206 protein-coding genes, 4 tRNA genes, 1 pseudogene, 1 riboswitch and 1 other annotated feature (2 of these 213 only partly in view) are annotated in these 230,686 nt (G+C 54.2%); of the genes and pseudogenes, 122 read left to right on the top strand and 89 right to left on the bottom strand.

Annotated features, from left to right (window positions below; all coding sequences use genetic code 11):
- Together ACQG19_RS17005 and ACQG19_RS17000 are read left to right on the top strand one after the other, a co-directional pair.
- Positions 1 to 465, top strand: the 3' portion of a protein-coding gene (locus tag ACQG19_RS17005) for a Bcr/CflA family multidrug efflux MFS transporter (protein WP_013097989.1). Its footprint begins 732 nt before the window's first position; the window shows 465 of its 1,197 coding nt (coding positions 733-1,197); the start codon falls outside the window, past its left edge; its stop codon occupies positions 463 to 465.
- A gap of 278 nt (positions 466 to 743) precedes the next feature.
- Positions 744 to 1,088: a YejG family protein gene (locus ACQG19_RS17000; RefSeq protein ID WP_130626338.1), complete on the top strand. Its 345-nt coding sequence runs from the start codon at positions 744 to 746 to the stop codon at positions 1,086 to 1,088.
- 3 nt (positions 1,089 to 1,091) lie between these two features.
- On the opposite strand, the gene yejF is transcribed toward ACQG19_RS17000, so the two are convergent.
- The 9 genes from yejF to ACQG19_RS16955 all read right to left on the bottom strand — a co-directional run bounded on the left by yejF (position 1,092) and on the right by ACQG19_RS16955 (position 12,685).
- Positions 1,092 to 2,681, bottom strand: coding sequence for a microcin C ABC transporter ATP-binding protein YejF (gene yejF / locus ACQG19_RS16995; RefSeq protein WP_058678173.1), 1,590 nt, complete (start codon positions 2,679 to 2,681; stop codon positions 1,092 to 1,094).
- 1 nt (position 2,682) lies between these two features.
- A complete protein-coding gene (locus ACQG19_RS16990) occupies positions 2,683 to 3,708 on the bottom strand; it encodes an ABC transporter permease (RefSeq protein ID WP_014832713.1) in 1,026 nt (341 codons plus the stop codon).
- Complete coding sequence (locus ACQG19_RS16985) at positions 3,708 to 4,802, bottom strand: microcin C ABC transporter permease YejB (protein WP_038420221.1); 1,095 nt, start codon at positions 4,800 to 4,802, stop codon at positions 3,708 to 3,710. The genes ACQG19_RS16990 and ACQG19_RS16985 overlap by 1 nt, the downstream gene beginning before the upstream one ends.
- 9 nt (positions 4,803 to 4,811) lie before the next feature.
- Entirely contained in the window at positions 4,812 to 6,617 is a 1,806-nt protein-coding gene (locus ACQG19_RS16980; RefSeq protein WP_013097984.1) for an extracellular solute-binding protein, read from the bottom strand.
- Between the two features lie 74 nt (positions 6,618 to 6,691).
- The gene (locus ACQG19_RS16975) at positions 6,692 to 8,248 is read right to left on the bottom strand and encodes a cyclic di-GMP phosphodiesterase (protein WP_246932209.1); all 1,557 of its coding nucleotides are present in this window, start codon (positions 8,246 to 8,248) and stop codon (positions 6,692 to 6,694) included.
- A 128-nt stretch (positions 8,249 to 8,376) separates the two neighbouring features.
- Positions 8,377 to 8,946 (bottom strand): bifunctional murein DD-endopeptidase/murein LD-carboxypeptidase, encoded by a 570-nt coding sequence (mepS, locus tag ACQG19_RS16970; RefSeq protein WP_023619753.1) that lies wholly within the window; start codon positions 8,944 to 8,946, stop codon positions 8,377 to 8,379.
- Between the two features lie 415 nt (positions 8,947 to 9,361).
- Positions 9,362 to 10,075 carry a phosphatase PAP2 family protein gene (locus ACQG19_RS16965; protein WP_426725964.1) on the bottom strand — a complete coding sequence of 238 codons (714 nt, stop codon included), beginning with the start codon at positions 10,073 to 10,075 and terminating at the stop codon, positions 9,362 to 9,364.
- Between the two features lie 33 nt (positions 10,076 to 10,108).
- Complete coding sequence (locus tag ACQG19_RS16960) at positions 10,109 to 11,095, bottom strand: CobW family GTP-binding protein (RefSeq protein WP_023619754.1); 987 nt, start codon at positions 11,093 to 11,095, stop codon at positions 10,109 to 10,111.
- Positions 11,096 to 11,218: 123 nt separating this feature from the next.
- Positions 11,219 to 12,685, bottom strand: a complete 1,467-nt coding sequence (locus ACQG19_RS16955) for a mannitol dehydrogenase family protein (protein WP_048972318.1) — start codon at positions 12,683 to 12,685, stop codon at positions 11,219 to 11,221.
- Positions 12,686 to 12,889: 204 nt separating this feature from the next.
- Between ACQG19_RS16955 and uxuA the strand changes: the two genes are divergently transcribed.
- On the top strand, positions 12,890 to 14,080 hold the full coding sequence (gene uxuA, locus ACQG19_RS16950; RefSeq protein ID WP_013097978.1) for a mannonate dehydratase: 1,191 nt from the start codon (positions 12,890 to 12,892) through the stop codon (positions 14,078 to 14,080).
- A 116-nt stretch (positions 14,081 to 14,196) separates the two neighbouring features.
- On the opposite strand, the gene yeiP is transcribed toward uxuA, so the two are convergent.
- Positions 14,197 to 14,769 carry an elongation factor P-like protein YeiP gene (yeiP, locus tag ACQG19_RS16945; protein WP_008500940.1) on the bottom strand — a complete coding sequence of 191 codons (573 nt, stop codon included), beginning with the start codon at positions 14,767 to 14,769 and terminating at the stop codon, positions 14,197 to 14,199.
- A 162-nt stretch (positions 14,770 to 14,931) separates the two neighbouring features.
- On the opposite strand from yeiP, the gene ACQG19_RS16940 reads away from it, so the two are divergent.
- Positions 14,932 to 15,186: a YkgJ family cysteine cluster protein gene (locus ACQG19_RS16940; RefSeq protein WP_246932211.1), complete on the top strand. Its 255-nt coding sequence runs from the start codon at positions 14,932 to 14,934 to the stop codon at positions 15,184 to 15,186.
- Here the strand turns inward: ACQG19_RS16940 and setB are convergent.
- Positions 15,183 to 16,364 (bottom strand): sugar efflux transporter SetB, encoded by a 1,182-nt coding sequence (gene setB / locus ACQG19_RS16935; RefSeq protein WP_013097970.1) that lies wholly within the window; start codon positions 16,362 to 16,364, stop codon positions 15,183 to 15,185. The genes ACQG19_RS16940 and setB overlap by 4 nt on opposite strands.
- A 357-nt stretch (positions 16,365 to 16,721) precedes the next feature.
- Here setB and fruB point away from each other — a divergent pair, with 357 nt between their 5' ends.
- From fruB to fruA, 3 genes are read left to right on the top strand one after another with little or no spacing between them, the layout of a single operon-like run.
- Positions 16,722 to 17,852, top strand: coding sequence for a fused PTS fructose transporter subunit IIA/HPr protein (gene fruB, locus ACQG19_RS16930; protein ID WP_020690121.1), 1,131 nt, complete (start codon positions 16,722 to 16,724; stop codon positions 17,850 to 17,852).
- Positions 17,852 to 18,790, top strand: a complete 939-nt coding sequence (fruK, locus tag ACQG19_RS16925) for a 1-phosphofructokinase (RefSeq protein WP_014170919.1) — start codon at positions 17,852 to 17,854, stop codon at positions 18,788 to 18,790. The genes fruB and fruK overlap by 1 nt, the downstream gene beginning before the upstream one ends.
- Positions 18,791 to 18,806: 16 nt before the next feature.
- On the top strand, positions 18,807 to 20,492 hold the full coding sequence (fruA, locus tag ACQG19_RS16920) for a PTS fructose transporter subunit IIBC (RefSeq protein ID WP_023619758.1): 1,686 nt from the start codon (positions 18,807 to 18,809) through the stop codon (positions 20,490 to 20,492).
- 74 nt (positions 20,493 to 20,566) lie between these two features.
- On the opposite strand, the gene nfo is transcribed toward fruA, so the two are convergent.
- Together nfo and ACQG19_RS16910 are read right to left on the bottom strand one after the other, a co-directional pair.
- Entirely contained in the window at positions 20,567 to 21,424 is an 858-nt protein-coding gene (gene nfo, locus ACQG19_RS16915) for a deoxyribonuclease IV (protein ID WP_246932212.1), read from the bottom strand.
- Positions 21,425 to 21,488: 64 nt separating this feature from the next.
- Entirely contained in the window at positions 21,489 to 22,535 is a 1,047-nt protein-coding gene (locus ACQG19_RS16910) for a YeiH family protein (protein ID WP_013097963.1), read from the bottom strand.
- 97 nt (positions 22,536 to 22,632) lie between these two features.
- Between ACQG19_RS16910 and yieE the strand changes: the two genes are divergently transcribed.
- The 3 genes from yieE (at position 22,633) to cirA (ending at position 27,324) form a co-directional block, all read left to right on the top strand.
- Positions 22,633 to 23,499 (top strand): DNA-binding transcriptional regulator YeiE, encoded by an 867-nt coding sequence (gene yieE / locus ACQG19_RS16905; protein ID WP_029883079.1) that lies wholly within the window; start codon positions 22,633 to 22,635, stop codon positions 23,497 to 23,499.
- 158 nt (positions 23,500 to 23,657) lie between these two features.
- Positions 23,658 to 25,127: an amino acid permease gene (locus tag ACQG19_RS16900; protein ID WP_013097961.1), complete on the top strand. Its 1,470-nt coding sequence runs from the start codon at positions 23,658 to 23,660 to the stop codon at positions 25,125 to 25,127.
- 226 nt (positions 25,128 to 25,353) lie between these two features.
- Entirely contained in the window at positions 25,354 to 27,324 is a 1,971-nt protein-coding gene (gene cirA, locus ACQG19_RS16895) for a catecholate siderophore receptor CirA (RefSeq protein ID WP_058678819.1), read from the top strand.
- Between the two features lie 52 nt (positions 27,325 to 27,376).
- On the opposite strand, the gene fghA is transcribed toward cirA, so the two are convergent.
- On the bottom strand, positions 27,377 to 28,213 hold the full coding sequence (fghA, locus tag ACQG19_RS16890) for an S-formylglutathione hydrolase (RefSeq protein ID WP_058678818.1): 837 nt from the start codon (positions 28,211 to 28,213) through the stop codon (positions 27,377 to 27,379).
- Between the two features lie 138 nt (positions 28,214 to 28,351).
- Between fghA and ACQG19_RS16885 the strand changes: the two genes are divergently transcribed.
- The 7 genes from ACQG19_RS16885 to mglC all read left to right on the top strand — a co-directional run bounded on the left by ACQG19_RS16885 (position 28,352) and on the right by mglC (position 36,546).
- Positions 28,352 to 29,500 carry a YbfB/YjiJ family MFS transporter gene (locus ACQG19_RS16885; protein ID WP_246932214.1) on the top strand — a complete coding sequence of 383 codons (1,149 nt, stop codon included), beginning with the start codon at positions 28,352 to 28,354 and terminating at the stop codon, positions 29,498 to 29,500.
- Positions 29,501 to 29,602: 102 nt separating this feature from the next.
- Positions 29,603 to 30,271, top strand: coding sequence for a GTP cyclohydrolase I FolE (gene folE / locus ACQG19_RS16880; RefSeq protein ID WP_013097957.1), 669 nt, complete (start codon positions 29,603 to 29,605; stop codon positions 30,269 to 30,271).
- An 18-nt stretch (positions 30,272 to 30,289) separates the two neighbouring features.
- Positions 30,290 to 31,447, top strand: a complete 1,158-nt coding sequence (gene yeiB, locus ACQG19_RS16875) for a DUF418 domain-containing protein YeiB (RefSeq protein ID WP_222168752.1) — start codon at positions 30,290 to 30,292, stop codon at positions 31,445 to 31,447.
- Between the two features lie 155 nt (positions 31,448 to 31,602).
- Positions 31,603 to 32,625 carry an HTH-type transcriptional regulator GalS gene (gene galS / locus ACQG19_RS16870; protein WP_020690130.1) on the top strand — a complete coding sequence of 341 codons (1,023 nt, stop codon included), beginning with the start codon at positions 31,603 to 31,605 and terminating at the stop codon, positions 32,623 to 32,625.
- A 295-nt stretch (positions 32,626 to 32,920) separates the two neighbouring features.
- Positions 32,921 to 33,919 carry a galactose/glucose ABC transporter substrate-binding protein MglB gene (mglB, locus tag ACQG19_RS16865; protein ID WP_014832691.1) on the top strand — a complete coding sequence of 333 codons (999 nt, stop codon included), beginning with the start codon at positions 32,921 to 32,923 and terminating at the stop codon, positions 33,917 to 33,919.
- Between the two features lie 80 nt (positions 33,920 to 33,999).
- Positions 34,000 to 35,520 (top strand): galactose/methyl galactoside ABC transporter ATP-binding protein MglA, encoded by a 1,521-nt coding sequence (gene mglA / locus ACQG19_RS16860; RefSeq protein WP_102752078.1) that lies wholly within the window; start codon positions 34,000 to 34,002, stop codon positions 35,518 to 35,520.
- A gap of 15 nt (positions 35,521 to 35,535) precedes the next feature.
- The gene (gene mglC / locus ACQG19_RS16855) at positions 35,536 to 36,546 is read left to right on the top strand and encodes a galactose/methyl galactoside ABC transporter permease MglC (RefSeq protein ID WP_013097952.1); all 1,011 of its coding nucleotides are present in this window, start codon (positions 35,536 to 35,538) and stop codon (positions 36,544 to 36,546) included.
- A gap of 51 nt (positions 36,547 to 36,597) precedes the next feature.
- On the opposite strand, the gene ACQG19_RS16850 is transcribed toward mglC, so the two are convergent.
- From ACQG19_RS16850 to ACQG19_RS16820, 7 genes are all read right to left on the bottom strand, one after another.
- Positions 36,598 to 37,035, bottom strand: coding sequence for a helix-turn-helix transcriptional regulator (locus tag ACQG19_RS16850; protein WP_246932216.1), 438 nt, complete (start codon positions 37,033 to 37,035; stop codon positions 36,598 to 36,600).
- Positions 37,032 to 37,565, bottom strand: coding sequence for a HipA domain-containing protein (locus ACQG19_RS16845; protein ID WP_246932218.1), 534 nt, complete (start codon positions 37,563 to 37,565; stop codon positions 37,032 to 37,034). Before ACQG19_RS16845 ends, ACQG19_RS16850 begins: the two co-directional genes overlap by 4 nt.
- Positions 37,499 to 37,984 (bottom strand): phosphatidylinositol kinase, encoded by a 486-nt coding sequence (locus ACQG19_RS16840; protein WP_236653793.1) that lies wholly within the window; start codon positions 37,982 to 37,984, stop codon positions 37,499 to 37,501. Before ACQG19_RS16840 ends, ACQG19_RS16845 begins: the two co-directional genes overlap by 67 nt.
- Positions 37,985 to 38,118: 134 nt before the next feature.
- Positions 38,119 to 38,832, bottom strand: coding sequence for an outer membrane permeability protein SanA (gene sanA, locus ACQG19_RS16835; protein ID WP_023619764.1), 714 nt, complete (start codon positions 38,830 to 38,832; stop codon positions 38,119 to 38,121).
- Positions 38,833 to 38,959: 127 nt separating this feature from the next.
- Positions 38,960 to 39,844, bottom strand: coding sequence for a cytidine deaminase (cdd, locus tag ACQG19_RS16830; RefSeq protein ID WP_108452890.1), 885 nt, complete (start codon positions 39,842 to 39,844; stop codon positions 38,960 to 38,962).
- Between the two features lie 129 nt (positions 39,845 to 39,973).
- Positions 39,974 to 40,669 (bottom strand): CidB/LrgB family autolysis modulator, encoded by a 696-nt coding sequence (locus ACQG19_RS16825; RefSeq protein WP_013097948.1) that lies wholly within the window; start codon positions 40,667 to 40,669, stop codon positions 39,974 to 39,976.
- Positions 40,666 to 41,064 (bottom strand): CidA/LrgA family protein, encoded by a 399-nt coding sequence (locus ACQG19_RS16820; protein ID WP_023619766.1) that lies wholly within the window; start codon positions 41,062 to 41,064, stop codon positions 40,666 to 40,668. Before ACQG19_RS16820 ends, ACQG19_RS16825 begins: the two co-directional genes overlap by 4 nt.
- A 167-nt stretch (positions 41,065 to 41,231) precedes the next feature.
- Here ACQG19_RS16820 and dusC point away from each other — a divergent pair, with 167 nt between their 5' ends.
- The 4 genes from dusC (at position 41,232) to ACQG19_RS16800 (ending at position 45,058) form a co-directional block, all read left to right on the top strand.
- Complete coding sequence (gene dusC / locus ACQG19_RS16815) at positions 41,232 to 42,164, top strand: tRNA dihydrouridine(16) synthase DusC (protein ID WP_040022443.1); 933 nt, start codon at positions 41,232 to 41,234, stop codon at positions 42,162 to 42,164.
- 378 nt (positions 42,165 to 42,542) lie between these two features.
- Positions 42,543 to 43,961: a multidrug resistance outer membrane protein MdtQ gene (mdtQ, locus tag ACQG19_RS16810; protein WP_222168755.1), complete on the top strand. Its 1,419-nt coding sequence runs from the start codon at positions 42,543 to 42,545 to the stop codon at positions 43,959 to 43,961.
- 50 nt (positions 43,962 to 44,011) lie between these two features.
- On the top strand, positions 44,012 to 44,776 hold the full coding sequence (locus ACQG19_RS16805) for an SDR family oxidoreductase (protein ID WP_246932220.1): 765 nt from the start codon (positions 44,012 to 44,014) through the stop codon (positions 44,774 to 44,776).
- A gap of 99 nt (positions 44,777 to 44,875) precedes the next feature.
- Positions 44,876 to 45,058 carry a hypothetical protein gene (locus ACQG19_RS16800; RefSeq protein WP_407200817.1) on the top strand — a complete coding sequence of 61 codons (183 nt, stop codon included), beginning with the start codon at positions 44,876 to 44,878 and terminating at the stop codon, positions 45,056 to 45,058.
- Positions 45,059 to 45,293: 235 nt separating this feature from the next.
- On the opposite strand, the gene ACQG19_RS16795 is transcribed toward ACQG19_RS16800, so the two are convergent.
- Positions 45,294 to 45,866, bottom strand: coding sequence for a DedA family protein (locus ACQG19_RS16795; RefSeq protein WP_013097943.1), 573 nt, complete (start codon positions 45,864 to 45,866; stop codon positions 45,294 to 45,296).
- Positions 45,867 to 46,023: 157 nt separating this feature from the next.
- Between ACQG19_RS16795 and ACQG19_RS16790 the strand changes: the two genes are divergently transcribed.
- Positions 46,024 to 46,611 (top strand): Yip1 family protein, encoded by a 588-nt coding sequence (locus ACQG19_RS16790; RefSeq protein WP_013097942.1) that lies wholly within the window; start codon positions 46,024 to 46,026, stop codon positions 46,609 to 46,611.
- Between the two features lie 167 nt (positions 46,612 to 46,778).
- Positions 46,779 to 47,702, top strand: coding sequence for a D-alanyl-D-alanine endopeptidase (gene pbpG / locus ACQG19_RS16785; RefSeq protein ID WP_013097940.1), 924 nt, complete (start codon positions 46,779 to 46,781; stop codon positions 47,700 to 47,702).
- 95 nt (positions 47,703 to 47,797) lie between these two features.
- On the opposite strand, the gene ACQG19_RS16780 is transcribed toward pbpG, so the two are convergent.
- Positions 47,798 to 48,352 (bottom strand): GNAT family N-acetyltransferase, encoded by a 555-nt coding sequence (locus ACQG19_RS16780; RefSeq protein WP_020690140.1) that lies wholly within the window; start codon positions 48,350 to 48,352, stop codon positions 47,798 to 47,800.
- A 111-nt stretch (positions 48,353 to 48,463) separates the two neighbouring features.
- The gene (gene dld / locus ACQG19_RS16775) at positions 48,464 to 50,212 is read right to left on the bottom strand and encodes a D-lactate dehydrogenase (RefSeq protein ID WP_222168757.1); all 1,749 of its coding nucleotides are present in this window, start codon (positions 50,210 to 50,212) and stop codon (positions 48,464 to 48,466) included.
- 189 nt (positions 50,213 to 50,401) lie between these two features.
- Here dld and bglX point away from each other — a divergent pair, with 189 nt between their 5' ends.
- The 5 genes from bglX to ACQG19_RS16750 all read left to right on the top strand — a co-directional run bounded on the left by bglX (position 50,402) and on the right by ACQG19_RS16750 (position 56,597).
- Positions 50,402 to 52,699: a beta-glucosidase BglX gene (bglX, locus tag ACQG19_RS16770; RefSeq protein WP_246932222.1), complete on the top strand. Its 2,298-nt coding sequence runs from the start codon at positions 50,402 to 50,404 to the stop codon at positions 52,697 to 52,699.
- Between the two features lie 146 nt (positions 52,700 to 52,845).
- Positions 52,846 to 53,763 carry a glycine betaine ABC transporter substrate-binding protein OsmF gene (gene osmF, locus ACQG19_RS16765; RefSeq protein WP_013097936.1) on the top strand — a complete coding sequence of 306 codons (918 nt, stop codon included), beginning with the start codon at positions 52,846 to 52,848 and terminating at the stop codon, positions 53,761 to 53,763.
- A 12-nt stretch (positions 53,764 to 53,775) separates the two neighbouring features.
- The gene (locus ACQG19_RS16760; protein WP_246932224.1) at positions 53,776 to 54,933 is read left to right on the top strand and encodes an ABC transporter permease; all 1,158 of its coding nucleotides are present in this window, start codon (positions 53,776 to 53,778) and stop codon (positions 54,931 to 54,933) included.
- Entirely contained in the window at positions 54,926 to 55,876 is a 951-nt protein-coding gene (locus ACQG19_RS16755) for an ABC transporter ATP-binding protein (protein WP_058651738.1), read from the top strand. The genes ACQG19_RS16760 and ACQG19_RS16755 overlap by 8 nt, the downstream gene beginning before the upstream one ends.
- Positions 55,860 to 56,597, top strand: coding sequence for an ABC transporter permease (locus tag ACQG19_RS16750; RefSeq protein ID WP_013097933.1), 738 nt, complete (start codon positions 55,860 to 55,862; stop codon positions 56,595 to 56,597). The genes ACQG19_RS16755 and ACQG19_RS16750 overlap by 17 nt, the downstream gene beginning before the upstream one ends.
- Here ACQG19_RS16750 and ACQG19_RS16745 read toward each other — a convergent pair.
- A complete protein-coding gene (locus ACQG19_RS16745; RefSeq protein ID WP_010433613.1) occupies positions 56,572 to 56,685 on the bottom strand; it encodes a protein YohO in 114 nt (37 codons plus the stop codon). The genes ACQG19_RS16750 and ACQG19_RS16745 overlap by 26 nt on opposite strands.
- Positions 56,686 to 56,754: 69 nt before the next feature.
- On the bottom strand, positions 56,755 to 57,495 hold the full coding sequence (gene mlrA, locus ACQG19_RS16740) for an HTH-type transcriptional regulator MlrA (RefSeq protein ID WP_095428161.1): 741 nt from the start codon (positions 57,493 to 57,495) through the stop codon (positions 56,755 to 56,757).
- Positions 57,496 to 57,713: 218 nt separating this feature from the next.
- Here mlrA and ACQG19_RS16735 point away from each other — a divergent pair, with 218 nt between their 5' ends.
- Genes ACQG19_RS16735 through ACQG19_RS16725 form a run of 3 tightly spaced genes read left to right on the top strand, consistent with a single transcriptional unit; the run spans position 57,714 to position 60,630 of the window.
- Positions 57,714 to 59,399 carry a sensor histidine kinase gene (locus tag ACQG19_RS16735; protein ID WP_045903350.1) on the top strand — a complete coding sequence of 562 codons (1,686 nt, stop codon included), beginning with the start codon at positions 57,714 to 57,716 and terminating at the stop codon, positions 59,397 to 59,399.
- Positions 59,393 to 60,112, top strand: a complete 720-nt coding sequence (gene btsR, locus ACQG19_RS16730; protein WP_014832665.1) for a two-component system response regulator BtsR — start codon at positions 59,393 to 59,395, stop codon at positions 60,110 to 60,112. Before ACQG19_RS16735 ends, btsR begins: the two co-directional genes overlap by 7 nt.
- 47 nt (positions 60,113 to 60,159) lie before the next feature.
- Positions 60,160 to 60,630, top strand: coding sequence for a DUF1456 family protein (locus ACQG19_RS16725; RefSeq protein WP_020690148.1), 471 nt, complete (start codon positions 60,160 to 60,162; stop codon positions 60,628 to 60,630).
- Between the two features lie 96 nt (positions 60,631 to 60,726).
- On the opposite strand, the gene metG is transcribed toward ACQG19_RS16725, so the two are convergent.
- The gene (metG, locus tag ACQG19_RS16720; protein WP_023619774.1) at positions 60,727 to 62,760 is read right to left on the bottom strand and encodes a methionine--tRNA ligase; all 2,034 of its coding nucleotides are present in this window, start codon (positions 62,758 to 62,760) and stop codon (positions 60,727 to 60,729) included.
- 137 nt (positions 62,761 to 62,897) lie between these two features.
- Between metG and apbC the strand changes: the two genes are divergently transcribed.
- Positions 62,898 to 64,007 carry an iron-sulfur cluster carrier protein ApbC gene (gene apbC / locus ACQG19_RS16715; protein ID WP_013097927.1) on the top strand — a complete coding sequence of 370 codons (1,110 nt, stop codon included), beginning with the start codon at positions 62,898 to 62,900 and terminating at the stop codon, positions 64,005 to 64,007.
- Positions 64,008 to 64,102: 95 nt separating this feature from the next.
- Here apbC and ACQG19_RS16710 read toward each other — a convergent pair whose 3' ends face one another.
- On the bottom strand, positions 64,103 to 64,588 hold the full coding sequence (locus ACQG19_RS16710) for a GNAT family N-acetyltransferase (RefSeq protein ID WP_139936611.1): 486 nt from the start codon (positions 64,586 to 64,588) through the stop codon (positions 64,103 to 64,105).
- Entirely contained in the window at positions 64,533 to 64,865 is a 333-nt protein-coding gene (locus ACQG19_RS16705) for an RcnB family protein (protein ID WP_013097925.1), read from the bottom strand. The genes ACQG19_RS16710 and ACQG19_RS16705 overlap by 56 nt, the downstream gene beginning before the upstream one ends.
- 468 nt (positions 64,866 to 65,333) lie before the next feature.
- Between ACQG19_RS16705 and ACQG19_RS16700 the strand changes: the two genes are divergently transcribed.
- The 3 genes from ACQG19_RS16700 to etk are packed head-to-tail and all read left to right on the top strand — an operon-like array spanning position 65,334 to position 69,120.
- Positions 65,334 to 66,473: a polysaccharide export protein gene (locus ACQG19_RS16700; protein WP_023622076.1), complete on the top strand. Its 1,140-nt coding sequence runs from the start codon at positions 65,334 to 65,336 to the stop codon at positions 66,471 to 66,473.
- Positions 66,473 to 66,922 (top strand): protein-tyrosine-phosphatase, encoded by a 450-nt coding sequence (locus ACQG19_RS16695; RefSeq protein WP_048971022.1) that lies wholly within the window; start codon positions 66,473 to 66,475, stop codon positions 66,920 to 66,922. The genes ACQG19_RS16700 and ACQG19_RS16695 overlap by 1 nt, the downstream gene beginning before the upstream one ends.
- Positions 66,922 to 69,120: a tyrosine-protein kinase gene (gene etk / locus ACQG19_RS16690; protein WP_020690154.1), complete on the top strand. Its 2,199-nt coding sequence runs from the start codon at positions 66,922 to 66,924 to the stop codon at positions 69,118 to 69,120. The genes ACQG19_RS16695 and etk overlap by 1 nt, the downstream gene beginning before the upstream one ends.
- Here the strand turns inward: etk and ACQG19_RS16685 are convergent.
- Both ACQG19_RS16685 and ACQG19_RS16680 read right to left on the bottom strand, forming a co-directional pair.
- Complete coding sequence (locus ACQG19_RS16685) at positions 69,117 to 70,460, bottom strand: NCS2 family permease (RefSeq protein WP_020690155.1); 1,344 nt, start codon at positions 70,458 to 70,460, stop codon at positions 69,117 to 69,119. The genes etk and ACQG19_RS16685 overlap by 4 nt on opposite strands.
- A gap of 20 nt (positions 70,461 to 70,480) precedes the next feature.
- Positions 70,481 to 72,259 (bottom strand): adenine deaminase, encoded by a 1,779-nt coding sequence (locus ACQG19_RS16680; RefSeq protein WP_407200815.1) that lies wholly within the window; start codon positions 72,257 to 72,259, stop codon positions 70,481 to 70,483.
- A 122-nt stretch (positions 72,260 to 72,381) separates the two neighbouring features.
- On the opposite strand from ACQG19_RS16680, the gene ACQG19_RS16675 reads away from it, so the two are divergent.
- Positions 72,382 to 73,302, top strand: a complete 921-nt coding sequence (locus tag ACQG19_RS16675; protein WP_162780648.1) for a LysR family transcriptional regulator — start codon at positions 72,382 to 72,384, stop codon at positions 73,300 to 73,302.
- A gap of 70 nt (positions 73,303 to 73,372) precedes the next feature.
- Positions 73,373 to 73,888: a protein disulfide oxidoreductase gene (locus tag ACQG19_RS16670; RefSeq protein WP_020690158.1), complete on the top strand. Its 516-nt coding sequence runs from the start codon at positions 73,373 to 73,375 to the stop codon at positions 73,886 to 73,888.
- Positions 73,889 to 73,924: 36 nt separating this feature from the next.
- Here ACQG19_RS16670 and ACQG19_RS16665 read toward each other — a convergent pair whose 3' ends face one another.
- The 3 genes from ACQG19_RS16665 to ACQG19_RS16655 all read right to left on the bottom strand — a co-directional run bounded on the left by ACQG19_RS16665 (position 73,925) and on the right by ACQG19_RS16655 (position 78,136).
- The gene (locus tag ACQG19_RS16665; RefSeq protein WP_013097917.1) at positions 73,925 to 75,391 is read right to left on the bottom strand and encodes a pyridoxal phosphate-dependent decarboxylase family protein; all 1,467 of its coding nucleotides are present in this window, start codon (positions 75,389 to 75,391) and stop codon (positions 73,925 to 73,927) included.
- A gap of 18 nt (positions 75,392 to 75,409) precedes the next feature.
- A complete protein-coding gene (locus tag ACQG19_RS16660; RefSeq protein ID WP_013097916.1) occupies positions 75,410 to 76,786 on the bottom strand; it encodes a diaminobutyrate--2-oxoglutarate transaminase in 1,377 nt (458 codons plus the stop codon).
- A 345-nt stretch (positions 76,787 to 77,131) separates the two neighbouring features.
- Positions 77,132 to 78,136, bottom strand: a complete 1,005-nt coding sequence (locus tag ACQG19_RS16655; protein WP_040022477.1) for a LacI family DNA-binding transcriptional regulator — start codon at positions 78,134 to 78,136, stop codon at positions 77,132 to 77,134.
- Positions 78,137 to 78,374: 238 nt separating this feature from the next.
- Between ACQG19_RS16655 and ACQG19_RS16650 the strand changes: the two genes are divergently transcribed.
- Positions 78,375 to 79,616, top strand: a complete 1,242-nt coding sequence (locus ACQG19_RS16650; RefSeq protein WP_020690161.1) for an MFS transporter — start codon at positions 78,375 to 78,377, stop codon at positions 79,614 to 79,616.
- A 16-nt stretch (positions 79,617 to 79,632) separates the two neighbouring features.
- Positions 79,633 to 81,066 (top strand): glycoside hydrolase family 32 protein, encoded by a 1,434-nt coding sequence (locus ACQG19_RS16645; RefSeq protein WP_058661370.1) that lies wholly within the window; start codon positions 79,633 to 79,635, stop codon positions 81,064 to 81,066.
- A 75-nt stretch (positions 81,067 to 81,141) separates the two neighbouring features.
- On the opposite strand, the gene ACQG19_RS16640 is transcribed toward ACQG19_RS16645, so the two are convergent.
- Together ACQG19_RS16640 and ACQG19_RS16635 are read right to left on the bottom strand one after the other, a co-directional pair.
- Entirely contained in the window at positions 81,142 to 81,636 is a 495-nt protein-coding gene (locus ACQG19_RS16640; RefSeq protein ID WP_246932226.1) for a hypothetical protein, read from the bottom strand.
- Between the two features lie 234 nt (positions 81,637 to 81,870).
- Positions 81,871 to 82,698 carry a YadA C-terminal domain-containing protein gene (locus ACQG19_RS16635; protein ID WP_222168763.1) on the bottom strand — a complete coding sequence of 276 codons (828 nt, stop codon included), beginning with the start codon at positions 82,696 to 82,698 and terminating at the stop codon, positions 81,871 to 81,873.
- A 672-nt stretch (positions 82,699 to 83,370) separates the two neighbouring features.
- A riboswitch (TPP riboswitch) is annotated at positions 83,371 to 83,467 on the top strand.
- A gap of 36 nt (positions 83,468 to 83,503) precedes the next feature.
- Between ACQG19_RS16635 and thiM the strand changes: the two genes are divergently transcribed.
- Genes thiM through ACQG19_RS16620 form a run of 3 tightly spaced genes read left to right on the top strand, consistent with a single transcriptional unit; the run spans position 83,504 to position 85,860 of the window.
- Complete coding sequence (thiM, locus tag ACQG19_RS16630; RefSeq protein WP_222168764.1) at positions 83,504 to 84,274, top strand: hydroxyethylthiazole kinase; 771 nt, start codon at positions 83,504 to 83,506, stop codon at positions 84,272 to 84,274.
- On the top strand, positions 84,271 to 85,071 hold the full coding sequence (gene thiD / locus ACQG19_RS16625; protein ID WP_013097912.1) for a bifunctional hydroxymethylpyrimidine kinase/phosphomethylpyrimidine kinase: 801 nt from the start codon (positions 84,271 to 84,273) through the stop codon (positions 85,069 to 85,071). Before thiM ends, thiD begins: the two co-directional genes overlap by 4 nt.
- Before the next feature lie 42 nt (positions 85,072 to 85,113).
- On the top strand, positions 85,114 to 85,860 hold the full coding sequence (locus ACQG19_RS16620; RefSeq protein ID WP_047351619.1) for a GntR family transcriptional regulator: 747 nt from the start codon (positions 85,114 to 85,116) through the stop codon (positions 85,858 to 85,860).
- Here the strand turns inward: ACQG19_RS16620 and ACQG19_RS16615 are convergent.
- The 3 genes from ACQG19_RS16615 to ACQG19_RS16605 are packed head-to-tail and all read right to left on the bottom strand — an operon-like array spanning position 85,834 to position 89,062.
- Positions 85,834 to 86,787, bottom strand: coding sequence for a PfkB family carbohydrate kinase (locus ACQG19_RS16615; RefSeq protein ID WP_038979523.1), 954 nt, complete (start codon positions 86,785 to 86,787; stop codon positions 85,834 to 85,836). The two genes, ACQG19_RS16620 and ACQG19_RS16615, sit on opposite strands and share 27 nt — an antisense overlap.
- Positions 86,784 to 87,788 carry an ADP-ribosylglycohydrolase family protein gene (locus ACQG19_RS16610; RefSeq protein WP_040022486.1) on the bottom strand — a complete coding sequence of 335 codons (1,005 nt, stop codon included), beginning with the start codon at positions 87,786 to 87,788 and terminating at the stop codon, positions 86,784 to 86,786. Before ACQG19_RS16610 ends, ACQG19_RS16615 begins: the two co-directional genes overlap by 4 nt.
- On the bottom strand, positions 87,785 to 89,062 hold the full coding sequence (locus ACQG19_RS16605; RefSeq protein WP_013097908.1) for a nucleoside permease: 1,278 nt from the start codon (positions 89,060 to 89,062) through the stop codon (positions 87,785 to 87,787). Before ACQG19_RS16605 ends, ACQG19_RS16610 begins: the two co-directional genes overlap by 4 nt.
- A 252-nt stretch (positions 89,063 to 89,314) precedes the next feature.
- Between ACQG19_RS16605 and fbaB the strand changes: the two genes are divergently transcribed.
- Entirely contained in the window at positions 89,315 to 90,367 is a 1,053-nt protein-coding gene (fbaB, locus tag ACQG19_RS16600) for a class I fructose-bisphosphate aldolase (RefSeq protein ID WP_008500869.1), read from the top strand.
- 46 nt (positions 90,368 to 90,413) lie between these two features.
- Here fbaB and yegS read toward each other — a convergent pair whose 3' ends face one another.
- The 10 genes from yegS to ACQG19_RS16550 all read right to left on the bottom strand — a co-directional run bounded on the left by yegS (position 90,414) and on the right by ACQG19_RS16550 (position 104,698).
- Complete coding sequence (gene yegS, locus ACQG19_RS16595) at positions 90,414 to 91,313, bottom strand: lipid kinase YegS (protein ID WP_139936621.1); 900 nt, start codon at positions 91,311 to 91,313, stop codon at positions 90,414 to 90,416.
- A 124-nt stretch (positions 91,314 to 91,437) separates the two neighbouring features.
- Positions 91,438 to 91,635: a membrane protein insertion efficiency factor YidD gene (gene yidD / locus ACQG19_RS16590; protein WP_350415377.1), complete on the bottom strand. Its 198-nt coding sequence runs from the start codon at positions 91,633 to 91,635 to the stop codon at positions 91,438 to 91,440.
- A gap of 10 nt (positions 91,636 to 91,645) precedes the next feature.
- The gene (locus ACQG19_RS16585; protein WP_246932228.1) at positions 91,646 to 91,888 is read right to left on the bottom strand and encodes a DUF4177 domain-containing protein; all 243 of its coding nucleotides are present in this window, start codon (positions 91,886 to 91,888) and stop codon (positions 91,646 to 91,648) included.
- Positions 91,889 to 92,235: 347 nt separating this feature from the next.
- On the bottom strand, positions 92,236 to 93,597 hold the full coding sequence (yegQ, locus tag ACQG19_RS16580; protein WP_029881788.1) for a tRNA 5-hydroxyuridine modification protein YegQ: 1,362 nt from the start codon (positions 93,595 to 93,597) through the stop codon (positions 92,236 to 92,238).
- A 163-nt stretch (positions 93,598 to 93,760) separates the two neighbouring features.
- On the bottom strand, positions 93,761 to 94,483 hold the full coding sequence (gene baeR / locus ACQG19_RS16575; RefSeq protein ID WP_013097904.1) for a two-component system response regulator BaeR: 723 nt from the start codon (positions 94,481 to 94,483) through the stop codon (positions 93,761 to 93,763).
- Positions 94,480 to 95,883, bottom strand: a complete 1,404-nt coding sequence (gene baeS, locus ACQG19_RS16570; RefSeq protein ID WP_013097903.1) for a two-component system sensor histidine kinase BaeS — start codon at positions 95,881 to 95,883, stop codon at positions 94,480 to 94,482. Before baeS ends, baeR begins: the two co-directional genes overlap by 4 nt.
- A complete protein-coding gene (locus tag ACQG19_RS16565; RefSeq protein ID WP_058678666.1) occupies positions 95,880 to 97,295 on the bottom strand; it encodes an MFS transporter in 1,416 nt (471 codons plus the stop codon). The genes baeS and ACQG19_RS16565 overlap by 4 nt, the downstream gene beginning before the upstream one ends.
- Positions 97,296 to 100,373, bottom strand: a complete 3,078-nt coding sequence (gene mdtC / locus ACQG19_RS16560) for a multidrug efflux RND transporter permease subunit MdtC (protein WP_038420154.1) — start codon at positions 100,371 to 100,373, stop codon at positions 97,296 to 97,298.
- Positions 100,374 to 103,496 carry an MdtB/MuxB family multidrug efflux RND transporter permease subunit gene (locus ACQG19_RS16555; RefSeq protein ID WP_040022498.1) on the bottom strand — a complete coding sequence of 1,041 codons (3,123 nt, stop codon included), beginning with the start codon at positions 103,494 to 103,496 and terminating at the stop codon, positions 100,374 to 100,376.
- Positions 103,496 to 104,698 carry an MdtA/MuxA family multidrug efflux RND transporter periplasmic adaptor subunit gene (locus ACQG19_RS16550; RefSeq protein ID WP_194500541.1) on the bottom strand — a complete coding sequence of 401 codons (1,203 nt, stop codon included), beginning with the start codon at positions 104,696 to 104,698 and terminating at the stop codon, positions 103,496 to 103,498. The genes ACQG19_RS16555 and ACQG19_RS16550 overlap by 1 nt, the downstream gene beginning before the upstream one ends.
- Positions 104,699 to 105,488: 790 nt before the next feature.
- On the opposite strand from ACQG19_RS16550, the gene ecpA reads away from it, so the two are divergent.
- The 8 genes from ecpA (at position 105,489) to ACQG19_RS16510 (ending at position 114,800) form a co-directional block, all read left to right on the top strand.
- Positions 105,489 to 106,073 carry a common pilus major fimbrillin subunit EcpA gene (gene ecpA, locus ACQG19_RS16545; RefSeq protein WP_013097898.1) on the top strand — a complete coding sequence of 195 codons (585 nt, stop codon included), beginning with the start codon at positions 105,489 to 105,491 and terminating at the stop codon, positions 106,071 to 106,073.
- Positions 106,074 to 106,126: 53 nt separating this feature from the next.
- The gene (locus ACQG19_RS16540; RefSeq protein ID WP_038420149.1) at positions 106,127 to 106,801 is read left to right on the top strand and encodes a hypothetical protein; all 675 of its coding nucleotides are present in this window, start codon (positions 106,127 to 106,129) and stop codon (positions 106,799 to 106,801) included.
- A 54-nt stretch (positions 106,802 to 106,855) separates the two neighbouring features.
- On the top strand, positions 106,856 to 109,348 hold the full coding sequence (locus ACQG19_RS16535; protein ID WP_222168766.1) for a TcfC E-set like domain-containing protein: 2,493 nt from the start codon (positions 106,856 to 106,858) through the stop codon (positions 109,346 to 109,348).
- Positions 109,349 to 109,352: 4 nt separating this feature from the next.
- The gene (locus tag ACQG19_RS16530; RefSeq protein WP_023622609.1) at positions 109,353 to 110,969 is read left to right on the top strand and encodes a hypothetical protein; all 1,617 of its coding nucleotides are present in this window, start codon (positions 109,353 to 109,355) and stop codon (positions 110,967 to 110,969) included.
- Positions 110,970 to 110,986: 17 nt separating this feature from the next.
- Positions 110,987 to 111,661, top strand: coding sequence for a hypothetical protein (locus ACQG19_RS16525; RefSeq protein ID WP_013097894.1), 675 nt, complete (start codon positions 110,987 to 110,989; stop codon positions 111,659 to 111,661).
- 153 nt (positions 111,662 to 111,814) lie between these two features.
- Positions 111,815 to 112,495, top strand: a complete 681-nt coding sequence (locus ACQG19_RS16520) for a winged helix-turn-helix domain-containing protein (RefSeq protein ID WP_426725963.1) — start codon at positions 111,815 to 111,817, stop codon at positions 112,493 to 112,495.
- Positions 112,470 to 112,943 carry a hypothetical protein gene (locus tag ACQG19_RS16515; RefSeq protein WP_038420142.1) on the top strand — a complete coding sequence of 158 codons (474 nt, stop codon included), beginning with the start codon at positions 112,470 to 112,472 and terminating at the stop codon, positions 112,941 to 112,943. The genes ACQG19_RS16520 and ACQG19_RS16515 overlap by 26 nt, the downstream gene beginning before the upstream one ends.
- 369 nt (positions 112,944 to 113,312) lie before the next feature.
- Entirely contained in the window at positions 113,313 to 114,800 is a 1,488-nt protein-coding gene (locus tag ACQG19_RS16510; RefSeq protein WP_426725962.1) for an EAL domain-containing protein, read from the top strand.
- A 51-nt stretch (positions 114,801 to 114,851) separates the two neighbouring features.
- Here ACQG19_RS16510 and yegD read toward each other — a convergent pair whose 3' ends face one another.
- Positions 114,852 to 116,204, bottom strand: a complete 1,353-nt coding sequence (gene yegD, locus ACQG19_RS16505) for a molecular chaperone (RefSeq protein ID WP_058651722.1) — start codon at positions 116,202 to 116,204, stop codon at positions 114,852 to 114,854.
- A gap of 130 nt (positions 116,205 to 116,334) precedes the next feature.
- Between yegD and alkA the strand changes: the two genes are divergently transcribed.
- Positions 116,335 to 117,207 carry a DNA-3-methyladenine glycosylase 2 gene (gene alkA, locus ACQG19_RS16500; protein WP_047351627.1) on the top strand — a complete coding sequence of 291 codons (873 nt, stop codon included), beginning with the start codon at positions 116,335 to 116,337 and terminating at the stop codon, positions 117,205 to 117,207.
- Here the strand turns inward: alkA and ACQG19_RS16495 are convergent.
- Entirely contained in the window at positions 117,172 to 120,501 is a 3,330-nt protein-coding gene (locus ACQG19_RS16495; protein WP_038420943.1) for a diguanylate cyclase, read from the bottom strand. The genes alkA and ACQG19_RS16495 overlap by 36 nt on opposite strands.
- Before the next feature lie 344 nt (positions 120,502 to 120,845).
- On the opposite strand from ACQG19_RS16495, the gene udk reads away from it, so the two are divergent.
- The 3 genes from udk to asmA all read left to right on the top strand — a co-directional run bounded on the left by udk (position 120,846) and on the right by asmA (position 124,030).
- Positions 120,846 to 121,487: a uridine kinase gene (gene udk / locus ACQG19_RS16490; RefSeq protein WP_008500855.1), complete on the top strand. Its 642-nt coding sequence runs from the start codon at positions 120,846 to 120,848 to the stop codon at positions 121,485 to 121,487.
- A gap of 88 nt (positions 121,488 to 121,575) precedes the next feature.
- On the top strand, positions 121,576 to 122,157 hold the full coding sequence (dcd, locus tag ACQG19_RS16485) for a dCTP deaminase (RefSeq protein ID WP_013097886.1): 582 nt from the start codon (positions 121,576 to 121,578) through the stop codon (positions 122,155 to 122,157).
- 22 nt (positions 122,158 to 122,179) lie between these two features.
- Positions 122,180 to 124,030: an outer membrane assembly protein AsmA gene (asmA, locus tag ACQG19_RS16480; protein ID WP_058683299.1), complete on the top strand. Its 1,851-nt coding sequence runs from the start codon at positions 122,180 to 122,182 to the stop codon at positions 124,028 to 124,030.
- A gap of 88 nt (positions 124,031 to 124,118) precedes the next feature.
- On the opposite strand, the gene ACQG19_RS16475 is transcribed toward asmA, so the two are convergent.
- The gene (locus ACQG19_RS16475; RefSeq protein ID WP_029881804.1) at positions 124,119 to 125,702 is read right to left on the bottom strand and encodes a TerC family protein; all 1,584 of its coding nucleotides are present in this window, start codon (positions 125,700 to 125,702) and stop codon (positions 124,119 to 124,121) included.
- Positions 125,703 to 126,393: 691 nt separating this feature from the next.
- Between ACQG19_RS16475 and ACQG19_RS16470 the strand changes: the two genes are divergently transcribed.
- The 35 genes and pseudogenes from ACQG19_RS16470 (at position 126,394) to ugd (ending at position 164,871) form a co-directional block, all read left to right on the top strand.
- Entirely contained in the window at positions 126,394 to 127,533 is a 1,140-nt protein-coding gene (locus tag ACQG19_RS16470) for a polysaccharide export protein (protein ID WP_014170829.1), read from the top strand.
- A gap of 6 nt (positions 127,534 to 127,539) precedes the next feature.
- Positions 127,540 to 127,983: a low molecular weight protein-tyrosine-phosphatase Wzb gene (gene wzb, locus ACQG19_RS16465; protein ID WP_020690185.1), complete on the top strand. Its 444-nt coding sequence runs from the start codon at positions 127,540 to 127,542 to the stop codon at positions 127,981 to 127,983.
- A 2-nt stretch (positions 127,984 to 127,985) separates the two neighbouring features.
- Complete coding sequence (gene wzc, locus ACQG19_RS16460) at positions 127,986 to 130,148, top strand: tyrosine-protein kinase Wzc (protein WP_013097881.1); 2,163 nt, start codon at positions 127,986 to 127,988, stop codon at positions 130,146 to 130,148.
- Between the two features lie 108 nt (positions 130,149 to 130,256).
- Entirely contained in the window at positions 130,257 to 131,099 is an 843-nt protein-coding gene (gene wcaA / locus ACQG19_RS16455; protein WP_013097880.1) for a colanic acid biosynthesis glycosyltransferase WcaA, read from the top strand.
- Positions 131,099 to 131,590, top strand: a complete 492-nt coding sequence (gene wcaB / locus ACQG19_RS16450) for a colanic acid biosynthesis acetyltransferase WcaB (RefSeq protein WP_013097879.1) — start codon at positions 131,099 to 131,101, stop codon at positions 131,588 to 131,590. Before wcaA ends, wcaB begins: the two co-directional genes overlap by 1 nt.
- Positions 131,587 to 132,804 (top strand): colanic acid biosynthesis glycosyltransferase WcaC, encoded by a 1,218-nt coding sequence (gene wcaC, locus ACQG19_RS16445; RefSeq protein ID WP_029881805.1) that lies wholly within the window; start codon positions 131,587 to 131,589, stop codon positions 132,802 to 132,804. Before wcaB ends, wcaC begins: the two co-directional genes overlap by 4 nt.
- Positions 132,779 to 133,999: a colanic acid polymerase WcaD gene (gene wcaD / locus ACQG19_RS16440; protein ID WP_023622452.1), complete on the top strand. Its 1,221-nt coding sequence runs from the start codon at positions 132,779 to 132,781 to the stop codon at positions 133,997 to 133,999. The genes wcaC and wcaD overlap by 26 nt, the downstream gene beginning before the upstream one ends.
- 16 nt (positions 134,000 to 134,015) lie before the next feature.
- On the top strand, positions 134,016 to 134,762 hold the full coding sequence (gene wcaE / locus ACQG19_RS16435; RefSeq protein ID WP_013097876.1) for a colanic acid biosynthesis glycosyltransferase WcaE: 747 nt from the start codon (positions 134,016 to 134,018) through the stop codon (positions 134,760 to 134,762).
- A gap of 15 nt (positions 134,763 to 134,777) precedes the next feature.
- Entirely contained in the window at positions 134,778 to 135,326 is a 549-nt protein-coding gene (wcaF, locus tag ACQG19_RS16430) for a colanic acid biosynthesis acetyltransferase WcaF (RefSeq protein ID WP_013097875.1), read from the top strand.
- Positions 135,327 to 135,350: 24 nt separating this feature from the next.
- On the top strand, positions 135,351 to 136,472 hold the full coding sequence (gmd, locus tag ACQG19_RS16425) for a GDP-mannose 4,6-dehydratase (protein ID WP_003863514.1): 1,122 nt from the start codon (positions 135,351 to 135,353) through the stop codon (positions 136,470 to 136,472).
- Between the two features lie 2 nt (positions 136,473 to 136,474).
- On the top strand, positions 136,475 to 137,440 hold the full coding sequence (gene fcl / locus ACQG19_RS16420) for a GDP-L-fucose synthase (RefSeq protein WP_013097874.1): 966 nt from the start codon (positions 136,475 to 136,477) through the stop codon (positions 137,438 to 137,440).
- Positions 137,441 to 137,442: 2 nt separating this feature from the next.
- Positions 137,443 to 137,922 (top strand): GDP-mannose mannosyl hydrolase, encoded by a 480-nt coding sequence (locus tag ACQG19_RS16415; protein WP_013097873.1) that lies wholly within the window; start codon positions 137,443 to 137,445, stop codon positions 137,920 to 137,922.
- Complete coding sequence (gene wcaI, locus ACQG19_RS16410; protein ID WP_013097872.1) at positions 137,919 to 139,142, top strand: colanic acid biosynthesis fucosyltransferase WcaI; 1,224 nt, start codon at positions 137,919 to 137,921, stop codon at positions 139,140 to 139,142. Before ACQG19_RS16415 ends, wcaI begins: the two co-directional genes overlap by 4 nt.
- 3 nt (positions 139,143 to 139,145) lie before the next feature.
- The gene (cpsB, locus tag ACQG19_RS16405) at positions 139,146 to 140,582 is read left to right on the top strand and encodes a mannose-1-phosphate guanyltransferase (protein ID WP_045294484.1); all 1,437 of its coding nucleotides are present in this window, start codon (positions 139,146 to 139,148) and stop codon (positions 140,580 to 140,582) included.
- Positions 140,583 to 140,692: 110 nt separating this feature from the next.
- Entirely contained in the window at positions 140,693 to 142,063 is a 1,371-nt protein-coding gene (cpsG, locus tag ACQG19_RS16400; RefSeq protein ID WP_013097871.1) for a colanic acid biosynthesis phosphomannomutase CpsG, read from the top strand.
- Positions 142,064 to 142,109: 46 nt separating this feature from the next.
- Complete coding sequence (gene wcaJ, locus ACQG19_RS16395) at positions 142,110 to 143,504, top strand: undecaprenyl-phosphate glucose phosphotransferase (protein ID WP_014832616.1); 1,395 nt, start codon at positions 142,110 to 142,112, stop codon at positions 143,502 to 143,504.
- A gap of 1 nt (position 143,505) precedes the next feature.
- Positions 143,506 to 144,984, top strand: coding sequence for a colanic acid undecaprenyl disphosphate flippase WzxC (wzxC, locus tag ACQG19_RS16390; RefSeq protein ID WP_246932232.1), 1,479 nt, complete (start codon positions 143,506 to 143,508; stop codon positions 144,982 to 144,984).
- A 17-nt stretch (positions 144,985 to 145,001) separates the two neighbouring features.
- Positions 145,002 to 146,282: a colanic acid biosynthesis pyruvyl transferase WcaK gene (wcaK, locus tag ACQG19_RS16385; RefSeq protein WP_021558691.1), complete on the top strand. Its 1,281-nt coding sequence runs from the start codon at positions 145,002 to 145,004 to the stop codon at positions 146,280 to 146,282.
- A complete protein-coding gene (gene wcaL, locus ACQG19_RS16380; protein WP_020690194.1) occupies positions 146,279 to 147,499 on the top strand; it encodes a colanic acid biosynthesis glycosyltransferase WcaL in 1,221 nt (406 codons plus the stop codon). Before wcaK ends, wcaL begins: the two co-directional genes overlap by 4 nt.
- A gap of 12 nt (positions 147,500 to 147,511) precedes the next feature.
- Positions 147,512 to 148,903 carry a colanic acid biosynthesis protein WcaM gene (gene wcaM, locus ACQG19_RS16375; protein WP_218655974.1) on the top strand — a complete coding sequence of 464 codons (1,392 nt, stop codon included), beginning with the start codon at positions 147,512 to 147,514 and terminating at the stop codon, positions 148,901 to 148,903.
- 175 nt (positions 148,904 to 149,078) lie between these two features.
- Positions 149,079 to 149,975: a GalU regulator GalF gene (gene galF, locus ACQG19_RS16370; RefSeq protein ID WP_013097865.1), complete on the top strand. Its 897-nt coding sequence runs from the start codon at positions 149,079 to 149,081 to the stop codon at positions 149,973 to 149,975.
- A 354-nt stretch (positions 149,976 to 150,329) separates the two neighbouring features.
- Positions 150,330 to 151,403: a dTDP-glucose 4,6-dehydratase gene (rfbB, locus tag ACQG19_RS16365; RefSeq protein WP_246932234.1), complete on the top strand. Its 1,074-nt coding sequence runs from the start codon at positions 150,330 to 150,332 to the stop codon at positions 151,401 to 151,403.
- Positions 151,404 to 151,475: 72 nt separating this feature from the next.
- Complete coding sequence (gene rfbC / locus ACQG19_RS16360; protein WP_205918418.1) at positions 151,476 to 152,024, top strand: dTDP-4-dehydrorhamnose 3,5-epimerase; 549 nt, start codon at positions 151,476 to 151,478, stop codon at positions 152,022 to 152,024.
- Between the two features lies 1 nt (position 152,025).
- Positions 152,026 to 152,859, top strand: coding sequence for an NAD-dependent epimerase/dehydratase family protein (locus ACQG19_RS16355; RefSeq protein WP_072656536.1), 834 nt, complete (start codon positions 152,026 to 152,028; stop codon positions 152,857 to 152,859).
- Between the two features lie 61 nt (positions 152,860 to 152,920).
- Positions 152,921 to 153,457, top strand: a complete 537-nt coding sequence (locus ACQG19_RS16350; RefSeq protein WP_426725996.1) for a glycosyltransferase — start codon at positions 152,921 to 152,923, stop codon at positions 153,455 to 153,457.
- Between the two features lie 1,501 nt (positions 153,458 to 154,958).
- On the top strand, positions 154,959 to 155,393 hold the full coding sequence (locus ACQG19_RS16345) for a glycosyltransferase family 2 protein (RefSeq protein ID WP_426725995.1): 435 nt from the start codon (positions 154,959 to 154,961) through the stop codon (positions 155,391 to 155,393).
- Between the two features lie 629 nt (positions 155,394 to 156,022).
- Positions 156,023 to 156,484 carry an oligosaccharide flippase family protein gene (locus tag ACQG19_RS16340; protein ID WP_426725961.1) on the top strand — a complete coding sequence of 154 codons (462 nt, stop codon included), beginning with the start codon at positions 156,023 to 156,025 and terminating at the stop codon, positions 156,482 to 156,484.
- A gap of 53 nt (positions 156,485 to 156,537) precedes the next feature.
- Positions 156,538 to 157,146 carry an oligosaccharide flippase family protein gene (locus ACQG19_RS16335; RefSeq protein WP_426725960.1) on the top strand — a complete coding sequence of 203 codons (609 nt, stop codon included), beginning with the start codon at positions 156,538 to 156,540 and terminating at the stop codon, positions 157,144 to 157,146.
- Positions 157,147 to 157,158: 12 nt separating this feature from the next.
- Positions 157,159 to 158,246 (top strand): annotated as a pseudogene (gene glf / locus ACQG19_RS16330) (UDP-galactopyranose mutase).
- Positions 158,247 to 158,530: 284 nt separating this feature from the next.
- On the top strand, positions 158,531 to 159,244 hold the full coding sequence (locus ACQG19_RS16325; protein WP_426725959.1) for a hypothetical protein: 714 nt from the start codon (positions 158,531 to 158,533) through the stop codon (positions 159,242 to 159,244).
- A 132-nt stretch (positions 159,245 to 159,376) separates the two neighbouring features.
- Positions 159,377 to 160,291: a hypothetical protein gene (locus tag ACQG19_RS16320; RefSeq protein ID WP_426725958.1), complete on the top strand. Its 915-nt coding sequence runs from the start codon at positions 159,377 to 159,379 to the stop codon at positions 160,289 to 160,291.
- A gap of 220 nt (positions 160,292 to 160,511) precedes the next feature.
- Positions 160,512 to 161,054, top strand: coding sequence for an acyltransferase (locus tag ACQG19_RS16315; RefSeq protein ID WP_426725957.1), 543 nt, complete (start codon positions 160,512 to 160,514; stop codon positions 161,052 to 161,054).
- 30 nt (positions 161,055 to 161,084) lie between these two features.
- Entirely contained in the window at positions 161,085 to 161,954 is an 870-nt protein-coding gene (gene rfbA, locus ACQG19_RS16310; protein WP_161646165.1) for a glucose-1-phosphate thymidylyltransferase RfbA, read from the top strand.
- A 120-nt stretch (positions 161,955 to 162,074) separates the two neighbouring features.
- Positions 162,075 to 163,481, top strand: coding sequence for an NADP-dependent phosphogluconate dehydrogenase (gndA, locus tag ACQG19_RS16305; protein ID WP_102752688.1), 1,407 nt, complete (start codon positions 162,075 to 162,077; stop codon positions 163,479 to 163,481).
- 223 nt (positions 163,482 to 163,704) lie between these two features.
- Positions 163,705 to 164,871, top strand: coding sequence for a UDP-glucose 6-dehydrogenase (gene ugd / locus ACQG19_RS16300; RefSeq protein ID WP_222168779.1), 1,167 nt, complete (start codon positions 163,705 to 163,707; stop codon positions 164,869 to 164,871).
- Positions 164,872 to 164,922: 51 nt separating this feature from the next.
- On the opposite strand, the gene ACQG19_RS16295 is transcribed toward ugd, so the two are convergent.
- The gene (locus ACQG19_RS16295; protein ID WP_058660573.1) at positions 164,923 to 165,927 is read right to left on the bottom strand and encodes an NAD-dependent epimerase; all 1,005 of its coding nucleotides are present in this window, start codon (positions 165,925 to 165,927) and stop codon (positions 164,923 to 164,925) included.
- 192 nt (positions 165,928 to 166,119) lie between these two features.
- Here ACQG19_RS16295 and wzzB point away from each other — a divergent pair, with 192 nt between their 5' ends.
- Positions 166,120 to 167,100 carry an LPS O-antigen chain length determinant protein WzzB gene (gene wzzB / locus ACQG19_RS16290; RefSeq protein WP_058660572.1) on the top strand — a complete coding sequence of 327 codons (981 nt, stop codon included), beginning with the start codon at positions 166,120 to 166,122 and terminating at the stop codon, positions 167,098 to 167,100.
- A gap of 38 nt (positions 167,101 to 167,138) precedes the next feature.
- On the opposite strand, the gene hisIE is transcribed toward wzzB, so the two are convergent.
- The 9 genes from hisIE to hisL all read right to left on the bottom strand — a co-directional run bounded on the left by hisIE (position 167,139) and on the right by hisL (position 174,355).
- A complete protein-coding gene (gene hisIE, locus ACQG19_RS16285) occupies positions 167,139 to 167,750 on the bottom strand; it encodes a bifunctional phosphoribosyl-AMP cyclohydrolase/phosphoribosyl-ATP diphosphatase HisIE (protein WP_014832598.1) in 612 nt (203 codons plus the stop codon).
- Positions 167,744 to 168,520: an imidazole glycerol phosphate synthase subunit HisF gene (gene hisF / locus ACQG19_RS16280; RefSeq protein ID WP_246932560.1), complete on the bottom strand. Its 777-nt coding sequence runs from the start codon at positions 168,518 to 168,520 to the stop codon at positions 167,744 to 167,746. The genes hisIE and hisF overlap by 7 nt, the downstream gene beginning before the upstream one ends.
- Positions 168,502 to 169,239 (bottom strand): 1-(5-phosphoribosyl)-5-[(5-phosphoribosylamino)methylideneamino]imidazole-4-carboxamide isomerase, encoded by a 738-nt coding sequence (hisA, locus tag ACQG19_RS16275; RefSeq protein WP_023620901.1) that lies wholly within the window; start codon positions 169,237 to 169,239, stop codon positions 168,502 to 168,504. Before hisA ends, hisF begins: the two co-directional genes overlap by 19 nt.
- Positions 169,239 to 169,829, bottom strand: coding sequence for an imidazole glycerol phosphate synthase subunit HisH (gene hisH / locus ACQG19_RS16270; protein ID WP_001103580.1), 591 nt, complete (start codon positions 169,827 to 169,829; stop codon positions 169,239 to 169,241). The genes hisA and hisH overlap by 1 nt, the downstream gene beginning before the upstream one ends.
- Positions 169,829 to 170,896 carry a bifunctional histidinol-phosphatase/imidazoleglycerol-phosphate dehydratase HisB gene (hisB, locus tag ACQG19_RS16265; protein WP_020686233.1) on the bottom strand — a complete coding sequence of 356 codons (1,068 nt, stop codon included), beginning with the start codon at positions 170,894 to 170,896 and terminating at the stop codon, positions 169,829 to 169,831. Before hisB ends, hisH begins: the two co-directional genes overlap by 1 nt.
- Positions 170,893 to 171,954 (bottom strand): histidinol-phosphate transaminase, encoded by a 1,062-nt coding sequence (hisC, locus tag ACQG19_RS16260; protein ID WP_094084482.1) that lies wholly within the window; start codon positions 171,952 to 171,954, stop codon positions 170,893 to 170,895. Before hisC ends, hisB begins: the two co-directional genes overlap by 4 nt.
- The gene (gene hisD, locus ACQG19_RS16255; protein WP_000009605.1) at positions 171,951 to 173,255 is read right to left on the bottom strand and encodes a histidinol dehydrogenase; all 1,305 of its coding nucleotides are present in this window, start codon (positions 173,253 to 173,255) and stop codon (positions 171,951 to 171,953) included. Before hisD ends, hisC begins: the two co-directional genes overlap by 4 nt.
- 5 nt (positions 173,256 to 173,260) lie before the next feature.
- On the bottom strand, positions 173,261 to 174,160 hold the full coding sequence (gene hisG, locus ACQG19_RS16250; protein WP_000886595.1) for an ATP phosphoribosyltransferase: 900 nt from the start codon (positions 174,158 to 174,160) through the stop codon (positions 173,261 to 173,263).
- 45 nt (positions 174,161 to 174,205) lie between these two features.
- Positions 174,206 to 174,329: a sequence feature (His leader region), on the bottom strand.
- Positions 174,305 to 174,355, bottom strand: coding sequence for a his operon leader peptide (hisL, locus tag ACQG19_RS16245; protein ID WP_001364200.1), 51 nt, complete (start codon positions 174,353 to 174,355; stop codon positions 174,305 to 174,307). (Overlaps the previous feature by 25 nt.)
- A 175-nt stretch (positions 174,356 to 174,530) precedes the next feature.
- Here hisL and ACQG19_RS16240 point away from each other — a divergent pair, with 175 nt between their 5' ends.
- From ACQG19_RS16240 to ACQG19_RS16225, 4 genes are all read left to right on the top strand, one after another.
- Positions 174,531 to 175,355 (top strand): SDR family oxidoreductase, encoded by an 825-nt coding sequence (locus tag ACQG19_RS16240; RefSeq protein WP_013097842.1) that lies wholly within the window; start codon positions 174,531 to 174,533, stop codon positions 175,353 to 175,355.
- A 41-nt stretch (positions 175,356 to 175,396) separates the two neighbouring features.
- On the top strand, positions 175,397 to 176,326 hold the full coding sequence (locus ACQG19_RS16235) for a LysR substrate-binding domain-containing protein (RefSeq protein ID WP_013097841.1): 930 nt from the start codon (positions 175,397 to 175,399) through the stop codon (positions 176,324 to 176,326).
- 217 nt (positions 176,327 to 176,543) lie between these two features.
- A complete protein-coding gene (yoeI, locus tag ACQG19_RS16230) occupies positions 176,544 to 176,606 on the top strand; it encodes a membrane protein YoeI (RefSeq protein WP_099458931.1) in 63 nt (20 codons plus the stop codon).
- Positions 176,596 to 177,954: an APC family permease gene (locus ACQG19_RS16225; protein ID WP_013097840.1), complete on the top strand. Its 1,359-nt coding sequence runs from the start codon at positions 176,596 to 176,598 to the stop codon at positions 177,952 to 177,954. The genes yoeI and ACQG19_RS16225 overlap by 11 nt, the downstream gene beginning before the upstream one ends.
- A gap of 121 nt (positions 177,955 to 178,075) precedes the next feature.
- Here ACQG19_RS16225 and sbcB read toward each other — a convergent pair whose 3' ends face one another.
- A complete protein-coding gene (sbcB, locus tag ACQG19_RS16220) occupies positions 178,076 to 179,512 on the bottom strand; it encodes an exodeoxyribonuclease I (protein WP_407200893.1) in 1,437 nt (478 codons plus the stop codon).
- Between the two features lie 198 nt (positions 179,513 to 179,710).
- Between sbcB and dacD the strand changes: the two genes are divergently transcribed.
- The 4 genes from dacD (at position 179,711) to ACQG19_RS16200 (ending at position 183,124) form a co-directional block, all read left to right on the top strand.
- A complete protein-coding gene (gene dacD, locus ACQG19_RS16215; protein WP_246932558.1) occupies positions 179,711 to 180,877 on the top strand; it encodes a serine-type D-Ala-D-Ala carboxypeptidase DacD in 1,167 nt (388 codons plus the stop codon).
- A 118-nt stretch (positions 180,878 to 180,995) separates the two neighbouring features.
- Positions 180,996 to 181,469, top strand: a complete 474-nt coding sequence (sbmC, locus tag ACQG19_RS16210; protein WP_040022551.1) for a DNA gyrase inhibitor SbmC — start codon at positions 180,996 to 180,998, stop codon at positions 181,467 to 181,469.
- 92 nt (positions 181,470 to 181,561) lie between these two features.
- Entirely contained in the window at positions 181,562 to 182,620 is a 1,059-nt protein-coding gene (locus ACQG19_RS16205; protein ID WP_013097836.1) for an FUSC family protein, read from the top strand.
- A 168-nt stretch (positions 182,621 to 182,788) separates the two neighbouring features.
- Positions 182,789 to 183,124 (top strand): DUF496 family protein, encoded by a 336-nt coding sequence (locus ACQG19_RS16200; RefSeq protein ID WP_010432067.1) that lies wholly within the window; start codon positions 182,789 to 182,791, stop codon positions 183,122 to 183,124.
- A 49-nt stretch (positions 183,125 to 183,173) separates the two neighbouring features.
- On the opposite strand, the gene ACQG19_RS16195 is transcribed toward ACQG19_RS16200, so the two are convergent.
- Both ACQG19_RS16195 and ACQG19_RS16190 read right to left on the bottom strand, forming a co-directional pair.
- A complete protein-coding gene (locus ACQG19_RS16195; RefSeq protein WP_246932557.1) occupies positions 183,174 to 183,506 on the bottom strand; it encodes a gamma-glutamylcyclotransferase family protein in 333 nt (110 codons plus the stop codon).
- Positions 183,507 to 183,560: 54 nt separating this feature from the next.
- A tRNA-Asn gene (locus ACQG19_RS16190) sits at positions 183,561 to 183,636 on the bottom strand.
- A 161-nt stretch (positions 183,637 to 183,797) separates the two neighbouring features.
- On the opposite strand from ACQG19_RS16190, the gene emmdR reads away from it, so the two are divergent.
- Together emmdR and ACQG19_RS16180 are read left to right on the top strand one after the other, a co-directional pair.
- Positions 183,798 to 185,252, top strand: coding sequence for a multidrug efflux MATE transporter EmmdR (gene emmdR, locus ACQG19_RS16185; RefSeq protein WP_120727113.1), 1,455 nt, complete (start codon positions 183,798 to 183,800; stop codon positions 185,250 to 185,252).
- A gap of 103 nt (positions 185,253 to 185,355) precedes the next feature.
- A tRNA-Asn gene (locus tag ACQG19_RS16180) sits at positions 185,356 to 185,431 on the top strand.
- Between the two features lie 136 nt (positions 185,432 to 185,567).
- On the opposite strand, the gene ACQG19_RS16175 is transcribed toward ACQG19_RS16180, so the two are convergent.
- The 3 genes from ACQG19_RS16175 to shiA form a co-directional block, all read right to left on the bottom strand.
- Positions 185,568 to 187,340, bottom strand: coding sequence for an aminopeptidase P family protein (locus ACQG19_RS16175; protein WP_246932556.1), 1,773 nt, complete (start codon positions 187,338 to 187,340; stop codon positions 185,568 to 185,570).
- An 18-nt stretch (positions 187,341 to 187,358) separates the two neighbouring features.
- Positions 187,359 to 188,813, bottom strand: a complete 1,455-nt coding sequence (locus ACQG19_RS16170) for an AMP nucleosidase (RefSeq protein WP_236276758.1) — start codon at positions 188,811 to 188,813, stop codon at positions 187,359 to 187,361.
- Between the two features lie 73 nt (positions 188,814 to 188,886).
- Positions 188,887 to 190,200, bottom strand: a complete 1,314-nt coding sequence (gene shiA / locus ACQG19_RS16165; protein ID WP_161657302.1) for a shikimate transporter — start codon at positions 190,198 to 190,200, stop codon at positions 188,887 to 188,889.
- A gap of 192 nt (positions 190,201 to 190,392) precedes the next feature.
- Between shiA and ldtA the strand changes: the two genes are divergently transcribed.
- Positions 190,393 to 191,328: a L,D-transpeptidase gene (gene ldtA / locus ACQG19_RS16160; RefSeq protein ID WP_100168297.1), complete on the top strand. Its 936-nt coding sequence runs from the start codon at positions 190,393 to 190,395 to the stop codon at positions 191,326 to 191,328.
- Positions 191,329 to 191,413: 85 nt separating this feature from the next.
- On the opposite strand, the gene ACQG19_RS16155 is transcribed toward ldtA, so the two are convergent.
- A tRNA-Asn gene (locus ACQG19_RS16155) sits at positions 191,414 to 191,489 on the bottom strand.
- A 320-nt stretch (positions 191,490 to 191,809) separates the two neighbouring features.
- Here ACQG19_RS16155 and nac point away from each other — a divergent pair.
- Both nac and cbl read left to right on the top strand, forming a co-directional pair.
- Positions 191,810 to 192,727: a nitrogen assimilation transcriptional regulator NAC gene (nac, locus tag ACQG19_RS16150; RefSeq protein WP_010432103.1), complete on the top strand. Its 918-nt coding sequence runs from the start codon at positions 191,810 to 191,812 to the stop codon at positions 192,725 to 192,727.
- Between the two features lie 96 nt (positions 192,728 to 192,823).
- Positions 192,824 to 193,774 (top strand): HTH-type transcriptional regulator Cbl, encoded by a 951-nt coding sequence (gene cbl / locus ACQG19_RS16145; protein WP_013097829.1) that lies wholly within the window; start codon positions 192,824 to 192,826, stop codon positions 193,772 to 193,774.
- A 47-nt stretch (positions 193,775 to 193,821) separates the two neighbouring features.
- Here the strand turns inward: cbl and ACQG19_RS16140 are convergent, their stop codons facing one another.
- Positions 193,822 to 194,754, bottom strand: coding sequence for a LysR family transcriptional regulator (locus ACQG19_RS16140; RefSeq protein WP_246932554.1), 933 nt, complete (start codon positions 194,752 to 194,754; stop codon positions 193,822 to 193,824).
- A 141-nt stretch (positions 194,755 to 194,895) separates the two neighbouring features.
- On the opposite strand from ACQG19_RS16140, the gene ACQG19_RS16135 reads away from it, so the two are divergent.
- On the top strand, positions 194,896 to 195,285 hold the full coding sequence (locus tag ACQG19_RS16135) for a RidA family protein (RefSeq protein ID WP_246932553.1): 390 nt from the start codon (positions 194,896 to 194,898) through the stop codon (positions 195,283 to 195,285).
- Positions 195,286 to 195,368: 83 nt separating this feature from the next.
- On the opposite strand, the gene ACQG19_RS16130 is transcribed toward ACQG19_RS16135, so the two are convergent.
- From ACQG19_RS16130 to ACQG19_RS16105, 6 genes are all read right to left on the bottom strand, one after another.
- A tRNA-Asn gene (locus ACQG19_RS16130) sits at positions 195,369 to 195,444 on the bottom strand.
- 168 nt (positions 195,445 to 195,612) lie between these two features.
- Complete coding sequence (locus ACQG19_RS16125) at positions 195,613 to 197,802, bottom strand: TonB-dependent siderophore receptor (RefSeq protein ID WP_013097826.1); 2,190 nt, start codon at positions 197,800 to 197,802, stop codon at positions 195,613 to 195,615.
- 26 nt (positions 197,803 to 197,828) lie between these two features.
- The gene (locus ACQG19_RS16120) at positions 197,829 to 199,154 is read right to left on the bottom strand and encodes a lysine N(6)-hydroxylase/L-ornithine N(5)-oxygenase family protein (protein ID WP_246932551.1); all 1,326 of its coding nucleotides are present in this window, start codon (positions 199,152 to 199,154) and stop codon (positions 197,829 to 197,831) included.
- Positions 199,151 to 200,893: an aerobactin synthase IucC gene (gene iucC / locus ACQG19_RS16115; protein WP_343317456.1), complete on the bottom strand. Its 1,743-nt coding sequence runs from the start codon at positions 200,891 to 200,893 to the stop codon at positions 199,151 to 199,153. Before iucC ends, ACQG19_RS16120 begins: the two co-directional genes overlap by 4 nt.
- Positions 200,890 to 201,837, bottom strand: coding sequence for a GNAT family N-acetyltransferase (locus ACQG19_RS16110; RefSeq protein WP_023620165.1), 948 nt, complete (start codon positions 201,835 to 201,837; stop codon positions 200,890 to 200,892). Before ACQG19_RS16110 ends, iucC begins: the two co-directional genes overlap by 4 nt.
- Positions 201,837 to 203,579: an IucA/IucC family protein gene (locus ACQG19_RS16105; protein WP_013097822.1), complete on the bottom strand. Its 1,743-nt coding sequence runs from the start codon at positions 203,577 to 203,579 to the stop codon at positions 201,837 to 201,839. The genes ACQG19_RS16110 and ACQG19_RS16105 overlap by 1 nt, the downstream gene beginning before the upstream one ends.
- Before the next feature lie 138 nt (positions 203,580 to 203,717).
- Between ACQG19_RS16105 and ACQG19_RS16100 the strand changes: the two genes are divergently transcribed.
- Positions 203,718 to 204,941, top strand: coding sequence for an MFS transporter (locus tag ACQG19_RS16100; RefSeq protein ID WP_246932550.1), 1,224 nt, complete (start codon positions 203,718 to 203,720; stop codon positions 204,939 to 204,941).
- Here ACQG19_RS16100 and mtfA read toward each other — a convergent pair.
- The 10 genes from mtfA to fliE form a co-directional block, all read right to left on the bottom strand.
- On the bottom strand, positions 204,938 to 205,735 hold the full coding sequence (gene mtfA, locus ACQG19_RS16095; RefSeq protein ID WP_029881844.1) for a DgsA anti-repressor MtfA: 798 nt from the start codon (positions 205,733 to 205,735) through the stop codon (positions 204,938 to 204,940). The two genes, ACQG19_RS16100 and mtfA, sit on opposite strands and share 4 nt — an antisense overlap.
- Before the next feature lie 228 nt (positions 205,736 to 205,963).
- Entirely contained in the window at positions 205,964 to 206,506 is a 543-nt protein-coding gene (locus ACQG19_RS16090; protein WP_222168785.1) for a chorismate mutase, read from the bottom strand.
- 349 nt (positions 206,507 to 206,855) lie between these two features.
- Positions 206,856 to 207,257: a flagellar protein FlhE gene (locus tag ACQG19_RS16085; protein ID WP_222168786.1), complete on the bottom strand. Its 402-nt coding sequence runs from the start codon at positions 207,255 to 207,257 to the stop codon at positions 206,856 to 206,858.
- Positions 207,254 to 209,347, bottom strand: coding sequence for a flagellar biosynthesis protein FlhA (gene flhA, locus ACQG19_RS16080; RefSeq protein ID WP_108452956.1), 2,094 nt, complete (start codon positions 209,345 to 209,347; stop codon positions 207,254 to 207,256). The genes ACQG19_RS16085 and flhA overlap by 4 nt, the downstream gene beginning before the upstream one ends.
- On the bottom strand, positions 209,347 to 210,492 hold the full coding sequence (flhB, locus tag ACQG19_RS16075) for a flagellar biosynthesis protein FlhB (protein ID WP_222168787.1): 1,146 nt from the start codon (positions 210,490 to 210,492) through the stop codon (positions 209,347 to 209,349). Before flhB ends, flhA begins: the two co-directional genes overlap by 1 nt.
- 18 nt (positions 210,493 to 210,510) lie before the next feature.
- Positions 210,511 to 211,149, bottom strand: coding sequence for a protein phosphatase CheZ (gene cheZ, locus ACQG19_RS16070; protein WP_038420056.1), 639 nt, complete (start codon positions 211,147 to 211,149; stop codon positions 210,511 to 210,513).
- A 5-nt stretch (positions 211,150 to 211,154) separates the two neighbouring features.
- Positions 211,155 to 211,541, bottom strand: coding sequence for a chemotaxis response regulator CheY (gene cheY, locus ACQG19_RS16065; protein WP_013097813.1), 387 nt, complete (start codon positions 211,539 to 211,541; stop codon positions 211,155 to 211,157).
- On the bottom strand, positions 211,531 to 212,607 hold the full coding sequence (locus tag ACQG19_RS16060) for a protein-glutamate methylesterase/protein-glutamine glutaminase (RefSeq protein WP_013097812.1): 1,077 nt from the start codon (positions 212,605 to 212,607) through the stop codon (positions 211,531 to 211,533). The genes cheY and ACQG19_RS16060 overlap by 11 nt, the downstream gene beginning before the upstream one ends.
- The gene (locus ACQG19_RS16055) at positions 212,604 to 213,458 is read right to left on the bottom strand and encodes a CheR family methyltransferase (protein WP_045903252.1); all 855 of its coding nucleotides are present in this window, start codon (positions 213,456 to 213,458) and stop codon (positions 212,604 to 212,606) included. Before ACQG19_RS16055 ends, ACQG19_RS16060 begins: the two co-directional genes overlap by 4 nt.
- Positions 213,459 to 213,474: 16 nt before the next feature.
- Positions 213,475 to 213,798 (bottom strand): flagellar hook-basal body complex protein FliE, encoded by a 324-nt coding sequence (gene fliE / locus ACQG19_RS16050; RefSeq protein ID WP_246932548.1) that lies wholly within the window; start codon positions 213,796 to 213,798, stop codon positions 213,475 to 213,477.
- A gap of 265 nt (positions 213,799 to 214,063) precedes the next feature.
- Here fliE and fliF point away from each other — a divergent pair, with 265 nt between their 5' ends.
- From fliF to fliR, 13 genes are all read left to right on the top strand, one after another.
- Entirely contained in the window at positions 214,064 to 215,743 is a 1,680-nt protein-coding gene (gene fliF / locus ACQG19_RS16045) for a flagellar basal-body MS-ring/collar protein FliF (RefSeq protein ID WP_058660560.1), read from the top strand.
- The gene (gene fliG / locus ACQG19_RS16040; protein WP_013097807.1) at positions 215,743 to 216,729 is read left to right on the top strand and encodes a flagellar motor switch protein FliG; all 987 of its coding nucleotides are present in this window, start codon (positions 215,743 to 215,745) and stop codon (positions 216,727 to 216,729) included. The genes fliF and fliG overlap by 1 nt, the downstream gene beginning before the upstream one ends.
- The gene (locus ACQG19_RS16035; protein WP_161670332.1) at positions 216,716 to 217,420 is read left to right on the top strand and encodes a flagellar assembly protein FliH; all 705 of its coding nucleotides are present in this window, start codon (positions 216,716 to 216,718) and stop codon (positions 217,418 to 217,420) included. The genes fliG and ACQG19_RS16035 overlap by 14 nt, the downstream gene beginning before the upstream one ends.
- Positions 217,417 to 218,781: a flagellar protein export ATPase FliI gene (gene fliI / locus ACQG19_RS16030; RefSeq protein WP_013097805.1), complete on the top strand. Its 1,365-nt coding sequence runs from the start codon at positions 217,417 to 217,419 to the stop codon at positions 218,779 to 218,781. The genes ACQG19_RS16035 and fliI overlap by 4 nt, the downstream gene beginning before the upstream one ends.
- A gap of 12 nt (positions 218,782 to 218,793) precedes the next feature.
- A complete protein-coding gene (gene fliJ / locus ACQG19_RS16025) occupies positions 218,794 to 219,243 on the top strand; it encodes a flagellar export protein FliJ (RefSeq protein ID WP_038420046.1) in 450 nt (149 codons plus the stop codon).
- Positions 219,240 to 220,301 (top strand): flagellar hook-length control protein FliK, encoded by a 1,062-nt coding sequence (locus tag ACQG19_RS16020; protein ID WP_246932547.1) that lies wholly within the window; start codon positions 219,240 to 219,242, stop codon positions 220,299 to 220,301. The genes fliJ and ACQG19_RS16020 overlap by 4 nt, the downstream gene beginning before the upstream one ends.
- A gap of 128 nt (positions 220,302 to 220,429) precedes the next feature.
- Positions 220,430 to 220,936 carry a flagellar basal body-associated FliL family protein gene (locus tag ACQG19_RS16015; protein WP_246932545.1) on the top strand — a complete coding sequence of 169 codons (507 nt, stop codon included), beginning with the start codon at positions 220,430 to 220,432 and terminating at the stop codon, positions 220,934 to 220,936.
- A gap of 5 nt (positions 220,937 to 220,941) precedes the next feature.
- Positions 220,942 to 221,934, top strand: a complete 993-nt coding sequence (fliM, locus tag ACQG19_RS16010) for a flagellar motor switch protein FliM (RefSeq protein ID WP_013097801.1) — start codon at positions 220,942 to 220,944, stop codon at positions 221,932 to 221,934.
- A gap of 7 nt (positions 221,935 to 221,941) precedes the next feature.
- Positions 221,942 to 222,325, top strand: coding sequence for a flagellar motor switch protein FliN (fliN, locus tag ACQG19_RS16005; protein WP_013097800.1), 384 nt, complete (start codon positions 221,942 to 221,944; stop codon positions 222,323 to 222,325).
- Entirely contained in the window at positions 222,325 to 222,693 is a 369-nt protein-coding gene (gene fliO / locus ACQG19_RS16000; RefSeq protein ID WP_246932544.1) for a flagellar biosynthetic protein FliO, read from the top strand. Before fliN ends, fliO begins: the two co-directional genes overlap by 1 nt.
- Positions 222,694 to 222,722: 29 nt before the next feature.
- Positions 222,723 to 223,421 (top strand): flagellar type III secretion system pore protein FliP, encoded by a 699-nt coding sequence (fliP, locus tag ACQG19_RS15995; protein WP_161670344.1) that lies wholly within the window; start codon positions 222,723 to 222,725, stop codon positions 223,419 to 223,421.
- Between the two features lie 9 nt (positions 223,422 to 223,430).
- Positions 223,431 to 223,700: a flagellar biosynthesis protein FliQ gene (fliQ, locus tag ACQG19_RS15990; RefSeq protein WP_013097797.1), complete on the top strand. Its 270-nt coding sequence runs from the start codon at positions 223,431 to 223,433 to the stop codon at positions 223,698 to 223,700.
- Positions 223,700 to 224,479: a flagellar biosynthetic protein FliR gene (gene fliR, locus ACQG19_RS15985; RefSeq protein ID WP_038420038.1), complete on the top strand. Its 780-nt coding sequence runs from the start codon at positions 223,700 to 223,702 to the stop codon at positions 224,477 to 224,479. Before fliQ ends, fliR begins: the two co-directional genes overlap by 1 nt.
- A 3-nt stretch (positions 224,480 to 224,482) precedes the next feature.
- Here the strand turns inward: fliR and ACQG19_RS15980 are convergent, their stop codons facing one another.
- Both ACQG19_RS15980 and ACQG19_RS15975 read right to left on the bottom strand, forming a co-directional pair.
- Positions 224,483 to 225,007: a hypothetical protein gene (locus tag ACQG19_RS15980; RefSeq protein WP_246932542.1), complete on the bottom strand. Its 525-nt coding sequence runs from the start codon at positions 225,005 to 225,007 to the stop codon at positions 224,483 to 224,485.
- Positions 224,973 to 225,785, bottom strand: a complete 813-nt coding sequence (locus ACQG19_RS15975) for a winged helix-turn-helix domain-containing protein (RefSeq protein ID WP_246932541.1) — start codon at positions 225,783 to 225,785, stop codon at positions 224,973 to 224,975. Before ACQG19_RS15975 ends, ACQG19_RS15980 begins: the two co-directional genes overlap by 35 nt.
- A 475-nt stretch (positions 225,786 to 226,260) precedes the next feature.
- Here ACQG19_RS15975 and ACQG19_RS15970 point away from each other — a divergent pair, with 475 nt between their 5' ends.
- Both ACQG19_RS15970 and ACQG19_RS15965 read left to right on the top strand, forming a co-directional pair.
- Positions 226,261 to 226,731 carry a DoxX family protein gene (locus ACQG19_RS15970; RefSeq protein WP_246932539.1) on the top strand — a complete coding sequence of 157 codons (471 nt, stop codon included), beginning with the start codon at positions 226,261 to 226,263 and terminating at the stop codon, positions 226,729 to 226,731.
- A gap of 112 nt (positions 226,732 to 226,843) precedes the next feature.
- Entirely contained in the window at positions 226,844 to 228,007 is a 1,164-nt protein-coding gene (locus ACQG19_RS15965; protein WP_246932538.1) for a methyl-accepting chemotaxis protein, read from the top strand.
- Positions 228,008 to 228,727: 720 nt separating this feature from the next.
- On the opposite strand, the gene ACQG19_RS15960 is transcribed toward ACQG19_RS15965, so the two are convergent.
- Positions 228,728 to 230,257, bottom strand: a complete 1,530-nt coding sequence (locus ACQG19_RS15960; protein ID WP_100168313.1) for a flagellin — start codon at positions 230,255 to 230,257, stop codon at positions 228,728 to 228,730.
- A gap of 299 nt (positions 230,258 to 230,556) precedes the next feature.
- Between ACQG19_RS15960 and fliD the strand changes: the two genes are divergently transcribed.
- Positions 230,557 to 230,686, top strand: partial view of a flagellar filament capping protein FliD gene (fliD, locus tag ACQG19_RS15955; RefSeq protein WP_246932536.1) — the start only. 1,346 nt of this gene lie beyond the right edge of the window; only the first 130 of its 1,476 coding nucleotides appear in the window; it begins with the start codon at positions 230,557 to 230,559; its stop codon lies off the right edge, out of view.

Genomic DNA, 230,686 nt, shown 5'->3' with positions numbered 1-230,686 from the left:
CACGTTTCCCCTCAGCACTTTGGGTATTACTTTGCGCTGAACATTGTGTTCCTGTTCATCATGACCATCATCAACAGCCGCTTTGTTCGCCGGATTGGAGCACTGAATATGTTCCGTGCCGGGCTGTGGATCCAGTTTGTGATGGCTATCTGGCTGGTGGTCAGCGCGTTTTTCGGCGTGGGCTTCTGGGCGCTGGTGGTGGGGGTTGCCGCTTTTGTTGGCTGCGTCTCGATGATCTCATCCAATGCGATGGCGGTCATTCTCGACGAGTTCCCGCATATGGCTGGCACCGCGTCATCGCTGGCGGGGACGTTCCGCTTCGGGATTGGTGCCGTGGTGGGGGCGTTACTCTCAATGGCGACCTTTAACACGGCCTGGCCAATGCTGTGGGCGATGGCGTTTTGTGCCACCAGCTCCATTCTCTTCTGTCTTTACGCCAGCCGACCGCGAAAAGCCGCTCATTAATCTGCACATCAGGCCCGATACGGGCCTTTTTGTTGACCCATATCAACCAAACTTGTGTTCGTTTACCCTGTGTTTGTTTCTTTTATGTAAAATCTATTTGTGTAAAAAGTCACATCATTGTATTTAAAAAGGTTGAGTTAGATCGCAGAAACGGGTACATATAGCGCCGACGCGAGCCTGGATACCTATAAAAAAGCGCTGAATAGTGCAGGTTGGCGATGATGTGTTACTATAAATGTAAATAAATTGTGAAGTAAATTTGCTTCCGGGGATCGAACGTGAATACATTACAACTCTCCATAGTCCATCGCTTGCCCCAGAGCTATCGCTGGTCGGCGGGTTTTGCAGGTTCGAAAGTTGAACCGATTCCGCAAAACGTTGCAGGTTGCGAGAATTGTCTGGTCGCGCTCAAACTGCTTAGCCCGAGCGACGAAGAGGCATGGCCGGTAATGGAACGCTTAAGTCAGGCGCTGTCGGATATCGAAGTGGACAGTTCCGTACTGGAGTGTGAAGGCGAGCCGTGCCTGTTTGTTAAAAGTCAGGATGAATTTGCCGCAACCTGCCGCCTGAAAAACTTTGGCGTGGCCATTGCTGAGCCTTTCTCGGGCCAGTATCCCTTCTGAGTGCTAGTCTGCCGATAACAGCTGGCGCGTGTAGCTCTGCGTCGGTGCAGTAAATACGCGCTGGCACTCACCTTGCTCGACCACTTCTCCCTGCCGTAGCACAATCACCTGATGGCATAACGCCCGCACTACCTGTAGATCGTGGCTGATAAAGATATAGGCCAGCCGGTGCTTTTCCTGTAACCCTTTCAACAGGGTCAGGATCTGTGCCTGCACGGTTCTGTCCAGCGAGGAGGTCGGTTCATCCAGGATGATCAGCTCAGGTTTGAGGATCAGCGCGCGGGCAATGGCGATACGCTGGCGCTGTCCGCCAGAAAATTCAGCCGGGTAGCGGTGGCGCGTCTCGGGATCTAACCCTACCTCTGCCATCACACGCCTGACCTCATTTTCACGTTGCAGAGCCGTCAGGGTAGGCTGATGGACGCGCAATCCTTCTTCGATGATCTGCAAAATACTCAGCCTTGGATTGAGCGAGGAGTTGGGATCCTGAAACACCACCTGCATGCGGGGACGTACCGGCAGCATCTGCCGACGGTTCCAGCGGTGCAGCGGCATGCCGTCAAACAGGATCTCGCCCTGCGAGGCAATTAAACGCAGCAGTGCCAGGCCGGTGGTGCTTTTGCCTGAACCCGACTCGCCCACCAGTCCCAGCGACTCACCCGGGCGCAGTGAAAAACGGATGTTCTTCAGCACGACGTTCTGGTCGACCACGCGGCGCAGAATACCTTTACGGATGGGGAAGGAGACAGACAGCCCCTCGACGTTGAGCAACGGCGCGCTGTCCCCCTGAAGAGGCACAGGATCGCCTGAGGGTTCACTGTCGAGCAGCCGCTGCGTATAGGGGTGCTGAGGCGCGTTCAGCAGTGCGGCGGCGGTGTTCTGCTCTACACAGCGTCCGTTTTGCATTACGGCGACGCTGTCGGCCAGCTTTTTCACAATGCTCAGGTTATGGGTGATAAACAGCAGACTCATGTTCAGCTCGCTACGTAGCTCCCGCAGCAGTTGCAAAATCTGCGCCTGCACCGTGACGTCCAGCGCGGTGGTGGGCTCATCGGCGATCAGCAGTTCCGGGCGCGTCAGTAGCGCCATGGCAATCATCACACGTTGACGTTCACCGCCGGAAAGCTGATGCGGGAAATCGCTCAGCCGTTTTGCCGCGTTGCGGATGCCGGTTCTCTCGAGGCAGTCGAGGATTTCCCCGCGCGCGGCCTCTTTGCGCATGCCCCGGTGCAGGGAGAGCACCTCGTAAAGCTGTTTTTCCAGCGTATGCAGCGGGTTGAGTGAGACCATCGGCTCCTGGAAAATCATCGCAATTTTATTGCCGCGGACGCCCCGCAGGGTCTGTTCGTCGGCGTGCAGCAGCGAGCTGCCGTGAAACAGAATATCTCCTTGCGGGTAGCTCACTGGCGGAGACGGGAGCAGGCGCAGAATGGAGAGTGCCGAGACGCTCTTGCCGGAGCCGGATTCCCCCACCAGCGCCAGCGTTTCGCCACGCTGGATCTGCAGCGACAGATCGCTGACCACGGTGCGCGTCTCACCCTGTTTCGAAAAGGCAATCGACAGATTATCGATACTGAGAAGGGGCTGCGTCATGTTACACCGCCTTGTTGGGATCGAAGGCGTCGCGCACGGCTTCGCCAATAAAAATCAGCAGCGAAAGCAGTACCGCCACGGAAAGAAAGGCTGTAATGCCCAGCCACGGTGCCTGCAGGTTGTTTTTACCCTGCAGCAACAGCTCGCCGAGCGAGGGGGAACCGAGCGGTAGCCCGAAGCCCAGGAAATCGAGCGAGGTGAGGGTGGTGATGGAGCTGCACAAAATAAACGGCAGAAAGGTCAGTGTCGCCACCACGGCGTTCGGCAGCATATGGCGGAAGATGATCCCACGGTCGCTCACGCCCAGTGCCTGCGCGGCACGAATATAGTCAAAATTACGGGTGCGCAGAAATTCTGCGCGCACGACGCCCACCAGCGCCATCCAGCCAAACAATACGGTGATCCCCAGCAGCCACCAGAAGTTTGGCTGCACCACGCTCGACAGCAGGATGATCAGAAACAGCGTTGGCATACCTGACCACACCTCAATCACGCGCTGACCCCAGAGGTCAATTTTACCGCCATAGTAGCCCTGGACGGCACCTGCCACCACGCCCATTACGCTGGAGAAGAGCGTCAGCATCAGCCCAAAGAGGATCGAGATTCGGGTACCGTAGAGGATGCGCGCCAGCACGTCGCCACCGTTGGCATCCGTTCCCAGCCAGTTTTGCGTGGACGGGGGAGAAGGGAAGGGGGTCGTGGTGGCGAAATTGATACTGTTGGCGCCAAAACGGATCGGGGCCCACAGTGCCCAGCCGTGTTGATCAATCTGCTGGCGCAGCCACGGATCCTGATACTCCGCCGGTGTTGCAAACGGGCCGCCAAAGTCACTTTCACTGTAGTTATTAAGCACGGGCACATACCAGCGGTCGTTGAAATGCACCAGCAAGGGTTTATCGTTGGCAATCAGCTCTGAGCACAGGCTTAACACAAACAGGACGGCAAAAATCCATAACGACCAGTAGCCACGACGGTTGTGGCGAAAACGGGCCCAGCGGGCCTGATTGACGGGGCTTAAACGCGGCATCATCGGCCCTCAAAATCGATTCGGGGATCGACCAGCGTATAGCTGATATCACTGACGATATTCAGCAGCAGGCCAATCAGGGTAAAAATGTAGAGTGTGCCAAACATCACCGGATAATCCCGCGACACGGTGGCTTCATAGCCCAACAGCCCCAGACCGTTAAGCGAGAACATCACCTCAATAAGCAGCGAGCCGGTAAAAAACATACTGATGAACGTGGCAGGAAATCCGGCAATCACCAGCAGCATGGCGTTGCGGAACACGTGCTTCCACATGATCTGTTTTTCACCCACGCCCTTCGCGCGGGCGGTGACGACATACTGTTTGCGGATTTCATCAAGAAAGGCGTTTTTGGTCAGCATGGTCAGGGCAGCAAATCCGCCAATCACCGTTGCCAGCACCGGCAGCGTGATATGCCAGAGATAGTCGGTGATTTTCTGATACCACGGCAGGGTGCTGAAATCGGCGGATACCAGCCCCCGCAGCGGGAAGAGATCGAAATAGCTGCCGCCGGCAAAAAAGACAATCAACAGCACAGCGAACAGAAACGCCGGAATGGCATAGCCGATGATAATGAACGTGCTGCTCCAGATATCAAAACGGCTGCCGTTGTAGACCGCTTTACGGATCCCAAGCGGAATGGAAACCAGGTAGATAATCAGCGTTCCCCACAGTCCCAGGGTGATCGACACCGGCAGGCTTTGTTTGATCAGGGTTAAGACCGAGGCACTGCGGAACAGGCTATCACCAAAATCAAACCGGACGTAATCCCACAGCATTTTGAAATAGCGCTCGTGAATCGGTTTATCAAAACCATAGCGATGGGTGATCTCGGCAATCACCTCCGGATCCAGCCCGCGGCCGCCGCGATAATGGCTTTCGCTGATATTCCCCACGCCCGTTTTGGCATGGCTTGCGCCCATTCCTTCTCCGCCACCGCCGGGCATCCCGCCGCTGGTGCCAAATTCAATCGCCGCAATCGCCTGATCGACCGGCCCGCCGGGGGCGATTTGCACAATAAAGAAGTTAATGGTGATGATGGCCCACAGGGTTGGGATGATCAGCAGGAGACGGCGGATTAGATACGCACCCATGATGATTCCTTATCGCCGCTCAGCTGGGAGTCTGGCAGCTTTGTTAACGTCATACCACCAGGTATCGAAGCCCAGCGAATAGATCGGGCGCACGGCAGGCAGCGAAAATTTGTCCCAGCGGGCAAGACGATCTTCACCCATATACCACATGGGCAGCATGTAGTAGTTCCAGGTTAACACTCTGTCGAGGGCGCGTCCTAATGGCAGGAGCTTCTGTTTATCGCCCTGTGCTGCCACGATCTTTGCAATTAGCGCGTCAACGACCGGGCTTTTTACCCCCGGCGCATTGTACGAGGAGTCGATGTAACTGGACGCCCAGGAAATCTGCAGGTCGGAGCTTGGCCAGGGCTGCGCGGGCCACAGGCTCTGCATCATATCGTAATCCCGGCTGCGCTTGCGGTTGGTCAGCTGGGCGATATCCACCTGGCGTATGTTCATTGTGATCCCCAGCCGGGCCAGGTTGTGCTTAAACGGCAAAACCCACTGATCGTTTGCCCCTGACGCGATCAGTAGCTCGAAGCTCAACGGTTTTCCCGTTTGGGCATTGACCCGTTTTTGATTTTTCAGGACCCAACCGGCCTCATCCAGCAGTTTGCTGGCTTTCAGCAAATTGTCACGATCAAAGCCGTTGCCATCGGAGGTGGGGGGATCAAACACGGTGGTAAACACTTCCGGCGGCAATTGTGCTTTGAAGGGGGCCAGCAGCGTCAACTCGTCGGCATTGGGGTAAGCGCGCGCCGCGTATTCGGTATTCTGAAAATAGCTGTTAGCGCGGCTGTAGGCGCCATAAAACAGCGCCTTGTTCATCCACTCAAAGTCAAAGGCCAGGGTAATGGCCTGACGTACCCGGCGGTCGTTAAACACCGGGCGCTGAATATTAAACGCCAGCCAGCGCGTGTCCTGGGCAGAGCTATTTTTTTGCTCGTCCTTGACGATGTAGCCTTTGGCAAAGTTTTTACCGATATAGCGCGTAGCCCAGTTTTTAGCGCTGCTCTCCAGGCGTAAATCGAAGGCTCCGGCCTTAAAGGCCTCAAAAGCCACGTTATCGTCCAGGTAGTAATCATAGCGAAGGGTGTCGAAATTCCAGCGCCCCCGGTTTACCGGCAGGTTGGCGGCCCAGTAGTCTTTTACACGGGAGTAGACCACATACTGCCCCATGCGCCAGTCGGTGATGCGGTACGGGCCTCCAGCCAGCGGCGGTGTGGAGAGCGGGTCGCTCAGCTTATGGGCTTTCCAGAACGATTCAGGCATTACGGGCAGGGAGAACAGGCTCAGCATATTCTCTTTATTCGGCTCGCTCAGCTCAATGCGCACGGTGAGCGGTGCGATGGCCCTGACCGACGCGCCTTTGTAGACAATACGGAACTGAGGAACGCCTTCAGTCATAAATTTATGAAACGTAAAGGCGACATCGCTTGCCCTGACCGGCGAACCGTCATGAAAACGCGCCCGCGGGTTAAGCGAAATTTCCGCCCAGGCAAAATTATCCGCATACCGCACGTTTTCGGCGATCAGCGGATAGTAGCTTCCGGGCTCATCATCAGAGGTGACAAACAGGGTATCGTAGAGAGATTCTGTGCGCGCCGCGGCCACACCGCGCAGGGCAAAGCGGTTGAAGTTATCGAACGTGCCGGTGGCGGAGAGCGTCACATTCCCGCCTTTCGGCGCGGCAGGGTTGACGTAATCATAATGGGTGAAATTCACCGCGTATTTCGGTTCACCAATCACCGCAAACGCAACGTCTTCTTTGATGGTTTGCGCCTGGCTGGACAGGGCCGTCAGTGCCAACAGCAACAGTATGAAGCGCATAAACATCTCGCGACAGCTCCCTCTTTAACAGACCGGCTCAGTTAAGCTGAATAATAAGTGACGTCACGGGCAATGTGAAATTATTCGCCAGCGTGCGTCAGGTCGGGCCGCCACTCACGGAACTGCTCCAGCGGCATCGGACGGCTAATCCAGTATCCCTGCAGGAAGTTAACGCCATGTTCGCGCAGCCAGGCCGCCTGTTCCGGCGTTTCCACGCCCTCTGCGACGGTAGACATGTTCAGCCGTCTTGCCAGCATCAGTACGGCATCAAGCACCGGTGAGGTGACGGTTTCCGTCCCGATGGCGTTAACAAAACCCCGGTCGATTTTGATGTAATCCATGGTGAAATGTTCAAGATAGATCAGCGCACTGTGGCCGGTTCCAAAATCATCGATCGCTATCTCAAACCCTTCGTTGTGCAGCCATTCGAACAGGTTGTTGGCTTCACGGTGGTTAAGCATGTCGCGCTCGGTAATTTCCAGCACCAGCTGGAAGTGATCCGGCGGCAGTAACTCTTTAAAGGTGCGCATATCATCTTTAAAGCTGTCGGCGTGCAGATGCCCCGGCGCAATGTTGATACCGAGTTTTGCGCCCGGCGGTAGCTGGGTCTGTAATACCGGCGCATCGTGAATGATAAGGTCAAACAGATGCAGCGTGAGCGGAACAATTAGCAGCTGCGCTTCAGCAAAATTGATAAACGCATCAGGGGGGATCTCACCCATGGTGGGGTGCTTCCAGCGCATCAGGACCTCAACCCCCCGCATTTTCAGATCTTTTGCATCCACCACGGGCTGATAGACCACATAAAACTGGCCGCGCTTAATGGCGCTGAGGATCTCTTTGCCGGGATTTACGCGGATGGTGAGGATATAGAAATTCAGCGATCCTGCCGCAATGCCGCACACCAGCCCAAAGAAGAGGGCGTAGAGGATTTCGTCGCTCGTCCACTTTTCAGCGTACAGCTTAATGGTCAGCGGCACGGCCTTAAGCGTGGCGGTACGCTCGGGCACGGCATGTAAATCTTGCGCCCTGACCAGGGTACTGGACATGGTGGACAGCGCCATATCACCGATGATGATGGCAATCCCTGCGAAGTCGTCCTGGCGCGCGGTATAAAGCAGGTACGGGGTCAGATTGAGATTAACTGACGCAAACACCCCGCCGTCTTTAACCAGAGGGTTTCGGTACCAGATGGCAATGGCGGGCTTATTCGGCAGCATAGGCGTGCCCGGCAGTAATGCCATATCAATCTTCTTGTTGATGTGCAGCTCAGGTATAAGAGCTTCCATCGGCGTATCCATCGGTCCGGTAGCCGACGAGCAGAAGGCGATTTTGTCCCTGACCAGCAAGAACGCGCGCACATTGAGGCTGAAGGCCGCGCGCGACGTCAGCTCGGCATTGACGTCATGGCAGCTGTTCAGCGTGAGGGGCTGAAGAACATCGATAGAGGTTTTCAACTCTTCGAAATAGCTCTCCATGTAGAGGCTCACATCGGTAATCAGGGTGTCGAACCGGACTTCCCGCTTGTGGTAACTCCAGAAAAATTGCAATGAACCCAAAAGCAGGGCAGTGACCAGACCTGTAATAATACTGAGGAACAGTATCTTGCGATGACTGGAAAAGTAGCGGGTGAACATAGACGTCGTGATTCCTGAATTGCCGCTGGATGTATTCAGTGTAACGGGCAAAAAAAAACACCGCCGAAGCAGTGTCTTTTTTTCATCATATCGCCAGCCAAGGGATAACCCGCGATACAATCATCATATTAACTGCGGGTCAGTACGCGACGCGCTTCGTTGTAGCGCTTCTTCCAGTATGGCTCGTTCATGCTGGAAATGGTCACACCGCTGCTGGTGGAGGCATGCACAAACTGGTCATTACCAATATAGATGCCGACATGTCGACCCGTTGAACCGGCACGGAACAGAACTAAATCACCGGTGCGCAGTTTTGTACGTGAAATCGACTTGCCCACTTCCTGCTGTTCGTAAGTTGAACGCGGCAGGTCTAACCCAAACTGCTCACGGAAGGTACGCTGTACAAAGCTGGAACAATCGATACCTTTTTTGGTGCTGCCGCCCAGACGATAACGCACGCCTTTCCAGTCAGCATACTGGTCCATAATACGGGACTTCACGTCCAGATTACGTACCATATTTTCAAATTCATCCTGAGAGGCTTGCAGTGACGAGGAATCTTCCATTCCCACAACACGCGTCTCAGGATGCATATTCTTTGCGGTGTTCGATGTACTACATGCAGACAACAGTACCGCAACTGCTATCGCCGGGATCCCCCGCAAGATATATCTCAAAATCGGTTGAGATTTGACCATTTTGTTTATTTTCCCTTGAAGTCCTTAACGACAAATATCGTTATAAAAATGCCAAACGTGACGAGACTAATTATCTGTTCACAATGAGACAATTCTTTCTGGTCACATTTGTGGCGCAGCGCACAAATTTATTCACCAAGGAAATAATTATCTCTATGGGGCAAAACGAGTTCGAGATTAACCGATTGCCAGGGCTATTGCGAGTAAAAAAAGCCTTTTTTTTATAAGAAATTGTGATACAGAAAGTAAAAATCCGGCATTGCTTAAAATGCAGTCAGATCCGGCGCTTAATCACGCAATTGATTCATTTTTATCATGAAAGAGATGACGGGAAGATGACAGTGCGAAACGTTCGCGGCGGGAGATCTATCAGGGATCGCAATGATCCCTGATAGCGGACGTTAATTTTGGTTAATTATTTGTTTAATGCTTGTTGCTTTTTACCCGGCAGATAGCGATCGAACAGGGCTATTATCCGGTCGCTCAGCGGTGTCATCAGGCACCACGGTAACGCGACCAGCGCAACAGAGAGCGAGCCCACGGCAATATCGGTGAACCAGTGTGCGCCAATCATTACGCGAGGGAAGGCGAAAACCACAAAAATAATCAGGGCTATGGCGAACGCCTTCCTGCCGAAATAGCGCAGCATAACTGCACAAAAAATAAGCAGCATCATGCCGTGATCGCCAGGGAAACTGGCCTTCGAGGCATCTTTCGTTGGAATATGCAGCAATTCGCTGACGCGATAAATATCGGTAAAGAACCGCGTTGGGCTTGAGCGTTTGACCGGAATAATAGCCGTAGCCAGTTGGTTAATGGCGACAGCCAGCAGCAGCATCATCAGACCAATAATCATAATGCGGCGACGCCCGGTTTTGTCCTCTTTCAGCCAGAAAGAGAGCATCAGGCAGCCCATCGCCACCAGCGAACAGCCGTCAAACGCGCGGTTGTTGGTAATCGCCACCAGCCACAGGAAGGCATCACTCTTCACCAGAGCCTGGTTAAAGAAATGGAAGATGGCAGAATCCAGCGGAAACCAGAAACCGTGATCCACCGGGATATACCAGGAGAAAAAGAGCGCCAGTCCGGCGACATTGAGCAGCAAAATCAGGGGAATTCGAGTTGTCATAACATTCAGCATACAGGGAAATCAGGGGCAACGTTAGCCGCCCGAACTTAAACGAAGCTTCAACAGGCTGGACTGCAGGGCATTCCAGTCGGCGTTAACAGCACTAATTAACTCTATTCGGCTATCCGGGGGCGCAACATTCTGCGTTTCAATAAAGAAATCTTCACCCTGACGGTTAATGCGCACCAGGCCGTCGGGGGTGCGCATAATCCCCTTAACGCGATCGACCGGCGCCAGTCTTGCCCACTCAAGCACGCCTATGGTGTCGAAAACGGTGTCGGCATCAAAGATCCACCCGCAGGCCTGATGACCCTGACCGCTGTTGAGATTACGTCGCCAGCGCTGGTGTTCCGGCAGGCTCAACGCCGCCAGACCCTGCTTTGCGGGATGACTATGCGCATGCTCCGCACTGGCTGGCAGCTCGGTGAGGTTCAGGCGAGGCAGGTCGAGCAGGGCGACATCTATCTTCCCCTGAGTGGTTTGCACCCGCTGACGGTTGCCCCCGAAATGTTGCCACCAGGCATCGAATGCCGCCTGGCTTTCAGCCGTAGCCCGATCTTCTTTATTGGCGACGATAATATCTGCGCAGGCGAGCTGATCGCGGAAGTTGTCGTTGGCTACCGCTTTTTCATCCAGCAGCTGTCGCGGGTCGAGCAGGCAAAGCGTGGCGCGTAAGTCTATCCACGGCTCGTAAACCGGTGCGGTGAGTAAATCAAGAATTTGCTTCGGGTGGCCAAGCCCCGTCGGTTCAATCAGCAGGCGGTCGGGTTTACCCTGACGCAGCAGCGTGTTCAGCCCCACCTGCATGGGCAGGCCATTCACACAGCACATGCATCCGCCCGGGATCTCTTTGATCATGGCGCCGCTGTCAGACAGTAACGCGCCATCAATACCCACTTCGCCGAATTCGTTGACCAGCACGGCCCATTTTTCTGCCGGATCTTTATTGGCCAGCAGGTGGAGAATTGAGGTGGTTTTCCCGCTACCGAGAAAACCGGTAATAAGGTTGGTCCTGGTCACGTGCGCTCCGGTAGATAATTGTGATGATGTAACAATTATCTCTTATCCTGACGAAAAAAGGGCGCAATGAGAAGAGGAAGGGCAAACGGAGCGCATGTCCGTTCGCCTTAAGCGCAATAAACGTTAAAGTTTTAACGTTTCGATAACAGCCTGGCGCGCCCCGAGGCGGGCAATACGTTGGTATGCCTGGTTCACCGACTCGACAAAAACGTGGTTTTGCGCGAGATCGTGACCAAAGACTTCGCTCAGCGTCAGCAGAGCGTTTACGCGGTTTGCGTCATTGCTGGCTTCAACCTTCGCACGGATTTTGTCGCTGAGCGGATCGCGGACATCAATCGTATTGCCTTGTTCATCTGTACCGCTGACGTAGCGGATCCAGCCCGCCACACCCAGCGCCAGCAGTGGCCACGCACTTTGACGCTCCAGATGAATACGGATCCCATCCAGCATGCGCTGGGGCAGCTTTTGACTGCCGTCCATCGCAATTTGCCAGGTACGGTGCTGCAGTGCCGGGTTGGCAAAACGGTCGAGCAGGCTGTCGGCGTAAGCCGTTAGATCAACGTCGGTGATACGCAGCGTAGGGGCCTGTTCATCCAGCATTAACCGCCGCGCGGCCTGACGAAACGCCTTATCCTCCATACATTCATTAATGTGCGCATACCCGGCGAGATAGCCCAGATACGCCAGGAAGGAATGGCTGCCGTTCAGCATACGTAATTTCATCTGTTCCCACGGCAGAACGTCCTGCACCATCTGCACGCCTGCCACTTCCCACTCCGGGCGTCCGGCGACAAAGTTATCTTCCACGACCCACTGTATAAAGGGCTCGCAGCTGATGGCGCACGGATCTTCCACACCGAGTTCCTGCGCGACCTCCGCCAGCGAGGCATCGGTGGCGGCGGGCACAATCCTGTCAACCATTGTGCCCGGGAAACTCACATGGGTATCAATCCATCCGGCCAGGTCTTCAGAGCGTTTCTGCGCCATGCCGAGCACGGCATTTTTCACCACGTGGCCGTTATCCGGGATGTTATCGCAGGAAAGGACCGTAAAGGCGGGTAAGCCGCGTTCACGGCGGCGGTGGAGCGCTTCGACTATGATCCCTGGGGCGGAATGGGGCTCCGTCGGGTTTTCCAGATCGTGAACGATCCGGGTGTTTTGCAAATCGAGTTTCCCGGTTGCGGGGTCGATGCAATAGCCTTTCTCAGTAATGGTGAGGGAAACAATTGCCACCTGCGGCTCGCAAAATTTCTCAATGATGGCGGCCAGCGAGTCCAGTTTTGCGTTCAGGCATTCATGCACGGCTCCAGTGATAATCGGCTGGTTGCCCTCCGCGCCTTTCTCCAGCACGGTGAAGAGGTGATCCTGCGCCCGCAGCTGGCTCATCAACACATCGCCGCTGAACAGACTAATCTCACAAATGCCCCAGTCGCCTCCTTTGGCATTCAGCACCCGATGGGTTAATAACGCCTGATGCGCACGGTGAAAAGCACCAAAGCCGAAGTGAACGATGCGCGAGCGCAGAAGCGAGCGATCGTAGCGCGGCTGCTGAACATGGGCAGGAAGCGAGGTGGAGGCAATTGTCTTCATGAAATACACACCTGATTAACCATTAATTAACAATGTCAGTGTAAAGTTATATGACAACAAATAGAATTGGTAAGCCGTAAATATCGCCGTTCTGTGAGTTCGATCAATCAATCTGTGGCGCTGTATTGACCCCCTTCATTAAACATGTATGGTAGTCGTCATCGCAGTAACATATATTGGTATAACAACTTTGGAGGGTGGGCAATGGAACAAACCTGGCGTTGGTACGGGCCGAACGATCCAGTTTCTCTAGATGATGTGCGTCAGGCTGGCGCAACGGGTGTCGTCACGGCGCTGCATCATATTCCGAATGGCCAGGTGTGGCCGGTAGAGGAGATTCAACAGCGTCAGGCGCTGCTGGCAGAAAAAGGCTTAACCTGGTCTGTCGTGGAAAGTATTCCCGTTCACGAAGATATCAAAACCCATTCTGGGGAGTATCAGACCTGGATTGCTAACTATCAGCAGAGCATCCGCAACCTGGCGGCCTGCGGCATCGATACCGTTTGCTATAACTTCATGCCTGTTCTTGACTGGACGCGTACTGACCTTGAGTATCAGCTGCCAGACGGTTCCCGAGCGTTGCGTTTTGATCAGATCGCCTTCGCGGCATTTGAGTTACACATTCTGAAACGCCCTGGCGCGGAAGCCGATTACACGGCCGACGAGCAGCAGCAGGCGCGCGAATGGTTTAACGCAGCAAGCGAAGCAGACATTGAAAAGCTGACCCGCAATATCATCGCGGGCCTGCCGGGTGCAGAAGAGGGCTACACGCTGGATCAGTTCCGCGCCCGTCTGGCAGAGTACGGCGGCATTGATAAAAATCAGCTGCGCGAAAACATGGCGTACTTCCTGCGCGCGATTGTGCCGGTCGCGGAAGAGGCGGGCGTGCGTCTGGCCGTACACCCGGACGATCCTCCGCGTCCCATCCTCGGCCTGCCGCGTATCGTCTCAACCATTGAAGATATGCAGTGGCTGAAAGAGACGGTCGATAGCATCTATAACGGCTTTACCATGTGCACGGGCTCGTATGGCGTGCGTGCGGATAATGACCTGGTGCGGATGATTGAAACCTTTGGCGATCGTATTCACTTCACGCATCTGCGTGCAACCTGCCGTGAAGAGAACCCGAAAACCTTCCACGAAGCGGCGCACTTGAGCGGTGATGTGAATATGGTGGCGGTGGTGGATGCCATTCTGGCGGAAGAGGCACGTCGTAAACTGGCTGGCGATTTACGTCCTATCCCGTTCCGCCCGGATCACGGACACCAGATGCTGGACGATCTGCGTAAGAAAACGAACCCGGGCTATTCGGCGATTGGCCGCCTGAAAGGGATGGCAGAAGTGCGCGGCGTAGAGCTGGCGCTGAAGATGACGAAGTATCCTGAGCTTCTGTAAGTGCTGTTGCCCGGTGGCGCTACGCTTACCGGGCCTACAAAAAACCGGCCTGAGAGCCGGTTTTTGTGTTTTTGTAGATCGGGTAAGGCGAAGCCGCCACCCAACAAAAGCCGCACTCAGTCAGCACGACCCATATAGCGTTTTTCTTCGATATGGATGCGGATTTTCTCACCCGCGGACAGGTATTCAGGTACCTGCACCACCAGACCGGTGGTCAGCGTCGCGGGTTTGTTACGCGCACTGGCGGACGCGCCTTTGATACCCGGTGCCGTTTCAACGATTTCCAGATCAACCGTCTGCGGCAGTTCCAGCGCCAGCAGCACGCCGTCCCAGGTCAGAACCTGCATATCCGGCATACCGCCTTCAGGAATGAACAGCAGCTCTTCTTCAATCTGATCTTTGGTGAAGATGTACGGGGTGTAATCTTCTTTATCCATGAATACATACTCGTTGCCGTCGATATAGGAGAAATCAACATAGCGACGGGTCAGAGTGACGGTATCAACGATATCATCACCTTTAAAACGTTCTTCCACTTTAAGGCCGGTACGTACATCGGCGAAACGCATTTTGTACAGCGTTGCTGCACCACGGGCGCTCGGGGCCTGAATATCGATATCTTTCACAATCAGCAGTTTGCCGTTGTAATTCAGTACCATACCTTTCTTAATTTCGTTCGCTCTTGGCATTGCAGTAATCCTGTCTACGGGAGGTAAAAAATATCGCGCCAAATTACTCGTGCGCGGCCTTTCAGGCAAGCGGAATTCGTGGCTTTTGCTATCAATACACAAAAGGTGTTACTGTGCGCCCGATACCCGACTGCGCGGGTGTTTCACCGATAGAGAGCATTTATGGATTGTCGTCCCGATTGCGGCGCGTGCTGTACCGCACCGTCCATTTCCAGCCCCATTCCAGGGATGCCGGAGGGCAAGCCTGCGAATACCCGCTGCGTTCAGCTCTCTGAAACCAACCTGTGCATGATCTTTGGCTCGCCTCTGCGCCCGAAGGTCTGCTCCGGGCTGCAGCCCTCCGCAGAGATGTGCGGCAACACGCGCGAGCAGGCGATGTCGTACCTGCTTAATCTGGAAGCACTCACCGCACCTTAAACGTCTTTAATTCTTGTCAGGCACGCTATCGTCAGGGTGCACATCACCAGCGCAATCCAGAACACCGTGTGATAGTTCCAGATTTCAGCCACCACGCCGGCCATTGAGCCTGCGATAATCCAGCCCACGCGGGTGGTATTAGTATAAAGGGTGGTGGCGGAGCCTGCCTGGCCCGGCATCAGATCCTGGAAATAGAGCATGCCAATTCCGGCGAGTATGCCGATATAGATGGCGTTCAGCAGCTGTAAAGCCAGCAGCAGTCCCGGCGTATGTACCGTCAGCATTCCGACATAGAACAGTAGCCCGGCGACGGCGGCGATACGCATCAGAAAACGTTTCCCGAAACGCTTCGCGTAATAGCCAGCAATCAGCATGGTGGGGATTTCAAGCCCGGCCGCGGTCCCCATCATGATGCCAGCAAGCTTCTCGGGCAGATGCAATTCATCAATAATAAACAGCGGCATATTAATGATATACAGGCTGTTTGTGCCCCACATCAGCGTACAGATAATAAAGAGGAGCAGGGCGTCACGACGGTTACGACGCGGTGCTTCCAGCACGCCTGTTGCCACTTTTGGCTCTTTACGCATCGACGGCAGAAAAAACCACACCATGGCGCCACACACCACAAAGGCCACTGCCGCACTCAGGTACATCACCGTAAAGCCAAACCCCATCGCCAGCGCGTAAGCCAGCGGCGGGCCAATAACCCACGCCAGCGATACTTGCGCACGCAGAATAGAGCTGAACATCACCGCTTCTCGCCCGGTATGGTCAGCATGCTCACGGGCAAGGGCGAACATCTGCGGATTCGCCGTTGAACCGAAACTGCTCAGAAACACCCCGATAAACAGCAGAACAAAATAGTTGCGGTTCCAGGCAAACAGGACGCAGGCGAACACCCCCAGCAGACAGCAAAAGACGATCAGGCTTTTACGATCGCCTTTTTTATCTGAACGCCCCGCCAGAAACTGGCTCACCAGGATGCCGATAATGGCGCTTCCGGTAAAGAAGAAGCCCACCATCGCCGGGCGCGCATGGACTTCATTGGTCAGGAACAGGCTCAGCGTAGGGGTCTGCAGCGCACCGGCGATGCCGGTCAGAAAGGCAACAATTAAAAATGCCGTTGAGGTGAAATCAAAGGGCTTCGGCGAGACGGCGGCGGGCGTGTTATGCATGTTTCACAGTCGGTGAGTTTCCAGGAGACGCGGAGTGTACGTCGCGAGTCAGAAAATAAACAGAGGGTGAGGTCAATTTCGCCACGAATAATCAAAATGGCATTTCATATTCGCGTGCAGCTGACCTTAGCTGAAACTGATTTGCTGACCGTCAGCAAAATTCAGCTGAACGAGGAAGAAATGTGCTGCATCTCTAAATTCTGCAATCAGAAATGTAACTTTCCTTGCAACGTCTTGCAGAAAGCGCAAGACTTTTTGAAACGTTTCAGCGCTATCTTGTTTTAACAAACGGAGCAGGCTAGCGCATTTTTTCTCAGTGAAGCTGAAACGATTCACTTTCAGCAGGAGAGGAGAACCATGTTCCAGTTATCTGTACAGGATATCCACCCGGGCGCTCAGGCCGGGAACAAAGAAGAGGCCATTCGTCAGGTTGCCGCTGCCCTTGTGCAGGCCGGCAATGTGGCTGAAGGCTACGTCAACGGCATGCTGGCGCGTGAGCAGCAGACCTCGACCTTCCTCGGCAATGGCATCGCCATTCCGCACGGCACCACAGACACCCGCGATCAGGTGCTGAAAACCGGCGTTAAGGTTTATCAGTTCCCGCAAGGCGTTGTGTGGGGCGAGGGGCAGGTGGCTTACGTGGCCATCGGTATCGCGGCCAGCAGCGACGAGCACTTAGGTTTGCTGCGTCAGCTGACGCATGTGCTGAGCGATGACGCCGTGGCCGAGCAGTTGAAATCTGCCACCACCGCTGAAGAGCTGCGCGCTCTGCTGATGGGCGAAAAACAGAGCGAAGCGCTGAAACTGGATAACGACACGCTGACGCTGGACGTTGCCGCGACCGATCTGGTGACGCTGCAGGCCCTGAATGCCGGACGCCTGAAAGAAGCCGGGGCAGCAGACGCTACCTTTGTTACCCGCGTCATTAACGATAAGCCTCTCAATCTGGGCCAGGGTATCTGGCTGAACGACAGTGCTGAAGGCAACCTGCGGAGTGCTATCGCGGTGAGCCGTGCCGCAAACGCCTTTGACGTAGACGGTGAAAGCGCTGCCCTGCTGGTGACCGTCGCCATGACCGATGACCAGCCGGTTGCCGTGCTGAAGCGTCTGGGCGATCTGCTGCTGAACAACAAAGCTGAAAAACTGCTGAACGCGGATGCCGCCACCGTGCTGGCTCTGCTGACCAGTGATGATGCGCTGACGGATGACGTGCTGAGCGCAGAGTTCGTTGTACGTAACGAGCACGGCCTGCATGCCCGTCCGGGCACCATGCTGGTGAATACCATTAAACAATTTGAAAGTGAGATCACCGTGGCTAACCTGGATGGCACGGGCAAAGCGGCCAATGGTCGTAGTCTGATGAAAGTTGTCGCGCTGGGCGTGAAGAAGGGTCACCGTCTGCGTTTCACCGCGCAGGGTGCGGATGCTGAACAGGCGCTGAAAGCGATTGGCGATGCCATCGCGGCGGGTCTGGGGGAGGGCGCATAATGAGCAGACGTGTTGCGACTATTACGCTGAACCCGGCTTATGACCTGGTGGGGTTTTGCCCGGAGATTGAGCGCGGCGAAGTAAACCTCGTGCGTACCACTGGCCTGCATGCTGCGGGCAAAGGGATTAACGTCGCGAAAGTGCTCAAGGATCTCGGTATCGATGTCACCGTGGGGGGATTCCTCGGTAAAGATAACCAGGATGGTTTCCAGCAGCTGTTCAGCGAGCTGGGCATTGCTAACCGTTTCCAGGTTGTTCAGGGCCGTACCCGTATCAACGTCAAACTGACGGAGAAAGACGGGGAAGTGACCGATCTGAACTTCTCTGGCTTTGAAGTGACGCCGTCTGACTGGGAGCGTTTTGTTAATGATTCTCTGACCTGGCTGGGCCAGTTCGACATGGTGTGCGTCAGCGGCAGTCTGCCATCTGGCGTAAGCCCGGAAGCCTTCACCGACTGGATGACGCGCCTGCGCAGCCAGTGCCCGTGCATCATCTTTGACAGCAGCCGTGATGCGCTGGTCGCCGGCCTGAAAGCGTCCCCGTGGCTGGTGAAGCCTAATCGCCGTGAACTGGAGATCTGGGCTGGCCGGAAGCTGCCAGAATTAAAAGATGTGATTGACGCTGCCCATGCGCTGCGCGAGCAGGGTATCGCTCACGTGGTGATTTCGCTTGGTGCAGAAGGGGCGTTGTGGGTTAACGCGTCTGGCGAATGGATCGCCAAACCGCCGTCGGTTGACGTTGTCAGCACCGTTGGCGCAGGGGATTCGATGGTTGGCGGTCTGATCTATGGTCTGCTGATGCGCGAATCCAGTGAACATACTTTACGTCTTGCCACCGCCGTTGCAGCCCTGGCCGTGAGTCAGAGCAATGTCGGCATTACCGATCGTACCCAGTTAGCCGCGATGATGGCGCGCGTTGACTTAAAACCTTTTAACTAACAGCAGGAGAGGAATAATGAAAACGCTGCTGATTATTGACTCCGGTCTCGGACAGGCTCGCGCCTATATGGCGAAGACCCTGCTGGGAGCGGCGGCGAACAAAGCACATCTGGAAATGACCGATAACCCGGGCGACGCTGAACTGGCGATTGTGCTGGGTGATAAGGTCCCGGCTGACAGCGCGCTGAACGGCAAAAAAGTGTGGCTGGGCGATATTAATCGCGCGGTGGCACATCCGGAACTGTTCCTGAGCGAAGCGAAAGGCCACGCGTCTGTCTACAGCGCACCGGCTGCGGCAGCACCGGTTGCTGCCACGGGCCCGAAACGCATTGTGGCGGTGACAGCTTGTCCGACGGGCGTCGCGCATACCTTTATGGCGGCTGAAGCGATTGAAACCGAAGCGAAAAAACGCGGCTGGTGGGTGAAAGTTGAAACCCGTGGCTCGGTGGGTGCGGGCAATGCCATCACCCCGGAAGAAGTGGCGGAAGCCGATCTGGTGATCGTTGCGGCGGATATCGAAGTGGATCTGGCGAAATTCGCGGGTAAACCGATGTACCGCACCTCTACCGGCCTGGCGCTGAAAAAGACCGCGCAGGAGTTTGATAAAGCGCTGGTGGAAGCCCAGCCTTATCAGGCAACCGGTGCGGCTAAACCGGCTACCGAAGGGAAAAAAGAATCCGCGGGCGCCTATCGTCACCTGCTGACCGGTGTGTCTTATATGCTGCCGATGGTGGTAGCGGGCGGTCTGTGTATCGCACTGTCATTCGCGTTTGGTATCACCGCATTTAAAGAAGAAGGGACGCTGGCTGCGGCGTTGATGCAGATTGGTGGCGGCTCCGCGTTTGCACTGATGGTACCGGTGCTGGCAGGCTTTATCGCCTTCTCCATCGCTGACCGTCCGGGCCTGACGCCGGGTCTTATCGGCGGTATGCTGGCCGTGAGCACCGGTTCCGGCTTTATTGGCGGTATCATCGCCGGTTTCCTGGCGGGTTACGTCGCGAAGCTTATCAGCTCGAAGCTGAAGCTGCCGCAAAGTATGGAAGCCCTGAAACCGATTCTGATCATTCCGCTGATTTCCAGCCTGGTGGTCGGTCTGGCGATGATTTACCTGATTGGTAAGCCGGTTGCAGGTATCCTGGCGGGTCTGACCCACTGGCTGCAAACCATGGGCACGGCAAACGCGGTGCTGTTGGGTGCTATCCTCGGTGGCATGATGTGTACCGACATGGGTGGTCCGGTAAACAAAGCGGCCTATGCATTCGGTGTTGGCCTGCTGAGTACCCAGACCTACGCGCCAATGGCGGCCATTATGGCGGCCGGTATGGTGCCACCGCTGGCGCTCGGCCTGGCAACGATTATTGCGCGTCGTAAATTCGACAAAGCGCAGCAGGAAGGCGGCAAAGCGGCACTGGTACTGGGCCTGTGCTTTATCACCGAAGGGGCGATTCCTTTCGCTGCCCGTGACCCAATGCGTGTTCTGCCTTGCTGTATCGTTGGCGGCGCGGTGACCGGGGCTATCTCAATGGCGATTGGCGCGAAGCTGATGGCACCGCACGGTGGTCTGTTCGTTCTGCTGATCCCAGGTGCTATCACCCCGGTACTGGGTTACCTGCTGGCGATTGTTGCCGGTACGCTGGTGGCGGGGCTCTCTTACGCGGTGCTGAAACGCCCTGAAGCGGAAGCGGTGGCAAAAGCAGCCTAAAAGAGGTGTCGGGTGGCGGTTTCGCCTTACCCGACCTATAAAAAAGCCGGACGCTTAACGCGATCCGGCTTTTTTTATGCCGCCTGTTCAGCAGTCTGTTGTGCCTTCAGCCAGGCGATCTCTTCCGCCCAGATATCCGGATTGATGGTTTCCAGCACCATGGGGATACCATCGAAACGGGCGTCCTGCATGATAAAGCGGAACGCATCATGGCCAATATTACCTTCACCCAGGCTGTGGTGACGGTCTACACGGCTGCCAAAGGCGCTTTTGGCATCGTTTAAGTGCATTCCGCGCAGATACTTAAAGCCTACCACGCGTTCGAACTCATCAAAGGTGTTTTTCGTGGCCTCGGTTGTGCGCAGGTCGTAACCGGCTGCAAATGCGTGACAGGTATCGATACATACGCCCACGCGGGATTTATCTTCCACGCCGTCGATGATGGCGGCCAGATGTTCAAACTTAAAGCCGAGGTTGCTGCCCTGACCGGCGGTATTCTCGATCACCGCGGTAACCCCCTGGGTTTTATCCAGCGTGATGTTAATGGACTCCGCAATGCGTGCCAGGCAGGCCTCTTCGTCTATCTGCATCAGATGGCTACCCGGATGGAAATTCAGCAGCGTCAGCCCAAGCTGCTCGCAGCGCTGGACTTCATCCAGAAACGCTTCGCGGGACTTCTCCAGCGCTTCCTGAACCGGATGGCCGAGGTTGATCAGATAGCTGTCGTGGGGAAGGATTTGACCCGGCCCGTAGTGGTACTTCTCACAGGCGTCTTTGAAATCATCTATGACGTCAGCGGTAAGCGGCGCGGCGCGCCACTGGCGCTGGTTTTTGGTGAACAGGGCGAAAGCGGTCGCCTCAATTTCGGCGGCGCGAATGGCGGCATTCGCAAGGCCACCGGCAGCGCTGACGTGCGCTCCAACGTATTTCATAAAGGGACTCCTGTTAACCCGAAATGCGTATCATAACGGGTTAACAGGAGAAGGATGTAGTGGTTTATGCCATCAGGCTGTGAACCACGAGGTTAATCGCACCGCCACCCACAATCAGCCAGATGAAGAGCACCAGCGCCATCAGCAGCGGTTTCGCACCGGCTTTTTTCAGCGCGCTGACGTGCGTGGTCACCCCCAGCGCCGCCATCGCCATCGCCAGCAGCACGGTATCCAGCGTCACCAGCATATCGACCACCGCTTTTGGCAGCAGGTGGAAGGAGTTGAAAATCGCCACCACGATAAACAGGATCGCAAACCACGGTATGGTGATTTTACTCTTCTGATTACCACCCGCGGGCGCAAGCTGTTTCACGCGGGCAGCCAGGATAATCAGGAAGGGTGCCAGCATCATGACGCGCAGCATTTTAGCAATCACCGCAGCGTTTTCTGCTTCCGGGTTAATGGCATGACCCGCCGCCACGACCTGCGCCACTTCATGCATGGTTGAGCCAATGTAGATGCCATAGGTTTCCGGGCTAAACCAGTGGGCAACCAGCGGATACATGGCCGGGTAGAGGAAAATAGCCAGCGTACCGAAGATCACCACGGTCGCGACCGCCACCGTAACTTTGCTGGATTCCGCCTTGACCACAGGTTCGGTTGCCAGTACCGCCGCCGCACCGCAAATACTGCTCCCGGCACCGATCAGCCAGCTGGTCTGTTTATCCAGGCCAAAGATTTTCTGCCCGATAAAGCAGGCCAGTAAAAAGGTGCTGGTCAGGGTCAGGACGTCAATGGCGATACCGCTAATGCCAACATCCGCAATCTGTGAAAAGGTGAGGCGAAAGCCGTAAAGAATGATCCCGAGGCGCAGCAGATGCTGCTTGGCAAAAATAACGCCGCCATCACAGGACTTCCAGATGTGCGGGTAAACGGTGTTACCCACGACCATGCCGAGCAGGATCGCCAGCGTTAAGGCGCTAAAACCGGCACCGGCGACGGCGGGAATGCTGCCGCCCCATAATGCCACACCGGTGACGACCGCGCTGAGCGCAAGACCCGGCACGAAGTGCCACAATGTACGATGATGCTGTAAGGTGATTTCTGACATAACCTTCTCCTTTGTCTGGCTAAAGGTTACGGCGCGCTGGTTTAAAAATAAAATTGATTATATACTTATAATCAATCTATATAAGTGGTAAGCAACCATGCACATTACTTTGCGTCAGCTGGAAGTTTTTGCCGAAGTGCTGAAAAGCGGGTCGACGACCCAGGCCTCGCAGATGCTTTCGCTTTCCCAGTCTGCGGTCAGCGCCGCGTTAACCGATCTTGAGGGCCAGTTGGGCGTGCAGCTCTTCGACAGGGTAGGGAAGCGGCTGGTGGTTAACGAACATGGCCGCCTGCTTTATCCCCGCGCGCTGGCACTGCTGGAACAGGCAACGGAAATTGAACAACTCTTCCGGGAAGAGAACGGTGCCATCCGCGTGTATGCCAGCAGCACCATCGGGAACTATATCTTGCCGGAAGTGATCGCCCGCTATCGCCGGGATTTCCCGACCCTGCCGCTGGAGATGAGCGTGGGGAACAGTCAGGATGTGATTAATGCGGTAATCGATTTTCGCGTGGATATCGGTCTTATCGAAGGGCCATGCCATAACGTCGATATCATTGCGGAACCCTGGCTGGAAGATGAGCTGGTGGTCTTCGCCTCACCCGCCTCGTCGTTATTGCAGGGTGAAGTAACCCTGGAACGTCTGGCGCAGGCGCAGTGGATCCTGCGTGAGCAGGGCTCCGGCACGCGGGAAATTGTTGATTATCTGCTGCTCTCCCATTTGCCGCATTTCCAGCTGGGGATGGAGCTGGGCAACTCAGAGGCAATCAAGCATGCGGTGCGACATGGCCTTGGGATCAGCTGCCTTTCACGACGGGTCATTATTGAACAGCTTGAGGCCGGAACGCTGGTTGAAGTTCCGCTTCCGCTGCCCAAACTGGTGCGCACGTTGTGGTGTATTCACCATCGTCAGAAACATCTTTCCAGCTCGCTGCAGCGTTTTCTGCGCTATTGCGCCATGTAAAAGCGCCCCTCACCCCAATGGGGAGAGGGAAAAATTATGCTTTACTTATAATCCTGGCCGAGTCATGAAGCTCTCTTATAACTCAGTATTTCTGCCGGAAGGAACGCGGATCGTCTGCTACAATCGCGCCTCATTTATTAGATGGACAGCATTTTCACATGGTTTCAGAAACTAAAACCACAGAAGCGCCCGCGCTACGCCGCGAACTCAAGGCGCGTCACCTGACGATGATCGCCATCGGCGGCTCAATCGGTACAGGTCTTTTCGTTGCCTCCGGGGCAACCATTTCGGCAGCTGGCCCGGGTGGGGCACTTTTCTCTTATATCCTGATTGGCCTTATGGTCTACTTCCTGATGACCAGCCTGGGCGAACTGGCCGCGTACATGCCGGTATCCGGTTCGTTTTCGACCTACGGTCAGAAATACGTTGAAGAAGGCTTCGGCTTCGCGCTGGGCTGGAACTACTGGTACAACTGGGCGGTCACCATCGCCGTTGACCTTGTCGCCGCACAGCTGGTTATGACCTGGTGGTTCCCGGACACGCCAGGCTGGATCTGGAGTGCGCTGTTCCTCGCGGTCATCTTCCTGCTGAACTACATCTCCGTTCGCGGCTTTGGCGAAGCGGAATACTGGTTCTCTTTGATCAAAGTGGCAACCGTCATCATCTTTATCGTCGTCGGTGTGGCGATGATCGTTGGTATTTTCAAAGGGGCGGAACCGGCCGGGTGGAGCAACTGGACGATTGGCGATGCGCCGTTTGCCGGTGGTTTCTCGGCGATGATTGGCGTGGCGATGATTGTTGGCTTCTCCTTCCAGGGCACCGAGCTGATTGGTATTGCCGCCGGTGAGTCTGAAAACCCGGAGAAGAACATTCCGCGCGCGGTGCGTCAGGTATTCTGGCGTATTCTGCTGTTCTATGTGTTCGCGATCCTGATTATCAGCCTGATTATCCCGTACACTGACCCAAGCCTGCTGCGAAACGATGTCAAAGACATCAGCGTCAGCCCGTTCACGCTGGTCTTCCAGCATGCCGGTCTGCTCTCTGCGGCGGCGGTAATGAATGCCGTTATCCTGACAGCGGTGCTGTCTGCGGGTAACTCCGGTATGTACGCCTCAACCCGTATGCTCTATACCCTGGCCTGTGACGGTAAAGCGCCGCGTATTTTTGCAAAACTGTCTCGTGGCGGTGTGCCGCGTAACGCGCTGTATGCCACAACGGTCATTGCTGGTCTGTGCTTCCTGACCTCCATGTTCGGTAACCAGACGGTCTACCTGTGGCTGCTCAACACCTCTGGTATGACGGGCTTTATTGCCTGGCTGGGGATTGCCATCAGTCACTACCGCTTCCGTCGCGGCTATGTGATGCAGGGACACGATCTGAACAACCTGCCGTACCGTTCCGGGTTCTTCCCGCTGGGGCCGATTTTCGCCTTCATTCTGTGTCTGATTATCACCCTGGGCCAGAACTATGAAGCGTTCCTGGCGGACACCATTGACTGGGGCGCCGTAACGGCCACCTACATTGGTATTCCGCTGTTCCTGGTGATCTGGTTTGGTTACAAGCTGATGAAAGGAACGCACTTCGTTCGCTACAGTGAAATGGAATTCCCTGAACGATTTAACAAATAAACCGCACTTCCTCTCTTTTAGCCCGCTCATTTGAGCGGGCTTTTTTATCTCCACATTATGCAGAACGGATATAATTTTTAACAATTTAATTGATAATAATAATCGTTTGCTTTATCGTTACGTCAAAATAAGCAGACCACCGACCCGCCGGAGATGCGGGCGGAGCAAAAGGCATTGTGGGCAATAATCTTTTGATTTAGTTGTATTTACCTCATGGAGATATGGAATGTTTAGGTTGAATCCCTTCGTCAGGGGAGGACTTTGTGCGTCCGCAATGTCCCTGGCACTGCCTGTCATCGCTGCGGAATCCAGCGACACACTGGTTGTCACGGCGTCAGCGACTGAGCAAAACCTGAAGGACGCACCGGCGAGCATCAGCGTCATCACTCAGGAAGACCTGCAGCGTAAACCCGTTCAGAACCTGAAAGATGTGTTGCAGGACGTACCGGGCGTGCAGCTCACTAATGAAGGGGACAACCGTAAAGGGGTAAGTATTCGCGGTCTGGACAGCAGCTATACGCTGATCCTGATCGACGGTAAGCGTGTTAACTCCCGCAACGCCGTCTTCCGCCATAACGATTTCGATCTGAACTGGGTTCCGGTCGATGCGATCGAGCGGATCGAAGTGGTGCGCGGGCCAATGTCCTCGCTCTACGGCTCAGATGCGCTGGGCGGCGTGGTGAACATCATCACCAAGAAAATCGGTCAGAAGTGGACGGGCACCCTGAGCGCCGACTCCACCATTCAGGAACACCGCGATCGCGGGGACACCAACAACGGCCAGTTCTACACCAGCGGCCCGCTGGTGGACGGCGTGCTGGGGCTGAAGGCCTACGGCAGCGTGTCTAAGCGTGAAAAAGACAAGCAGCAAGAATCATCTACCACAACGAGCGGTGAAACGCCGCGCATTGAGGGCTTCACCAGCCGCGATGCCAACGTGGAATTCGCCTGGACGCCGACGGAAGATCATGACTTTACCGCAGGCTATGGTTTCGACCGCCAGGATCGTGATTCCGATTCCCTCGATAAAAATCGCCTTGAGCGCCAGAACTACTCTCTGAGCCACAACGGCCGATGGGGGACAGGCAACAGCGAACTGAAAGTTTACGGCGAGAAGGTGGACAACAAAAACCCGGGTAACAGCCATACCATCACTTCCGAGAGCAACGCCGTTGATGGTAAATACGTGCTGCCGCTGGGTGAAATCAATCAGCTGCTGACCTTCGGCGGCGAATGGCGTCACGACAAGCTGAAAGATCCGGTAAACCTGACCGGCGGCTCCGGCAGCGCGACCTCTACCAGCCAGTATGCTCTCTTCCTTGAAGATGAATGGCGGATATTTGAACCGCTGGCGCTGACTACCGGCATCCGTATGGACGACCACGACACCTACGGCGATCACTGGAGTCCGCGAGCGTATCTGGTCTATAACGCGACCGATACCGTCACGGTGAAAGGGGGCTGGGCAACCGCGTTTAAAGCGCCATCCCTGCTGCAACTGAGTCCGGACTGGATCACCGGATCGTGTCGCGGTGCCTGCGAGATTGTCGGTAACCCGAACCTGAAACCGGAAACCAGCGAAAGCTTTGAACTCGGGCTGTACTACAGCGGGGAAGAGGGATGGTTAGAGGGCGTGCAGGCCAGCATTACCACCTTCCAGAACAATGTTGATGACCGTATCAGCATCAGCCGTACGGCGAACGTTAACCAGGCTAAGAGCTACCCGAACTACGTGGGGCTGAATGCTGACGGTGAACCGATCTTCCGCTATTACAACGTCAACAAGGCGCGTATTCGTGGCGTGGAAACCGAGCTGAAGATCCCGGTGGCTGAGGACTGGAAGCTGACGCTGAACTATACCTACAACGACGGGCGTGATATCAGCAACGGCGGCAACAAACCGCTGTCCGAACTGCCGTTCCATACCGCCAACGGTACCGTGGACTGGAAGGCGACGCAGGACTGGTCGTTCTACGTCCAGGGCCACTACACCGGCGAGAAACGTGCGTTAACCAGCGCAGACGCAACGCCGGGCGGCTATGTCATCTGGAATACCGGCGCGGCATGGCAGGCAACGAAAAGCGTGAAGCTGCGCGCGGGCGTGCAGAACCTGCTGGATAAAGATCTGAGCCGCGACGATTACAGCTACACGGAAGATGGCCGCCGCTACTTTGTGGGTGTGGATTATAAGTTCTGATGTGGTTTTCATGCCCGGTGGCGCTTCGCTTACCGGGCAAAAAAGACCGCACTTACCCGAACAAATGCTCCGCATGGAAGCGGAGGTGATCCTCAATAAAGGATGCAATGAAATAGTAGCTGTGGTCATATCCGGGCTGAATACGCAGCGTCAGCGGCCAGTCTTTCTGACGTGCGGCTTCAGCCAGCACGGCGGGCTGTAGCTGTCCGGCCAGGAACTGATCCGCATCACCTTGATCGACAAGCGTCGGGATCGCATTTCCAGGCTGGCTCGCCAGCATCAGGGCACAGCTGTCCCACTCCTGCCAGCGTTGTGCGTCATCGCCCAGATAGTTCGTAAAGGCTTTCTGCCCCCACGGTACCTGGCTCGGGTTCACTATCGGCGCAAACGCGGAAACGCTGGTGTATCTGCCAGGATTTTTTAGCGCCATGATCAACGCGCCGTGCCCACCCATGGAATGCCCGCTGATGGCACACCGGTTGCTTACTGCAAACTCACGCTGAATCAGGGCTGGCAGCTCGTCGGCAATGTAGTCGTACATGCGGTAATGGCTCGCCCACGGCTGCTCTGTGGCGTTCAGATAGAACCCGGCCCCTTTGCCCAGATCATATCCGGCATCGTCCGCCACCTCATCGCCACGCGGGCTGGTGTCTGGCATCACCAGGGCGATACCCAGCTCGGCCGCCACACGCTGCGCACCCGCTTTGGTGGTGAAATTCTCATCGTTACAGGTTAATCCCGAGAGCCAGAACAGAACCGGGGGCTTAACACCCTCTTCAGTGGGCGGCAGGAAAATGCTGAACGTCATGGCACAGTTCAGGACAGTGGAGTCGTGGCGCCAGCGCTGCTGTCGACCTTCAAAACAACGATGCTCTTCGAGCAGTTCCATGCAAGGCTCCTTAATGCGAATTGCTATTCATTCAGCCCATAATACAGAGTTTTCATTTACCTGTGAGCAACTTTCACTTTCGCAATACAGCGAGATCCTGCATCATAAATTTACTTTTTATTAACAACTGGAGCGGTCATGGCGCTGCGAATTGCGCTCAGTGGATTTGTGGTTCTGGTGGTAGCGATGGGAATTGGGCGCTTCGCGTTTACCCCTCAGGTGCCGCTGATGATTGCCGCCGGGCAACTCACGCTCACCAGCGCAGGTCTGGTGGCGGCGATGAACTATCTGGGCTATCTGGTGGGCGCATGGGATGCGATGCGCGCCCATCGCTTCGTTGAAACCCGCCTTTGGCTGGGTATTACTGGCGCTGTGGCGCTGACGCTGCTTTCCGCCGCAGCGGATAACGCGCTGGTACATGGTCTGCTGCGCTTTGTGATTGGCTGCATGAGCGGCTGGTCGATGGTGCTGATTGCCGCCTGGACCAACGAGCGGCTGGGGCAACTGGGTAAACCGGGTTTGAGCGCGGCCGTGTTTGCCGGGCCGGGCGCAGGTATCGCCCTGAGCGGACTGCTTGCGGTCTATATTCACGCAAAAGCGTTGTCGGCCGGGGCCGCATGGCAGATTTACGGCGTGCTGGCGCTGGTGCTTATCGCACTGGTTGCCCGCTATTTACCGCGTGCCGGGCAACTGCACCGGCCGGGCAGCGCGCCTGAACCCCTTATTCTGACGAAAGATTTGAAGTGCCTGGTCTGGAGCTACAGCCTGGCCGGATTTGGCTACATCCTGCCTGCAACATTTTTATCACAAATGGCGGCCGTGCGTTTTCCCGGCAGCCTGTTTGCACAGTTTGTCTGGCCGATATTTGGCGCTGCCGCTGTTGTGGGCATCGTGCTCAGTATCGTTTTGCGTCACACCTCTACCTCGAACCGCAGGCTGGCTATCGTGCTGTGGTTACAGGGAGCGGGTGTGCTGGCGGCGTGGCTACTGCCGGGAATTGGCGGCTTGCTGACGGGCGGCCTGCTGGTCGGCGGCGGATTCCTGTGTGCCGTTCAGCTCTCTTTACTCTACGGGCGCGAGCTGGCACCCGAACATACCCGCTATATGACGGGGCTACTGACTACCGGTTATGCCATTGGACAGCTGGTGGGGCCGATGACCTCGGCGTTATCCACCTGGCTTACCCACAAGCTTGAGCCTGCGCTGGGGCTGGCGGGCATTGCGCTGTTCATTGCGGGCGCGCTGGTGTGGAACCGTCAGGCCGAAAGGCAGCAGCAATTGCAATAATTATCGTCGTGAATACTGGATTATGTGCGCGGCCTCACGCACAATGAGCGCACACTTTTGCCACAACGAGGGCAAAAGACGCCACACCTGCAGGAGAAAAGAATGTCATCACTCAGTAAAGAAGCGGCCCTTGTCCACGAAGCCCTGGTTGCGCGCGGTCTTGAAACGCCACTGCGTCCACCCGTTCAGGAAGTGGATAATGAAACCCGTAAACGTCTGATTGCCGGGCACATGACCGAGATCATGCAACTGCTGAATCTCGATCTGAGCGACGACAGTCTGATGGAAACGCCGCATCGCATCGCAAAAATGTATGTCGACGAAATTTTCTCCGGCCTGGACTACGCCAACTTCCCGAAAATCACCGTCATTGAAAACAAAATGAAGGTGGATGAGATGGTGACGGTGCGCGATATCACGCTGACCAGCACCTGCGAGCACCACTTCGTGACCATCGACGGTAAAGCGACCGTGGCTTACATTCCAAAAGATACGGTGATTGGTCTGTCCAAAATCAACCGTATCGTGCAGTTCTTTGCCCAACGCCCACAGGTGCAGGAGCGTCTGACGCAGCAGATCCTGACTGCGCTGCAAACGCTGCTGGGCACCAATAACGTCGCGGTCTCCATTGACGCGGTTCACTACTGCGTGAAGGCGCGCGGTGTACGTGATGCCACCAGTGCGACCACCACCACGTCGCTGGGCGGTCTGTTTAAATCCAGCCAGAACACCCGCCAGGAGTTCCTGCGCGCCGTGCGTCACCACAACTAATCAGACAGGGCAGGGACCATGGAGCGAAACGTCACGCTCGATTTTGTTCGCGGCGTCGCCATTCTCGGTATCCTGCTGCTTAATATCAGCGCCTTCGGTCTGCCGAAGGCCGCTTATCTCAACCCCGCCTGGTATGGCGAGATCACCCGTCGCGATGCCTGGACGTGGGCAATCCTCGATCTCTTTGCTCAGGTGAAATTCCTCACCCTCTTTGCGCTGCTGTTTGGCGCCGGTCTGCAACTCCTGCTCAAACGCGGCACCCGGTGGATCCAGTCACGTCTGACCCTGCTGGTGCTCCTTGGCTTTATTCACGGCCTGTTCTTCTGGGACGGTGATATTCTTCTCGCCTATGGATTAGTCGGGCTGATTTGCTGGCGACTCATCCGTGATGCGCATAGCGTCAAAAGCCTGTTTAACACCGGCGTGATGCTTTATGTCATGGGGCTTGGCGTGCTGCTGTTGCTGGGTATGATCGCCGGCGACGCAACAAGCCGCTCATGGATACCGGACGCCGCCAACCTGCAGTATGAGCAGTTCTGGAAGCTAAAAGGCGGCGCGGAAGCGATAAGCAATCGCGCGGATATGCTGGGCGATAACCTGCTGGCGCTGGGGGCGCAATACGGCTGGCAGCTGGCGGGAATGATGCTGATGGGCGCATCCCTGATGCGCACCGGCTGGCTGAAAGGGGAATTTAGCCTGCGCCACTATCGTCGCACAGGCGTCTTGCTGGTGCTGCTGGGCGTAGCGATTAATCTTCCGGCGGTGATTGTGCAGTGGCATCTACACTGGGATTACCGCTGGTGCGCTTTCCTGCTGCAGGTTCCGCGCGAGCTCGGTGCCCCGTTCCAGACCATCGGCTACGCCGCGCTCATCTATGGCTACTGGCCGCAGCTCTCCCGCCTCTGGATTGTCAGTGCCGTGGCCTGCGTTGGCCGCATGGCGTTAAGCAATTACATTTTGCAGACCCTCATCTGTACCACGCTGTTCTATCGATTTGGCCTGTTTATGAAATTCGACCGCCTTACGCTGGTGGCGTTTGTTCTTCCGGTCTGGACGATAAACCTGGCGTTTTCGGTTATCTGGCTGCGGTATTTCCGCCAGGGGCCGCTGGAGTGGGCGTGGCGTCAGTTAACCGCAAAAGCGTCAGGTGTTTCATTGAATAATACATCCAGATAACGATCTGGATCACAATCATTAACAAAATGGATGTAACCGTTTTCATCTGTGTGAGCTTCTTCACGTAGTCCCCTTTCTCTCGCTGCCAAAATAGCCACCTTGCTAAACACAGGGGGTGTCTGTGAGTTGCTGCAATCCTTTTAAGGATGGTGAATATGATCACCATTCGTGACGTCGCCCGTCAGGCGGGCGTTTCTGTGGCCACCGTCTCTCGCGTGCTGAACAACAGCGCGCTGGTCAGCCCTGAAACCCGTGAAACCGTAATGAAAGCCGTGACCCAACTGGGTTACCGGCCCAATGCTAACGCGCAGGCGCTGGCTACGCAGGTCAGTGACACCATTGGCGTGGTGGTGATGGACGTGTCGGATGCGTTTTTTGGCGCGCTGGTGAAAGCGGTGGACGTTGTTGCCCAGCAGCACCAAAAGTATGTGCTGATCGGCAACAGCTATCATGAAGCAGAAAAAGAGCGCTATGCCATCGAAGTGCTGATCCGCCAGCGTTGTAACGCGCTGATTGTGCATTCAAAAGCCCTGAGTGATGAGGAACTTGCCGGATTTATGGAGCAAATCCCCGGCATGGTGCTCATCAACCGGATTGTGCCCGGCTATGCCCACCGTTGCGTGGGGCTGGATAACGTGAGCGGCGCCATGATGGCCACGCGCATGCTGATTAATAACGGGCACCAGCGAATCGGTTATCTGGCCTCCAGCCACGCGATTGAGGACGACGAACTGCGTCGCGAAGGCTGGCAAAACGCCCTGAAAGAGCACGGCATTGCGCCTGCTGAAAGCTGGGTAGGCACCGGTACCCCGGACATGCAGGGAGGGGAGGCGGCGATGGTCGAGCTGCTGGGCCGTAACCTGCAGCTCTCCGCAGTGTTTGCCTACAACGACAGCATGGCTGCCGGAGCACTGACGGCGTTAAAAGATAACGGCATTGCGGTGCCACAGCATTTGTCGTTGATTGGTTTTGACGATATTCCCATTGCCCGTTACACCGACCCGCAGCTGACAACGGTACGCTATCCCATTGTCTCGATGGCCAAACTGGCGACTGAGCTGGCGTTACAGGGCGCGGCAGGGCTGCTTGATACGGGAGCAACACACTGTTTCATGCCGACATTAGTGCGCCGCCATTCGGTCTCTGCCCGGCAAATTGTGGTTCCGATCACTAACTGATAAAGCCAGCTGATGTAACCGTTTTCAATCTGTGAGTAAATTCACAGTATCTTAACAAGGCGCTGACTATGATGTCAGCGTTTTAGGGGCTGAAACGCTATGTAACAGTGATTATTCACTTTCACTATAGCCAACGTGCCGCAAACAACGAATAAAACGCATTTCTGGAGCGTTACCGAACACGGAAGATAGAAATTTTATAAGTGAACTTCGGCTGTCAGTAACGTTTTATTAACACCTGCCCGCCGATCGTTATTCACAAGAACTACCCTGCATAAAAAAAACCGGAGATACCATGAATAAGAAGGTGTTGACTCTGTCTGCTGTAATGGCAAGCATGCTTTTTGGTGCAGCAGCGCACGCTGCGGATACCCGTATTGGTGTGACTATCTATAAATACGACGACAACTTCATGTCTGTTGTGCGTAAAGCGATCGAGAAAGATGCTAAAGCAGCGCCAGATGTTCAGCTGCTGATGAATGACTCCCAGAACGACCAGTCCAAACAGAACGACCAGATTGACGTCCTGCTGGCAAAAGGCGTGAAGGCACTGGCAATCAACCTGGTTGACCCGGCTGCTGCAGGCACAGTTATCGAGAAAGCGCGCGGTCAGAACGTGCCAATCGTCTTCTTCAACAAAGAACCTTCCCGTAAAGCGCTGGACAGCTATGACAAAGCGTATTACGTCGGTACTGACTCCAAAGAGTCCGGTATTATCCAGGGCGATCTGATCGCGAAACACTGGGCGGCCAACCCGAACTGGGATCTGAACAAAGACGGCCAGATCCAGTTTGTGCTGCTGAAAGGCGAGCCAGGCCACCCGGATGCTGAAGCGCGTACCACTTACGTTGTCAAAGAGCTGAACGACAAAGGTCTGAAAACCCAGCAGCTGGCTTTAGATACCGCGATGTGGGATACCGCTCAGGCGAAAGATAAAATGGACGCGTGGCTGTCTGGTCCTAACGCGAACAAAATTGAAGTGGTCATCGCTAACAACGACGCGATGGCAATGGGGGCGGTAGAAGCCCTGAAAGCACACAATAAATCCTCTATCCCTGTATTCGGCGTGGATGCGCTGCCAGAAGCGCTGGCACTGGTGAAATCAGGTGCGATGGCCGGTACCGTGCTGAACGATGCCAACAACCAGGCGAAAGCCACCTTCGATCTGGCGAAAAACCTGGCCGACGGTAAAGGTGCGGCTGATGGCACCAACTGGAAAATCGACAATAAAATCGTTCGCGTACCTTACGTGGGCGTAGACCAGTCCAACCTGGCTGAGTTTATCGGTAAATAAGATAGTTAGTTATGTCTCCACAGGGCGCAACATGTTGCGCCCTTTTATAACGCGATATGCGAGGCCAACAAGGTATAATTATGGTCAGCACAACTACTCCGTCGTCCGGTGAATTCTTGTTGGAAATGAACGGCATCAACAAGTCGTTTCCCGGTGTTAAGGCACTCGATAATGTTAATTTAAAAGTTCGGCCTCATTCAATTCATGCCTTAATGGGTGAAAACGGTGCCGGTAAATCAACATTATTAAAATGTCTTTTTGGGATCTATCAAAAAGATTCTGGCAGCATTCTTTTTCAGGGGAAAGAGATCGATTTCCATTCAGCGAAAGAAGCACTGGAAAACGGCATCTCTATGGTTCACCAGGAATTGAACCTGGTACTGCAACGCTCGGTAATGGATAATATGTGGTTGGGGCGTTATCCAACCAAAGGTTTTTTTGTCGATCAGGACAAAATGTACCGTGACACCAAAGCCATTTTCGATGAGCTGGATATTGATATTGATCCGCGCGCCCGCGTGGGAACATTATCCGTCTCGCAAATGCAGATGATCGAAATTGCTAAAGCGTTCTCCTATGATGCCAAAATTGTCATCATGGATGAACCGACATCGTCATTAACGGAAAAAGAGGTTAACCACCTTTTTACCATTATTCGGAAGCTAAAAGATCGCGGCTGCGGCATTGTTTATATCTCCCATAAAATGGAAGAGATCTTCCAGTTGTGTGATGAGATAACCATCCTGCGCGACGGCCAGTGGATTGCCACTCAGCCTCTCGAAGGGCTGGACATGGACAAGATCATCGCCATGATGGTGGGCCGTTCCCTGAATCAGCGTTTCCCGGACAAAGAGAACAAGCCGGGTGAGGTGATCCTTGAGGTGCGTAATCTGACCTCGCTGCGTCAGCCCTCTATTCGCGACGTCTCCTTCGACCTGCACAAGGGCGAAATTCTGGGCATTGCAGGCCTGGTCGGGGCAAAACGTACCGATATCGTCGAAACCCTGTTTGGTATTCGCGAGAAAGCCGAAGGCACCATCACGCTGCACGGTAAGAAAATTAACAACCACAACGCCAACGAAGCCATTAATAATGGTTTTGCACTGGTGACGGAAGAGCGGCGTTCGACCGGTATTTATGCCTATCTGGATATTAACTTTAACTCGTTAATTTCTAATATCCGCAACTATAAAAACAAAGTGGGTCTGCTGGATAACTCCCGCATGAAGAGTGATACCCAGTGGGTTATTGACTCTATGCGCGTAAAAACGCCGGGGCATCGTACGCAAATTGGTTCGTTGTCGGGCGGCAACCAGCAAAAAGTCATTATCGGTCGTTGGTTATTAACGCAGCCAGAAATTCTGATGCTGGATGAACCAACCCGCGGTATTGACGTCGGCGCGAAGTTTGAAATTTATCAATTGATCGCTGAACTGGCGAAAAAGGATAAAGGGATCATTATCATCTCTTCCGAAATGCCGGAATTGTTAGGGATCACAGATCGTATTCTGGTTATGAGCAATGGTCTCGTTGCCGGTATTGTTGACACGAAAACGACAACGCAAAACGAAATTTTGCGTTTAGCGTCTTTGCACCTTTAAGATCAGGGGCTCCTCATGAGTGCGTTAAATAAAAAAAGTTTTCTCACTTATCTGAAAGAAGGCGGTATTTACGTTGTTCTTTTAGTATTGCTGGCCATTATCATTTTCCAGGACCCTACGTTCTTAAGTCTGCTGAACCTGAGTAACATTCTGACTCAGTCTTCCGTACGTATTATCATTGCGCTGGGCGTGGCGGGGCTTATCGTCACCCAGGGGACTGACCTTTCCGCAGGGCGCCAGGTCGGCCTGGCGGCGGTGATCGCGGCAACCCTGTTGCAGTCGATGGAAAACGCCAACAAGGTGTTCCCGGAAATGGCGACCATGCCCATTTTCGTGGTGATCCTGATTGTCTGCGCCATCGGTGCAGTGATTGGTCTGATCAACGGTATCATCATCGCTTACCTGAACGTGACGCCATTTATCACCACCCTGGGTACGATGATCATCGTTTACGGTATCAACTCCCTGTACTACGACTTCGTCGGTGCGTCCCCCATCTCGGGCTTCGACAGCGGCTTCTCGACCTTCACGCAAGGATTTATTGCGTTGGGCAGCTTCCGCCTGTCGTATATCACCTTCTACGCGTTGATTGCGGTGGCATTCGTCTGGATCCTGTGGAACAAAACCCGCTTTGGTAAGAACATCTTCGCCATCGGGGGCAACCCGGAAGCAGCGAAAGTATCTGGCGTTAACGTGGCCCTGAACCTGCTGATGATCTATGCCCTGTCCGGTGTGTTCTATGCCTTCGGCGGGATGCTGGAAGCGGGCCGTATCGGCTCTGCCACCAACAACCTCGGCTTTATGTACGAACTGGATGCGATTGCCGCCTGCGTGGTGGGCGGGGTCTCCTTCAGCGGCGGTGTGGGTACCGTGCTTGGCGTGGTCACCGGTGTGATCATCTTTACGGTCATCAACTATGGTCTGACCTACATCGGCGTGAACCCGTACTGGCAGTACATCATCAAGGGCGCCATTATCATCTTCGCGGTTGCGCTGGACTCACTGAAATACGCGCGTAAGAAATAATTATCAGGCGAATAAATAAAACCCGCTGCCCGTGAACGGCATGCGGGTTTTTTACGTGAAAAGTGAAGCTATAAGCGATTTGGAAATGGGCACCAGTCCGGTTTGAAGCCCAAAGGGTTTAAAGATTTTATTTATAATGTCAGCGGAATAATTGCCTCTGCCATTTTCTACATCCGACAATGTTTTCCGGGATACGCTGACCAGCTTTGCATATTCATCCTGCTTCATCCCCAACACTTCGACCCTGAGTCTTTTCAGCGCCTCACCCTGTGTGATTTTACCCAGTAAAATGTCCCGTATGGCTGCATGCAGTACAGCCTGGCGATCAAGAGTACTAATCCGTGTTAAGCCTGATGAAACGCGTTGCCTCTTTACTACCGATGACTTGTCCGGATCTTCATCCTCATCACGACGTCGCTTTTCATTTACGCTGCGTACCCGGGCTAATGTTTGTAGAAGCTCTGATTCAGATTTATTAGATATTTTCATAATAAACCCCAACGAGAAAGTTTATTCGGAATATAGCGAAAACCAATCGCGGGCATTTCCATTATCTGGTCGGGAACGCCTCGCGCCGCCAGCCTTTCCGGGAGATCGATGAGCTGGACGGCTGTATCATGCAGAGCGTCAAGTAAAGTTGTGGGAGGGATCCACTCCGCCAGCGCTTGCGCGATAGCGTTGAAATTATAATCCCCCCCAGATTCACAAGATAATGACCACTTTAGGGTTCGCGGTATCCCCTCTGGATCGGCTTTCATTGGAGCAAAGTCATAAACAGGGGAGAGCATAATGTGATTTTCAGCTTTCACAAAGGCGGTATTTCGCCCATGGTTGTCACTATTCCCAAAAATAATATTTAACAGATCGCGACGTACCCATTCTGTTACAAAACCAGGGATATCAAATTGATAGCCCTGCTGCTGAACCATATGGCTGGAGGTAATTTTATTAATTAACGCGCGCAGCGTTGCCTCATGATCCAGGAGAGTACCGGGTGCTTTTTGTAATAGTGAATACACCGATTAGTAAACGTTTTAGTGCGTGCGAATTCATTCCATTCAGGAACGGATTCTTTTATACGCAAATTCCCGACAGGGGACATTGTGCCAAATTTCAACAATAAAAAATTCTGCTGACCAACAGGCAACTCACTGATATCGAGTGCATTTATCCAATAACGGCGACTGGCTCCGGCAGGAATGATATCGTCGATAAATCGCAGCCAGCCCGGTTGACCCTGGTCATCAAAAAAGAGTGATACAGGGTGGTTGACTGAGACCGCGTGAAAATCATCATAGTCAAGAAAATTAATCGCATACTCAGTAAGATAGTCTAACTGTGTGGTGTTCCAGTCATTTTTTTCGCTTCCCGGATATTTGATGAGGGCGATATCCGTCCATGTTTCATTCAGATATGCTTGTACGGTTAACGTCTCCATCTCACCTCCATAAAACAGCAATGAGTAAAATATTACTCATTGTTAATGAAAATGGCAACTAGCGCCACTTATATCACTCATTAGGTATCTGATGACAGAGTAGTGCGTGTTATATCACGCATTATAGAATTTGATTACTTTTTCTTCTGCATGTCCAGCAGCTGCTCCGGCGTCACCGCCGGATAACCCTGCGCATCTTCCGGCACTTCATGCATGGCCGGAATTGGCACCAGTGGGCCTAAAAAGCGCGGTTCACGTTTGAAGATATAGAGATCGGCCAGCGCGCCAAAGCGAGCGCCAAACTCACGCACGCGCACGCTCAGCATATCTTTTGGCGAGGGCACCGCATAACACTGCGCCTGAATGCCCATGTGCAGCGCGATAAACAGCGCACGCTCGCAGTGGAAGCGCTGGGTGATGATGATGAAGTCGTTGGTGTCGAACACTTTGCGCGTGCGCACGATGGAGTCGAGCGTGCGGAACCCGGCGTAGTCGAGCACGATATCTGCCGGATCAACGCCTGCGGCAATCAGGTCTTTGCGCATGGTGACCGGTTCGTTGTAGCTTTGCAGCGCGTTATCGCCGCTTAACAGCAGGTAATTGACCTTGCCGCTGTTGTAGGCGTTGAGCGCGCCCTGAATGCGGTAGCGGTAATACTGATTGATGACACCGGTGCGGTAATACTTTGCGGTGCCGAGCACCACACCCACCTGGCGATAGGGCAGGTCCTGCAGGTCATCAAAAATGTAGGGGGCCGTTTTCCAGCTCATCCACCGGTCGAGACCCAGCACGATCAACAGCAGTATGCCGACCAGGACAGACAGGCTGTAAAAAACGCGCTTTAACATGCAGATGGCTCGTACCGAAGGTGAATTTAACTCAGGCTACTGTACCCGCCTGGTTAGCGCAAGAAACAGCGCATCAACTGAAGGCTTTTTCAGCAAAACGGGCGGGCATGTCTGCCCGCCAGAAGGATCACGCCAGCAATACACGCTCGATTGACGTGCAGCCCAGCGCTTTCAGGGTGGCGGCGGTGGCATCCCATTGAATCAGCGGTGCATCGGCAATTTCTGCCAGAATGGCGCGCTGAATATCCGGGTAGTCATAGCCGTTCAGACTCAGCAGGTTCAGTGCGCCCTGCAGCGGTGGCAGCGTTGGGTTAAACGCGGCGTTTTCGGCATAGCTGCCGCTAAAAATACGCCCATCGCGGCACTCCAGTGCCACGCCGCTCGGGGACTTGCTGTACGGCGTGTGGCTCTTGTTGGCAGCGCGGATGGCCGCCTGGGTCAGGTCATCACCGGTCAGCGCGAAACCGTGGTCCTGCTCATCCATCAGCAGGGTTTTGATTTCAAGATCTTTCGGACCGAAGGCGTCAGGCAGGTAGTCGCCCAGCGTGTGCGGCGCGCGACCCGGCAGATTAATGCGCAGCTGCAGCCCGCTGTTCAGTTCATTCATAAACTGACGGCAGTGCCCGCACGGGGTGTAGTTCACGGTAATGGCGCTCAGGGCCTTTTCGCCGCGCAGCCAGGCGTGGCTGATGGCGCTCTGTTCCGCATGAACAGTCTGCTGCATGGTTGCGCCCAGGAACTCCATGTTTCCGCCGAAGTACCAGGTTCCGCTGACGCCGCGCGCAATGGCGCCAACGTTAAAGTGGGAAAGATCGGCACGTGCACAGGCGGCAGCCAGCGGCAGCAATGCGAAAGCCAGCGCGTCTTCGTCAAGATCCGTGGCCTGTTTCAGCGTGGTGATCTGCTCAGCGGTGAGCAGGGCGGGGAAATGCTCATCCGCCAGAATCGGGGCCAGAGCTGATTGCAAATTCTCTGCAAGCCGGGCGAAAGCCGCTTGAAAACGTGGATGCATGGCGTTTGCCTCATAAAGGTTAATGGATCGGTAGTGTACGGAGCCGCTGGGGCTTTATATGTGATCCATATCTCATTATGTATGCAACTTATGAAAACAAAATGAAATTTGCGCGACGCATCGCAAATTTTAGCCCATCACCGCCAGAATCACGGGGAAAATGAACGGCGCCATCAGCGAGGTCATGATTCCGCAGATCACCAGTGCCAGCGAGCTGAACGCCCCCTCCTGATAATCCAGCTCCGCACAGCGGGCGGTGCCCAGCGCGTGCGACGCGGTGCCCATCGCCAGACCGCGTGCGGCTTTGGTATGAATGCGCATGACATTGAGCAGGGTATGGCCAAACACGGCGCCCAGTATGCCGACAAAGATCACGCACATGGCGCTGATGGCAGGAATGCCGCCGAGGCTGCCGCCCACGGCCATGGCGATAGGCGTGGTCACCGATTTCGGCAGAATAGAGGCGGCAATTTGCGCAGAGGCCCCCATCAGCAGTGCGACTGAAGTACCGGTGATCATCGCCACCAGGCTCCCCACAAAACAGATGGTAATAATGGATTTCCAGCGGGCGCGGATCTGGTGCAGCTGTTCATATAAAGGAAACGCGAGTGCGACCACGGCGGGTTGCAGCAGGTCGTTTAAAATTTTGCTCCCGGCAAAGTAGCGTTCGTAAGGAATACCGGTAAGCAGCAGGAACGGGATAATCACCACCATCGCCACCAGCAACGGGTTAAGCAGCGGCATCTTGAACCGGGCGGCAAGTTTGCGTGCCGCGAAGAACACCGCCAGGGTTAATGGCAGCGACCACCAGATATTGGCCATCATTGTTTTGTTCCTTTCTGTCCAACCACTTTACGTTCGCCATGTACCAGATGCGAACTCCAGCTCACCACAAGGAAAACCACCAGCGTACTGACCGCGCAGGAGACGACAATCGGGCCGAACTGGGCTTTAAGCAGATCGAAGTACTGCATGACCCCGACGCCAATCGGTACGAACAGCAGCGCCATATAGCGAATAAGAACGAAGCAGCCCGGGTTGACCCACTTAGCGGGCAGAATTTGCAACGCCAGCAGAACAAAGAGGATCAGCATGCCGATAATGCTGCCGGGAATGGTGATAGGAAGCAGGGAAGCGATGAAAATCCCGGCGTACAGGCAGGCGTAAATCAGGACGAATGCGCGCAGATATTGCCAGATAATGTTCAATGATTTTCTCATGGTTAAAATCCTTGCTGAAACGCATTCATCATACAATTAAACCCGAAAGTGTGCCATGGATCACATCATGAATTTTAAGCATACCCGTCATTCCAGAATAGAACGTCGTGCTTTCAACATACATACAGAGCGATTACTATAGCGCGTCTTTTTTCACAGGTACTGCTATGCGTGTTTTACTGGCCCCAATGGAAGGCGTGCTCGACTCCCTTGTGCGCGAACTTCTGACCGAGGTGAACGATTACGATCTCTGCGTGACGGAGTTTTTGCGCGTGGTCGATATGTTGTTGCCGGTAAAATCGTTCTACAGACTCTGCCCGGAGCTGCACCGCCAGAGCCGGACCACCTCCGGCACGCTGGTGCGTATTCAGCTGCTGGGCCAGTATCCTGAATGGCTGGCCGAGAACGCCGCCCGTGCCGTCGAGCTCGGCTCTTACGGTGTCGATCTCAACTGTGGCTGCCCGTCGAAGCTGGTGAACGGCAGCGGCGGCGGGGCGACGCTGCTGAAAGATCCTGAGCTGATTTACCGTGGCGCGAAAGCGATGCGTGAAGCCGTGCCTGCCCATTTGCCGGTGACGGTGAAAGTGCGCCTGGGCTGGGACAGCGACGCGCGGCAGTTTGAAATTGCCGATGCGGTGCAGCAGGCCGGGGCTACTGAACTGGTGGTGCATGGCCGCACCAAAGAAGATGGTTATAAAGCCGAGCGCATTAACTGGCAGGCAATTGGTGAGATCCGCAAACGCCTCAGCATTCCGGTGATCGCCAACGGTGAAATCTGGGATTACGAGAGCGCGCAGGCCTGTCTCAAGGCAACCGGCTGCGAGGCGGTGATGATCGGCCGCGGGGCATTGAATGTGCCTAACCTCAGCCGGGTGATTAAATATAACGAGCCGCGTATGCCGTGGGCTGATGTTGTGACGCTGCTGCAAAAATATAGCCGTCTGGAAAAGCAGGGCGACACCGGGCTATATCACGTGGCGCGCATCAAACAGTGGCTCAGCTATTTACGCAAAGAGTACGATGAAGCGCTGGGGTTATTTCAGGAGATTCGGACATTACAGACTTCTGCGGATATTGCGCGGGTGATTCAGGCAAAATAATAAGCGTGTGACCGCAATTATCGCTGTGAAGCGCTGGACCAGACGCATGGGCTGGCTGACCTTTGCCCGGCGCGGTGCCGGGCAAATGAATCAGAAAATCATCTTGAACACACCCGTTACTACCAGCAGTCCTATCAGAAATATAATTAAAATGACCCACAATAATATTTTCATTCCCTTCTCCTGCGTATGTATGTCAACAGTAAGTGTAGCAGGCAATTTATAATTAAGATGAATTTGTTAATTTGACTTATTCTCGGCATGTATAATTTTCTAATTACAAAAATGTATGACAATTTGCGCATTGCCACGCATTACTAAAAAAAAGAGAGGTATCAGGCGTACTTTGCGCCTTTATTTTTTGGCGTGAATGGCGTAATGAAACGTTTTCTTATTTTATCTCTGAGTGCTCCCTTTGCCGTTATTCTGGCCGGCTGTGCGCCGCAACATGCCACGGTAACTCCCCTTAATACCCAGTCACTCACGGCGTCGGTTAATACGGTGCTGCCTCATCAGGACTGGCCGAAAAATGCATGGTGGAAAGCGTATAACGATCCGCAGCTTGATAAGCTAATTGCCAAAGCATTAAGCGATGCGCCCGATATGCAGATTGCCCGTCAGCGTATTACCCTTGCCGAAGCCCAGGCCAAAGCAGCCCTGGCGGCCGACGGCCCGCAAATTGATTTTTCGGCCGATGTTGAACATCAGAAAATGTCCGCTGAAGGGCTGATGGGGCCCTTTGCCATAACCGACCCGGCTGCGGGCACCACCGGCCCCTGGTATACCAACGGTACCTTTGGTCTGACTGCGGGTTGGGATCTGGATTTGTGGGGCAAAAATCGCGCCCGGTTGGAGGCCCGGATAGGCAAGGTGAACGCGCAAAAAGCGGAGCTTGAGCAGACCCGTCAACTGCTTGCCAGCAGCGTGGCGCGGCTCTACTGGGACTGGCAAACTCAGGCGGCCGTAGAGGAGGTCCTCACGCAGATCAAATCCCAACAGGACAATATCATCGGTGCCGATCGCGAGCTGTATCAGCACGGGATCACCTCCTCTGTGGAAGGTGTCGAAACCGACATCAGTGCCAGCAAAACCGAAGAGCAGATCGCAGAGGTTCACGGCAAAATGAAAGCCATCGAGGCGCGTCTGAACGCGTTGACAAATACCCCCGCGCTGGCGCTCACACGGCATGCCTTACCGACGGTTGAAGCGTCGTTACCGTCGACGCTGGGATATGAACTGCTGGCCCGACGGCCGGATCTGCAGGCGGCGCACTGGTATATCGAAGCGTCAATGAGCGAGGTCGATGCCGCCAGAGCGGCGTTTTATCCTGATGTGAATCTGATGGCGTTTTTACAACAGGATGCCCTGCACCTGAGCGATCTGTTCCGTTCTTCAGCCCAGCAAATGGGTGTGACCGCCGGGCTGACTCTGCCCATTTTTGACAGCGGCAGGCTGAACGCGCAGCTGGATATTGCCCAGGCGCAGAACAATCTGTCGGTGGCGAACTACAACAAGGCGGTGGTGGATGCCGTGAACCAGGTGGCGCGCACGGCCAGCGAAGTGGAAATGCTGACGGCGAAAAATCAGCATCAGCAGCAGGTAGAAAAAGATGCGGCGCGCGTTGTGGCGCTGGCGCAGGCACGTTTTAGCGCCGGAATTATTGCCGGCTCGCGCGTCAGTGAAGCCAGAATTCCAGCGCTGAAGGAACATCTCGCCGGATTGATGCTGCAGGGCGAGTATATCGACGCCACGCTACAGCTCACCTCCGCGCTGGGTGGTGGTTATCATCATGGCTAATCAGGGTCATTATCTATACTTACCTCTTTGCCGTTCTTCAGGAGGTGAGTATGACCAAAGTAGCGATTGTTACCGCATCGGATTCCGGGATTGGTAAAACCACGGCCCTGATGCTGGCTGAACGTGGGTTTGATATTGGCGTCACCTGGCACTCTGATGAACAAGGGGCCCGGGATACCTGCCGCGAAGTGGAGGCGCAGGGACGGCGGGCTGAAGCTATCCACCTTGATCTAAGCACCCTTCCACAGGGCGCGCAGGCGATTGAAACGTTAATTGCCCGTTTTGGTCGCCTGGACGTGCTGGTTAACAATGCGGGTGCGATGACCAAAGCGCCCTTCCTGGATATGCCGTTTGACGAGTGGCGAAACATTTTCACCGTCGACGTGGACGGTGCGTTTCTCTGTTCGCAGATTGCCGCACGTAAAATGGTGGAGCAGGGGGAAGGAGGGCGAATCGTCAATATCACCTCGGTGCATGAACATACGCCGCTGCCGGAAGCCAGCGCCTATACCGCCGCAAAACATGCGCTGGGAGGATTAACCAAATCGATGGCGCTGGAACTGGTGCAGCACAACATTCTGGTGAATGCCGTTGCGCCGGGGGCGATTGCCACACCGATGAATGATATGGACGAGAGTGAAGTGAAGGAAGGATCGATGCCAACGATCCCGCTCGCAAGACCGGGATATACCAAAGAGATCGCCAGTCTGGTGGCGTGGTTATGCGACAGCGACGCCAGCTATACCACCGGGCAGTCGTTTATCGTCGATGGCGGGTTTATGCTGGCGAATCCGCAGTTTAAGCCGGAAGGTTAGCTTCCCCTAACCCCGTGGGCTGAGGGTTCCCCACAAAATAATGCCTGCACGGAGGACTCCCTCTCCCTTGAGGGAGAGGGCTGGGGTGAGGGGGAACATATGACTGTAGAGGTAATTCCGTTCACTTTACGTTCCTTGCTGCTCTGTAACAACATGACCCGTGAACGTGCCAGGGTGGCTCAGTCGCCACCACCCTGGCAACCCGGGCTCCCGGCGGTAAATCGCCGCTTCGCGGTGCCTTCGGCTTATTCCTTCCGGCTTATCGGGGACGGGCGGATGTAACGTCCCTGTAAAGCCGCCCTCTCGGCGCATCCATGCGCCTCGCCCCGGCCTGCAGGAAACGCCTCAGCGATTTACAGCCGGACCAGGGCGTCGCTGTAAATCATTCATTTTCCTGAAACAACTTTCGTCGCTTTCGGTAAAAAAATTACTGGGGATCCCTCAACCCCGTGGGAGAGGGTGTGTTAAGTTCCCTCTCCCTGTGGGAGAGGGTTAGGGTGAGGGCAACAGACCACACTCACTCCTCATCCTGCTTCTTCTCTCTGTGCCGCATCCACAGCCTGACCCCAATCACCGCTACAACCACCAGAATCAGCCACGCCCAGTGCTTCAGATGCTGGTCAAGGTTATGCAGCCACGGGCCAATCACTTCTCCACCCACGTAACCGAGCGTGGTAAAGATCAGCGCCCAGGCGCACGCGCCAATCACGTTCAGCGGCAGGAAAATTTTCGGCGGCAGGCGGCTGGCGCCAATCAATATCGGCCCGATAATCCGAAAGCCGTACATAAAGCGGGTGCCAATCACAAACAGGTAAGGGTGGCGCTGGATCAGCCGCTGCGCGCGGTTAATTTTCTTCTTGTGCTTAGCGAAACGCTTAAGCAGCGTTGGCCCAAAACGCAGCCCCAGAAAGTAGAGCAGCTGATCGCCAATCATCCCGCCCAGCGCAACCGCGGCGACAACCAGGGGGAATTTAAGTAATCCCTGATGCGCGGCGACGCCGCCTAACAGGGTGATGGTTTCACCTTCTGCCACGCTTCCGACAACCAGCGCAGCGTATCCGTATTGTTCAATAACTCCGTTGATATCCATTACGTAAATATCATCTCCCTCAGCGTGCCTCGGTTAATCATATACCCCTTGTGACAACCGCGGGGCAATCAACGGAAATTTCCCACTGTACATAAAATAATCTAAACCCTGCATTATACTTAAGGTATCGATGACGGGCCGACAACAAGGGGGCGCTATGAACCATGTCTGGGGACTTTTTTCCCATCCCGATCGTGAAATGCATGTCATCAAAAGTGAGAACGAAACGGTCTCGCATCATTACACGCACCACGTGCTGCTGATGGCGGCGGTGCCGGTGATATGCGCGTTTATTGGTACAACACAAATCGGCTGGAACTTTGGTGATGGCACCGTAGTACAGCTTTCCTGGTTTACCGGGCTTTATCTTGCCATTCTCTTTTATGGCCTGATGCTGGCAGGGGTGGCGGTTATGGGACGCGTCATTCACTGGATGGCACGTAACTATCCGCAGCGTCCTTCCCTGGCACACTGTATGGTCTTTGCCGGATATGTCGCGACCCCGCTGTTCTTAAGCGGTATTGTTGCGCTCTATCCCCTGGTCTGGCTGTGCGCGCTGATCGGGACCATTGCGCTCTTTTACACCGGCTATCTGCTGTATCTGGGCGTACCTACCTTCCTGAATATCAATAAAGAAGAAGGCCTGAGCTTTTCCAGCTCTACGCTCGCCATCGGCGTGCTGGTACTGGAGGCGTTACTGGCGCTGACGGTGATTCTTTGGGGTTATGGTTACCGTCTCTTCTGAGTTAATTGCATTGCTGGCGTAAATGCCAGCAATGCAGCATCTGTTCACGATTATCCGCTGGCGACAATGCACGGTGACCGCTATGATGCCGAAGCCAGCCTGTGTTTCTCCGTCGACGCAGGCGGTGTACGTCATAACGTGCGTGAATAATTATCAGAAGTCTCACCATGCTGAAATTCCGAGTTTCTTTACTTAGCCTGGCACTGTTGCTGGGGGCGTCCGCTGGCGTGCCAGCTCTCGCCAAAACGCCCGCGGTGACCACCGCTGCTGCTCAACCGCAAATCGCTTCCGGCAGCGCGATGATTGTTGATCTCAACACCAATAAGGTGATCTACGCCAGCCATCCGGATCTGGTGCGCCCGATCGCCTCGATAACCAAATTAATGACCGCGATGGTAGTGCTGGATGCACATCTGCCGCTGGATGAAAAACTGAAAGTGGATATCAGCCACACGCCGGAGATGAAAGGGGTTTACTCCCGCGTGCGCCTGAACAGTGAAATCAGTCGTAAAAATATGCTCTTGCTGGCGCTGATGTCGTCAGAAAACCGCGCCGCGGCGAGCCTCGCCCACCATTATCCGGGCGGCTACGACGCCTTCATTCGAGCGATGAATGCCAAAGCCAAAGCGCTGGGAATGAATAACACCCGTTTTGTTGAGCCGACAGGTTTGTCGATTCACAACGTCTCTACGGCGCGCGATCTGACCAAACTGCTGATTGCCAGCAAACAGTACCCGCTGATTGGGCAGCTCAGTACCACCCGTGAAGAGATGGCGACCTTTGCGAACCCGGCCTATACGCTGCCGTTTCGCAATACGAACCACCTGGTGTATCGCGAGAACTGGAACATTCAGTTAACGAAAACCGGCTTTACCAACGCGGCGGGGCACTGTCTGGTGATGCGTACCGTGTTCAACGGTAAACCGGTGGCGCTGGTGGTGATGGATGCCTTCGGCAAATATACTCACTTCGCCGATGCCAGCCGACTGCGCACCTGGATTGAAACCGGGAAAGTGCAGCCTGTTCCGGCTGCGGCATTGACGTATAAAAAGCAGAAAGCCGAGCAGATGGCGACGGCGCAGAACGATTAGGTAAAAGCAAAACGGTAACTGTGTTACCGTTTTTTATGTTTTCTCCCTCTCCCGGTGGGAGAGGGCCGAGGTGAGGTCACCAGACCGCACTGGGCCTATTCCGGCAGGGTCCAGTCTCCGTCGTTAAGCGGGCGCTGCATAATCACCGTATCCCGCCAGTCGCCTTTTTTGTAGCCCACACTGCGCAGCTGGCCGACCACTTCAAAACCGTGCTTTTTATGCAGCCGCAATGACCCGGCGTTATTATGGCCATCCCCCACAACCGCAATCATCTGACGCCAGGGACCTTGTTCGCAGCGTTCAATCAGCGCGTCCATTAGTGCACTGCCAAAACCGCGTCCGGTGGTGCTGGCATCCACGTAGATTGACTCTTCCAGCGTGAAGCGATACGCGTGTCGTGGACGGTATGGCGTGGCGTAGCAATAGCCCACCACAATGCCGCGATACAGCGCCACCAGCCAGGGCAAACCGTTATCGGTCACGTTTTTCAACCGCTTACGCATTTCATCAACGGTGGGGGGGATTTCCTCAAACGACGCACGTCCGTGAAGTACATGCCATGCATAAATAGCCGAAATGGCATGCACATCGTCGGGAAGGGCATCGCGCACTTCCACTTCGGTTACGGATAAAATATCAACAGCCGACATGATGTGCCTGCTCCTCGTCAAAGAATGCCGGAGAAACGTTTCTCCGGCGAGTGCAGGTACTCTAGTACGATTGAGCTGTGCTTAACAATCTCTTAAATATGGCTGTATGAATTAATCAGATGCTTGCGTAATGGCCTGCTCTGCGTTATCGCTCTCTTTCCAGTATTTATTCCGCGTTGTTTTACCAATGCCGGGATTCATACTGTTTGTAGGGTCATTCTCGCGATAAAACTGCTTAAGTGTCTCAGGGGCTTTGTAAAGATGCCCAACGTTGTGTTCCGCAGGATATTGTGCGCCACGTTCGCGCAGAAGGGCGAGCATCTCCTCTTTCAACGCGTGCGCGTCGACCCCTTTTTTAACGATGTAATCCTGGTGGAAGACGTAGCACATAAAGTGGCCGTAGTAGAGCTTATGCACCAGCTTGCTGTCGATTTCCGGCGGCAGGTGTTCAAACCACTCGGTATCGTTGCGTCGCAGCGCAATATCCAGCGCCAGAATATCCTCTACTTCTTCTGAGTGTACGGCCTGATAACGGATGGCGGCCCCCGCAGCGGCAAAACGGTGCAGGAACGCTTTGCTCCCCTCCTCAGGTGTACAGGCGAAGAAATCTCCCTCGGCGGTTTTGAAGAATTCGCTCAGCCAGTTTTGTGCTTCGGCGATCCCGTCCCCGGCCATTTTCAGCAGCAGGTGATGTTCATACTTGTCGCGCCAGGTTTTCATTCGCTCCGGCAGGTGCGCCGGGAAAACGTTGCCCAGCTTCTGCATAAAGCGGTCGGTAAAGTGGGGCTTGAACAGCGGCACTTTCTCCAGCATCGCGTCGGTGCGGCCCTTCATGGTAAAGAAGAACGGCATTTTGTCGGTGCCGAGCTTGTCGATCATCAGGAACGTATCTTTGCCGTAGCGTTCGGCGATGTCGTAAATATCTCGGTGCATATACTCGCCCGCCACCGGCAGGTGGGTAAATTCGCCGAGAATATGACGACGAATTTCGGTCAGCACGTCAGGCTGATTGGTGCCGATGTAAAACACCTGCTGTTTTTTCTCGGCCGGGAAGGTGTCGAGACGGACCGCGAAAACGGCCAGTTTACCCGCGCAGCCGGAGGATTCAAACAGGCGATCCGGATCGGCGTTGTAACGCGCTGGCGTATCCGCGTTGATATCACGTACGCGGGTGATGTAATCGTGATCGTGGGCATGACGGCCATCGTGCTGTACGTCTTCATCTTTCACGCGATCGTCGTCGAGCTTACTCAGGATCTGCTCCGGCGTGACGCCCAGATCGATTCCCAGATGGTTCACCAGCGTCAGCTTGCCGTTTTCATCAATACGGGCATAGAGCGACATTTCGGTATAAGCCGGGCCGCGCTGCACCAGCGAACCGCCGGAATTATTACAAATCCCACCAATGACGGAGGCGCCGATGCAGGATGAACCAATCACCGAATGCGGTTCTCGCCCAAGCGGCTTAAGCGCTTTTTCCAGCGAGTAGAGGGTGGTGCCAGGGAAGGCCAGTACCTGCTCGCCTTTATCGAGCAGGTGAAGTTTGTCGAGGCGCAGGGTGCTGATAATCACGATGTCGCGATCGTAATCGTTGCCGTTCGGCGTCGAGCCTTCGGTCAGGCCGGTGTTAGCCGCCTGCATTAAAATAATCTTGTCCGCGGCGACGCAGGCGTTCAGGACGCGCCACAGCTCCAGCAGCGTGCCGGGAAAAACCACCGCCAGCGCATCGCCCTGTCCGGAACGAAAGCCCTTACGGTAGCGGGCAGTTTTGGCCGGGTCGGTGAGCAGGTGAGAGTGACCAACCAGGCGCGACAGTTCGTTAATAAAAGTCGTGTTATCGGCAGTTCGAACAGAAGACATCTTCCACTCCTTGTGGTGGGGCAAATTTCTCGCTGTAAAGCATAGCGCGATTAGCTGTTTAGAGGGCGCGTATTTGCGAGAAAAATCAGAGAATAACCCTGCAACGTTCTGAGGGTTTGTGGCACACTGCGCTTTTCGCACGCCCTGGCCGAGATCTTCCGGCGGAAATTGATGAGAGAGTAAAACGACATGAAATGGCTATGTTCTGTAGGTGTCGCCGTCAGCCTGGCACTGCAACCTGCGCTGGCAGATGAACTGTTTGGCAATCACCCGCTTACGCCTGAAGCACGGGACGCGTTTGTCACGGAATTGCTCAAGAAAATGACGGTCGATGAGAAGATCGGCCAGCTGCGTCTTATCAGCGTCGGCCCGGATAACCCGAAAGAGGCGATCCGCGAAATGATTAAAGAGAGCCAGGTAGGGGCGATTTTTAACACCGTGACCCGTCAGGATATCCGCAAAATGCAGGATCAGGTGATGGAACTTAGCCGCCTGAAAATTCCGCTGTTCTTCGCCTATGACGTGGTACACGGACAGCGTACCGTTTTCCCTATCAGCCTCGGTCTGGCCTCCTCCTTTAACCTCGACGCGGTGAAAACCGTCGGGCGCGTCTCGGCATATGAAGCCGCAGACGACGGCCTGAACATGACCTGGGCCCCGATGGTTGACGTCTCCCGCGATCCGCGCTGGGGCCGCGCGTCAGAGGGCTTTGGTGAAGATACTTATTTGACCGCCACGATGGGGAAAACCATGGTGGAAGCGATGCAGGGTAAAAGCCCGGCGGATCGTTATTCGGTCATGACCAGCGTCAAGCACTTCGCCGCCTATGGCGCCGTGGAAGGCGGTAAAGAGTACAACACCGTCGACATGAGCCCGCAGCGCCTGTTTAACGATTACATGCCGCCGTACAAAGCAGGCCTGGATGCCGGTAGCGGCGCGGTGATGGTCGCCCTGAACTCGCTCAACGGCACGCCTGCCACCTCTGACGCCTGGCTGCTGAAAGACGTGCTGCGAGACCAGTGGGGCTTCAAGGGCATCACGGTCTCTGACCATGGCGCCATTAAAGAGCTCATCAAACACGGTACGGCCTCCGACCCGGAAGATGCGGTGCGCGTGGCGCTCAAATCCGGCATCAACATGAGCATGAGCGACGAATATTACAGCAAATACCTGCCGGGGCTGGTGAAGAGCGGCAAGGTGACGATGGCGGAGCTGGACGATGCCACGCGTCACGTGCTGAACGTGAAATATGACATGGGGCTGTTTAACGATCCATACAGCCACCTGGGTCCGAAAGAGTCAGACCCGGCGGACACCAATGCCGAAAGCCGTCTGCACCGTAAAGAGGCCCGAGAAGTGGCCCGTGAAAGCCTGGTGCTGCTGAAAAACCGCCTCGACACGCTGCCGCTGAAAAAATCCGGCACCATTGCGGTGGTCGGCCCGCTGGCCGACAGCAAGCGCGACGTGATGGGGAGCTGGTCTGCTGCGGGCGTGGCCGATCAGTCCGTGACCGTGCTCACCGGTATTAAAAATGCGGTCGGTGAAAACGCTAAGGTGGTGTACGCCAAAGGGGCGAACGTCACTGATGATAAAGATATTGTGACCTTCCTCAATCAGTATGAAGAGGCGGTGAAGGTGGATCCGCGCTCGTCGAAAGAGATGATTAACGAAGCGGTAAACGCCGCGAAACAGTCTGACGTGGTGGTTGCCGTGGTGGGTGAAGCACAGGGGATGGCACACGAAGCCTCCAGCCGAACGGACATCACGATCCCGCAAAGCCAGCGCGATCTGATCGCCGCCCTGAAAGCCACCGGCAAGCCGCTGGTGCTGGTGCTGATGAACGGTCGTCCACTGGCGCTGGTGAAAGAAGATCAGCAGGCTGACGCTATTCTGGAAACCTGGTTCGCCGGTACGGAAGGGGGCAACGCCATCGCCGACGTGCTGTTTGGTGATTACAACCCGTCGGGCAAACTGCCGATGTCCTTCCCGCGCTCTGTCGGGCAGATCCCGGTGTACTACAGCCACCTGAATACCGGCCGTCCGTATAACGCCGATAAGCCAAACAAGTACACCTCCCGTTACTTCGATGAAGCGAACGGCCCGCTGTATCCGTTTGGTTACGGTTTGAGCTACACCACCTTTAAGGTCTCTGACGTGAAAATGTCGGCCCCGAGCCTGAAGCGTGACGGTAAAGTGACTGCCAGCGTTGACGTGACGAACACCGGTAAACGTGAAGGTGCGACGGTGATCCAGATGTATGTTCAGGATGTGACCGCCTCCATGAGCCGTCCGGTGAAACAGTTGCGCGGCTTTGAGAAGGTCAACCTGAAACCTGGTGAAACCAAAACCATCAGCTTCCCGATTGACGTGGATGCCCTGAAGTTCTGGAACCAGCAGATGAAATACGATGCGGAACCGGGCAAGTTCAATGTCTACATTGGGGTGGATTCCGCCCGCGTCAATAAAGGCGAGTTCGAGCTGCTGTAACCTTTCCCTCCTTTGCATCCCCCGTTCACCGGGGGATGCGTCTTACCTTATGCTAAAAAGGCATTTTGCCGGGTAAATCCGCCGTTTTAAGCTACGCTTTTCTCTCAAGCCTCTGAAAAAGGCAGCAAAAAAATGAGGATAGTGGAATGACGATTAAAACGGGGATGGTAGTTTCTGCGGCGTTATTCGCGGCGCTAAGCCTGCCGCTACAGGCGGCAGAACCGGTAAAAGTGGGCTCAAAGATCGACACTGAAGGCGCGCTGCTCGGGAATATTATTTTGCAGGTGCTGGAAAGCCACGGCGTGAAAACCGTGAATAAAGTTCAGCTGGGTACCACGCCCGTGGTACGCGGGGCCATCACCTCCGGCGAGCTGGATATCTACCCGGAATACACCGGCAACGGGGCATTTTTCTTCAAAGATGAAAACGATCCGGCATGGAAAAACGCCAAAGCCGGGTATGAAAAAGTCAAAAAACTCGATGCAGAACAGAACAAGCTGGTCTGGCTGACTCCGGCTCCGGCCAACAACACCTGGACCATCGCGGTGCGTAAAGACGTGGCGGAGAAAGGCAAACTGACGTCACTTGCGGATCTCAGCCGCTATCTGAAAGAGAAGGGCGACTTCAAGCTTGCGGCCTCGGCGGAGTTTATCGAGCGTCCGGACGCGCTGCCTGCTTTCGAAAAAGCCTACGACTTCAAGCTTGACCAGGCACAGCTGCTCTCGCTCGCGGGCGGTGACACCGCGGTGACCATCAAGGCGGCGGCGCAGCAGACCTCCGGTGTCAATGCGGCGATGGCCTACGGTACGGACGGCCCGGTCGCGGCGCTTGGTCTGCAGACCTTAACCGATCCAAAAGGCGTTCAGCCTATTTATGCCCCCACGCCGGTGGTGCGTGAGGCGGTGCTGAAAGCCTACCCGGATATCGCCGACTGGCTCAAACCGGTCTTTGAAAAACTGGATGCAAAAACGCTGCAACAGCTCAATGCGAGCATTGCCGTAGAGGGACTGGATGCCAAAAAAGTGGCCGCCGATTTCCTGAAACAACAAGGGCTTGTGAAGTAACAGGACAGGGCTGTGCCAATAAAATGTCATAACCGCGTACTGCTGCTGTTGGCCTGTGTGGCCATTGCGGCGGTCGCGCTACCGTTTGTCAATGTGGCGCCAAACCGCCTGATGTCGGGGGAAGGGCGCGCGCTCTGGCAGGTCTGGCCGTTTACGCCGCTGCTGCTGGTTGTGGCGCTGGGTGCACTGGTTGTGCTCTCGCTCAGCCGTGGGCGGGTTGCACAGTGGCTGACGCTACTCCTCAGTGAAGGCCTCTTCATCACCTTGTTCTGGAGTGCCGGGCTTGCCGCCACGCACATGACCTCGGCGGAAAGTCCACTGGCGCGAACCACCGTGGGCAGTGGGCTGTGGCTGTGGCTGGCGCTGTGTCTGCTGGCCTCCAGCGATGCGATCCGCCGCCTGATCCCGTCGTCTGCCTGGCGCTGGGTGCTTAATGCCCAGATCTGGTGTATTCCGTTGCTGCTGCTGTTCAGCGGTGAGCTGAATAATCTCTCGCTGTTAAAAGAGTACGCCAACCGTCAGGAGGTGTTTGATGATGCGCTGGCGCAACACCTGACGATCCTCTTCGGCACGCTGTTCCCGGCGTTACTGCTGGGGGTACCGCTGGGCATGTGGTGTTATCGTCATCCCTCCCGCCAGGGCGGGGTTTTTGCCGTGCTCAACGTGATCCAGACCATCCCTTCCGTGGCCCTGTTTGGCCTGCTGATCGCGCCGCTGGCGGGGCTGGTGAAGTCATTTCCGGCGTTAGCCTCGGTCGGTATAGCCGGAACCGGATTAACCCCCGCGCTTATTGCCCTGGTGCTGTACGCGCTGCTGCCTCTGGTCCGCGGCGTGGTGGCGGGCTTAAGCCAGGTCGCGCCGGATGTACTGGAGAGCGCCCACGCGATGGGGATGAGCCGGCGACAGTGCTTCTGGCAGATCCAGCTGCCGCTCGCCTTGCCCCTGCTGCTGCGCAGCCTGCGGGTGGTGGCGGTCCAGACCGTCGGGATGGCGGTTATCGCCGCGCTGATTGGCGCAGGCGGTTTTGGCGCGCTGGTGTTCCAGGGGCTGCTGAGCAGTGCGCTGGATCTGGTGTTACTGGGCGTGGTGCCCACGATTGCACTGGCGGTCGTCATCGATGCGCTGTTTGCCTTATGGCTCGCGTTGCTCGGGAGAAGAGCCAATGATTGAATTTCACGATGTCAGTAAAACATTTGCCGGTCGTCCGGCAGCAAGTCACCTGAACCTGAATTTTGCCGAGGGGGCGTTTTCGGTACTGATTGGCACCTCGGGGTCGGGGAAATCCACCACGCTGAAGATGATCAACCGCCTGGTGGAGCACGACAGCGGTGTAATACGTTTTGCCGGGGAAGAGATCCGCAGTCTGCCGGTGCTGGAGCTGCGTCGTCGCATGGGCTACGCCATCCAGTCCATCGGCCTGTTTCCCCACTGGACGGTCGCGCAGAATATTGCCACCGTGCTGCAGCTGGAAAAATGGTCGCGGGCAAAGAGTGACGAGAGGGTGGACGAGCTTATGTCGCTGCTGGGGTTAGAGCCTGGGCTGCGTGGTCGCTATCCGCATCAGCTTTCAGGTGGACAACAGCAGCGTGTGGGAGTGGCGCGCGCGCTGGCGGCGAACCCGCAGGTATTGCTGATGGATGAGCCTTTTGGCGCGCTCGATCCCGTTACGCGCGGGGCACTGCAGACCGAGATGACCCGCATTCACCGCATTCTTGGCCGGACGATCGTCCTCGTGACCCACGATATAGATGAGGCGCTGCGGCTGGCCGATCATCTGGTGTTGATGGATCACGGGGAAGTGATCCAGCAGGGCACGCCGCTTGAACTGCTGACCCATCCGCAGAACGATTTTGTGCGCGAGTTTTTTGGACGCAGCGAACTGGGCGTCAGACTGCTCTCCCTGCGAACCGTCAGCGATTATATGCGTCGACAGGATGTGGCGATGGGCGGTGAAGCATTACAAGAACAGATGAGCCTGCGGGACGCGCTCTCCGCGTTTGTGGCGCGCCAGTGCGAGGTACTGCCGGTTACGGATGCCGCTGGGGCACCGTGTGGCACCCTGCATTTTCGCGATCTGCTGGCCGGGGAGGTGACGCGTGAAGGTCATGCGTGATCCGCTCCTCTGGCTGACGGGGCTTTTTGTTGCACTGCTGTTTCTGATGCCACACAGTGGGGCGCTGTTCAGCTCGCTTTTTCCCGGCCTGCCGCGCCCCGTCTATCAGCAGGAGAGTTTTATCAATCTTGCCCTGGCGCACCTGTGGCTGGTGGCGCTCTCCAGCGCGATTGCCGTGGTGCTGGGCGTGGGGGCGGGGATTGTGGTCACCCGGCCCTGGGGAAGAGAGTTTCGCCCGCTGGTAGAGACGATTGCGGCTATCGGACAGACATTTCCGCCGGTGGCGGTACTGGCGATTGCGGTGCCGGTGATCGGGTTTGGTCAGCAACCGGCTATCATTGCGCTGATCCTTTACGGCGTGTTGCCTGTTCTTCAGGGGACGCTGGCGGGCATTGCGTCGGTACCGGCATCGGTACTGAGCGTGGCCGAAGGGATGGGCATGAGCAGCGGTCAGCGGCTGTGCAAGGTTGAGCTGCCGCTTGCGGCACCGGTGATTATCGCGGGGATCCGTACGTCGGTGATTATTAACATCGGCACGGCGACCATCGCGTCTACGGTGGGGGCCAATACGCTGGGAACGCCGATCATTATCGGCTTAAGCGGGTTCAATACGGCCTATATCGTTCAGGGTGCGGTACTGGTGGCGCTGGCGGCCATTGTTATCGATCGCCTGTTTGAACGACTGGCCCGGCTTCTCAGCCGACACCGCCACGAACAATAAATGAGTACCCGGCCAGCATCACGCCGCCGATGCCGCTCACGGCCATCAGTACAAAAAGGGTAATTACGGCCAGTTTGGTTGCCTTCATCATCTGCTCCTGTTGTTAACGGAACAATTATACGGTGAAGCGCAGCTGTTAATGAACCATTAAATGCCGTTACGTTTCATCGGGGCCCAGGGCGTAAACCGGATAACCGTGCTCCCGCCATTCCGTCAGCCGCTGTTGCTGCGAGGCGGTGGGCACTTCCCCGCACCAGACCAGCAGAGTCTGGCCGTCGAAGAATTCGGGCCGTAGCTGAGCCAGCGAATGCGCCAGCACCTCCACGCGCCAGCCCTGCTGGGTGGCGATCCAGGCTTCGAGCCACAGCCGCGTGGTATCGTGCACGTTCCAGCCAACAACCAGCGCGTCTTTTCCGCCCTTGTTTCGCGCCGAGGCCAGACAGACGGCGATATAATTGATCAGCACCCCGTCGAGCATACTCAGCAGCGCCTGCAGGGTAGAGTGCTGGCATTGCAGCCGTCGACGAAGCGGGATGAAAAGATGGTTGATTAAGGTTTGCGCCGGATAATCGCGGCCTTGCTCTTTGATCCACGCGCGCAGACGTTGAACGTTGCCCGCCTGCAGAAGCCGGAGCAGGGTTTCCTGCTGTTCGCGCCAGCGGTGTTGGGTACCGGGATCGTCATGGCAGAGCAGCGACTTTACCTTGCTCACCTGCACACCGTTATCTATCCAGCTTTTGATCTCGCGGATCCGATCGATGTCGGCATCATTGAAAAGGCGGTGACCGCCGTCCGTGCGCTGCGGTTTGAGTAAACCATACCGTCGCTGCCAAGCCCGTAGCGTGACGGGATTGATATCACAAAGGAGTGCCACTTCACCGATCGTGTAAAGCGCCATATTCGCCCCCTGGCTAACGCGTCCCCAGCTTAACTGTAGACCCAGTTTGTCGAACCAGGAAGAATTGCCTTTTTTTTGTACAAATAATGCGAAGCAGCCGTTATGTTCGGCAAAAGATGTGATGACGGACACGATTTACCGCTTTTTTGGACTGCTTCAAAGAAACTTCGGCGCCTTCAGTGTATGTTACGCGTTTTCAGAAGGTGCGGTTCCTGAGTATGTACGAGTTTAATCTGGTGCTGCTGTTGCTTCAGCAGATGTGCGTGTTTCTTGTCATCGCCTGGTTGATGAGTAAGACGCGTCTGTTTATCCCGCTGATGCAAGTCACCGTCCGCCTGCCGCACAAGCTCCTCTGTTATGTGACCTTCTCTATTTTCTGCATCATGGGGACCTATTTTGGCCTCCATATTGAAGACTCGATTGCCAATACGCGCGCCATCGGCGCGGTGATGGGCGGGCTGCTCGGCGGCCCGGTTGTGGGTGGCCTTGTCGGTTTAACCGGTGGGCTGCACCGCTATTCCATGGGCGGGATGACGGCGCTGAGCTGCATGATCTCGACCATCGTGGAAGGGCTGCTTGGTGGCCTGGTGCACAGCTACATGATCAAACGTGGCCGCCCGGATAAAGTCTTCAGCCCGCTTACCGCTGGCGCGATCACCTTTGTGGCCGAAATGGCGCAAATGGCGATCATTCTGCTTATCGCCCGACCTTTTGAGGACGCACTGCATCTGGTGAACAGTATTGCCGCCCCGATGATGGTCACCAACACCGTGGGCGCGGCGCTGTTTATGCGCATTCTGCTCGACAAGCGCGCCATGTTTGAGAAATACACCTCGGCGTTCTCTGCCACGGCACTGAAAGTCGCCGCTTCAACCGAGGGGATCCTGCGTCAGGGCTTTAACGAAGAAAACAGCATGAAGGTGGCGCAGGTGCTCTATCAGGAGCTGGATATTGGTGCCGTTGCGATTACCGATCGTGAAAAGCTGCTGGCCTTTACCGGTACCGGCGACGATCACCACCTTCCTGGCAGACCGATTTCGTCCGCGTATACGCTTCGTGCGATAGAGACCGGTGAGGTAGTCTATGCCGACGGTAACGAAGTGCCTTACCGCTGTTCGCTGCATCCGCAGTGTAAGCTCGGCTCTACGCTGGTCATTCCGCTGCGGGGGGAAAACCAGCGGGTGATGGGAACCATTAAGCTCTACGAAGCGAAGAACCGCTTGTTCAGCTCGATCAACCGGACGTTGGGGGAGGGGATTGCGCAGCTGCTTTCCGCGCAGATCCTGGCGGGGCAATATGAGCGGCAAAAAGCCCTGTTAACGCAGTCGGAGATTAAGCTCCTGCACGCTCAGGTGAACCCGCATTTCCTGTTTAATGCCCTCAACACCCTGAAAGCGGTGATCCGCCGCGACAGCGATCAGGCCGCGCAGCTGGTGCAGTTTCTGTCGACGTTTTTTCGCAAGAACCTGAAACGGCCGTCTGAGATTGTGACCCTGGCCGATGAGATTGAACATGTTAACGCCTATCTGCAGATTGAGCAGGCGCGCTTCCAGTCTCGTCTGCAGGTGTCGTTATCCGTGCCGGATGAGCTGGCGTATCAGCATCTCCCGGCCTTTACGCTGCAGCCTATTGTGGAAAATGCCATTAAACACGGGACATCGCAGCTTCTGGGCACCGGGGAGATCACTATTTCTGCCAGCCGTTTTAATCATCATCTGGTGCTGAATATTGAAGACAATGCCGGGCTTTACGTCCCGTCCTCTTCCGGCGGGCTGGGGATGAGCCTGGTGGATAAACGCCTGCGCGCTCACTTTGGGGATGGATGTGGCATCACCGTGGCCTGTGAGCCGGACCGATTTACCCGTATTACGTTACGATTGCCGCTGGAGGAGACCGCATGTTAAGAGTGCTGATAGTCGATGATGAACCGTTGGCACGGGAAAACCTGCGCGTGCTGTTGCAGGAGCAGAGTGACATTGAGATTGTGGGAGAGTGCGCCAATGCCATTGAAGCCATTGGTGCTGTACATAAACTGCGTCCGGATGTGCTGTTCCTCGACATCCAGATGCCCCGTATCAGCGGGCTGGAGATGGTCGGCATGCTTGACCCGGAGCATCGCCCGTATATCGTGTTTCTGACGGCGTTTGACGAATATGCCGTGAAGGCCTTTGAAGAACACGCGTTCGATTACCTGCTGAAGCCGATTGAAGAGAAGCGGCTCGAAAAGACCCTGACGCGTTTACGCCAGGAACGTACGGTACAGGACGTCACGCTGCTGCCGGAAAACCAGCAGCCGCTGAAGTTTATCCCGTGTACCGGGCATAGCCGGATTTACCTGCTGCAAATGGATGATGTGGCATTTGTTAGCAGCCGCCTGAGTGGGGTGTTTGTCACCAGCGCCGAGGGCAATGAAGGCTTCACCGAGCTGACGCTGCGCACGCTGGAAAGCCGCACGCCGCTTGTCCGCTGCCATCGGCAGTATCTGGTTAACATGGCGCACCTGAAAGAGATCCGTCTGGAAGATAACGGTCAGGCAGAGCTGGTACTGCGGGCCGGTCAAACGGTACCCGTCAGTCGTCGCTACCTGAAAAGTTTGAAAGAGGCGATTGGGCTGTAAAACTGGTACACTGCGCGCCATTGCATCATCGACAGTTAAAGGCACTCATGCTTAGTAATGATATTCTTCGTAGCCTGCGCTACACCCTGAAAGCAAACAACAACGACATGGTGCGCATTCTTGCGCTGTCTGCCATGGAATCCACCTCTGCTGGTTTTGACACCTGGATGACCAAAGAGGACGAAGAGGGGTTTGTTCGCTGCCCTGACATTATCCTGTCAGGCTTCCTGAACGGCCTGATCTACGATAAGCGTGGCAAAGATGATTCTGCACCTGAACTGGCGCTGGAGCGTCGGGTGGACAACAACACGGTGCTGAAAAAGCTGCGTATCGCGTTCTCGCTGAAAACGGATGATATTGTGGCGATCATGACGGAGCAAAAATACCGCGTATCCGTGCCGGAAGTGACCGCCATGATGCGTGCGCCGGGCCACAAAAATTACCGCGAGTGCGGCGACCAGTTTCTGCGTAACTTCCTGCGTGGGCTGACCCACCGGGTGCATAATACGAAGGCGTGATTGCGGAATGGGTGCGGCCTGATGCCCTCATCCCGGCCCTCTCCCTGTGCGAGAGGGAGAACAAAAAAAGCCGGAGATAATCTCCGGCTTTTTTTGTTATTTCACCTGCTGACCCGGCTTCGCGCCTTCGTCAGGGCTTAACAGGAAGATATCTTTCCCGCCAGGGCCTGCGGCCATCACCATCCCCTCAGAGATGCCGAAGCGCATTTTACGCGGTGCCAGGTTCGCGACCATGACGGTCTGACGGCCAATCAGTACCTGCGGATCAGGATAGGCAGAACGGATGCCGGAGAAGACGTTACGCTTCTCACCACCCAGATCCAGCGTCAGGCGCAGCAGCTTGTCAGAGCCTTCCACGAATTCCGCGTTTTCAATCAGCGCCACGCGCAGGTCAACTTTAGCGAAATCGTCAAAGGTGATGGTCTCCTGAATCGGATCGTCTGCCAGCGGGCCGGTCACCGGTGCGGCAGCTGCTTTCACCTCTTCTTTCGAGGCTTCCACCAAAGCTTCAACCTGCTTCATTTCGATGCGATTGTAGAGCGCCTTGAAGGTATTCACCTTGTGGCCAAGCAGCGGTTGCTGGATTGCATCCCAGCTCAGTTCGGTGTTCAGGAACGCTTCTGCACGCGCTGCCAGCTGCGGCAGTACAGGCTTCAGCCAGGTCATCAGCACGCGGAACATGTTCAGACCCATGGTGCAGATCGCCTGCAGGTCAGCGTCGCGGCCTTCCTGTTTCGCGACAACCCACGGGGCCTGCTCGTCCACATAGCGGTTGGCAACATCGGCCAGCGCCATGATTTCACGAATTGCTTTACCGAATTCACGGCTTTCCCAGGCTTCGCCAACCGCAGCGGCGGCATCGGTGAAGGTTTTATACAGCTCAGGATCGGCCAGCTCGGCAGAAAGCACGCCGTCAAAACGCTTGGCGATAAAGCCCGCGTTTCGGGACGCCAGGTTCACCACCTTGTTCACGATGTCCGCGTTCACGCGCTGCACGAAATCTTCCAGGTTCAGGTCGATATCGTCGATGCGGGAAGAGAGCTTCGCCGCGTAATAATAACGCAGGCTGTCCGCATCAAAGTGGTTCAGCCAGGTGCTGGCTTTGATGAACGTCCCACGCGATTTGGACATCTTCGCGCCGTTCACCGTCACGTAGCCGTGAACAAACAGGTTGGTTGGCTTGCGGAAGTTGCTGCCTTCCAGCATTGCCGGCCAGAACAGGCTGTGGAAGTAAACGATGTCTTTGCCGATGAAGTGATACAGCTCGGCGGTGGAATCTTTCTTCCAGTATTCGTCGAAGCTGACGGTGTCGCCACGCTTGTCGCACAGGTTCTTGAAGGAGCCCATGTAGCCGATTGGCGCGTCCAGCCAGACGTAGAAATATTTGCCCGGTGCATTTGGAATTTCGAAACCAAAGTAGGGCGCATCGCGGGAGATATCCCACTGCTGCAGGCCGGATTCGAACCACTCCTGCATTTTGTTCGCTACCTGCTCCTGCAGCGCGCCGCTGCGGGTCCACGCCTGCAGCATTTCGCTAAAGGATGGCAGGTCGAAGAAGAAGTGCTCGGAGTCACGCATCACAGGCGTGGCGCCGGAGACCACCGATTTCGGGTCGATCAGCTCTGTCGGGCTATAGGTAGCGCCGCACACTTCGCAGTTATCGCCGTACTGATCCGGTGATTTACATTTCGGGCAGGTGCCTTTGACGAAACGGTCCGGCAGGAACATGCCTTTTTCCGGATCGTACAGCTGAGAAATAGTGCGGTTTTTAATAAAACCGTTCTCTTTCAGACGGGTGTAGATAAGCGTTGACAGCTCGCGGTTCTCCTCGCTGTGCGTGGAGTGGTAGTTGTCATAGCTGATGTCAAAGCCAGCAAAATCGGTCTGATGCTCCTGACTCATTTCGGCAATCATCTGCTCCGGGGAAACACCCAGCTGCTGGGCTTTCAGCATGATCGGCGTGCCGTGGGCATCGTCCGCGCAGATGAAGTTAACCTCGTGGCCGCGCATTCGCTGGTAACGGACCCAGACATCAGCCTGGATATGCTCCAGCATGTGGCCGAGGTGGATTGAGCCGTTGGCGTACGGCAGTGCGCACGTTACCAGAATTTTTTTCGCGACTTGAGTCATAGTAGGCATTACTTCTTTTAACTGTGAAAAGGGTTTTTGATATTACCAAAAGGGGCATTATTAAGTAAGCACAAACCACGGCCTTTCAGGTAAACTTGTTCATCTAAGGTCTTATTCACAAGAACAAAGGAGTCGGGATGAGTTCGCAATCCCAGGCCAAATCACCGGAAGCCTTACGAGCAATGGTCGCCGGGACGCTGGCTAACTTTCAGCATCCAACCCTGAAGCACAATCTCACTACGCTGAAAGCGTTGCACCATGTCGCATGGCTGGACGATACGCTGCACATTGAGCTGCAGATGCCGTTCGTCTGGACCAGCGCCTTCGACGCGCTGAAAGAGCAAACCAGCTCGGAGCTGCTGCGCATTACCGGTGCAAAAGCGATTGACTGGAAGCTGAGCCACAGTATCGCCACCCTCAAGCGGGTGAAAAACCAGCCCGGCGTTAACGGTGTGAAAAACATCATCGCCGTCAGCTCCGGCAAGGGCGGGGTGGGGAAATCGTCTACCGCCGTCAACCTGGCGCTCGCGCTGGCGGCCGAAGGGGCGAAGGTCGGTATTCTGGATGCGGATATCTACGGGCCGTCAATTCCCAACATGCTGGGCGCAGAAAACCAGCGTCCAACCTCGCCAGATGGAACCCACATGGCGCCAATCATGGCGCACGGTCTGGCAACGAATTCCATCGGTTATCTGGTGACTGATGACAATGCGATGGTCTGGCGTGGTCCAATGGCCAGCAAAGCGCTGATGCAGATGCTGCAAGAGACCTTGTGGCCGGATCTGGATTATCTGGTGCTGGATATGCCGCCGGGTACCGGTGATATCCAGCTGACGCTGGCGCAGAACATCCCCGTCACCGGGGCAGTTGTCGTCACTACGCCGCAGGATATCGCGCTGATCGACGCCAAAAAAGGCATCGTGATGTTTGAGAAAGTCGAGGTGCCTGTGCTCGGTATAGTCGAGAACATGAGCATGCACATCTGCAGCAACTGTGGTCATCACGAGCCTATCTTCGGCACCGGCGGTGCAGAAAAACTGGCGGCGCAGTATCACACCCAGTTGCTGGGACAGATGCCGCTGCACATCACGCTGCGTGAAGATCTGGATAGCGGGAAACCGACGGTCATCAACCGCCCGGACAGTGAGTTTGCGGAGTTGTACCGTCAGCTGGCGGGGCGCGTTGCGGCGCAGCTTTACTGGCAGGGTGAAGTCATTCCTGGCGAAATCGCCTTCCGCGCGGTGTAATTCTTCTGCGCTTGAGTGCCGGGTGGCGCTTCGCTTACCCGGCCTACAAATGGCACCATCATGTAGGTCGGGTAAGGCGAAGCCGCCACCCGACATTAACGCAATCGGTAATGCATCAGATAGTACTCTCCCTCCGGAGAATCCCCCGTTGCCTCGATGTGCCAGCCATGACGCTGATAAAACGCGATAGCCCGTTCGTTTCTCACCAGGCACTTTAACGCCCCCGTACTGGTAAACGTTTTTTGTACCTGTTCCAGCAGCAAACGGCCTACGCCCAGGCTCTGATACTGCGGATCAACGAACAGATTGTGCAGAAAGTTATCATTCGTCCAGACTGACGCAAAGCCCACACGATGGCCGTTCTGTACAGCAACCCAAATCACTTCGTCTCGGGTTGCCTCGTCAAAATCTTCGAGTTGCCATTCTGCACCGTTCAGCCACGGCCACGCCTCGCGGCGGGCATGCAGGTAAAGGGTGCGCAGGAAAGGACGATCGCTCTCCTGCCACGGCCGAATATGGACGGTATCAGCGATGATAGAAGATATCTCCGTTGTAGGCTTTATAGATCTTACCGTCGGCATCGCCGATCAGGACATAGTTCTCGCCCATATAGGTCCAGTGCGTACCCGCATCCGGCGCCGGGAGGTTACGCAGTTGATACTGTTTGATGGTGTATTCAGGGGTTTGATACAGCGCCGGAGCCGTGTCGCCAATTTTGAACTTCGTGAAATCAGCAATGAACTCTTGTTCTTCATAAGCTTTGATGCCGCCAGATGCTGACGCCGTTTGCGGGGCTGCCGAAGCCGCGCTCGCAAGAGACATTACTACACCCAGAAGCAGCCATGTACGCTTAGCCATTTTTTCTCCAGTTATACCGTTACTGATACGCTCAGCCTGCTGTGTTGACGATATGGCAGACAGCCTATTTTAAGTATCCCAGCAGAGCCTGTTAGAAAAAAAATGTAACAAAAGTGGACGGTTTTGTGTAGATCAAACGGTTAATACTATTTTGTTTATGAATATTATTTCCTAGGACTTATTCAGAACGGAAATATTTTTTTTAATTAATTCTGAAAATATAAGTTTACTCTAAATTTGTGACCTGAAATGCATGCATTTCATTTGAAGACGATTTAAACTTCTAAAAGCGGAGCGGTTTAATTCTCAATTCTACGTGGTTCCGGTCCTTCAGTTCATTCTACACATCATTCAGTGATGTGTGATTTTACGTAATTGCTTGAAAAACAGCATGTTGAAAAAGTAGGCGATTCTTCCGGAATGGCCTGTTATGCGTTTTTTGCGCTCATGAATGAAATATTAATTCTAATGAAAAACACAACCACATTATCTGTAATATTCTTAGCGATAAGTCAGTTGACGGGCTGCGTATTTTCTCCCGGGCAAACATTAAGCTCAGCGGGAAAAAACGTCATTACGTCGGGTGATGAAAATAATAATTTAGATAAGCGCGTGGATCTCTATCCTGTTACCCCTTCATTGATTGAGAAATTGCGCCCTGCCGTCACCAAATCTCAGTCTAATCCTAAGCTCGATGAGCAGGTCAGAAACTGGGAGTACCGCATTGGAACCGGTGATATTTTGACCGTAACCGTCTGGGATCACCCTGAACTGACAACACCGGCCGGACAGTATCGCAGTGCCAGTGACACCGGCAACTGGGTCAACGCCGACGGTACGCTCTTTTATCCCTATGTCGGCAAACTCCCGGTGGCGGGAAAAACGGTCTCTGAAGTCAGGGAAGAGATCGCCAAACGGCTGGATAGCGTGATCGAAAGCCCGCAGGTTGACGTCAGCGTGGCGGCCTTCCGCTCGCAAAAGGCCTATGTCACTGGCGAAGTCGTCAAATCTGGTCAGCAGGCAATCACCAATATTCCCCTGACGGTCATGGATGCCGTCAACGCGGCAGGCGGGCTTTCTGCCGATGCGGACTGGCGCAATGTGGTTCTCACTCACGAGGGGAAAGATTCGCGCCTTTCTCTGTATGCACTGATGCAGCACGGCGACCTGACGCAAAATAAGCTGCTCTATCCGGGCGATATCCTTTTTGTGCCTCGTAATGACGCCCTGAAAGTCTTCGTGATGGGGGAGGTGATTAAGCAGAGCACGCTCAAGATGGACAGGAGCGGAATGACCCTTGCTGAAGCGCTGAGCAATGCGGGCGGCCTGAATCAGGATATGGCCGATGCGACGGGCATTTTTGTCATTCGCTCCATTGCCAAAGGCAACGACGCGGGAAAAATTGCCAACATTTATCAGCTTAACGCGCAGGATGCCTCCGCAATGGTGTTGGGCACTGAATTCCAGCTTGAGCCGTACGACATTGTCTACGTCACCACGGCACCGCTGTCACGCTGGAATCGCGTCATTACGCAGCTCGTGCCGACCATCAGTGGCGTTCATGACCTGACCGAAACGGTCCGTTACATCAGATCGTGGCCGCAATAATGTTTGATTCTATCTTAGTGGTCTGCACCGGCAATATTTGTCGCTCGCCGATTGGCGAGCGGCTGTTGCGTCAGTTGCTACCGGGAAAACGGATAACCTCGGCAGGTATCTATGGGCTGGAGGGCAGCCCGGCGGATGTCAGCGCTCAGGACGTGGCCAGGCGGCATGGGATCTCACTTGAGGGACATCGCGCGCGCAAACTGACCCCGCAGATCATGCGGGAATCGGATCTGATTCTGGTGATGGAACCTGCCCATCTTCGCTTTATCTCTGACTTGGCCCCGGAAATTCGCGGCAAATCGCTGCTTTTTGGGCAATGGCTGGGGCCGCAGGACATCCCCGATCCCTATTGTAAAAGTCGTGAAGCGTTCGATTATGTTTTCGGTCTGCTGGGCAAAGCCAGTCAGGAATGGGCTCATCGTTTGAGTCAACAAGGAATGAAGCGTTAATGTCGTCTTACACAACAGACAGTTACGGTGCGGCAGCACCGGAGAACCATGAAATCGATCTCATTAGCCTGCTCGGCGAGGTGATCGATCACCGTGCAGTCATTTTATCGATAACTTTCCTGTTCACCCTGCTGGCGGGGCTGTATGCCTTTCTGGCCACGCCCGTTTATCGCGCAGATGCCTTAATCCAGGTAGAAGGAAAGCAGGATAACAGCCTGCTCAAAAATTTAAGGCAGTTTGGGAGTGAGATGTCTCCCGATGTCGAACCTGAAATTCTTCTGCTTAAATCGCGCATGATCCTGGGCGCAACCGTCGATGAATTAGGCCTAACACAGCACGTGACGCAGCGTACGTTCCCGGTAGTGGGACGTCTGTGGGCACGGTTGCAGGGCCGTAAACCGGCGACGGTTGCCCTTGGCTGGCTGCAACTTCCCCCTGTTGAAGGCAAACCTCGCACCCTTGTGCTCACTGTGCTGGAAAAAGGGGCATACCGGCTGGAGGGGGATAACTTTTATGCCGAGGGCAGGGAAGGGAAACCGCTGGAAAAAGCCGGCGTTTCACTGTTGGTGGTGAAAATGAATGCGCCAACGGGCACGCAATTCACGGTGCAAAACAGCACCCGTCTGGAAGCTATCAATACGCTCAGCACCCAATTTAGCGTCGTTGAATCGGCAAAGCAGAGTGGGGTGCTGACGCTCACGCTGACCGGAAACGATCCTGAGCGCATTGCGCATGTGCTTGACCGGATTGCCAACAACTATCTGCAGCAAAACATTGCGCGCCAGGAAGCACAGGATGCCCGCAGTCTTGCATTTTTGCAGAAGCAGTTGCCTAAAATCAGAAGCGAACTGGATCTGGCTGAAGAGCGGCTGAATCAGTATCGCAAACAGCGTGACTCGGTGGATCTCTCCCTGGAAGCGAAATCGGTTCTCGAGCAGATTGTGAATATCGAAAACCAGCTCAACGAGCTGACGTTTCGTGAGGCGGAGATTTCTCAGCTGTTCAAGAAAGATCACCCGAACTACCGCGCCTTGCGTGAAAAGCGTCAGACGCTTGAGCAGGAGAAGGTCCGCCTTAATCAGCGTGTCGCCGCCATGCCATCGACTCAGCAGGACATTTTGCGCCTTAGCCGGGATGTGGAGTCAGGCCGCACCATCTATTTGCAGCTCCTCACCCGTCAGCAGGAGCTGAACATTTCGCGCTCCAGCGCCATTGGTAACGTGCGAATTATCGACAGCGCGGTGACGCAACCCGATCCCATCAAACCGCGAAAGCTGGTGGTCATCGTCTTAGGCATCCTGTTGGGGCTGATATGCTCAATGGGGCTGGTCCTGGTCCGCATGGCGCTCAGACGCGGCATCAACACCTCCGAGCAACTGGAAGGGCTTGGCGTACAGGTGATGGCCACCTTGCCCCGTTCCCTGTGGCTGTGGAAAAAAACCAACCTGCGTAAAAAACGCGCATTTGGCTCACGCTGGAGACACAAGATTGTCGATGTCCCTTTCCTGCCGGTTGATCGGCCTGCGGATGTTTTTGTCGAAGCCGTGCGGGGGCTTCGCACCAGCCTGCATTTCACCTTGCAGGATGCCGCTAACCGGATCGTGATGATTTCAGGCCCAACGCAGGACTGCGGTAAAACCCTTGTCAGTACCTCGCTGGCCGCGATTGAGGCGCAGGCCGGGCTCAGGGTGTTATTCATTGATGCGGATATGCGCGAAGGCTATGTACACAACATCTTCGATCTGAAAAACCATTTCGGGCTTTCCGACGTGCTTGACGGGAAATGTCATTTCCAGGCGGCGATTCAGCGCTATGAGAAAGGCAACATTGATGTGCTGACCTGCGGGCCGGTTCCGTTACGCCCCTCTGAACTGCTGATGAGCGAACGCTTCAGGGCGTTAATGACCTGGGCAGACGAGCATTATGATCTTGTGATCCTCGATACCCCGCCGGTGCTGGCCGTAACGGACGCCTCAGTGGCTGCCCCGGTGGCCGCCACCTCGCTGCTGGTGGCCCGCTATGGTAAAACCAGCCTCAAAGAGATGGAGAACAGCATTAAGCGTTTGCAGCAAACGGGGGCGCATATCAACGGCACCGTGCTGAACGATGTAGTGAAATCGGCAGCGCTGTATTACCGTGCAGGCTATGGCCATTACGAGTATGGTCAACGCCCGACACGGCAACCGCGCAAGGATTAGTGCTTCACCAGCGTGGCAAAGTAATACACCAGCGGAATGGCGAGGATCCAAAGACCAACAGGGATTTCTCGCCATTTTCCTGCAATCGCTTTAATGACGATGTAAAACAGCAGCCCTCCCGCAATCCCTGTACCGAAGCTGTTGGCAATCAGCGTAATCATTACCATCATCAGCACCGGCAGCCCGTCGGTGAAGTTTGCCAGATCCACCTTACGCAGGCCGCTGAACATATTCAGGCCGATCAGGATCAGGGCAGGGGCGGTGGCTTCTTTTGGGATCATGAGCGCAACGGGCGTAAACAGCAGCATCAGCAGGAACATGACCGCAGCGGCCAGCGCCGTCATGCCGGTTTTACCCCCTGCTTCTGCGGCCGCTGAGGATTCAATCAGTGCCGTGGCGGCAGGAATACCCACCCACGGGCCAATCGCGGCGGCAATCGAGTCCACCATAAACGGGCGATTGATGTTTGCCATATTGCCCTCTTCATCCAGCAACCCGGCTTCACCTCCCACCGCCAGCGTGGTGCCCATGGTGGAGAAAAACTCCGATGCGAAAAAGACAAACAGAAACGGCAGGAAGGCAATATTCAGCGCGCCCAGCATGTCGATATGGCCCAGCACCGGCGTCAGTGAATGAGGCATGTCAATAAAGCTGGCAGGAAGGTGGGTCACCCCCATCGGAATGCCCACGAGGGTGGCAAACAAAATGGCCCACAAAATGGCGCCCGGAATGCGACGCGCCTGCAGGGCAATGGCGAGGAACAGGCCGCTGAGCGCCACCAGCGCGCCTGGCGAGAGAAAATCACCCAGCATCAGCGCGTTCGTTTTTGCGTTAGCCAGCACCAGCCCGGCATTGCGAAAGCCCAGTACGGCGACAAAAAGACCGATAGAGGCCGTCAGTCCCAGTTTGATGGACTGCGGTACGGAGCGGGTCACAACCTCTCGCAGGCCAAAACGGGTGAGCAGGAAGAACAAAATTCCCGACCAGCAGGCAATGCCCAGACCAATTTGCCAGCCGATGCCTTCACTGCCCGCCAGCGTTACCCCAACCAGCACCGAGCCACCAATGCCGGGCCCAACAATAAACGGCAGGTTGGCGTAAAACGCCATCAGCAGCGTACCGGCCACAAACACCAAAATGGTACCGGTGGTTGCCGCGCCTTTGTCCATCCCGCCCACGGCCAACAGCCCCGGGATGACCACCAGCAAATAGGCGGCGGCGAGAAAACCGGTGAGACCGGCCAGACACTCTGTGCGCACGGTACTGCCGCGCGTATGCAGTGCAAAACGACGTTCAAGCCAGTTCCCTGGTGCTGGCGAATTAACGGTATTGTCGGCCATTATCCGGCTCTCCTTCGGTATTATTGTGTGGTGTCCGGGGTTTCCCGGTAAGAAATCAGCGGATCGACAATCTGGCGCGTGCTGCCATCGGTCAGTCCAAGATCGGTTAAATGCGGCCCGGCGTTGCAGGCAAGGCATGTCCCTTCAATGGCTTTAAATACTCTGTATGGCGGCTCCCAGTCGGCAATCTGGCTGCTGCGTTCGCGCAGCTCACGGAACTGGCGCGCCAGTTCCGCAGGGGCGAGTTCTGACAACATCCCCGCAATGGGCATCGCCACATGGGCGATCACGTCCCCGTTCTGGACCAGCGCCATCCCGCCACCGCTTTGGATCAGCGTGTTGGCGGCCAGTGCCATGTCATCAGGATTGCGTCCCAGTACCACCAGGTTGTGTGAGTCATGGGAGTAGCTGGTGGCAATGGCCCCCCGCAGCTCTCCCCAGCCTTCCAGCAGGGCGATTTGCGGTTTTGCCGCATGGCGCGCGTGGCGGTGCTGAACCCAAATCAGGCTAAAACCAGCCGGTATCTCAACGCGTCCGTCACGTACCCGGGCGTCGGTTTCTCCCCAGCGGGTAAAACGTGCGCCGCTGATATGACGCAGGCGCGCCACACCGTGGTTTGCGTTGTCGATGCGCATGTAAAAATCACTGGCGGTCAGCGACGACAGGCGCACGGTATCCCGGGGCAGCGTCAGGGGCGTATCAACAATCGGCTCGATCATCGCTCCGTCACGGGCAATGCATTTTCCGGCGACGTACACCCGGCGAGCCGTCAGTTTATCCAGTGAATCGAACACCACCAGATCCGCACGACGACCCGCGGCAATCAGCCCGAGATCGTTACGCTGCAGGCGCAGGGAAGCATTCAGGGTGGCAAACCGCAGCGCGTCCGTCGCCGGAAGGCCATGTTCAATCAGCAGGTTGAGCAGGGCGATGATGCCGCCTTTTTCCATCAGGATGTCCGGTGGGACATCATCAGTGCAGACCGTGATTTGTGACGACAGATGCGGCAGCGTTTTCAGCGCGCTGACGATATCAGGCAGCAGATAAGGATGCGAGCCGCGGATCTCCAGCGTCAGCCCGGCGCGTAATTTTTCCAGCGCATCGTCGGCGGAGGTGAGTTCATGATCGGAGGTGATGCCGGCCGCCAGATACGCCTGTAAATCCGCGCCGCTCAGACCACGCGCGTGGCCTTCAATCAGCTTCCCACTTTCCAGCCCGGCCTGCAGGATCTCCAGCATACGCTGACTGCCATTCAGCACCCCGTGCATGTCCATCACTTCCGCCACGCCGCGCACTTCGGGCCAGCCAAGCAGGGTATTCATCTCTTCGCCCGCAAAGTCTGCGCCGGACATCTCCAGCCCCGGTGTGGAAGGAACGCTCGATGGCGCCGCGACCATTACCTGCAGTGGCAGGTTGCGGCTCGCCTCAATGGCAAAGCGGACGCCCTCAATCCCCAGCACGTTTGCCAGTTCGTGCGGATCCCAGAACACCGCGGTGGTGCCCTGCGCCAGTACGATCTCTGCGTAGCGGGCGGGCAGCAGGTGCGAGCTTTCAAGGTGAACATGCGTGTCCATTAGCCCCGGAGAGAGAAACTGGTTATTCAGGTCATGCGTCTCAAGCGCATCGTTGCGGCTGCCGCGCGGATGGACGCTGGCGATAAGCGAGCCGACGATGCCCACATCCGCGTCGCGGATCTCACCGGTTGCCATATCAACAACTCGGGTATGCGTAAGCAACAGGTCAAACGGCGTTTCGCCTCGTGCAGCCTTCACGGCGCGGCGTCGGGTTTCGGCAGTCATGCAATTAACAGTTCCAGCATTGAAATATTGACGTTACTCTATGCACCCGGCAAACGTTTGCCCAGCTGATAAAATTTATCGCCCGATAACCCCGGGTTATTCTGTGACGCGTGTAATGGATAATGATGACGGAACCCTGGCAGCGCTTGCCTGCGCTCTCCCTTCGGCAGCTACAGTATTTTGTCACTCTGGCGCAGCTGCGTCATTTTACGGATACCGCCAGTAAACTGGCCATCAGCCAGCCGGCACTCAGCAGCGCCCTGCGGCAAATCGAAACCGTGCTCGGCGGTAAACTGGTTAACCGTACCGCGTCGGCGGTCACGCTGACCGAGCTGGGGCACGCCATTCTGCCACACGCCCAGCGGGTGCTCAGTGTGGCGCAGCTGGCGTTTGATGATATGCAGCAGATTGTGCAGGCCGGCGGCGACGGTACGGTGCGGATCGGTCTGGTGCCTTCAGTCAGTTCACTGCTGTTTCCGCTGCTGCCGCAGACGCTGGCGCAGGCCTTTCCACGTCTGCGGGTGGAGTTTCACGACCAGACCAACGATGCGCTGGTGGCGCAACTGCTGAAAGGGCAGATTGATTTTGGCATCGGGGCGCTGGACAACTCGGTACCCGAACAGCTGGACGTGTTCCCGTTGCAGGAGGATCCGTTTGTGGCCGTGCTGCACTGCGACGATCCGCTCGCCGCGTCGGCACATGTTCCCTGGAAACAGCTGGTGGGCCGGGATATTGCCGTTTTCTCAAAAGGCAATATTCAGCGGCTGGTCAATGCGCTTGCCGAAAGCCACCGTCTGTCCCTGCAGACCCGTTATCAGGTGGACTATATCGAGACATTATACGGGCTGGTGCGCTCGAAGCTTGCCGTGGGGATATTGCCTCAGCTTTATACCACCCACCTGCAGGACCCGCAGCTTAAGGTGGTTCACCTTCAGCAACCGGCCCTGGCGCGCACGGTGGCGCTGATGCGTGCCCCGCAGGCGCTGCCTCCGCTCATTGAGTCCTGCTTTACCCTGATGGTTGATACCTTACGCACCAGGTAGGGCGACACTTCTTTACAGCGAAACGGCGCGCAGCTCGCTAAGATGACTTTCGTTAAATCACGAGGTCACAATGGAAAACCGCAAATTCAGCCAACTGCGCCGCTGGGCGCGGGAAGGGATCATACTCGTACTGCTGGCGCTGGCCGTGATGTGGGGTGTGGATCAGTACCGCAAGCCGACATTACCCGCCACGTTTAGCGCTACCCCAATGCAGGGCATTGATGGCTCAGTACATGACATTGCCGCACTCAGTCAGGATCGGCCGCTGCTGATTTACGTCTGGGCGACCTGGTGCAGCATCTGTCGCTATACCACGCCTGCGGTCAATAGGCTGGCGGAAGAGGGCGGGAACGTGGTGAGTATTGCCATGCGCTCTGGTGATGACGCTAAGCTTGCGCGCTGGGTCGAAAAGAAGCAGCTGAAAATGCCGGTGATTAATGACGAAAACGGTGCGCTGTCACAGCAATGGCAGGTTAGCGTAACGCCGACGCTGGTGCTGGTCTCTAAAGGCAATGTCGTCAGTACAACAACGGGCTGGACAAGCTACTGGGGATTGAAAGTCAGGATGTGGTGGGCAGGGTTATAAAAATAGCCCCTCTCCCGGTGGAAGAGGGGCTGTGTATTACTTCGCCAGAACTTCCTGCGCAGTACGCTCAACCAGAGACAGCAGGGTTTTGATATCCTCCAGCGTCACGGTTGGGTTCAGTAGCGTCAGCTTCAGACAGGTCACGCCGTTATGCTCGGTCACGCCGACGTTTGCACGGCCGGACTCCAGCAGCGCATCACCAATTTTCTGGTTCAGCAGGGCGATACCTGCATCATCTGCCTGCACCTCGCCACGGAAGCGGAACAGCACGCTTGCCAGCTGTGGCTGCATAACCAGTTCCAGTGCGGGCTGCTCTTTCACATAAGCTGCAACCTGCTGTGCCAGCGTCACGCCGTGATCGATAATCGCTGCGTATTGCTCCTGACCCAGCGCTTCCAGGCTCATCCACAGCTTCAGCGCGTCGAAACGGCGTGTGGTCTGCAGCGATTTGGAAACCAGGTTCGGCACGCCGGCTTCTTCGTCGAACTCAGAGTTCAGGTAAGCCGCCTGATAGCGCATCAGCTCATAGTGGCGCGCTTCCTTCAGCAGGAATGCGCCGCAGCTGATGGTCTGGAAGAACTGTTTGTGGAAGTCCAGAGTAACGGAATCCACCAGTTCAATGCCGTCCAGGTAGTGACGATACTGCTCAGACATCAGCAGTGCGCCGCCCCAGGCTGCATCAACGTGTACCCAGATGTTCTGTTTCGCCGCCAGTTCAGCAATGGCACGCAACGGGTCAATAGCACCGGCATCGGTGGTTCCGGCTGTCGCGACAATCGCCAGAATCTGTTCGCCGTTGGCGTTGCACTGCTCGATTTTCGCCGCCAGATCGGTCAGATCCATGCGAGAGAATTCGTCAGTTTTCACCTGCACGACGGACTGATAACCCAGACCCATGAGCGCCATGTTTTTCTGCACGGAGAAGTGCGCGTTTTCGGAGCACAGTACGCGGATCTTACGCAGATCGCCCGTCAGACCATCCTGCTGGACAGAGTGGCCCTGACGTGCGAAGAACGCATCACGTGCCAGCATCAGACCCATCAGGTTGCTCTGGGTGCCGCCGCTGGTGAAGACACCCGCGTCGCCAGCCTGATAACCCACGCGGGTACGCAGCCATTCGATCAGTTTGATCTCAATAATGGTTGCGGACGGGCTTTGATCCCAGGAGTCCATGCTCTGGTTAGTGGCGTTAATCAGCACTTCCGCCGCCTGGCTAACGACCAGGCTTGGGCAGTGCAGGTGCGCCACACACTGCGGGTGATGAACGGACAAACTGTCTTTCAGGAAGAACTCCACGGCGCGTTCAATCGCCGCTTCGTTGCCCAGCCCTTTCGGGTTGAAATCCAGCTTAATGCGGTCGCGCAGTTCCGCGACCGTTTTGCCCTGATACATCTCAGGCTGTTTCAGCCACTGCATCACAGCCTGAGTGCTTTGTTCAATCGCCTGCTGGTAAGCTTCAATGCTCTGCGCAGAGGAGAACAAAATTGGGTTTGAATCAGACATCGTAATCAACAACTCCGGTTACGCCGGGCGAACGCCCGCAGCAAGCAGTGCCTGCTCGAATTTATCCAGGAAGACTTTCAGCTCATCATCGCTGATCAGCAGAGAAGGCAGCAGGCGCAGAACGATACCATTACGACCACCGCGCTCCAGAATCAGGCCGGCTTCGAAGCACTTCTTCTGAATCAGTGCAGACAGCTCGCCATCACCCGGGAAGCAACCCATGTGGTCAGCGGCTTCGTGTGGTTTAACGATCTCAATACCGATCATCATGCCCAGACCGCGAACGTGGCCGATAACCGGATAGCGTTTCGCCATCTCGTTCAGCTGGCCTTTCAGCCATTCGCCCTGTGCAGCCACTTTGCCAGCGATGTTCTGGTCTTTCAGGATCTTCAGCGTCGTCAGACCGGTTGCCATCGCCAGCTGGTTGCCACGGAAGGTGCCGGTGTGGTGACCTGGTGCCCATGCATCGAACTGCTTTTTGATACCCAGCACAGCCAGTGGCAGACCGCCACCAACGGCTTTAGACATCACGATGATGTCTGGCTCAATGCCAGCGTGTTCGAACGCGAAGAATTTACCGGTACGGGCAAAGCCTGCCTGAACTTCGTCCAGGATCAGCAGAATGCCGTGTTCCTGAGTCACTTTACGGATGCGCTGCAGCCACTCAACCGGAGCCGGGTTCACGCCGCCTTCACCCTGAACGGCTTCCAGGATTACCGCAGCAGGTTTACGCACGCCGCTTTCAACGTCGTTGATCAGGTTTTCGAAGTAGTAGGTCAGCGCTTTCACGCCCGCTTCACCGCCGATACCCAGTGGGCAACGGTACTGGTGTGGGTAAGGCATGAACTGCACTTCTGGCATCATACCGTCTACCGCTTCTTTCGGAGACAGGTTACCGGTCACGGACAGTGCACCGTGAGTCATACCGTGGTAACCACCCGAGAAGCTGATGATACCGCTACGGCCGGTGACTTTTTTCGCCAGCTTCAGCGCCGCTTCCACGGCGTCAGCACCGGATGGACCGGTGAACTGCAGGCAGTACTCTTTGCCCTGACCAGGCAGCAGAGAGAGCAGGTATTCGGAAAACGCGTCTTTCAGAGGCGTAGTCAGATCCAGAGTATGTAACGGCAAGCCGCTGGTAATGACATTTTGGATGCTTTTCAGCACATCAGGGTGGTTATGGCCAAGCGCGAGGGTGCCTGCGCCTGCTAAACAGTCAAGGTATTCTTTATTATCTGCATCGGTGATCCACACGCCTTCTGCTTTAGTGATGGCTAAAGGCAGTTTGCGCGGATAACTCCTGACGTTAGATTCAAACTCGGCCTGACGGGCCAGATAGGTTTCGTTGCTTTTGTGGGCATCTACGGTGTCAATACGGACTTTATCCGTCATCATATCACTCCTACAACCGCCGCTTCGTTATGAGCCACGATTGAATAAAAAGTTAAAAAACAGATGGGGCCTGAAAAAAACGCCGCCAATATAGAGCCTTTTGCCACGGGGCTCAATGGTTAATTTGTTTACTGTTTTGTGACATGGGGCACAGGGGACGGAATATCCCCGTTTTGAGAAAGAAAATTATGCGTTATGGCAAATAAAAACAGCCGGTTACGTGCTAACTGCCCGGAGGGTAAAATCATAAAAAAGAGTGTGACAAATCGTGCCATTTTTCCCTGAAAGGGAGGTTGACCGCCTCCTTAGCCTGCTTATTACTGCGACAGGGCTAAAAAGCGGTGGTCATCATAGATGCGTAATGGAATTCCGCATTAAAAATGGACTTTCAACGCGCGTGGTTTCCCGATGGGTTTCACCGTTAATAATATGCAGAGCACTGAGGCGACCAATTTCATAATGCGGCAGTTGAACCGTTGAAAGAGGCGGAAGAAAGAGTTCTCCAATGCCCACCATATTGTCATAGCCGATAACCGCGATATCTTCAGGGATGCGAATTCCTTGCGCCAGCAGGGTCTGGTAAACCATCAATGCGATACGATCGTTGCCGCAGATAACCGAGTCGAATTGGGGAAGGCCATTCTGAATGTGCGCCTGCAGAACTGACGGAATGTCGCGATAGTGCTCGTCCCCAAACGCCATATAACTATGATCCAGACGGTCCGGGTCGAGCCCCGCTTCACGGCATGCACGTTCCAGCCCGTGACGGCGTCGGGTTGTGGCCAGATGATCTGCGGGTAAATGCAGGCACAGGGGCTGTCGATAGCCTGCGGCGAGTAACGCCTGTACGGCGGCGTACTGCCCCTGTTCATCATCAGGAATATAGCTGGCGACCTTTTCATCGATACTTTCGCAGTTGGCCAGCACGCAGGGGAGGGTAAGGAGCTTGGCCGGGAGAGGAACCTGACGTAATCCCATTGTGGTGTAAATAATGCCGTCCGGGCGGTGAGAGAGCAGCAGATCGACGATTGCCTCCGGGTTGTCATCGGTAAACATATTCATGACGAAACTGTTCCAGCCGTGCATCCGGGCCGTCTCTTCAATGGACAGCGTAATCTCCACCGAGAAAGGTGTCGTCACCGTATCGAGTGCCAGCACGCCTATGGTTTTTGGCGAGGCATGCGCGCCGCGTACTTTCTTGGCGGAAAGATCGGGTACGTAGCTGGTCTGCTCAATAGCCTGCTGTACGCGTGCCAACGTTTCCGGTTTAAGGCGCTCCGGGTTGTTAAGCGCACGTGAGACGGTCATCAGCGATACGTTAGCCAGCTTTGCGACGTCCTTCAGGGAAGCCATTTTCTTACTCCGTTAATGTCACGTGTTAAAGAGTATACAACTAAGTTACTGATGTAAAAGGAAAGTGGGTGTGTGAGTGGAGCCAGACAAATATCAATGATGAATAGGTGATCGCGATCTCACTTCTGTAATGTTAACGTTAACTTTCGTGATTAACATCATGAATCTGATCCAAACCGCATGAGTAGCGCTCAATGTTAACGTTACCATTTTGTCATTACTCCAACATGAGAATGTCATGATGAAAACGCATCACTCTCACAGCTACCCCTTATTGAGCGCATTACTGTTTTTCTTTTTTGTCACCTGGTCTTCTTCCGGCTCTTTGCTTTCCATCTGGCTCCACCAGGAGGTGGGCTTAAAAGCGGGCGACACCGGCATTATCTATGCCGTGCTTTCTGTCTCCGCGCTTTTCGCTCAAATCTGCTATGGATTCATTCAGGACAAACTTGGTCTGCGCAAGAACCTGCTCTGGTTTCTGACCAGCCTGCTCATTCTTTCTGGTCCGGCCTTTTTGCTGTTTGGTTATCTGCTGCAGATTAACGTTTTACTCGGCAGTATTTTCGGCGGGATTTATATCGGCCTGACGTTTAACGGTGGGATAGGGGTACTGGAGTCCTATACCGAGCGTGTCGCCCGCCAGAGCCAGTTTGAGTTCGGCAAGGCGAGGATGTGGGGATCGCTTGGCTGGGCGGTGGCAACCTTTTTCGCGGGACTTCTGTTTAACATTAATCCGAAGCTGAACTTCGCTGTCGCAAGCTCTGCAGGACTGCTGTTTTTTGTTTTGCTGGCGCGTCTCAGGGTCTCTTCCGCCCCGCACGCCATGCAGGAAGCGGTGTCAGGCGGTAAAGTCACGCTGGAAGATGCATTGCGTCTGCTGACGCTGCCGCGGTTCTGGGCGCTGGTATTTTTTGTTATCGGCACCTGTATTTATGGCGTTTACGACCAGCAGTTCCCGGTCTATTTCTCCTCCCAGTTCCCGACGTTACAGGAAGGAAACGCCATGTATGGCTATCTCAACTCCTTCCAGGTTTTCCTTGAGGCGGCGGGCATGTTCTGCGCGCCATGGCTGGTGAATCGCCTTGGCGCAAAGAATGGCCTGATTTTTGCGGGAATGGTGATGGCGATGCGTATGGTGGCTTCGGGGCTGGTTGAGGGGCCGGTACTGATCTCCATTACCAAGCTATTGCACGCGGTCGAACTGCCCGTTTTGCTGGTCTCAATTTTTAAATACAACAGCTTACATTTTGATAAACGGCTCTCTTCCACCCTCTATCTGGTGGGCTTTGCCTGTACCAGCTCAGTGATCGCCTCGGTCCTGTCGCCGCTGGCGGGTTACAGCTATGAGAAATACGGCTTCGCCCAGTCCTATCTCATTATGGGGCTGTTAGTTTTCAGCACCACGTTTATCTCCATCTTCCTGTTGCGCTCGGGTAAATCCTCTTCAGACCCGCTCATGCCGCAACCTTCCACCATCTGATCGAAAGAGTAGAGAAATGACGTATTCAATTACTAAAGCAGAGCAGGAACTTCAGTCCAGACGCGAAGGGCTCAATCTGCGCTGGTATCCGCGTTACCACCTCGCTGCGCGCGCTGGCTGGATGAACGACCCAAATGGCCTGGTCTGGTTTGACGGTTGGTATCACGCTTTTTACCAGCATCATCCGTACTCCACCCAGTGGGGGCCTATGCACTGGGGCCATGCGCGTAGCAAGGATTTAGTTCACTGGGAACATCTCCCCGTTGCGCTGGCGCCAGAAGGGCCTGAAGACAAGGATGGCTGTTTTTCCGGATCGGCGGTGGTGGATGGCGATACGCTGGCGCTGATTTACACCGGACATAAATTCCACGGCGATCCTGATGACGAGGCGAATCTCTACCAGGTGCAATGTCTGGCGACCAGCCGTGACGGCATTCATTTTGTCCGGCAGGGAATGATCGTTGATACCCCGCCAGGTCTGCATCACTTCCGCGACCCGAAAGTGTGGCGTGAAGGGGAGAGCTGGTACATGGTTGTCGGTGCACGGGACGGTGAGACGGGTCAGGTGCGTGTATATCGTTCTGCCAATCTGCGTGAGTGGCAGGATATGGGCGTGCTGGCGGTGGCTGAAAAAGAGATGGGCTACATGTGGGAATGCCCGGACTTTTTCATGCTCAATGGCAAACGCGTGCTGATGTTTTCGCCTCAGGGGATGGCCGCTGAAGGATTCAAAAACCGTAATCTTTTCCAGAGCGGCTATCTGTTGGGCGAGTGGCAGCCCGGGCAGCCTTTTGTGCGGGAAGGTGAGTTTGTGGAGATGGATCGCGGGCATGATTTCTATGCGCCACAAAGTTTCCTCACGCCTGATGGTCGCCGCATCGTTATCGGCTGGCTGGACATGTGGGAATCCTCCCAGCCGGAACAGGAGGACGGCTGGGCAGGCATGCTCTCTTTACCGCGCGAACTGACGCTCAGTGCGGATAACCGTCTGCAAATGCGACCGGCCAGAGAGATCGAAGGCCTGCGGGGAGCGTGGTTCCCCTGGCCGGTTAGCACGCTTAACAATCAGCAGATGACTCTGCTGGAACGCTGCGACGCGATGGAGGTTATTCTCCAGTGGGATTGTGCCAATAGCAGTGCCGAGCAGTACGGCATGAGTCTGGGAGAGGGGCTGCGCGTCTACGTGGATGCTCAAATGCAGCGTCTGGTTCTTGAGCGAAACTATCCGCAATATGGCCTGTGCGGGACACGAAGCGTCGCGCTGAACCTGGATAATACGCTTAGTCTGCGTCTGTTCTTCGACAGTTCATCCGTGGAAGTTTTTGTCAATGAAGGCGACGCGTGTTTAAGCAGCCGAATTTATCCTGAGGCAGGGCGAAGGGAAATAAATTTATTCGGCTGGGGTGGCTCAGCGTTATTATTCGAAGCCGGAGCCTGGCAGCTGGAGTGACGACTTCCCGTTCATTCGCATGGTGAGTTTGCAATAAAGGGGCTGCCACCCCTTTATTGTTGCCGGTTTAGATCATCATTTTGACAGCTGGCTGTTCACAACAATTCCCTTTTCAACCACCAGCGTTAAGGTATATCCCTGTTTATGCCATTTACCGTTGTTTGGTTTCCATCCTTGCCCCAGCAGGAATGCCGCACCGTCATCGATGGTACCGTTCATTACCGCTTCGGCCTCGCGGGAGAGCTGTTTTAAATCACGCGATTGACTTTTATCTGAATTTGCAGTGCATTCGCCGTTAGCTTCCTCAACCTGCGTACATCCTGAATAAGCAAGCTCTTTTCTGTGCTTATGTGTCATTTGTGCATGTTGCACCGCATGAGCCGCATTCGCAAAAGCCGCATTCATCGACGCGTTGCTGATCGCTGCCTGGCGTTGTGACTCTGCGAGATAACAGGTGTCTTTAGAAATGCCTTCATTAAGACACTCCTGCATCCTTGACGCCTTTGTTGCACATCCACCGAGAAAATACGCTATGCCGAGTATGACTACAGTAAATATCTTTTTTTTCATTACGCCAATGTCTCGATTTTAATATATGCTGTGATGATAATAACTGTCATTAAAATAACTATCACCGCTAATGATCAGTAAATGATTTTAATTTTACACCCCAGTAGATCATTTAATTGCGCTCTTGCTTTGATATAAACAAAGCATGTCATTGCAAGAGCAGGTATCTAAATTATTTCAGGAATTTAAACGCAACTTGCGATTAATGGTTTTACTCTGTGTGGTTGTTTTTAATTACCAGCCAAGCCCTATACCCGCCCCTACAGCATAATCGTTATTCGTTGTGGTGGTGACACCCGCTTTCACAATGGCATGTTCACCCGCATGGAAGGACGCGCCTACCGCAACGGCGCTTTCGTCATGAAAAGTCCCGGCACCCGCACTCACCATAAACGTTTGATCCCGCTCGACTTGCGGCATTGAAGCGATAGCAACGGCACCGGCGATTCCACTACGGGACTCTTTTTTATTATCGTCCACGTCGTCTTTAAGGCTTTTAAACTGTGCGTTAGAACTTTTTTGCTGCTGAATAAGCATTTGTCGGGCCGCGTTGAGCTCCTGTGCTTGCCCGGCTGTTTGCGTAGTCAGCGTATTGATCTGTTTAACGGCGGCTGTATCAGTGACATTACGGGTGATAATCGTCGTCACGCCGTCTTTGCCCGGACGGCCATCACGACCATTAATGACCTGGTTGTGTTGACCGTCTAAATGTGTTGCCTGCGCGGTTTGCAACGCCGTTACAGAACCATCAAAAGAGGTTTGTATTGGGTCAACCGCAATTTGTTTCACGGGAGTTTTCTGCGGCGGCAGAACAGGCGTGGGCGCCTGACCAGGCTCAATATGCTGCCCGTCCAGGTGAGGGGCTAATAATACTGGCTGTGGTGCAACCGGTGTTTGTTGCGTCGGCAGGGTAATAACAGGTGTGGCAGTAAATTGCTCATTCTTTGCGGAAATATATGCGTCCCCCCAACTGGATGTAACCGGCGAGGTAGAGGCAAGAACTGCTGTGCCAGGAACAGAAGTTAAAATAAAAACAGATACGGCGGTTTTAATACATTTCATTTCCAAACTCTCATCAATAAAATTATTTCGCTATCCTGGCGGGAGGATATAACGTCTTGTTATATTTAATTTAAAAAAGGAGGTTACGGTGATTTTTTCTAAATCACTTTTTTTGTAACGCGCAGCAACTATCCCGGATATTCACGTTTTATTTATTGATCTTCATCAATACTGGCACGCATGGCTAAAAAGGGGAGTTTGAGAGCGGATTGATCTACTCATTATAAAACAAGGAGTTAATTTTTATGGGGATTGACGGGCGTTCTTGGGTAAAACTAAGAATACATTAATCTTGCTTATCTGTTTTCGTCAAAAAATTAAATTTTTACGCCTGTTTAATTAATTTATTTAAAGCGTCTTTTGGTTTTTCTTTCTATTGATTTCGTTATTTGTTTTGAATGAAACTTTTATGATTGCCTCTGCAAAATATTTTCCACATGAAAAAATATCATGTTGTAACGGTTTAAAAACAACGAATTTATCGTGTTTAGGTAACAATGATTTAATTATCGCGAAACGTATAGCTAAAAAATACAGGAATGATCTCCCTACGATAAGCTGCGGCCACATGCTGCATGCGACTGGACTTGTAGAAACCCCTTGCACCGTGGCCTTCGCTACGGTTACACTAAATTCAAGCAAATGTTTGTATCTAGCTATTTGTTTTAAAAGTATTTTGACTCGGGGTGCCCTTCTTTGTGAAGGCTGAGAAATACCCGTATTACCTGATCTGGATAATGCCAGCGTAGGGAAGTCAGATGCCTTCCCTGGTCATCGCTTCTTCACGCAAGGCAGGAGCGAACCTATGCAGCCTGACCTGCTCGATTTACACGTTTTACATCACTTCCGAACCCGTTCCCCGCTCACGCACTGTATGACCAATGATGTCGTGCAAACCCTTACGGCCAACGTTCTGCTGGCGCTTGGCGCTTCTCCGGCAATGGTGATTGAAGCCGAAGAGGCCGAGCAGTTTGCCGGAATGGCCGATGCGCTGCTGATTAACGTCGGTACCCTCACCACGCCCCGCGCGCAGTCGATGCGTCGGGCTATTGAGAGCGCGGTGGCGGCAGGCAAGCCCTGGACGCTTGACCCGGTTGCGGTGGGCGCCCTGGCGTTCCGTACCCGCTTTTGTCATCAAATCCTTGCCCTGAAACCAGCCGCCATTCGCGGCAATGCGTCGGAAATTCTCGCCCTTGCGGGGATGAGCGCAGGGGGACGCGGTGTCGATACCACCGACACCGCCGCTGCCGCTCTACCCGCCGCGCAGGCGCTGGCTCGCCAGACCAATGCCATTGTGGCAGTGACGGGGGAGGTGGATTACGTCACCGACGGCCAGCGCACCCGAATGGTTGCGGGCGGCGATCCGTTAATGACCCGCGTGGTGGGCACCGGGTGTGCGCTCTCGGCGGTGGTGGCGGCGAGTTGTTCCCTGCCGGGGGAGCGGCTGGATAATGTTGCCGCTGCCTGCGGATGGATGAAGCGTGCCGGAACGATCGCCGTTGCGCAGTCTCAGGGGCCGGGCAGCTTTGCCAGCGCGTTCCTTGATGCGCTGCATAACCTGGAGGCACAGGCATGAAACGAATTAATGCTCTGACGATTGCCGGTACCGATCCAAGCGGCGGTGCCGGTATCCAGGCCGACCTGAAAACGTTCTCCGCTCTTGGCGCTTACGGCTGCTCGGTGATCACCGCCCTGGTGGCGCAAAACACGCGCGGCGTGCAGTCGGTCTACCGTATCGAACCTGATTTTGTCGGTGCACAGCTGGACTCGGTATTCAGCGATGTGCGCATCGACACCACCAAAATTGGGATGCTGGCAGAAACGGATATCGTCGAAGCGGTGGCCGAGCGGCTGCAACGTTATCAGGTGCAAAATGTGGTGCTGGATACGGTGATGCTGGCTAAAAGCGGTGACCCGCTGCTCTCTGCCTCTGCTGTTGAGACATTGCGCAAGAAACTGCTGCCGCAGGTGGCGCTGATTACGCCAAATCTGCCGGAAGCGGCCGCACTGTTAGACGCGCCACACGCGCAGAACGAACGTGAGATGAAAGAGCAGGGGAACGCCCTGCTGGCGATGGGGTGTGGCGCGGTGCTAATGAAAGGCGGCCATCTCGATGACGAAGAAAGCCCGGACTGGCTCTTTACCCGCGACGGTGAACTGCGTTTCACGGCCCCGCGCGTGCATACCAAAAATACCCACGGTACGGGGTGCACGCTCTCTGCCGCGCTGGCGGCGCTGCGTCCACGGCACAACAGCTGGGACGATACGGTACGCGAGGCCAAAACATGGCTCTCGGCCGCGCTGGCAAAAGCCGATACTCTGGAAGTGGGTCACGGTATTGGGCCGGTTCATCATTTTCATGCATGGTGGTAAGCCAGTATACTGGCAGGAAACACCACGCCTGAGAAAACAGAGATGGAACAAGCGCATACCCGGTTAATCGCTAAACTGAATGAACGGATCGCCGCGCCCGACAACATGCCGCTGTATCTGAAATTTGCCGAAACGGTAAAAAACGCGGTACGCAGCGGAGTGCTGGAGCACGGGAATATTCTGCCCGGCGAGCGCGATCTGAGCCAGTTAACCGGGGTGTCGCGCATTACCGTGCGCAAAGCGATGCAGGCGCTGGAAGAAGAGGGCGTGGTAACGCGCGCCCGGGGTTACGGGACACAGATCAACAACATCTTTGAATATTCGCTCAAGGAAGCGCGCGGGTTTTCCCAGCAGGTGGTGCTGCGCGGTAAAAAACCTAACACGCTATGGGTGAATAAACGGGTGGTGAAGTGTCCGGAAGAGGTGGCCAGCCAGCTGTCGGTACCCCCGGACAGCGAGGTATTCTTGCTTAAGCGCATTCGTTACGTTGACGATGACGCGGTGTCGATTGAGGAGTCCTGGGTTCCGGTTGAGTTAATTCATGACCCGGACGCAATTGGCATCTCGCTGTACGACTACTTCCGTAGCCAGAATATCTTTCCGCAACGCACCCGCTCCCGGGTCAGCGCCCGGATGCCGGACAGCGAGTTTCAGGCGCATATCAGTATGGATGACAAAATACCGGTACTGGTGATCAAGCAGGTTGCGCTTGACCAGCAGCACCGGCCGATTGAGTACAGCATCAGCTACTGTCGCAGCGACCTATACGTCTTTGTGTGCGAGGAGTAATGCCTCGCGCGTCGGCGCGCAATCCCCGCCGCGGTGGCTGACCACCCAGGCCGCCACGGCATTTCCCAGCGTCACGGCATCCGCCAGACGCCATCCTGCCGCCAGACCGGCAAGCGTACCGCCCGCATGGCTGTCGCCTGCGCCAATGGTATCGACGACGGTGGCGGGAAACGCAGGAACATAACCCGATGCGTCGCCTTCATACCAGGCTGCGCCATCTTTGTCGTGACGAATAATCAGCGCGGCGCCATAACGGTGCTGCCACTGCACGCCTAAGGTATCAACGTCCATGCCAGCGCGCTCTGCGGCAATCTGCGCCTCCTGACGATTGAGCGACACGATAGGTTTCAGGGCCATGATCCGCGCCATCAGCGCGTCGGGAATATCAGCAATGCGGGGGCCAAAATCGATAAACGCGGTGACGTTTTCCAGCGACTCCAGCCAGCGTGTGAGCAGTTCGCCCGATGGCGATGCCAGCTGATAGCCGGACAGATACACCAGGCTACCCGGTGGGACGTTCAGCCCATCCAGCCAGTGCGGCTGCCACTGGTTCTCCACGCCACTAAACGACATAAAGGTGCGTTCGCCGTCAGGCTCTACCAGCGCCAGACACCAGCCGTTATCGCCCGCTTCGGCCTCCACGGCGCTGTGCAGATCCTGTCTTGCCATGGCGTTACGGATGATCTCCGCCCATACGCCGTGGCCGACGGGCAGGGCGTTTTGCGCCGCAATGCCGAGCCGCTTCAGGGCGATGGCAATATTCAGCGCACAGCCGCCGATATTCACCCCTTGTTGTTTCAGCTCGATATCGCATCCGCGCCAGGGCAGGGCGTACGCGTCGGCGATCACGTCGATGACCGCCGCGCCCAGCACCGTGACCGGGCGTGTGGCCTGTAATGTTTCAAGACGCTGGGCTAACGTACTCATACGCCCTCCCTTTGCTCCCGGTAGTGCAGCAGTTTTTCGCAATAGTAGTCAAAATCGAGCCGGTTTTCGGTATCGAGTTCATCCTTCAGCGCCGGGTCAATTGCCTGCACGCCGTGCAGTGCCCCGCAGATGGCCGTTGCCATCGCCCCGATGGTGTCTGTATCACCACCGAGGTTGGCGCACAAAATCGCGCAGCGGTTAGGGTCCGTGCCGGCCAGCTCCACCATCGCAATCGCCGCCGGAACGGACTCAATGGTGCTGGTGCCCGCACCAATAAGCTGATAAACCTGCTCGCTGGCGGAGTCGATGCCGTGTGCTTCCCGCACGGTCTTAAGCGCCAGTTCAATACGAGCCGCCAGCGAGGCGCTGAAGGTGGTGGTATTCGCCTCCTGTGCGTAGCGGGCAATGCCGGGCAGGGCATCGACGATGTTCTGCCAGCGCTCGCCGTCGATGGCGCGCGAAACCGCCCAGGCAATCACCACGGCCCCGGCGATGGCGAGGTCCGATTTATGCGTCGGGCTGGAGGCCAGCGCGACCTGCCCGACAAAATGTTCCAGCCGCGTCGCCGGTAGCAGGCAGCCCAGCGGGGAAGCCCGCATCGCCGCCCCGTTGGTCACACCGTTGTTGTCCAGTTCACTGACGGGTTTGCCGTCGCGGATGGCGTTAAGCGCGATTTTTGAGGTGGGACCCAGCACGTTTTTATTAAAGGCATCGAAATCCAGCGCCCAGTTCAGGATGTGTTTGCCGATGACATCCGCGTCAATCTCCCCGTCGCATTCGATAATTGCATCGGCCAGGCACAGCGCCATCGAAGTATCATCGGTAAACTCCGCGCGCTTAAAATAGCAGGCCGCGTTATTCTCTGCCGGGCCGGGTAAGAAGCGGTCGATCCAGCCGAAGTGCGCTTTTACGCGCTTTCTTGGCCACAGCTCGGAGGGCATACCCATCGCATCCCCTAACGCCTGCCCGTAAAGAGCACCGAGAATACGTTCTTGTTTCATTTAACTTCCCCTTGTGTCAGCGCAGCATCGCCATCAACCACCTCAATTGCGGTGATCTCTTTGTCCGATTCGCGGAAAAACAGCATAAACAGCACGGCGATCACGGCAATCATGATCGCACCGAATGTCCACATTCCGGCCCAGTTGAAGGTCAGCCCATTCACCGGCTCTTTGTAAGCGAACATTTTTTCCATCATCACGCCGCCCAGGCGGTAACCCAGCAGGCTACCAAAGCCCTGACAGCACAGCGTAATCAGGCCTTGCGCAGCCGTACGCATATGCGCCGGCGCTTTTTTATCCACGTAGATATACGCGGTTACATAGTAGAAGTCGTAGCTCACCCCGTGCAGCAGAATGCCGAGGAACAGCAACGCATAGGTGAAGTATTGTTCCGCGCCGCCGTAAACAAAGAAACCGTAGCGGATGGCGGCCGTGAGCAGGCCCAGCAGTAAGACCTTCTTAATACCAAAGCGTTTAGTGAAGAACGGCAGCGCCAGCATAAAGAAGATTTCAGAGAACTGGCCGAGCGTCATCCAGCCGGTGGCGTTTTTCATCCCCACTTCGGTGAGATAGCCGTTGGCGAAGATGTAATAGAAGGCCAGCGGCATCGCGAACAGGAAAGAGCAGAAGAAGAACACCAGGAAGTTTTTGTCGCGCAGCAGGATCAGCGCGTCCAGACCGAGCATCACTTTGAAATCCAGCTTGCCTGTACTTTTCGGCGGCGTATTCGGCAGGAACAGGGCAAACACGCCCAGCAGGGCGGAGCTGGCTGCGGTCATCAGCAGCGGAATATTGGTATCAGAGATATCGCTATAGCCCAGCATCTGCGGCAGGAACCCGCATGCCAGACCGGAGGCGATCCAGCCGATAGTGCCCATCACGCGAATACGCGGGAAATCGGCTTCTACGTCATCGACGTTGGCGAAGGCAATACTGTTGGTCAGCGCAATGGTGGGCATATAGGTAAGAGAGTAGGCCAGCAGCAGCGGGAAGAAGGTGCTGAACTGGGTTTGCTGTGCGGCGAAGTACATCAGAATGGCACCGGCAAACATCAGAACCGCCAGCACTTTCTGGGCGGCAAAGAAGCGGTCGGTCAGCGAGCCGACGAGAATAGGCGACAGGATCGCCGCAATGGCCGTACAGGCATAGGACCAGCCAATCTCCCCCGCGGTAAAGCCGCTTTTGCTCAGCCATAGCCACAGCGGCACAAACCACGCTCCCCAGATAAACCATTCAACAAACATCATGAATGACAGTTGGACTTTCGTTTTCATTGTTTAATCCTGCATGTCAGTGAGAGTACGCCTTTAACATACCATTCAATAATACCTTTAAAATACCTTTGCGGTGATTGTTTGATCAATGTAACAGTTTTGTTGTACACGAATCGAGCCAGCAGATTGTGCTGAAAAAAAATGCAAATGCTGGAAAATCTGTTAAGTCGGTACCAGGCTTAGTCTGCCCATAAAAATGTGGGTCTGGATAAACACTCACCGACATGACGTCGGAATTACGGGAGCATCGCTATGACTGATATTGCGCAGTTGCTTGGCAAAGACGCCGACAGCCTTTTACAGCATCGTTGTATGACCATTCCAGCCGACCAGCTTTATCTGCCCGGCCACGACTACGTTGACCGCGTGATGGTGGATAACAACCGTCCACCGGCCGTGCTGCGAAATATGCAGACGCTCTATAATACCGGGCGGCTGGGCGGTACCGGGTATCTCTCGATTCTGCCGGTTGACCAGGGCGTTGAGCACTCGGCAGGCGCCTCCTTTGCAGCCAATCCGCTCTACTTTGATCCGAAGAACATTGTTGAGCTGGCGATTGAAGCGGGCTGTAACTGTGTGGCCTCTACCTATGGCGTGCTGGCGTCTGTTTCACGGCGTTATGCCCACCGCATTCCTTTCCTCGTCAAACTGAACCACAACGAGACGCTCAGCTACCCAACCGAATATGACCAGACCCTCTACGCCAGCGTGGAGCAGGCGTTCAATATGGGCGCAGTAGCGGTTGGGGCAACGATCTACTTCGGCTCTGAGCAGTCCCGTCGTCAAATTGAAGAGATTTCCGCTGCCTTTGAACGCGCCCATGAACTCGGGATGGTGACCGTGCTGTGGGCGTATCTGCGTAACTCCGCGTTTAAAAAAGACGGGGTGGACTACCACGTCTCAGCTGACCTGACCGGTCAGGCGAACCACCTGGCCGCAACCATTGGCGCTGACATCGTGAAGCAGAAAATGGCCGAAAATAACGGCGGCTATAAGGCGGTGAACTTCGGTTATACCGATGACCGTGTCTACAGCAAACTGACCAGCGATAACCCGATCGACCTGGTGCGCTACCAGCTGGCGAACTGCTACATGGGACGCGCCGGGCTGATTAACTCCGGCGGTGCGGCGGGTGGAGATACTGACCTGTCTGACGCGGTACGCACGGCGGTTATCAACAAACGCGCAGGCGGTATGGGGCTGATACTTGGCCGTAAAGCGTTTAAGAAATCGATGGCGGACGGCGTGAAGCTGATCAATGCGGTTCAGGATGTCTATCTGGACAGCAAAGTGACGATCGCCTGACGCCTCACTCTCCCTCTCCCTGTGGGAGAGGGCTGGGGTGAGGGGATTAGCGCAGAAGCACACAATCCGGCGGCAACCGGCACTGCAGCGCGCCGGGCAATACCTCTATGCGGAAATGCTCCCCGCTCAACGGTTCCCCATCCAGATTAAACGTCATCCCGTGCGGGGCATTCACTTCGAACCACGCGGATTTTCCGGCAATAATGTTTGGGCTCTCTTCGGGCTGCGTCAGTGTGGTAAATAGCGCGGGCAGCAGGCCGTCGCCGGTGAAAATACGCAGCTGAAGCTGACCGTCATTAATCAGCGCCTCCGGGCAAAGCTGCTGCCCGCCGCCTGCCTGACGACCGTTGCCAATGCCAATCACCAGCGCGTCTCCCTGCCACTGGAAATCCTCGCCGCGAATTTCGCAGCGGTCAGGCTTGAGGGTGTCCATACGCATCAGACCGTGGATCAGATAAGAGACACCGCCCAGCGCCGCTTTGAGTTTTTCCGGCGTTTCGCTGGTGATCCGCGTGCCGAACCCGCCCGTCGCCATGTTGATAAAGCAGGTTTTGTCATTCACCTGCGCAATGTCCACGGCGGTAGCTTTGCCAAGGATCGCCAGTTGCAGGGCTTTACTTAACTCCTCCGGAATGCCAGCGCTGGTGGCAAAATCATTGGCGGTACCGAGCGGTAAAATGCCCATCACCGGGCGGTCTTCGGTGTGCAGGTCGACAAGCGCAGAGGCGATCTCATTGATGGTGCCGTCGCCGCCGCCGGAGATGATGGTCTCGACACCCAACGTCAGGCCTTCATGGATGTACCGTGCCGCGTCGCCTTTTTCCCACGTGACCCGTACATGGATCCGCGCCCCGTCTTCCCGTAAATCAGTGATTACCTGACGCAGCAGATCGTTGCCTGCACTTTTACCATTGAGAATCAATAAACTGTCTGGATAGGTTGCCATCCTCGCTGCTCCCTTTTTTAGCGTTAGTAAGAGTGTATAGCAGTGCGGAAAAAAGCGGGTAAGAACAGGATGAAAGGGAAAAATAAGGCCGCCAATTTTATCTGGAGGCCTTTCCAATTTAGACTCATTTATGAGGAGGGTAATCGAAACCTCCATGAGGAGGACGACAGCGATAAATGCGTTGTAATCCCAATCTCCACCCTTTCAGAAAACCGAACCGCTTCAGGCTAATCAGCGTGTACTTTGAGCAGGAAGGAGTATGGCGGCAGCGATTACGGATACTCATTGGGGCATGGTTACGGTATAAGAGTATGAAATGTATGCTAAGCCATTTAAGTATCTGTCACTTCTTTTCTGAAAGTAATGACATAATAGTGGGTCAATGTTGATTTATTTCCGCCAAAGCACCCTGGCCGCTCTTCTATACCGATTGTATCAACGCGCTGGAATTCCCACCCTTCGGCAGCCCAGGAATTCACTTCTTGCTCTAAATACGCTGCTGCAATGCCATCTTTATTATCCTTTGCCTTGATAGAAATGTTTGGTGGAATCTGAACCATCTTATAGGTGTACATATAGAATCCCTTGCTTTTTGAGTGGTTATTGATGGTAAGGCCTGACATCTTTTGATTCAAATGGATTGTTGTAGAAACAAGGTGATGCGATCGCCTACAGGCATCAAAAGTGTAATTTTATTTCCTCAGGAGATGTTCCATGCAAGTGCAGCAGAATGGCGAAAAACAGAGCATTAAAAAAATAAGCCCACGTAAGGGAGATTACGCGGGCTAAGGAGGTGGTTCCTGGTACAGCTAGCATTTATGGGTTATGTTTTTCAGCGCTGGGGATAATACCCGTATTGAACGAAGCGGTATGTGATCCGATTCTAAGAATTTTCCCGGCGCGAAAAAATTTCCCTGGTTGACTATTTACTATGCGGATTTCGGGTGCTTTCACCGTTGAAATTGCGCATCAGCAGGGCAAACTCCAGCTCCACCTCTTCCGGTACCGGCAGCCAGACGGTATGGCCATTGCCCGGCGCAACCTCAATCGCTTCGCCTTTGCCGTTCTCCAGGTGTTCCAGCGTGAAGTTCATGTTGCCCTGCGGGGTCATCAGCTCCAGGCTGTCGCCTTTGGTGAACTTGTTTTTCACCGCCACGGCGGCCAGCGTACCTTTGCGCTCGCCGGTAAAATCGCCGACAAACTGCTGACGCTCGGACACAGAATAGCCGTGCTCGTAATTCTGGTAGTCGTCATGGGTATGACGACGCAGGAAACCTTCGGTATAGCCGCGGTGCGCCAGACCTTCCAGAGTTTCCAGCAGGCTGGTGTCGAACGGTTTACCGGCTGCCGCGTCGTCAATCGCTTTGCGGTACACCTGTGCGGTACGCGCGCAGTAGTAATAGGATTTGGTGCGGCCTTCAATTTTCAGGGAGTGCACGCCCATCTGGGTCAGACGTTCAACGTGGGCGACGGCGCGCAGATCTTTTGAGTTCATGATGTACGTGCCATGCTCGTCTTCAAAGGCGGTCATGTACTCGCCCGGACGTTTGGCCTCTTCAATCATAAACACGCTGTCGGTTGGCGCGCCGATGCCCAGCGTAGGCTCAACGTTCGTAACCGGGATTGGCTCATGCTTGTGGACGATATTACCGATATCGTCCTCTTTGCCTTCCTGGACATTATATTCCCAGCGGCAGGCGTTGGTGCAGGTGCCCTGGTTCGGGTCGCGCTTGTTGATGTAACCGGAGAGCAGGCAACGCCCGGAGTAGGCCATGCACAGCGCACCGTGAACGAAAATTTCGATTTCCATATCCGGCACCTGGGTGCGGATCTCTTCAATCTCGTCGAGAGAGAGTTCACGCGACAGAATGACGCGGGTCAGCCCCATCTGTTTCCAGAATTTGACCGTCGCCCAGTTAACGGCGTTAGCCTGCACGGAGAGGTGAATATCCATCTCCGGGAAGTTCTCCCGAACCAGCATGATTAAACCAGGATCCGACATGATTAGCGCGTCCGGCCCCATATCCACCACCGGCTTCAGGTCACGGATGAACGTCTTCAGCTTGGCGTTGTGCGGCGCGATGTTGACCACCACGTAGAATTTTTTGCCCAGGGCATGCGCTTCGTTGATGCCGAGCTGCAGATTCTCGTGGTTGAATTCGTTGTTGCGCACGCGTAGCGAGTAGCGCGGCTGGCCCGCGTAGACGGCGTCGGCACCATAGGCGAAAGCGTAACGCATATTTTGCAGCGTTCCCGCCGGGGAAAGGAGTTCCGGTTTAAACATGTTTATTCTCGTTCTGATGACAGGTCAGATCCGCGTGCACCAGGTGCAGCGGTAAGGGGAGATCCCCCACTTTAAGGGCGGGCATTGTAGCGCCGCGGGGCAGGGAGGTAAAGCTTTGCCCCTCACCCCTTTGTGGAGAGGGTTAGGGTGAGGGGGCGTTTAGCTATGCAATCCTGCACGCATCCGCTTCCCAGCGGTATCCCACGCCATACACCGCGCGAATAAATGACTGTTCGGCGTCGAGCGCCTCCAGCTTACGGCGCAGGTTTTTGATGTGGCTGTCGATGGTGCGGTCCGTCACCACGCGGTAATCGTCATACAGGTGGTTGAGCAGCTGCTCGCGAGAGAACACTTTCCCCGGCTCGTGGGAAAGGGTTTTCAGCAGGCGGAACTCTGCAGGCGTGAGATCGAGAAGCTTGCTGCGCCAGCTGGCCTGGAAGCGGCTCTCATCAACAATCAGCGGGCTTTCGGCGTCCAGCACCTGAAGCTCGCGCTGCGGTTTACAGCGACGCAGAATGGTTTTCACGCGGGCGACCACTTCACGCGGGCTGTAGGGTTTGCAGATGTAATCGTCCGCGCCAATTTCGAGTCCCAGCAGGCGGTCGATCTCTTCGATTTTTGCCGTCACCATGACGATCGGCACGTCGGAGAAGCGACGAATTTCCCGGCACAGGGTCAGGCCATCCGTTCCGGGGAGCATCAGATCCAGCAGGATCAGATCCGGCGGCGTCTGGCGCACGTACGGTAACACCTGATCGCCATGGCTGATAAGCGACGGGGCGTAGCTGGCCGCACGTAAATAGTCGATCAGTAACTGCCCAAGCTTAGGCTCGTCTTCCACAATCAAAATGCGTGGCGTGTTTTCGTCAATCGGTAATTCGGTCATGCTTCTCTCGATAAATCCCGTTCCAGCGGTAACTCTACTGTAATGCTAACCCCGCCAAAAGGCGAATGGGCGGCACGCAGGGTGCCATTGTGCGCCTCGACGATATTAACGCAAATCGCCAGTCCCAGCCCGGAGCCGCCGCTGGCACGGTTGCGGGAGCCTTCGGTGCGATAAAAACGTTCAAACAGTTTTTCCAGCTGCGCATCCTGCACGCCGGGAGCGGAGTCGGCAAAGGTGAGGGCGAAGCGGCCGTTTTCCTGTTTGCCGGAGATGTGTAGTCCGCCACCGCTGTCGGTGTATCGCAGGCTGTTTTCCAGCAGGTTGTTGAAGAGCTGCATCAGACGATCTTTATCGCCAAACACCACCGCGCTGTCCGGCAGGGAGAGGTCAATGGTCAGGTTGCGGCTGGCAAAACGTTCGCGGAAAGCCCCACTGATAACCTCCAGAATGTTGATCACGTCCACCGGTGCTTTCTGGTAGGCCAGCGCCCCTTCGTCTGACATGGAGAGCTGGTGCAGATCGTCTACCAGTTTGGTCAGCGTACCCACTTCCGCCTGCAGCGAAGCCACGGATTCGGGCGTGAACTTGCGCACGCCATCCTGAATGGCCTCCAGTTCGCCGCGCAGCACTGCCAGCGGGGTGCGCAGCTCGTGCGAAATATCGGCCATAAAATCGCGCCGCATCTGCTGGTTTTTCTCCAGCGTACTGGCGAGCTGGTTAAAATCCTGCGCCAGCTTGCCCAGCTCATCCTGGCTGCGCGTGTCCACGCGGGTGGAAAAATCCCCGGCGGCCAGTTTATGCGTGCCTTCCACCAGCCTTTTCACCGGGGCGAGCAGGCCCCGCGCCAGCGGGAAGGTGGCAAGCGCGGCCAGCAGCGTGGAGAGGATGACGATCAGCCAACTGGCCCGGCGCTGCTGACGATCGAAGTTGATATCGGTGTTGCGCGTCAGGCGTTCCACTGGCGAGGCGATAACCCAGCCGACGGTAGCGTTATTCACTTTGATTGCCCGCCGGGTGCCGTCCGGAGGGATGGGCGCACGAGGGCCAACCAGCGTGCGCATATCCTGGTCGATCACCCAGAACTGGGTGCGCCAGCCGTGGGGCGGCATGCCCGGGCCGGGGCGGTCATCGCCGCTATCGTGCTCCAGCGAGCGCAGGATCTGGAAGATAAAACGGTCGTTGTTGCGCAAAAAACGCCAGTTCCCGTGCTGGGCATACTGCTCGCTCAGTGCATCGCTCAAACCCTGCAGGCGCTGCTCATTACCATGCTTAATGTAATCGATAAAACCGCGCTCAAAGCTGAGCCGTACGGCCCAGTGCATGGTGATCAGCAGGACAATACAGGTGGCAAAAATTGCCAGAAAGAGCTTACCGGTAATGCCCGGACGCCAGAATTTCATGATCCACTCCTTTTACTGCGCCGGATAACGACGTTCTTACGGGTATCATCCGGCACACGGGCGAAGATGAAAGCGGGCAGGGCGATGATAACCGCCATGCTGAGATACGTGTATAAAAAGACCTGATGCGCCACCGGCGTGTCGATGCTGAGATGGTGCTGACCGTACATGCCGAGCAGTAAACCGGCAATGGTGACCCCCACGCTCATGGAGAGCTGCATGATCATCGACAGCAGACTGTTGCCGCTGCTTGCCAGTTCGTCCGGCAGATCCTTCAGCGTCAGGGTGTTCATCGACGAGAAGCGCATGGAGTTAATAATGCCCTGGCAGAACAGCACCAGCGGCAGAGCGTAGTACCAGCCCATCAGCGCTACGGCCATAAACAGCAGGCTGACCAGTGCCAGCCCCAGCGTGGCGGTGACCAGCACGTGGCGATAGCCAAAGCGGTTAACCACCTGCACCACAATGCGCTTCATTCCCATGCTGCCCAGCACCATCGGGATCATCATCAGCCCCGCGTGAAACGGTGAAAAGCCCATACCGATTTGCAGGAACACGGGTGTCATAAACGGCAGCATGCCGCTGCCCACGCGCCCCGCAAAACTTCCGAACAGGCCAAGCCGGTAAGTAGGGTTTTTAAACAGCGTCAGGCTGAACAGCGCCCGGTCGTTTCCTCTGGCATGCCACAGATACCACAGAATGGCGCTCATCCCGATAACGATCAGAATGGCGAGCGTCAGGGAGGAGATTCCCAGCCCTTTTTGCCCGTCGAGAGCGAGGGTCAGCGTCGCCATACCGGTGGCGAGCAACAGAAAACCGACTACATCAAAGCGCCGCGTCTGCAGGGTATAGTTGGGCATCAACGCCAGGGTGGCGATAGCACCAATAATGCCCACCGGCAGGTTGATGAGGAAAATCCAGTGCCAGGAGGCATATTCCACGAGTATCCCGCCCAGCGCCGGACCAAGCAGCGGACCCACCTGGCCTGGTAAGGTCACAAAAGTCATTGCCGCCATATACTGCTCGCGCGGGACGATTTTCATCACCGTCAGTCGCCCGACTGGCACCATCATGGCTCCGCCAACGCCCTGCAGAACGCGTGCCATCACCAGCTGATCCAGCGTATTCGCCATCGCGCAACACAGCGACCCCGCGGTAAACAGCACGATAGCGGTGAAGAAGATATTGCGCACCCCCACTTTGTCCGCCAGCCAGCCGCTGGCAGGGAGCATCACGGCAACGGTCAGCACGTAGGAGACAATCACCATATGCATATGCAGCGGGCTCTCCCCCAGGCTTTTTGCCATTGAGGGGAGGGCGGTGTTGACGATGGTGGTATCCAGCGACTGCATAAAAAAGCCGAAGGCCACTATCCATAATTGCCAGCGAACGTTACTGGGAAGATCAGTCATTTACCCGGTCACCGTGGTTCTGTCTTTACGTGAAAAACGCAGACGCAGGCGGTCAAAGAACAGATAGACCACCGGCGTGGTGTAGAGCGTCAGGAGCTGACTCATCACCAGCCCACCGACAATAGTGATCCCCAGCGGCTGGCGCAGCTCTGAACCATCGCCACCGGAGATCACCAGCGGCAGCGCGCCAAACAGCGCCGCCAGCGTGGTCATCATGATCGGACGAAAACGCAGCAGGCAGGCCTGGAAAATTGCCTCTTCTGGAGTCAGGTTGCCGTTACGCTGAGCCTCCAGCGCAAAGTCCACCATCATGATGGCGTTTTTCTTCACAATACCAATTAACAGCATGATCCCGATTAAGGCGATGAGGCTAAAGGGCGCGCCAAACAGCTCCAGCGCCAGCAACGCCCCCACGCCTGCCGATGGTAGCGTCGAGAGAATGGTCAGCGGATGAACATAGCTCTCATACAGCACGCCAAGCACGATATAGACCGTGGCAATGGCCGCCAGAATCAAAATCACCTGCGAATTCATCGTCTCCTGGAAGACCTGCGCGGTCCCGGCAAAACTGCCGCGCACGGTCGAGGGCACGCCGAGCTGGGTCATGGCACGGTCGATGGCCTCGCTGGCCTCGGAAAGCGACGAGCCGGTGGGCAGGTTAAAGGAGATTGTGGACGCTGCCGACAACCCCTGATGGTTCACAGAGAGCGGCGCGTTAGCGGGCCGCCAGCTGGCGAAGTAAGAGAGCGGGATCGCTTTACCGTCGTTGTTAATGACAAACATTTTATCCAGCGCGCTGATGTCCTGGGTATAGCGCGGGTCCACTTCCATCACCACCTTGTACTGGTTCATTGGCTGATAGATGGTGGAAATCTCGCGCTGGCCAAAGGCGTTGTTCAGCAGACTGTTGGCGGCTTCAACGTTAATGCCCAGCCGCGACATGGTTTCACGATCGTAGGTCAACGCCATCTCTGCCCCGTTGTCCTGCTGATCGGAGTTCACGTCCGCCAGCTGCGGCAGGGCGGCCAGCGCTTTACGGATTTTGGGCTCCCACTCGCGCAGCGCGGCCAGATCGTCAGAGAGCAGGGTGTACTGGTAACTGGCGTTCGCCTGACGTCCGCCCACGCGGATATCCTGAACGGCCATCAAAAACAGGTTGGCGCCTGGCTCTTTGGCGAGCTTCATTCGCAGCCGGTCTATCACCTGCTGCGCCGTTTCATTGCGCTCGCCGCGTGGCTTAAGGGTGATAAACATCATGCCGCTGTTAACGCGTGACCCGCCGGTAAAGCCGGTGACGTTATCCACCGCCTTGTCTTCGCGGATGATCTTCATAAAATCCTGCAGCTTGCCGCGCATCGCCTGGAAGGAAATACTCTGGTCAGCCTGGATGCCGCCCATCAGCACGCCGGTGTCCTGCTCCGGGAAGAAGGTTTTCGGGATGGAGATATACAGCCAGACGTTGAGCGCGATGGTGCCGACAAGCACCAGACCAACCAGCCGCGTGTGGTTGAGCACCCACTTCAGTGATTTTCCGTACCCTTCCTGCATTGCCAACAGGAAACGACCAAACCCTTTACGACGCGGCTGCGAGTGCGGTTTGCTGCGCTTAAGCATCCAGCCGCACATCATTGGCGTGAGCGTTAGCGAGATAATCAGTGAGATGCCGATAGCCACCGAAAGGGTGACGGCAAATTCGCGCAGCAGTCGCCCCGGCAGCCCGCCCATCAGCAGCAGCGGCAGGAATACCGCCACCAGCGACAGGCTCATGGAGAGCACCGTAAAGCCCACTTCGCGCGTGCCCTGCAGGGCGGCCTGCAGCGGTTTTACCCCGGCTTCCAGATGGCGGGAAATATTCTCCAGCACCACGATGGCGTCATCGACCACAAAGCCGGTGGCGATGGTCAGCGCCATCAGCGACAGGTTATTCAGGCTAAAGCCGCACAGGTACATGGCGGCGAAGGTACCAATCAGCGACACCGGTACCGCAACGGCAGGAATAAGCGTTGCGCGGCCCGAGCGCAGAAACAGGAACACCACCAGAATCACCAGCCCGACGGAGATCACCAGCGTCTGTTCCACCTCTTCAAGCGAGGCGCGAATGGTCGGCGAACGATCCTGGGCAATCTGCAGATCAATAGCGGCTGGGATGGTCTTCTGTAACTCCGGCAAACGCGCGCGAATGCTGTTTACCGTTTCGATAATATTGGCTTCCGGCAGCTTGCGGATCATCAGCAAGATGGCCGGTTTGGCGTTGGTCATCCCGGCGTTGCGCACGTCCTGCACCGAGTCGGTGACGCTGGCTACGTCGCTTAAACGTACCGCCGCGCCGTTATTGTAGTGGATGATGAGCGGCTGATATTCGGCGGCGGTTTTGAGCTCGTCGTTGGTCTGGATCTGCCAGCGGTGGCTGTTGCTCTCTATCGCCCCCTGCGGCCTGCGCACGTTGGCGCTGCTGATGGCGGAGCGCACGTCATCCAGCGACACGCCCTGGTTAAACAGCGCCTGCGGGTTCAGGCCGACGCGCACGGCGGGCAGGGAGCTACCGCCAACGCTCACGTCACCCACGCCGTTTATTTGTGAGATCGTCTGCGCCAGCTGGGTCGACGCAAAGTCGTAGAGCTGCCCCTGGGAATAGGTGTCCGAGGTCAGCGTCAGGATCATGATCGGCGCGTCGGACGGGTTGGCTTTACGGTAGGTCGGGCGGCTTGGCATTCCGCTCGGCAGCAGGCTTTGCGCGGCGTTGATCGCCGCCTGCACGTCGCGCGCCGCACCGTTAATATCCCGGTCGAAGCTGAACTCCAGAATGATGCGCGTGCTGCCGAGCGAGCTGCTGGAGGTCATCTCGTTGACCCCCGCAATTCGCCCGAGCGAGCGTTCCAGTGGCGTGGCAACCGACGAGGCCATGGTCTCCGGCGACGCGCCCGGCAGCGATGCGCTGACCATGATCACCGGAAAATCCACCTGCGGCAGGGGGGCCACCGGCAGCAGGCGGAAGCCCAGCACGCCGCACAGCGTAATGGCGAGCGAGATTAAAATCGTCGCCACCGGGCGGTAAATGAAGAGGGCGAAAAACTTCACTTACGCCTCCTCTTCACGTTTCGGGAAGCGGCTTTTGGTCCACAGGGCCAGTTGGTCAAACAGCAGGTAAATCACCGGCGTGGTGAACAGCGTCAGCACCTGGCTCACCAGCAGACCACCGACCATGCCGATACCCAGCGGACGGCGCAGCTCGGCACCGACGCCGGTGCTGAGCATCAGCGGCAGCGCGCCCAGCAGGGCGGCGAGCGTGGTCATCAGGATCGGACGAAAACGCAACAGACAGGCCTGGAAGATGGCGTCTCGCGGCGACATGCCCTGCTCGCGCTCGGCGGCAAGGGCGAAGTCGATCATCATGATGGCGTTTTTCTTCACGATCCCGATAAGCAGAATGATGCCGATAATGGCGATGACGTCCAGTTCGCTGCCCGCCAGCATCAGGGCCAGTAGCGCACCCACCCCGGCGGTCGGCAGGGTGGAGAGGATGGTGATTGGGTGGATAAAGCTTTCGTACAGCACCCCAAGGACGATGTACATCGCCACCACCGCAGCCACGATCAGCCAGATGGTATTGCCCAGCGCAGCCTGGAACGCCAGGGTGCTGCCCTGGAACTGGGTCTGAATATCAGACGGGAAGTTGAGTTCTTTCTCCGCGCCCAGAATGGCCTCGACCGCTTCACCCAGCGAATAGTTGTCCGGTACGTTGAACGAGATGGTGGTGGACGGGAACTGATCGAGATGGTTAATCGACAGCGGCGTATAACGCTCCTCCACGCTGGCTATGGCGCTTAACGGCACAATACCACCGTCTTTGCTGGTCAGGCGCACCGAGTCCAGCGCGGCCAGGCCGGGCGTGTTATCGGTGTTGTGTTCCAGCACCACGCGATACTGATTCGCCTGGGTATAAATGGTGGAGATGAGGCGCTGACCAAAGGCGTTATAGAGCGCGTTGTCCACGTCGGACATGGTGATGCCCAGCCGGCTGGCAGTATCGCGATTGACATTCACATATGCCGCCAGCCCTTTGTCCTGCCAGTCGCTGCTGACGTCAGAAAGCTGCGGCAGCGCCTTGAGTTTGTTGACCAGTTGCGGTACCCACGTGCTCAGCGCATCAAGGCTGGTCGCCTGAAGCGTGAACTGGTACTGCGTGCGGCTGACCTGGGTATCGATGGTCAAATCCTGAATTGGCTGCAGGTAAAGTTCAATGCCCGGCACGCGCGCCACGGCAGTTTGCAGCCGCTCAATAACGGCGTTGACCCGATCGTCGCGGTCATCCAGCGGCTTGAGGTTGATCTGCAGACGCGCACTGTTCAGCGACGGGTTGGTGCCATCGACGCCCACATACGCGGTCAGGCTTTCCACCGCCGGATCTTTCATGATGATGTCAGAGACCTGCTGCTGACGCTGCGCCATACTGGCGAAGGAGACCGACTGGGGCGCCTGAAGCGTGCCCTGAATAATGCCGTTGTCCTGGATGGGGAAAAAGCCTTTCGGGATAACGATCCACAGCATGACGCTGAGTGCCAGCGTGCCGAGCGCCACGCCGAGCGTCGCCCACGGGTGGTTAAGCACTTTTGCCAGCACCCGGCCGTAAGCGGCAATGATCCGTTCGAACATCCGCTCAGAGGCGCGAGAGAAACGGTTTTGCTTGCGCAGGGATTCATGGCTCAGCATGCGGGCGCACATCATTGGCGTCAGGGTCAGCGACACCACGGCAGAGATCAGAATGGCGACCGCCAGCGTGACGGCAAACTCGCGGAACAGTCGCCCGACGATATCGCCCATAAACAGCAGCGGGATCAGCACCGCAATCAGCGAGAAGGTCAGCGAGATAATGGTAAATCCGATCTCGCCCGCACCTTTCAGCGCAGCGGCCAGCGGTTTTTCGCCTTTCTCGATATAGCGCGAGATGTTCTCGATCACAACGATGGCATCATCCACCACGAAGCCGGTGGCGATGGTGAGCGCCATCAACGTCAGGTTGTTGATCGAAAAATCGAGGAACACCATCACGGCAAATGTTCCCACCAGCGAGAGCGGCACGGCAACGGCGGGAATGATGGTTGCCGGTACGTTGCGCAGGAACAGATAGATGATCATCACCACCAGCGCAATCGCCAGCATCAGCTCAAACTGGGTATCGGTAACCGACGCGCGAATGTTGGTGGTACGGTCGGAAAGCACCTTCACAGTGACCGATTTGGGCAGGCTTTCAATAAGCTGCGGGAGCATGGTGCGAATGCTGTCGGCGGTTTCAATGATGTTAGCGCCCGGCTGGCGCTGCACGTTCATCACAATCGCCTGCTGTTTGTTGGCCCACGCACCCAGCCAGCTGTTTTCTGCGCCTTGCTCAACGGTGGCGACGTCACCCAGACGTACCGGCGCACCGTTCTGGTAGGCAATAATCAGCTGACGGTACTCATCGGCAGACTGCATCTGATCGTTAGCCGAGAGCGTCACGGCGCGGGTGGGGCCGTCCAGCGAGCCTTTCGCCGAGTTAACGTTGGCGTTGCTGATGGCGGTGCGGATGGTTTCGCTGGTCAGCCCCAGCGCAGCGATGGCCTGCGCGTTAAGCTTCACGCGCACCGCCGGGCGTTGTCCGCCCGCCAGCGTTACCAGCCCGACGCCGGAGACCTGGGAAATTTTCTGCGCCACGCGGGTTTCGACCATGTCTTCCACCTGCGTCATTGGCATGGCGGAAGAGGTGACAGCAAGGGTCATGATCGGCGGATCCGCCGGGTTTACTTTGCTGTAGACCGGCGGGTTAGGCAGGTCTGACGGCAGCAGGTTGGTGGCAGCGTTGATCGCAGCCTGCACCTCCTGCTCGGCCACGTCCAGCGACAGCGAGAGCTGGAACTGCAGCGTTACCACCGATGCCCCACCGGAGCTTTGCGATGACATCTGTTTCAGGCCCGACATCTGACCAAACTGGCGTTCCAGCGGAGCGGTAATAGCGGAGGTCACCACATCCGGGCTGGCGCCAGGATAGAGGGTAACGACCTGAATGGTGGGGTAATCCACTTCCGGCAGCGCCGAGACGGGCAGGAAGCGATAGCCAATAATCCCGGCGAGCAGGATCGCCACCATCAGCAGCGTGGTGGCAACAGGGCGCAGAATAAACAGGCGTGATGGCCCACCTGTTGCGCCTGGCGGCATGACCTGCATCAGGAGTTCGCTCCCTGTTTCGCGGGTTCAACCACTTCGACTTTGGCGCCTTCGGTCAGACGATCGATACCGTCCGTCACCACGCGGTCGCCCGCAGAGAGTCCGGCGCTGATCACAACCGTCTGGCTGTCCTGAATCCCGGTTTTCACCAGGTGCTTGCTGACTTTATTGTCGCTGTTCAGCACCCAGACGAAGTCACCTTCGTTGCCCATCTGCAGCGCGGCGGTGGGGATCACCACCGCGTTTTCTTCGGTCGCCACCAGCATGCGTGCGTTTACAAACTGATTCGGGAAGAGGGCGTCGTCCTGGTTGTTAAAGCGCGCTTTCAGCTTGATGGTGCCGGTGGTGGTGTCGATCTGGTTATCCAGGCTAAGCAAAGAACCTTCGCTCAATTTCTGCTTGTTGGTACGGTCCCAGGCTTCCACCACCAGCCCCTTTCCGGCTTTCTGCGCCTGCACCACCGTCGCAATTTCGCTTTCCGGCAGGGTGAAGACTAAATCAATCGGGTGGGTCTGGGTTATGACCACGATGCCCGTGGTATCTCCGCTTGAGATCTGGTTGCCGATATCGACCTGCTTGAGGCCAACGCGTCCGTCAATTGGCGCGGTGATGCGGCTCCAGTCGAGCTGCAGCTGTGCGCTGGCCACCGCGGCCTCGTCAGCTTTGATGGTGCCCTGCGTTTCGCTGACCAGCGATTGCTGCGTGTCCAGCTCCTGACGAGAGACCAGATTGGTTTTCACCAGCTGCTGGTAGCGCGCCAGATCGCGCCGGGCGTTAGCGAGCGTGGCTTTGTCTTTGGCAAGCTGCCCCTGAGCCTGGGCAAGGGCGACTTTGAACTGGCTTGGGTCGATCTCGGCCAGTAAATCGCCGGCTTTCACCTGCTGACCTTCCTGAAAGTGGATCGCCATGAGTTGACCGTCAACGCGGCTGCGTACCGTAACGGTGTTGGCGGCGGTAATGGTCCCCAGGCCTGTGAGATAGCGAGGCACGGCTTTATTCACCGCAGTGGCCGCCTGAACCGGTGCCAGCGCGCCGCCGCGCATACCGTGACGACCCCCGCCCGCAGGGCGTTTTGACTGACTGCTGGCCCCTGCCGGAGTAGAAGGCTCGGCGGATTGAGTGTGCCAGTACCAGGCGGCGGCAAGGACCACCACAATGATGCCAGCGGCGATTGCCCAGCGGGATTTATGACTGCCTTTCATCGTTATACGTTCTCATCCTGAAACACTTCGGGGAATGATACTAGTTTAGTCAGGTCAGTCGGCAGAAAAATGGAGGAAATATGGAAGACTGTCGGGAATTGTCTGAATGGCGGAGATGGCAATGTGACACCGTATGCACGGGTATAAGATGCTATCTCATCGCTTTGAGTGAAAGCGGCGAAGAACAGCAACACGTTGTGATAAATGCGCGAAATAAATCGTATCATTCGAATACCAGGATTTTTATATTATTCGCGGAATATTCTTATTTTTATAAATAACCACGAATATAATGAATTTCTCGTGCGTTATTACTTTTAGGTTGCGTATAAGAATTTTCCTTGATTTATTTATTTGCGTTAGGAATATTTCATTTTTTACTAAAATGGGTTGTTTTTGTAGCATTTTTTTAACAAGTTTTTTCTTTTCTGAGGGTTTTCATAGTTTATTGATTTGAAATGTTTTTTAATCCTTTGAATCTTTTTTTAATTTTGATTTGCATCAAAAAGCAAGAATGGATGCAAATTCTATAATTTGATTATTTTTTAGATTTAAAAACTTAATTATGAATTTTTATGGTTTTAAGTTCTAATCTGTAGGCATTTACTTATCTTCCAGACAAGAAAATTCCTAATGATGTTGAGGATTTGATAATTTCATGCTGTTGCTGTTAACAATATCTCGGAACATAATTTTTCGGCGCGGCAATTCTCGCTCGCAATTAAATGGAGCTTCCCGGTTACTTATTATGAAAAGTGCCAGGTTGCGCGTTTGTTCTTAGGAGAAGAAAATGAAAAAATTATTACTGGTGGCCTCTCTGGTTTCTGTTTTCGCAGCAGCAAATGCAATGGCTGATGTTACTGCATCTGCCACTGCGTCATGGGATGCTACAGCAACAAAAGATACAACTAGCATGCTGGTTGTTACTCCGCTGAACTCCCTGACATTCCAGTATGCGGAAGGTCTGAATGCTTTTAATACTCAGGATGGTGCTTTTGACATTACGATCCAGGGACAGGAAAGTGCAACCGACTTTGAACTGACTGCACAGGTCATTAGCAATACCCTAACCAATGCAAGCGGCGATGCATCTACTCTGGATGTCGGTGTTGCCTGGAACGGTAATGCACTTTCCAGTTCCGCTGAAACCGTTCTGGTTAATGCATCATCAACTTCTGGTCTGGAAAGTCTGATGGCTGACGGTGCTTATAACGGTGCTGAACGCGTGAGCGATCAGTCCAGCTTTAAGTTCTCTATCGCCTCTGCGACGTCTGATGGTTCAACAGCTGTCACTGACTATTCTGCTTTGCCTGATGGCTACTGGACAGGCGATGTGAAAGTACAGTTCAACGCGACCTGGACCACGCCTGCGTAATGAATGAAAAAAATTCGGGAGATTTTTCTCCCGAATTTCTTAGGAATGTACTGATGAATAAATATTTACCCTTTGCCATATTGGCGGGGATCGCTACGTCTTTTTCCAGTTGGGCAATTAATGTGGGTGATATCACGTCGATAATGACTTCCGAGCAGAGTTCATTATCGAAAGAGATTATCAACACGACGAATTCCGCACGCTATGTCAGCGTTACGGTGAAACGACTCTCATCACCGTTGCCTGATGGCACCGAAATAAGCATTAATCCAGGCGAATTACTGTCTACACCCGCCAGCCTTATTCTTCCAGGCGACGCGAAAGATGTTTTCCGCTTTTTCTATAAAGGGCCAGAGGATGATAAAGAACGCTATTATCGCCTGCAATGGATTGATGAACCTGTGAGCGAAAGCGCAGCAACGAAAGCGGGCAAAGCCGCGACGGCAACGGCATCAGCGGAAATTGGGACTATTTTAGTTGTAGCTCCGCGTAATGAGCGCTTCAACTACAGTCGTCAGGACGATTTAATCATCAACACAGGCAATGTCTCTTTCCGCGTGATTGCCTATGGCGTGTGTAAGGATCCCACTCAGGACCAGGGGCGGGGATGCCGGGAACGCTATTACGTTATGCCTGGAACCAAAATAAGGCTTCAAAAAAGCGATGTATCAAACAGCCGCACTCGTATTGGCATTTGGCATGGCAAGCAATTTATTACAGTGAAGTAATGCACGACGCCATTACCGGTGCCAATAATAAAATGCTGAAGTGTAAGGATGCATATGTCATTTAAATATTTTATTGGAGGGAGTGTATTTCTCTCTTTAGCGTTAACACCAGGGGCAGTTCATTCCGCCCCCGTTAAAATTGGTCATTATGTCATTCCTGGTACTTTTGCGCGCTCTCTGGAGCAAGGGATGACAGTTCCGGTGTTTATTCGGTATCAAGAGACGGACGAAAAAAGCCAGCAAAAAATTGCTGATGCGGTGATCTCATTGGTTGACGGGAATATTACAGTCAAATCGATAATGGTTTCTGACTTGCCAAACAATGCTGTGCTGGCGGATAAAACGCGCGAGATGGTAGAAAAAATAGGCAATGTGAAATTTAAAGACAACACCGCTATTGCCCTTACGCCTGAAGCACGTCTTCAACTGAACATTTCATCGTTCCACCTGGAGATGATCGTCAGCAGGGACGCGTTGACCGAGGCTGTTGTGGCGCGCAGCTCCTTGTTAGGTCCGTCAAGCGTTGACCGGTTAACTAACGTGCTCAATTACAGTTTTGGTACCTATTACAATGATTATCAAAACGGCAACAGTTCACGCAGCTATTTAACGCTGGATAATACAACGTCACTTCGTGAGCACCATTTTAATATTAATGGTTCGGTATATGGTATTGGTGAAAGTAATGGTTCCAGCAACGTTTATCGGGCGATGTACGAGCGCGATTACGAAGGTTATCGCCTGGCATTAGGAATGCTTGATACGTGGAATGTCCAGTCTATTGCCAGTCTTAACGCCTTAAACGGCGGAAAAATCTACGGTGCAAGCTACGGAAATAAAGGCAGCACCGTTGTCGAAAATACCTCCCTTTCGCTGACCCCGATTACGGTCTTTTTACCGGCAGCAGGGGAGGTGCATGTATTTCGTGACGGACGCCTGCTGAGCGTTCAGAACTTTAACATGGGCAGCTACGAAATTGACACCAGCCGTTTCCCTTACGGGGTGTACGACGTTACGGTGGATATTGTCGTCAATGGGCGCACGGTCAATACCCGCATGAGTCGCGTAAATAAAATCTTCTCACGCCAGCAGGCGGCGGGGCTGCATGAGATCTCATGGCAGGTCTTTGGCGGTTCGCTTGATTACGATCGCGTCAGTTATAAGCGCAATCATTACCGTGACTTAGGCAGTGAACAGAGCTGGATTGGAGGGGGCGCGGCTTCTCTGACGCTGGCGGTGCTTTCCGGCCTGAATATGAAGTCAACGCTTTACGGTTTTGATTCCAATGCGGTTAACGAAACTGATATCACGTTAAATGTGAACGAATACGTGAGTGTGGGTGCGCAAACGATGCTGACAAATGATGGAACCTGGCGAAATGTCAGCAATGTGAATGTCAGCGCACCCGGTGGATTTGGCTCAGTGTGGGCCTCTCGGGAAGACAGCAAAATTGGTGACCGTTTGCCGGTGCAAGAACGTGATAACTACTCCATTGGCGGCACGATCAACCTGGGAAGCGTTATTCCACACGGAGGATCGCTAACGCTAAGCCAGACGGAAAACCGCTATTCAGGCAATAAGTATCGCAATATAGATTACAGCACAACACTTTATGCCGGACGGTATGCCACTGTCGGTCTGCGGGCGGGTGTACAGCGCTACTTCTATAACAACACGAATGATGACGGTCGTCAGGAGCGTTATGTCAGCCTGGACTTCTCGTTACCACTGGCCTCCTGGTTAAGTGTGGGCGCATCGCGCGATCGTTACGGTGCGACGCAGGGCAATATCAGCGCTCGTAAACAGTTTAAAGATGGCCCAATCACCTCAGCAGGCGTTTCTGCCTCGACGCGCCTGAGCGGAGAGCAGAATTACGGCAACGATTATTCCGTCAATGGCAATGTCAGTTACAGCACCCAATATAACGCCGGGACGGTCTCTGTCACTCGTTCAGCAGATAACTCGACTAACATGAACTTCTCTTCTCTCGGGGCAATAGCCTGGGCTGGCGGTGATGTTGGTCTGAGTAATGAGCGACAACGCTCGGGGATCATTGTTAAAACGGGTCTGGCAGGCGATGGAAAACTGGCAGCAAAAGTCAATAACCGCAATTACCTGTTGAGCGGTAAATCGACCTTTATTGCGCTCCCTCCGTATGCGCAATACAAACTGGAAATTATGAACGACCGGAACTCCGAAGACAGCTTCGATATTGTTTCCGGACGCAAACACGCGATGAACTTGTATCCAGGGAATGTGAGCGTTGTTGCACCGGAAGTGAAAAGTATGGTGACCGTATTTGGTCGCGTCCGCTATCCCGATGGGCAACTGGCGGCGAACACAGATATCCATAATCACATAGGCAAAACTCGGACTGACGGGAAAGGTGAGTTTGCGATCGATATCGATAAAAAGTATCCCATCATTACCCTGGTATCAGCTAATGGAAGTATCTGTGAAGCCGATTTGGATCTGGATAAAGCCAGGGGGGCCGCGTGGGTGGGTGATGTTAAATGTGCACTGCAATCGACAATGGCGAAGAGGTAATTCTATGAAAAAAAGTGCAAATATTATTATTCCTTTACTCATTGTCGGTGCCTTAACACCCTTTACAGCGAAAGCGTTGACGGCGACATCCTCCGGATCTGTCAGTAATAATTTTATGTTTATCGAAAATGCCATTGATGGTGAGTATTTTATTACTCCTTCCTCGCTTGATCCACGTTTCAGCGGGTCGAATACCTGGGTGAAATATGGAACTTCCCAGGTAAGTCTAGGCTATTTAGGCTACGTAGGTTGGCTGGCACCGGCGAATAACTATCAGGATATGTGGATTGATAATTCCCCAATCGATGGACCGTTTAGCGGTATTCGTTGCTACAGTGGAACGCAGTGCCCAACGACAGGGTATATTACGGGTCAGGGAACGGACAGCAACGGTTTCTACCATGCTCAGGTCGGGTCTGTCGCCGGTGTGGTCGGCGGGGCATATGGGTTTGCCTCCCTGAGTGACTCTGCCTACGAATATTTCCGCAATATGGCCACCGGAAGTAGCGAAACATATGTTTTCAATCGCTGTTATACCTCGGTCAATTATGATTACGCGGCAGGCGAGCGCTGCAAAGATCAGTCCTCAGGACGCTGGAACTACGTAAACTACACGTTAACCAAACGCGGCCATCTGGCACTGGAATCGACCAGCGCCTTCCAGGAACTGTGGATCGCCAGCGACGGCACGCCGAGTATTACCAATGATTCAGGTGCCTGTGAGTTGGGCGTCGTCAGTAACGTGAGCGGTGTTATCTGCAAAATGGTCAGCTATAATCTTCAGCAGACAGCTAACCTGACGGCATCATTGACGTTCAGGGCGTATGTGGATTCAACAGCGCTTGGATTTACCCCTGCAGCGGCCACCGTGCGGTATTCCGGTAATGGCTCCACATGGTATAACTTCAGTGCATCGACGGCGTATTACAACGTGTTCACCACCAGCGGTGAATATGTGTACCTCTTTTTGTCGCAGACATTTCTCAAAAATCTGGTCAATGCGGGCGTCAGTATTACGAATAGCCAGCCGTTTACCTTTGCGTTTACTAATGCTCTAACACCTGAGTCAGGTTATTACCAGTTCACGCCTTCGTTACAGCTTAATATCGTACCTAAGGAGTATGGGATAAGTATTATTTCATCTAATAATACAACGTCTGCTAGCGGTAGCGGCACTATTGGCGAGGATACGCCAATAAGAATGGATTATACCGTTACTGTTTCAGGCCCTCGCCAGGCTGACAGCATTACCGCGCAAGTTATTGGCGATAGCACAACGTTAAATGACACGCCGTACTGCCTGTTTACGTCCGCACAAGGTGGAGTAAGTGTACCGATACCGGCCTATCTTGAGTATAACAACCAGTCAGGTAGTGTGACTCAGGCAAGAAATAGCTGTGGTGAAGCGGCCATAAGCCTGAATGATGCTCTGTGGCAACAAACGCCCTGGGACGCCAACAACACTGATGACGGGAGTTACTTCAATACCCGTTTATCACTGCTCTTTCCGATGGACGATTCTCGCTCTGCTTTAACGGTATCAGGTTCTGACTGGGAAGGCGTGGTCAGCGCCAGTGGGGAGATAAAAGTCATGGCGAACTGGGTAGGGGTGACAAAATGACCGGATGGCGTGTGGCTATGATCGTTACTGGTTTGGCTCTCCTGGCGTTATTTAGCCTGCCCGCACGCGCCTTGTATCTTGATTCAACCATTTTTGACATGGCGGCGGATAAATCCTTTATCAGCAAACGTGTTTTTAATGACAGCCACAAGCAGAATATTTACAGCATTTCGGCGGTGAAAATTGATAAGCCCGGGCCTGGCGGGGAGCGTCGCCAGGCTATCGAAGAGGGCGAATTACTGTTTGCACCGCTTAATTTCTCGCTTGCACCGGATGCAGGAGAGTTTTTCAAGATTTTCTATCGTGGTCCGCAGGATGACAAGGAGCGCTACTACCGTGTGCAGTTTACTGAAATGCCCATCACCCTTTTCCCGGAGCGCAACAGGGGTAAAAAGAGCGAAGCGATACCAGCTATCGCACTGGAAACCATTCTGGTTGTTCGGCCACGAAAAATGAATTTGCATTATATGCTGGATGAGCAGAAAGGGGTTCTTGAAAATACAGGAAATACCTTTTTTAAAATCATTGTTCAAAAGGGGTGCAATTCGACCGATGATGAAGCGACCATTCGCTATATTCTACCGGGAGAAACGTACCGAAGCCCCGAACTGAAAGCACAAAATAAAAAATTTATAGTGGCTTTGCAAAAGTATATCCCTGTTGGTAGTGGATGTTTTACACATGCCTCATAAAATTGGAACAAACTATTCTTGTATTGCTAACTATCTGGTGTGAATATATTCTGTATCGTATGTGAATCTCGTCAAAGATAAAAATAAGAGTTTATCTTCAAATAAATAATTAACGGTCAGGTTTTATACGATTCAGAGCAGAGGGTATTAAGTGTGCAAGGTGAAAGGATTATCCTCTCTGCACCAACCTCAAGGTTACTGGAACTTTTTATTGATAATAACTATAAGCAAGTAAACCGGGAACTGATCATCGAAGAGGTCTGGGGAAAACATGGCATGATACCCTCAGGGCATAGCCTTAATAAAAGCGTGAGCATATTGCGCAAAGCTTTTTCATCGTTAGGCTTGAACAATATAATCGTCACGATCCCGCGCGAAGGGTTCCTTTTTCAGGCCCGGGTCAGCAGCGTGAATGATGATATCAAGAGTAAAAGAATAACGACCACCCAGTTAGATATTGTTGATAAGGCTTTGCAGTATAGACGGTGGCCGCAGCTTATCCTATGGTGTGTTTTCACTTTTACTGTCTGTGCAGTTATGGTTTTTTTTCTCATATTAATGTTTCGCAATAACGATGGGGTTGTACATATATTGAAATCCGGCTCGTGTGATTTTTACACCACAGATGATAATTCATCAGTGAAGTTATCCCGATTTTTAAATTCACCAAATTGGCAAAAACACAGTTCCATTTGTGAAGGAAGAGATAAAGTCATCATATTTTATGATGACAATAACTTATCGGCAGGTAATAAACTGAAAGAGTATTTCCTTAGCGTGTGTAAAATGGAGCAAAAAGGAACGGTGCATGAGTGCGAAAATTATCTTTATTAGTATGTTCGCTGCGGTTATGGTGATATTTCTTTTTTTGCTTAATTGCCCTCGTATTCCATCGGCTTTTGTGTGTACGGCTAAAAGCCATGTTTTTCTCCATACTCAAAAAGAGGGGGTGAGCATTGAAGGTGAGGTTTTGTTAGTTTTGAGGATTTCGTCTGCAGAGGAAGGTGCTTTCTCACAAGTTGGGGTGCTGGATGTTAACGGTAAACATTATGCTATTAATCGCTCCACTACGTTGAGCTTCCTTAGAGAAGACAGTGATGGTTATTTGCGTACGCAACGCATTGCGGTGGTAAAAAATGATAACGATGACTTGCCTGATGAAATAACCAACCTGCTCATGTCTAAGCAACAACTCTTTTATTACAAGATCATACATATCACCGATAACGTTTATGGGATCAGGGATCTACGGCGCACGCTGATGGTCTGTCGAGCAAAGTAACGTGACAATGAGACTTCTCTTTGGCGTGATTCTCTTCATCTTGTGAGTTTCATAGACATTAATTCTGTACTTTTTCTTTTTATTCTTATTTTATTTTGTCTGGTTCTGAATGTAAGTGCATTAATTTGTACTGTATTAGGATAAGGAAAATTTCTGTATCTGCTGCGGAAATATTCTTATCATTGTGGAAAAAATATGATCTTGACGGAGGGAGGGACCATTAAGATTAACCATTTCTTGTTCTTGTTTTATTAAGGCGGATATTGTCTACCGGGCATTGGATGTTTTGCGAAAACCAAAGCAAATATAATCTTTCTCTCTGTACGATAGAAGGAAGCGATTTTCAATTAAACTTTTACGGTGATAATTATGAACACGAAAAAGGTCTTTCTGCTCAGTTACGACATTTATCTTTTCTCAGGAATAAGATCATTTCTGCCTAATCTGGTACTCGTTGATTCTGGAACGTTTGTTTCTGATTCAGACATTTTAATGCCACAGTACAACAGCTGTTTGTTAATCATTGATAACAGAGTGCCATTTTGTATAATACAAAAATGGCTGCAAAGAAATAGCAGCCAGTTTATCTATGTTAACAGTGTTGTTCTCACGATGAGTAAAAGTAAATGTATCAATCGAGGCTGTGAAAATAGTGAGTCTGTTAACGCTAAAGTAAGCTGTAATAGCCTTATTTCTGTTCTAAAGACTAAATTGATGTCAAATGTGCAGGGGGGCGCTCCGTCAACATTGGGCTACGTTGATAGATTCCATTTAAGTGATTTTGAACAAGAGATGATTTACGCCTCTTTCACTAAAATGGGGCTGGAAGAATTTTGTAAGGCAAATTCTTTAACGCCAAAATCGCTCTATCGTTATCGAGATAAAATAACTCATCGCCTGAGTTTTGATAACTTTAATGAGACTATAATTTATCTTTCCAGAAATGGTTTTTTGGCAGAACGATGGGGGGCACATGACAACAAGAAAAGCCAAACAATGACAGAGGGTATATTTGATAGCAACGAAGCTAATAGATTAACTCTGGCTTTGAAAAATGATGAGATTGTGCCTTATTTTCAACCCATCCTCGGAAGTAAAGGAGAGCTGTGTGGCGTTGAGGTGCTGGCGCGGTGGCCTTCAGGCGACAACTATGCCATTTCTCAACGTGAGTTCATCCCGCTGGCGGAAATTAGTGGTCAAATAAACGATCTGACAAGTTATCTGATGAATAAGGTCGCGAGTCATTTAAATCACGATATTACCTGGCAGGGACAGTCTTTTTTTGTGGCGTTTAACGTGAGCCCCTCAAATTTGAGTAACCCTGTTTTCTATTGGGAATGCCTCAATTTTTTGGAATTAACGGAATCACTGCCAATAAAATTGATGATTGAGATTACTGAAAACCAGACACTGGTAGTCACGCCTGCAATAAAAGAGTTAATCCGTTCGTTACATAACCGGGGTGTCCTCTTTGCTCTGGATGATTTTGGAACGGGATACGCCAATCTGTGTTGTCTGAATGAACTCGAGCTGGACGTGATTAAGATTGATAAGATCTTTATCAAAGGGATCCATGCAGAAGATCAGACGCTGCCGATGCTGGAATCGATCATTAATCTGGCTGGCATTCTGGGGTTACGTACTGTTGCAGAGGGCGTGGAGTATGCCTGTCAACGCGAATGGCTTATCGCCCATAAGGTTGATTTCCTGCAGGGGTATTATTTCATGCCACCTATGGCACTGGCTGAATTTCATCGCTATATGCAGCAGTATGGCTCCGCAGCAATAGGGTCTGCATGGAGGAGAAAAAGACTAAATTCAGACCCAATGCAAGTGGAGCGTTGTCGCTCACTATAGATACCGATACTGAGGCCCCACGAGATGATCGAGGGGCCTCAGTTTGTGTATTTAACTAAACATCACCTGCGCCCAGCGCGCCAGCCCCGCCGTGACGGAGCCAAAGTCATCGCCGCCGGCAATTGGAATGCCCGGCAGCTGTTCTGCCAGCGCTTTCTTGATCAGCGGCGAACGGGCGCTACCGCCGGTCAGGTAAATCACGTCCGGCTTCTCTTTGCCGTTCTCCAGCGCCAGTTGCACCTGTTCCAGAATGCGCTGCAGCGGCTGGGCGAGCGCGGTTTCCAGTCCTTCCTGAGAAATGGCGGTTGCCAGATCTTCACTGATAAACGGCAAGGAAACCGCGTGCTCCGGGCGATCGGAGAGGGCGATTTTGCTCTCTTCGGCAGTACGCACCACGCGATAACTCAGACGCTGACGCCAGACTTTGTAGAGCAGGGCGACCTTGTCGGCCTCCCGGGCATCGCGCACCATATCGTTCAGGAAGCGGCCATTCGCGCTGCTGTAAAAATCGCTCTGCGCGGGGACGTCGTTGATGGCGATAGCGTTCCACCAGGGCAGGATCGGCAGGGCGATCCCTTTTTCCGTTTGCCCACCCATGCCCAGCAGTGGCATCAGGCTCTTAAAGGCGAGCGCGATATCCAGATCGTTACCGCCCACGCGGCAGCCGCTGTGCCCCAGCAGGCTGTTTTCGCGGTCACGACGGTTATGCCACTGCGGCCCCATCAGCAGCAGTGAGCAGTCGGTGGTGCCCCCGCCGATGTCGACGACCAGCACGCGCTTCTCTTCTGTCAGCGTGGCTTCAAAATCCAGCCCCGCCGCCACCGGCTCATACTGGAATACCACGTCGCGAAAGCCCGCGCGGTGCGCGGCACGCTCAAGGATCCCCTGCGCCTGCTGGTTAGCCTCGTCGCCACCCAGCCCCTGGAAGTTGATCGGACGGCCAATGACCGCCTGATCGATCGCCTCCGGTACCTGGGTTTGCGCCTGATTGCGAATGTGCAGCATCATGGCGCAGACCAGATCTTCAAACATCGCCACCTGCTGCGGCTTCAGCCCGCTGGCGCCGAGAAACGATTTTGGCGATTTAACGAAGTAGACCTCTTCCGGGTCGTCAATGTAGTGTCCGAGCGACGAGAGGCCGAACTGGACGCTCGACGGTGTGACGTCGATATCTTCTTCGCGGTTAAAACTGACGGCCCGGCGCAGCAACGCTTGTGATTCCGCCGCCGTGGCCGGAACCTGATGGTGGCGGAACAGCCATTCGCTGACCGCTTCGCGGGTTGGTGCGCAGAGCATTGACGGCAGCAGCGTACTCTGGTTTTCCATTTTCAGGAGCAATGGTTGTCCGTTTTGCATAATCGCAACCGAACAGTTCGCCGTACCGTAGTCGAATCCAATAAACACGATTAATCCCCATGCCAGTGAGAAGGGGCGAGACTTTAGCGGAATGCCCGACCGGCGACAACAGGAATATGAAAGCAAGGCGAAACAAGGCCTTTCGGTTTATGCTGAGGTGAACAAAAAAGGAGTGACAATGTATACCCTGACCTGGCAACCCCCTTATGACTGGCAATGGATGTTTGGCTTTCTTGGCGCGCGTGCGGTGGAGGGGATCGAGACGGTTACCGAACGCTACTACGAGCGCAGTTTCACCTGCCAGCGGCACCAGGGGATCTTTCGCGTCACCCCGGATCTGAACACCCATACGCTCAACGTCACGCTTAGCCCGGGGTTAATCCCGGTTGCGCAGACCTGTCTTGAACGCATCGCAGGTCTGTTCGATCTTGCCTGCGATCCGCAGCAAATTCAGCAGGCGCTGGGCGACCTTGGCGCTGCGCGACCAGGGTTGCGCTTACCGGGGGCGATGGATGCCTACGAGCAGGGCGTGCGGGCGATCCTGGGGCAACTGGTCAGCGTGGCGATGGCGGCGAAGCTGGCCTCACGGGTGGTAGCCCTGTGCGGCGAACCTGTAAAAGATGCGCCGGGCTATCTGTGCTTTCCCACACCTGAGGTGCTGGCTGCGGTGGATCCGCTGGCGCTGAAGGCCCTCGGCATGCCGGTCAAACGGGCGGAGTCGTTGATTCATCTGGCCCGCTCCGTGGTCGACGGCACGTTTCCGCTGTTCCCGCCTGCGGATATTGAGGCCGGGATGAAAGCCTTACAGCAGCGGCCGGGGATAGGGCGCTGGACAGCAAATTACCTTGCCCTGCGCGGCTGGCAGGCGAAAGATGTGTTCCTGCCGGATGACTACCTGATTAAGCAACGCTTTGCTGGCATGACGCCTGCGCAAATTTGCCGCTACGCCCAGCGCTGGCAGCCGTGGCGCTCTTACGCCCTTTTGCACATCTGGTATACCGACGGCTGGACGCCATCAGTTGATGGCGAAATAGCTGGTGTTCAGCAGTAGATCCAGCGGCTGCGGCTCACCGATGGTGTCACCGAAAATAAAATCAACGCCGATGCCGGAGAGCGTATCCATCATGATGGGTTGGTTACACGGACCGGCGATGGTACGCATCCCCAGACGCTGGGCATGGCCCTGAATAATGGTAACCATCATCTCATCCATCAGGTTGCCGTGCACATTGGTCACCACTTCGGCGTCCAGCATCAGATAATCAGCCACGTTGGCACCAAGGTGGCTAAAGAGCTCCATGTTGCGTCCCGCCTGGCTGAGCACCACGCGGCAGCCAGCGTGGCGGAGCTTTTGTAGCCCCGTCTGGACGTTTGGATCCGGGTTTGCCACAACGTCGATCGCGATGACCAGATGCAGCAGACGGCCCGGTAAAGGCCCTTTATCCAGCAGGTCGAGCAATTCGTCGATCAGCGTGGTGCTGGCTAAACCCGCGGCGGACAGGGGAAGGGCGACCCCGAGGCCTTTTTTGGCAACCGGAGCGGCATACGCGCGGAAGAATTCGCTAAATATACGGCGGTCCAGCGCATGTAAAAGCTCAGGCTCCGCCAGGCCGGAACGGAAGGCGTGCTCTTCCAGCACTTCTCCCTGGCTGGTCCACAGGCGCAGCGAAATCAGCCAGAAGTTGCAGCTTTCCGGGATGCGCGGGGAGGCCACGCTGCGGGCGATCATCATCAGATGGTTGTCTTTGATCATATGCCACTGTTCATCAAGCGACATCATGCTGCGCGCGCTGTGGGCCCGCTCCTGCTGCGGCTCGTACACTGTCACCACGCCGCGACCGTTGTTTTTCGAGGCGTAGCAGGCAATGTCGGCCTGGGACATGACTTCCGAGGCCTGATGATTATTTTCATCAATCAGCGTGATCCCCGCGCTGGCGCCGATCCGGTGCAGGCGGCCCTCCCACATAAAGTGATAGTCGTTGATGGTATGGACCAGCCGACCCGCAATATAGCGGGCACTTTCAATATTGCAGTCCGGCAGCAGCAGCCCGAATTCATCCCCGCCCAGACGCGCCAGCACGTCGCTGGAGCGCAGCATGGTCAGCATCAAGGACGCAAGCTCCCGCAACAGGGCGTCACCCGCCGCGTGGCCTGCGGTATCGTTGACGGCTTTGAAGCGATCAAGATCGATAAACACCAGCGCATGTCGCTGGCGCGTCTCCTGAACGGTTTGCAGCAGCCGCTTGAGGTGATTTTCGAAACTGACCCGGTTTGCCAGATGGGTGAGGGCATCGTGAGAAGCGCTATAACTGAGCTGACGCAACATTTTGCGCGATTCGGTGACGTCCTGAATAACCAGCACCGAGCCGATATTCTGCCCGTCCAGCGTGCTGAGTGGGGTGATGCTGTAATGGATATCAAAAACGCCGCCGGTACGGCAGTTCAGCACCACATCCTGCTCGATATCTGAACGGGACATATCGCCGCTGTGAATATTCTCCATCAGCGGCCCTTTTTCGCCGAAGGTGATATGCAGAACCTTCAGCACCGGCTGGCCGATGGCCTCGGTTTGCAACCAGCCGCTCATTTTCTCTGCGACCGGGTTCATAAAGGTGACATTCATGTCGACATCGGTACACAGCACTGCTTCGCCGATGGAGTCGAGGGTAATATGCAAACGCTCTTTTTCCTGGAACAGGGCCTCATTGAGCTGCTTCACTTCGGTCATGTCCATATTGATACCGAGCAAGCGTTCGACTTCCCCCTGTTTGTTCAGGACCCGGTTCGCCAGGGAGCGAATATGGCGTACCCCCTCTTTCACGCGAATACGGAATTCAAGCTTAAACGGCAGCCGTGAAATGAGTGATTCCCGAAGCACTTTTTCCGCATGGGCACGATCTTCAGGCAGCATCGTATCGTGCCAGAGCTGCCACGTAGGTTTGATGTGCGGCGGGATTTCATACAGCTCAAACATCCGCTTATCCCAGCTGATGATGTCCGGCTCCAGATCCCACTCCCAGATGCCAATGCCGCCCGCTTCATTGGCAAGGGTAATGCGCTCCATCAGCCGTTTATTGACCCATTCGGTCTGCTTCAGATCGTTAATATCTTCAATCTGGGCAATGAAATAGAGCGGTGAACCGTCGGCATGACGTACAACCGAGACCGCAAGCAGCGCCCAGACCACTTCGCCGCTGCGGGTATAGTAGCGTTTCTCAAGGGTGTAGGTGTTGATATCCCCGTTGACCAGTTGTTCAAGCTGTTCGAGATCGGTGTGCAGGTCTTCCGGCCAGGTTAGCTGCTGGAAGGTGAGCGACTGCAGCTCCGTCTGGCTGTAGCCGAGAAAGTTACACAGCGCTTTATTGGCCTGCAGCCATTGGCCGTCAATGCTGACCAGCGCCATGCCAATGGCGGAATACTCCATCGCATTACGAAAACGCTCTTCACTTTCAGTGATGTGTTTTCGCTCTGCGCGAAAGGCATACATCACCATGGTCATGACGTTGGCTGGCAGAAGCAGCATCAGGAACGGCAGCCAGGGGGCGTTCAGCATCGCGCCGGTGTGCTGCGTAGTCAGCGCCTCCGGGTTATGGGCAATCATCAGCGAAACCACCATCACGGTGACCAGAAACACCATAAAGGCTTCCATGCGCGGCAGGCGCACAGCGCTCCACATCAGCAAGACAATGACGCAGGTAAAAGGCCACGGCAGCCAGACGATGGCCGCCCAGCTAAGGACCAGCGTCACGGCCATGGTTACCAGCGTTTCCAGCAGCAGCTTCGGGTCTCGATGGCGCAGGAGATAGTGCGGCTTAAACAGTAACCCTAATGGCACCAGGGCCAGTGCGCCAACCGCTTCAGACAAGACCCACACGAGGAAATTACGCAGCGGCTCCGGGCTGGGTATCAGTAAATGCACCAGCACACCGCCCACCAGCGGGGGGATCAGCGCGCTGCCGATGGCCAGGCGGATCCAGTCATTCAGATTCTGCAGCGGGTTGTACCAGGGGAGCAGTTTGCGCAGTAATAATGCACCAACTACCGCTTCCACCACGTTAATGGCGGTATAGGTCGGATTAATCGACGACCAGGAGAAGAGCATCCACGAGGCCAGAATATTGCCAAACGAACAGGCCAGAGCAATACCGGGCCACATTTTTCCGGCGTGGCGATAAAACGCCACCATCATAATGGCGGTGGGAAACCAGAGCGGAGCCAGCAGCGCGCCGAAGCGGGTCAACTCCAGCGAAAAAAGGGTAAAGATAAAGGTGACCAGGCCCAGACAGACAAGTCGCATAAGAGGATGTGGGGTGGTAACCAAAACCCGCTGGTGTTGTTTATTCATTACCGCTTTATCCAGAGACGCCATGCCGTCAGGAGTGAAGGTCCGGACGAGTGAATGTGCTAATTTGGTTTATGCTAGTACAAACAATTTACAATTCATATGGCGACTGCTCATAATTTGACATCATAGATTTATTAAATAGTTAGTGTTTAAAAAAATCCTGTTAAACGCTGAAAAAACGCGCGTAAAAATTTCACTCAGGGAACATGACGTCACTTTTCAGCCTGTCTCGCATAACCTGCGCTTTCGACTGGTATCACGCCCGTGAAATCCCTATAATTGCCGCGTTTGACGCTCCGGCGTCGTCCTTCCTTAACATCCAGGTTAATCAGGTCGCTAAATTTATGACTGATAAGTCTCATCAGTGCGTCATTATAGGCATTGCCGGCGCATCGGCTTCAGGTAAAAGTCTTATTGCCAGTACGCTTTACCGCGAACTGCGTGAACAAGTTGGTGATGAGCACATCGGCGTCATTCCCGAAGACAGCTATTACAAAGACCAATCCCATCTGTCGATGGAAGAGCGCGTAAAAACGAACTATGACCATCCTAATGCCATGGATCACAGCTTGTTGTTCCAGCATTTAGAAGCGCTCAAGAGCGGCCAGGCGATTGAACTGCCTGTTTATAGTTACGTGGAACATACCCGCACGCAGGAAACGATTCGCATTGAGCCGAAGAAGGTGATTATCCTTGAAGGCATCCTGCTTCTGACCGACGCGCGTCTGCGCGAGTCAATGAACTTCTCCATCTTTGTTGATACCCCGCTGGACATCTGCCTGATGCGCCGCATCAAGCGTGACGTAAACGAACGTGGCCGTTCAATGGACTCCGTCATGGCGCAGTACCAGAAAACCGTTCGCCCAATGTTCCTGCAATTTATTGAACCATCCAAACAATACGCCGATATTATCGTGCCGCGCGGAGGCAAAAACCGCATTGCCATTGATATCTTAAAAGCGAAAATCAGCCAGTTTTTTGAATAAGCCGCGCGAATTGTGTACCGTTCAGAGATAACCTGCTTTGCCCTGAGTCATTATCCTCAGGGCACGATGCACGAAAGGAGAGAGTGCCATGCGTCTTTGTGATCGCGATATAGAAGCCTGGCTGGATGAAGGCCGCCTGTCTATTACCCCACGTCCACCCGTGGAGCGTATCAATGGTGTCACCGTTGATGTGCGACTGGGGAATAAATTCCGCACCTTCAGCGGCCATACCGCACCGTTCATCGACCTTAGCGGGCCGAAGGATGAAGTCAGCGCCGCGCTTGATCGCGTGATGAGTGACGAAATCGTTATCGACGAAGGCGAGGCCTTTTATCTGCATCCGGGCGAGCTGGCGCTGGCGGTGACCTTTGAATCGGTGACGCTGCCCGCGGATCTGGTGGGCTGGCTCGATGGCCGTTCCTCTCTGGCGCGTCTGGGGTTGATGGTACACGTGACCGCGCACCGTATCGATCCAGGCTGGTCGGGCCGAATCGTGCTGGAGTTTTTCAACGCCGGTAAACTGCCGCTGGCGCTGCGCCCGGGCATGATGATTGGTGCGCTGAGCTTTGAACCGCTGACGGGTCCGGCCGATCGTCCTTACAACCGCCGTCAGGACGCAAAATACCGCGACCAGCAGGGTGCGGTTGCCAGCCGTATTGATAAAGACTGATCGTTAGTCCATTGAGGATGCCATGAGAAGAGTTCTGACAACGCTGATGATTTTGCTGGTGGTGCTGGTTGCTGGCCTTTCAGCGTTGGTTCTGCTGGTTAACCCGAATGATTTCCGCGCCTATATGGTGCGGCAGGTCGAAGCCCGCAGTGGTTATCAACTGAAGCTGGATGGGCCGCTGCGCTGGCACGTCTGGCCCCAGCTCAGCATTCTCTCTGGCCGCATGTCGTTAACCGCGCCGGGGGCTGCTCAGCCCCTGGTGTCTGCCGATAACATGCGCCTTGATGTGGCGTTAGTTCCGCTCTTTTCGCACCAGTTGCAGGTCAACCAGGTGATGTTAAAAGGCGCGGTGATTCAGCTTACCCAGCAAACTGAAGCCGTGCGTAACGCGGATGCGCCGGTTGCGCCGCGGGAAAATACCTTACCTGATGAACCGTCAGATACGGGCTGGTCATTCGATATTGGCAAACTGAAGGTGGCCGATAGCGTGCTGGTTTTCCAGCATGAAGACGATGAGCAGGTCACCGTACGGAATATCAATCTCAAAATGGAGCAGGATGAGCACCATCTTGCTTCGCTGGAGTTTAGCGGACGGGTCAACCGCGATCAGCGCGATCTCACTTTGTCTCTGAATGCCAGCGTCAATGCGTCGGATTATCCGCACCAGCTTACCGCCGACATTCAGCAGCTGAACTGGCAACTGACAGGAGCCGATCTCCCTGCCCAGGGGATTGCCGGTCAGGGAACGATGCAGGCCGTCTGGCGTGAAGAGTTAAAACAGCTTGAGATGAATAATCTCAACCTGCAGGCGAACGACAGCAGCCTGAAAGGGCAGGCGAGCGTCATTCTGGAGGCGAAGCCGAAATGGGTGCTCAATCTGCAGTTTGACAAGCTCAATCTGGAAAACCTGCTTCCTCCGCCTCCGGCGAGCGCTACGGACAACGATCCCGCGCAGCTCGGGCAAAACCAGGGGAAACAGACGCGTCCGGTTATCTCGTCTAATCTCGATCAGCCGGACTATAACGGTCTGCGGGGCTTCACGGCGGACATTCTGCTGAAGGCCAACAGCCTGCGCTGGCGCGGTATCGATTTCACCGACGTGAGCAGCCAGATGTTCAACCAGAACGGTTTGCTGGTGATCTCCGAACTGAGCGGCAAAATGGGCGCCGGGCACCTTTCCCTGCCGGGCACGCTGGATGTGCGTAAAGAGGCCTCGACTGCGGAATTTCAGCCGCGTCTCGACAACGTTGAGATTGGCACCATCCTGAAAGCCTTTGACTACCCCATCTCCATGACGGGTCAACTGACGCTGGCGGGGGATTTCTCGGGCACGAAGATCGATGCTGATGCTTTCCGCCGCGACTGGCAGGGGCAGGCTCACCTTGAACTGAAAGATGCCCGCATGGAAGGGCTCAACTTCCAGCAGCTGGTACAGCAGGCGGTGGAGCGTAGCAGCGATGTTAAAGCACAGGAAAATTACGACAGCGCCACGCGTCTCGACAGCTTTAGCAGTGACCTGACGCTCGACAATGGGCAGCTATCTCTGAACGGCATGCAGGGGACCTCCTCACTGTTGTCATTAACCGGCGAGGGCAAGCTGGATCTGGTAAAAGAGACGGCAGATACCCACTTCAACGTTCAGGTGCTGTCCGGCTGGAAGGGTGAAGGTAAGCTGATCGACTTCCTGAAAGAGACGCCGGTACCGCTGAGCGTATATGGCCAATGGCAGTCGCTGAACTACAGCCTGCAGGTGGATCAGATCCTGCGCAAGCATCTGCAGGATGAAGCCAAACGTCGGTTGAACGACTGGGCGGATCGCAATAAAGACACCCAAAACGGGAAGGACGTGAAGAAGCTGCTCGATAAGCTTTGATGTTCGTTGTGCCGGGTGGCGGCTGCCAGTGCGGCCTGATGCCCTCACCCCATCCCTCTCCCACGGGAGAGGGAGCAACGTGTTTTTCCTACACCTCAAAATCCATCTCGTCTTCGTCGCGCAGCGGTATCAGCTGCACCTTCTGCACGCGATGGTTTTCAATCTGCAGCGTCTTGAGCATATAGTCGCCTACCTGAACTTCTTCACCCGGCTGAGGAATGCGCTGCAGATACTCCATCAGCAGACCTGCAATGGTGTGATACTCGCGCTTTTCATCCAGCGGCAGGGGAACATACTGGACCAGGTCTTCAAGCGGCATATGGCCGTTGGCCGTCCATGAACCGTCCGCGTTTTTCTGAATGTCGTGGCGCGCATCGATTTCATCCACTTCGTTTGGCAAATTACCGGCGATGGTTTCCATCACGTCGCTGAGCGTGACCAGCCCCTCAACCGAACCAAACTCATCCACCACAAAGGCAAAGTGCGTACGCGCGTTACGGAATTGCTCAAGGGCAGAGAGCAGCTGCAGCCCCTCCGGGAACACCAGCGGCTGGCGCACCAGGGCGCGCAAATTGAGTGCCTCACCGTGCAACTGCTGTTGCAGCAGGTCAATGACGTGCACCACGCCCAGCAGCTCCTCTTCTTCGTCACCCCCCGTCACGACCACCCGGGTATGCTGGTTTCTGTCCAGCAGGGCGCGGATCTGCTCTTCCGGGGCGGTGAGGTCGATATGTTCGATGTCATGGCGCGACGTCATGATGCTGCTGACCGTGCGCTGGTTAAGATTGAGCACCCGCTCAATCATCAGTCGTTCCTGCGGGTTGAAGATCTGCCCGTCACTGTGATCGGCCAGCATCGCGGAAGATTCAGCATCCAGCTCCGCATCTTCTTTCTTCCCGCTGAGCAGGCGCATCACCGTGTCGGCGGTGCGTTGACGTAATGTCTGATTTGCCGAGAGGAAGCGGCGGCGGTTGAAAATCGCCAGCTGGTTAAGCGCCTCAATCATGACGGAGAAACCAATGGCGGCGTAGAGATAGCCTTTCGGAATGTGGAACCCAAAGCCGTCGGCCACCAGGCTAAAGCCAATCATTAACAGGAAACTCAGGCAGAGAATGACAATGGTCGGGTGGCTGTTCACAAACCGGGTCAGCGCTTTACTCGCCATCACCATCAGCGTAATGGCAATGATCACCGCAGCCATCATCACCGCCAGATGGTCGACCATCCCGACGGCGGTAATGACGGAATCCAGGGAGAAGACCGCATCGAGCACCACAATTTGCGCCACCACCGGCCAGAATTTAGCCCCACGCCGCTGGGTGGGGTTTTCGCTGTCTTTGCCTTCGAGCCGCTCGTTCAGTTCTACCGTGGCTTTAAACAGCAGGAACAACCCGCCGAAGAGCATGATCAAATCACGCGCGCTAAAGCTCAGGCCGTGAACGGAGAAAAGGGGCTTTGTCAGGGTCACCAGCCAGGAGATTGAGGCCAGCAGCAGCAGTCGCATCACCATCGCCAGCAGCAGGCCCGTTACGCGCGCACGGTCGCGCTGCGCCGGGGGGAGTTTTTCGGCGAGGATGGCGATAAAGACCAGGTTATCAATACCGAGCACTAATTCGATGACGACCAGCGTAACCAGCCCGGCCCAGATTGATGGATCGGCAATCCATTCCATAGTAATCGCAATACCTTCTGTTATATGAGCAATGTCACACTTCGATCATGGATAAAGCCAGGGGAAATTGCAATGCCGGGCTGAGATTTCTCTTAATACGATCCGGCAAAAAGGAAGAACAATGCGGAATCTGTAAATAAGCTAAATACGTAGATTTAATTACGGCGAACGCATTTTAGGATATATCGCAATAAATGGTTTTTATTTTAATTTTGTCAATATAAAGAAAATCCTAAAACGTCAAAACTTTGCTCTTAATATTAATCTTAAAAACCGTTATTAGGACAGTTGTCTCCTTGCCTGCTATTAGGTTAGCTGCAACAATTCTCCCAGCATCAAATGTTAAATCTCCTTGTTGCTATTATTGTTCCGGTCTTCAGTGATGGTTATTCATTATCTGCCGTGTATCGCAAGCGGCTGATATATTTCCAGAAGGCCTTATCAAAGAGGGTGTCTATCCATAACGCATTGTTTAGTCAGTGGATTGGTAACTGAAAGCCAAGGGCGGTAGCGTGCCTGAAAGCGTGTGAATCAGCCTCGATTATTCTGTCAATAGCCAATGGATGAATAAGCTTTTTTTAGGACTGATGCCAGTTATATTTCTATTTGAACAACTGCATGCTGAAAGCCAAATCGACCCGGCTTATTTAATTGCACAGGATAATTACTCTGCCAAAGTGATAAATAATCAATGATGAAATCCAAAATGAAATTGATGCCATTATTGGTGTCTGTGACCTTGATGAGTGGTTGTACAGTCTTTCCCGGCAGCAATATGTCAACAATGGGTAAGGATGTGATCAAACAACAGGATGCTGATTTTGATCTCGACAAAATGGTGAATGTTTATCCACTGACACCACGTCTGGTCGAACAATTACGTCCGCGTCCAAATGTTGCGCAGCCGAATATGTCTCTGGACCAGGAAATTGCCTCCTACCAGTACCGCGTAGGTCCGGGTGACGTGATTAACGTTACCGTGTGGGACCATCCGGAATTGACCACGCCAGCGGGCCAATACCGCAGCTCAAGCGACACCGGTAACTGGGTGCAGTCTGATGGCACCATGTTCTATCCCTATATCGGCAAAGTACACGTTGCCGGGAAAACCCTTGCCGAAATCCGTAGTGATATTACCGGCCGCTTAGCGCAGTACATCGCCGATCCGCAGGTGGACGTTAATATCGCCGCATTCCGTTCGCAAAAAGCCTATATCTCCGGACAGGTGAACAAATCTGGCCAGCAGGCCATCACCAACGTGCCGCTGACCGTGCTGGACGCCATTAACGCCGCGGGCGGTTTAACCGACGGTGCCGACTGGCGCAACGTCGTTCTGACCCACAACGGTAAAGAACAACGCATTTCTCTGCAGGCACTGATGCAAAACGGCGACCTGACCCAGAACCGTCTGCTCTATCCGGGCGACATTCTGTATGTACCGCGTAATGACGATCTGAAAGTCTTCGTGATGGGTGAAGTGAAGAAACAGAGCACCCTCAAAATGGACTTCAGCGGCATGACCCTGACCGAAGCACTGGGTAATGCAGAGGGTATCGATCTCACCACCTCTAATGCCACCGGTATCTTCGTGATCCGTCCGCTGAAAGGCGAGGGCAGTGCGAAAGGCAAGATTGCCAATATTTACCAGCTGGATATGTCCGATGCGACTTCTCTGGTAATGGCAACGGAGTTCCGCCTCCAGCCTTATGACGTGGTGTATGTCACCACCGCACCGGTTGCCCGCTGGAACCGTCTGATCAACCAGTTGCTGCCAACCATCAGTGGCGTTCGCTACATGACGGATACGGCGCGCGACATTCATACCTGGTAATCCGCGATGTTTAATAAAATTCTGGTGGTATGCGTGGGGAACATTTGCCGTTCCCCAACGGCTGAGCGGTTGCTGAAACACTACCAGCCCGAGCTCACCGTCGATTCTGCAGGGCTGGGCGCGCTGGTCGGTAAAGGTGCCGATGAAAGCGCCGCGAGCGTGGCCCGCGATCACAACCTTTCTCTTGACGGGCACTGCGCCCGCCAGGTCACCGGCCGCATGTGCCGGGAGTATGACCTGATCCTGACGATGGAAAAACGCCATATTCACTCGCTATGCGAAATCGCACCGGAGATGCGCGGCAAAGTGATGCTGTTTGGTCACTGGGAAAACGAACGCGAAATCCCCGATCCCTATCGCAAAAGCCGTGAGGCCTTTGAGGCGGTGTATACCTTACTTGACCAGTCTGCCCGTCAGTGGGCGCAGGCACTGAAAGCTCAGCAGGGATAACAATGACAGAAAAAACAAAACCTTCTGCCGCCCCGATTTCGGGCAGTGATGAAATCGATATTGGTCGCCTGGTCGGCACCGTCATAGAGGCGAAGTGGTGGGTACTTGGGATCACCGCCGTGTTTGCCGCCGCGGCGATCGTCTATACGCTGTTTGCGACACCCATCTACAGCGCCGATGCGCTGGTGCAGATTGAGCAGAACACCGGCAACTCGCTGGTGCAGGATATTGGCTCTGCCCTGGCGAACAAACCGCCTGCCTCCGAGGCCGAAATTCAGCTGATCCAGTCGCGTCTGGTGCTGGGCAAAACGGTTCACGATCTGGGGCTTGATATCTCCGTCACCAAAAATACCTTCCCGATATTTGGTGCCGGCTGGGATCGCCTGACCGGGCACAGCAACGACACGGTTAAAGTTACCGACTTTGTGCTACCGAAAGGGAGCGCGGATCAAACCTTTACCCTCACCGTGCTAGGGCCGAAGCAGTATCAGCTGACCAGCGACGCGGGCTTCAGCGCGCGCGGTGAAGTGGGGCAGATGCTGACAAAAGATGGCGTCAGCATGAAGGTGAGCGCTATTCAGGCGCAGGAAGGCAGCGAGTTTACCGTCACCAAATTCTCCACCCTGGGGATGATCAACAATCTGCAAAACAACCTGACGGTCACCGAAAATGGCAAGGACACGGGTGTCCTGAGCATGACCTTCACCGGTGAAGATAAAGATCAAATCCGCGAAATTCTCAACAGCATTACCCGCAACTACCTTGAGCAGAACGTCGAACGCAAGTCGGCTGAAGCGGCGAAAAGCCTGGCCTTCCTCGCCAGACAGCTCCCGGAAGTACGCGCACGTCTGGATGATGCAGAGAACAAACTGAACGCGTTTCGTCAGGATAAAGACTCCGTCGATCTGCCGCTGGAAGCGAAATCGGTGCTCGATTCGATGGTCAACATTGATGCGCAGCTCAACGAGTTGACCTTCAAAGAGGCGGAAATTTCTAAGCTCTACACCAAACGTCACCCGGCCTATCGCACGCTGCTGGAAAAACGTCGCACCCTCGAAGAGGAGAAAGCGAAGCTTAATGACCGCGTCACCGCGATGCCAAAAACGCAGCAGGAAATTGTGCGTCTGACCCGCGACGTGGAATCCGGCCAGCAGGTCTATATGCAGCTGCTGAACAAACAGCAGGAGCTGAAGATTACCGAAGCCAGTACCGTCGGCGACGTGCGTATTGTTGACCCGGCCATTACCCAGCCTGGCGTACTGAAGCCGAAGAAAGCGCTGATTATCCTCGGCAGCATTATCCTCGGCCTGATGCTCTCCATTGTTGGTGTGCTGCTGCGTTCGCTGTTCAACCGCGGTATCGAAAGCCCGCAGGTGCTGGAAGAGAATGGTATCAACGTTTACGCCAGTATCCCGCTCTCCGAATGGCAGAAATCGCATGACCGGGTCAAAAGCGTCAAAGGCGTCAAGCGTTACAAGCAGAGCCAGCTGCTGGCAGTGGGTAACCCGACGGACCTGGCAATTGAAGCGGTGCGCAGCCTGCGTACCAGTCTCCACTTCGCCATGATGCAGGCCAAAAACAACGTACTGATGTTAACCGGTGTCAGCCCGTCGATAGGTAAGACCTTTGTCTGTGCCAACCTGGCGGCGGTGGTCAGCCAGACCAATAAACGGGTGCTGCTGATCGACTGCGATATGCGTAAGGGCTATACCCACGAGCTGCTCGGGACCAATAACGTCAACGGTCTGTCGGAAATCCTGCTTGGCAAGGGTGAGATTAGCCAGAGCGCAAAACCGACCAGCATCCCGAAATTTGACCTCATTCCACGTGGTCAGGTGCCGCCAAACCCATCCGAACTGTTGATGAGCGACCGCTTTGCCGAGCTGGTGGAGTGGGCGAGCAAAAACTATGACCTGGTGCTGATCGATACACCACCAATTCTGGCCGTGACCGATGCGGCCGTGGTCGGTCGCCTGGCGGGAACCACGCTGATGGTGGCGCGCTATGCGGTGAACACCCTGAAGGAAGTGGAAACCAGCCTGAGCCGCTTCGAGCAGAATGGCATTGAGGTGAAAGGGGTGATCCTGAACTCCATCTTCCGCCGTGCGACCGGGTACCAGGATTACGGGTATTACGAGTACGAATATAAGTCTGACAGCAAATAACAATCCCCCTCACCCTAACCCTCTCCCGAGGGGAGAGGGAACTGCCCGGTGCAGCTATTCTCCCTCTCCCTTTGGGAGAGAGGCGGGGTGAGGGATCAGGGGAAGACTATGACCACACAACGCCCTTTAGTTTCTATTTATATGCCGACATGGAATCGTCAGCAGCTGGCGATCCGTGCAATCAAATCGGTGCTGCGCCAGGATTACGATAACTGGGAGCTGATCATTGTTGATGACTGTTCCTCTTCGTATGAGCAGCTGCAAAAGTTTGTCACTGACCTCAATGACCCGCGCGTCAGCTATACCCATAACGCGATCAACTCCGGGGCGTGTGCGGTGCGTAATCAGGCAATTATGCAGGCCAAAGGGCAGTATCTGACCGGCATCGACGACGATGACGAGTGGACACCAAACCGTCTGTCCATTTTCCTGTCGCACAAGGAACAACTGGTCACCCACGCTTTCCTGTATGCCAACGACTATGTTTGTCAGGGCGAGGTTTACTCACAGCCAGCCAGCCTGCCGCTGTATCCGAAATCACCATACTCTCGCCGCCTGTTCTACAAGCGCAACATCATCGGCAATCAGGTGTTCACCTGGGCGTGGCGCTTTAAAGAGTGCCTGTTCGATACCGAACTGAAGGCCGCGCAGGATTACGACATCTTCCTGCGAATGGTGGTGGAGTATGGCGAGCCGTGGAAGGTGGAAGAGGCCACGCAGATCCTGCACATCAACCACGGGGAGATGCAAATCACCTCCTCACCAAAAAAATTCTCGGGTTACTTCCATTTCTACCGCAAGCACAAGGATAAGTTTGACCGTGCCAGCCGGAAGTACCAGCTCTTTACCCTCTATCAGATCCGCAATAAGCGGATGACCTGGCGTACCTTGTTGACGCTGTTTTCTGTGCGCAACGGCAAGCGACTGGCTGATGGACTGCGGGGGAAATAATGTTTCTGGAAGATTGCCGCGCTAACAGCTGGAGCCTGCGCCCGTGCTGCATGGTTCTGGCGTACCGCATCGCGCATTTCTGCTCGGTGTGGCGTAAGAAAAATGTTCTGAACAACCTCTGGGCGGCACCGGTTCTGGTGCTGTACCGAATTATCACCGAATGCATTTTTGGCTATGAAATTCAGGCTGCGGCCACCATCGGCCGCCGCTTTACCATTCACCACGGTTATGCGGTGGTTATCAATAAGTTCGTGGTCGCCGGGGATGATTTCACTATTCGTCATGCGGTCACCATCGGCAACCGGGGGCCGGAGAGCCTGGCCTGCCCGGTCATCGGCAACAACGTCGAGCTGGGGGCGAACGTGGTGATCATTGGCGACATTACCATTGGTAACAACGTAACGATTGGTGCAGGCAGCGTGGTGCTGGACAGCATTCCTGATAACGCGCTGGTAGTGGGCGAAAAAGCCCGCGTGAAGGTGATCAAATGAACATTCTGCAATTTAACGTCCGTCTCGCCGAGGGCGGGGCGGCTGGCGTGGCGCTGGATCTGCACCAGCGTGCGCTGCAAAAAGGGCTTCAGTCTCGTTTTATCTACGGCTATGGCAAAGGCGGTAAGAAAAGCGTCAGCCACGATAGCTATCCGCAGGTGCACAAGCAGACGCCACGTCTGACGTCTGTCGCCAATATTGCGCTGTTCCGTCTGTTTAACCGCGATCTGTTTGGCAACCTGAACAACCTCTATCGCACGGTCACGCGCACTTCCGGCCCGGTTGTGCTCCATTTTCACGTGCTGCACAGCTACTGGCTGAATCTGCAAGAGGTGGTGACGTTTTGCCAGAAGGTACAGGCTCACAAGCCGGATACCCGCTTCATCTGGACGCTGCACGACCACTGGAGCGTGACCGGGCGCTGTGCGTTCACCGACGGCTGTGAAGGCTGGAAAAACGCCTGCCAGAAGTGCCCGACATTAACCAATTACCCGCCGGTGAAAGTGGATCGCGCTCACCAGTTGGTGGACGGAAAACGTCAGCTGTTCCGCGATATGCTGTCGCTCGGCTGCACGTTTATCTCCCCAAGCCAGCATGTGGCCGATGCCTTCAACAGTCTGTATGGGGCAGGGCGGTGTCAGATCATCAACAACGGGATCGACGTGGCGACGGAAGCGATTCTGGCCGAGTTGACCCCGGTTGCGGAAACCGCTGGCAAACCGAAAATCGCAATCGTCGCGCATGACCTGCGTTACGACGGCAAAACCAACCAGCAGCTGGTGCGCGACATGATGGCGCTGGGTGACAAAATTGAACTGCATACCTTCGGCAAATTCTCGCCGTTCGACGGCGCTAACGTGGTGAATCACGGGTTTGAAACGGATAAGCGCAAGCTGATGAGCGCCCTCAACGGGATGGATGCGCTGGTGTTCAGCTCGCGCGTGGATAACTACCCGCTGATCCTCTGCGAAGCGCTCTCGATTGGCGTGCCGGTGATCGCCACCCACAGCGATGCGGCGCGTGAAGTGCTGGAAAAATCGGGCGGGAAAACGTTCGCGGAACAGGAGGTGCTGCCGCTGGTGCAACTGCCGAAGCCGCAGATTGCGCAGGCCGTTTTTGGCACTGACCTGGAATCGTTCCGCAATCGCAGCCGCAAGGCCTACAGTGGACAACAGATGCTGGAGGAATATGTCTCGTTCTATCAGAGTCTGTAGTTATCTGCTGCTGCCGCTGATCTATCTGCTGGTCAACGTCAAAATTGCCCAGCTTGGCGAAAGCTTCCCGATAACCATTGTGACCTTCTTGCCCGCTCTGCTTCTGTTGTACGTCGATAAAATCAACCTCAAGAAGCTGATGATTGCCTTAGGGATGGGCTTTGGCCTGACGCTGTTTAACTACATCTTTGGCCAGTCGCTGGATCCCAGCAAGTACGTCACCTCTACCATGTTGTTTGTTTATATTGTCATTATTATTGGCATGGTGTGGAGTATTCGTTTTAAAACTATTTCTCCGCACAATTATCGGAAAATCCTCAGGCTCTTTTATATTGCCGTTGCGTTAATTGTTATGCTTGCTGCACTGGAAATGGCGCAAATTATTCTCACCGGTGGTAGCAGCCTGATGGAGATGATTTCGAAATATCTCATTTACAGTAACAGCTATGTACTGAACTTCATTAAGTTTGGCGGTAAGCGTACGACAGCCCTCTATTTTGAACCGGCGTTTTTCGCTCTGGCGTTAATCTCAATTTGGCTCAGCATCAAACAGTTTGGTATCAAAACCCCTAAGACCGATGCTATGATTCTTGCAGGAATCGTTCTGTCTGGTTCGTTCTCAGGGGTCATGACATTTATCCTGTTTTACCTCCTGGAGTGGGCATTCCAGTACCTGAACAAAGATGCGATTAAGAAAAAGCTGCCGCTGGCGATCATCTCCCTGACGGTATTTTTAGTAGGCGTGATATTTGCATTCCCGTATATCTCAGAGCGTCTGGGAGATTTGGGAACGGAAGGTTCATCGTCCTATTATCGCATTATCGGGCCGCTGGTGATGGTGGGTTATTCCTTAACCCATATCGACGGTGTAGTAAGATTCGGCTCACTTTACGAATATGTTGCATCATTCGGAATCTTTAACGGTGCGGATGTCGGTAAAACCATAGACAATGGCCTGTATCTGTTAATTATTTATTTTTCGTGGTTCGCCGTACTGTTGACGCTCTGGTATCTGTTTAAAGTTTTCAAAATGATGATTAACGCGTTTGGGGATAACCAGAACTTTCGCGTGCAGCTTTATCTGTTTACGCCAGTGTCGCTGTTTTTTACGGGGTCAATATTTAGCCCGGAATATGCTTTCTTGATTGTCTGTCCGTTTATTCTGCGCAAAGCGCTTAATATTACGAACGTATGACGAAATGAGGTGATTTATGTTTCTTAGCGTCATTACTGTTGCCTTTCGTAATTACGAAGGGGTGGTAAAAACCTGGCGCTCGCTGCGCAACCTGGCGCGCGATCCGAGTCTCAGCTTTGAGTGGATCGTGGTCGATGGCGGCTCGAACGATGGCACGGCGGAGTTTCTGGAAAAACTCAACGGTGAGTTCAACTTACGCTTCGTTAGCGAGAAAGATAAAGGCATCTACGATGCGATGAACAAAGGCATTAACATGGCGCAAGGCCGTTATGCCATCTTCCTTAACTCCGGCGATGTGTTCCATGACGATGTGGCCCAGTTTGCCCGTCAGCTGGCGCGCCAGAAAGACGACGCGATGTATATTGGCGATGCGCTGCTCGATTTTGGCGACGGGCATAAAATTTGCCGCAGCGCGAAACCCGGCTGGTATATCTATCACAGTTTACCGGCCAGCCATCAGGCCATTTTCTTCCCGGTAAAAGGTCTGAAAAAACAGCCTTACGATCTGCAGTATAAAGTGTCATCAGATTATGCCCTGGCCGCCAGTCTGTATAAATCAGGCTACCCGTTCCGTAGAATTAAAGGGCTGGTATCTGAATTTTCAATGGGCGGTGTATCCACCTCGAATAATCTGGAATTGTGCCAGGATGCAAAAAACGTACAGCGTAAGATATTACGCGTGCCTGCATTCTGGGCGGAATTGTCTTATTTATTCCGCCTGCGCACCACGGGTAAAACGAAAACCTTATATAACAAAGCCTGAATATAAGGAAATGTAATGCAGGATCTTAACGGGTTCACCGTGCCGAAAGGTTTTCGGGGCGGGAACGGAATTAAAGTGCAGTTATGGTGGGCCGTTCAGGCCACCTTATTTGCCTGGTCACCGCAAATACTGTATCGCTGGCGTGCCTTTTTATTGCGTCTGTTTGGCGCAAAAATCGGAAAAAACGTAGTTATTCGTCCATCGGTAAAAATTACTTACCCCTGGAAATTAACGCTTGGCGATTACGCCTGGGTAGGGGATGACGCCGTGTTATATACCCTTGGCGATATCACGATTGGTGCAAACGCGGTGGTGTCACAGAAGTGTTATTTGTGTACCGGCAGCCACGATTTTATGAGTCAGCATTTTGATATTACCGCTTCGCCAATTGTGATTGGCGAAAAATGCTGGCTGGCAACAGATGTATTTGTTGCACCTGGTGTTTCTGTTGGCGATGGCACGGTAGTCGGTGCCCGCAGCAGCGTTTTTAAATCGCTACCGGCAAATAAAATTTGCCGTGGCAACCCCGCAGTGGTGATACGCGAACGCGTTGAAACTGATTAAATTCATAAGTAGAGGAATATAAACATGTCTAAAGTCGCTCTCATCACCGGCGTTACCGGGCAGGATGGTTCTTACCTGGCAGAGTTACTGCTGGAAAAAGGTTATGAAGTTCACGGTATTAAGCGTCGTGCTTCTTCTTTCAACACGGAACGTGTGGATCATATTTACCAGGATCCGCATGCGGCGAACCCGAAATTCCATCTGCACTACGGCGACCTGACCGATACCTCCAACCTGACCCGCATCCTGCAGGAAGTACAGCCGGATGAAGTTTACAACCTGGGCGCGATGAGCCACGTAGCGGTTTCTTTCGAATCCCCGGAATACACCGCTGACGTTGACGCGATGGGTACGCTGCGTCTGCTGGAAGCGATTCGTTTCCTCGGCCTTGAGAAGAAAACCCGTTTCTACCAGGCATCCACCTCTGAACTGTACGGTCTGGTGCAGGAAATCCCGCAGAAAGAAACCACCCCGTTCTACCCACGTTCTCCTTACGCGGTAGCCAAACTGTATGCCTACTGGATCACCGTAAACTACCGTGAATCTTACGGCATGTACGCCTGTAACGGCATTCTGTTTAACCACGAATCCCCACGTCGTGGCGAAACCTTCGTGACCCGTAAAATTACCCGCGCTATCGCCAACATCGCTCAGGGTCTGGAATCCTGCCTGCACCTCGGCAATATGGACTCCCTGCGTGACTGGGGCCATGCCAAAGACTACGTGAAGATGCAGTGGATGATGCTGCAGCAGGAGCAGCCAGAAGACTTCGTGATTGCGACCGGCGTGCAGTACTCCGTCCGTCAATTCGTGGAAATGGCTGCCGCACAGCTGGGTATCAAACTGCGCTTCGAAGGCACTGGCGTGGAAGAGAAGGGGATCGTTGTCTCTGTGACCGGCCATGACGCACCGGGCGTGAAACCAGGTGATGTGATTGTGCAGGTTGACCCGCGTTACTTCCGTCCTGCGGAAGTGGAAACCCTGCTGGGCGACCCAACCAAAGCGCACGAGAAACTGGGCTGGAAACCAGAAACCACTCTGCAGGAGATGGTCTCTGAGATGGTAGCCAAAGATCTTGAAGCAGCGAAAAAACACTCCCTGCTCAAATCTCATGGCTACGAGGTTGCCATCGCGCTGGAGTCCTGAGAATGACAAAACAACGTATTTTTGTCGCCGGTCATCGCGGAATGGTGGGTTCCGCGATTGTTCGCCAGCTGGAGCAGCGCGGTGACGTGGAAGTGGTTGTCCGTACCCGCGACGAGCTGAATCTGCTCGATAGCCGTGCGGTACAGGACTTCTTTGCCAATGAACGTATCGATCAGGTGTATCTGGCGGCGGCAAAAGTGGGCGGCATTGTCGCTAACAACACTTACCCGGCAGATTTCATCTACGAGAACATGATGATTGAGAGCAACATCATTCACGCGGCGCATCTGCACAACGTGAACAAGCTGTTGTTCCTCGGCTCATCCTGTATCTACCCGAAAATGGCGAAACAGCCGATCGCCGAGAGCGAACTGCTGCAGGGGACGCTGGAAGCAACCAACGAGCCGTACGCCATTGCCAAAATTGCCGGGATCAAGCTGTGCGAGTCCTACAACCGTCAGTACAACCGTGACTATCGCTCGGTGATGCCGACCAACCTGTACGGGCCGCACGATAACTTCCACCCGAGCAACTCGCACGTGATCCCGGCGCTGCTGCGTCGTTTCCACGAGGCGACCGCCGAGAACGCACCGGATGTGGTGGTGTGGGGCAGCGGCACGCCGATGCGCGAATTCCTGCACGTGGATGACATGGCCGCGGCCAGCATTCACGTGATGGAGCTGGATCGCGAGGTGTGGCAGGAGAACACCGAGCCGATGCTGTCGCACATCAACGTTGGCACTGGCGTGGATTGCACCATTCGCGAGCTGGCGCAGACCATCGCCCAGGTGGTGGGCTACAAGGGCCGCGTGGTGTTTGACGCCACCAAACCGGACGGCACGCCGCGCAAACTGCTGGACGTCACCCGTCTGCATCAGCTGGGCTGGTATCACGAGGTGTCGCTGGAACAAGGGCTGGCAAGTACCTACCAGTGGTTCCTGGAAAACCAGCACCGCTTCCGGGGGTAACAATGTTTTTAAGTCAGGAAGATTTTGCCACGGTAGTGCGCTCCACTCCGCTCATCTCAATTGATTTGATCGTGGAGAACGAACGCGGCGAGTTCTTGCTGGGGAAACGAACCAATCGTCCTGCTCAGGGCTTCTGGTTCGTGCCCGGCGGGCGCGTGCAGAAGGATGAGACGCTGGCCAACGCGTTTGAGCGTCTCACTCTGGCGGAACTGGGCCTGCAACTGCCGATGGCAGCAGGCCAGTTTTACGGGGTCTGGCAGCACTTCTATGACGATAACTTTTCAGGCACCGGCTTCACCACGCACTACATCGTGCTGGGGTTCCGCCTGAAGGTGAGTGAGGCAGACCTGCGTCTGCCTGATTCTCAGCACGACGACTACCGCTGGCAGACGCCAGAGGCGCTGCTGGCCAGCGACAATGTGCATGACAACAGTCGTGCCTATTTCCTGGCCGATCGTCAGTCTGAGGTGCCGGGACTATGAAGATCCTCGTATATGGAATCAACTACTCGCCGGAATTGACCGGTATCGGGAAATACACCGGCGAGATGGTCGAGTGGATGGCGAGCCAGGGACATGACGTGCGGGTCATTACCGCGCCGCCGTACTACCCGGAATGGAAAGTGGGCGAGCGCTACTCCAGCTGGCGCTATCGCCGCGAAGAGGGCGCTGCGACCGTCTGGCGTTGCCCGCTGTACGTGCCGAAGCAGCCCTCGACGCTGAAACGTTTAATTCATCTGGGCAGCTTTGCCCTGAGCAGTTTCTTCCCGCTGATGGCGCAGCGTCGCTGGAAGCCGGATCGCATCATCGGCGTGGTACCGACGCTGTTCTGCACGCCGGGCATGCGGCTGCTGGGCAAGCTCTCCGGTGCGCGCACGTTGCTGCACATTCAGGATTATGAAGTCGACGCCATGCTGGGCCTGGGGATGGCAGGTAAAGGCAAGGGCGGCAAAGTGGCGAAACTCGCCAGCGCTTTTGAGCGCAGCGGTCTGCATAACGTGGATTATGTCTCCACCATCTCGCGCTCGATGATGAACAAAGCGCAGGAGAAGGGCGTCGCGCCGGAAAAGGTGATCTTTTTCCCGAACTGGTCCGAAGTGGCCCGTTTCCGTGACGTAACAGAACACGACGCGCAGGCGCTTCGCGCAGAGCTCGGTTTGCCTGATGACCAAAAAATCATTCTTTATTCAGGCAATATCGGCGAAAAGCAGGGGCTGGAGAACGTTATCGAGGCGGCTCAACAGCTTAGCGAACATCCGTGGATGTTTGTGATTGTCGGTCAGGGCGGCGGAAAAGCGCGTCTGGAGAAGATGGCCAGTGAACGCGGCCTGACTAACGTGAAATTCTTCCCGCTTCAGTCTTACGAGGCGCTGCCTGCGCTGCTGAAGATGGGTGACTGCCATCTGGTGGTGCAAAAGCGCGGCGCGGCGGATGCGGTGCTGCCGTCCAAGCTGACCAACATTCTGGCCGTGGGCGGGAACGCCGTGATCACGGCAGAAGCTGAAACCGAATTAGGCCAGCTGTGTGACAGCTACCCGGGGATCGCCGTTTGCGTGGAGCCGGAATCGGTTCCGGCGCTGGTGACCGGAATTGAACAGGCACTCGCCATGCCAAAAGTGAACACGGTGGCACGTGAATATGCCGAACGCACGCTCGAGAAAGAGAACGTGCTGAGCCAATTTATTGCAGATATACGGGGATAAATCATGAGTCAAACCACGTTGTATCCGGTTGTGATGGCAGGTGGCTCTGGTAGCCGGTTGTGGCCGCTGTCCCGCGTGCTCTATCCAAAACAGTTCCTCTGCCTGAAAGGGGATCTCACCATGCTGCAAACGACGGTTAACCGTCTGCAGGGTGTGGAGTGTGAAAGCCCGGTGGTGATTTGTAACGAACAGCACCGCTTTATTGTTGCCGAGCAGCTGCGCCAGCTGAACAAACTCACAGAAAACATCATTCTGGAGCCTGCCGGACGAAATACCGCCCCAGCCATTGCCCTGGCGGCGCTGGCGGCAAAACGCAGCAGCCCGGATTGCGATCCGCTGATGCTGGTCCTGGCGGCAGACCACGTCATTCAGCAGGAAGAGGCGTTCCGCGACGCAGTGCGGGCGGCCATTCCTTACGCAGAAAGCGGCAAGCTGGTGACCTTCGGCATCGTCCCGGATCTGCCAGAAACCGGCTATGGCTATATCCGCCGCGGCAGCGTGACGCCGGGCGAAGGCGACAGCGTGGCGTTTGACGTGGCGCAGTTCGTTGAGAAACCGAATCTGGAAACCGCGCAGGCCTACGTTGCCAGCGGTGAATACTACTGGAACAGCGGTATGTTCCTGTTCCGCGCCGGTCGCTATCTGGAAGAACTGCAAAAGTATCGTCCGGATATCCTGGGCGCCTGCGAAAAAGCCATGAACGTGGTGGATCCGGATCTCGACTTTATTCGCGTCGACGAAGCCGCTTTCCTCGCCTGCCCGGAAGAGTCCATTGACTATGCGGTGATGGAGCGCACGGCGGATGCGGTGGTGGTGCCGATGGATGCAGGCTGGAGCGATGTTGGCTCCTGGTCCTCCCTGTGGGAGATCAGCGCGCATACCCCGGAGGGTAACGTCCATCACGGTGATGTGATTAGCCACAAAACCGAGAACAGCTACGTCTACGCCGAATCCGGCCTCGTGACCACGGTGGGGGTGAAGGATCTGGTGGTCGTCCAGACCAAAGACGCCGTGCTGATTGCCGACCGTAACGCCGTGCAGGACGTTAAAAAGGTGGTGGAGAAGATCAAAGCCGACGGTCGCCACGAGCACCATATTCACCGCGAAGTGTACCGGCCGTGGGGCAAATACGACTCCATCGATGCGGGCGAACGTTACCAGGTGAAGCGCATTACCGTGAAGCCGGGCGAAGGCCTGTCGGTACAGATGCATCACCATCGTGCCGAGCACTGGGTGGTGGTGGCGGGTACCGCCAAAGTGACCATCGACGGTGAAGTGAAACTGCTCGGTGAAAACGAGTCAATTTATATTCCGCTGGGGGCGACACACTGTCTGGAAAACCCAGGGAAGATACCTCTCGATTTAATTGAAGTGCGCTCCGGCGCGTATCTGGAAGAGGACGATATTGTCCGTTTCCAGGACCGCTACGGCCGGGTGTAACCGCTTCGCATCATGCCCGGTGGCGCTGTGCTTACCGGGCCTACGAATGAATAAAAAATATTTTGCCTGTTAATTGGGCGGGCCAACTGTTGCCTGAAAAAGGGGTCATGATGGAAAAGTTAACCTGTTTTAAAGCCTACGATATTCGCGGCAAGCTGGGTGAAGAGCTGAATGAAGACATTGCGTGGCGCATCGGCCGCGCGTACGGCGAATACCTGAAACCGAAAACTATCGTACTGGGTGGCGACGTGCGTCTGACCAGCGAATCCCTGAAGCTGGCGCTGGCGAAAGGGCTGCAGGACGCGGGCGTGGACGTGCTGGATATCGGCCTTTCCGGTACCGAAGAGATCTATTTTGCCACCTTCCACCTGGGCGTGGACGGCGGGATTGAAGTCACGGCCAGCCATAACCCGATGGATTACAACGGCATGAAGCTGGTGCGCAAGGGTGCGCGCCCTATCAGCGGCGATACCGGCCTGCGCGACGTGCAGCGTCTGGCGGAAGCCAACGACTTCCCGCCGGTGAACGAGTCTGCACGCGGCAGCTACAAGCAGATCGATCTGCGTAAAGAGTACATCGATCACCTGCTGGGTTACATCAACGTGGCGAACCTTAAGCCGCTGAAGCTGGTCATTAACTCCGGCAACGGCGCGGCGGGCCCGGTGGTGGATGCCCTGGAAGCCCGCTTTAAGGCGCTGAACGTGCCGGTGACCTTCGTCAAGGTACACAACACCCCGGACGGCAACTTCCCGAACGGTATCCCGAACCCGCTGCTGCCAGAGTGCCGCGACGACACCCGCAATGCGGTGATTGAACACGGTGCGGATATGGGCATCGCCTTTGACGGCGATTTCGACCGCTGCTTCCTGTTCGACGAGAAAGGGCAGTTCATCGAGGGCTATTACATTGTCGGCCTGCTGGCGGAAGCGTTCCTCGAGAAAAATCCGGGGGCGAAGATCATTCATGACCCGCGTCTCTCCTGGAACACCGTTGACGTGGTGTCAGCGGCAGGCGGCACGCCGGTGATGTCCAAAACCGGTCACGCGTTTATTAAAGAGCGTATGCGCGAAGAAGACGCCATCTACGGCGGCGAGATGAGCGCCCATCACTACTTCCGCGATTTTGCCTACTGCGACAGCGGGATGATCCCGTGGCTGCTGGTGACCGAATTGCTGTGCCTGAAAGGTCAGACCCTGGGCGAGCTGGTGCGCGACCGTATGGCGGCCTTCCCGGCAAGTGGAGAGATCAACAGCAAACTGGCGCAGCCGGCTGAGGCCATTGCCCGCGTGGAGCAGCACTTTGCCATTCACGCGCTGGAAATTGACCGTACCGACGGTATCAGCATGGCGTTCCCGCAGTGGCGCTTTAACCTGCGCTCGTCCAATACCGAGCCGGTGGTGCGCCTGAACGTGGAATCCCGCGCCGACACCGCGCTGATGGAAGCCCGAACGAAGGACATTCTGGCGCTGTTGAATCAGTAATATTTGCCCCTCCCGGTGGGAGGGGAAACCGAATACAGGAACAACGATGACGAATCTAAAAAAGCGCGAACGAGCGAGAACGAATGCATCGTTAATCTCTATGGTGCAGCGTTTTTCTGATATCACCATCATGGTCGGCGGATTGTGGGCGGTGTGTTGGATCAGCGGGCAATCGTTCTTATACATGCACCTGCTGATGGCACTGATTGCGCTGGTCGTGTTTCAGATGATCGGCGGGATGACGGATTTCTATCGTTCGTGGCGTGGCGTCAAGATGACCACCGAACTGATGTTGTTACTGCAGAACTGGACCTTAAGCCTGATCTTCAGCGCGGGCCTGGTGGCGTTCAGCCATGATTTTGATAATCGTCTGGTGACGTATCTTTGCTGGTATCTGTTAACCAGCGTCGGCATGGTGGTTTGCCGCTCCCTGATCCGCTTTGGCGCGGGCTGGTTGCGTAACCGTGGTTACAACCGCCGCTATGTCGCCGTTGCCGGCGATCTGCCGGTGGGCCAGGTGCTGCTTGATAGCTTCCGCAAAGAGCCGTGGTTAGGTTTTGAAGTGGTTGGGATCTACCACGACGCGAAACCGGGTGGCGTGCCGTCGGACTGGGCGGGCAACTACGACCAGCTTATTGACGATGCGAAAGCGGGCAAAATTCACAACGTCTACATTGCCATGCAGATGAAAGAGGAGTCCCGCATTAAGAAACTGATGCGCGACCTGGCGGACACCACCTGTTCCGTGATCCTCATTCCGGACGTCTTTACCTTCAACATTCTCCATTCCCGTATCGAAGAGGTGAACGGTGTACCGGTAGTGCCGCTGTACGACACGCCGCTGTCAGGTATCAACCGTGTTCTCAAACGCCTGGAAGACATTGTGCTCTCTTCGCTGATCCTTCTGCTGATCTCTCCGGTGCTGTGCTGCATTGCCCTGGCGGTGAAACTGAGCTCTCCCGGCCCGGTCATCTTCCGTCAGACGCGCTACGGCATGGACGGTAAGCCGATCATGGTGTGGAAATTCCGCTCCATGAAGGTGATGGAGAACGACAAAGTGGTGACGCAGGCTACGCAGAACGATCCGCGCGTGACCCGGGTGGGGAATTTCCTGCGCCGCACCTCGCTGGACGAGCTGCCGCAGTTTATCAACGTCTTTACTGGCGGTATGTCGATTGTCGGGCCACGTCCGCACGCGGTTGCCCATAACGAGCAGTACCGCTCGCTGATTGAAGGCTACATGCTGCGCCATAAAGTGAAGCCAGGCATTACCGGCTGGGCGCAAATCAACGGCTGGCGCGGTGAAACCGACACGCTGGAAAAAATGGAAAAACGTATTGAATTCGACCTTGAGTACATCCGTGAGTGGAGCCTCTGGTTCGATATCAAAATTGTTTTTCTGACCATCTTCAAAGGTTTCGTGAACAAAGCGGCGTACTAAGATGAGCTTACGTGAAAAAACCATCAGCGGCGCCAAGTGGTCAGCGATGGCGACTATCGTCATCATTGGCCTGGGGCTGGTGCAGATGACCGTGCTGGCGCGCATTATCGATAATCATCAGTTCGGTCTGCTGACCGTCTCGCTGGTGATTATCGCGCTGGCCGACACGCTGTCTGACTTCGGTATCGCCAACTCGATTATCCAGCGCAAAGAGATTAGCCAGCTGGAGCTGACCACGCTCTACTGGCTGAACGTGGGGCTGGGGATATTTGTTTTTATGCTGGTGTTCCTGCTGAGCGATGTGATCGCCAGCGTGCTGCACAACCCGGATCTGGCCCCGCTGATGCGCACGCTGTCGTTTGCCTTTGTGGTGATCCCGCACGGGCAGCAGTTCCGCGCGCTGATGCAAAAAGAACTGGAGTTCAACAAGATCGGCATGATTGAAACCAGCGCCGTGCTGGCGGGCTTTACCTTCACGGTGGTGAGCGCCCATTTCTGGCCGCTGGCGATGACCGCTATTCTGGGGTATCTGGTTAACTCTGCCGTGCGCACGCTGCTGTTCGGCTACTTTGGCCGCAAGATCTACCGCCCGGGGCTGCATTTTTCCCTGGCGTCCGTCTCCTCGAACCTGCGTTTTGGCGCCTGGCTGACGGCCGACAGCATCATCAACTACGTCAATACCAACCTTTCCACGCTGGTGCTGGCGCGCATTCTGGGGGCGAGCGTCGCGGGGGGTTATAACCTGGCCTACAACGTTGCGGTCGTCCCGCCGATGAAGCTCAACCCGATTATCACCCGCGTGTTGTTCCCGGCGTTCGCCAAAATTCAGGACGACACTGAAAAGCTGCGCGTCAACTTCTACAAGCTGCTCTCCGTGGTCGGCATTATTAACTTCCCGGTACTGCTGGGTCTGATGGTGGTGTCGAGCAACTTTGTGCCGCTGGTATTTGGCGAGAAGTGGAACAGCATCATCCCGATCCTGCAGTTGCTCTGTGTGGTGGGGCTGCTGCGCTCCGTGGGTAACCCGATTGGCTCCCTGCTGATGGCGAAAGCGCGCGTGGATATCAGCTTTAAATTCAACGTATTTAAAACCTTTCTGTTTATTCCGGCAATTATCGTCGGCGGACACATGGCGGGCGCCATTGGCGTCACGCTGGGCTTTCTGCTGGTGCAAATCATCAACACCGTGCTGAGCTACTTCATCATGATCAAGCCAGTGCTGGGCTCCAGCTACCGTCAGTACATCCTGAGCCTGTGGCTGCCGTTTTATCTCTCCTTGCCGACCCTGGTGGTGAGCTACGGTCTGGGCGTGCTCCTGAAGGGCCATTTGCCGCTGGCCGCGCTGCTGGCAGTGCAGGTTGCCGCGGGCGCGCTGGCGTTTGGGGTGATGATTGTGCTGTCACGCAATGCGATGGTAGTGGAGATGAAGCGCCAGTTTTGCCGTAACGAAAAAATGAAAACGCTGCTTCGCGCAGGCTAGTTATTTAAGAGGCCATTATGAAATTATTAATTCTTGGCAACCATACCTGCGGCAACCGTGGCGACAGCGCCATCCTGCGCGGTTTATTGGATGCAATTAACACCCTTAAGCCTGAGACAGAAGTGGACGTGATGAGCCGTTACCCGGTCAGCTCATCCTGGTTACTGAACCGCCCGGTGATGGGCGACCCGCTCTACAGCCAGATGAAACAGCACAATAACGCTGCGGGCGTGATGGGACGCGTGAAGAAAGTGTTGCGTCGCCGCTACCAGCATCAGGTGCTGCTTTCTCGCGTAACCGACACCGGCAAGCTGCGCAACATCGCCATTGCGCAGGGCTTTACCGATTTCGTGCGTCTGCTTTCCGGCTATGACGCCATTATTCAGGTGGGCGGTTCGTTCTTCGTCGATCTCTACGGCGTGCCGCAGTTTGAGCATGCGCTCTGTACCTTTATGGCGAAGAAGCCGCTGTTTATGATTGGTCACAGCGTCGGGCCATTCCAGGAACCTCAGTTCAACCAGCTGGCAAACTATGTGTTTGGCCACTGCGATGCCCTGATTTTGCGTGAGTCAGTCAGCCTCGACATGATGAAGCGCAGCGAGATCGACACCTCGAAAGTCGAGCACGGCGTGGATACCGCGTGGCTGGTGGATCACCAGGACGACAGCTTCCAGCCGAGCTACGCGGTGCAGCACTGGCTGGACGTGGCGGCAAAACAGAAAACCGTCGCCATTACCCTGCGCGAGCTGGCACCTTTTGATAAGCGTTTAGGTACGACTCAGGCCGCCTACGAGAAGGCCTTTGCCGAGGTCGTTAACCGCGTGCTGGACAGCGGTTATCAGGTGCTGGCGCTCTCCACCTGTACCGGTATCGATAGCTACAACAAGGATGATCGCATGGTGGCGCTTAACCTGCGCCATCTGGTGAACGATCCGTCCCGGTATCACGTGGTGATGGACGAACTGAACGATCTGGAGATGGGCAAACTGCTCTCAGCCTGTGACCTGACCGTGGGTACCCGTCTGCACTCTGCCATCATCTCGATGAACTTCGGCACGCCGGCCATTGCCATCAACTATGAGCACAAGTCTGCCGGGATTATGCAGCAGCTGGGGATGCCGGAAATGGCCGTGGATATCCGTCATCTGCTGGATGGCTCGCTCGGCGCAATGGTGGGCGACACCCTTGGGCAACTGCCCGCCGTGAATGAGCGCCTGGCCGTGGCAGTGAAAGCCGAGCGCGAAAAGGGAATGGGGATGGTGAAGTCTGTGCTTGACCGCGTGCGGGAGGGGAAATGAAGGTTGGTTTCTTCTTACTGAAATTTCCACTGTCGTCTGAAACCTTTGTACTCAATCAAATCACCGCGTTTATCGATATGGGATATGACGTGGAAATTATCGCCCTGCAAAAGGGCGATACGCAAAACACCCATGCGGCGTATACCCAGTATGGGCTGGAGGCGAAAACCCGCTGGCTGCAGGATGAGCCATCCGGAAAAGTGAACAAGCTGCGCTACCGTGCCAGCCAGACTTTACGCGGGCTCCATCGCGCGTCGACCTGGCGAGCGCTGAACATCTCCCGCTATGGCGCGGAGTCGCGCAATCTGATCCTGTCGGCCATCTGTGGGCAAACGGCGCAGCCGTACCGCGCTGATGTCTTTATCGCCCACTTTGGCCCGGCAGGGGTGACCGCAGCCAAACTGCGCGAGCTGGGGGTGATTGACGGGAAGATCGCCACGATCTTCCACGGCATTGATATCTCCAGCCGTGAAGTGCTGAACCACTACACGCCGGAGTATCAGCAGCTGTTCCAGCGCGGCGACATGATGCTGCCCATCAGCGACCTGTGGGCCGGACGCCTCAAAAAGATGGGTTGCCCGGGCGAGAAAATCACCGTCTCGCGGATGGGGGTGGATTTGGCGCGCTTTACCCGACGTCCGGTCAAGGTGCCGGGTAAACCGCTGCAGATTATCTCTGTTGCCCGACTGACCGAGAAAAAAGGGCTGCATGTGGCGATTGAAGCCTGCCGCCAGCTCAAGGCGCGCGGGGTGGATTTCCGTTATCGCATACTCGGTATCGGCCCGTGGGAGCGTCGCCTGCGTACGCTTATTGAACAGTATGAGCTGGAAACGCACGTGGAGATGCCGGGCTTTAAGCCGAGCCACGAGGTGAAGGCCATGCTCGATGAAGCCGACGTGTTTCTGCTGCCGTCCGTTACGGGCGCCGATGGCGACATGGAAGGCATACCGGTGGCGCTGATGGAGGCGATGGCGGTGGGGATTCCGGTGGTATCGACGCTGCACAGCGGGATCCCGGAGCTGATCAAGTCAGACCATTCCGGCTGGCTGGTCCCCGAAAATAACGCCATGGCCCTGGCCGATCGGCTGGCCGCGTTTAGCGATATCGACCAGCAGGCGCTGGAGCCCGTGCTGCACAATGCCCGACAAAAAGTCGAGGCAGATTTTAACCAGCAGGTGATCAATCGCCAGTTAGCGAGCCTGCTGCAAACGTTGTAACGCCGAGGTTGTATGCTGAAAAAGATTACCCGACGCAGCTTTGTCTCTTCTCTTTCCGTCCTGGCGGCAATGCCGCTACTGTCGCCCCGCGTTGCGCGGGCGGCAACCGGCAAGACGGTCTCTGTAAATCAGTACAATAACAACGACTGGATCGCCGCCTTTAAGCAGGCGTTTAACGAAGGCGACACCGTCGTAGTGCCTGCAGGGCTCACCTGCAAAAACATCAACACGGGCATTTTCATTCCTGACGGCAAAACGCTGCTGATTCGCGGGGCGTTAACCGGCAATGGCCGGGGGCGCTTTGTTCTGCAGGAGGGCAGCAAAGTCATCGGTGAGGGCGAAGGCCGTACCGAAAATATTACCCTTGACGTTCGTGGCTCTGACTGTGTCATCAAAGGGCTGGCGATGAGCGGATTTGGCCCGGTAACGCAAATCTACATTGGCGGCAAAAAGCCCAGCGTGATGCGTAATCTGGTCATTGATAACATCCGCGTGAGCCAGGCCAATTACGCCATCCTGCGCCAGGGGTTTCACAACCAGGTGGATGGTGCCCGCATCACCAACAGCAAATTCAGCCACCTGCAGGGCGATGCGATCGAGTGGAATGTGGCCATCAATGACCGCAATATTCTGATCTCCGACCATGTGATCGACAACATCAACTGCACCAACGGTAAGATTAACTGGGGGATTGGTATTGGCCTTGCGGGCAGTACCTACGACAACGACTACCCGGAAAAACAGACCGTGAAGAACTTTGTGGTTGCCAATATCACCGGCAGCAACTGCCGCCAACTGGTGCACGTTGAGAACGGTAAACACTTTATTATCCGCAATATTAAGGCCAAAAATATTACGCCTGATTTCAGTAAAAAGGCGGGAATAGACAATGCTACGGTAGCAATTTATGGCTGTGATAATTTCGTTATTGATAATGTCGATATGGTCAATAGTGCCGGAATGTTAATCGGTTACGGCGTGATTAAAGGTGACTACCTGTCGATTCCGCAGAACTTCAAGCTTAACCATATTCGTCTGGATAATAGCCAGCTTGCCTATAAGCTGCGCGGCATACAAATTTCATCCGGTAATGCGACCTCGTTTGTGGCCATCACCAACGTCGACATGCAGCGCGCGACGCTTGAACTGCATAACAAACCTCAGCACCTTTTCTTACGCAATATCAACGTAATGCAGGAAGCAGCAATCGGACCCGCGCTGAAGCTGAACTTCGACCTGCGTAAGGATGTGCGGGGTAAGTTTATGGCGAAAGACGAGACGTTGCTGTCACTGGCAAACATCAAAGCAGTGAATGAGAAAGGGCAGAGCTCGGTGGATATTGACCGGGTGGATCAGCATGTGGTGAATACGGAACGGCTGAATTTTGCGCTGCCGCACAGATAATCGTCAGTGGGCTTTTTGCGACTATTCCTGGCACGGAATCGCATTCTATTCAGATTACAACTACTGTAATTTGTGGTGCTAAGGCGTAATATCATTACAGGATTACGGCAAATCATACTGGCGAAAACAGGTTTAAGAGCTATAATTCGTCAACCATTTTAAGGTGGAAGAAATAATGATTAATTTGAAAGCAGTCATTCCGGTAGCCGGACTGGGCATGCATATGCTGCCAGCCACAAAAGCCATTCCTAAAGAGATGCTACCGATCGTCGACAAGCCGATGATTCAATACATCGTCGACGAGATTGTTGCTGCAGGGATCAAAGAAATCGTTCTGGTTACGCACTCGTCCAAGAATGCGGTTGAAAACCACTTCGACACCTCTTACGAACTCGAAGCGCTGCTGGAGCAGCGTGTTAAACGCCAACTGCTGGCGGAAGTGCAGTCCATTTGTCCTCCTGGCGTGACCATCATGAACGTGCGTCAGGCGCAGCCGCTGGGCCTGGGCCACTCCATCCTGTGTGCTCGCCCTGTTGTTGGCGACAACCCGTTCATCGTGGTCCTGCCGGATATCATCATTGATACCGCTTCTGCGGATCCGCTGCGCTACAACCTGGCGGCGATGGTGGCGCGTTTCAACGAAACAGGCCGCAGCCAGGTGCTGGCGAAACGCATGAAAGGCGATCTGTCCGAGTACTCTGTTATCCAGACTAAAGAAGCGCTGGAGACAGAAGGGCAGGTGAGCCGCATCGTTGAGTTTATCGAAAAACCGGATCAGCCGCAGACGCTGGATTCTGACCTGATGGCGGTTGGTCGTTATGTCCTGAACGCAGATATCTGGGCCGAGCTGGAAAAAACCGAGCCAGGCGCCTGGGATCGTATCCAGTTGACCGATGCGATTGCCGAGCTGGCGAAGAAGCAGTCTGTTGACGCGATGCTGATGACCGGTGAGAGCTACGACTGCGGTAAGAAGCTGGGCTACATGCAGGCGTTTGTGAACTATGGGCTGCGCAACCTGAAGGAAGGGGCGAAGTTCAGAAGCCGGATTGAGAAGTTGCTAGCTAACGACTGATTTTTTCTTACTTGATTTGCACAAGCGGCAGTCATCATTTGGGTATGTTGAAACATAACCAAAATGGTAGCTGCCGTTTTTTGTTATTAATTCTAATGATAACATGGATTTATCTGATTTAAATCTGGTCAGATTTGTAACGATTTGTGCTTGTTTCTGAGGTCGTTTAGGACGACAATTAACGGCAGTTTTTGTCTGAATCCAGACCAGAAAAATCATTTATTCAAACTTCGCTCAGTGCACTGGTAGCTGTTAAGCCAGGGGCGGTAGCGTGCAAAATTTCTGAAGCCGATATTAATTACCCGGTATCAGAACGCCAATATCTCGACAAATTCAATAGACGGAACAGATCACGTGAAAATTCTTGTGACGGGCGGGGCCGGCTTTATCGGCTCAGCAGTGGTACGACATATTATTAAAAATACCCAGGATGAAGTCGTCAATGTGGATAAACTGACGTATGCCGGTAACCTTGAGTCGCTTACCGAAGTGAGTGATAGCGCCAGATATGTCTTTGAGCATGCGGACATTTGCGACAAGAATGCTATGGATCGTATCTTTGCTGAGCATAAGCCGGATGCCGTTATGCACCTGGCGGCTGAGAGTCATGTCGATCGTTCCATCACCGGCCCGGCCGCGTTTATTGAAACCAATATCGTCGGTACCTATGTATTGCTCGAAGCGGCTCGTGCTTACTGGTCCACTTTAGATGATGTAGCGAAGAAGGCGTTTCGTTTCCATCATATCTCCACCGATGAAGTTTATGGCGATCTGCCGCACCCGGACGAGCATCCGGCTTCTACCGATCTGCCGCTCTTTACCGAAACCACAGCTTATGCGCCAAGCAGCCCGTATTCTGCTTCAAAAGCCTCCAGCGACCATCTGGTTCGTGCCTGGCTGCGTACCTATGGGTTCCCGACCATCGTCACTAATTGCTCCAATAACTACGGCCCGTATCATTTCCCTGAGAAACTGATCCCGCTGGTCATCCTGAATGCGCTCGATGGCAAACCACTGCCAATTTATGGCAAAGGTGACCAGATCCGCGACTGGTTGTATGTTGAAGATCATGCGCGTGCGCTCTACACCGTCGTAACCCAGGGTAAGCCGGGTGAGACTTATAATATTGGCGGAAATAACGAGAAACAAAATCTCGATGTAGTATATACGATTTGCGACATACTAGACGAGATTGTGCCAAAGGCTTCTTCCTATCGTGAGCAGATTATCTTTGTAGCAGATAGACCAGGTCATGACAGGCGTTATGCCATAAATGCCAAGAAAATTGCACGCGATCTAAACTGGAAGCCCCAGGAAACTTTTAATAGTGGAATCCGTAAAACTATAGAGTGGTATTTGCTAAATACTGAATGGTGTTCTCGTGTTCAGGACGGTAGCTATAAGCGAGAACGTATAGGTCTTTTATAACTCTATATCGTCACAGTAAATTAGCGTAGCTGAAAAGCAAAATTGAAATTTATTAATATCTTGAGTGTTATTATGAAAATTGTAGAAACTCCTTTGGATGGCTTGGTTTTGATCGAACCCACCGTTTTTGGTGATGCACGTGGTTATTTTTACGAAATGTACCACAGAAGAGCCTATCAAAATGCCGGAATTGATGTCGAATTTGTGCAAGATAATCGTTCAGCATCCCAACAAGGAGTTTTGCGAGGACTTCATTTTCAGAAAAAAAATCCTCAGGGTAAATTGGTTACAGCGTTGCGAGGTGAGGTTTTTGACGTCGCAGTAGATATACGTCCTAATTCTTCCACGTTTGGACAACACTATAGTGTGATATTGAGTGAAGATAATAAACTCCAGATGTATATCCCACCTGGCTTTGCACATGGATTTGCTGTACTCAGTGATTATGCCGAGTTCTACTATAAATGCACTACATACTATGATCCAGAAAGTGAATCCGGGATCTCCTGGAATGATGAAACAATTGCTATAGACTGGCCTATCAAAAAACCTATCCTATCTGCAAAGGATAAAATATTAGGTAGCTTCCAGGATTATAAAAATATGCTGGAGAATAAGTAATATGGCAAAGTACACTATTATTGGCGGGAATGGTTTTGTGGGGCGGGCTATTTGTCAGGAACTCGATAAAAGGGGGCTAACCTATGATGTCATAGGTAGAAATGATTGTCTCAAAGAAAACTCTCAGCTGGATAAAATTATTTATTGTGCTGGTAATGGTGATTGCAATAATAGCCCTTATGATGTATTTGAAGCAAACACCAATTTGTTGGTTAAAATTCTAAAATCTACAAACTTCAATAGGATGGTGTATTTATCATCTACACGTTTATATATGAATAATGATTGTTCAACTGAGAAGAGTGATTTGATTGTTGGTTTTAATGATAATCGAAGACTTTTCAATTTAACAAAACTGGCCGCTGAAGAAATGCTTTTGCGAAGTAATAAAGATATTGTTATACTCAGGCCAAGTAATATTTATGGAACTGCACTCAAGAGCCCACTTTTTCTCCCATCAATCATCAAAGATGCTCTTATAAAGAGGGAGGTTAATATGTATGTTGATAAACTTTACGCTAAAGATTACGTTTCGGTTGGTAATGTTGCTGAGGCTGCGATATTCTTCAGTGAACTTCATCATTCTGATAATAAAATAATTAATATAGCATCAGGCAAAAATGTTTCTGCAAATGAAATTGCGAGTATTTTAGAAAAAGAAACAGGATGTATGATAAACTGGCACACTAAAACTACAGCCCAAGAGAGCTTTCCTATAACAGATAATAAAACTTTCAGACAATCTATCCCTGAATTGAAAATTGATGATGTGATCGAAGATATGAAGGAAATGATTTTCCAATTTAAAGAAAGTATTAATAAGGGGATTGTGTGAGAATTTGTGCGGTAGTGGTAACCTTTAATAGAAAACAGTTGTTAATTTTCATCTAAATTCAATTATTTCTCAACGTGATGCGGTTTTAAACAAGATAATTATTATTGATAACGCATCAACAGATGGAACAGAAAATTATCTACACGAAAAGGGCATGTTCGGGAATAATAATAATATTGAAGTTGAATATGTCAGATTACAGTCTAACCTTGGCGGTGCTGGTGGCTTTAATAAAGGGTTGTCAATTGCATTTGATCAGCAATATGATTATTGCTGGGTGATGGATGATGATGGCTATCCAGATGAAAACTGCCTCCATCAAATGTTAAAGTATACTAATAGTTATGATTTTTTAAGTCCACTCGTTTTAAATGAATTAGATCATAGTAAACTCAGTTTTGGAATCGATGGCAATACCTCACGTTCCGATATCGAAGAAAAATACAAAAACACACAATTGATTGAAGGTAAAGCCAATCCTTTTAATGGTGTCATTTTTAGTAAAAAAATGTTGACGAAATCAGTTTACCGAAATCAGATATGTTTATTTGGGGAGATGAAAATGAATATCAACAACGAGCCCTACAGGCAGGAATGAAGATTGCAACAGTTAAAGATGCATTCCATTTTCATCCAGAAAATAGAGTGAAATATAAAATTATCTTTGGCAAATTCAAAGTCAATCTGCCAGAGGGAGAGTTAAGACAATATTGTTATTTTAGAAATTATACTTATATTCTTAAAAAATATTGGATCAGGTATAAGTTTACTTAAATGGTTCATTAAGTATTTCTGCTTATTTATCTTAACACTGGATATTAAAGGTCTGGTACTGTATATGAGAGCCATATTCATGCATTTACAGAAACGACTTTTCTCATCACCGGGAATATTTAAAATAATAATAGCAATAGAATGCTATCATATCGCTTCTGATGGTGTTTTGTTATTTTCTTTATAAGGATGTTAGACATCCTGGGTTTATATTTCTTTCAGTTTGGTTTTGTGTCTGTGCTATAAATGCTGGGTTTATAAATTACATTGAAATTAGTAGCGAGTCATATATATATATTGTTACTATGCTTTTTTCATTTTCCTTAGGCACACTCTTTTTTAGAAAAAAAAACTGCGTATCGCAACAAGGATATTTAAATGAAAGAGGATTTAAATTTCTCTTTGTTTTTTCCCTCTGTATTCAAATCCTTGCAGTACTGATTTTACTGTTCGAAGCTCAAAGATTTTCTGGCGGAATTGTAAAATACGTTGGTTATCTTCGCTCTGTGCAGATGTTTCCTGATGAAGCAACATATCCTGGTTTGTTGGGAAATCAAATGATAATGAGAATAATAAAAAATAATTACTTGGTGAATTATTATTAATTCTAGCCTTGAAGACGCAGGGTATAAAAAAATGGGTTGTAATTTGCCTAGTGGCTCGCCTCATGTATGCAGGAATGATGGGGAGTCGTTGGCAAGGTGTTATGGATATACTTAGTTTAACATTTATTTACCTTGATAGGCATAAGTATCTAATCAAACCAATAATGAAATACTCTATCCTGTTCTTTATTTTTTTTATGCTGGCAGGAACTATACGAAGCACTAATGGGTTTGGTCTTGAATATTTGGTCATGTATGTTTTTGGCGGATTTCCTGCCTTTAGTGAATTACTGAAATCTAGATGCACTTTACCTACCTAATACGGCTATTTATGCAGAGCAACTATTAGGTATAGCATCGGATAATGCAATCAACATTGTGGCAGATAGCATTTGGCTTAATGATACTATCAAGACAAATACTTTTACTGCTTTTGGCGTTATGTATAAATATTACGGTGAAATCGGCTCTATAGTGTATTTTTTTGCATACGGTGCTTTGTTGAATTTCCTATACTATCGCAAGTATGAAGGTGTTCTTTATCCGGTATTGTATTATATTATTGCTCCAACAGTTTTGTTGACAGTATTTACTGAAAGTATGCTGGGTCTGCTTCCAACCATAATCAGATTGTTGTTCGTGCTGTTTTTATTGAAACTTGTTGTTAGAGTAAAACAAAATGCCTAAAGTATCTATTATTGTACCTGTTTATAATGTGGAATAGATTTAAGAAAATGTCTTGATAGCCTGGTAAATCAATCTCTGTCATCAATCGAAATTATTATTGTTAATGATGGTTCAACTGATGGGTCAGAACAAATAATTAAGGAGTTTGCATCTAGCTATACAAATATCATCCACATAACCCAAAATAACATGGGTCTTAGCGAAGCAAGAAATACTGGTGTGAGATATGCAACCGGTGATTATATTGCATTTTTGGACTCGGATGATTGGGTCGTAAATGATGCTTATAAAATACTTTACGAAAAAGCTATAAAAAATAACGACGATATCGTTTGCTGTGGCTTTTATATGGCATATGATGATTCTAATGAACTAAAAAAAGTACAGTTCAAGCAAAGAATATATCAGTGTTGCTCCTCGGGAAAAGACAAAAATTTTCAAAGATGTCAAAGTAGCTGCATGGGATAAAATTTATCGGCGGACATTTTTCATAGAGTCGAATGCGGTATATCCATCTGGCTTATGGTATGAGGATACAGCTGTGTCTGTCCCTTTGCTGTTAAAGGCATCTAAAGTTTCTGTAATCAAAGAACCTCTAGTATATTATCGACAAAGACCTGGTTCGATAACTAAACAAGCCTTGTTTAATACCAAAATATTTGACGTATATAATGTCTATGAGCAGGTTGTACTGCAGACGCTGCCACTTAAAAAAAGATCTTCCAAATGTGTATAATTATTACTTTGTCAAAAAGTGTTTGATAGATAATATCATCAGGCTTAATCGCTATAATTGCATTCATAAGTATGCTACACGGCTAAAGAATATTACGCACGATATAAATTAAGCGATATAATTACTAATGAATTGCTAACAATAAAAGAAAAAGTCAGCGCATATTCTTTCCTGTTACTGCCTTCACGAGTGTTTTCTTTTATAATAAATAAGGCTCTCAAATCATGAGACCTCTGCAAGTATTTAAAAATAAGACTGTAAATAATATAATTTCACTCAGTCTTGTACAGGGTATGAACTATATTCTTCCATTAATTACCTTACCCTATTTAGTTAGGGTGCTAACTGTTCATGATATGGTTTGCTAACTTTTAACACTGCATTTATGCAATACTTCCTGATATTTACACAATTCGGGTTTAATTATTCCGCAACACAAAGAATAGCTGAAGCTCGAGACGATAAAAAAGAGCGTAGCAGAATATTTTTTTCAGTGCTTACTGCGAAACTACTTTTCTCTATTGTTAGCTTTAGCATGTTAATTATTATAACAAATCAATTTAGTTATTTCGCAGAAGTAAAATACATTATTTGGTTGTCATTTATTGCTGTATTTGGTGATGTTCTATTCCCTATTTGGTTCTTCCAGGGCGAAGAGAAAATGAGCAATATAGCTATTGCGAATATATCCGCTAAATTGTCAACAGTACCATTCATATTTATCTTCGTAAAAGATAGTTCTGATATAGCTATTGCAGCTTTGATTATGGGTTCAGCAAATCTGATTGCTGGAATTCTAGCTCTGATAAAAATATTTAGTTGAAACGGGTTTCATTCTGCATACCTAAAATAATTCATGTTTGGATTGAGATCAAAATGTCTTGGCACTTTTTCCTATCTTCTGCTGCCATGAGTTTATATACCGTTTCTACACCGGTTCTACTGGGGGCAATATGTGGGCCATATGTACTTGGAGTATTTTCCGCTGCTGATAAATTAAGACAAGCACTTCAAGGCCTTTTAAATCCAGTTTCTCAGGCTCTATATCCTAAAATTACCCGAATGATGCGCGATCAGCCCAAGGATATTGTTTTCCGTTTTTTACGTAAATTACTGGCTATTCAGTCAACATTAGGCTTTATGGTCAGTATTATTTGTAGTATAAGCGCAGGGATTTTTATCCCCATGATTTATGGCAAGGGAGGAACTCAAGAGGTCATAATAGTTTTTCAAATTCTTTCTTGGGTACCTTTCATAGTATCGATAAGCAATGTTCTTGGTATACAAACGTTACTTACTATTGGCCATAAACGTGTTTTTAGCAAGGTTATTATAATTGGTGGGGTATTTAATATTATGCTAGTTACTCTTCTGGCATTTAATTTTCAGGCAGAAGGTGCAGCAGTAGCTAATATCAATCACCGAGGCAGTTATTACATTATGCATGATGAGTGCAATTTTTCGTTTAAATATTCCTTTATTTAAGTGGTGAGCTATATGTACGATTATATTATTGTGGGATCTGGACTTTTCGGTAGTGTTTGCGCACACGAATTACATAAAATGAATTATAAAGTCCTTGTGTTGGAAAAACGAGAACACATTGGTGGAAATATTTATACTGAAAATAACAAAGGCATTCATATTGATAAGTATGGTGCACATATATTCCATACTAATAATAAAGAAGTATGGGATTATGTAAATAAATTCGTTGAATTTAATTGCTTCACTAATTCTCCAATGGCTAAATATAAAGATAAACTCTATAACTTGCCATTTAATATGAATACTTTTTATCAACTTTGGGGAACAGTAACTCCATTTGAAGCTAAGGCTAAAATAGAATCTCAAAAAGCCGAATTAAATAATAAAACACCGGAAAATTTAGAAGAGCAAGCAATTAGTTTGGTTGGTAAGGATGTATACTGAAACGCTTATCAAAGGTTATACTGAAAAACAATGGGGTCGTAGAGCGACAGAGTTGCCTCCTTTAATTAAGCGTTTACCAGTACGTTTTACATTTGATAATAATTATTTTTCTGATAAATACCAAGGAATCCCTATTGGAGGCTATACTGGGTTGATCAAAAAATGCTTGAAGGTATTACTGTCAAGTTGAATGTTGATTATTTATCCAAGCGTGATGAGTATAATTCAATGGGGGCTACTATCATTTATACGGGCTCTATTGATGAATATTCGATTATTCATTGGGTGAGTTAGAATATAGATCATTAAAGTTTGATACAGTAGAACTTGCTGAAGAAAATTTCCAAGGGAATGCTGTGGTTAACTATACTGAAAGAGAAGTACCATTTACTCGAATCATTGAGCATAAACACTTTGACCCTGTAGAAACTGGACATACAGTTATCACTAAGGAATACCCGATGGAGTGGCGTAAAGGTATGGAAGCTTATTATCCTGTAAATGACGAAAAAAACAATCAACTTTATAAAGAATACAGGAAATTAGCAAGTAAAGAAAAAAATGTTATTTTCGGTGGTAGATTGGCAGAATATAAATATTATGATATGCATCAAGTAATTCTGTCCGCATTGCAAACAATTTCTAAGCTATAAGATAAATAATATGGATAATGTATTATTATTATGCCCAAATTTTTATAATTATCGGGAAATAATAAAGAATGAGCTTGTAAAGCAAGGCTATATTGTTCATTCATTTGATGAACGCCCCTCAAATGCAACTTTTTTCAAAATCACATTGCGATTACTAGGAGGAAAGTTCTTTTCTGTAATTACTAAAAGATATTATAGAGATATTCTCTGAGAGTATTTCTCATGTAAAATATATAAATACTATTCTTATCATAAATCCCGAAGCATTAGGAAAAGACACCCTGATGTTGCTTAAGAAGGAATATCCAGAAGCTCAAGTTGTACTTTATTTATGGGATTCACTTAAAAACAAAAAATATATATCGAGCCTTTTCGGGTTCTGTAATCGTATTTATACATTTGATTACAATGACGCGAAAAAGTTTGGTTTTACTTTTTTGCCATTGTTTTTTTCAGTGAAGCCACAAGAGATTGATAAGATAGAGAAGAAGAAAATCATTTTTATCGGTTCGGTACATAGCACGCGACTTGATATTATTTCGAAAATCCATAATATAGCCGTTAGCAATAATATTAATTTTAAATTTAATCTTTATTTCCCAAGTCGGCTCATATTCTGGTTTTCTTTTCTACGAAAAAAAAGTCTTAGGAATGATTCTTTAGATAAGGTGATTTTAAAACCTTTACCCTATGAATTCTATTTAAAGGAGATGCAATCAGCTGAGTTTGTGTTGGATGTTTCCCATCCTAAGCAATCAGGATTAACGATGCGTACTATGGAAGCTTTAGCATATAATAAGAAAATCATCACAACGAATGATAATATTAGGCATTACGACTTTTTTGATCCTAATAAACATTTTATTTTGAATGATATTAATGAAAAAAATATTATTCATTTCGTTAATACATCACAAAAAGAATGTTCTTACTCTCCATCTACGATTAATAGATATAGCATTTCAAGCTGGCTAAGAGCATTGTTGGAGCAAAAATGAATATAGTAGGCATAGGATTTTACGATGATTTTGCTCGTTTTTTTAATGCACTAAAGAAAGAAGCATGTAAGGAAAGCAACTTTTTATTATGTTACAATCTTTAGTAGCGGCTTTCTGTATGGCCTTGCGAAATTGTCTGTTTTTACTTGGTTAACACCAAGCGTATGGTGCAAATATATTGTTAATAAAAAAAAATACCTTCAATCAGCAAGAGCTAATTTTTATAAAAATATCGATCTTGCAAAAGTCGCCAAATATCATGTTACAAGTGATCCTATACATGAAAATTACTATAGAATGGTGTCTTGCGCCTATATTGATTTTGCTTATTCTTATTTGATTAGGAAGAAGGCCGATGTTCTAATCGTAAGTGGTGACTCACGAATGCAATGTGTTGCATTTATTGAAGTCGCCAAAAAATTAGATATTAAAATTTATTACTTCGAGCAAGGAGCATTTGATACAACATTTGTTGATACTGTAGGTGTTAATGCTAATTCAATTGTGCGCCAAATTGCATATTTCCCGGTTGATAAATATGTTGATCATAAAGATGTGCTAACTTTGACAATAAATAAAAATAAAAACAAGAAATTTAAACGTTTACGGTTTTTTCGTGGTATTGACAAAATAATTAATATATTTCTTATTTATTTCTTCTCCCGTAGTGAAATCACAGAGAGATTTCCCAAACCAAACCAATCGGTACAAAAAAATACATTGGCGAAGAAACCTGAAGATAAGCCATTAGTTTTGTTTGCAGCACAGGTACCGCATGATGTCAATATGATCATTCATAGCCCTGTCTTTGTTAATCATTATAATATTATAAAATTTCTTAATGAAAACGTACCAGATATATATCAAATTGTTGTACGAGAACACCCCTTATATAAGGGGCGTTATGAAAAAGAGTTTTATAATTATATTTATGAACAAGAACGCATAATTCTTGATAACACTACGCCTTTACATAGTATTATCAACAGTGCTTCACTTGTTGCCGTTAATAACTCAACTGTTGGAATTGAGTCGTCCGCTTGGTAAAAAAGAGTTTTCGTCACTGGAGCAGCGTATTATGATACATTTTGTGGAGTCTGGAGCGTTAACAATCCAGATGATGTTTATAAGCTTAAAGAAGGCGATTACGTTTTATCTGAAAGTGAGCATGAAATTTCTTTAAAAGAATTATCTATACTATTTACTGATTTTCTCTATGCTGGACATTTCAGAGATGAGGATCTGAGTTTTACAGCTGAAATTATGGATGACATCATCAATGGCGAGGTTAAAAGTGGGAAAGTTAACGTGGGTCGTCAGAGCTGAAATATATAAGCTCTTTTTTTGGAATATGAGGAATGTATTATATTTAGGTAAGCCAACCTTTTTCTATAACATTAAGAATATAATATTTGGAAAGAGATTTAGAATTTATCCGCACGCCAGAGTTGAGCTATCTAATGCCGCAAGTTGTGAGTTCGGTGATAACACGGCAATTGGTGATAACTTTCATTTAATATGCCAGTCAAAAATTCTAATCGGCAACGATTTTTTATGTTCATCCAATGTGTTTATTTCTGATACCGACCATTCATTTCAATTAAGTAGTGTGCCTTTTATTAATCAACCTTGTGTGACTAAGGATGTACACATTGGTAACAATGTCTTCTTAGGTAAAAATGTGGTGATTCTGGCTGGTACTAAACTTGGAGATAATACCATCGTTGCCGCTAATGCTGTTGTTAGAGGTAATCATCCCGATAATGTAGTTCTTGCGGGCGTTCCTGCTAAAATCATCCGCGTATTATAATTTAACATATATTATAAAAGGTAGAATTAGATGAAAGGAATTGTACTAGCCGGAGGTTCCGGCACTAGGTTATATCCTCTTACCAAAGCGGTATCAAAACAATTATTACCAATTTATGATAAACCCATGGTTTATTATCCGATATCAGTTTTGATGCTGGCAGGTATACGTGAAATTATTATTATTACTACTCCTGAAGATTGTGATTTATTTCACCGCCTGCTAGGCGATGGATCTCAATTTGGTGTTAGCTTTACTTACGTAATACAAAAATCACCAGATGGTTTAGCTCAATCTTTTATATTGTCTGAACAGCATATTTTAAATGAAAAATGCGCATTAGTTCTCGGGGATAATATTTTCTTTGGGCAAAGTTTTGGTCGTAAACTCGAAAATGTCGCTGAAAATAATGATGGTGCTACCGTATTTGCGTATCAAGTACTGGATCCTCAGCGGTTCGGTGTGGTTGAGTTCGATGCTGATTTTAAAGCTATTAGTATTGAAGAAAAACCTAAAAAACCCAAATCCGATTGGGCAATAACTGGCTTGTACTTCTATGATGAAAATGTTGTCGATTATGCTAAAACAGTAAGACCTTCAGCGAGGGGCGAGTTAGAAATCACATCATTAAACGAAATCTATCTTAATGAAAATAAACTATCAGTAGAAATTCTTGGACGTGGATTTGCCTGGTTAGATACCGGTACACATGATAGTCTGATTGAGGCATCGCAATTTGTTAACACCATTGAAAAAAGACAAGGATTTAAAATTGCTTGTTTGGAAGAAATTGCTTATAGAAAAAATTGGTTAACCGCTGAAGAAGTACTCAAATCTGCACATTCAATGGGTAAAACCCAATATGGTCAGTATTTATTGGATCTTGTTTCCAAAAGTTAACTATTTTATCCTTGCATGCCTTATGTTTAAGCACGGATTTTCTTTGCTTTATTCTTGAGCTACAATTTAAAGATTGTATGTAACAGATTAATAAGCAACCACACCTGACAGGAGTAAGTAATGTCCAAGCAACAGATCGGCGTAGTCGGTATGGCAGTGATGGGGCGCAACCTGGCGCTCAACATCGAAAGCCGTGGTTATACCGTCTCCGTTTTCAACCGCTCCCGTGATAAGACCGAAGAAGTCATCGCTGAGAATCCGGGTAAGAAACTGGTTCCTTTCTATACGGTTAAAGAGTTTGTTGAATCTCTGGAAACGCCTCGTCGTATCCTGTTAATGGTGAAAGCGGGCGCAGGTACCGATGCAGCCATCGATTCCCTGAAACCTTATCTGGAAAAAGGCGACATCATTATTGATGGCGGCAACACCTTCTTCCTGGACACTATTCGTCGTAACCGTGAACTCTCTGCTGAAGGTTTCAACTTCATCGGTACCGGTGTATCCGGTGGTGAAGAGGGCGCGCTGAAAGGCCCATCTATCATGCCTGGCGGCCAGAAAGAAGCGTATGAACTGGTTGCGCCAATCCTGACCAAAATCGCTGCGGTTGCGGAAGATGGTGAGCCGTGTGTGACCTATATCGGTCCGGACGGTGCAGGCCACTATGTTAAGATGGTTCACAACGGCATCGAATACGGCGATATGCAGCTGATTGCTGAAGCCTACTCTCTGCTGAAGGGTGGCCTGAACCTCTCCAACGAAGAACTCGCAGAGACCTTCACCGAGTGGAACAAAGGCGAGCTGAACAGCTATCTGATCGACATCACCAAAGATATCTTCACGAAGAAAGATGAAGAGGGTAAATACCTGGTCGATGTGATTCTTGACGAAGCGGCGAACAAAGGTACCGGCAAATGGACCAGCCAGAGCTCTCTGGACCTGGGCGAACCGCTGTCTCTGATCACCGAATCCGTATTCGCTCGCTACATCTCTTCTTTGAAAGATCAGCGCGTTGCTGCTTCCAAAGTGCTGTCTGGTCCGCAGGCTAAACCAGCTGGTGACAAAGCGGAATTCGTTGAGAAGGTGCGTCGTGCTCTGTACTTGGGCAAAATCGTCTCTTACGCGCAAGGTTTCTCTCAGTTGCGCGCGGCTTCTGACGAAAACAACTGGGATCTGAACTACGGTGAAATCGCGAAGATCTTCCGTGCAGGTTGCATCATCCGCGCCCAGTTCCTGCAGAAAATCACCGATGCCTATGCTGAAAATGCAGGTATCGCGAACTTGCTTCTGGCACCTTACTTTAAGAAGATTGCTGACGAATACCAGCAGGCGTTGCGTGATGTGGTTGCATACGCTGTACAGAATGGTATTCCTGTGCCGACCTTCTCCGCTGCAGTGGCGTACTACGACAGCTATCGCGCTGCCGTACTGCCTGCCAACCTGATCCAGGCGCAGCGTGACTACTTCGGTGCGCATACGTATAAACGTACAGATAAAGAAGGTGTGTTCCATACCGAATGGATGGAATGAAGTAACGCTTTGTAATCACAACCCGGAGCTTGTCTCCGGTTTTTTTTTACGCGAAATCTGGCTCCTGATATTCGAAGTAGTCTGAATGTCATCCTGAGTACAGGGATTACTCCTGGTTTGCCTTGACAGTTCCGTTGGCCTGGAGGTACAAAGCCCAACAGTCATGTTTATCGCGATGGTCTGGCGGCCATCACTACAGTTAACTCACAGAAGTCATTAGCGAATGAAAATAACAATCTCCGGAACAGGCTATGTTGGACTCTCGAACGGTATTCTGATTGCCCAGAACCATGAAGTGGTTGCGCTGGATATCGTGCAGTCCAAAGTGGATATGCTCAACCAGAAGAAATCGCCAATTGTTGACAAAGAAATCCAGGATTATCTTACTCATAAAGAACTGAATTTCCGCGCCACTACGGATAAAGAAGATGCCTACCGCGATGCGGATTACGTCATCATTGCCACTCCTACCGACTACGATCCGAAAACGAATTACTTCAACACATCCACTGTAGAAGCGGTCATTAAAGACGTTATCGCAATCAACCCGAACGCGGTAATGGTGATTAAGTCAACCATTCCGGTAGGTTTCACTAAATCCATCAAAGAAGAGTTGGGCATCGATAACGTCTTCTTCTCGCCAGAGTTCCTGCGCGAGGGCAGGGCGTTATACGATAACCTGCATCCTTCCCGTATCGTGATTGGTGAGCGTTCTGAACGTGCTGAGCGCTTTGCTGCCCTACTGCAGGAAGGCGCCATCAAGAAAGATATTCCGGTACTGTTTACCGACTCCACTGAAGCGGAGGCGATTAAGCTTTTCGCCAATACCTACCTGGCAATGCGTGTCGCTTACTTCAACGAACTGGACAGCTACGCAGAGAGCCTGGGGTTAAATACCCGCCAGATTATCGAAGGTGTTTGTCTCGATCCGCGCATTGGTAACCACTATAACAACCCGTCATTTGGCTACGGTGGTTACTGCCTGCCAAAAGATACCAAGCAGCTGCTGGCCAACTATCAGGCTGTGCCAAACAACCTGATTTCAGCCATTGTGGATGCTAACCGCACGCGTAAGGATTTCATTTCTGATTCCATCCTCGCGCGTCAGCCGAAAGTGGTGGGTGTATATCGTCTGATCATGAAGAGCGGTTCCGATAACTTCCGCGCTTCTTCCATTCAGGGGATCATGAAGCGTATTAAAGCGAAGGGTGTACAGGTCATTATTTATGAACCCGCAATGCAGGAAGATGAGTTCTTCCATTCACGTGTGATTCGCGATTTGAATGCATTCAAGCAGGAAGCGGACGTGATTATCTCTAACCGCATGGCGGAAGAGTTGGCGGATGTGGCGGATAAAGTCTATACCCGCGATCTGTTCGGTAGCGATTGATTATTTTAACGCGCGTAAAAAACCCAGCCATGTTGCCGGGTTTTTTTATTTTCAGACCTTGTAGAAAGCGCGATACCAGTCGACAAAGTTTTTCACCCCGTCTTTGACTAAAGTCTGCGGTTTAAAACCAATAACGTCATACAACGCTTTCGTGTCCGCGCTGGTTTCTAGCACGTCACCCGGTTGAATCGGCATCATGTTTTTCTCTGCTTCTTTGCCGAGTGCTTCTTCCAGCGCCGTAATGTAATCCATAAGCTCAACCGGAGAACTGTTACCAATGTTGTAAACGCGATAAGGCGCGGAACTGGTCGCCGGCGAACCGGTTTCGACAGTCCAGTTTTCATCAGCCTGAGGGATGACATCCTGTAGGCGGAGAATTGCTTCGGCGATGTCATCAATATAGGTAAAGTCGCGCTTCATCTTGCCGTAGTTATAGACATCGATGCTTTTGCCTTCGATCATTGCCTTTGTAAACTTAAACAGCGCCATGTCCGGACGTCCCCACGGGCCATACACGGTAAAGAAACGCAGGCCGGTGGTCGGCAGGTTGTACAAATGAGAGTAGGTATGCGACATCAGCTCGTTGGCTTTTTTGGTCGCCGCATACAGTGACACCGGGTGATCTACGGAGTCGTCAGTGGAGAACGGCATCTTGCGGTTCAGACCATAAACGGAGCTTGATGAGGCATACAGCAGGTGCTGTACCTTGTTATGGCGACAACCTTCCAGCACGTTAAGGTGACCGACTAGGTTAGCATCCGCATACGCGTGCGGATTTTCCAGCGAGTAGCGAACCCCTGCCTGTGCAGCCAGATGGATGACGCGATCAAACTTCTCGGTGGCAAACAGCGCTGCCATGGCTTCACGATCGGCTAACTCCATCTTGTGGAAGGTGAAATTCCCGGATTTCAGTAAATCCAGACGTGCCAGTTTGAGATTGACGTCGTAGTAGTCGTTCAGATTATCAATACCGACGACCTGGTGCCCGGCATCCAGCAAGCGTTTGCTGACATGCGATCCGATAAATCCTGCCGCGCCCGTAACCAAAAATTTCATATCTTCCTCGTTAACTCTTCGTTCTTATCGATGCCTGAGACATCAGAATTGCTATATGATAGCGCGTTGGCCGCGAGTTATATAACCCATCTTTCCGATATAACTCATCGGATTCTGATAGAAAAATCGCTGGCAACAGATACACTATGTAGACATCACTTTTTTTGCCCTTTTTCATCTGTTAGGGATTGTATGACGCAGAACAACAATACTCCGGTTAATAGCAGTAATGGTCCGGAGCAAATTGATTTACTTGATTTAGTGCTACAGCTGTGGCGTGGAAAGTGGGTAATTGGCGCTTTTGTTGCTGTTTTTATCATCATTGCGGGTATTTACATCACCGTTGCAAAAGAAAAATGGACCTCGTCCGCCATCATTTCCCAGCCGGATGCGGCGCAGATTGCCACATACGCGAATGCACTGAATATCCTTTATGGTAGTGCTGCTCCTTCAATGCAGGATATCCAAAACCGTGCCATTGGTCGTTTCAATTCCTCATTTTCTGCTTTAGCTCAGGCGCTTGAAAACCAGGAAATGCCAGAAAAGCTGACCATCGATGCAACCGTTAAAGGGCAAGCGTTGCCGTTAAGCGTCACTTATCAAGGTGAGTCAGCAGAAGCGGCACAAAAACAGCTTGCGCAGTACATCCAACAGGTGGATGAGCAAACGGCGAAGGAACTTGCTCTCGACCTCAAAGACAACATTAAGCAGCAGATCACCAGTCTGAATGACTCCCTTGAAAACCAGGAAAAAGTCGCTCAGGAGCAAAAAGATCTGCGCATTAAACAGATTTCTGAGGCGCTTAAGAACGCGGAAGCGGCGAAAATTACCACTCCGCAGATCCAGCAAACCCAGGACGTGACTCAGGAAACCATGTTCCTGTTGGGAAGCGAAGCGTTGAAATCAATGATTGATAACGAAGCGTCTCGTCCACTGGTCTTCCCTGGTGCGTATTATCAGACCAAACAAAACTTACTGGATATTGAGAAGCTAAACGTTAAGCCGGACACTATTCATGTCTATCGTTACGTCATGAAGCCGGATCTTCCTATCCGACGTGACAGCCCGAAAAAGGCCATCACGTTAATTCTGGCAGTCTTGCTCGGTGGGATTATCGGTTCAGGTGTGGTTCTCGGCCGCAACGCGTTGCGTAACTACAAACCAAAAGCCTGACTTGCAGATAAAAAAACCGGGGAAATTCCCCGGTTTTTTTATTTATGCCGCTTACGAAGATTCTCAATCACCGCCGTCAAATCCAGCTCTTGATCCTGCAGTAGCACCAGTAGGTGATACATCAAATCAGACGCTTCGTTGGTCAGCTCTTCGCGGTCATGCACCGTCGCGGCCAGCGCGGTCTCAACGCCTTCTTCACCCACTTTCTGCGCAATACGCTTGGTGCCGCTTGCATACAGCTTTGCCGTATACGAGCTGGAAGGATCTGCTGTTTTACGCTCAGCCAGTAACTGCTCCAGTTGATACAGGAACAGCCACTGGTGGCTTGCCTCTCCGAAGCAGCTGCTGGTACCTTTATGGCAGGTCGGACCGATGGGGTTAGCCAGAACCAGCAGAGTATCGTTGTCGCAATCCGGCGTAATGCTAACCACATTCAGGAAGTGGCCAGAGGTTTCCCCTTTGGTCCACAGGCGCTGTTTCGTGCGCGAGTAAAAGGTCACTTTGCCGCTGTCGACCGTTTTCGCCAGCGCCTCCTGGTTCATGTATCCCAGCATCAGCACTTCACCGGAAACGGCATGCTGGACAACCACGGGCAGTAATCCGTCAGTTTTTTCCCAGTCCAGTTGCGCCTGTTGTTGCTCTGTTAACATACCCTGATCTCCACGCCCTGGTCGGCCAGGTACGTTTTTAACTCACCAATATTGATAATCTGTTTGTGGAACACGGAAGCCGCCAGCGCGCCGTCAACGTTCGCATCGCGGAAGGCTTCCAGGAAGTGTTCCATAGCGCCCGCACCGCCGGAGGCGATCAGCGGGACATGACAAACCTCACGCACTTTTTTCAGCTGCTCGAGGTCATACCCGTTACGCACGCCGTCCTGGTTCATCATGTTCAGCACGATTTCGCCCGCGCCACGTTTCTGCACTTCCTGGACCCAGTCCAGCGTCTCCCATTGGGTCACGCGGGTACGGCTTTCGTCGCCGGTATACTGGTTGACGTGATACTTGCCGGTGGCCGCGTCATACCAGGTGTCGATCCCGACAACAATACACTGCACGCCAAAGCGATCGGCCAGACGGGTAATCAACTCCGGGTCGGCCAGCGCAGGGGAGTTGATTGAAATTTTGTCGGCACCAAAGGAGAGGATTTTCGCCGCATCTTCTGCAGACTTAATCCCGCCCGCCACGCAGAACGGAATATCAATGACTTCTGCGACGCGCGCGACCCAGCTTTTGTCCACCACGCGGCCATCGCTGGAGGCGGTGATATCATAAAATACCAGTTCGTCTGCACCTTCATCGGCATAGCGTTTTGCCAGTGGGACGATGTCGCCGATGATCTCGTGGTTGCGGAACTGCACGCCTTTTACGACCTGGCCGTCACGTACGTCCAGGCAAGGGATTATCCGTTTTGCCAGCATTGAATCGCCTCCGTCACAGTAAATTTTCCTTCAAGCAGGGCCCGGCCCACAATCACACCCTTCACACCGGTCCCGCGCAGCGCGGCGATGTCGTTAATATCACCTATGCCACCAGAGGACTGAAACGCCACCTGCGGATAGCGGGCGCAAACTTCTTGATATAAAGAAACGTTAGAGCCTGCCAGCGTACCGTCGCGAGAGATATCGGTGCACAGCACGTGCTTCAGGCCAACGGGCAGATAAATATCCACCAGCTCCTCCAGGGTAACGCCAGAATTCTCCTGCCAGCCGCTTACCGCTACCTGCTTGTTACCCTGTTCATCGATACGGACATCCAGGGCCAGCACCAGCGCGTCGGCACCAAAGCGGCGGAACCAGCCTTTCACCGTGTCGGGGTCTTTGACCGCCGTCGAGCCGACCACCACGCGCGCCACGCCTGCGTCCAGCAGTGCCGCAACGTCATCTTCCGTGCGCACACCGCCACCAACCTGTACGGGGACATCCACGCCCGCCACCAGTTTTTTTAACAGTGGGATCTGGCGTTTTGCCGGATCTTTCGCGCCCGTTAAATCCACCAGGTGCAGCACCTGCGCACCCTGAGCGGCATAATCCTGCAGGCGGGGCAGCGGATCGTTACCGTAGTCGCGCTGCTGGCCGTAATCACCCTGATGAAGACGAACAACCGTGCCGTCAATTAAGTCTAAAGCGGGAATAATCATCACATCTCCAGGAAGTTTTTCAGCAGCTGAGCGCCTGCGGCACCCGAACGTTCCGGGTGAAACTGCACGCCGAAGAAGTTATCTTTCTGCACTGCCGCGGTAAACGCCTCGCCATAATTGCACTGGGCGATGGTGTAAGGATTCACCGGCATGGCGTAGCTGTGCACGAAGTAGAAGTAAGCGCCATCCTCAATGCCGCGAAACAGTCTGTCACCCGCTTTCGCATAAACGCGGTTCCAGCCCATATGTGGCAGTGGTAAACCGTGATCGGCCATTTTTGGCACGTCTTCTTCAATAATACCCAGCAGTTCGACGCCGTTGCTCTCTTCACTACGACGGCCGAGCAGCTGCATACCCAGGCAAATCCCGAGCACTGGCTGGGTACAGGCTTTGATGAGATCGACCAGTTCACGCTCGTGGATCTGATCCATCGCCGCCTGCGCGGTGCCTACACCAGGCAGGAAGAGTTTGTCTGCGCGCAGCACGACGTCCGGGTCGCGGCTCACCACCGGCTCGTAGCCGTGGCGCGCAATGGCCGATTTCACGGAGTTCAGGTTGGCGCATCCGGTATCCAGAATCACCACATTCATTACAGCACTCCTTTTGATGAGGGCAGGGCGTCACCTTCCACACGAATTGCCTGGCGCAGGGTACGGCCAAAGGCCTTGAACAGGCTCTCCACTCGGTGGTGGTCGTTCTTGCCTTTGGTCTTCAGGTGCAGCGTCAGGCCCATGGTGTAGGATAATGAACGGAAGAAGTGCTCCACCATTTCGGTGCTGAGATCGCCCACGCGCTGGTAGGTGAAATCGGCTTTATATTCCAGGTGCGGACGACCGGAGATATCCATCGCACAGCGCGCCAGGCACTCATCCATTGGCAGAACAAACCCAAAACGGTTGATGCCACGTTTGTCGCCCAGGGCCAGCTTCAGCGCTTCGCCCAGCGCCAGACCGGTGTCTTCAACGGTGTGGTGATCGTCAATGTAGAGATCGCCTTTAACCGTAATCTCCATGCGGAAGCCGCCGTGGGTGGCAATCTGATCCAGCATGTGGTCGAAGAAACCCACCCCGGTGTGGATCTTGCTGCCGCCTTCGCGATCCAGCCACACCTTCACGTCAATCTGTGTCTCTTTGGTGTTGCGTTCTACGTGCGAGTAGCGGTCACGTTTGGTGAGCTGCTCGCCAATCTTCGCCCAGTTGAGATCGTCGCGGTTGTAGCGCAGCCCGGTGATGCCCATATTTTCGGCAAGCGTAATGTCGGTGGCGCGATCGCCAATGACATAGCTGTTGGCTTTATCCAGGACATCTTCCAGCAGATAGCGCTCTACCAGTTTCACCTTCGGCTTGCGGCAGTCGCACGCATCGGCAGGCAGATGTGGGCAAATCAGCACCTCATCAAATACCACCCCCTGAGAGGTGAGTACCTGCATCATCAGATTATGCGGGCCGTCAAAGTCGGCCTGCGGGAAGCTGTCGGTACCCAGACCGTCCTGGTTGGTGATCATCACCAGCTTATATCCGGCTTTCTGCAGTTTCAGCAGCACCGGGATCACGTCTGGTTCAAAAGCCAGTTTGTCGAAACGATCGACCTGAAAATCGGTTGGTGGCTCCGAAATCAGGGTGCCGTCTCGGTCGATAAAGAGGATCTTCTGGCTCATACTTTCTCCGCTTTCAGTGCGTCAATCACGCGCTGGCTCTCTGCACGGGTACCTACGGTAATACGCAGACAGCCGCTCAGAGAAGGTTGTTTATTTTGATCACGTAAGATAATGCCCTGATCCCATAAAGATTTAAATACGGCACTGGAGGCGGTAAAGCGAACCAGGAGGTAGTTGGTTTCAGAGTCGAACACCTGCTCTACGCAAGGGATCGCTTTCAGGGCGGTCACCAGGTACTGTCGCTCTTCCAGGATTTGCGCCACACGCTCACGCATCGCATTGATCCCTTGCGGGGTCAGGGCCTGAGCGGCAATGTCAGCCACGGGAGTAGAAAGCGGATAGGGGGCGATCACTTTCAGCAGCAGGTCGATCACCGCTTTATTGGCCAGCGTAAACCCGCAGCGCAGACCTGCGAGCGCAAAGGCTTTCGACAGCGTACGCAGCACCACCAGGTGTGGGTACTCTTCCAGCCAGCCAGCCAGCGTCGCCTGAGGGCAGAACTCAATATAGGCTTCGTCGGCGACCACCAGTGCTTTGCCGCGGGTCATCTCCAGCAGGGTACGGATATCCTGAGGGTTGATAATTTGCCCGGTTGGGTTGTTGGGGCTACAGACAAAGACCACCTTCACGCCGTCCAGATTGTCGGCAATTCCCTGCAGGTCCAGCTGCCAGTTCTCCAGGGAGAGCACGTTACGGCACGCCACGCCAAAGGTTTCCGCGCTGACGCTGTACATGCCGTAGGTAGGCTGGCAATACATCACCGCATCTTTACCCGGCTCGCAGAACGCGCGGATCAACAGCTCAATGCCTTCATCCGCCCCGCGGCTGACCAGCACCTGCTCCGGCTTCACGCCTGCATATTGCGCATAGTTTTCAATGACTGCTTTTGGCTGACACTCCGGATAACGGTTCAGCGTCTGCTGTGACAGCTGAAACTGTACCGCTGTCGGGAATTCGTTGGCGTTCAGCCAGACATCACCGTTGCCGCCCAGGCGACGAGCAGACTGATAAGGCGTCAGTCGACGGACATTTTCCCGCGCTAATTCTTCAATGTTCATGCTTGCTCCTTCAGGGCTGCAACGCGCAGCGTAACGGCGTTTTTGTGGGCGGTAAGGCGCTCGGCGGCGGCCAGCGTCTCAATGGTGGACGCCAGCGAGGCAAACCCTTCACGGGAGAGTTCCTGCACGGTCATGCGTTTCTGGAAATCGGCCAGGCCCAGGCTGGAACAGGTAGAGGTGTAACCATACGTCGGCAGAACGTGGTTGGTGCCGGAGGCGTAATCACCCGCGGACTCCGGGGACCAGTCGCCGAGGAAAACCGAACCTGCGCTGGTGATGCTGTCGACCAGGTCGCGCGCGTTGCGGGTCTGAATAATCAGATGCTCCGGGCCGTACTGGTTGGAGATAGCGATGCACTGGTCAAGGTCGCGCGCCACAATCAGGCGGCTGGCGGATAACGCCTGGCGTGCCGTGTCGGCGCGGGGTAAGTCGGCAAGCTGACGCTCTACGGCTTCACCCACGCGTTTGGCCATATCGGCATCAGGCGTCAGTAAAATCACCTGAGAATCCGGGCCGTGTTCCGCCTGGGATAACAGGTCAGACGCCACAAAATCCGGCGTGGCGCCGCTGTCGGCAATCACCAGCACTTCCGACGGACCCGCGGGCATATCAATGGCCGCGCCATCAAGACGCTGGCTGACCTGGCGCTTGGCTTCGGTGACAAAGGCATTGCCCGGGCCAAAAATTTTGTCGACCTTCGGGATAGATTCAGTGCCAAACGCGAGGGCAGAAATCGCCTGCGCTCCGCCGACTTTAAACACTTCCTGCACGCCACAGAGTTTTGCAGCATAGAGAATTTCATCGGCAATCGGTGGTGGGGAGCAGAGCACCACTTTCTGGCAACCGGCAATACGTGCCGGGGTGGCCAACATTAATACGGTTGAGAACAGCGGGGCGGAGCCGCCAGGGATGTAGAGGCCCACCGAGGCGACCGGGCGGGTCACCTGCTGGCAACGCACACCCGGCAGCGTTTCCACATCAACGGTCTGCAGTTTCTGCGCGACGTGGAAAGTCTCGATGTTTTTCACCGCGACGGCCATCGCCTGTTTGATCTCGTCCCCAAGACGGCTTTCCGCCTCGGCGATCTCCTGCCCGGTTACCTTTAACGCACCGACTTCCGTTTTATCAAACTTCGCGCTGTATTCCCGCAGCGCGTCATCGCCACGGGTTTTGACGTTATTCAGGATCTCCGTCACGGTACGGGTGATGCTTTCGGAGGCGCTGATGGCTGGGCGCATCAACAGCTCGCGCTGCTGTTCGTCAGTACACTCATTCCAGGTGATGATCGTGTTAAAGCTCATGGCAATTACTCCATCATCTTCTCAATTGGCAGCACCAGAATGGAGCTTGCGCCCAGTGCCTTCAGTTTTTCCATGGTTTCCCAGAACAGCGTTTCGCTACTGACCATGTGCATCGCCACACGCTGCTGATCGCCCGCCAGTGGCAGAATGGTAGGGCGCTCAGCACCTGGCAGCAGGGCGATCACTTCGTCCAGACGTTCGGTTGGTGCATGCATCATGATGTACTTGGATTCACGCGCCTGAATCACACCCTGAATACGGGTCAGCAGTTTGTCGATCAGCTGCTGCTTGGCGTCAGCCATTTCGCCGTCACGCTGGATCAGGCACGCTTTGGAGCGGTAGATCACTTCCACTTCGCGCAGGCCGTTCGCTTCCAGGGTGGCACCGGTGGAGACGAGGTCGCAAATGGCATCCGCCAGGCCCGCACGCGGCGCGACTTCAACAGAGCCGTTCAGCAGACAGGATTTAAACTGCACGCCTTTCTGATCCAGATAGCGTTTTAACAGGTGAGGGTAGGAGGTAGCGATGCGTTTGCCGTTCAGCGCGGCCGGGCCATCCCAGGCTTCATCAACCGGTGTTGCCAGTGACAGGCGGCAGCCGCCGAAGTCCAGGCGACGCAGGGTGAAGTAACGCGGATCTTCACCCTGAGCGCGACGGGTCAGAAGCTCTTCTTCCAGTACGTTTTCACCGATGATGCCAAGGTCAACGACACCGTCCATTACCAGGCCAGGGATATCGTCATCACGCACGCGCAGAATGTCGATGGGCATGTTTTCAGCCAGGGCAATCAGGCGCTGGGTGTGCAGGTTGATTTTAATCCCGCAGCGGGCCAGCAGTTCGCGTGAATCATCACTTAAACGGCCTGATTTTTGAATAGCTATGCGTAAACGTGAGTTATCTAACATTCTGTGTTCCTCGTTAACCTGTTTTAATCTGTCTGAATTTGGTCCAAAAAAAAGCCCCCGGAAGAAGATCTTCCGGGGGCTTTTTCATGCGTTCATGCACCACTGGAAGATCCAAACGTCTTCCAGCACACATCGCCTGAAAGACTAGTCAGGATGATGGTGATGATGGTGGTGTTTAAATTGAACGCGTGTCATATAAATTCTCGATGAATGCTTATTCATTTGATGTCTTTTAACCTAAACCAGTTGTATGACACATTGCAAGGGCTTTTTTTGATCATTAATTCATTTCATATTGATGCTATGAATTGTGTGTTCTGCTGCGCTGGCGTAGCCTTATGAGAGACGAGTGAGAGTCAGGAGAATTCACATGAAAAAGGTCGCGATTGTCGGTTTAGGATGGCTGGGAATGCCGCTGGCGATGTCATTAGCCGCGAAAGGCTGGCATGTGACCGGGAGCAAAACCACGGCGGATGGCGTGGAGGCGGCGCGCATGTGCGGTATTGATGGCGTCGAGCTGCGTCTTGAACCAGAGCTGGTATGTGATACTGACGATCTGGACACGCTGATGAATGTGGATGCGCTGGTCATTACGCTTCCCGCGCGTCGCAGCGGCCCGGGCGAATCATTCTATCTGCAGGCGATGCAGGAGATTGTCGACAGCGCACTGGCACACGATGTGCCGCGTATTATTTTTACCAGCTCAACCTCGGTCTACGGTGATGTTGAAGGTGTGGTGAAGGAGACTACCGAGCGCCGTCCTGTTACCGCGAGCGGAAAAGTGTTGAAAGAGCTGGAAGACTGGCTGCACAACCTGCCGGGAACGCAGGTTGATATCCTGCGTCTGGCGGGGCTGGTTGGCCCTGGGCGACACCCGGGACGCTTTTTTGCCGGCAAGTCTGCCCCCGATGGGCAACATGTGGTGAATCTGGTGCATCTAGACGATGTTGTCGGGGCAATTGAGCTCCTCTTACAGGCTCCAAAGGGTGGGCACATCTATAATATATGTGCACCCTCTCATCCTGCGCGAAGCACATTTTACCCGCTGATGGCGCGTCAGTTGGGTCTGGCGCCACCCGTTTTTGGTGAGACAAAGGACGAAAGCAAAGGCAAAATTGTTGATGGCAACCGCATTTGTCATGAACTGGGTTTTGAGTATCAGTATCCCGATCCGCTGGTGATGCCCATGGCATAAGTCCTCCGGCGGAATCCCTCGCACACCGGAAGGGGGCGAACATGAAACCGCTGCTGGATGTTCTCATTATTCTGGATGCACTGGAAAAAGAAGGCAGCTTTGCGGCTGCCTCAGCGAAGCTCTACAAAACCCCTTCAGCGCTGAGCTACACGGTTCATAAACTGGAAAGCGATCTGAATATCCAGATCCTCGATCGCTCTGGCCACCGGGCCCGCTTTACCCGCACCGGACAAATGCTGCTGGAAAAAGGGCGTGAAGTGCTGCACACCGTCCGCGAACTGGAAAAACAGGCCATCAAACTTCATCAGGGCTGGGAAAATGAACTGGTGATTGGCGTTGACGATACTTTTCCGTTTTCCCTGCTGACGCCGCTAATTGAAGCGTTTTATCAGCGCCACAGCGTGACCCGGCTGATTTTTATTAATGGTGTACTGGGCGGCTCCTGGGAGGCCTTGGTTCAGGGTAGGGCGGATATCATCGTCGGCGCATTACATGAACCTCCTCAACTGAGCGATTTTGGGTTTGCCCGCCTCGGGATACTTGAGCAAGTTTTTGCGGTTGCTCCGCATCATCCGCTGGCCCGGGAGCCCGAGCCCATTAACCGGCGCGTTATTAAAGGTTACCGTGCCATTGTGGTGGGCGACAGCTCACGGCCGGAATGTGCAGTATCGTCGCAGCTGCTTGATGAGCAGGAGGCCATCACCGTTTTTGATTTTAAAACCAAGCTGGAATTGCAAATCAGTGGGCTGGGTTGCGGCTATTTACCTCGCTATCTGGCGCAGCGATTTCTTGATAGCGGCGCGCTGATTGAAAAACAGGTTCTGGCTCAAAGCAGTAATGAATCGGTCTGGGTTGGCTGGAATGAACAAACGGCGGGGTTAGCCAGCGCCTGGTGGCGAGACGAAATTTTAGCAAATAGTGCTATCGCCGCTGTCTATACGCAGAGCAGCGTCCACAAATCAGCCAGTTAGCGCAGGAATATTTACAATGCCTTTGTAAAGTATTGCGTTTTGTATCTGATGTGGGGCAAAATGCGCCGCAGCAACCAAAGGAATAATCGACGATATAAAAGGCGTCGGTTATTTTTTTTTGCATGTATGAAACGAAACTAAAAACCAAGAGGCCGGGCTTCGTACCGGATAGATATTTACTAAAATCCGACAGTTGTTGTCGCTGAGGAAGAAAGAAATGGGGCAATTTTTCGCTTACGTGGCGGTTATCACCGTAAAGGAGAATAACTATGTCGCATAACGCAACTCCAAACACCTCTCGCGTGGAATTACGTAAAACACTTACGTTGATTCCGGTTGTTATGATGGGCCTTGCCTATATGCAACCAATGACGCTGTTCGATACATTCGGTATCGTATCAGGCCTTACTGACGGTCACGTGGCAACGGCATATGCCTTTGCACTGGTCGCTATTCTCTTTACAGCGCTGAGCTACGGTAAACTGGTTCGCCGTTTCCCGTCTGCAGGCTCTGCCTACACCTATGCCCAGAAATCCATTAGCCCGGCGGTTGGCTTTATGGTGGGCTGGTCATCCCTGCTGGACTATCTGTTCATGCCGATGATCAACATTCTGCTGGCAAAAATTTACTTCGAAGCGCTGGTACCTTCGGTACCGTCGTGGCTCTTTGTTGTTGCGTTAGTGGCCTTTATGACCATCTCTAACCTGCGCAGCATTAAGACCGTGGCGAACTTCAACACCCTGATTGTTATTCTGCAAATGGGCATTGTTGCGGTTATTGTGGGTTTGATCATTTACGGTGTTTCTCACGGTGAAGGCGCGGGCACGCTGGTCAGCTCTCGTCCGTTCTGGTCTGAAGGGGCACATGTGGTGCCGATGATCACCGGTGCGACTATTCTGTGCTTCTCGTTCCTGGGCTTCGACGGTATCTCTTCTCTGTCTGAAGAGACCAAAGATGCAGAACGCGTGATCCCACGAGCCATTTTCCTGACTGCGTTGATTGGTGGCATGATCTTCATTGGTGCCTCCTACTTCCTGCAGCTGTACTTCCCGGATATCTCTCGTTTCAAAGAGCCGGATGCTTCACAGCCTGAAATCATGCTGTACGTAGCAGGGAAAACCTTCCAGTGGGGCGTACTGATCTTCTCCAGCGTTACCGTTCTGGCTTCTGGTATGGCTGCGCATGCTGGGGTTTCTCGCCTGATGTATGTAATGGGTCGTGACGGTGTGTTCCCAACCCGTTTCTTCGGCTACGTTCATCCGAAATGGCGTACTCCGGCGTGGAACGTGCTGTTGGTTGGCGCAATCGCCCTGATGGCCATTAAATTTGACCTGGTGACGGCAACGGCACTGATTAACTTTGGTGCGCTGGTGGCCTTTACCTTTGTTAACCTCTCCGTGATCTCGCAGTTCTGGATCCGTGAGAAGCGCAACAAAACGCTGAAAGACCACTTCAATTACCTGGTTCTGCCAATGTGCGGTGCGCTGACGGTCGGTGCATTGTGGATTAACCTGGAAGAGAGCTCTATGATTCTGGGGCTGATCTGGGGTGGTATTGGTCTGGTTTACCTGGCCTGCGTGACGAAGAGCTTCCGTAACCCGGTTCCTCAGTACGAAGACGTTGCGTAATACCGTGTCGGGTGGCGGCTTCGCTTACCCGACCGACAAAACCCGTAGGCCCGCGTAAGTGCAGCACCATCGGGCAAAAAAAACCGGAGACCATCGCCTCCGGTTTTTTTATCACTGAATTTCAGACTATCTCTTGTACGTACTTGAACAGTGCTTTCAGCAGCGCCTGCTTCTCTTCATTCCCTTCGTATTGGCCGTAAAGCATCTCCAGCTCCTGCGCATACCCGTGCAGATATTCAGGCGTAAACACATTACGACGATGCTGCAGCCAGCGTTCCTGCTCAGCTTCATCCAGCGTGCCGGGATAGTTACGCGCGCGGTAGTTAAACATCAGCTTCTCAAGGCGTTTATCCGCAAAGGTGATGTCCAGCGCGGGCAGGTTACGCGGTTCGGTTTGCAGGACGATGTTCATCGCAGCACGGTCGGCATCGCTGAAGAAGCCGTTATACAGCTGCGCATCCACATTTTCGGACGGCACGAATGGCTCGGCTTCGGCAAATATGGCGACGACTTTCTCGCGCACCTGCGGATTTTCGCGCAGTATTTTAAGGTTATCCAGGCAGTGCTGGCGGTTGATCCCGAGCCTGTCGGCATCTTCCGGGCGCAGCGTATTGGCCTGCGCCAGCACGGGACATTTATTGATATGCACCAGTTTGACCGGCACCGCGGGCAGGTCTCCTAGCGCATCTTTCTGGGTATAGAGGCGCTCACGCAAGGTATCGCTGTCGAGCTCCAGCAGCGGGGAGATATCCCCGGCTAAATCCACCATGATGACCGCGTTACGGTTATCCGGATGCCAGGCCAGCGGTGCCACCCAGCTGGTGTTGCCGCGCCAGGCACCAAACATGCCGGAGATATGCACCAGCGGTTTCATCTGCGGCACATCAATCAGCGTCATCAGTTTCTGCTTACTGCGATGACTCAACAGATACTCAAACAGGCGTGGTTGTGCGGTTTTAACGAGCTTCGCCATGGCAATGGTGGCGTAGACGTCGGCCATCGCGTCGTGGGCATTACTGTGCTCAATGCCGTTGGCGCGCGTCAGGTGCTCCAGCCGGAAGCTTGGCAATCCGTCTTCGTTCTCTGGCCAGTTAATCCCCTCCGGGCGCAGCGCATAACAGGCGCGCATGATATCCAGCAAATCCCAGCGCGAATTGCGGTTCTGCCAGCTCCAGGCGTAGGGATCGTAGAAGTTGCGGTAGAAGATGTTGCGCGTCACTTCATCATCGAAACGGATATTGTTATACCCGACCACGCAGGTATGGGGAACGGTGAACAGATCGTGGATACGGCGGGCGAACTCTGCCTCGTTAACGCCTTTTTCCCGCGCTTCCTGGGGCGTTATCCCCGTGACCATGACCGCGCCGGGCTGCGGCAGGTAGTCATCGGCAGGTTTGCAGTAAAAGACCTCTGGCTCACCAATAATATTGAATTCGTCGTCAGTACGGATGGCGGCAAACTGCGCCGGTCGGTCCAGCGCCGGGTGGGTGCCAAAGGTTTCGTAGTCGTGGAATAAAAAAGTCGGGCGTGCGGCAGAGTCAGACACCAGTAATACCATCCTGTTAAAAAGTGACGTCACTATGGTAAACGATCGTGAGGGACAGACCGAATAAAAAGCGCCGCCATGCTGCAAATTTGCGAGCGTGGTTCCGGGAAAAACATGCTTTCTGTCACATTTTTTTGCAATTAAGCCAGGTAACGACACCAGAACTCCCGTAAAAAGGTCATCGATTTTTAATGACCTGAGGATATACCGTTGAAACGCCGTCTGTTTATTGCTGTTTCTCTACTCGCTTCGAGTGTCTCATCTGCTTTTGCGGCCGATCCGCTGGATTTTTCGCCGCAGCCTCCGGCCATTCAGGCCGGCTCCTGGGTACTGATGGATTACACTACGGGTCAAATCTTAACGGCGGGCAACGAACATCAACAACGCAACTCGGCGAGTCTCACCAAGCTGATGACCGGCTACGTTGTTGACCGCGCTATTGATAGCCACCGCATTTCCCCGGATGACATTGTCACCGTCGGGCGCGACGCGTGGGCAAAAGGTAACCCGGTATTTGACGGTTCGTCACTGATGTTCCTGAAAGAGGGTGACCGCGTTTCTGTGCGCGACCTCAGCCGCGGTCTGATTGTTGATTCTGGTAACGACGCCTGTGTGGCGCTGGCGGATCACGTGGCCGGTGGTCAGCCGCAGTTCGTGAAGATGATGAACGACTATGTGCAAAAGCTGAATCTGCGCGATACGCACTTCGAAACCGTTCATGGTCTGGATGCCCCAGGCCAGCACAGCTCCGCGTATGACCTGGCCGTGCTGTCCAGAGCCATCATCCACGGCGAGCCTGAGTTTTACCACATGTACAGTGAAAAGAGCCTGACCTGGAATGGGATCACGCAGCAAAACCGTAACGGTCTGCTCTGGGATAAGACCATGAACGTAGATGGACTGAAAACGGGGCACACGTCAGGGGCCGGATTTAACCTGATTGCTTCCGCCGTGGACGGTCAGCGTCGCTTGATCGCTGTAGTGATGGGGGCAGACAGTCCGAAAGGGCGTGAGGATCAGGCCCGTAAACTGCTGCACTGGGGACAACAGAATTTTGATACCGTGCAGATCCTGCACAACGGTAAAAAAGTGGGTACCGAGCGGATCTGGTACGGCGATAAGGAACAGGTGAACCTGGGCACCGACCAGGATTTCTGGCTGGCATTACCGAAAGCAGAAGTACCGAACATCAAGGCAAAATACGTGCTGGATACAAAAGAGCTGGAAGCGCCGATAGCCGCCCATCAGCGGGTAGGCGAGATCCAGTTATACGACCGCGATAAAGTGGTCGCTCACTGGCCTCTGGTGACGCTGGAGCGTGTTGATAAAGGTGGCCTTTTCTCCCGTCTGAGTGATTACCTGCACCACAAAATCTAACTTTTCTGAGCAGACTGGCAGGGTTGCGAGTCTGCTCACATAATAAACACTCCTTGATTGCCGATTATAGAAATTCTGCTTTATAGTGTATAAATATACAGTAATAAACGGAGGCAGTATGGACTACAGCATCAGGCAGGAAAAGAAACGTAAGATTGCCGGTTTTCACCTGGTCGGGCCATGGGAACACACGGTAAAACAGGGCTTTGAACAGCTCGTCATGTGGGTCGATGGCCGACACATTCAGCCGCTGGAGTGGGTTGCGGTTTATTACGATAACCCGGACGAAGTCCCGGCAGAAAAATTGCGCTGCGATACGGCCGTTACGGTACCGGATGATTTCGTTATCCCGGAAAACAGCGAAGGGGTAATGATGACGGAAATTGTGGCCGGAGATTACGCCGTCGCGAAAGCACGTGTTGAAAACTACGACTTCGCCACGCCGTGGTACCAGTTCTTTAACTCCCTTTTGCAGGACAACAAATTCCAGATGGCTCTGAAACCGTGCTTCGAGCGCTATCTCAATGATGGCAACGCCGACGGGTACTGGGACATCGAAATGTTTATCGGCGTAGAGCATAAAGCGGGGTAGTCCTGTTAAATGCAGGGTTTTTCAGCCGGGTGTGATCCGCCCGGCTGAAAACGCAGTACAATTGTGATTTGCCGTGTAGCTGGAGAGCGGGTGTGCGTCCCGACAAATCATTAACGTCTTTTGAAATTCGGCTGTATAAACACTACCGCGTGGTTCATGGGTGCCGTATCGCGCTGGCATTCGTTCTGACGTTTGTGCTGGTCCGTTTGCTGGATGTTCCTGAAGGAACGTGGCCGCTGATCACGCTGGTGGTTGTCATGGGGCCTATCTCGTTCTGGGGGAACGTTGTCCCGCGTGCCTTCGAGCGCATTGGCGGTACGGTTTTTGGTTCAGCCCTTGGGTTGATTGCCCTAAAGCTGGAGCTTATTTCATTCCCGGTGATGTTGGCCTGGTGCGGTGTCGCCATGTTCCTCTGCGGCTGGCTGGCGCTGGGTAAAAAGCCCTATCAGGCACTGCTGATTGGTATCACCCTCGCGGTGGTGGTCGGCGCGCCAGCGGGTGATATGACCACGGCACTGTGGCGAAGCGGGGATGTTATCCTTGGTTCACTGCTGGCGATGCTTTTCACCGGTATCTGGCCGCAGCGCGCTTTCCTGCACTGGCGCATTCAGATGGCAAACTACGTCACCGCCTTTAACCGCGTCTACCAGGCCGGTTTTTCACCTAATCTTGTCGAACGTCCCCGGCTGGAGAAGCACCTTCAGCAGATCCTTAATGACGTGGTCAAAATGCGCGGTCTGATTACTCCTGCCAGTAAAGAGACCCATATTCAGAAATCGATTTTCGAAGCTATCCAGACCGTGAGCCGTAATCTGGTCTGCATGCTTGAATTGCAAATCAACGCGCACTGGGCCTCGCGCCCCAGCCATCTGTTAATGCTGAACGCGCAGACGCTGAAGGAGACGCAGCAGATGACGCAGCAAACCCTTCTGACCATCGCTCATGCCCTTTATGAAGGTAACCCGCAGCCCATCCTCGCAAACAGCGAGCGTCTGAATGAGATCGTTGCCGAACTGAAACAGCTGATCAACGAGCGACAGGGCGATAACGTAGCGGAAACCCCAATCCATGGTTACGTCTGGCTGAGCATGGAACTGGCGCGTCAGCTTGAGTTGCTGTCGCATCTCATTTGCCGCGCACTGCGCAAATAAAGAGCAGCTATCGCCATATGTGACGGCTGCTGCTTCGATTCAGCATCAATTGGGGTTATGATAGTTTTAAACGATATACTCATTGTCATTCGCAGCCGCTGTCAGTAAGGTTATTGGTACAACGGTTGCTTTAACGAATCCGAATCTCACATTATCAGGGGTGTAAAAATGGAAACTACCAAGCCTTCGTTCCAGGATGTTCTGGAATTCGTCCGCCTGTTCCGCCGCAAAAACAAACTGCAGCGTGAAATCCAGGACGTTGAGAAGAAGATCCGTGACAACCAGAAACGTGTTCTGCTGCTGGATAACCTGAGCGACTACATTAAGCCAGGTATGAGCGTTGAAGCTATTCAGGGCATCATCGCCAGCATGAAGAGCGACTACGAAGACCGCGTTGATGACTACATCATCAAAAACGCTGAGCTGTCTAAAGAGCGCCGTGACATCTCCAAAAAGCTGAAAGTGATGGGCGAAATCAAAAACGCTGAAGCCAAAAGCGAATAATCGCTGCTGATTGCAAAAAAGGCTCTCTGGTGACAGAGAGCCTTTTTTATTACGCAGAGCGCGGCTGAAGCTGATAGATCCAGGCCTTAACCTGGTCACCTTCGGCGGTGGTCACCATGACCTCGACCCGATCGTAGCCGTCTTCAAATTCATCCAGCATCGGCCAGTGTGCCTCAAGGTTACTGGAGATAAACAGATAACCCTCAACGCGTGGGCCATCGGCGTGCAGCACGATACCCGGAAAATCTGCCGCAGCGCCCCAGCCACGCGCATAAAATGTCCCGGTGACAAAACCGGCCTGCCATTCACCGCCGATGCTTTCGAGAATACGTGCATTTGAATGGCCCGGGCGTAACGTACCGTAGACAAACAAAGAGTCCATTTTTCCTCACCAGAAAAGCAAAAAGCCCGCTTTAAAAGCGGGCTTTTCAGAATGTGGCTCCTCTGACTGGACTCGAACCAGTGACATACGGATTAACAGTCCGCCGTTCTACCGACTGAACTACAGAGGAATCGTTGTGGAGGCTTATCTTAGCGGCGAAAAAACTTTTGTCAAACCTGATCTTAGTGATTAGCGATCGATTGCCGATTCTGTCATCAGTTTGTTGCAAATCCAGACATCTTTTTATGGAAAATACTTTGCAGGATGAGCTTTTCTCCCCCATCATTTGAAATGGAGTTTCAACTTTTCTCGCTAAGGTCCATTTTGAACGTTACTGCCACTCTCCGCCAGGCGATTATGCGCACGCCATGGTATGCAAAACGTAAAAGCTATCGTGTTCTGTTCTGGCGTGAAATCACCCCGCTTGCTGTACCTATTTTTCTGGAGAATACCTGCGTTCTGCTGATGGGGGTGTTGAGCACCTTCCTGGTGAGCTGGCTGGGTAAAGAGGCGATGGCCGGGGTCGGGCTGGCGGACAGTTTTAACATGGTGGTGATGTCTTTCTTTGCCGCAATCGATCTTGGTACCACGGTGGTGGTGGCCTTTAGCCTGGGCAAGCTGGATCCGAAGCGTGCCCGCGAAGCCGCCCGGCAGTCGCTGATGATCATGACCCTCTTTTCGATCATCCTGGCGGCGGTGATCCACTATTTCGGCAAAGAGATTATCGACTTTGTCGCGGGTGAAGCGACGAATGAAGTTAAGGATCTGGCGCTGACCTATCTGGAAATGACGGTCTTAAGCTATCCTGCTGCGGCTATCGCGCTGATCGGTAGCGGCGCGCTGCGCGGGGCGGGCAACACAAAAATTCCGCTGCTGATCAACGGCGGAATGAACATCCTGAATATCATGATCAGTAGCGTTCTGATCTACGGTGTTTTCTCCTGGGAGGGGATGGGGTTTGTTGGCGCAGGCCTGGGGCTGACTATCTCCCGCTACATTGGTGCGGCAGCCATCCTCGGGGTGTTGATGGCGGGGATCACGCCATCGCTGCGCCTCACGTTAAAAAGCTACTTCCGACCCTTTAACTTCGCCATTATCTGGGAAGTGATGGGGATTGGTATTCCTGCCAGTATCGAGTCGGTACTGTTCAACGGCGGTAAACTGCTTACCCAGATGTTTGTTGCCGGTATGGGGACAGATGTGATTGCCGGTAACTTTATTGCCTTCTCCATCGCCTCGCTGATTAACCTGCCGGGTAACGCCCTCGGGTCGGCCTCCACCATCATCACCGGTAAACGGCTCGGCAAAGGACAGATAGGGCAGGCGGAGCGCCAGTTGCGCCATGTCTTCTGGCTGTCGACCATCGGTCTGACGATAATTGCGTGGGGGAGCGCGCCCTTTGCCGGGCTGATGGCCTCGTTCTATACCCACGAAGATGATGTTAAAGAGGTCGTTAAGATCCTGATTTGGCTCAACGCGGCCTTTATGCCGATCTGGGCGGCGTCCTGGGTACTGCCTGCCGGGTTAAAAGGGGCACGCGATGCCCGCTTTGCGATGTGGGTCTCTATGCTCGGCATGTGGGGTTGCCGCGTGGTAGCGGGTTATACGCTGGGTGTCATGCTCGGTATGGGGGTCGTCGGGGTCTGGCTGGGGATGTTCCTTGACTGGGCCGTGCGTGGGGCATTGTTCTACTGGCGTATGGTAAGTGGGCGCTGGCTCTGGAAATATCCGCGGCACAATGCCTGACAAATGTGCGAAATGTTGAATAAATCGGCAAACGATCGGAAATCTGCATTCTGCCTTTGACAACACCGGGTAGCATCGATAATATGCGCCCCGTTCAAACGATTCCTCTGTAGTTCAGTCGGTAGAACGGCGGACTGTTAATCCGTATGTCACTGGTTCGAGTCCAGTCAGAGGAGCCAAATTTGAAAAGCCTGCTTTTAAAGCAGGCTTTTTGCTTTTGTGCGTTCTGGAAAACTGCCGGGGGGCGGCTTCGCCTTACCCGGCCTACGGGACTGTAGGCCCGGTAAGCGCAGCGCCACCCGGCAATAAACCGCACTAATGTTTCACACGAATCGGCGCCGTCGCCTCCACCAGCCACGGACGCGCGTCGCTCTCCACCAGCGGGGACAGCGCTTCGCGCACCTGCTGGTGATACTCATCCAGCCACTGCTTTTCCTGCTCGTTTAACAGATTGAGTTCGACCTGGCTGAGATCGATTGGGATCAGCGTCAACGAGGCAAATTTGCAGAATCCTGGACAGCTCTCCACAATCTCCACCTGATTTTCAATGCGGATCCCATGGCTATCCGCCAGATAGTATCCCGGCTCGATAGTCATAATATTGCCCGCCACCAGCGGCCACGGGTTGACCTTTTTAGCGATGCGATGCGGGTTCTCATGGATAAGCAACTGATGACCCACGCCATGGCCCGTTCCGTGATCGAAATCCAGCCCCATCTCCCACAGCGGCCGACGCGCGAAGGCATCCAGCTGATGCCCCTGGGTGCCGGACGGGAACTGCAGGGTAATCAGCGACAGAAAACCTTTCAGCACGGCGGTGTAATGTAATCGCTGCTGCGGGCTGACCTTGCCCCACGCCAGGGTACGCGTGGCGTCAGTGGTACCATTATGGTACTGACCACCAGAATCATTTAGATAAAAGTGGTCATGGCCGATGGGTTTGTTGCTGGCTTCGCTTGAGTGGTAGTGGCACATCGCCGCATTGCTGGACGAGGCCGAAATGGTCGCAAAACTCTGCTCAATAAAGCCAGGCTGCTGCTCGCGAAACGCGAGTTGCTGTGCCTGGGCCTCCAGCTCGGTCAGCGGCTGACCTGCTGCCGCACGTGCGGGCACTTCACGGCTCAGCCAGGCCAGGAAATTGACCCACGCGGCACCGTCCTGATGATGGCACTCCCGGTAACCCGCCAGTTCTACCGGATTTTTATTGGCCTTCATCAGCGTGATGGGGTCGGTGCGCCAGAGAATGTCACCGTGTGGCTCAATGGCAAAACGCAGAGCCACCGGCGCTGAATCGGCATCTACCATCACCCGTTTACCGTGAGAAAGGCGCTGGCAGCGTTCAATAAAGGCATCCTGCGGCGCAATGGTAAAAGCGTTTCGCACGCTATCAGGCAGGTTGCTTAGCTTATTGTCGTTAACGAACCACTCAACGCTACCGTCCCGACTGAGCAGGGCAAAAGAGAGCGGAACCGGGCTGGTGGGAATATCTGAACCGCGCACGTTAAGCAGCCAGGCGATGTTATCCGGCAGGGTCACGGCCAGATAATCGGCATTGTTGGCGGCCAGCACGGCGGCGACGCGCTGACGTTTATCTGCGCTACTTTCACCACTGATTTCAACGGGCATCTCGCGGATAAGCCCCGCCGGAGCGGCAGGGCGATCGGTCCATAACGTATCAAACGGTGACTGGTTAAGCGGCACCATTTCACACGGTGTCGCAGATAGCGTCTCATAATCGGCATTGGTCATCAGCAGTGCTTCAAAACCAATACGGGTGCCAGCTTCAACGTTGGCCGTCAGCCATTGTGCCAGCGGCTCGTTGTGCAGATGGTGGATCTCTACTTCATCCATATTGACCTGCACGCGGGCCTGAACCTGATAGCGGCCATCGACAAAAAGCAGGGCTTTGTCTTTTAGCACCAGTGCCAGCCCCGCCGAGCCATCGAAGCCGGTCAGCCAGGCCAGTTTTTCATCATACGGCGCGCAGTATTCGCTCTGCCAGGCATCTGCGCGCGGGACGATCATCCCGTCGAGCTTATTTTCCTGTAGCCACTGACGCAGGGCCGATAACGGTGATGTGTTGTGCATTATTTTTCCTTATTGTTATCAGCGGAATGGCGGTTCGTTAAAGGTACGTAGCTTGCGTGAGTGCAGCCGGTCACCTTCTGCCCGCAGCAAATCAATGGCGCGAATGCCAATTTGCAGGTGTTCGGAGATAGCCCCTTCGTAGAACCGGTTTGCCTGTCCCGGAAGCTTGATTTCACCGTGCAGCGGTTTATCGGAAACGCACAGCAGCGTGCCGTAAGGCACACGGAAGCGATAACCCTGAGCGGCAATGGTGGCGCTTTCCATATCAATCGCCACCGCGCGGCTCAGATTGAAGCGCAGGGCAGAGGCGGAGTAACGCAGCTCCCAGTTACGGTCATCTGTCGTGACTACCGTGCCGGTACGCAGACGCTGTTTGACCTCTTCACCCGGCATGCCGCTCACCTCTTTGGTGGCGTCGTACAGCGCGCGCTGCACTTCGGCAATGCTTGGGATCGGGATGTCCGGCGGGAGCACGGCGTCAAGCACGTGGTCATCACGCAGGTAGGCGTGGGCCAGCACGTAGTCGCCAATCAGCTGGCTTTCACGCAACCCACCGCAATGACCAATCATCAGCCAGACGTCCGGGCGCAGCACCGCCAGATGGTCGCAGATGGTCTTGGCGTTTGACGGACCCACACCGATGTTGATAAGCGTGATGCCCTGGCCGTCGGCGGTGATCAGGTGCCAGGCTGGCATCTGGTGCTTCTTCCACGCCAGATCGGAGATAGCCTGCTCAGGCGCTTCGGTTTCAGCGGTGATCCAGATCCCACCGGCGCAGGAGAGGGCGATATAAGGGCTATCCGGGTCAAGGATCTGGCTACAGCCCCAGCGGACAAATTCGTCGACATAGCGGGTGTAGTTGGTAAACAGCACGAACGGCTGGAAATGCTCGGCTGGCGTCCCGGTGTAGTGACGCAGGCGCGCCAGGGAGAAATCCACCCGGCGGGCGTCAAAATGCGACAAGGGGGAAAACTCTGCCGGGTGATAAATGCCGTCGGCGGTCTCATCGCCAATCTGCGACAGCTCGGTCGTCGGGAAATGGCGCGTCAGCCCTGCGCTCATGGAGCGATCGAGCGTTAACGCCGAACCGTCAATCACGTACGGATACGGAATTTCATGCTGTGATGGCTCAACGGCAATGTGCGCGCCGTAATCCTGATAGAGCAGAGTGAGTTGCTCCTCAAGATAAGGACGGAACAACGCAGGGCGGGTCACGGTGGTGCTGTAGCAGCCGGAGTGGGTAAAACGCGCGTAGGCACGGGTCTTTGGCGTGGTACTGGCGCTGCCGTCCCAGGTGACAGAGAGCGATGGATAAACAAAAAGGCCCTGGGTTCTGGCCTTTTCGTCGGGAAGTTTCCCTGTTTCGATGTACTCACTGATGGCGCTGCGCAGCGCATTGACGGACTGTTCGTACAGCGCGTCGAGTTTTTCCAGTGCCTGAGCCGGGGTCAGGCTGGAGCCCTTATTATTCATGTCTGTCTCCTTGTTCCACAGGTGTGCTGCTATACCCGATAGTATGTCACACGCCTGTGAAACAAAAGGGAGATCAGGGATGGTGTGTCTCTTTCATCACCAGCGCCGTGGCGGCTGACAGCAGGCAGCCTGCCAGCAGGTAGCCTGCCACGCTGTGCCAGTTTCCGCCGGAGAACGTTACCAGCGCGGCGGCAATAAACGGCGTAAATCCGCCGCCCACGACGCTCGCCACCTGGTATCCTACGCCCGCCCCGCTGTAGCGGTAGCTTGCGCCGAACAGTTCGGTAAACATCGGTTGCTGCACGCAGACCACCATGTCGTGGGCAATGTTGGCGAGCATAATGGCAAAGAAGACTATCCAGAAGACCGACTGTGCCTCCAGCGCCATAAAGAACGGCCAGGCGCTGAGGGAGCCAATCAGCGCACCGGTAATATAGACGCGGCGGCGGCCAAACCGATCCGCAAGCCAGGCGAAGCAGGGGATTGTCAGACAGCTGATCCCGCCCACCAGCAAACCGATATTCAGGAACAGCTCACGGGGGAGGCCGAGGTTCTGTGTGGAATAGTTCAGGGCAAACGCGGTGACGATATACATCGTCAGCAGCTCGCACAGGCGCAGGGCGATAATTTTCAGAAAAGCGCCAGGATGACGTACAAGCGCCTCCATCACCGGCAGCCGTTTTCTGGCAACGGGGTTTTCCCGCTGCTGTTCAAACTCGGCGGACTCTTCCATTCCGTTACGGATCCATAGCGCGGCGATAACCAGGACGATGCTGAAGATGAAGGGAATGCGCCAGCCCCAGCTCAGAAACTGCTCATCGGTCGTGAAGTGGCTGATAAGCGACACCAGCCCGGTGGAGAGCAACAGACCCACGCCGTACCCTACCTGCACGCCGCTGCTGTAGAACGCTTTCTTATTTTTCGGTGCGCTTTCGACCGATAACAGCGCCGCGCCGCCCCATTCGCCGCCCACGGCGAAGCCCTGAATGGCGCGCAGGGTGACCAGCAGTACCGGAGCCCACCAGCCAATCGTGGCAAACGACGGCAAAATACCGATGAGCGCAGTGGCGATCCCCATCATCCAGACGGTGAGCATCAGCATGCGTTTGCGGCCAAGGCGGTCGCCAAAGTGGCCGAAGATCACCCCGCCCAGCGGGCGGAACAGGAAGCCGACGCCAAAGGTGGCAAACGCGGCGAGCGTACCCATGGCGGGGCTAATTTGCGGAAAGAATTCGCGATTAAAGACCAGAGCGGCGGTGATGCCGTAGAGCAAAAAATCATACCAGTCCACGACGGCCCCCGCGAAGCTGCCAAAGGCGGCGCGGCGGGCACGGTTAAGGCAAGGCGTCCCCTCGCCGGGACGTGTGGAGATGAGGGTGGAGTCCATAGTTGTCCTGTCTGCACTGATTTTTTATTTATTGGTATAAGAAAAGGTTACTCACAAAGCCATCGTCATAGCGACGCGATCTATGAGACTACCGCGACGGGCGGCACGAGGAAACTGATTTTATTTCCTGATGGGTAATGCAAAGCGGCTACGCTATGCTTAGCAAATAGTGAAGCGACTAAGGAAGGGAATATGCGTCGTAGAAATGTGCTGGGCTGTCTGGTTGCCTTGCTCATAAGCCAGAGTGTCCAGGCGGTGAGTTATCCTTTGCCGCCCGCCGGGAGTCGGCTGGTGGGCAGCACGCAGGTTATTACCGTACCGGACCACAACACCTTGCCGCTTGAAGCGTTTGCCGCCCAGCACGGGCAGGGGCTGAGCAACATGCTTGAGGCAAACCCCGGTGTTGATCCGTTTTTACCGCAATCCGGTACCCGACTGGTGGTACCTCAGCAGCTCATTCTTCCCGATACGGTTCGCAAAGGCATCGTGGTGAACGTGGCGGAAATGCGCCTTTACTATTATCCGCCAGGCAGCAATACCGTTGAGGTGTTTCCCATTGGTATTGGCCAGGCCGGGCGCGAAACGCCACGCAACTGGGTGACAGCCGTCGAGCGCAAGCAGGAAGGACCAACCTGGTCGCCCACGCCAAACACCCGGCGTGAATATGCAAAAGAGGGGAAAACGTTGCCCGCATTCGTGCCCGCCGGGCCGGATAACCCGATGGGGTTGTATGCGCTCTATATTGGCAGGCTTTATGCCATTCACGGTACCAACTCGAATTTCGGCATCGGCCTGCGCGTCAGTCAGGGCTGCATTCGTCTGCGTAATAACGATATCAAATACCTTTTCGACAATGTGTCGCCAGGCACGCGCGTGCAGCTTATCGATCAGCCTGTAAAAGTGACGACGGAGCCAGACGGCAGCCGCTGGGTGGAAGTGCACGAACCGCTGTCGCGTAACCGCGCAGAATTTGAATCAACCAATAAAGTGCCGCTGCCGATTACCCCCGCGTTGCGGGCACAGCTAATAAACGAGGGGGCGGGCGCAGAGCTGGAACGTCGATCCGGGATGCCGGTTAAGCTCGCTTTGCCCGGTGGCGCTGCGCTTACCGGGCCTACAGTCCCGTAGGCCGGGTAAGGCGAAGCCGCCACCCGGCAGTTTTCCAGAACGCAAAAAAGCAAAAAGCCTGCTTTAAAAGCAGGCTTTTCAAATTTGGCTCCTCTGACTGGACTCGAACCAGTGACATACGGATTAACAGTCCGCCGTTCTACCGACTGAACTACAGAGGAATCGTGTGAACGGGGCGCATAGTAACGACCTGCGTACGCCTTGTCAAAGGGTGAAACCACGCTTTGCGTCTGTTTGCTGACAATTTCAGCAAAGTGGCGATTTTGCCAACGTAATGCACCGTTGTGGTGCGGATATACCTCTTATGGGGCAGATCATAAACCGCTGTTTCAGTAATAAATCCGGCGTCTATGATTAGGTTTCCTTATTTTCAGGCGCTTAGCGAACAAATCAGACCTGCTGGTAAAACTGGCATTCATATTGCAAAACCTGTTCAACAACAACAGCCAGTACCGGCACAGCATTTCGAACAGGGGGCAAAATGAACTTAAGACGACTGAAATACTTCGTAAAAATCGTCGATATCGGCAGCCTGACTCAAGCGGCGGAAGTGCTGCATATCGCGCAGCCTGCGCTGAGCCAGCAGGTGGCTACTCTGGAAGGCGAAATGGATCAGCAGTTGTTGATCCGCACCAAACGCGGCGTGACTCCAACGGAAGCAGGCAAGATCCTGTATACCCACGCGCGCACCATTCTTCGTCAGTGCGAACAGGCGCAGCTGGCGGTTAATAATGTTGGCCAGACGCTGAGCGGACACGTTTCCATCGGGCTGGCACCGGGGACCGCAGCGTCTTCCATCACCATGCCACTGCTGCAGGCGGTGCGCGCTGAGCTGCCGGAAGTGCTGGTCTATCTGCACGAGAACAGCGGCTCTGTCCTGAATGACAAGCTGCTCAATGGCCAGCTGGATATGGCGGTGCTTTACGATCGCTCCCCGGTTGCGGGGATCACCAGCCAGCCGCTGCTGAAAGAAGATCTGTATCTCGTGGGCACCCGCGATTGTCCGGGGCAGAGCGTTGATCTCACTGCGGTTGCAGAGATGAATCTTTTCCTGCCGCGTGATTACAGCGCCGTGCGCGTACGCGTGGACGAAGCGTTCTCCCTGCGCCGCCTGACGGCGAAAATCATCGGTGAAATTGACTCCATCTCCACGCTGACTGCGGCGATCGCCAGTGGGATGGGCGTCACGGTGCTGCCAGAATCCGCCGCCCGCTCGCTGTGCAGCGCAGCAAATGGCTGGATGGCGCGCATCACCACGCCATCAATGAGTTTACCGCTGTCGCTGAACATGTCCGCCCGTGGCTCGCTGTCGCCACAGGCGCAGGCGGTGAAAGAAATTTTAATGTCACTGGTCAGTAAGCCATCGCTGGAGAATCGTGAACTGCAGCTCGTGAGTTAATATTCCAGAAAAGCATAAGATGCTGGTTTTTATTATTTGTTCTGCAGCTCAGCTGACTCTAACAATAGAGCTATGTCAGATGCGCCGGAGTGAATCGTGAATTTCCAGCAACTTAAAATTATCCGTGAGGCGGCCAGGCGGGACTATAACCTGACCGAAGTCGCCAATATGCTTTACACCTCCCAGTCGGGTGTCAGCCGCCATATTCGCGAGCTGGAAGAGGAGCTTGGCATTGAGATTTTTATCCGTCGCGGCAAGCGCCTGCTTGGCATGACGGAGCCAGGTAAAGCGTTGCTGACCATCGCTGAGCGGATCCTCAACGAGGCCAGCAATGTCCGTCGCCTGGCGGATCTCTTTACCAATGATGCCTCCGGCGTGCTCACCATCGCCACTACCCATACTCAGGCTCGGTACAGCCTGCCGCCAGTGATAAAAGCGTTTCGTGAAATTTTCCCTGACGTTCGCCTGGAGCTTATTCAGGGCACGCCGCAGGAAATTGAAATGCTGCTGCAAAACGGTGGGGCGGATATTGGTATCGCCAGCGAACGCCTGAGCAACGACCCGCTGCTGGTGGCTTTCCCCTGGTTCCGCTGGTACCACAGCCTGTTGCTCCCGCTCGATCATCCGTTGAATCAGGTTTCCCCGCTGACGCTGGAAGCGATCGCGAAATGGCCACTGATTACGTATCGTCAGGGTATTACCGGGCGTTCGCGCATCGACGAGGCCTTCAACCGCAAAGGGTTAACGCCGGATGTGGTGCTAAGCGCACAGGATTCCGATGTGATCAAAACCTACGTTGAGCTGGGGCTGGGCATTGGCCTGGTCGCGGAACAGTCCGGCGGCGAGGGCGATACCGGGAACCTGGTGCGTCTGGATACACGTCATCTGTTTGACGCCAATACCGTATGGCTCGGCCTGAAGCGCGGGCAGCTACAGCGCAACTACGTATGGCGCTTTATCGAGCTCTGCAACGCCGGGCTGTCCGTTGACGAAATCAAACGCCAGGTGATGGAGCCGGAAGAAGTGGCGATTGATTATCAGATTTAGTTCCTCTGGCTGGGATCGCCTTAGCCAGTAACTAGCGAATAAACAAGCTAAATCAGAATTCCCTTTCGGTTGGTGTTGGTGACATGCTGCTGCATCAATTCAACGATCCAATCAATAAAAACGCGCAGTCTGGCGTTGACATGGCGGTTCGGCGGAAACGCCAGGTACAGGGGCATTGGAGCAATACGCCAGTGTTCAAATAGCGGAATCAAGGCACCTCGAGCCTGATGCGCTGCCGCCATATAGACTGGCAGCGTGATCACGCCTAATCCCGCTAACCCGGCTTCGAGGTAAGCATTGCCATCATCCACAGCGAGTACATAGCTGCCCGTGATTTCAATACGTTCACTCTCACTGCGCAGTACCAGAGGATCAATCTTACCGGTGCGTGAGGACAAGAACCCTACGATGCGATGGTCGGTGTTTTCCAGTTCTCGCGGGTGCGAAGGGGGGCCAAGGCGTTCCAGATAACTGGGGGCGGCGTAGACGCCGATTTGCAAATCTCCGACATGGCGTGCAATCAGGGACTGATCGGTGATCTCGCCACCGCGTAGCACGCAATCCACGTTGTCGCCAATCAGGTCCACCACCCGGTCGCTCACGCCCATGTCGAACTGGATGTCAGGGTAGCGTGCGTGGAAAGCCGGTAGCGCCGGCACCAAGATGAGGCGGGCCAGCGGACTGGGCACATCCACCCGTAGCCGTCCCCTGGGCGTAATTGCCGCACTGGACAGACTGTTTTCAGCATCTTCCATGTCCGCCAGCAGGCGGATGACGCGTTCGTAGTAGACCGCGCCATCGGGAGTGACGCTGAGCTTGCGGGTGGTGCGATGGAGCAATCTGACGCGCAGGCGCGCTTCCAGCTGCTGAATAAGCTGCGTCACCGTGGTTTTGCTCATATGAAGCGTTTGGGAAGCCTTTGTGAAGCTACCTGCCTCTACCACGCGAGCAAAGGCGCGCATCGCATCGAAACGATCCATTCCTTATCCTCTCTTTTCACCGATTGTTTGGATATTACAAACAATGATGGACAAAGTCGCTTGTTTATCCGCCCGATCCTGCACCTGTAAAGTGTCTTTAAGTTCATTGGGCAGATTTCGCCCCATTGCAAAGGTGTAAATATGACAGCACGCGAAGCAGTTTTTCCCTCAGGACGCCAGGCGCTCTATGAGCGCAATCGCTATTCGCCGGCCATCAAATCTAACGGTTTTCTGTTTGTTTCGGGGCAGGTTGGTAGTCGTGAGGATGGTTCGCCTGAGCCCGATCTAAAAGCGCAGATCAGGCTGGCATTGAATAATCTTAATGCTGTCCTCGCGGCTGCGGGCTGCACGTTCGATGACGTGGTTGACGTTACCCTTTTTGTCGTCGATCCCGAGTCAAACCTCGACGCTATCTGGAGTATCCTGCCAGAATATTGGGGGGAAGCGCCTTACCCAACGTTGACCGGGATCGGCGTAACGTGGCTGTACGGATTCCAGTTTGAGATTAAGGTGATTGCCAGGCTGCCCTGAGCGTTAGGGGCTTTCCGCCACCCGGCAAATTTTCCGAACGCACAAAAGCAAAAAGCCTGCTTCAAAAGCAGGCTTTTCAAATTTGGCTCCTCTGACTGGACTCGAACCAGTGACATACGGATTAACAGTCCGCCGTTCTACCGACTGAACTACAGAGGAATCGTGTGAACGAGGCGCATAGTAGCGACCTCGGTTCGCCTTGTCAAAGGGTGAAAACACCCTTTTTGATCGTTTGCCGACAATTTCAGCAAATCGCTGATTTTATAGCAAATTTGCGGCGAAATTACACAGCAGGATGCGCCGCCCGCGGGCAGGCGGCGCAGTTGTTTAGAACAGCACGGAGTAGTTCAGACCAAACGTGCGGCCACGGCCTTTATAGGTATACAGACCCGGTGCGCCATACGTTGGGCTATACAGCCCCGGTGCGCGCTGTCCCCAGGCGGTGGTGTAGTCTTTGTCCAGCACGTTTTCCACGCTGAAGCTCACTTTACCCACCGGCAGGGCGTAGCTGCCCAGGAAATCTACCGTGTTATAGCCATCGATCTTCTTACCGTCGGCATCAGAGACGTCAAAGGTCTGGGTACTCTGCACGCGCAGGGTCCAGTCGCCCGGCGCCCAGTTGACCCAGGCGCTGGCTTTCGACGGGCTGGCGCTGTCTACCGTCAGCTTCTCCCATTTACCGTTTTCACGGGTTTCAGACTTAATGGCGTTAAAGTTCGCGCCGGTGCTCCAGTCGCTGTCGGTGAAGAAATAGTCCACCTGACCTTCCACCCCGTAGATACGACGCTTATCGTCTTCCAGGTTGATGGTCATATCGGTTTTGTTGATGGTGATGGTTTTATCCGAGAGCGAGTAGTACGCCGCAACCTGTGTGCGCAGGTTATCGCCGGTGTAGCGCCAGCCCAGCTCGTAAGCGTTAACCTTAATGCCGTCCAGCGTCGAGTCGTTAACGTTCACGCTGTTGAGCAGGCGATAGTGCCCGTCGACAAGCTGATAGGTGCCGGAGCCGTAGTACTTCGCCAGGTCCGGAATTTCAAAGCCCTGAGAGAAGTTAAACCACAGCTGCTGCTGTTCGGTCAGGCGGCCAAGGATACCGGCGTTAAACAGGAAGTTGTTGTAATCGGTCTTCCCGCCCGGCACCGCGTCTGCAGAGGTGGCTTTCCCGGTGGCGATGGCCTGCTGCTGGGCGTAGCCAACAAAATCATCCACCTTGTTTTCAGTGTACTGGTAACGCACGCCGCCGCTCAGGGTGATGGCGTCAATGTCGTAGCTCGCCTGCAGGAACGGGGCGAGGTTGGTAATGCTGTAACCCGGATAACGCCCCACGTTGTACGCATTGTCCAGCTTCATGCCGCCGCTCGCTGCCGCTTTACTCAGGTCGAAGAACTGCTGGTTGGCATCGAAGGTTTCATGGTCGGCGTCCACACCCCAGGTGAGCGTCAAATCATCCACCGGCTTGCTGTTCAGGGTCAGCTTACCGCCGTAAAAATCGGTTTTCTGCTGGGAGGCACCGATGCTGGTCACCGTCCCTTTGCTCAGGGTCGGGAACGGGTAGTAGGTCAGGCTCTCGTCACGATAGTAGATCTGCGCGACCAGGTCCTGACCCCAGAAATCGGTATTAGAGTACTGCAGGTTAATCAGATGGCGCTCGGTACCGGGAATACGGTCAGAATCCAGGTTGTTTTTGTTATACGCGGTGGCATCACCCGTAACCGCCGAGAAGTTCTTCCCGAGGTATAGGCCGTGTTTGCCATCAGATTCGCTCTTGTAGTACTGGGTGGTTAACTGCAACTGCTGATGATCGTCAATATTGATGGTGCCAGTGCCCATCACATCAATACGGTCCGAATACTGTAAGCCGGTCTGGGTGTTATCGATAATCACCTCGTCGCCGTTGCCGTCATACCAGCCGCCGTAACGCTGATAAGAAACGGAAAGGCGACCAGACGCATTATCATTGCCGCCGCTGACCGCCGCCGACACGTTCTCATCGTGGTCGTTGTGGCTGTTAAATCCGCTTTTTGCCCCGGTCTGGAATTCGACTTCCGTCTCCGGCTGACCTTTTTTGGTGACGATGTTCACCAGGCCGCCGGTACTGCCGCCGCCGTACAGTGAGGTAGCGCCGGAAATCACTTCAATACGGTCGATGTTGAACGGATCGATAGAGTCAAGCTGACGGCTGTCGCTGCGGGAGGAGTTCAGACGCACGCCGTCCACCATCACCATCATTGAACGACCGCGCAGGTTCATACCGTAGTTGGTGCGCCCCTGGCTACTGACGTCCATGCCCGGGATCAGCTGCGCCAGCACGTCTTTAATCTCTTTCCCGCCCTGAACCTGCTGCTCAATTTCCGCACGCTCGATAACCCAGGTGGTCTGCGCCATCTCCGCCACGCTGCGGTGTGCGCGGCTGGCGGAGACAACGATATTTTCTTCCTTTTGTTCTTCTGCCCACGCAGAGGTCGAAAGCATGGCAAGCAAGCACGGATTTAAAACCCAAAGATGAGAACGTTTCATTGTTATGTTGATCCTGATTGTGTGTGTCAGTACTCGGTGGTCTGTGCTAATGATTTAAAAACCTGGCTGTTATCCGTGCTGGTGGTGCTACGCCAGTGGATCACGCCGGGGGTAGTAGCCAGCTCAAACGGCTCGTCGTCGTGCGCGCGATTGAGAATTCGCGCGGCGCGCCAGGCCATCAGGCTGAGCTGGGGTTCGGCAATACCGAGACGGTGCATCCCGGCATTCACGGCAAACAGGCGGTTGCTCTGCGGGCCGTCCCATTCAAGGGTGAAATCGTTGTTGATGTGAAAAGCTTCGTCGGCATCCAGGTGCAGACGATGGGAGAGTGGCGCCAGAAACGCAGGCTGCGCGGCGCGGTAGCCCGTGGCAAAGATCACCACGTCGCTCTCCAGCTGTTCACGGCCACCGTCGAGGTGATGCTGTAGCGTCAGGCGTTGCCCGTTTTGCAGCCGCGTGAGTGCGGTTACCGAGCGGGACGGCATCAGGTGCGCCCAGGGTTTTTCACGCAGCACTTCAAAGCGGTGATACATGGCGCGGTAAATCGCCAGCAGGGACTCGGTGGTGATACCGTCAGAGGTCATCTTCTGCTCGTGCAGCATCTGACGACGGGCCTCTTCACCAAGTGTGGAAAAGCTGTCCACGTACTCCGGCGTGAAATACTCGTTGGCAAATGCGGCCTCATCCAGGGCGTTGTAGTTGTTGCGGCGCGACACCCAGTTCAGGCTCAGCGGCTGACCCCACTCCCCGCGGAAGATATTCAAAAACAGATCGGCACCGCTCTGGCCGCCGCCAACGACGGTCACCCGTTTGCCCGCCAAATCTGGCGTGCGCAGCATCATCTCGCTGGCGTGGAAGCAGCTGTCATCCTGCGAGGTCACACAGTCGGGGAGGTTGATCTGTTTACCAATCCCCACGCAGACGTGGCGCGCCAGGAAGCGATCGCGCTGGGTTACTACCTCAAACAGGCCCTTTTTCTCATCAAAACTCACCTGCTGTACCTGCTGGCTGAAGGCGAGGTTGGTGAGGTTTTCCGCCGCCCAGCTCAGGTAATCAGCAAACTCCTCGCGGGAGACGGTACGCTGCTCGGTGGTCAGAAAACGGTAGAACTTTTTACGCTGTACCAGGTAGTTCAGAAAGCTATGGCGGTTGGTCGGCTCCACGGCGCTGACCAGATCCTTCAGGAAGCTGGTTTGCATGTGGCAGTCCGGCACCATCATCCCCGGGTGCCAGGAGAAATGCGGCTTACGTTCAAGAAACAGTGAACTGAATCCGTCCAGCCCCTCTGCAAGGGCAGCGATGCTGAGGTTAAACGGGCCAATACCAATGCCGATGAAATCATACGTTTTCATTGCGCTGACTCCTGGGAGACCAGAAAAAGGGGGTTATCGAGATCGCAGACGTAGTTCGGCAGCATGCGGCTGCCACCGTCGTGTTCGGAGAAGGTGAGTTTGACCGGGTTGAGGATCACGCGAATGATCTGCGGCTTAAACAGGTCGAATTTCGCGAAACGTTCTGCAAGTTCCGGATGCGCGGCCATATAACGGCGCAAAACCTGCGCCAGGATCTGGTAGAAGCGGGTTTCGCTGACGCCGCTTTGCTGCGTGAGACGCGAGATAAAACGCAGCACCGTCACGAAGTTGCCGGTTTGCAGGTCATGGATGATGTACTCCGCGCTCAGGCGCGCCGTGACGGCTTTCACCTGTTGCGGCAGGCCTTCCGCCTGCGGGAAATCTTCATCGACCAGCCGCATATCACCCTGGAAATCCTTCAGCAGAATGCGCTGTGGCACGTAGTCTTTCATCACCAGCGTCACGTTCTGGCCGTGGGCGATGAGCGCCACGCCGTAGCGGCAGAGCAGGTGATAGAACGGGATCACCGTGGCATCGAACAGTTTTTCCAGCCAGGCTTCGGCAGTTAATCCCGAATGCGCAATCCACGCGTCAATCAGCGGGCGTCCGGCGTTGTCGGTCTCCATTAGCGCCGCCATCAGCACCGCCTGCTCGCCGTCCTGCAGATAGCAGGACGGGTTTTCGCGCCAGATCACGCCCAGCATCTCCTGATAGCGATAGGGCGCTTTCGGTAGTGCGGCGTAACCGGTATGCGCCAGATATCCGGCGGCGGGTTCGCCAAGCACCTGCGCGCCAGAGCGGGTGAGGGTGGCGTCGCTGGCAAACTGCTGCTGTAACCAACGCGAAGCCAGCGGACCGGCGGCAATGTACTTGCCCGGAATGCCGCGATAGCAGGAGGTGTTGTAGATGGTCAGCGGCAGCTTGATGTCATACGGCGCGCGGCGGCTGGCGTTGGTCAGCGTGCGCAGGGACTGTTGGGCCAGATACTCATCGCCAAATTCCCCCAGCTCTACCATCTCACCGCGCGCGAGCTGGGCCAGGAAATGGACGGCAATTTTTTGCTGCCACTGCCACGGGTGCAGCGGCACCGGCAGCCAGCTGTCGTCAAGCTTCAGCGCCTGCCAGCGGGCGTCAAAGCGCGCGCGCTCGGCACTGTCCATGGTGCTGGCCAGCAGGGTGTTGATATCGCAATCGACATCGCTGCTCCAGACCAAATGCTCGCGCTGCACGGCAACCCAGTGCAGGCGAAAACGGCCACGGTATTCCGGCGCGTACTGGCGCAACGCATCCAGCCCCCAGCCGCGGCGTCCCTTGTTAAAAATGAACTTGGGATGGCCGCTCATCAGACACTGGAGTTCGTCCGGGTCGAGATGAATGAGCGCGTCGGCATCGAGCGTCTCTCGCGCCTGCAGCAGCTGCATGTCGCCCCGCAGCGTGGCGTAAAGATCTTCCAGATGCTCTGCCGTTTGTGCGTCGCTCATCTCCAGCACCGTCGCCAGCTGCAGAAACGCGCTTTCCGCTTCCACGGCGGCTCCGCTGGCGGTGGTCAGACTGGCGGGATCGATATGTAACCAGCCCCATATGCCGCGCATGGCGCGAAACTGCCATGTTTCGCTGCCCATGGTGATTTGCCAGCGGTTAGCGGCCAGCGGCTCGGCGCTCAGGGTACGTTCGTATTCCAGCTCGGCGAGGATCTTCGCCACCATCTCGCGGTTCACTTTTTGCCAGAGTGCGTTCACAGTCCCACCTCGCTGAAGAAGCGGTGACGCTCGCTCATGATGAGGCGCGAACGTTTATGCGGGAAGTCGAACTCTTTGACGGTGTCGAAACCCGCGGAAGCCAGATGGCGGAACAGGCGCTGATTGTCGAAACGTGGCTCAGCGACAATGCGCGTCGTGCGCGGTTCATCCAGCCACAGATAGTGGCTCAGACCGCGCAGCCAGCTACGGATATACTGCGCGCCGCGCCAGTTCTCTTCGCCGACCAGCATATGCAGCCCACGGTCAAACGGCTGCCAGCGATAGTGGCGTCCGATACGGTCTTCTGCGGCCCAGTAGAGTTCAAAATAGCCGAACGGCTGATCGTCAAAGCAGCCGATAACCGGGTAGCAGTACGTCGAGTCGAGCTGACGGCGCAGGTAGTTTTCCTGCTCTTCCTGAGGGCCGGCCATCTCCCAGAACGCATTAACGCGTGGGTTGTTCATCCACTGGGTAAAACGCTCACCGTCCAGCGCCACGTCGGCCACGCGGAAGCTCAGGGTGCGTTTAATTTGTGCATCGTAACGGCGATAGACTTCCCCTTGCGGACGGTGAGGGCGCTGCGGGAAGTAAAGCTGACGGCTCTCATCGAATTGCATGCCACCGCTGGCCTGCGGACGCTCCCCCTGCAGCCACAGCGGCAGCTGCCAGAAGGTCTCACGGGCCAGATAATCGCCACTGGCAAGCGCGAATAACGCCTGCGCCTGCGGTTCATCCTGCCAGGCTGCCCACGGCAGCGTGATGCCGGTCAGTGCCGGTGCGGCGACAAACAGCTGATCCAGCGCCTCGACCAGCCAGCCGTCCGGGATATCGCGCAGGCGCTCCAGCACCGCGCTGCCGTCGAGGCCTAAGGTTAGCGGCAAGGACGTGTCCGTTGCGGTGCAACGAAAGCCGTAGCCGGAATGGACGATATTCGCGTTAGCCATCACGCCTTCTCCTTGTAAAACGGGTTGCTAAAGTCGAAATAGATCACTGCCGGATCGGCAATCGTGTTTTCGTTGCGATCGTGCAGGTAGCAGAAAAAGTTGCCTTTGCAGTTCCAGGTCGGGCTGTCCAGCACGTAGTCGAGACAGCGGGTCTGCTTCGCGGTCTGGCGCAGACTGGCCAGCGCGTCACGCACCCGTGACATCAGGCTCTCTTCGCTGTCGAAACCTGCGGCAGCGAGGGCGGCGGTGACGGCGAGTGTGGAGTTCAGCAGCAGGTAATAGGGGAAGTAGCGCAGCAGCTGGCTTTCGCCGAAGCGGTTTTCCACCTCGCTTTCACCTGCCTCTTTCAGCCACGCGTCGGCCCCTTCGGTCCAGGCGCTGCCCTGGCAGTCACGGTAGATAAGCCCGACCGGGAAGTCCTGCTGCATCTCCACAAGAATGTTTTGCTGATGTGCCAGCAGGACCAGACCGTAATCGGCTTCGGCGCTGAACAGCGGAAGGAGAACGCGGTCGCAATAGGCGTCCAGCCAGCAGCGCGCGGCCTGGGCGAGGGGGAGATCCAGACGCTGGCTGAGACGGCGGACCGCAGCCGCCAGCAGGCTGTCACCGCCGTCCGGCGCGGCCTGCGTCAGGCTCACCAGCACGTTGGTTTGCGTATCCGGCGTATCAAACAGCAGGTTCACGCGCAGCGCCATCAGGCTCTCTTCCTGAATGACGCCGCTTTCGTCACGCAGACCCGCCCAGCCGTCTTCCTGCATCACGCGCATGGTGGGGTAGCGCGCCTGGAGCTCCTGCCAGCGCGCCGTTTTCGCCAGACGTGCCAGACGCATCCCGCGCTTAACCTCTTTCACCGACAGCGTGCGTACCGAGTTGGTCAGGCGCACGCTCAGGGAAAACTTAATCATGTCGCTGTTGGTTTCGCAGTACAGCGAGCGGGAGGAGCTGGTGGGCAGCCACTGCGCGCCCGCTTCGCCCAGATCCTGCAAGGCTCCCTTCGCCACCAGTCGCTGGCACCAGTCCTGACCGAGCAGGTACTCCGCCTGCCACGGGTGCATCGGCAGCAGCCAGCGGGTGTCGGTGAAATGACCGAGCAGTTCAGGGGCGCTCTGAGCTGCGAAGCGCAGCAGACGTTCGCGCAGGGAGACGTTCAGACTCTCGCCAGCGATCAGTTCACTCTCAACGGCAAACCAGCGCAGCGGAAAGCGGGAGGCGAAATCGGGCAAATAGCGGCGGGCTTCGGTTTCGTTAAACGGCTCGTGTGACTTCGGGGCCGGATGGAATGCGTGGCCGACCAGCAGCGCCTGTTCCGCCTCGGCGAACGTCAGCGGCGTGTCGCGCAGGTTTGCCCAGCGGTGACGCAAGTCGATCGCCTGCCAGGTATGGGCATGGCTTTCGAGGGCGCGCTGCTTAAAACGCGCCAGCGTATCGGCATCCAGTGAGCCTTTTACAGCAGGTTTTTCAAGAATTAAATCAACCAGTTGAGGGAAAGTGACGGCGTCACTACGGTCGCTGTCGGTCTGGATGAGCGTTGCCGGGAAGCGATACTGATGATGCTGGGTTGGGGAGAAATAGTGTACTGAAACCCGGATGGCCTGGGTTTGCGAGAGCGGGATATGGATCTGCGATAGCTCATCCGCAGCGGTAGCGGGGAGATAGCGCCAGTCCTTCGTTTCGCGCAACAGGGCGTTTAAAAAACACTGGGCCGCAACGTCTGTACCGGCAGAGCGGGGCAGAGTACGCATAGATGTACCTCATTCCATGACTGATAATAATTCTCGTTATGATATTCATTCTGTTTACAGTCGCAACTATTTTTGCAATATTTGTTTTCATAAACTTCATGATTTCCACACATTTATTGACACTATGTTCACAATTCTATGCGCTCACTTTCCGACACTCTGACCGACACTCTGACCGACAATCTCACCCCGAAAGCGAACTGGCCCCTGGCGTTGTGTGCCGGTTTACTGGGGATCGGGCAAAACGGTTTGCTGGTCATGCTGCCGCAGCTGGTCACGATGACCGGGCTATCGCTCTCCGTTTGGGCGGGTCTGTTGATGTTCGGTTCGATGCTCTTTTTACCGGCTTCGCCCTGGTGGGGACGCCAGAGCGAGCGGCACGGCTGCAAAAGCGTGATGCTGGCCTCGCTGAGCGGCTATCTGGCAAGTTTCTTCGTCATGGCGCTGGTGGTCTGGGCAATGGCGAACGGGATGCTTAATGCCGCCTGGGGGCTGGCAGGGCTTATCCTCTCGCGCACCCTGTACGGCCTGACGGTCTCTGGTCTGGTGCCGGCGGCCCAGACGTGGGCCATTCAGCGTGCGGGTCTGGAGAAAAGAATGACCGCGCTGGCGACAATAAGCTCGGGCCTCAGCTGCGGGCGTCTGCTGGGGCCGCCGCTGGCAGCGCTGATGCTCAGCGTTAACCCGGTGGCACCGCTGTGGCTGATGGCTATGGCTCCGTTTATCGCCCTGCTGCTGGTGCTGCGTGAAGTGGCCGATCCGCCTTTACCGCCAGTGGCGCAACAGGCGACGCGGCTGCAGGCATCAATGCTGCCTTATCTTATGCTGGCGCTGTTGCTTGCCGCACTGGTGAGCCTGATGCAGCTTGGTCTGTCACCCCATCTCCGTCCGTTGCTGGACGGCAATGCGGCGCAAATCAGCCATCACGTTGCGCTGCTGCTGAGCCTGGCCGCGCTGGCAACGCTCGCTGCCCAGTTTCTGGTGGTGCGTCCGCAGCACTTTCGCCCGATGACGTTACTTTGCCTGGCAGCGGTGTTGATGGTGGTCGGGCTTGGGGTGATGTGTCTCGCGGATGTGGCGCTGTTCTATGTGGGGATCGTCATTACCTCGCTGGGAGCGGCGATGGCAACGCCCGGCTATCAACTGCTGCTGAACGACAGGTTAACGACAGGCAAAGGGGCGGGGGTAATCGCCACCAGCCATACGCTGGGCTACGGCGTCAGCGCGTTGCTGGTGCCGCTGGTGACGCGCGCATTCGGTGAAACGTTTTTAATCGTGGCCGCCTGGGCAATGGCGCTACTGTTTTTAGCCTTGAGCTTAGGGGTACGGTCGGTTGAGCGTACCCCAGAAACAGGGGCCTAGTGGACGTGTCGGGAGGCGGTGCTGCCGGAACCCTCACTCTGGCGCAGACGCTGCAAGGGATCCTGCTGATAAAAATGACAAAAACGTTGCCACAGGGCCGGGAAACGCGGGGCGAACAGCTCCGGGGCGCTAAAGAAATACTCTGACAGCACCGCAAAACATTCGGCCGGATCGGTTGCCGCATAGGCATCAATGCTGGCCGCGCTTTCCCCGACAAGGTCAATCTCATCCTGGATATTTTCCATCGCCGCATGCAGGTCGTGCTCCCAACCGGCGACTTCACGCAGCGGGATCAGCGGAACACCGCTGGCGCGATCGCCGTTGCGGGTATCAAGCTTATGCGCCACTTCGTGAACAATCAGGTTAAACCCGGACGCGTCGAACGAGTCCTGAATATCCAGCCAGTTGAGGATGATGGGGCCTTGCTGCCAGCTTTGCCCGGACTGCACCACGCGCTGGTTATGCACCAGGCCAATATCATCTTCCCACTCGTCATCAACGATAAATGGCGCGGGGTAGATCAGCACTTCGTGGAAACCATCCAGCCACTCGATACCCAGTTCGAGCACCGGCAGGCAGAAAAGCAGGGCGATACGCGCGCTTTTAAGTGCATCCAGCTCAAACCCCTGCAGCGGAACCAGCCGCTTTTGCTGCAAAAAGCGATCCGCCAGTTGAATGAGCTTTGACTGTTCATCCGGCTGGAGGTTGGCCAGCACGGGGATCGCCAGCGCGTCATCCCACGGCAGCGCCACATGTTGACCAGCGTCATTTGATTTCCAGGGCCACTTAATCATCGCTGTGCTCGCAAACTCGTTACGTGTACAAAATTGAAAGGTCAGGTTCCGTTAACATGCCAAAGAACCCGGCATGAAGGCAACTATAAAACGTAGAGATGTGGGAATGGCAGGAGAGGCCAGCCCTCTGCCATTATTCAAACACTTATCCCGTTTCCTTTCAGTGACAAAAATCCCATTGAGACGATCCCCAGCGGAAAACATGGCACAACGGGTGGCACAGGGCGTTTATCGACGTTTGATTTCCCCGAGCGCGTCGATCAGCTGCGCCTTCTCCAGCGCTGAGATCTGATTAGTGTTCAGCAACCCGGACAGTGTGCGGTCCTGCTCTTCACCAAATCCGCCACCGGTCATGATTTGCCGGCTAATCAGGTTCAGGATGGTGTTATCCAGTTGAAGAATTTGTGCTCTTACTTCTGCCAGCGGGCGGGGCTGCCACGCTTTTTCAGGCTGCAAACGCCAGCGATCGAGATAGCGGTACTGGATGTTTTTACTGACGGCCATTTGTGTCTGGACAAACGCATCAATACTCTGCGGATCCAGCATGACGTCACGGGCAGCACTCTGGGCCTTCAGAAGCACATTTTTTTCTCTCGGAAGATCCTCAACGGGAAGATGGTTCGCCGCCTTATAACCCGCCACATCTTTCATCACCTCGAATCGTGTATTTAATGCCTCAGCCAGCTCAGGAAGGGTTGCCGAATTCACGGACGCGGCCAGCGATGAACCACACATTAAAATTGACGAAACCACAACTGCGAAATAGCGCACGGTTATTCTCCCGCAAAGATGAATTGAGCATCTATTATCGCAGCCTGTTTATTACAGGCAATCGTTTATAACGTTAATAAACGGCCATATTTGTAAGCATTTCAGGGGACGGATAGAAAATAAAAAATCCTGAAGAATAAAGTCATCGATAGCGCAAATGTCTTTAATCTTATTGCCAAATTTCGCATTTCCAATTGCTATGACTGGAATATGCTACCGAGCGACATCTTATTCTCCATTTCAGAAATAATATGAAAAATAACCACCCTATGTTCGGACGAAAATGAAGAAAATTTATAAAAATGAGTCAGGCAAATCACCGATGGCAACGTATGGGATACGCTTAACCCTAGTTGCGATAACTCACCGTGACCTGATTACTCAGCACATGCAGCGGCGCGTCGAAACGCGCCCCCGCCACGGAATAATACTCAAAACGAAACGGCCCGGCGGCTGGCATCCCGGCAGGCAGGGGCAGCTCCCCGGCAAAGCCGGGCAGCGTCAGGCAGCGCGTGGTGCTGCACAGGCGAATGCGAAACCCTACGGGCGTCAGGCCGTCTGTCTGAATCTTCCAGTACACGCGCGAGGCCACTGCGCCAGCGGGCAGGGGTGAGGGGCTTTGCACCGGTTTGCTTTTTAGTACCATTTGCCCCCGTGTCAGCGTGCCGCCAAAGCTCTCTCCGCTCCAGGAACCGTCCGCCGCGACAGCCAGCGGCGAAACCAGAAGCAGCGCAAGCACTGCTCTCATCATCCTTTGCCCCCAATCAGATACGTCATCCGCACGTTGCGCTGGGTGTTGATCTCCTGGCTGGAGAGCACCGCCAGCTGCGGGAAGATGCGGCGCAGGTAGCGCGACAGCATCAGACGCAGGGCCGGGTTCACCAGCAGCACCGGCGGTGCGCCTAAACCTTCCTGATGCTGCAGCGCCTTTTCGGTCTGCTTCATCAGGTTTTCAGCTATGCCCGGCTCAATTGCGCTGCCGCTCTGGGTCGCCTGGATCAACAGCTGCTCCAGGGAGAGATCCAGGCCAATCAGCTGAATATCGTCCTCACCCGGGAACCACTGCTGGGTTATCGCCCGGGAAAGGCGCGCCCGCACGCGGGTGGTCAGCTCATCAGCATCGCTCTGGGCGGTGGCAAACTCTGCCAGCGTATCGATGATGGTACGCATATCGCGGATCGGCACGCGCTCGGCCAGCAGATTCTGCAGCACCTTATGCAGCGTGGTCAGGCTGATGACCGCCGGGATCAAATCTTCCACCAGTTTCGGTGAATGTTTGGTGATCTGGTCGAGCAGCTGCTGCGCCTCCTGACGACCAAACAGCTCCTCGGTATGGGTGGTGATCAGATGGTTAAGGTGCGTTGCCACCACTGAACTCGGATCCACCACCGTGTAGCCCAGCGTCTGCGCCAGTTCGCGGTGGACTTCGTCAATCCACAGCGCAGGTAGGCCAAAGGTGGGTTCGGTGCACGGCGTGCCGGGCACTTCCCCCTCGGCACAGCCCGGATTGATCGCCATCCAGCGATCCGGCTGCACTTCCCCGGAACCAATGGTGACCCCTTTAAGCAGGATGCGATAGTGCGTTGGCGCCAGATCCAGGTTGTCACGAATATGCACGGCAGGCGGCAGGAAGCCCATCTGCTGGGCAAACTTCTTGCGAATACCGCGCACGCGGGTCAGCAACTGACCCTGCTGTTCGTGATCCACCATCGGGATCAGGCGATAGCCCACTTCCAGACCCAGAGTATCTTCCATCTGAACATCAGACCAGGAGGCTTCGTTCACCTGCGCCACCTCAGCGTCCGCCGCATCGGCATCCGCCTGTACGCCGCCGGTTTTTTTCGCTTCACCTTCGCGGCCGCGCAGCCACCAGGCGACACCCAGCAGCGTGGCGGTAAACAGCAGGAAGACGAAGTTAGGCATGCCGGGGATCAGGCCCAGCAGGCCAATCACGCCTGCCGCCAGTACAATCACGCGCGGAGAGGTAAACAGCTGGCCCACCATCTGCTCGCCCACATCCTGATCGTTGGCAACGCGGGTCACCACCACGCCAGCCGCGGTGGAGATCACCAGACCCGGGATCTGTGCCACCAGACCATCACCGATGGTCAGCAGGGTATAAGTCTCACCGGCTACGCCCACGGACATGTCGTGCTGCATCACGCCGATCACCAGGCCACCAATAATGTTGATCGCCATAATCAGCAGTCCGGCGATGGCATCGCCACGCACAAACTTGCTCGCACCGTCCATAGAACCGTAGAAGTCCGCCTCCTGCGTCACCTCTTTACGGCGGCGTTTGGCTTCCTCTTCGCCGATCAGTCCTGCATTCAGATCGGCGTCAATCGCCATCTGCTTACCCGGCATCCCGTCGAGAGAAAAGCGCGCGCCCACTTCTGCAATACGTCCGGCACCCTTGGTGATCACCATAAAGTTAATGATGATCAGAATGATGAACACGATGATACCGATGGCGAAATTACCGCCCACCAGGAAGTGACCGAAGGCCTCCACCACCTGTCCCGCCGCTTCCGAACCGGTATGGCCGTTCATCAGGATCACGCGCGTTGATGCGACGTTAAGCGCCAGACGCAGCAGGGTGGAGAACAGCAGCACCGTCGGGAACGCCGAGAACTCCAGCGTGTTCTGGGTAAACATGGCGACCAGCAGGATCATGATCGACAGCACGATGTTGAAGGTAAACAGCAGGTCCAGCACAAAGGTCGGCAGCGGCAGGATCATCATCGCGAGGATAGTCATGATCAGTACCGGCCCGGCCAGCACCTGCCACTGGGTTTCCTTCATGTTGGGTAATCGTAATTTGGTGGCGATATTGGCCATCACTCTCTACTCTCTTGTGCAAAATCCATCCCCGCCGGAACGGGAAGATCTTTAGGTGTCAGCGGACGTAAGCCATAGCCCTTACGCCAGCGCTTAAGGCCATAAACCCAGGCCAGCACTTCTGCCACCGCGCTGTACAGCTCGGCGGGAACCGGTGTGCCGGGGTCACAGTGGCGATACAGGGCGCGCGCCAGCGGCGGCGCCTCAAGCATGGGGACCCGGTTCTCTTCGGCCAGTTCGCGGATGCGCAGGGCGATGAGCCCGCTGCCGCTGGCAACCACCATCGGCGCGCCCATGGCGCCTTCCTGGTATTTCAGGGCGACCGAATAGTGGGTCGGGTTATTCACCACCACGTCAGCGGTGGGGACGTCGCTCATCATTCGCTGTTGCGCCATCTGACGCTGCAACTGGCGAACCTTACTTTTAATCAGCGGGTCGCCTTCCTGATTTTTGAATTCGTCTTTGATTTCTTTCAGGCTCATGCGCAGCTTTTTGAAGTTGCTCCAGAGCTGGTAAACCACGTCGAACGCCACCATCGGGATCAGCGATAAAATAATGACCAGCATGCAGCCCATCAGCAGGGCGCTGATATCACACAGCGCCATGCGCAGCGGTTCATACATCAGGCTGATAAACTTCCCTTTGTTGAACCACAAAAACAGCCCGCCGCCGATGCCCGCAAGCGTTACCTTCAGAATGCTTTTCACCATCTCCGACACCATCTGCCCGGAAAACAGGCGTTTGATGCCGCTGATCGGATTGAGTTTTTTGACGTTAAATTTGAGAGCCTTAGCGCTCATATTCAGGCCGCCAATCAGCGACGGCGTGGCGACGGCGGTCAGAAACAGGCCACCGACGAACGGCAGCAGCGCCATAAACGCCATTCCTAGCAGCGATCCGGCGTGATGCAGCATCTGCTGCGGATCGCTGACTAACAGCCGGTCAAACGTTAAGCCGTTATGCAGCAGATGCTGCAGCTGTTTTGCCAGCCAGCCGCCCGCCACCAGCAGTAACCCCCAGCCTGCCAGCAGCATCAGGACGCTCGTCAGCTCGCGCGATCGGGGAACCTGTCCCTCTTCGCGCGCTTTTTGCTTTCGGTGGGGTGTGGGGTCTTCTGTTTTTTCGCTGTCGTTTTGTTCTGACATGACGTTTGCCCGGCGGGATTAGAAGCCGAGTGACTCCAGCAGGTCGTCCACCTGCTCCTGAGAGGCCACAATGCCTTCGGCGCGGGTATCGATCTGCGGACCGTTCTTCAGATGCGCGTCACCGGTGGCGGCGCTGGCGTCGCGCTCGTTCATGTTTTCCACCAGCACGCTGATAAGCTCTTTCTCAACGGTCTCAATCACATGCATCAGGCTTTGCAGCACCTGACCGGTGAGATCCTGGAAGTCCTGCGCCATCATGATTTCGGTCAGCTGGCGGTTGGTTTGCTGGGTCTTCTCCGGCACGTCGTGCAGGAAGGCGCGGGTGGCTTTGACCAGCTCGCGGGCATCCTCCAGCGGCTGCGGGTTTTCAAACCAGGCATCCCAGCGCGCGCTCAGCGCAGTGGCGTTCTCGCTCAGCCCTTCCTGCAGAGGGCGCGCCACTTCCACGCTTGTCAGCGCCCGATCGGCAGCCTGCGAGGTCTTGCCGACCACGTAGTTCAGGCGGTCGCGGGTGTTCGGAAAAGCGTCGGCGACTTCCATAATCGCCTGTTCCAGACCGAGGTTGGCCATGCTGTCGCGCAGCAGACGGGTCAGTTGTCCGATGCGAACAAAAATCTCTGTGGCGTTATCCGCCTGCATATTTAACGGGGAGTTCATAAGCGTTACCCGAGTTTTTCAAAGATTTTGCCAAGCTTTTCTTCCAGCGTGGCGGCGGTAAACGGCTTAACGATGTAACCATTGGCCCCCGCCTGCGCGGCAGCGATGATGTTCTCTTTCTTCGCCTCAGCGGTCACCATAAGCACCGGCAGCTTTGCCATGGTGGCATCGCTGCGAATGGTTTTCAGCAGCTCCAGGCCGTCGATGTTTGGCATGTTCCAGTCGCTGACGACGAAATCAAAACCTCCGGCACGCAGCTTGTTGAGCGCGTCCTGACCGTCTTCGGCCTCGTCAATGTGTTTGTAGCCCAGATCCTGCAGCAGGTTACGTACGATGCGTCGCATGGTGGCGAAGTCGTCCACCACCAGAAAACGCAAATTTTTATCCGACATGGGATTTATCTCCTGAACGTGAGTCGGTTTTGGATGAATTATGTTTATGGAAACTGTCCAGTAAGCACTGGCTGATATCGTCGAGGTCGACGACCTTCTTCGCCGCACCCAGCGCAATCGCCTCGCGCGGCATGCCAAACACCACGCAGGTGGCTTCGCTCTGCGCGAGGGTAAACGCTCCGGTCTGGCGCAGATGCAGCAGGCCACGCGCGCCGTCCGCGCCCATGCCGGTCAGCAGGGCGGCGCTGGCATGCTTGCTGGCCTGACGCGCCACGGAGTCAAACAGCACATCCACTGACGGACGATGACGATTCACCGGTGGGGCATCGCTGAGCCGGACCCGGTAGCCGTTGTCCTGACAGATAACCTCCATATGACGATCGCCCGGCGCAATCAGGGCGGTTCCTGGTCGCACCGGTTCGCCATCCTGCGCTTCACGCACGGCAATCTGGCACAGCGAGTCAAGCCGTTGGGCGAAGGAGTAGGTGAAACCGGCGGGCATGTGCTGGGCAATCACAATCCCCGGCGTGCTGACCGGCAGCGGCATCAGCACCCGACGCAATGCCTCCGTGCCGCCGGTAGAGGAGCCGATAGCGATGAGGCTCTGCTGGCGCACGGGGATCCCGGCGAGCACCGGTCTGGCGTCGGGGGTATGCTGCGCCAGCTTCGCGCGGGCGGCGACGCGGATCTTCTCCACCACCAGCTGGCTCCAGCTGTCGATATTCTCTGCGCCGCGATGCTCGGGCTTGGGCAGAAAATCGACCGCACCGTGCTCCAGCGCAGTCATGGTGGCTTTCGAGCCGCGGGTGGTCAGGGAGGAGATCATCACGACGGGCATCGGGCGCAGGCGCATCAGGCGGGAGAGAAACTCCAGCCCGTCCATGCGCGGCATGTCGATATCCAGCGTCAGCACGTCCGGGTTGAGCTGTTTAATCAGCTCGCGCGCAATAAACGCATCCGGCGCCGTGCCGACCATTTCCATATCAGGCTGCTGATTGACGACCGCGCTGAGCATGTTACGCATCAGGGCGGAATCATCGACCGCCAGCACACGAATCGACTTCACCGTGTGGCCTCCGTCAGTTCATACACCGACTGCCCTCGCAGGCGCAGCGGAATATGTGCATGGTTAAAATGTTCCGAATGGCCGACAAACAGCAGGCCGCCCGGCTTGAGCAGACGCGCAAAGCGCTGCAACAGGCGCTGCTGCGTCGGCGCATCGAAATAAATCATCACGTTGCGGCAGAAAATGGCGTCGAACGGCCCGGGAACGGACCACTTTTCATCGAGTAAATTCAGCTGCTGGTAGTGAATGGCGGACAGCAACTCCTGCCGGGCTTTCACCCATTCGCTGTTATCACCCGCCCCGCGCAGAAAATAGTGACGCTTTTGCGCCAGCGTCAGTGCGTCCAGATCGCTCAGGCGGTAGATGCCCGCTTCCGCTTTTGCCAGCACCTCGGTGTCGATATCCGACGCCCAGATCCGCGGTCCGGCCACCGACGCGCCCAGCTGGTCATTCAGCGTCATGGCGATAGAGCAGGGCTCTTCCCCCGTGGACGCCGCGGTACACCAGACGCGGTAGCCCGATGCGCGCTGACGCGCATGTTCCGCGAGGATCGGAAAGTGATACGCCTCGCGGAAAAAAGAGGTCAGGTTGGTGGTCAGCGCGTTGATAAAGTTCTGCCATTCCGGATGCTCCGAGTGTGACTCAAGCAGGGCGATATAGTCGCTGAACGTGGCAAGCCCCAGCGTGCGCACGCGACGGGAAAGACGATTAAAAATCATCTCTCGCTTTTGCGCGTTAACGACAATTCCGGCGCGCTTATAGATTAATTTCCCGACACGCTGCAATTCGCTGTCAGTCAGAGAAAGCGTATTCAGGGATAAGCGTGCAGAAGTGCTGATAATTTCACTCATAGAATTGGGGCAGACCTTAAACCGGTGTATTCATTATTTCCTGATACGCGCTAATCGTCTTATTTCGTGCCTGCATGCCAAAGCTGAATGAAATAGACGATTTCTGCATCGCCAGCATCACGTCATTCAGGGCAATATCGCCACTGCCGGACATCCACTGCTGTGTTTTGCTCTTCGCTTCAACCTGGGTTTTATTTATTTCGTTAATGCTGTTAAATAAAACGTCAGAAAAGGAGGGGGCGTCGCCGCGAGAGGTCTGCAGCCGGTGAGACGGGCCGCTGACCTGCTGCGCCTGGCTCTGAATTTGATCGAGTACGCCACGCATTAATGTCGCTGACATTCTTTTTATTCCTGGTAATTAAGATAAAAACGGCGGTTTGTTGCATATCTTTTAAACGTCGACAGCTTAGCACGTGATTAAAAACCTCAGAAAATCCAATAAGCCGACAGAACTTTGAGCTTATTTATCCTTAAAAAAAATGCCTTTCAGACGATAATGCCCGCCTGAAAAATTCTTATATTTTTGAAATCGTCGACATCACTCTCGCGAATTTCGTGAGCTGACGCGCATCGTGGATGCGTGCTATTTCATACAGGAATACGGCATGAGTGCCACACTAAATGAGTTAACCAACAATCCGGCAGAGCGAATTAAATCGATGCTGTCCTCACTTCGCGGCAGCCCGAAGCTTTTGCTGGTGATTTGCGGCGCTGCGGCGCTTTCCGTCATCATCGCGTTAATGTTCTGGGCAAAGGAGCCGGATTACCGGGTGCTGTTCAGTAATATCAGTGATGAAGAAGGCGGTGCCATCGTGGCGCAGCTGTCGCAGCTCAATATCCCTTACCGCATCGACACGCCAGGGGGCGTGATCATGGTGCCGGCCTCACAGGTGCATGAGGTGCGCATGAAGCTGGCCCAGCAGGGGCTGCCGAAGGGTGGCGGCGTGGGCTTTGAACTGCTCGATCAGGAGAAGTTTGGCGTCAGCCAGTTCACCGAGCAGGTGAACTATCAGCGCGCCCTGGAAGGCGAGCTGGCGCGTACCATTGAAAATCTCGGGCCGATCCAGAGCGCGCGCGTACATCTGGCCACGCCAAAACCGTCGATGTTTGTCCGCGAACAGAAAAAACCGACCGCATCCGTCACCGTTAACCTGTTGCAGGGCCGTACCCTTGACGACAGCCAGGTAGTGGCGATCACCCATCTTATTTCCAGCGCAGTGACTGGCCTTGCAGCCGAGAGCGTGACCATTGTCGATCAGCGCGGCAACCTGCTGACCCAGAGCGGCCTGCGCGGTTTGCAGACGGCGCACCTGAAATACACCAGTGAAATTGAAACCGACTATCAGCAGCGCATTCAGCGCATTCTGGCCCCGCTGGTGGGGGATGAAAACATCCGCGCTCAGGTCACCGCGCAGATTGATTTCACCGAGCAGGAACAAACTCAGGAGCAGTATCAGCCGAACAGCGATCCTGAAAAAATGGCCATCCGCAGCCGTCAGGCCAGCCTCTCTGAGCAGGGGAATAGCCGTGGCGCGAGTGGCGTGCCTGGGGCGTTGAGCAATACGCCACCGGCACCGGCCACCGCACCGCTGACCCAGCCGCTCAATACCCCGGCGGATGACAAAAAAGAGAAAACCACCAGTAACAGCGCGAACCGTGAGCCTGCACAGCCGTACAACAACCGCAGTGACGAGACCACCAACTTTGAGGTCGATCGCACTCTGATCCATACCAAATCGAATGCCGGACGCATTCAACGTTTATCCGTGGCGGTGGTGATTAACCATCTGCCGCAGGGGGAAGAGGGCAAGCCGGGACCGATTAGCGAGGCCGAACTGACCCGTATTAACGCGCTGGTGAAAGAGGCGATTGGCTTTAACGCCAGCCGTGGCGACAGCGTCAATATCCTCAACTCCGCCTTTAACGGCGTGGTGGAAGAGCCGGTGCCGCCGTTCTGGAAGCAGGATCGTTTCTACGCGTTGCTGATGGCTATCGCCCGCTACCTGGTCATCGCCATTATTGCCTGGGTCATGTGGCGCAAGCTTGTGCAGCCTGCCTGGATCCGCCATCAGGAGACCACCCTGCGCCGTCTGGAGATGGAAAAAGAGGCGCGGGAAGAAGAGATTGCCGCGAAAAAACGTGCCGCGGAGAAAAACAACCGCGACCGCGCCCAGCAGCGTGTGGATACGGAACTCAACGGTCAACAGCTGCGTGAGCTGGCAGAGCAGGAGCCGCGCGTTATCGCCCTGGTGATCCGCCAGTGGATGAGTAAGGAGCCGAAATAATGAATGCCTCAGAAAAAAGCGCCATCGTCATGCTGACGCTGGGAGATGTCCTGGCAGCGGAGGTGTTCAAGCACCTCAACGCCCACGAGGTGAAGCAGATCAGTGCCTCAATGGTCAACATGGCGGGCTTTACTCACGACCAGATGGCCATGGTGCTGGAGGAGTTTAAGAAAGACTCCAGCGAATATGCGGCGCTGAGCCTCAACACCAACGATTATCTGCGCAGCGTGCTGGTCAAGGCGCTGGGCGAAGAGCGCGCTTCTTCACTGCTGGAAGATCTGCTGGATACCCACCAGGGCACCAACGGCATCGAAACGCTCAACTTTATGGATCCGCAGGCGGTGTTCGACCTTATCCGCGAAGAGCACCCGCAGATCATCGCCACCATTCTGGTTCACCTCAAACGTAACCAGGCGGCGGACGTGCTGGGCAAATTCGACGAGCGCGAACGTAACGACATCATGCTGCGTATCGCCACCTTCGGCGGCGTACAGCCTGCCGCGCTGCAGGAGCTGACGGAAGTCCTGAACAACCTGCTGCACGGTCAGAACCTCAAGCGCAGCAAGATGGGCGGTGTCCGTCCGGCGGCGGAGATCCTTAACCTGATGAAATCTCATCAGGAAGAGGCGGCCATTGAGGCGGTACGTGAATTCGACGGCGAGCTGGCGCAAAAAATTATCGACGAGATGTTCCTGTTCGAAAACCTGGTGGAGGTGGAAGACCGCAGCATCCAGCGCCTGCTGCAGGAGATCGAGAGCGAAACGCTGATCATCGCACTGAAAGGGGCCGACGAGCCGCTGCGCATGAAGTTCTTCCGCAATATGTCGCGCCGTCAGGCCGAGCTGATGACCGACGATCTGGCCTCCCGTGGCCCGGTGCGTCTGTCCCAGGTGGAAGCCGAACAGAAGACCATCCTCAACGTGGTGCGTCGTCTGGCCGAGGCTGGCGAGATCCTGATTGGAGGCAGCGACGATGCCTACGTTTGATGAACATAACGCCACCGGGTGGCGCGCCTGGCAGCCTGAAAACCTGCTGGGTGAGCCGCAGGATACCCCGCTGCCCACGCTGGACAATACCCAGTCTGAGGCGCAGCTGAAAGCCGAACTGGCGCGTCTGCGCAAGCAGGCGGAGCAGCAGGGGTTTGCCCAGGGGCAGCAGCAGGGCCAGGAAGAGGGCCGCAAACAGGGCTATGAGGCCGGGTTGAAAGAGGGCCGCGACGCCGGGTATGCCCAGGGCGTGGAGCAGGCACGCGTGGAGCAGCAGGCGCTGCTGCGCGAGGCAGAAACCTGGGTCAGCAACTTTAAGCTGGCGCTGGAAAACCTCGAAGGGCTGATCCCCGCGCGTCTGGTGCAGCTGTCGCTGACGGCGGTGCAGCAACTCTACGGTACGTCTCGTGTGGCGGATAACCATGCTCTGGTCACGCAGATCCGCAGCCTGATGCAGCAGGACGCGCTGCTGCACGGCACCATTCAACTCTATGTCAGCCCGGATGCATTCGCGGCGGTGCAGGCGGCGCTGGGTGAAACGCTTGCCGCGATGGGCTGGGAGCTGCACCGCGACGCCAGCCTGGCCGCCGGGGGATGCCGGGTGGTCTCCCCGGATGTGGAAGTGGACGCCAGTATGGAAACCCGCTGGCAGGCGCTGTGTCAGCTGGCGCGCGAGGAACTCTCGCAATGAGCCAGCAGCTAAAAAAGTGGCTCTGCGCCCTTGACCGGGTGGAGGAAAAACTCACCCAGGTGCCCGATTTTCGCCAGTACGGCAAACTGACGCGCGCCACCGGGCTGGTAATGGAGGCCGTGGGGCTCAAGCTGCCTATTGGTGCGCTGTGCATCGTTGAGCGTCAGACGGAGCAGGGCATTATCCCGGTTGAGAGCGAAGTAGTGGGCTTTAACGGCCAGACGCTGTTTCTGATGCCGCTGGAGCATGTCGACGGCATCCTGCCCGGGGCGCGCATTTATGCCCTGCAAAGCGACAGCCACGCCGGTAAACAATTGCCCGTGGGGCCGCATCTGCTGGGCCGCGTGCTGGATGCGCAGGGTCGACCGCTGGATGGCCGCCCCGCGCCGGGGAAACCGGCGGCGGGGCTGTTTACCCCAACGCTCAATCCCCTGCACCGCGATCCGATCAAAAACGTGCTCGACGTTGGCGTGCGCGCCATCAATGGCCTGCTGACGGTGGGCCGTGGTCAGCGTATGGGCCTGTTCGCCGGTTCCGGCGTCGGCAAAAGCGTGCTGCTCGGCATGATGGCCCGCTTTACCACTGCGGACGTCATCGTGGTGGGGCTGATTGGCGAGCGTGGCCGCGAGGTAAAAGATTTTATCGAGAATATCCTTGGCGAGCAGGGGCTGGCGCGGGCGGTGGTGGTGGCCGCCCCGGCTGACGTTTCGCCGATTTTGCGTATGCAGGGTGCCGTTTACGCCACGCGCATCGCGGAAGATTTCCGTGAACGCGGTCTTAATGTGCTGCTGATCATGGACTCCCTGACCCGCTACGCCATGGCGCAGCGTGAAGTGGCTCTGGCGATTGGTGAACCGCCCGCGACCAAAGGCTATCCGCCGTCTGTCTTTGCCCGTCTGCCTGCGCTGGTCGAACGAACCGGTAACGGCGTGAAAGGGGGCGGCTCAATCACCGCGTTTTATACGGTGCTGACGGAGGGGGATGACCAGCAGGATCCGATTGCCGACTCCGCACGCGCAATCCTCGACGGCCACATCGTGCTGTCGCGTCGTCTTGCCGAGGCGGGGCACTATCCGGCGATCGATATTGAAGCCTCGATCAGCCGTGCCATGACCGAGCTTATCCCGCATGCCCAGTACCGCAAGGTGCAGCGTTTTAAACAGTTGCTCTCCGCGTATCAGCGCAACCGCGACCTGGTGAGCGTGGGCGCGTACGTCAAAGGGAGCGATGCGATGCTGGATCAGGCTATCGACAAATATCCGTCCCTGGAGGCGTTCCTCCATCAGGCGATCCACGAGCGCAGCGGCTATGACGACGCCATTCGCGCCCTGTCCGGGCTTTTCCCGGATATTAAAGACTAAGCCGGAGGTGTGATGAAAGCACATAACCCCATGGTTCTGCTGCGCGACAAGGCGCAGGAGACGCTAACGCAGACTACCCGCGCGCTGGGCGGTGCGCAGCAGCAGCTCCAGCAGGCGATGACTCAGCACGAACAGCTTCAGCACTATGAGCAGGAGTACCAGCAGTCCCTGCGTCAGGGGATGATGGGCGGCGGTATGTCGGTGGCGGATCTGGTGAATCACCAGTCGTTTATTTTGTCGCTGAAGCAGGTGGTAAAGCAGCAGGCAGGCCACGTGAACGCCTGCGAAAAGGCGGTAGACGAGGTGAAAAAGAACTGGGTACAAAACAAGCAGCGCCTGAACGCGTTTGAAACGCTGATTGAACGCCGGGCGACGGCGCAGGCGTTAGTTCAGAGCCGATATGAACAAAAGCTGATGGATGAATTTGCTCAGCGTGCCGGACAAAAGAGAGAAAGGCTATGAACATTGATATGGCGACCCTGTTACTGGGTGGGGGAGCGCAGGGCAAACCGAAGGGCGGTTTACTGGCTGACGACGGCTTCAGCCTGGCGCTGGATGACAAGCTGGCTGAACTGGTGCAGCTTTTCCCGGGACTCGACCCGCAGGCGCTGGCAGCCATGCCGGAAGCCGCGCTGGCGGGGTTGTCCGCAGATTTACTGCCGCAACAGCTTGCCGACGACGCGCCGGTGACGGATGCCGACGGTATGCTGCTCGCCGCGCCGCCGGGGCTGGCAGAGGCCCTGAACGGGGTTTCGCTCACCGACGGTGAGGGTGAAGAGAGCCCGCAGTGGCAGCTGCAACAACTGGTGACCCGCAGCGTCACGGGGATAGAAACGGTCAACCCCGCGAAGGGCGTAGCAAACGGGAAGGCTCCTGAGCCTGAGGGCAAAACCGTTTCTCCGCTCATGACCGCCGCCGATAAAACCCCGGCGGCCAATGCCACGCCGCTGACGGCCCAGTCTGCAACGCTCACCACTGAGACGATGGTCTCGGCAGAGATGCCTGCGGCCACATCGGCGAATGCCGTGGCGCTGCCTGCCGCCGTACGCACCAGCGTCGCGCACGCCCCACAGCAGGTGGTCACCGTCAACCATCCGCCAGAAACGCCGGAGTGGAAGCAGTCAGTCAGCCAGCATATCGCCATCTTTAGCCGTAACGGGCTGCACAGCGCGGAGATCCGCCTGCACCCGGAAGAGCTGGGATCGCTGCAGATTTCCCTGCGCGTGCAGCAGGATCAGGCGCAGATCCATATCGTCAGCGAGCATGCCCACATTCGTCACGCCATGGAGCAGGCCATGCCGCAGCTGCGTGCCGCGATGGCGGAGTCGGGTATTCAGCTTGGCCAGGCCAACGTGAGCGCGGAAGGACAGCAGTTTGCCGCCGGTGAGCAGGGCCAAAACGCATCGGGTGACGAACACGGTGCACAGGAAGGGGAAGAGCAGTCGCTTGAAGAGGAGATCGTGCCGACTCTATTAACCACCACCCCCGGAAATATATACGGAATAAATACCTTTGCCTGAAGTGGCGAATTAGCTTCAGGAATGAAATTTTATCACCTGATTATCAGGATGATGATATGGACTACAATGTCCGCCATATTGACCCGAGGGCAATACGCTGCCCTCTCTTATTTTCAGGTGTACGTTCAATGAGTAATAAAAATAAAAAGGTCGCCAGTGGCGGAGGGTCTCGCTCGCTTCTGATGACGTTCATGTTTTTGACTGCCGTTGCGGCGTGCGGCGTTTCCGGCTACCTGTTCTGGGAAATGAAATTTGCGAAACCGACAGCAGAGGTTGCACAAGGGGAAGCGGAAACAGCACCGGCACCCGCGCAGGTAGAGCCGCTGTACGCCTCAATGAATACCTTTACCGTGAGCCTGAAGCCCACGGCGAACGAATCGGATCGGGTATTGTACCTGGGCTTGTCCATTCGCGTGGCAGAACAAAAATCGCTGGCGGTGCTGGAAAAATATTTGCCGGAATATCGCAGCCGCTTATTTATGTTGTTAACCCATCAGACTTATGAAGATTTAGCCACCGATGAGGGTAAACGCCGTCTGATGACCAATATTAAGAGTGAGCTGGATAAACCGCTGGCATTTAACCAGTCCATTCGCGTCACCGACGTGCTTATTAACGAATTTATTCTGCGGTAATTATTATGGCTGACAGCTTTTTATCTCAGGATGAGATCGACCGTTTGCTAAACGCCGATGCGGAAAGCAACAGTGAACAACATAAAAACGGTGCCGACGCGGGGATTAAACCTTACGATCCGCACACCCAGCGCCGGGTCATTCGCGAGCGTCTGCATTCGCTGGAAATTATTAACGAGCGTTTTGCCCGTCAGTTCCGTATGGGGTTGTTTAACCTGCTGCGCCGTAGCCCGGACATTACGGCGGGTAACATTAAGATCCAGCCGTATCACGAGTTTGCCCGCAACCTGCCGGTGCCGACAAACCTGAACCTGCTGCACCTTAACCCGCTGCGCGGCACCTCGCTGATGGCGTTCTCGCCGGGGCTGGTATTTATGGCCGTGGATAACCTGTTTGGCGGCGACGGTCGTTTCCCGACCAAGGCCGACGGGCGCGAGTTTACGCCCACCGAACAGCGCGTGATCCACCGCATGCTGTCGATGGCGCGCGAGGCCTATGAATTTGCCTGGAGCTCAATCTATAAAATCAAAACGGAGTATATCCGTTCCGAAATCCAGGTGAAGTTCACCAATATCACCTCATCGCCGAATGACGTGGTGGTCACTACGCCGTTTTCGGTGGAGATCGGCTCGCATCGCGGGGAGTTCAATATCTGTATTCCCTTCAGCACCATCGAGCCGCTGCGCGAGCTGCTGAGTAACCCGCCAATGGACAACTCCCGGCACGAGGACTCCCACTGGCGCGGCCTGCTGGCCAGCCAGATGCGGGAAACGGAGCTGGAGCTTACGGCGCGTTTCGCGGACATCGGCACCCGACTCTCCCGCGTGATGCAGATGAAAAAAGGCGACATTATCGCGCTGGATAAGCAGGAGTTTATCGAAGCCAGCGTCGGCGGTGTGCCGGTCTTCACGGCCCGCTACGGCGCCGTGAACAATCAATATGCCCTGAAGGTCGAGCAGATGATTCAGCCTTCATTACTTTCATTAAACAAGGAGTAATTTCCCCATGAGCGATATGAACACCTCATCGGGTACTGACGATCAGTCCATCGATAATCTTTGGGGTGAGGCCATGACTGAACAGCACGCGGCGGGAATTACCGACACCATGGCTGCACCGCAATTCTCTGACGAGATGAACCTGATCCTGGATATCCCGGTAAAAATGACCGTGGAGCTGGGACGCACCAAAATGACCATCAAGGAGCTGCTGCGCTTAAGCCAGGGCTCGGTGGTGTCGCTGGATGGTCTGGCGGGTGAACCGCTGGATATTCTGATCAACGGTTACCTGATTGCGCAGGGTGAAGTGGTGGTGGTCTCCGATAAGTTCGGTATCCGCATCACGGACATTATCACCCCGTCCGAGCGCATGCACCGTCTGAGCCGCTAATGAACGCCACTGATTCCCTTCCGGCCACTGGCTCGGTGCTGATGACGGTTACCGGCGCGCTGGCGTTGATTATCCTGCTGATGGTGGTGATGGCCTGGGCCGCCCGCCGGAGCGGGCTGGCGCGTCGGCTCAACGACGCTCAGGGCAACATCATCCTGGTGGCGAACCAGTCGCTGGGGCCGCGTGAGCGCCTGGTGCTGGTTGACGTGGGTGAACAGCGTCTGGTGCTGGGCGTCACCGCCTCGCAGATTACCTGCCTCGCCACGCAGGCGCGCCCGGAAAACGCCCCACAGGCCTCCGCGCCCGCGACGTTCCCGCTGATGCTGGAAAAGCTGCGTCAGAAATACCGTCCAGGAGGTGAGCAGTGAAACCTCGTCTGCTGCTGGCGCTCGGCCTGATGTTACCCGCCGCCGGTGCGCTGGCGGCCAACGGTGACATCACCCTCGGCCAGCCTTCCGGGGAAGGGGGCTGGACGCTGCCGGTACAAACCCTGCTGCTGCTGAGCGGCTTTACCTTTATCCCCGCCATACTGCTGATGATGACCGGGTTTACCCGCATCATCATTGTGCTGGGGTTAATGCGTAACGCGCTGGGCACGCCTACCGCGCCGCCAAACCAGGTGCTGGTGGGGCTGTCGCTGTTTTTGACCTTTTTCGTTATGTCGCCGGTGTTCAGCCAGATCTACGAAAAAGCCTGGCAACCGCTGCAGGAAAACAAAATCACCATGGAGGTGGCCCTGACGGAAGGGGTGAAACCGCTGCGCGCGTTTATGCTCGACCAGACCCGTGAAAGCGATCTGGCGATGTTTGCCCGTATCGCCAAAACCCCGGATATCGCCACGCCGGAAGAGGTGCCGCTCAGCATTCTGGTGCCGGCATTTATCACCAGCGAGCTGAAAACCGCCTTCCAGATTGGCTTCACCATCTTTATTCCATTCCTGATTATCGATCTGGTGGTTGCCAGTATCCTGATGGCGCTGGGGATGATGATGGTCCCGCCGACCACCATTGCCCTGCCGTTCAAGCTGATGCTGTTTGTGCTGGTCGATGGCTGGCAGCTGCTGGTGGGTTCGCTGGCGCAGAGCTTTTACAGTTAGGAGAGACCCATGACCCCGGAAAGCGTAATGGTGATTGGCATGCAGGCGATCAAGGTGGGACTGATGGTATCAGCCCCGCTGCTGGTGGCCGCGCTGGTCACCGGTCTTATCATCAGTATTTTGCAGGCCGCCACCCAGGTCAACGAAATGACCATGACCTTCATCCCGAAAATCCTGATGATTGTCGGCGTCGCGGTGGCGCTTGGCCCGTGGATGATGAAAATCTTTATTGAATACACCCGCGCGGTGTTCGCCAGCATTCCGTTCGTGATCGGCTGATGGCCTTCGGACTTCCTCTCGACCAGCTCTACGGGCTGGTCAGCCACTATTTTTTCATTATGGTGCGCATTGCCGCGCTGCTGCACGTTGCCCCGGTGTTTGGTGAGAAGGCGGTCAGTGCCCGGCTGCGTGCCGGTCTGGCGCTGTTGATCGCCATTTTGATTGGCGGCACGCTGCCCGATGCGCAGGTGGGCCTTTACGCCTGGGAAGGGGTCTGGGTGCTGGCGAAGCAGGTGATTATCGGTGCGGCAATGGGGCTGACGCTACAACTGCTGTTTGCTGCCGTGCGCATGGCCGGGGAGATCATCGGTATGCAGATGGGGCTGTCGTTCGCCACCTTCTTTGATCCCGGCGCCGGGAACAGCCCGGTAATCTCACGCTTTCTCAACCTGCTGGTGACGCTGCTGTTTCTCGCTTTTAACGGTCATCTCTGGTTGCTGGCGCTGCTGGCGGACACCTTCCAGACGCTGCCGATAGACGCCACGCCGCTGCACGCGGGCGGGTTTATGTACCTGGTCACCCATGCGGGGATGATCTTCAGCCAGGGGCTGATGCTGGGGCTGCCCGTCATTGCGCTTCTGCTGTGCATCAACTTTATCCTCGGACTGTTAAACCGCCTGACGCCGCAGCTCTCTATCTTTGTGATTGGCTTCCCGCTGACGCTCACCTTCGGCATGCTGGCGCTGTTTCTGATTGCCGAAACGCTGGCCCCATTCTTTGAGCGCCTGATGGCTACCGGGTTTGATATCCTTGCCGGGCTGATTCAGGCGCTGGTATAACCCTTAGTTCATGCAGGCGATGCGGGCGACGGTTTCTGTACCGGAGGCGAGCACTTTGTCATCCAGCAGGTAGGCGGTGCTGGTGGCGACTTCACCCGGTTTAATCTGCGGGAAAATATAATCCGTCACGTCTTGATCCGGGGCCTGGCCGCCAAGTTTGCGGTGTTGGCTGGTGACGGTCAGATGGATCCGTTTACCCGACAGTTCAACATCGTAACGCACTTCACGGTTTACCGCTCTGGGCAGTCCGTCGCGCTTGCCGTCCCTGAAGTGGCTGATAGTGCCGATATAGGTGGTATGGCCGCTAAACAGGCCGTCGCGGTAGGAGCGGTAGATACCGCGTGCCAGCGTCGCGTTGTTGTCATCCTCAATCACGTAGTAGGAGGTGGGGGCGATACACTGCGATGCGTACGGCGAGGTCTGAAACCCATACAGCGCCATACCACCCAGCCCGGCAACCATCCCGCCCAGAAACAGCAGCGCGAGCGGGGATTTAATAAAGGCGAAAATAGAACGATTCGCAGTCATTCCCTGAATCCTTAAAGGGTTGTTGGCAGGCAATAAGGCCCTGGAACTGGCTCATTTTTTCAGAGCCGGTGGTGACGTACAGCACGGCGGCCGGTTTTTCGTTGGGGCGGCGGTCCAGCACGTGACGGGTATAGGTTTGCAGCGTGGATTCAATCAGCGCTTGCTGCGACTGTTTATCCTCCTGAACCATCACCATTGAGCCCGGCGGCACGCCAGGGCCATTCCAGCGCACAAAGTGAACCGGCTGCGGGCTAAAGTCGACAATGCCGTGCAGGAGGAGCGCAATCACCAGCCCGACGACCACGCCGCTAAGCGTGACGCAGAGCTTTTGCTTAAGCGTGTTGCCCCCACGGGCAGGCGCGTGGGTGACCACCGGCTGTGCTTCTGCTGTGTCTGCCTGTACCGGTTCATTCTGCAGGGGTAGGGGTTCTGCTTGTTGCAATTCGCTGTTTGCCTCCCGCACCAGCAGGCGGTAGCCGCTGCGCGTCACGGCGATGAGCGTGATCGCTTCCTGCAGGTTCAGTTGAGTAAACGCGCGGCGCAGTTTGGTGATCATCACCCGCACGCTGTTATCCGTGACTTCTACCCCGGCGCTACGCCAGCCGATCTCCATCAGCTGTTCCTGGGAAAGTACCTCGCCCTGCGCCTCGGCCAGCGCGGCGAGACACAGGCACGCGCTCTGGGGGAGGGTAACGGTCTGTTGCGTATCCGTCCGGGTAAGCATGCGGGTCTGCAAATCCAGCGTGACGGACGTTCCAATCGCGATATGGTTTAGCATAGTTATTTGATTCTTCTGGTGTATTAGGTATCGCTTCTGGTTACTGTAATTAATAGTAATGAATGCCCCTTATTGCTAGCCGAAGGGCAGAGCGACATGCTTTTTATGTCTTACGTCATATTTTTGCAACCACTACGTAATAACAGCCTTAATGCTTTTAAGGTTATTAAATAGGGGGTATTAACCTCATTAAAAGTAATGCTTTGGGCGGTTTTACTTTAATTTTATTAAAACCAGATACTTGCGACATTGATGGCGCAAATGGGCCCTCTGTCGCACTGATAATGAGACGCTGTTATTACTTCGAATTAACAATTTTTAATCTGTATATAATTATTAATTGTGTAGGGAAGGGAACGGGAGCGGTTGCTAATGAGGTCTGCGAATTTATACTGCGCAAAGACAGATTATTGAATTTATTACACAGTATGAATTTTCTTTACAAGGATGGATGATGTTCTCTCTGAAAAGTTTTATGCAAACGTCCGAGCTGCCAGCGATGTTTCCCGTATTTATTTGCCGTCTGGTGATGGGGGTATTTTTCTTTACCGCCGGGTTTAATAAATTATTTGTGACGGAAAACCAACTGCTGATGGTCGATACGATGCACGACGCGGGGATCCCGTTTCCGGCCGTGATGGCGATTGTTGTTGCTTTCCTGGAATGCAGTATGGGCCTGCTGTTGACGCTGGGGCTATTCAGCCGTTTTAGCGCGCTGGTGCTGATGATTATCAGTACCGTAGCGCTGGCCACCATTGGCATCTATACCATTCCACGCGGGCTTAATCTGATTGCATGGCTTAGCTGGCTTTTTTATCTGCCTGAAACGCTGTATATCGTGCTCTGCCTGTTCCCGTTGACCTGGGGCGGCACGCTTTGCAGTCTCGACGGCTGGCTGGTGAAACGCTGGGATAACATGCGCAAAATTGTTTTTGTGGAGGGGTAACACAAGTGTGCGGTTATCAACGGTTTGAAGAGCATATTTACTGACGCCTGCATAATAAAATAGCCCTGTAGAGGTAGCGTTGTGCTGCCATTAAAAGAACAGGGCTGTTGTCATGGTTTATATCGTTATTTTAGTCGTTATTTTTATTACCCTGGTGATTCTGGTGCAGGCTGGGGTTATGCCCTGGTTTATTCGTACCGAGGGACAGCGTCTGCGCATGCAGGTTGATGCCCTGGCCACCCAGTTACGTGAGCAACTCGACAGGGTTGAAGCGCAGCAGCGTTCAATGACCGAAAGTGTGGTCACCCTGAAAAGCTTTGCGCTGGACAAAGGAGCCCCTGGCGAGACCGATCTTACGGAAGAGACGGGTACCAGCCGTCAATTCTTCAATTCACTGGTCAAAGAGATCGGCGAGCGTCTTGGCGGTCGCGCCTGGATGGTGGATGACACCGGGCGCATCATCGGTGATGCCGCCGGCGCGCCGACGGTGCAATCTCTCAACGATGCCAGCCTGCCGATGGCGGTTCCGCTGCGTGGGCTGCTGGCCCAGCCGGGCGAAGGGTTACGGCATACCCGTTTTCGCAGCGCCAGCGGCGAACATACGCTGGTGGTGACGCCCATTGCTGAGACACCATGGCTGCTGGCCATTGATGTTCCCACCCGTAGGTTGGGCGAACGCCCGGGCATACTCCTGCATAAACCGTGGCCGCTGGCGGCCTTGCTGCTGGTCTCCACGTTAACTCTTCTGCGCAGCGTTAACCTGCACCTTTCCCGCCTTCACGAAGAACTTCCGTCACAGCTGAAAACCGAGCAGGGTGCGCACTTGCCGCCGCTGATGCAGGAGATTGGCGAACAGGTGAGGGTGATTGCGCAGGCAGCCAGCACGATTGCTGAGGAGAACGAGCGTCTGCTGCGGGTACCTGAAGCGAACGGTAATCTCCTGGCCATGCTGAGTGAAAGCACCACGGGGGGGGTTCAGGCGATGAACGCCCTGCATGATGCAGCGCTGCAGATTGCCGACAGCAGCGGCGTACTGGTGCAACTGGCCAGCCGTGCTTACAGCTTTTCGCTGCATAACGAAGAGGGCATTTTTGCCGTCGAGTCGCGCAATCTGGCCAGCCGCTGTGCGCGTTCCTCGAAAGAACTCCGGGCGCTGATTGACGACGCGATGATGCAGGCGCAAAGTGGGGCACCGTCGGTGACGCAGAATAATAGCGTGCTGATTGAAGAGGTTTATACGGTGGCGAATGCCTTGCTTCAGCGCACAGGCAGCTAGCCGGGTGGCGCTGCGCTTACCCAGCCTACTTTCGGAGATTTTGTAGGCCGGGTAAGGCGTAGCCGACACCCGGCACAAATCTGGAAGCCGCCTCGCAATCCCATAAGTAACTCTCTGTAATACGCGATTTATCCTGTTATTCGTTTCTATCCCAACTAAAGTGCCCGCGTTGCGGCAATACCCGCAGCCGGGCGTGAGAACCTGAAAATACAAGGCGGTACCGAAGCGACCTGCTGGTTTGCTCTTTGTTATTCATTTCTCATCTCTCCGGAGGCTTTCATATGACGATTCTGTCCGCACTTTCTTCTTTCTCTCGCAACGATTTCTCCAGCAACTCATTGCCCATGACGCCACGCCGTTGTGCATGCCGGACGGCTGGCAGGACACGCTTATGCCGGTTCACTATGCGCAAGCGCTGGCACAGGCAATACTGGGAAATACCCTGCCGCGGGAGGTAAGCATGGCGTTGACGGGATGACTGCACGATATGGTGTACCTGCTGGCGGATTATGTGAAGGAGCCTTATCTCCCGTCTTAAAACCCTTGTCGGGTGGCGGTGGCGGCTGACCCGACCTACGTTTGCGTTGATCCTTGCAGGCCCGTGCAAGCGCAGCGCCGCCGGGCAATGCGCACAGAGCACAAAAACAAAAAAGCCCTCCACCAGGGAGGGCAAACCGCGCGTGAGTCACGCGCGTAATAATAGTGAGGTGGTAACGCAGATTAACGCAGCAGGGACAGCACGTTCTGCGGAACCTGGTTGGCCTGGGCCAGTACGGAAACACCTGCCTGCTGGAGGATGTTCGCGCGGCTCATGGCGGACACTTCTACGGAGAAGTCAGCGTCCTGAATACGGGAGCGCGCTTCGGTGGTGTTGATGATATTGGTGTTCAGGTTCGCAATGATGGAGCTGAAGCGGTTCTGAACGGCACCGAGATCGGCGCGGAAGTCTGCAACCGTGGTCAGAGCTTCATCCAGCTTGGCCAGCAGACCATCGGCCAGCGAATCGCCCGCTTCTTTTCTGATAAATTCAACGTCAGCGGGACGGGCTGCTGGTGTATTCAGACCGCCTGGTGTCGCACCACCAGTTGCGAATTCAACCTCGGTAACAATTGTATCGCCTGCTGCGTTCTTACCATAGGCGAAGACTTTAGTTGCAGCACCCTCTGTCACGGAGAAGAGCTGCATTCCAGCTGCCTCGGCATCCTGCTTGAAAGCCGAATTGGCAATGGCATTTAGCTGCGTTTCATCCAGCGTCACATCAGTATTGTCTGCCGCTTTAATTGTGTCACCCAGGTTCAGTTTCACTGGGTTGGTCAACTGGCTCGGGCCTTTCACCAGCATGTCAGTATCTTCAGCACTAAGTTCTGTCAAACCAGCCTCCGCAACAGCTGTCACTTTAGCTTTTGTGTTATCAGTGTCGTGTGTATCAAATGTTATTGCGCTGGCATCAACTTTATACATTTTGTCAGCGGCAACATCATGAGCAAAAACTTCGCCATCAAGCTGATAAATCTCAACGGCACCGCCTGGAGCGGTGCCACCGTTTTTAGCTTTTATAGCGTCTTTAAAAATACTTGCTTCTGCTGTTGAGAATTTCCACTCACCTTTATCTGGTGAATTAACGCCGGTATCAGTGCCATTTACAAGCTTGGTTGCTGGACCCTCATAATCAGAACCCGCAATACCCGCACCATTCAAGGTAATCCCGATATCCGCGAAATCATCCATAAATTTATCCAGACCCAAGGTTTCCATATCCAGCTTGCTCAGCTTGATATCGATGGTGTCTTCGTCTTTATCGCCGATCTGAATGGTAATTTTCTCTTTCGAGCCGTCAAACACTTTCACACCGTTGAAGTTGGTGGTTTCCGCTACGCGGCCAATCTCTTCCAGACGGGTGGTGATCTCTTTCTTGATGGAGTCCAGGTCGCTGGCGGAGTTGGTACCGTTTTTCGCCTGTACGGTCAGCTCGCGGATACGCTGCATGTTTTCGGTCACTTCTTCCAGCGCGCCTTCGGTGGTCTGTGCCAGGGAGATACCGTCGTTGGCGTTACGTGCCGCCTGGGTCATACCGCGGATAGAAGAGGTGAAGCGGTTAGAAATTGCCAGACCTGCCGCATCGTCTTTGGCGCTGTTAATACGCATACCTGAAGAGAGGCGCTGAATTGCGGTACCCAGCTGAGTCTGGGATTTGTTCAGGTTATTCTGAGCCATCAGGCTCAGCGCGTTGGTATTAATGACCTGTGCCATTGTTATATCCTTCTAAGTAATAACGAAATATGAGATATGCGTTAATTGCTTCGCATACTGAATTCATCGGGGGAAATTAAAATGACTGAATTATTTTTTCGATTTTTTTGTCATTACCGGAAATGGCGACAGAGTTGACATTAATTATCGGGATAGTCAAAAGCAATTAACCAATAAACGCGCATCTCTGTTATCCGCACGCCTGTGCGTTGTTCACGCATATATGAAAAATTAAACTTCCTTCTTTATTTCCCGATAGAAAAGTAACAGGACATCCCTTTACAACAGGAGACTTTATTATGGTAACAACCAATTTTTTAGGCATGGGCTCGGGCCTGCCGTTTGAAGAACTGCTGGCAAAGGAGCGTGAGGCCAGTTCAGTCAAGCTGAACCCCTATCTGCAAAAACAGAAAACCTACAACGGACAAA

The sequence above is a fragment of the Enterobacter cloacae complex sp. 277I4 genome, assembly GCF_050031465.1.
In the GTDB taxonomy this organism is placed as follows: domain Bacteria; phylum Pseudomonadota; class Gammaproteobacteria; order Enterobacterales; family Enterobacteriaceae; genus Enterobacter; species Enterobacter cloacae.
Note: the sequence above shows the minus strand (reverse complement) of the source record. Positions and strands in the feature narration are given on the sequence as shown.

What these genes read in the sequence shown, in the direction of transcription:
- yejF (WP_058678173.1), bottom strand. Translation starts at nt 2,681, where the DNA reads ATGACGCAGCCCCTTCTCAGTATCGATAATCTGTCGATTGCCTTTTCG.
- ACQG19_RS16990 (WP_014832713.1), bottom strand. Translation starts at nt 3,708, where the DNA reads ATGCCGCGTTTAAGCCCCGTCAATCAGGCCCGCTGGGCCCGTTTTCGC.
- ACQG19_RS16985 (WP_038420221.1), bottom strand. Translation starts at nt 4,802, where the DNA reads ATGGGTGCGTATCTAATCCGCCGTCTCCTGCTGATCATCCCAACCCTG.
- ACQG19_RS16980 (WP_013097984.1), bottom strand. Translation starts at nt 6,617, where the DNA reads ATGTTTATGCGCTTCATACTGTTGCTGTTGGCACTGACGGCCCTGTCC.
- ACQG19_RS16975 (WP_246932209.1), bottom strand. Translation starts at nt 8,248, where the DNA reads ATGTTCACCCGCTACTTTTCCAGTCATCGCAAGATACTGTTCCTCAGT.
- mepS (WP_023619753.1), bottom strand. Translation starts at nt 8,946, where the DNA reads ATGGTCAAATCTCAACCGATTTTGAGATATATCTTGCGGGGGATCCCG.
- ACQG19_RS16965 (WP_426725964.1), bottom strand. Translation starts at nt 10,075, where the DNA reads ATGACAACTCGAATTCCCCTGATTTTGCTGCTCAATGTCGCCGGACTG.
- ACQG19_RS16955 (WP_048972318.1), bottom strand. Translation starts at nt 12,685, where the DNA reads ATGAAGACAATTGCCTCCACCTCGCTTCCTGCCCATGTTCAGCAGCCG.
- uxuA (WP_013097978.1), top strand. Translation starts at nt 12,890, where the DNA reads ATGGAACAAACCTGGCGTTGGTACGGGCCGAACGATCCAGTTTCTCTA.
- yeiP (WP_008500940.1), bottom strand. Translation starts at nt 14,769, where the DNA reads ATGCCAAGAGCGAACGAAATTAAGAAAGGTATGGTACTGAATTACAAC.
- ACQG19_RS16940 (WP_246932211.1), top strand. Translation starts at nt 14,932, where the DNA reads ATGGATTGTCGTCCCGATTGCGGCGCGTGCTGTACCGCACCGTCCATT.
- setB (WP_013097970.1), bottom strand. Translation starts at nt 16,364, where the DNA reads ATGCATAACACGCCCGCCGCCGTCTCGCCGAAGCCCTTTGATTTCACC.
- fruB (WP_020690121.1), top strand. Translation starts at nt 16,722, where the DNA reads ATGTTCCAGTTATCTGTACAGGATATCCACCCGGGCGCTCAGGCCGGG.
- fruK (WP_014170919.1), top strand. Translation starts at nt 17,852, where the DNA reads ATGAGCAGACGTGTTGCGACTATTACGCTGAACCCGGCTTATGACCTG.
- fruA (WP_023619758.1), top strand. Translation starts at nt 18,807, where the DNA reads ATGAAAACGCTGCTGATTATTGACTCCGGTCTCGGACAGGCTCGCGCC.
- nfo (WP_246932212.1), bottom strand. Translation starts at nt 21,424, where the DNA reads ATGAAATACGTTGGAGCGCACGTCAGCGCTGCCGGTGGCCTTGCGAAT.
- ACQG19_RS16910 (WP_013097963.1), bottom strand. Translation starts at nt 22,535, where the DNA reads ATGTCAGAAATCACCTTACAGCATCATCGTACATTGTGGCACTTCGTG.
- yieE (WP_029883079.1), top strand. Translation starts at nt 22,633, where the DNA reads ATGCACATTACTTTGCGTCAGCTGGAAGTTTTTGCCGAAGTGCTGAAA.
- ACQG19_RS16900 (WP_013097961.1), top strand. Translation starts at nt 23,658, where the DNA reads ATGGTTTCAGAAACTAAAACCACAGAAGCGCCCGCGCTACGCCGCGAA.
- cirA (WP_058678819.1), top strand. Translation starts at nt 25,354, where the DNA reads ATGTTTAGGTTGAATCCCTTCGTCAGGGGAGGACTTTGTGCGTCCGCA.
- fghA (WP_058678818.1), bottom strand. Translation starts at nt 28,213, where the DNA reads ATGGAACTGCTCGAAGAGCATCGTTGTTTTGAAGGTCGACAGCAGCGC.
- ACQG19_RS16885 (WP_246932214.1), top strand. Translation starts at nt 28,352, where the DNA reads ATGGCGCTGCGAATTGCGCTCAGTGGATTTGTGGTTCTGGTGGTAGCG.
- folE (WP_013097957.1), top strand. Translation starts at nt 29,603, where the DNA reads ATGTCATCACTCAGTAAAGAAGCGGCCCTTGTCCACGAAGCCCTGGTT.
- yeiB (WP_222168752.1), top strand. Translation starts at nt 30,290, where the DNA reads ATGGAGCGAAACGTCACGCTCGATTTTGTTCGCGGCGTCGCCATTCTC.
- galS (WP_020690130.1), top strand. Translation starts at nt 31,603, where the DNA reads ATGATCACCATTCGTGACGTCGCCCGTCAGGCGGGCGTTTCTGTGGCC.
- mglB (WP_014832691.1), top strand. Translation starts at nt 32,921, where the DNA reads ATGAATAAGAAGGTGTTGACTCTGTCTGCTGTAATGGCAAGCATGCTT.
- mglA (WP_102752078.1), top strand. Translation starts at nt 34,000, where the DNA reads ATGGTCAGCACAACTACTCCGTCGTCCGGTGAATTCTTGTTGGAAATG.
- mglC (WP_013097952.1), top strand. Translation starts at nt 35,536, where the DNA reads ATGAGTGCGTTAAATAAAAAAAGTTTTCTCACTTATCTGAAAGAAGGC.
- ACQG19_RS16850 (WP_246932216.1), bottom strand. Translation starts at nt 37,035, where the DNA reads ATGAAAATATCTAATAAATCTGAATCAGAGCTTCTACAAACATTAGCC.
- ACQG19_RS16840 (WP_236653793.1), bottom strand. Translation starts at nt 37,984, where the DNA reads ATGGAGACGTTAACCGTACAAGCATATCTGAATGAAACATGGACGGAT.
- sanA (WP_023619764.1), bottom strand. Translation starts at nt 38,832, where the DNA reads ATGTTAAAGCGCGTTTTTTACAGCCTGTCTGTCCTGGTCGGCATACTG.
- cdd (WP_108452890.1), bottom strand. Translation starts at nt 39,844, where the DNA reads ATGCATCCACGTTTTCAAGCGGCTTTCGCCCGGCTTGCAGAGAATTTG.
- ACQG19_RS16825 (WP_013097948.1), bottom strand. Translation starts at nt 40,669, where the DNA reads ATGATGGCCAATATCTGGTGGTCGCTGCCATTAACCCTGGCGGTGTTC.
- ACQG19_RS16820 (WP_023619766.1), bottom strand. Translation starts at nt 41,064, where the DNA reads ATGAGAAAATCATTGAACATTATCTGGCAATATCTGCGCGCATTCGTC.
- dusC (WP_040022443.1), top strand. Translation starts at nt 41,232, where the DNA reads ATGCGTGTTTTACTGGCCCCAATGGAAGGCGTGCTCGACTCCCTTGTG.
- mdtQ (WP_222168755.1), top strand. Translation starts at nt 42,543, where the DNA reads ATGAAACGTTTTCTTATTTTATCTCTGAGTGCTCCCTTTGCCGTTATT.
- ACQG19_RS16805 (WP_246932220.1), top strand. Translation starts at nt 44,012, where the DNA reads ATGACCAAAGTAGCGATTGTTACCGCATCGGATTCCGGGATTGGTAAA.
- ACQG19_RS16800 (WP_407200817.1), top strand. Translation starts at nt 44,876, where the DNA reads ATGACTGTAGAGGTAATTCCGTTCACTTTACGTTCCTTGCTGCTCTGT.
- ACQG19_RS16795 (WP_013097943.1), bottom strand. Translation starts at nt 45,866, where the DNA reads ATGGATATCAACGGAGTTATTGAACAATACGGATACGCTGCGCTGGTT.
- ACQG19_RS16790 (WP_013097942.1), top strand. Translation starts at nt 46,024, where the DNA reads ATGAACCATGTCTGGGGACTTTTTTCCCATCCCGATCGTGAAATGCAT.
- pbpG (WP_013097940.1), top strand. Translation starts at nt 46,779, where the DNA reads ATGCTGAAATTCCGAGTTTCTTTACTTAGCCTGGCACTGTTGCTGGGG.
- ACQG19_RS16780 (WP_020690140.1), bottom strand. Translation starts at nt 48,352, where the DNA reads ATGTCGGCTGTTGATATTTTATCCGTAACCGAAGTGGAAGTGCGCGAT.
- dld (WP_222168757.1), bottom strand. Translation starts at nt 50,212, where the DNA reads ATGTCTTCTGTTCGAACTGCCGATAACACGACTTTTATTAACGAACTG.
- bglX (WP_246932222.1), top strand. Translation starts at nt 50,402, where the DNA reads ATGAAATGGCTATGTTCTGTAGGTGTCGCCGTCAGCCTGGCACTGCAA.
- osmF (WP_013097936.1), top strand. Translation starts at nt 52,846, where the DNA reads ATGACGATTAAAACGGGGATGGTAGTTTCTGCGGCGTTATTCGCGGCG.
- ACQG19_RS16755 (WP_058651738.1), top strand. Translation starts at nt 54,926, where the DNA reads ATGATTGAATTTCACGATGTCAGTAAAACATTTGCCGGTCGTCCGGCA.
- ACQG19_RS16745 (WP_010433613.1), bottom strand. Translation starts at nt 56,685, where the DNA reads ATGAAGGCAACCAAACTGGCCGTAATTACCCTTTTTGTACTGATGGCC.
- mlrA (WP_095428161.1), bottom strand. Translation starts at nt 57,495, where the DNA reads ATGGCGCTTTACACGATCGGTGAAGTGGCACTCCTTTGTGATATCAAT.
- ACQG19_RS16735 (WP_045903350.1), top strand. Translation starts at nt 57,714, where the DNA reads ATGTACGAGTTTAATCTGGTGCTGCTGTTGCTTCAGCAGATGTGCGTG.
- btsR (WP_014832665.1), top strand. Translation starts at nt 59,393, where the DNA reads ATGTTAAGAGTGCTGATAGTCGATGATGAACCGTTGGCACGGGAAAAC.
- ACQG19_RS16725 (WP_020690148.1), top strand. Translation starts at nt 60,160, where the DNA reads ATGCTTAGTAATGATATTCTTCGTAGCCTGCGCTACACCCTGAAAGCA.
- metG (WP_023619774.1), bottom strand. Translation starts at nt 62,760, where the DNA reads ATGACTCAAGTCGCGAAAAAAATTCTGGTAACGTGCGCACTGCCGTAC.
- apbC (WP_013097927.1), top strand. Translation starts at nt 62,898, where the DNA reads ATGAGTTCGCAATCCCAGGCCAAATCACCGGAAGCCTTACGAGCAATG.
- ACQG19_RS16710 (WP_139936611.1), bottom strand. Translation starts at nt 64,588, where the DNA reads ATGCCGACGGTAAGATCTATAAAGCCTACAACGGAGATATCTTCTATC.
- ACQG19_RS16705 (WP_013097925.1), bottom strand. Translation starts at nt 64,865, where the DNA reads ATGGCTAAGCGTACATGGCTGCTTCTGGGTGTAGTAATGTCTCTTGCG.
- ACQG19_RS16700 (WP_023622076.1), top strand. Translation starts at nt 65,334, where the DNA reads ATGAAAAACACAACCACATTATCTGTAATATTCTTAGCGATAAGTCAG.
- ACQG19_RS16695 (WP_048971022.1), top strand. Translation starts at nt 66,473, where the DNA reads ATGTTTGATTCTATCTTAGTGGTCTGCACCGGCAATATTTGTCGCTCG.
- etk (WP_020690154.1), top strand. Translation starts at nt 66,922, where the DNA reads ATGTCGTCTTACACAACAGACAGTTACGGTGCGGCAGCACCGGAGAAC.
- ACQG19_RS16685 (WP_020690155.1), bottom strand. Translation starts at nt 70,460, where the DNA reads ATGGCCGACAATACCGTTAATTCGCCAGCACCAGGGAACTGGCTTGAA.
- ACQG19_RS16680 (WP_407200815.1), bottom strand. Translation starts at nt 72,259, where the DNA reads ATGACTGCCGAAACCCGACGCCGCGCCGTGAAGGCTGCACGAGGCGAA.
- ACQG19_RS16675 (WP_162780648.1), top strand. Translation starts at nt 72,382, where the DNA reads ATGATGACGGAACCCTGGCAGCGCTTGCCTGCGCTCTCCCTTCGGCAG.
- ACQG19_RS16670 (WP_020690158.1), top strand. Translation starts at nt 73,373, where the DNA reads ATGGAAAACCGCAAATTCAGCCAACTGCGCCGCTGGGCGCGGGAAGGG.
- ACQG19_RS16665 (WP_013097917.1), bottom strand. Translation starts at nt 75,391, where the DNA reads ATGTCTGATTCAAACCCAATTTTGTTCTCCTCTGCGCAGAGCATTGAA.
- ACQG19_RS16660 (WP_013097916.1), bottom strand. Translation starts at nt 76,786, where the DNA reads ATGATGACGGATAAAGTCCGTATTGACACCGTAGATGCCCACAAAAGC.
- ACQG19_RS16655 (WP_040022477.1), bottom strand. Translation starts at nt 78,136, where the DNA reads ATGGCTTCCCTGAAGGACGTCGCAAAGCTGGCTAACGTATCGCTGATG.
- ACQG19_RS16650 (WP_020690161.1), top strand. Translation starts at nt 78,375, where the DNA reads ATGATGAAAACGCATCACTCTCACAGCTACCCCTTATTGAGCGCATTA.
- ACQG19_RS16645 (WP_058661370.1), top strand. Translation starts at nt 79,633, where the DNA reads ATGACGTATTCAATTACTAAAGCAGAGCAGGAACTTCAGTCCAGACGC.
- ACQG19_RS16640 (WP_246932226.1), bottom strand. Translation starts at nt 81,636, where the DNA reads ATGAAAAAAAAGATATTTACTGTAGTCATACTCGGCATAGCGTATTTT.
- ACQG19_RS16635 (WP_222168763.1), bottom strand. Translation starts at nt 82,698, where the DNA reads ATGAAATGTATTAAAACCGCCGTATCTGTTTTTATTTTAACTTCTGTT.
- thiM (WP_222168764.1), top strand. Translation starts at nt 83,504, where the DNA reads ATGCAGCCTGACCTGCTCGATTTACACGTTTTACATCACTTCCGAACC.
- thiD (WP_013097912.1), top strand. Translation starts at nt 84,271, where the DNA reads ATGAAACGAATTAATGCTCTGACGATTGCCGGTACCGATCCAAGCGGC.
- ACQG19_RS16620 (WP_047351619.1), top strand. Translation starts at nt 85,114, where the DNA reads ATGGAACAAGCGCATACCCGGTTAATCGCTAAACTGAATGAACGGATC.
- ACQG19_RS16615 (WP_038979523.1), bottom strand. Translation starts at nt 86,787, where the DNA reads ATGAGTACGTTAGCCCAGCGTCTTGAAACATTACAGGCCACACGCCCG.
- ACQG19_RS16610 (WP_040022486.1), bottom strand. Translation starts at nt 87,788, where the DNA reads ATGAAACAAGAACGTATTCTCGGTGCTCTTTACGGGCAGGCGTTAGGG.
- ACQG19_RS16605 (WP_013097908.1), bottom strand. Translation starts at nt 89,062, where the DNA reads ATGAAAACGAAAGTCCAACTGTCATTCATGATGTTTGTTGAATGGTTT.
- fbaB (WP_008500869.1), top strand. Translation starts at nt 89,315, where the DNA reads ATGACTGATATTGCGCAGTTGCTTGGCAAAGACGCCGACAGCCTTTTA.
- yegS (WP_139936621.1), bottom strand. Translation starts at nt 91,313, where the DNA reads ATGGCAACCTATCCAGACAGTTTATTGATTCTCAATGGTAAAAGTGCA.
- ACQG19_RS16585 (WP_246932228.1), bottom strand. Translation starts at nt 91,888, where the DNA reads ATGTACACCTATAAGATGGTTCAGATTCCACCAAACATTTCTATCAAG.
- yegQ (WP_029881788.1), bottom strand. Translation starts at nt 93,597, where the DNA reads ATGTTTAAACCGGAACTCCTTTCCCCGGCGGGAACGCTGCAAAATATG.
- baeR (WP_013097904.1), bottom strand. Translation starts at nt 94,483, where the DNA reads ATGACCGAATTACCGATTGACGAAAACACGCCACGCATTTTGATTGTG.
- baeS (WP_013097903.1), bottom strand. Translation starts at nt 95,883, where the DNA reads ATGAAATTCTGGCGTCCGGGCATTACCGGTAAGCTCTTTCTGGCAATT.
- ACQG19_RS16565 (WP_058678666.1), bottom strand. Translation starts at nt 97,295, where the DNA reads ATGACTGATCTTCCCAGTAACGTTCGCTGGCAATTATGGATAGTGGCC.
- ACQG19_RS16555 (WP_040022498.1), bottom strand. Translation starts at nt 103,496, where the DNA reads ATGCAGGTCATGCCGCCAGGCGCAACAGGTGGGCCATCACGCCTGTTT.
- ACQG19_RS16550 (WP_194500541.1), bottom strand. Translation starts at nt 104,698, where the DNA reads ATGAAAGGCAGTCATAAATCCCGCTGGGCAATCGCCGCTGGCATCATT.
- ecpA (WP_013097898.1), top strand. Translation starts at nt 105,489, where the DNA reads ATGAAAAAATTATTACTGGTGGCCTCTCTGGTTTCTGTTTTCGCAGCA.
- ACQG19_RS16540 (WP_038420149.1), top strand. Translation starts at nt 106,127, where the DNA reads ATGAATAAATATTTACCCTTTGCCATATTGGCGGGGATCGCTACGTCT.
- ACQG19_RS16535 (WP_222168766.1), top strand. Translation starts at nt 106,856, where the DNA reads ATGTCATTTAAATATTTTATTGGAGGGAGTGTATTTCTCTCTTTAGCG.
- ACQG19_RS16530 (WP_023622609.1), top strand. Translation starts at nt 109,353, where the DNA reads ATGAAAAAAAGTGCAAATATTATTATTCCTTTACTCATTGTCGGTGCC.
- ACQG19_RS16525 (WP_013097894.1), top strand. Translation starts at nt 110,987, where the DNA reads ATGATCGTTACTGGTTTGGCTCTCCTGGCGTTATTTAGCCTGCCCGCA.
- ACQG19_RS16515 (WP_038420142.1), top strand. Translation starts at nt 112,470, where the DNA reads ATGAGTGCGAAAATTATCTTTATTAGTATGTTCGCTGCGGTTATGGTG.
- ACQG19_RS16510 (WP_426725962.1), top strand. Translation starts at nt 113,313, where the DNA reads ATGAACACGAAAAAGGTCTTTCTGCTCAGTTACGACATTTATCTTTTC.
- alkA (WP_047351627.1), top strand. Translation starts at nt 116,335, where the DNA reads ATGTATACCCTGACCTGGCAACCCCCTTATGACTGGCAATGGATGTTT.
- ACQG19_RS16495 (WP_038420943.1), bottom strand. Translation starts at nt 120,501, where the DNA reads ATGAATAAACAACACCAGCGGGTTTTGGTTACCACCCCACATCCTCTT.
- udk (WP_008500855.1), top strand. Translation starts at nt 120,846, where the DNA reads ATGACTGATAAGTCTCATCAGTGCGTCATTATAGGCATTGCCGGCGCA.
- dcd (WP_013097886.1), top strand. Translation starts at nt 121,576, where the DNA reads ATGCGTCTTTGTGATCGCGATATAGAAGCCTGGCTGGATGAAGGCCGC.
- asmA (WP_058683299.1), top strand. Translation starts at nt 122,180, where the DNA reads ATGAGAAGAGTTCTGACAACGCTGATGATTTTGCTGGTGGTGCTGGTT.
- ACQG19_RS16475 (WP_029881804.1), bottom strand. Translation starts at nt 125,702, where the DNA reads ATGGAATGGATTGCCGATCCATCAATCTGGGCCGGGCTGGTTACGCTG.
- ACQG19_RS16470 (WP_014170829.1), top strand. Translation starts at nt 126,394, where the DNA reads ATGATGAAATCCAAAATGAAATTGATGCCATTATTGGTGTCTGTGACC.
- wzb (WP_020690185.1), top strand. Translation starts at nt 127,540, where the DNA reads ATGTTTAATAAAATTCTGGTGGTATGCGTGGGGAACATTTGCCGTTCC.
- wzc (WP_013097881.1), top strand. Translation starts at nt 127,986, where the DNA reads ATGACAGAAAAAACAAAACCTTCTGCCGCCCCGATTTCGGGCAGTGAT.
- wcaA (WP_013097880.1), top strand. Translation starts at nt 130,257, where the DNA reads ATGACCACACAACGCCCTTTAGTTTCTATTTATATGCCGACATGGAAT.
- wcaB (WP_013097879.1), top strand. Translation starts at nt 131,099, where the DNA reads ATGTTTCTGGAAGATTGCCGCGCTAACAGCTGGAGCCTGCGCCCGTGC.
- wcaC (WP_029881805.1), top strand. Translation starts at nt 131,587, where the DNA reads ATGAACATTCTGCAATTTAACGTCCGTCTCGCCGAGGGCGGGGCGGCT.
- wcaD (WP_023622452.1), top strand. Translation starts at nt 132,779, where the DNA reads ATGTCTCGTTCTATCAGAGTCTGTAGTTATCTGCTGCTGCCGCTGATC.
- wcaE (WP_013097876.1), top strand. Translation starts at nt 134,016, where the DNA reads ATGTTTCTTAGCGTCATTACTGTTGCCTTTCGTAATTACGAAGGGGTG.
- wcaF (WP_013097875.1), top strand. Translation starts at nt 134,778, where the DNA reads ATGCAGGATCTTAACGGGTTCACCGTGCCGAAAGGTTTTCGGGGCGGG.
- gmd (WP_003863514.1), top strand. Translation starts at nt 135,351, where the DNA reads ATGTCTAAAGTCGCTCTCATCACCGGCGTTACCGGGCAGGATGGTTCT.
- fcl (WP_013097874.1), top strand. Translation starts at nt 136,475, where the DNA reads ATGACAAAACAACGTATTTTTGTCGCCGGTCATCGCGGAATGGTGGGT.
- ACQG19_RS16415 (WP_013097873.1), top strand. Translation starts at nt 137,443, where the DNA reads ATGTTTTTAAGTCAGGAAGATTTTGCCACGGTAGTGCGCTCCACTCCG.
- wcaI (WP_013097872.1), top strand. Translation starts at nt 137,919, where the DNA reads ATGAAGATCCTCGTATATGGAATCAACTACTCGCCGGAATTGACCGGT.
- cpsB (WP_045294484.1), top strand. Translation starts at nt 139,146, where the DNA reads ATGAGTCAAACCACGTTGTATCCGGTTGTGATGGCAGGTGGCTCTGGT.
- cpsG (WP_013097871.1), top strand. Translation starts at nt 140,693, where the DNA reads ATGGAAAAGTTAACCTGTTTTAAAGCCTACGATATTCGCGGCAAGCTG.
- wcaJ (WP_014832616.1), top strand. Translation starts at nt 142,110, where the DNA reads ATGACGAATCTAAAAAAGCGCGAACGAGCGAGAACGAATGCATCGTTA.
- wzxC (WP_246932232.1), top strand. Translation starts at nt 143,506, where the DNA reads ATGAGCTTACGTGAAAAAACCATCAGCGGCGCCAAGTGGTCAGCGATG.
- wcaK (WP_021558691.1), top strand. Translation starts at nt 145,002, where the DNA reads ATGAAATTATTAATTCTTGGCAACCATACCTGCGGCAACCGTGGCGAC.
- wcaL (WP_020690194.1), top strand. Translation starts at nt 146,279, where the DNA reads ATGAAGGTTGGTTTCTTCTTACTGAAATTTCCACTGTCGTCTGAAACC.
- wcaM (WP_218655974.1), top strand. Translation starts at nt 147,512, where the DNA reads ATGCTGAAAAAGATTACCCGACGCAGCTTTGTCTCTTCTCTTTCCGTC.
- galF (WP_013097865.1), top strand. Translation starts at nt 149,079, where the DNA reads ATGATTAATTTGAAAGCAGTCATTCCGGTAGCCGGACTGGGCATGCAT.
- rfbC (WP_205918418.1), top strand. Translation starts at nt 151,476, where the DNA reads ATGAAAATTGTAGAAACTCCTTTGGATGGCTTGGTTTTGATCGAACCC.
- ACQG19_RS16355 (WP_072656536.1), top strand. Translation starts at nt 152,026, where the DNA reads ATGGCAAAGTACACTATTATTGGCGGGAATGGTTTTGTGGGGCGGGCT.
- ACQG19_RS16335 (WP_426725960.1), top strand. Translation starts at nt 156,538, where the DNA reads ATGTCTTGGCACTTTTTCCTATCTTCTGCTGCCATGAGTTTATATACC.
- ACQG19_RS16325 (WP_426725959.1), top strand. Translation starts at nt 158,531, where the DNA reads ATGTTGCTTAAGAAGGAATATCCAGAAGCTCAAGTTGTACTTTATTTA.
- ACQG19_RS16315 (WP_426725957.1), top strand. Translation starts at nt 160,512, where the DNA reads ATGACATCATCAATGGCGAGGTTAAAAGTGGGAAAGTTAACGTGGGTC.
- rfbA (WP_161646165.1), top strand. Translation starts at nt 161,085, where the DNA reads ATGAAAGGAATTGTACTAGCCGGAGGTTCCGGCACTAGGTTATATCCT.
- gndA (WP_102752688.1), top strand. Translation starts at nt 162,075, where the DNA reads ATGTCCAAGCAACAGATCGGCGTAGTCGGTATGGCAGTGATGGGGCGC.
- ugd (WP_222168779.1), top strand. Translation starts at nt 163,705, where the DNA reads ATGAAAATAACAATCTCCGGAACAGGCTATGTTGGACTCTCGAACGGT.
- ACQG19_RS16295 (WP_058660573.1), bottom strand. Translation starts at nt 165,927, where the DNA reads ATGAAATTTTTGGTTACGGGCGCGGCAGGATTTATCGGATCGCATGTC.
- wzzB (WP_058660572.1), top strand. Translation starts at nt 166,120, where the DNA reads ATGACGCAGAACAACAATACTCCGGTTAATAGCAGTAATGGTCCGGAG.
- hisIE (WP_014832598.1), bottom strand. Translation starts at nt 167,750, where the DNA reads ATGTTAACAGAGCAACAACAGGCGCAACTGGACTGGGAAAAAACTGAC.
- hisF (WP_246932560.1), bottom strand. Translation starts at nt 168,520, where the DNA reads ATGCTGGCAAAACGGATAATCCCTTGCCTGGACGTACGTGACGGCCAG.
- hisA (WP_023620901.1), bottom strand. Translation starts at nt 169,239, where the DNA reads ATGATTATTCCCGCTTTAGACTTAATTGACGGCACGGTTGTTCGTCTT.
- hisH (WP_001103580.1), bottom strand. Translation starts at nt 169,829, where the DNA reads ATGAATGTGGTGATTCTGGATACCGGATGCGCCAACCTGAACTCCGTG.
- hisB (WP_020686233.1), bottom strand. Translation starts at nt 170,896, where the DNA reads ATGAGCCAGAAGATCCTCTTTATCGACCGAGACGGCACCCTGATTTCG.
- hisC (WP_094084482.1), bottom strand. Translation starts at nt 171,954, where the DNA reads ATGAACATTGAAGAATTAGCGCGGGAAAATGTCCGTCGACTGACGCCT.
- hisD (WP_000009605.1), bottom strand. Translation starts at nt 173,255, where the DNA reads ATGAGCTTTAACACGATCATCACCTGGAATGAGTGTACTGACGAACAG.
- hisG (WP_000886595.1), bottom strand. Translation starts at nt 174,160, where the DNA reads ATGTTAGATAACTCACGTTTACGCATAGCTATTCAAAAATCAGGCCGT.
- ACQG19_RS16240 (WP_013097842.1), top strand. Translation starts at nt 174,531, where the DNA reads ATGAAAAAGGTCGCGATTGTCGGTTTAGGATGGCTGGGAATGCCGCTG.
- ACQG19_RS16235 (WP_013097841.1), top strand. Translation starts at nt 175,397, where the DNA reads ATGAAACCGCTGCTGGATGTTCTCATTATTCTGGATGCACTGGAAAAA.
- ACQG19_RS16225 (WP_013097840.1), top strand. Translation starts at nt 176,596, where the DNA reads ATGTCGCATAACGCAACTCCAAACACCTCTCGCGTGGAATTACGTAAA.
- sbcB (WP_407200893.1), bottom strand. Translation starts at nt 179,512, where the DNA reads ATGGTATTACTGGTGTCTGACTCTGCCGCACGCCCGACTTTTTTATTC.
- sbmC (WP_040022551.1), top strand. Translation starts at nt 180,996, where the DNA reads ATGGACTACAGCATCAGGCAGGAAAAGAAACGTAAGATTGCCGGTTTT.
- ACQG19_RS16200 (WP_010432067.1), top strand. Translation starts at nt 182,789, where the DNA reads ATGGAAACTACCAAGCCTTCGTTCCAGGATGTTCTGGAATTCGTCCGC.
- ACQG19_RS16195 (WP_246932557.1), bottom strand. Translation starts at nt 183,506, where the DNA reads ATGGACTCTTTGTTTGTCTACGGTACGTTACGCCCGGGCCATTCAAAT.
- emmdR (WP_120727113.1), top strand. Translation starts at nt 183,798, where the DNA reads ATGGAGTTTCAACTTTTCTCGCTAAGGTCCATTTTGAACGTTACTGCC.
- ACQG19_RS16175 (WP_246932556.1), bottom strand. Translation starts at nt 187,340, where the DNA reads ATGCACAACACATCACCGTTATCGGCCCTGCGTCAGTGGCTACAGGAA.
- ACQG19_RS16170 (WP_236276758.1), bottom strand. Translation starts at nt 188,813, where the DNA reads ATGAATAATAAGGGCTCCAGCCTGACCCCGGCTCAGGCACTGGAAAAA.
- shiA (WP_161657302.1), bottom strand. Translation starts at nt 190,200, where the DNA reads ATGGACTCCACCCTCATCTCCACACGTCCCGGCGAGGGGACGCCTTGC.
- ldtA (WP_100168297.1), top strand. Translation starts at nt 190,393, where the DNA reads ATGCGTCGTAGAAATGTGCTGGGCTGTCTGGTTGCCTTGCTCATAAGC.
- nac (WP_010432103.1), top strand. Translation starts at nt 191,810, where the DNA reads ATGAACTTAAGACGACTGAAATACTTCGTAAAAATCGTCGATATCGGC.
- ACQG19_RS16140 (WP_246932554.1), bottom strand. Translation starts at nt 194,754, where the DNA reads ATGGATCGTTTCGATGCGATGCGCGCCTTTGCTCGCGTGGTAGAGGCA.
- ACQG19_RS16135 (WP_246932553.1), top strand. Translation starts at nt 194,896, where the DNA reads ATGACAGCACGCGAAGCAGTTTTTCCCTCAGGACGCCAGGCGCTCTAT.
- ACQG19_RS16125 (WP_013097826.1), bottom strand. Translation starts at nt 197,802, where the DNA reads ATGAAACGTTCTCATCTTTGGGTTTTAAATCCGTGCTTGCTTGCCATG.
- ACQG19_RS16120 (WP_246932551.1), bottom strand. Translation starts at nt 199,154, where the DNA reads ATGAAAACGTATGATTTCATCGGCATTGGTATTGGCCCGTTTAACCTC.
- ACQG19_RS16110 (WP_023620165.1), bottom strand. Translation starts at nt 201,837, where the DNA reads ATGGCTAACGCGAATATCGTCCATTCCGGCTACGGCTTTCGTTGCACC.
- ACQG19_RS16105 (WP_013097822.1), bottom strand. Translation starts at nt 203,579, where the DNA reads ATGCGTACTCTGCCCCGCTCTGCCGGTACAGACGTTGCGGCCCAGTGT.
- ACQG19_RS16100 (WP_246932550.1), top strand. Translation starts at nt 203,718, where the DNA reads ATGCGCTCACTTTCCGACACTCTGACCGACACTCTGACCGACAATCTC.
- mtfA (WP_029881844.1), bottom strand. Translation starts at nt 205,735, where the DNA reads ATGATTAAGTGGCCCTGGAAATCAAATGACGCTGGTCAACATGTGGCG.
- ACQG19_RS16085 (WP_222168786.1), bottom strand. Translation starts at nt 207,257, where the DNA reads ATGATGAGAGCAGTGCTTGCGCTGCTTCTGGTTTCGCCGCTGGCTGTC.
- flhA (WP_108452956.1), bottom strand. Translation starts at nt 209,347, where the DNA reads ATGGCCAATATCGCCACCAAATTACGATTACCCAACATGAAGGAAACC.
- flhB (WP_222168787.1), bottom strand. Translation starts at nt 210,492, where the DNA reads ATGTCAGAACAAAACGACAGCGAAAAAACAGAAGACCCCACACCCCAC.
- cheZ (WP_038420056.1), bottom strand. Translation starts at nt 211,149, where the DNA reads ATGAACTCCCCGTTAAATATGCAGGCGGATAACGCCACAGAGATTTTT.
- cheY (WP_013097813.1), bottom strand. Translation starts at nt 211,541, where the DNA reads ATGTCGGATAAAAATTTGCGTTTTCTGGTGGTGGACGACTTCGCCACC.
- ACQG19_RS16055 (WP_045903252.1), bottom strand. Translation starts at nt 213,458, where the DNA reads ATGAGTGAAATTATCAGCACTTCTGCACGCTTATCCCTGAATACGCTT.
- fliE (WP_246932548.1), bottom strand. Translation starts at nt 213,798, where the DNA reads ATGTCAGCGACATTAATGCGTGGCGTACTCGATCAAATTCAGAGCCAG.
- fliF (WP_058660560.1), top strand. Translation starts at nt 214,064, where the DNA reads ATGAGTGCCACACTAAATGAGTTAACCAACAATCCGGCAGAGCGAATT.
- fliG (WP_013097807.1), top strand. Translation starts at nt 215,743, where the DNA reads ATGAATGCCTCAGAAAAAAGCGCCATCGTCATGCTGACGCTGGGAGAT.
- ACQG19_RS16035 (WP_161670332.1), top strand. Translation starts at nt 216,716, where the DNA reads ATGCCTACGTTTGATGAACATAACGCCACCGGGTGGCGCGCCTGGCAG.
- fliI (WP_013097805.1), top strand. Translation starts at nt 217,417, where the DNA reads ATGAGCCAGCAGCTAAAAAAGTGGCTCTGCGCCCTTGACCGGGTGGAG.
- fliJ (WP_038420046.1), top strand. Translation starts at nt 218,794, where the DNA reads ATGAAAGCACATAACCCCATGGTTCTGCTGCGCGACAAGGCGCAGGAG.
- ACQG19_RS16020 (WP_246932547.1), top strand. Translation starts at nt 219,240, where the DNA reads ATGAACATTGATATGGCGACCCTGTTACTGGGTGGGGGAGCGCAGGGC.
- ACQG19_RS16015 (WP_246932545.1), top strand. Translation starts at nt 220,430, where the DNA reads ATGAGTAATAAAAATAAAAAGGTCGCCAGTGGCGGAGGGTCTCGCTCG.
- fliM (WP_013097801.1), top strand. Translation starts at nt 220,942, where the DNA reads ATGGCTGACAGCTTTTTATCTCAGGATGAGATCGACCGTTTGCTAAAC.
- fliN (WP_013097800.1), top strand. Translation starts at nt 221,942, where the DNA reads ATGAGCGATATGAACACCTCATCGGGTACTGACGATCAGTCCATCGAT.
- fliO (WP_246932544.1), top strand. Translation starts at nt 222,325, where the DNA reads ATGAACGCCACTGATTCCCTTCCGGCCACTGGCTCGGTGCTGATGACG.
- fliP (WP_161670344.1), top strand. Translation starts at nt 222,723, where the DNA reads ATGTTACCCGCCGCCGGTGCGCTGGCGGCCAACGGTGACATCACCCTC.
- fliQ (WP_013097797.1), top strand. Translation starts at nt 223,431, where the DNA reads ATGACCCCGGAAAGCGTAATGGTGATTGGCATGCAGGCGATCAAGGTG.
- fliR (WP_038420038.1), top strand. Translation starts at nt 223,700, where the DNA reads ATGGCCTTCGGACTTCCTCTCGACCAGCTCTACGGGCTGGTCAGCCAC.
- ACQG19_RS15980 (WP_246932542.1), bottom strand. Translation starts at nt 225,007, where the DNA reads ATGACTGCGAATCGTTCTATTTTCGCCTTTATTAAATCCCCGCTCGCG.
- ACQG19_RS15975 (WP_246932541.1), bottom strand. Translation starts at nt 225,785, where the DNA reads ATGCTAAACCATATCGCGATTGGAACGTCCGTCACGCTGGATTTGCAG.
- ACQG19_RS15970 (WP_246932539.1), top strand. Translation starts at nt 226,261, where the DNA reads ATGCAAACGTCCGAGCTGCCAGCGATGTTTCCCGTATTTATTTGCCGT.
- ACQG19_RS15965 (WP_246932538.1), top strand. Translation starts at nt 226,844, where the DNA reads ATGGTTTATATCGTTATTTTAGTCGTTATTTTTATTACCCTGGTGATT.
- ACQG19_RS15960 (WP_100168313.1), bottom strand. Translation starts at nt 230,257, where the DNA reads ATGGCACAGGTCATTAATACCAACGCGCTGAGCCTGATGGCTCAGAAT.